This is a genomic window from Hydrogenophaga borbori (assembly GCF_003417535.1).
In the GTDB taxonomy this organism is placed as follows: domain Bacteria; phylum Pseudomonadota; class Gammaproteobacteria; order Burkholderiales; family Burkholderiaceae_C; genus Hydrogenophaga; species Hydrogenophaga borbori.
The window spans coordinates 56,980-229,695 of the sequence record NZ_QVLS01000011.1; the positions used below are offsets into that span (position 1 = coordinate 56,980).

Sequence of the window (172,716 nt, forward strand, 5' to 3'; positions counted from 1 at the left end):
TTCCCCGGCGTGAAGGCCGACAGCCTGCCCGAACTCGCGCGCCGTCTCGGCCTGGACGAGACCACCTTCATGCAGACCCTGAGCCACTACAACGCCGCCTGCCGCGTCGGCCATTTCGACCACACCACCCTCGACGACTGCCACACCGAGGGCGTTTCGCCCGCCAAGACGCACTGGGCCCGGCCCATCGAAGCGGCCCCGTTTTATGGCTACGCACTGCGCCCCGGCGTCACCTTCACCTACCTGGGCCTCAAGACCGACCACACCGCCGCCGTGCGCTTCAATGACCGGGCCAGCGAGAACCTCTTCGTGGCCGGCGAGATGATGGCCGGCAACGTGCTGGGCAAGGGCTACACGGCCGGCGTGGGCATGTCCATCGGCACAGCCTTCGGGCGAATCGCTGGCGCGAACGCAGCCGCCGCTGCCATGAAAAGAGGAGCGCGGCATGCAGGCGCTTGAAACCCTCGCGCGCGACGCACGAGCCCTGGCCCAGGGTGAAGCCGTGCCGGTCACTGGCCCAGAGGCCGAGGTTGCGCGCCAGCTCCAGATCTGCAACGCCTGCCGCTATTGCGAGGGCTTCTGCGCGGTCTTCCCGGCCATGACGCGTCGGCTCGAATTCCCCAAGGCCGACGTGCACTTCCTGGCCAACCTCTGCCACAACTGCGGCGCCTGCCTGCACGCCTGCCAGTACGCGCCGCCGCACGACTTCGCGATCAACATCCCCAAGGCCATGGCCCAGGTGCGCGGCCAGACCTACGCCGACTACGCCTGGCCGCCCGCGCTGGGCCGGCTCTACCAGCGCAATGGCCTCGTGCTGTCGGTGGCGCTGGCGCTGGGCCTGGCGCTGTTCCTGCTGCTGGCCGCGGCCCTGCAGGGCTCGCTGTGGGCCGACGCGCCACGCGGCGACTTCTACCGCGTCTTCCCGCACAACCTCCTCGTGGGCATCTTCCTGCCGGTGTTCGCCTTCGTGGTCTTCGCGCTCGGCATGGGCGTGCGCCGCTTCTGGCGCGACATCAAACCGGTGACCGGGGGGGTGGACGTGGCGGCACCCGCCGCCGCCGAGGCCACGCACAGCGTGCTGCGCCTGAAGTACCTGGACGGTGGCCATGGCGAGGGCTGCCCCAACGAGGATGACGCCTACACCCTGTCGCGCCGGCGCTTCCACCACCTCAGCTTCTACGGCTTCCTGCTGTGCTTCTTGGCCACCAGCGTGGGCACGCTGTACCACTACCTGTTCGGTTGGGTCGCGCCCTACGACCTGCCCAGCCTGCCCAAGCTGCTGGGTGGCGCCGGCGGTGCGATGCTGGTACTGGGCACGGCGGGCCTGTGGCGCCTGAACCGCCGGCGCGATCCCGCGCACGGCGACCGGGCGCAGAAACCCATGGACCTGGGTTTCATCGCGCTGCTGTTCCTCACCGCGCTGACGGGCCTGCTGCTCTGGTGGGGACGCGGCACGCCCGCGATGACCATGCTGCTGTGCGCGCACCTGGGCGCGGTGATGGCGCTGTTCGTCACGCTGCCCTATGGCAAGTTCGCGCACGGTGTGTTCCGCACGGCGGCGCTGCTGCGGTTTGCGGCGGAGAAGCGCTTGCCGAACCCGGTGGGGCTGGGGTCGGACTGAGGGCCGGGCCCCTGGCCCCAGGCACCGCCGGCGCCTGGGTCGCGCAGCGCCTCAGGGCCGGCTGCCGACCAGCCAGGCCACGGCGCGGCGCGCGAGCGGCGCCACGACCAGCACCACGGGAAACGCCACCACCCAGGCCGTCAGCCAGGCGCTGGTCCACAGACCGGCGAAGCCCTGAACGAAGCCGACGGCTCGGTAGGTGGAGATGCCGGACACCAGCAGAGACATGAGGCCCGACAGGATGAGGCCGAAGAGAACCGGGGCGTATTTCGCGGGAAGCATCGAGGGCATTCCATGGGGGTAGTGGTCAGGCCGGCACCGCCACGCGGTTCAGGCTCAGGGCGAAGTGTCGGCCAAACAGGCGCGCGGTCTTGGTGTCGCCCGGCACGAAGGCGTCCGCCGGGGCCGAATGGCCGGCCTGGGCCATCAGCCCCGACCAGGAGCCCAGCCGGTTGGCGGCCTCGTCGTAGGGCACGCCGCTGTGTTGCTCGGGCAGGATCGGGTTGCCCACCCACAGCATGCCGTGCTGCATGCTGAAGACGAACATCGACAGCAGGGTCGACTGCTTGTCACCCGACGGCAGCGAGGACACGGTGAAGCCCGCGGCGAGCTTGCCCCTGAGTTGCTGTGTGCGCCAGAGGCGACCGGTCGAATCCATGAAACCCTTGAACGGGCCGGAGACGCCGCCCAGGTAGGTCGGCGAACCGAAGATGAAACCGTCGTAGCCGATCAGATCGTCGGGCGTGCGTGCGATGTCTTCGGCCTTGACGAGGCGGGCGTCGACGCCGCCGACCTCCTGTGCGCCGATGCGTACCAGGCGGGCGATGTGTTCGGTGTGGCCGTGGGCGCTGTGGTAGACGATGGCGAGTGTGCTCATGGGTGAGGCTCCGGGATGTGGAGGGACTTCGGGTGGTGGAGGGCCTTCGTCGAGAAATCCCGATCGATGAAGGCGCGGGTCAGAGGGGCGCCGCGAGGGCCGCGGCCGCCAGGTACAGGCCGGCACCGAACACGGCGTGATTGGCCAGGTTGCGCAGGCAGTTCTTCAGTGGCGTGGGCGTCTTCAAGGCCAGGAAGCCGGCGCCCATGGCGGGTTGCATCACGAACCAGGGGGCGGCCACGGTGGCGAGTCCGAACACCAGGGCAGGCAGGACCGTCGGCCGCGCCAGCCAGCCCTGGCCCAGCGTGGCGATGAGCAGCGCGGCGTAAGCGACGCCGACGAGGTAGTGGGTAAACCAGCCCAGCCCACGCTCGAAGGGCAGCGGAGGGGCTTTGGCGATGGCCGGGTGGGCGAAGCGCCCCCGGGAGAAGTGCCCCACCCAGCGACCGACCATGGCGAAGCCCGCGGTGGGCACGCCCAGGCGCGCCAGGACCAGCAGCCAGACGTCCATCACGGCCGTGGCGCCAATCCCGATGAGAACGGTGTGTGCGATGAGGGGCAGGGAAGGCATGGAAATCTCCAGGAATCGATTGACTTTTTGATGCGATGGAGAAAGCATAGAAGTTGAAGTCAACTTCAAGTCAAGCGGTTTTTATGGACATCTCGGAAGTCGCCAAGAAATCCGGCGTGGCCGCCTCGGCGCTGCGCTACTACGAGCGCAAGGGGCTCATCCATTCCCTGGAGTCCGCCGGGGTGCGGCGTCGCTTCTCGCCGGCGGTGCTGGACCAGCTGGCGCTCATCGCCCTGGGTCAGGCGGCGGGGTTCTCGCTGGACGAGATCCGGGAGATGTTCACGCCGGGTGGCGCGCCCCGCATCGATCGGGCGATGCTGTCGTCCAAGGCCGACGAGCTCGAGCGCATGGTCAAGCGCCTGAAGGCCATGGTCGAGGGCCTGCGGCACGCGGCGGCCTGCCCCGCGCCGAGCCACGCGCAATGCCCGTCGTTCCAGCGCCTGCTCAAGGCCGCGTCGGTCGGCGCGCTGGAGAACCGGCAGCGGTACCGGCCACTGCGCTAGGACGAATGGGCCGCATCAACCGGCAGGGATGGCGGCGCGTGCGCGAGCTTGATGCGCATCAACATCGGCGGGTGGCATCGGTCTAGATTGCGTCTCCCTGGGTCAAGGCAGCCGCTCTCCGTCGAGGCGGTGCGACAGGCCCTGGAAAGGGGTGCGTATGCGGAACCTGTTGCGCGAACCGGTGGCGATTGCCGGCGTCGGGTGTTCGCGATTCGGTGATTTGCTCAGCACGCCGGGCCTCAAAGGCCTGAGCCTGCAGGAGCTGACCGCCACGGCGGTGAAGGAGGCCCTCGACGACGCCGGGCTGAGCGGCCAGGACGTCGACGCGGTGTTCGCCGGCAACGCCATGGTGCACAGCTCGCAGGTGCCGGGCACCTACACCCAGCTCGCGAAATGGACCGGAACGCAGTTCAAGGCCGGCGTGCATTTCGAGGCGCAGTGCTCCACCACCAGCGTGGGCGCGGCAATGGCGGCGATGGCGGTTGCGGCCGGGGTCTATGACGTCTGCCTGGTCTACGGCCTCGAGACGACGCGCACCAAGGTAAAAGGCTACAGCCCCTACGAGCGCGAGCCGATCAGCCACCAGCAGACCTGGCTCTGGACCGACATGGCGGTGAATCAGGCCTATGGCGTGCCGCAGGGCTACGACATCTTTTCCACCTACAACGGCCTGGTCGCGCTCGGCTACTGCCGCAAGTACGGCATCTCGATCGAGGATTACGACCGCGGCATGTTCGAGCTCTGCCGCACGCGGCGGCTGCACGGTTCGATGAACCCGAAGGCGAACGTGCAGGAGACCCTGGAAGCGAAGGCCGCGTCCGAAGGCTTCTCCGATCCCTACGATCTCTGGCGGTCCGACCAGCACAACCCCTTCGTCGCCTGGCCGTCGCGGCTGATGAGTCTGGTCACGACCGCCGACGGCGCGTCGGCGCTGGTGATCGCCCGGCCCGGGGCCTTGCGCGGTGCCAAGGCGGCGCCGATCGCCTTCAAGGGATTCGGCATCTGCTACAGCGACCTGCCCTGGTATGGCGAGGACCCCACGCAGTGGGAGTTCGATCGGCGCGCCTGCCAGGCGGCGATGGACATGGCGGGCATCAAGGCCGGCGACATCGGCTACCTGCACACGCACGACTGTTCGCACATTTCCGGGCTATGCACGGCGGAGATGATCGGCTACTTGAAAGCTGGCGAAGGCTTGACGGCGGCGCGCGACGGTCGCCTCCGGTTCGACGGCGATCGGCCGATGTCGACGCACGGCGGCCGGCACGCCTTCGGGCATGCCTGGGGCGCGAGCGCGGGCTCCGACATCTACGAGGCCGCGCTGCAGATGCGCGGCCAGGCCGGCCGCCGCCAGATGCCGAAGCGGCCCGAGGTCGCCATGATTCACACGCATGGTTACGCGATGATCAGCACCGCGGTTGTTCTGGGAGCCACCTGACATGAGCAACGAAGACACACGCCCCAGCGCGATCCGCTGGTACTACGAGGGGCTGAGTGCAGGTGCGTTTCGCGCCATGCGGTGCAGCGCCTGCGGCCGGTTGACGTTCCCGCCCACGGGGTGCTGCGAGCACTGCGGCAGTTGGTCGGTCGAGGGCGCCGAGATCAGCGGCGAGGGCACGCTGCTCTTCGCGACGCACAACATCGCGCCGGCCTGCCACCCGCGCTTCGAGGCGATCGCACCGTATGTCTACGGGCACATCCGGCTGAAGGAAGGCAACATCGTCCAGGCGATCGTGCTGGGCGTCGAGGCGGTGCCGGACCAGTTGCACGCGCTGTTCAAGCGTGGCCCGGTGCCGGTGAAGGCCGAGACGCTGACGATGCAGGACCTGCCGGTGCTGGCGTTTCGGCTCGCCGGCTGAGTCGGGCGTGGCTGCGCCGGGGCGCTCAGTCCCGGCAGTAGCCCTCGCCGGTCCGGACCTTCAGGCAGTCCTTCTTGCCGGCCAGCCACTTCATGCCCGTCTGCTCGCCGTTGCTGGCGCGCAGCACCTCCTGCTTTCCATCGCGTTCGAACCCGATCGCATCACCCACCGCCATGCCGACGAAGGTCCGCGGCCCATCCAGGTTCTGTACGGTGACGTCGTAGTGGCCGTTGCCGCCCGTGATGCGGACGAAGGTCCCTTCCGGACCGTTCCACTGACCGATCCATTGGTCGGTGCTGGGGGCGGGAGGAGGGGCCGGCGCCGATGACGCGGGGGCCGTCGGGGCGGCGGCGTCGCGGTCCCCGCAGGCCGCGAGCGACAGGGCCAGCGCAAGAGCCGCTGTCAGATGCCATGGCATTGACGTGTTCATGGGAACAGTGTGCCGTGGTGTCCGTCCGATGAGAAGCACCAGCCGTTGAGGCCGCCACTCGCTCCGTTGATTACACCCGCGCCCGGGTCTCGCGACCGCCCCCCCCTAGACTGCCGCACTTCGAGTGGCACGGCGCTTTTGTGCTGGCTGTAGTGCTATTGTTTTCATAGTGAGACGATCGAATGAACCGGTGTCATGGAACGGGATGGAATGCGGCAGTGGTATTGGCCGGCCTGGCCGCCAGCGGCGTGGCACAAGCGGCCGCCTTCACAGCCGCCAACGAGGCCGAGCTGATCACCGCGATCAACCAGGCCAACGCCAGCGCAGACCCGAGTTCCACGATCACCCTGACCGCCAACTTCACGGTCACGGGGGTGCTGCCGCCGATCCGGGGCAACGTGGCGGTCAATCCCGCCGGCAGCAACACGGCGGTGGAGTCTGTCGGCGGGGCCGCGCTGACGTTCGAGGGCGGCGCGAGCTACGGAACCCTCGGCAATTTGCAAGTCGGCGACGCGGCGGGCACCACCGGGGCTTTGACCGTGCAGGGTACGGGCAGCTCCGTGCGGGCTGTGTCGCTTCTTGGCAGCGCCGGGCAGGTCAACATCAGCGTGCTCGACGGCGGGCTGCTGACCGCAACGGGCCCGAGCGGCGTGCGGCTGGGAGGCACGTCGCCGACGGTGTCGGGCGGTGGTGTGGCGAACGTGCGCGTCAGCGGCGCTGGCTCGGCCTTCACCTCCGGCGTCGGCTTCGTCCACCAGCGCGGCACCCTGGAGGTGTCCAACGGCGGCACCGTCGAGGGCCGGGCGGCGGTCCATCTCGGGTCCATGCCAGGTGGCTTCACCGGGGTGGTGACGGGAGCCGGCTCCCGCCTGGCCTCCACCATCGCCACCATCAACCTCGGCGCGTCGGGCTCGGCCACGCTGACGGTGGCCGATGGGGCGGTGCTCTCCGCCAACAACGGGGCCTCCGCCGTCAACCTGGCCGCCAACGCCGCGGGCGTCGCCGTGCTGAACATCGGCGGGGCCGTGGGCCAGGCCGCGGTCGCGCCAGGCGCCGTGAACGCCTCCGTCGTGAACGGTGGCGCTGGCACGGCGGTGCTGAACTTCAACCACAACGCCGCCGCGTACAGCTTCGCGCCGGCCATCACCGGCAGCATCAGCCTCAACCACGTGGGCAGTGGCACGACCACGCTCACCCGCGCCAGCACCTACAGCGGTGCCACCCACATCACCGGCGGCACGTTGCGCGCGGGCGTGGCCAACGCCTTCAGCGCCGCTTCGGCGCACACGGTCGGCGCCTCGGGCGCGCTCGACGCTGGCGATTTCGACCAGACCCTCAGCACGCTGAACAACGCCGGTACGGTGTCGCTGTCCGGCGGCACGCTCACCATGACGGGCGCCTACGTGGGCCAAGGCGGCACCTTGCGCGTGGGCACGGCCCCGGGCGCCGGCGGCCTGGCCAGTGGCCGGCTCGTGCTCAGTGGCGCGGGGGCCAGCGCCACCGGCACCACGCTGCTGGGCATCGCCAACTTCGGCGGCCTGGGCGCGCCCACCACCGGCGATGGCATCGAGGTCATCACCGCCACCGGCGGCGCCACCACCACGGCGCAGACCACCAAGGACGCGTTCCGCCTGGCCAATGGCGTGGTGGGCGGCGGCGCCTACCAGTACCGCCTGTACGCGGCCGACGCCAGCGGCGCGGGCGAGAACTGGTACCTGCGTTCCGACGGCCTTCGCAGCGAAGTGGCGCTGTACGCGGTGGTGCCCGAGCAGTTCCGCGCGCTCGATATCGCCATGCTGGCCAACCGCCGGCAGCGCATGGGCGAATCGCGCGCCGACACCGACAACAGCGGCCGCGAGCGCCAGGCCTGGGGCCGCGTCTTCAGCGTGGACCGCGACATCGCCCAACAGGGCACCGTGAGCCCCACGAGCAACGGACGCCTAAACGGCTTCCAGACCGGCACCGACCTGTGGGCCGCGGGGCGCTGGCGCGCGGGCCTGTACCTCGGCCAGCTCGAGGGCGACATGGACGTGCGCGGCCAGGCCAGTGGCGCCGCGAACTACATGTCCGGCCGCAACGACCTGCGCAGCCAGTACCTGGGCGGCTACGCCACCTGGCAGCGCGACAGCCTGAGCCTGGAGGCCGTGCTGCAGCTCGGCCACCACCGCTACAGCGCCACGCCGGCGCAGGGCGAAGCGAGCGCCGGCAAGGGCGACAGCCTGATGGCCTCGATCGAAGTGGGCCGAGGCGTTGCCCTGTCGCCGCGCTGGCAGCTCGAGCCCACGGTGCAGCTGGCCTACCAGCACCTGAGCCTGGACGAGACCCGCCTGAGCGGCGCCACCGTGCAGCAGGACACCGATGGCGGCTGGCTCGCGCGCGTGGGGGTGCGCGTGAAAGGGCGCTTCGACGCCGGCCCCGGCGCGCTGCGGCCCTATGCCAGCCTGAACGTCTACAAGCGCAGCAACAGCACGGACATCACGCGCTTCGTCGGCGGCGCGGGCGGCACCGACATCAGCAGCCGCACCGGCGGCAGCAGCAGTGAGCTGAGCGCCGGCCTGGACTGGCAACTCAGGCCCACCGTCAGCCTGTACGGCGAGGTGGGCCGGCTGTGGGACCTGGGCGGCGACGCGCGCACCGACAGCGGCCTCAGCGGTGGCGTGGGCGTGCGGGTGCTGTGGTGATCGAACCGCCACACAAGCGCGCGCTGGCGCGCATTCGCGCGGGCCTCGCGCCGCGGAGGCGACGCTTCAAATCAGGTTGACGCCGCGCCAGACGCCGTCGCGCACCAGGTCCTTTACCGTCTCCCGCAGTTCCGTTCTCACCACCGCCGCCGCCGGCGACAGCCGCGTCGGGTCCACCGAGTACAGGTAGTTCGGCCGCTTCATGTCAGCGTCGGAGAAGGCCAACGTGCGCCAGCGCTCGCGCATGCGGCCTTCGAGCAGGGCGGCGGCCATGGGCTTGATGGTCACGCCCAGGCCGTCGCGCACGCAGGTCATCAGCAGCGAGAGCGAATCGATCTCGGCCACCACATGCGCGGTGAGGCTGCGCTGCTCGAACTCGGTGGTGATGCGCCGGCGCAGGCCGTGGATGCTGGTGGGCAGGATCAGCGGCAGCGCCGCCGTCTCGGCGCAGCTGATCTTCACACGCCGCTGCGGCACCAGATCGCTGTTCTGGGGCAGCATCACGAACAATTCCTCCTCCACCAGGGGCTCGCAGGGCAGGTCGGGCACGGCGTCGCGGCTGAAGAGGATGGCCAGGTCCAGCTGGCCCATGCGCATCATCTGGGCCAGGTGGCCGCTCATGCCCTCCACCACGTTGAGCACGATGCCCGGGTACTTCTCGCGGATGCGTCGCATGAAGCTCACGCCCACCGCGCAGACCGTGGTGGCCGCCAGGCCCACCGAGACCATGCCGTGCACCGAGCCCGGGTCCTGTCGCGCGATGCTCAGCGCCTGTTCCAGTTGGCGCAGCATGAAGCGGGCATGGTGATGCAGCGCGGTGCCGCTTTCGGTGGGCGTCACGCCCTTGGCGGTGCGGATCAGCAGGGGCTTTCCCACCTCCGCTTCCAGCTTGGCGATCTGCTGGCTCAACGCGGGCTGTGCGATGAAGAGCTGGCGAGAGGCCTTGGCCAGGCTGCCACTTTCAACGATCTGAACGAAGTACTTGAGCTGGCGGAAGTCCATGTTCTGCGGTCTCCATCTTCCTCGGGAAAGGGGGTGTCTTCAGGGCTATAGGATTTTCTTCTATCCAGTCTCGGAAAACAGTATTTTTCATCGCTGTCAGTGCTTCCTATCATGCCGTCCGCATTGAGAAGAGAACCCCTACAACGAGGAGACGAGACATGGATCGCACACTGGACCAAGGAACGCGGCGGCGCTCACTGCTCAAGGCGGGCGCGCTGGCCGCCGGCGGCGCGGCGCTGGGTCTGCCCGCGCTGGCGCAGGGCAACGAGCCCATACGCATCGGTCATCTGACGCCGCTCACCGGTTTCCTGGGCGCGCTCGGTGACTACGCCGTGCAGGGCATCAAGATGGCGGTGGAAGAGGTGAACGCCGCCGGCGGCGTGAACGGCCGCAGGATCGAACTGATCAGCGAGGACTCGGTGAACCCGCAGACGGCCTCCAGCAAGGCCCAGCGCATGATCGAGCGTGACAAGGTGCTGGTGCTGATGGGCGAGATCAACTCGGCCTCGGCGCTCACCATCTCGCAGGTCGCGGCGCGCAACAAGACCCTGTTCATGAGCATCGGCGCGCGCTCCGACGCGCTGCGTGGAAAGGACTGCAACCGCTACACCTTCCACGTCGACATCCCAGTCACCGTGATGGTCAACGCGGCTGGCGAGGCGCTGCTGCGCGAGGGCCTGGTCAACGGGAAAAAGATCTACGCGCTGACCTCCGACTACCTGTTCGGCCACGACCTCTCGCGCGCGGCCAAGCGCTTCTTCGCCGCCAATGGCGGCACGGTGATCGGTGACGAGCTGGTGCCTACCGATCTGACCGATTTCAGCCCGCAACTGCTCAAAATCCGCCAGGCCCGGCCCGACCTGGTGGCCACCAACCTGGGCGGCAACCAGGTCACCAATTTCGTCAAGCAGTACGCCGAGTTCGGCCTGCAGTACCCAGTGGCCGGCTTCAATCTCAACACGGCCGACGCATGGGCCGCGGGCGAAGGCAACCTGGGCGGCATCTGGCCCACGGTGTGGCACCACGAACTCAAGACGCCGGGCTCGGTGGCCTTCGTCGATCGCTTCACCAAGAAGTACGGCCGCATTCCCGAAAACCATGCCTGGATCGAGTACGTCTCGCTGATGATGCTGGTGCAGGCGATGAAGGAGACCAAGTCGACCGACACCGACAAGCTTATCGCCTACTTCGAGTCGGAAGCCCAGTTCGACATCCTCAAGGGGCGCAAGGCCTACTTCCGCCGCTGGGACCACCAGCTCATGCAGGAGGCCTACCCGTTCACCGTCAAGCCCAAGGGCCAGGCCAGGCACAAGCAGGACTTCCTGCAATTCGGCGAGGCCGTGCCGGCCGCCAATGAGCCGCTGGAGAAGCTCGCGCCGCCCCAATCGGAGAGCGCCTGCAAGATGTGACCGGGTCCTGAGCGACCCCGGCCGGCACCCCGCATCGGGTGCCGGCGTCCCCACTTTTCCCACCCTTCCATGCAGATCGTTTTCTTGCTCGAGCAGGTCGTCAACGGCCTGGTGCTCGGGGGCTACTACTTGCTGCTCGCGCTGGGCCTGTCGCTGATCTTCAGCGTGGGCGGCATCGTCAATCTCTCGCACGGCGCGTTCTACGCGCTGGGCGCCTACCTCTCGCTGGAGGTGATCCGCTTCGTCGGCTTCGGCCCCAGCGTGGTGATCACACCGCTGCTGGTGGGCCTGCTCGGCATCGCCTTCGAGCGCTTGCTTCTGCGCCGCTTCTACTCGGCCGACCCCATCCTCAGCCTGCTGGTCACCTTCGGACTGGCGCTGGTGGCGGAGCAGGCGCTGCGCATGATCTGGGGTTCGGCGCCTTTGCCATCGAATATGCCCGCGACCTTCAAGGGCAGTGTGCTGCTGGGCGACTTCATGCTCTCCAGGTACCGCCTGTTCATCCTGGTGGTGGTCATCGTGGTCATGGGCGGCATCTGGCTGCTGCTGCACAAGACGGCCTTTGGCCGCGTGGTGCGCGCGGGCGTGCAGAAGCCCGACATGGTGGCCGTGCTGGGCATCAGGCTGCAGCCCTACATGACGGCCATCGTGGTGCTGGGCGTGGCCACCGCCGCGCTCGCGGGAGTGCTGTTCGGCCCCATCGCCATCGTTCACCCCGCCATGGGCATGGAGGTGATGACCGTGGCCTTCGTGGTGGTGGTGATCGGTGGCCTGGGCAGCTTCTGGGGCGTGGTGGCGGCGGCCCTCCTGGTGGGCGTGGTGCGTGGCGTCACCACGCACTTCCTGCCAGCGGCCAGCGAGGCATCCATGTACGTGCTGATGTTCCTGGTGTTGATGTTCCGGCCGCGCGGCCTGCTGGGCGAGCGCATCGAGCGCTTCGAGTGAGAACCACAAGAATGAGTGCCTTCCTGTCTTCCAAGCACCGCCCGCTGTGGGTCGCGGCGGCCGGCCTGGTGCTGTTGCCCCTGGCGTTCCAGGCCGTTGGCCTCACGCTGGACTCGGCCACCGTGGTGGTCATCCTGGCCATGGCGGCCATGGGCCTGAACCTGCTGGTGGGCTACACCGGTCTGGTGTCCTTCGGCCACGCGGCCTGGTTCGGCATCGGCGGCTACGCTGCGGGCCTGGCGCAGTTGCACTGGTTCCCGAACCAGATGCTGCTGCCGATGCTGTTCTCGGTGCTGTTCACGGCCTCGCTCTCGTTGGCGGTGGGCTTCCTGATCCTGCGCCGGCGCGGTGTGTACTTCTCGCTGCTCACGCTGGCGCTGTGCGCGCTGACTTTCGCCATCTCCTTTCGCTGGACCGGTCTCACGGGTGGCGAGGGCGGCCTGGGCGGTATCGAGCGTGCGAGCGTGGGCCCCATCGACCTCAACGGCCACCTGAGCTATTACGTGTTCGCCGCGCTGGTGGGCTTCGCCGTGGTCTGCGCCCTGCACCGCGTGGTGCGATCGCCCTTCGGCCACGTGCTGGTGGCCATCCGAGAGAACCAGCAGCGCGCCACCTTCCAGGGATACGACGTCAACCGCTACAAACTGCTGGCCTTCGTGCTGTCGGCCACGGTCACCGGCCTGGCGGGCGCGCTGCTGGTGTTCCTGCACCGGCTGGCGGCGGCGGAGTCCACGGCCGTGCACTTCTCGGGTGAGTTGCTGGCCATGGTGGTCATCGGTGGCATGCACAGCTTCCTGGGTCCGGCCTTGGGCGCGCTGTTCTTCCTACTGTTCCGCGAGCTGTTCTCGATGTGGACCGACAACTGGCTGCTGTACTTCGGTCTGATCTTCGTCGGCTTCATCATCTTCTCGCCGTCGGGCCTGGCGGGCATCGGGGCGCAGCTGCGCCGTCGCCTGCGGCCGCCGCCCACCGACGGCGCGGCCATGAGCAAACGCAAGATCTACGAAGGCCTGCCGCTGCCCGAGTTCCTGCGCCCTGCGCGGCGCGAGGGCACGGTGCTGGAGGCGGCCGAGGTCGGCAAGCGCTTCGGCGGCATCCAGGCGGTGCGGGGCGCCAACATCGCGGTGCAGGCCGGCCAGATCCACGCGCTGATCGGTCCCAACGGAGCGGGCAAGACCACCACCTTCAACCTGATCTCGGGCATGTTCCCGCCCAGCACGGGCGCGGTGAAGCTGCACGGCGAGGTCGTCCACCACCTGCCGCCCGACCGCATCTGCCAGCAGGGCCTGGCGCGCTCCTTCCAGATCACCAACCTGTTCAAGGGCCTGACGATCCAGGAAAACCTGCGCCTGTCGCTGCAGGCCCGGCACCCGGCGCGTTTCAACTTCTGGCGCGATATCGACAGCTTCCCGTCCATCCAGGCCGAGACCGCCGAGCTCATGAAGTTCCTGGGCCTGGAGGGCATGGAGGCGGTGGGCGGGGCCGACCTGTCCTACGGCGGCCAGCGCCTGGTGGACCTGGGCATCGCGCTGGGCTCCAAGCCGCAGGTGCTGCTGATGGACGAGCCGCTGGCGGGCCTGGCCGCGGCCGAACGCGAGCGCGTGTCGCGCCTGGTGAAGACCATCGCCAGCAACATACCGGTGCTGATCGTGGAGCACGACATCGATCGCGTGCTGGAGCTGTCGCACCGCGTGACGGTGATGAACCAGGGCGAGGTGCTCATGAGCGGCACGCCCGACGAGGTGCGCGCCGACCACCGCGTGCAGGAGATCTACACCGGCACCGGCACGCCGCCCGTCACGGGCCGCAGCGGCGCGGTGACCGGCGAGCGCGCGCCGGTGCTGAACTTCGACCGGGTCGACGCCTTCTATGGCAAGAGCCACATCCTCAACGGCGCGAGCCTGCAGGTGCGCGAGGGCGAGATCGTGGCCTTGCTGGGCCGCAACGGCGCGGGCAAGTCCACGCTGCTCAAGAGCCTGGTGGGCCTGGTGCCGCCGGCCAGCGGGCGCGTGGTCTTCAACGGCCGCGACATCGCCGGCCTGGGCGCGCCCGACATCGCGCGGCTGGGCATCGGCTACGTGCCGCAGGGTCGCGGCCTGTTCGCGGGCATGACCGTCGCCGAGAACCTGGAGCTGGGCCGCCTGGCACGCCCCACCGACGGCAGCACCGGCGTTGTCTGGGACGAAGCGAAGATCTTCGAATTCTTCCCGCGCATCAAGGAGCGCATGCACATCGCGGCCGACTACCTCTCCGGCGGCGAGCAGCAGATGGTGGCGGTGGCGCGCGCGCTGTCGGGCAATGTGCGCCTGCTGCTGCTCGACGAACCGTTCGAAGGACTGGCGCCCACCGTGGTGCAGGAGCTGTTCACGGCCTTCGATCGCCTGCGCCAGCACGTGTCCATCGTCATCGTCGAACACAACCTGGACCTGGTGCTCGCCTTGGCCGACCGCGTCTACGCGCTGGAGCGCGGCGCCGTGTTCCACGAAGGGCCGGCCGAGCCTCTGCTCACCGACCTTGACTACCGCAAGAAGATCCTCTGGCTCTGAGCCGGCGGACCGAATCCCCTCACCCGATACGACACAGGAATGCCCATGAACCCAAACCCCCGTACCCCCGGCTCCGCGCTGGTGGAGCAGATGGCGAAGCTGCTGTGGAAGGAGTACCCCGGCCACTTCGGCGGCGCCCTGTCCAAGGAGCTGGCCGGCCCCGAGACCACCGGCAGCCAACGCCTGGACGTCCGCCTCTCGCGTTACGCGCCCATGGCCTACGTGCAGGAGCACGTGCACAAGATCCAGGAGCAGGTCTACTACGTGCTCGAAGGCGAGGGCGTTCTCACGCTGGACGAGCAGCGCCACCTGATGCGCCCGAACGACTTTGTCCACGTGCCACCGGGCGTTCGCCACAGCTTCCACAACACCGGCACCGCCGGCCTGGTGTTCCTGGTGATCACGACGCCCGCGTCGGACGAAGAGGAGAGCCTGTGATGGACCGTCAGGCATCGGCCTTGGTGGACGCGGCGCGGCAGGGCGCCCTGCGCCAGCTTATCGACGGCGAATGGGTGGATGGCCAGGGGCCGCGCGCCAGCGTGCGCGACAAGTACACGCTGCAACCCTTCGCCGAGCTCACCCAGGCGGACGAGGAGCAGACGCGCCGTGCGGTGGACGCGGCGCACGCGGCCTTTCGCCGCGGCGTGCCCGCCGCCTATGAGCGCGGCGTGGTGCTGGAGCGCGCGGCCGCGCTGCTGGAAGCGCGCAACGACGCCTTCGTGCGCGCCATGCAGCGCGAGGCCGGCTTCACGCAGAGCGATGCGGCGGGTGAGGTGCGCCGCTGCCTGCAGACGCTCAAGTTGTCGGCCGACGAGGCGCGCCGCCTCGCGGGCGAGGTCATCCCGCTGGCCGGCGCGCCCGGCGCGGCGGGTCGCATCGGCTTCACCATCCGCGTGCCGCTGGGTGTCGTGGCGGCGGTCACGCCCTTCAACTCGCCCCTGAACACCGTCACGCACAAGGTGGCGCCGGCTTTCGCTGCGGGCAACGCGGTGATCCTCAAACCCTCGACGCACACGCCGATGACGGCCTGCCTGCTGGCCGAGGTGCTGCTGGAGGCCGGCATGCCCAAGGGTTTCCTGAACGTGCTGCACGGCAGCGGCGAGGTGGTGCGCTGGCTGCAGGCCGACGACCGGGTGCGCTTCTTCGCCTTCACCGGCAGCACCGAGGTGGGCCGCCAGATCCAGCAGGCCGCGGGCCTGCGCCGCACGCAGATGGAGCTGGGCTCCATCGCCTGCACCATCCTCTGCGAGGACGCGCGCCTGGATGCCGCCCTGCCCAAGATCGTCAACGCAGGCTACCGCAAGGCGGGGCAGGTCTGCACCTCGGTGCAGCTGCTGCTGGTGCACGAGTCCCTGCGGGCCGAGGTCGAGGCCCGACTGGCGGACATGGTGCAGGCCTTGCCGTACGGTGACCCGAGCGACAACAAGACCTTCGTCGGTCCCGTGATCAGCGAAGACGCGGCCATCCGCATCGAGGCCTGGATCGAGGAGGCCGTGGCCTCGGGCGCGCAGCGCCTGGCCGGCGGTCCGCGCCAGGGCGCGGTGGTGCCGCCCACGCTGCTGACCCGGCTGCGCGACGACATGCGCGTGAGCTGCAGCGAGATCTTTGGCCCGGTGGTCTGCATCCTGCCGTTCAGTACGCTGGAGCAGGCCATCGCGCGCGTCAACGCCACGCCCTTCGGCCTGGCCACCGGCATCTTCACTCACCAGCTCGACGAAGCCTTCGCGGCGGCGCACCAGCTCGAGGTGGGCGGTGTGCACGTGAACGAAACGTCGAGCTCGCGCGTGGACCTGATGCCCTATGGTGGCTCCAAGGACAGCGGCTTCGGACGCGAGGGCCCGCGCTACGCGGTGCACGAGATGACCGAAGAACGGGTCATCACCTTCACGATGAATTGAACGGAAACAAGGGAACACGACCATGCCCCGAATGAAAGGCGGCGAACTGATCGCCCAGTACCTCGTGCAGGAGAAGGTGCCCTACATCTTCGGCATCTGCGGCCACGGCAACGTCGGCATCCTCGACGCGCTGTACGACGTGCGCGACCGGCTGCAACTGATCTCACCGCGCCACGAGCAGTGCGCCGGCCACATGGCCGACGCCTACTTCCGCGTGAAGCACCAGCCGGTGGCCACGCTCACCTCCACCGGTCCGGGTTCGGCCAACATGGTGATGTCCTGCGCGACCGCGCTGTCGGACTCATCGGCCTTCCTGTGCATCACCTCCAACGTACCGACCTCGCAGCACAATCGCGCGCCCTTCCAGGAGCTCTACACGCACAACCAGGCCGATTTCGCGCAGGTCATGCGCCCGGTGGTCAAGCGCGCCTTCCAGCCCTCGCGCGTGGACATGCTGCCGCTGGCGCTGCGCCAGGCCATGGACACCATGGTCACGGGCCGCCCGGGGCCGGTGAACCTGGACATTCCCTACAACGTGTACCAGGAAGAGGCGGATGTCGAGCTGCCTCCGGCCTCCCACCTGCAGCGCGCGCACCGCCCGGGCGCGAGCGAGGCCGACCTGGCCCTGGCGCTCGATCTGCTCGCCGCCGCGCACCAGCCCGTGCTCTTCATCGGACACGGCGCCACCCTGTCCGAGGCCGGCCCCGAGGTCACCGCGCTGGCCGAGCAGCTGGGCGTTCCTGTCATCACCTCGCCCAACGGCATGGGCTGCATCCGTGGCGACCACCCGCTGGCCCTGGGCTTCATCGGCCGCAACGGCGCCTATCCCGCCAACGAGGCCGGCCGCCGCGCCGATCTCGTGATCACCTTGGGCACGCGCTTCGACGACCGCAGCTCCTCGAGCTGGCACGAGGGCTACTCGTGGAACTTCCCGAAGACGCGCCTGGTTCACGTGGACATCGACCCGCAGGAGCTGGGTCGCAACTACGCGCCCGACCTCGGCGTGATCGCCGACATCCAGGTCTTCATGCGCCAGCTGCTCAAGGCCCTGGCGCAGCGCCCCGAGATCCGGGCGGCGCGTTATGCGCCTTGGTTGGAGCAGGTGCGCGGCTGGCAGGCGCAGTGGGAGGCCTTCGTGCGGCCGCATTTCGGCGACTCCACTACCCCGCTGCGTCCGGAGTTCGTGGTGGACACGCTGCAGAAGGTGCTGCCCGATGACGTGATCCTCGCGCTCGATTCCGGCGTGCACCACAACTGGTTCATGCAGTTCTGGCGGTCCTTGCGCCCGCAAAGCATGCTCAACAGCTGGGGCTACTCCAGCATGGGTTTCGGCGTCTGCGGCGTGATGGGCGCGCAACTGGCCGCGCCGGGCCGACCCTGCGTGGCGGTGGTGGGCGACGGAGGCTTCACCATGGCGCCCTACGTGCTGTGCACGGCGGTGGAGCACAACCTGCCGGTGGTCTGGATCGTCTGGAACAACTTCGCCTGGGGCGCCATCCGCGACCTGCAGTACGGCTTGTTCGACGGCCGCGAGATCGGCACCGCCTTCTACAAGGGCCAGAGCGGCGAGCGCTACAACCCCGACTTCGCGGCCTGGGCCCGCGCCTGCGGGGCCGACGGCTACACCGTGACGCGCCCGCAGGACCTGGGCGCCACCGTGCAGCAGGCGCTGAAGAACCAGCGCCCCTGCGTGATCGACGTGCACGTGGACGCCGACGTGCGCCCGCCTTCAACGGGCACCTGGCAGCTGCCCCCCATTCCGTACAAAGAGCCGGCGTACGGCAAGCCCTTCAAGGCCTGAGCCGCATCCATCCCACAGGAGTTTCCATGAGCAAGAACAAGATCGCCCTGGTGTTCGGCGGCACGCGTGGCATCGGCGCGGCCACGGTGAAGGCGCTGGCCGAGAGCGGCCATAACGTGGCCTACACCTTCGTGAACAGTGCGCCGAATCTGCCGGCCACCCTCGGCGGCGCCACCACCAGGGGCTACCGGGTCGACATCCGCGAGCCCGCGCAGGTGGCCCAGGTGTTTGCCGACGTCGCGAGGGACTTTGGCGCCGCGCCGCATTGCGTGGTGGCCAACGCCGGCATCAACGTGCCGCCCGGTCCCCTCGCGCAATACGATCCGGAGAACTTCCGCCAGGTGGTGGAGGTGAACCTGGTCGGCGCCTTCAACGTGCTGAGCGCCGCGGCGAAGCACGTAGCCGACGGCGGCAACATCATCGGACTGACCACCTCTATGGTGCGCGTGGCCGTGCCCGGCGGCGGGGCCTACACGGCCACCAAGGCCGGCGTTGAAAGCCTGTTGCGTTCCCTGTCGAAGGAGCTCGCGCCGCGTGGCATCCGCGTCAACGGCGTGGCGCCGGGCCCGGTGGACACCGACCTGTTCCGCGCCGGCAAGGACGAGGCGGCCATCGCCCGCTCGGCCGGCATGAGCCCCTTCAACCGCGTGGGCCGTCCCGAGGAAGTGGCCGAGGTCGTGGCCTTTCTCGCATCCGACAAGGCCTCGTGGGTACACGGCCAGATCATCCAGCCCAACGGCGGCATGGTCTGAACATGGCGCCCCCACGTTCGCGCACTGCGTGTCGCTCTCTGGCCCCCAAGGGGGCGCGTTTCGCCTTGGGGCGGCCCGGCGGCGAAACATGATGCGCCTTGCCGTCTTCACCAAGAACCTGACCAACCCGGCCTATGGCGCGGCGCGCCTGGGGGCGGAGCGCGCGGCCGCTGCCCTGGGGGGCGCCGAGGTGCTGCACTTCGTGCCGCAGACGCCGGACGACCCCGAGGAGCAGATCCGGCTGATCGACGAGGCCCTGGCCCTGAACCCGCGGCCCGACGCCTTCGTGCTCTCGCCCGTGCACGCGACCCGGGTGGACCCCGCGATCCGCCGCATCGCCGCCGCCGGCATCCCCATGGTCGGCTTCGTCAACCCCATCGACGCCGCGCCCATGGTCGGCTACGTGAGCTCGGACGACTTCGCGCTCGCACAGGCCATCGCGGACCACCTGCACGCCCACCTCGGCGGGCGCGGGCGCGTGCTGGTGGTCACGGGCCCCGAACCGTCGTACACCAGCCAGGAGCGCCTGCGCGGCTTTCGCGCGGCGGCCGGGCGCGCGCCCGGCGTCTCGTGGGCGGGCCAGATCGCCGGCGACTACGCGCGCGACGTGGCGCGCGAGCGTGCCGCGTGCTGGCTGGCCGCGCACGGACCCGTCGACGCCTGCCTGGTGGCCAACGACATCATGGCCATCGGCGTGCTCGACGCGCTGGATGGTGCGGGCCAGCGCGCTGCCGTGGTGGGCGTGAACGCCATCCCGCAGGCCATTGAGGCCATCGCCGCCGGCCGCATGCTCGCCACGGCCGACTTCAACGCCATGCAGATGGCCTACCTGGCCACCGAATGCGCCGTGCGCCACCTGCGCGGCGAGGCCATTCCCGCCCGCATCGAACTGCCCGTGCAGATCGTGGACCGCGGCAACCACTCGCGATGGGACCTGCCCTATGGGCAGCGGCCCGTCGTCACGCTGGACGACTTCCGGAGACAACACGCATGAACAAACGCCACTTCCTCCAGGCGGCCGGCGCCGGCCTGCTCGCCGCCGCGCTGCCCGGCCGGGGCCTCGCGCAGGACTACCCGGCCAAGCCCATCCGCATCGTCGCGCCGCTGGCCCCCGGCGGCGCGGTCGACATCCTGGCGCGTCTGATCGCCGAGCGCCTGCAGCCGCTCTACAACCAGACCGTGATCGTGGAGAACAAGCCCGGCGCCAGCGGCCACCTGGGCGCGCAGTTCGTGGCGCGCTCGCCGGCCGACGGCCATACGCTGATGGTGGGCACCATCGGCATCCACGCCGCCTACGCGAGCTACAGCAAGCTCGCCTACGACCCGGCGAAGGAGCTTCAGCCGATCCTGGTCATCGGCGAGGCTTCCAACATCGTGGTGGTGCCGGCGAACTCGCGTTTCAAGACCTTCGCCGACTTCCTGGCCGAGGCCAAGGCCAAGCCGGCGGGCATCAACTACGCCTCGGCCGGGCCGGGCAGTTCCATCCACATGATCACCGAGCTGTTCCAGCTCGCCATCGGCCAGCGCATGAACCATGTGCCCTACAAGGGCAGCGGCCCGGCGCTGGCGGACCTCATCGGCGGCCAGGTGGACGTGATGTTCGAGAACATGTCCTCTGGCATGGCGCACGTGCGCGGGGGGCGCCTGCGCGCGCTGGCCGTCACCGGGCCGAAGCGCGACCCGCGCTTTCCCGAGCTGCCCACCATCGCCGAGGCCGGCGTGCCGGGCTTCAGCGGCACCTCGTGGTTCACGCTGGCGGCGCCCGCGGGCACGCCCACGCCGCTGGTGGACAGACTCAACCGCGACGTGCAGAAGCTGCTTGCCGCGCCCGACGTGGCCGAGCGCTACAACGCCCTGGGCATGGGCTTCGCGCCCAACTCGCCGGCCGAGGCCCGTGCCTTCATCCAGAGCGAGACCACCAAGTGGACGCGCGTGATCGAGGCCGCGAACCTCAAGCTCGACTGAACACGACAACGACCGGAGACACCACATGATCAAGAAGACCGTTTGCGTGGCCCTGCTGGGCCTTGCCATGAGCGCCGCCGCCCTGGCCGCCACCGCGCAGGACGCTTACCCCAGCAAGCCGATCCGCCTCGTCGTGCCTTACGCCGCCGGTGGACCAGCCGACCTGCTCGCGCGCGGCGTGGCCGAGAAGCTCTCACTTCGCCTGGGCCAGAGCGTGGTGGTGGAGAACAAGCCTGGCGCGGGTGGCCATACCGGCGGCGAGCAGGTGGCCAAAGGAGCGGCCGACGGCTACACCCTGGTGCTGGCCACCATCGCTCACAACGGCGCGACCAAGCTCTACCCCAACCTGCGCTACGACCCCAACACCGAGCTGCAGCCCGTGATCCTGGTGGCCGAAAGCCCCAGCGTGTTGCTGGTGCGCCAGGACCTGGCCGCGAAATCGGTGAGCGAGTTGCTCGCCTTGATGAAGGCCCAGCCCGGTAAGCTGAGCTACGGCTCGGCCGGCAACGGATCGGCCATGCACATGGCGGCCGAGCTGTTCCGCTACATGAGCAAAACCGAGGTGGTGCACGTGCCCTACCGCGGTGGCGCGCCCGCCATGACCGACCTGCTCGGTGGCCGCATCGACTTCATGTTCGACAGCCTGGGCACCGCGCACCAGCACCTGCCCTCGGGCAAGGTGCGCGCGCTGGCCGTGACCAGTACCACGCGCAACCCCAGCCTGCCCGACGTGCCCACGGTGGCCGAGGCCGGTTTGCCCGGCTACGCGTCGGTGCCCTGGTACACCATCTCCGCGCCCAAGGGTGTGCCGGTGGCCGTGGTGAACAAGCTCAACACCGACATCAACGCGGTCCTGAAAGACGCCGACCTGGTGAAGCGTTGGGACAGCCTGGGCGTGGTGGTGCTGGGCGGCACACCGGCCGAAGCGGCCAAGCGCAACCAGGACGAAACCAAGAAGTGGAGCGCCGTGATCGAGGCGGCCAACATCAAGCTCGATTGAGGCACCGATGCACGACGTGATCGTGGTGGGCGGTGGCGGCGCCGCGCTGGCCGCCGCCATCGAAGCGCGCGAGCGTGGGGCCCGCGTGCTGTTGCTGGAGAAGAATCAACGCCTCGGTGGCTCCACTGCCTGGTCCATCGGCTCGGTCACGTCCACCGGCACGCCGCACCAGCGGCGACGCGGCATCGTGGACAGCCCGGCCGACCACTGGGCCGACATGCCGGGCTTCGCGGGCGACCTCGATGCGCGCGACAACCCCGAGCTGCGCCGCGTGCTGTGCGATCACATCCCCGAGACCTTCCAGTGGTTGCTGGACTCGGGCGTGCGCTTCATGGGCCCCATGCCCGAGCCGCCGCACCGCCAGCCGCGCATGCACAACGTGCTGCCGAACTCGCGCTCGTTCATCTACCACCTGGAGCGGCGCGCGCGCCGTGCGGGCGTGGAGATCCGCTGCGGTGTGCGCATCGTCTCGCTGCTGAAAAAGGAAGAGCGTGTCGTGGGCGTCGAAGCGCAAGGGCCCAACGGCCACCTACGCTTCGAAGCGCGCGGCGGCGTGGTGCTGGCCGCGGGCGACTTCACCAACGACCCGGACTACAAGCGCCGCTTCATGGGCGAGCAGGAATCGCGCGTGGAGGGCGTGAACCCCACGGCCACCGGCGACGGCCAACGCCTGGCCGAATCGCTGGGCGCGCGCATCGTCAACGGCGGGCTCGCGCTCGGCCCCGAGATCCGCTTCATCGCGCCCGCCACCGAAACCTTCGTGCGCCGCCTGCCGCCCTGGCGCTGGCTGGCCAGCCTCATGGGCTGGTCGCTCGCTCACCTGCCGGCGGCCCTGTTGCGCCCGCTGATGATGAAGTTCCTGACCACCGCGCTGGCGCCGTCGATGGCGCTGTTCGAGGCCGGCGCGGCGCTGGTGAACCGGCGCGGCGAGCGCTTCGGCGACGAACTCGACCGATCGGCCTGGCGCCTGGCCGACCAGCCGGACAAGCAGGGCTACATCGTGCTGGACCGCGCGCTCGCGCAACGCTTTGGCGCCTGGCCGAACTTCATCTCCACCGCGCCCGGCATCGCCTACGCCTACATCGACGACTACCGCCGCAACCGGCCCGACGTGTTCACCGAGGCGCCGAGCGTGGCCGCGCTGGCGGCGCGGCTGGGCCTGGACGCGAACGCCCTGGCCCGCTCGGTGGCCGAGCGTTCGCTGGGCGACGGGCCGTACGTGGCGCTGGGCCCGGTGCGCCCGGTGTTCGTGCACAGCGAGGGTGGGCTGATGGTGGACACGCGTCACCGCGTGCTCGACGCCGACGACCGTCCCATCGAGGGCCTGTACGCGGCCGGCGCCACGGGGCAGGGCGGCCTGCTGCTCAAGGGCCACGGCCACCACCTGGCCTGGGCCTTCGTGTCGGGGCGGCGGGCGGGTGCGCAGGCGGCGGCGCGCGGTGGCTAGTCGCGGGCCCGGGCAGGCCCCGCCGCCTGCACCTCTTCCACGATCACCTTCTTCCACGCCACGATGCGCGACTCCGTGACCATGGTGGCGTGCGCGGCGATGCTGATGGCCAGGTGCGGCGTGCCCTCGCTCGCGGGCAGGGCGCGGCCCATGCCAAAACCGTCGTCCACCACCGTGCCCTGGCTGATGGCGAAGCCGCTGCGGCGCACCAGGGTCACGGCGGCGCGCAGGCTGTCGGTGTTCAGGCGCGGGTAGCGTTCGAGCCCCGGTGCCACGGCACGGATCATGTCATCGGCGCGCGCGGGCTCGAGCGCGGCCAGCAGGGCGGTGGCGCCCGCGCCCACGCCGAGCAGGCGGCGCTGGCCCACGTCCACCGGCACGAAACGCACCACCGCGTTGCCATCCACCTTGAGCAGGCACACGGCCTCGGTGCCGCTGCGCCGCATCAGGTACGCGGTGACACCCGTGCGCGCCGCCACCGCCTCCACCGCGTGGCGCCAGCGCCTCACGTCCTGCGAGCCCGCGGCGGGCGTGAGACCGAACTCGTGGATCAACGGGCCCATGCGGTAGCGGCGACCATCGGCGCGCTCGACCAGGCGCTCGTCGAGCAGGCAGCCCAGGATGCGGTGCACCGTGGAGCGAGGCAATACCAGGCGCTGCGCGATGCCGGCGAGCGAATCGCCTTCGGCGCCGGCCTGGGCGATGGCGCGCAGGATGCTGGCCGCGCGGTGCACGGCCTGCGTGCCGTCGGAACTGGGGGGTGGCGGCGCGGCGCTGCGGGGCATGGTTCCAGCGTTTCGAGGTTTCGATTCGAGCATTCTGTCCACATTGTGGAACATTGGGAATGTGTTTTCCCTACGAAGATGGCCGCCAGGTTCCATAGGAATAAGGCCGTTCCTAGAATCGCGCCCCACTGGCCGCTTCCAGGCATGCAGGTCAGATGTTCCATCAATTGAAACAGGAGACACACCCATGCCCCGCCCGCCGTTCCACCGCCCTTCTTCCCCGTGCCGCCGCTGGCTGGCGCGCGCGGCCGCCACCGCGCTGGCCCTGGCCACCGCCGCTGGCGGCGCCTGGGCGCAGGCCGATTTCCCGAACCGGCCCGTGAAGCTGGTGGTGCCCTTTGCGGCCGGCGGCTCCGACACCATGGCGCGTGCCTTCGCCGAGAAGCTGGGCGCGGTGCTCAGGCAGCCGGTGGTGGTGGAGAACAAGCCCGGTGGCGCGGCCATCATCGGCTCGCAGCACGTGGCGCAGCAGCCGGCCGACGGCTACACCATGCTGTGGCTGGGTGGCGGCAGCCTCACGCCCGTGCTCATCAAGGACCTGAAGTTCGACATCCTCAAGTCGCTGAGGTCGGTGGTGAGCATCGCGCGCGGTGGCATGACGCTGATGGTTCCTGGCGCGATGCCGGTGAACAACTTCAGCGAGTTCCTGGCCTACGCCAAGGCGAACCCGGGCAAGCTGAACTACTCGCACACGGCCGGCAGCATCCTTCTGGCTACCGAGATGCTGAAATCCAAGGCCGGCTTCGAGGCGGTGGCCATTCCGTACAAGGGCTCCACGCAGGTGGCCACGGCGCTGATGACGAACGAGATCCAGATGGGGATCGACGTGCCGGTGTTCTACCTGGGCATGATCAAAGAGGGTCGCATCAAGGCGATCGCGCACGGGGCGCAGGAGCGCTCGCCTTCGCTGCCCGACGTGCCCACGCTGGCCGAGGTGGGCGTGCGCGACCTTACGTTCGCGTTCTCGTACGGCATCTGGGTGCCGGCCGGCACGCCCGACGCGGTGGTGGAGAAACTCAACGCCGCCTACAACGAGGTCCTCAAGGACGCGTCCATCCGCGAGCGCCTGGCGCAGGCCGGCGTGGTGCCAGTGGGCGGCGGCACCGAGGTGCACGCGCAGACCGTGAAGGCCGAGCACGACATGTGGGCCGCCGCGGCCAAGCAGATCGGTTACCAGCCGCAATGAGCGCGGCTGCACTGTTTTCGCTCGCGGGCAAGACTGTCGTGGTCACCGGCGGCGGCAAGGGCATCGGGCGCGGCATTTCGGACGCGATGGCGCGCTGCGGTGCCAACGTGGTGGTGTCGGGACGCGACGCTGCAGCGCTGGACGACACGGTGCGAGGGGTTCAGGCCCTTGGCGCGCAGGCCCTTGCGGTGGCCGGAGACATCACCCGCGCCGAGGACCGCGATCGCCTCATCGCCGCCGCGCTGGAGCGTTTCGGTGCCATCGACGGCTGGATCAACAACGCCGGCAGCGCCAGCCCCGCCGACGTCGGGCCGCTCGACTCCATCGGCGAGGCGCAGTGGGACCGCGTGGTCGACCTCAACCTCAAGGCCGCGTTCTTCGCTGCTCAGGCCGCCGCGCGCGCCATGGCGCGCGGGGGATCGATCGTCAACATCAGCTCGCGCAGCGCCTCGTACCCCAACCCGGGCACGGGGCACTACGGCGCGGCCAAGGCGGCGCTGGAGAACCTCACGCGCACCATGGCCGCCGAGTGGGGCCATCGTGGCCTCCGCGTGAACGCGGTGGCGCCCGGCGTGGTGATGACGGATGAGCTGGCGAAGACCTTCGACACGCCCGAACGCATCCGTCGCCAGGTGCAGACCGTGCCGCTGCGGCGCCTGGGTCGCCCGGAGGACGTGGGGCCGCTTTGTGCCTACCTGGTGAGCGACGCGTCCGCGTGGACCAGTGGAACGGTGATCGGCGTCAACGGCGGCAGCTTCGTACCCATGGGCTACCTGAGTTACCTGCATCAGGTCAACCGCGACGCCGCACCCGCCTGAAAGAACGACAGGACGCACATGGATTTCTCGTGGACTGAGGAGCAGACGGCCTTGCGTGAACGCGTGCGCGACCTGCTCGCGCGCGAACTGCCGCCCGATTGGGAGCGCCTGAGCCGCCACGGCCCGGGCAGCCCGGCGCAGACGGCCTTCTCGCTGAACTTCTGCCCGAAGCTGGCCGAGGCCGGCCTGCTGGTGCCGCATTGGCCAGTGGAGCACGGTGGCAGCGGCGCGCCCCCCTGGCATCACTTCATCATCGGTGAAGAGCTCTGGGCCGCTGGCGAGCCGCGCGGCGCGCAGTACATGAACGTCAACTTCATCGGCCAGACCATCATGCGTTTCGGCTCGGTGGCGCAGCAGCGGCGCTACCTGCCGCCGATGGCCGCGGGCCAGGCGATCTGGTGCCAGGGCTTTTCCGAGCCGTCGGCGGGCTCGGATCTCGCGGCCCTGCGCACGCGCGCCGAGCGGCGGGGCCAGGACTATGTGATCAACGGCTCCAAGATCTGGACCTCGTACGCCGGCCTGGCGCAGACCTGCTTCCTGCTCGCGCGCACCGGCGGCGCGGGTCGCCAAGGCATCTGCATCTTCCTCGTGCCGATGGACACGCCGGGCATCACCGTGCGCGGCATTCCCTCGTTGATTGGCGAGGGGGACATCCACGAGGTCTTCTTCGACGAGGTCGTGGTGCCGGCGGATGCGCTGCTCGGCGAGGAAGGGCAGGCCTGGCCCATCATCGGCTGGGCGCTGTCGCACGAGCGCGTGGGCATCGCGCGCTACGCCTTCTCGCGCCGCGTGCTCGACGGCATGGTGCGCCAACTGCAGTCGCAAGGCCGCTTCGACGATCCGCTGATCCGGGCGCGTGCGGGCCAGGCGCTGGCCGCCATCGAAGCGGCGCGCCTGCTGGTCTACCGCGTGATCGACCAGCGTGCGCGCGGCCTGCCGCCCATGGCCGACGCCAACGTGGCCCGAACGGCCGTGATCGCGGCCGACCACCTGGTGTCCGATTTCGGCATGCATTTCTTGCCCGATACCTACTGCAGCGACGCCTTCCCGCTGCACCTCTCGCACCACGAGCGCGCCATCGCCGCCGGCATCGCGGCGGGCGCGGCCGAGGTCCAGCTCAACCTGGTGGCGCAGGACTTCCTGAAGCTGCCGCGCGAGGCCCGCGCATGAACTTTGAACTCAACGACGACCAGCGCGCCCTGCTCGACGCGGTGGAGCAGGTGGTGCAGCACCACCTCGCGCGAACGCCCGCGCCGGCGCGCGTGGAGTGCGTGCCCGAACTGGACCGAGACTTGGAGCAGGGCGGCTACTTCGAGGCCGTGACCACCGAAGGCCTGGGCCCCGTTGCCGCCGCCGCGATGGTGATCGCCCTGGCGCGCCTGCCGTTCTGCACCGAGCTCGGCGCGTCGGCGCTGCTGGCGCCGCGGCTGGGCCTGCCGCGCGTGTGCGCGGTGCTGGGCGAGGACCGGCACACGCCGGCGCGCTTTCTCGCGCAGGCGGCCTGCGCGGTGGCCATCGAAGCGGATGGGGTGTTCGCCGCGGCGTTGGCGCCGGGCGACGCGCGCGAGGTCGAGAGCCTGTGGGCCTACCCCATGGGCGAACTGGTCGCGCCCGAGGCCCTGCCCTGGCGGCGGCTCGACGCTGACCCGAAGGCGTGCCTGGACCTCTGGCGCGTGGCACTCGCCGCCGAGATCGCCGGCTGCCTGTCGGCCGCGCTGACCAGCGTGGTGCAGCATGTGAGCGACCGGCGCCAGTTCGGCCGCCCGCTGGGCAGCCTGCAGGCCGTGCAGCACCGGCTGGCGCACAGCGCCGTGGCCGTGGAGGGCGTGCGCTGGCTGGCGCTGGCGGCGGCGGCGGGCAGCGTGCCGGCCGCGCTGGCCCTGGGCCAGGCGCAGCAGGCCGTGCGCCCGGTGGCCTACGACCTGCATCAGTTCATGGGCGCCATGGGCCTCACGCTGGAGCACCCGCTGCACCGCTGGACCTACCGCGCGCGGCGCCTGCAATCGGAACTGGGTGCGGCGGATCGCCAGTTCCAACTCGCGGCCGGTCAGGCCTGGCCCGCATGACATGAGTTCAGGAAAGACCCGCACATGAAACGCCTGCCCCTCACCGGCATCCGGGTCCTGGACCTCAGCCGCATCCTCGCCGCGCCGCTGGCCGCGCAGTCCCTGGGAGACCTCGGCGCCGAGGTCATCAAGATAGAGCGCCCGGGGCGCGGCGACGAGGCGCGCCGCTGGGGACCGCCCTTCCTGAAAGACCGCGAGGGCCGCGACACGCGCGAGTCGCCCATGTACCTCTCGGCCAACCGCAACAAGCGCTCCATCACCATCGACCTCGCCCGCCCCGAGGGCCAGGACCTGGTGCGCCGACTCGTCGAACGCAGCGACGTGCTGATCGAGAACTACAAGGTCGGCGACCTTCAGCGCTACGGCCTGGACTACGACTCGCTCAAGCGCGTGAACCCGCGCCTGGTGTATTGCTCCGTCACGGGCTTCGGCCAGACCGGACCCTACGCCGCGCAGCCCGGCTACGACACGGTGTTCCAGGCCATGAGTGGCCTCATGTCCGTGACCGGCCTGCCCGACGGCGTGCCCGGCGGCGGCCCCATGAAGACCGGGCCCAGCTTGGCCGACTTCATGGCCGGCCAGTTCGCGACCGCCGGTGTGCTGGCTGCGCTGTACGAGCGCGACACCCACTCGGGCGAGGGCGCGCACATCGACATCGCTTTGCTCGACAGCACCATCGTGGCGCAAACGCATTCGGTGGCGACCTACCTCGCCACCGGCCAGGTGCCGCCGCGCCGCGGCACCGAGGGCAACGGCGGTTTGCCTTCGCAGGCCTTTGCCTGCGCCGACCGCAGCGTCATCGTCATTTGCGGCAGCGAAGAGCAATACCGCCAGTTCTGCGAGGTGCTGGGCCATCCCGAGCTGGCGCGCGACCCCCGCTTCGCCACCAACAGCGATCGCCTGCACCACCGCAAGGAGCTGGCCTCGACCTTCGGCGCCATCACCGCGCGCTGGGCCTCGGCCGAGCTGCTCGCCGCGCTCAAGAACGCCGGTATTCCCAGCGGCCCGGTCAACACCTACCCCGAGGTGTTCGCCGACCCCCAGGTGCAGCACCGTGGCGTGGCGCTCACGGCCGAGCACGCGCAGGCCGGCCCCACGCGCTTCTGTGGCAGCCCGATCCGCTTCACTGGCGTGGCCGACCGCGCGCCCATGGCGCCGCCGGTGCTGGGGCAGCACACCGACGAGCTGCTGCGCGAGGTGCTGGGGCTCGATGAGGCCGCCATCGCGGCCTTGCGCGGGAAGGCCGTGCTCTGAACCCGGGGGCAGCGATGGACACGTACGAAACCCTGCTGCTCGGCGTCAACGGCGGCGTGGCCCGCCTGACACTCAACCGCCCCGAGGCGCGCAACGCCATCAGCCGCCGCATGGCCGATGAGCTGACCGAGGCGCTGCAAGCGCTGCGCGCGCGCGAAGACGTGCGCGTCCTGGTGCTGCACGGCGCGGGCGAACACTTTTGCGCCGGCGGCGACGTCAAGGGCATGGGCGAGGCCGGTCCTCGCGGCGCGCCCGAAGCCCGGGCGGGCATGGCGCGCTATCGCCACATGACCGAGGCCCTGCACGGTTTCGACAGGCCGGTGATCGCCGCCGTGGACGGCGTGGCCTATGGCGCCGGCTTCAGCCTGCTGCTGCTGGCGGATCTGGTGCTGCTGAGCGCGCGCGCGCGCCTGTGCATGGTGTTCGGGCGCGTGGGCCTGGTGCCCGATTGCGGCGCGCTGCACACGCTGCCGCGTGTGGTGGGCCTGCAGCGCGCCAAGGAACTGGTGTTCTCCGCGCGCGAGGTTCACGCGACCGAGGCGCTGGCGCTGGGGCTGGCGATGGAGGTGCTGCCCGCGCAGACCCTGCTCGACCGCGCCATGGCGCTGGCGGCGGCGCTGCGCGAGGCCTCGCCGCTGGCCTTGTCGCTTGCCAAGCGCGCCTTGAACCGGTCCTTCGACCAGGACCTCGCGGGCCTGCTCGACACGGAGGCCGATGCGCAGGCGCTGGCCTTGTGCAGCGAAGCGCACGCCGAGGCGGTGCGGCGCTTCGTGCACAAGGCGCCCGCGCGTTTCGCCTGGCCGGACTGATCGGGCACGCTCAGAGGCTGCGCCGCAGCGCCTCGAAGAACAGCTCGGACTGCAGGCGTTCGCCCAGGGTCTGTTCGGCCACGCGCGCCGCCATCTCGGGCGTGCTGGGCGCCAGCGCCAGGCCGCTGGAGGCGGCGAGCACCTGGGCCATGCAGGCGCGCTCCAGGTAGTAGAGGTCGTCGAAGGCGTGGTCGATTCGCGCGCCGCAGACGATGACGCCGTGGTTGGCGAGGAAGGCCACGTCGGCGCCGCCCATGGCGCGCGCGATGCGCTCACCCTCGGCGTGGTCGAGCGCGAGGCCGTTGTAGACCGGGTCGCTGCCCACGCGGCCGTGGAAGCGCATGGCGTTCTGCGACAGCGTGGTGTCCAGCGCGCGCTCGCGCGTGAGCGTGAGCGCCGTGGCGTAGGGCATGTGGGTGTGCAGCACCACGGCCTGGCGCGCCACGCGGTGCACGCCGGCGTGGATGTGCATGGCCGTGCTCTCCACCGGGTGGCGGCCGGCAAGCGCGCGGCCCTGCGTGTCCACCATGACGATGTCCTCGGCCTGAACCTCCTGCCAGAGCAGGCCGCGCGGGTTGAGCAGGAAGCGGCCCGAGGCGTCGGGCAGCTCCACGCTGAAGTGGTTGCACACGCCCTCGGACAGACCGAAGTGGGCGGCGGCGCGCAGCGCGAGCGCGAGGTCGGCGCGCAGGCGGCGCACCGGTTCGGTGTGGAAGTCTTGTTCGTGGTTCATGCCTGTGTTCCGATGAGCCCGGCCGCCACCAGCCGCGCGGCCGCGAGGTCCCAGCCCGCCCAGCCGCAGTTCTTGAAGAACACCGGGCCTGCCGGGCGCGGGCGCGCCAGCCAGTCGGCCAGCGTGGGCACGGTGGGCACGTCGAGGCCGGCCTGCAGCAGGTCGCCGGCCTCGTGATCGGCGTCGCGGGTGTCCACGGCCAGCGCGCCGCGCGCGGCGACATGGCGGCAGACGTCGGGCGCCCATTCGAGCATGGTGGGTGTGAAGGCACCCACGGCGGCGATGAAGGCGTCGTCGCGCGGCAAGGCGTGCAGCGACGCGGCCTGTGCCGGCGTGGCGCTCACCACCAGCGGGCAGTCGGCCAGCGCGGCGTCGGCATCGTCCACGCGCCGGGCGTCCAGGCCGAGGCGGCGCGCGTGCGCGACCAGGGCCTCGGCGCTGGCCGCGCTGCGTGAGGCCACGCGAACCTGCCGCACGCCCAGGCCGCTGGCGAAGGCCTCCAGGTGGGCGCGCCCCTGCACGCCAGCGCCCACGATGAGCAGCGGGCCGTCGGTGCGCGGCGCGAGCGTGCGTGCGGCCAGCAGCGAGACGGCAGCGGTGCGCCGCGCCGTCACCGTGGGACCGTCGAGCAGGGCCAGGCGGCGGCCGTCGCGCGCGTCGAACACCACCACGTCGCCCTGGATCGCGGGCAGGCCGCGCGTGGCGTTGTCGGCGACGAAGCTGATCAGCTTGGTGATGGCCACGCGCGCGTCGGTGGCGGGCATGGCGAAGAAGGTGCCGCCCGCGGGCAGCGGCAGCACGGTGCGCGCCGGCACCTTCACCGTGGGGTCGCGCAGCAGCGCGGCGATGGCGTCGGCGAGCGCGGGGTAGGGCAGGGCGGCGGCCGTGGCCTCGGCGGCGTACAGGCGGGGTGGGCTCATGGACCGATGATGCGGCATGGCGCCGGCCCTGCGGAAGAAAAAAGCCCGCCGGGCGGCGGGCTTCGTCTCGGGGCCGGACCGTTCAGATCTTGGCCGAGGTGATGTAGCTGTCGTAGCGCCACTCGGAGAAGCGGCTCCACAGGATCTGGTCGCGCTGGAAGGCGCGCATGTCCTGGTGGATCTTCTTGAACTCGGGCGACTTGGCCTCGTGCTCGGCGAACACCTCCATCGCGGTCTTGAAGCCGGCGTCCATCACGGCCTTGGGGAAGGCGACGAGCTTGGTGCCCGAGGCCACCAGGCGCTTGAGGGCGATGGGGTTCTGTGCGTCGTACTTGGCGGTCATGTCGCGCGCGGCCACGGCACCGGCGGCGCGCACGATGGCCTTGTTCTCGGCGGACAGGGCGTCGAAGGCCTTCTTGTTGATGAAGAACTCCAGCTCGGCGCCGCCTTCCCACCAGCCGGGGTAGTGGTAGAAGGGCGCGACCTTGTTGAAGCCCAGGCGCTCGTCGTCGAAGGGGCCGACGAACTCGGTGGCGTCGAGCGTGCCCTTCTCCAGGGCCTGGTACACCTCGCCGGCGGGCATGTTCTGCGCCACCACGCCCAGCTTGGCCATGGACTCGCCGAACAGGCCGCCGCCCATGCGCATCTTCAGGCCCTTGAGGTCGGCCACGGTCTTGATTTCCTTGCGGTACCAGCCGCCCATCTGGGTGCCGGTGTTGCCGGAACTCATGGAGAGGATGTTGTACTTGGCGTAGAACTCGTCCATGAGCTTGCGGCCGTTGCCGTGCTCCATCCAGGCGTCCATGTGGCGCGCGGTCAGGCCGAAGGGCACGGCGCAGCCGAAGGCGAAGATGGAGTCCTTGCCGGTGAAGTAGTAGGACGCGGTCTGCGCCATCTCGATGGTGCTGTCCTGGATCGCGTCGACCACGCCGAAGGCGGGCACGATCTCGCCGGCGGCGTGGATGGAGACCTCGAACTTGCCGCCGGACAGCGCCTTCACGGTCTCGGAGAACTTTTCGGCCGAGCCGAAGATGGTGGGCAGCGATTTCGGGAAGCTCGACGCCAGGCGCCAGCGAACGGCGGCCTGGGCATGCACCGCGGGTGCGATGCCGGTGGCGAGCACGCCGGCGATGCCGGCGTTCTTGATGAGGGAACGGCGATCCATGGAAATTGACTCCTCGGGAAACGGGGATTGGGGTTGCGGACGCAACCACCTATAGGGAGGGGCAGTATGCCACCCCCCATTCCTAGGGTTTTCACTAGATCGCGCCCCACCCCGCGGGCCCGGGCCGCGTGCGCCCTGGCCTGGAGGATCAGGCAAGCATCTCGCAGCCCTGTGCTAACACCCCGGGAGGGCGTTGGCCAACACTCTCGGCCATGCCGGCGGCCTGGGCCCCGGCATGGCCGATCCGCCTGCTTTTTCCCTTGGGAGACCCCATGACCACCCTTCAAGTCAATGGCCGGAACCACACGCTCGATGTGGACCCCGGCACCCCCGTGCTCTGGGCCCTGCGCGACAACCTGGGCATGACCGGCACCAAGTTCGGCTGCGGCGCGGCGCTGTGCGGCGCCTGCACCGTGCATCTCGATGGCCAGGCCATCCGCTCCTGCATCACGCCCGTGGGCAGCGTGGAGGGCCGCGCGATCACCACCATCGAGGCCGTGGCGCAAGGCGAGGACCGCGTGGGCCGCGCCGTGCACGAGGCCTGGGTCAAGCACGACGTGGCGCAGTGCGGCTACTGCCAGAGCGGCCAGATCATGAGCGCCACGGCCTTCCTCAAGTCCCTGCCCAAGGGCCAGCGGCCGAGCGCCGCCGATATCGACGCGGCCATGGCCGGCAACGTGTGCCGCTGCGGCACCTATGAGCGCATCCGCGCCGCGGTGGCCGAGGCCGCGCGCGCCATCGCCTGACGGAGGAACGGACATGCTGCCCGCCACCTTCACCCCCGAACTGCCCCGTGCGCTGCAGCTGATGCTGGCGCGCGACGGCGCACCCGCCGAGGGCGTGGCCGAGCTGCCGCGCCGCGGCTTCCTCAAGCTCGCCGTGGCCAGCGGCTTCGCGCTGGGCCTCGCGCCGCTGGCCGCCCAGGCCCAGGGCGCGGGCGGGCCCGACCTGGCGCTCAAGCCCACGCAACAACCCGGCGCCTTCGTCGCCATTGCCACCGATGGGACCGTCACCGTCACCGTGAACCGGCTCGAATTCGGCCAGGGTGTGCAGACCGCGCTGCCCATGGTCCTGGCCGAGGAGCTGGACGCCGACTGGTCCCGGGTGCGCAGCCAGCTCGGCAGCAATGACCCGGCCTACGCCGATCCGTTGGCGGGCATGCACCTCACCGGCGGCTCCACCGCCATCAAGAACAGCTTCACGCAGTACCGCGAACTCGGCGCGCGCACGCGCGCCATGCTGGTGGGCGCGGCCGCCGCGCGCTGGAAGGCCGACCCGGCCACCCTGCGCACCGAGGCCGGTCACGTCGTCGGCCCCGGTGGCCGCCGCGCCAGCTACGGCGAACTGGCCGAGGCCGCGATGCAGCAGCCCGTGCCCGAGCGCGTGGCGCTGAAGGACCCGAAGCGCTTCAAGCTCATCGGCCAGCCCACCACGCGGCTGGACGCGCGCGCCAAGAGCAGCGGCCGGCAGGACTTCGGCATCGACGTGCGCCGCCCGGGCCAGCTCACGGCCGTGATCGCGCGCCCGCCGGTGTTCGGCGCCCGCTTGCGCTCGGTGGACGACGGTGCCGCGCGCGCGGTGAAGGGCGTCAAGGCCGTGCTGCGCGTGCCGCTGGACCGCGGCGCCGAGGGCGTGGCCGTGGTGGCCGAGGGCTACTGGCCCGCCAAGCTGGGGCGCGACGCGCTCAAGATCGACTGGGCCAGCGACGCGGTGGACAAGGTCGACAGCGAGCGCCAGCTCGCCCAGTACCGCGAGCTCGCGGGCCGGCCCGGCGCGACGCATTTCGACGCCGACATGGCGCCGCTGGCCACGGCGCCGAAGCGCATCGAGGCCGAGTTTGTTTTTCCCTACCTCGCGCACGCGCCGATGGAGCCGCTCAACTGCACGGTGGAGCTCGCCGAGGGCGGCGCCACGCTGTGGGTGGGCACGCAGATGCCGGGCCTGGACGGCATGGCCGCGGCGCGCGCCCTGGGGCTCAAGCCCGAGCAGGTGCGCGTGAACGTGCAGGCGGCCGGCGGTGGCTTCGGCCGGCGCGGCGTGCCCAGCAGCGAGTACGTGGTCGAGGCCTGCCAGATCGCCCGCGCCGCGCGCGAGGCGGGGGTTCGCGCACCGGTGCGCACCGTCTGGAGCCGCGAGGACGACATCAAGGGCGGCTACTACCGCCCCATGCACCTGCACCGCGCGCGCATCGGCTTCGACGAGCGCGGCCGCGTGCTGGCCTGGGACCACGTGATCGTGGGCCAGTCCATCATCGCCGGCAGCCCCTTCGAGCCCTTCATGGTGAAGAACGGCGTGGACCAGACCGCCGTGGAAGGCATGCGCGCGCCTTACCCCGTGCCCATGCGTTTGACCGTGCACCATCCCAAGGTCAATGTGCCGGTGCTGTGGTGGCGCAGCGTGGGCTCCACGCACACCGCCTTCGTGATGGAGACGCTGATCGACCAGATCGCGCGCGAGACGAACCAGGACCCGGTGGCCTACCGGCTGGCGATGTTCGGCGATCAACACCCGCGCCACCGCGACGCCCTGAAGCTCGCGGTGGACAAGAGCGGCTACGGCAGGCGACGGCTGGCCGAGGGCCGCGCCTGGGGCGTGGCGGTGCACGAGAGCTTCGATTCGGTGGTGGCCTACGTGGTCGAGGCCTCGGTGAAGGACGGCGAACCCGTGCTGCACCAGGTGACGGCGGGCGTGCACTGCAACCTCGTCGTCAACCCGCGCACGGTGGAGGCGCAGGTGCAGGGCGCGGCGCTGATGGGCCTGGGCATGTGCCTGCCCGGCGCGGCCATCACGCTCAAGGACGGCGTGGTCGAGCAGGGCAACTTCGGCGACTACCGCGTCGCGCGCATCACCGAGATGCCGAAGGTGGCCGTGCACACCGTGCCCAGCGCCGACCCGCCCACCGGCATGGGCGAGCCCGGCCTGCCGCCGCTGGCGCCGGCGTGGGCGAACGCGCTGGCGAGGATCACCGGCAAGCCCTTGCGCGATCTGCCCTTCAAGCTGGCCTGATCTCAGGCCGGGGCGTCGGCCAGGGCCACGTAGCCCTGGCCGTTGCCCCGCGCGCTTTCCAGGTCGCGCAGCGGCGACAGACCGAACTGGCGGCTGTACTCGCGGCTGAACTGGGAGGCGCTCTGGTAGCCCACGCGGTAGCCGGCGCTGCCCACGTCCAGCCGCTCCACCAGCATCAGGCGGCGCGCCTCCTGCAGGCGCAGGCGCTTCTGGTACTGCAGCGGCGTCATGGCGGTGACCAGGCTGAAGTGGTGGTGCAGGGACGAGGCGCTCATGCCCACCTGGCTGGCCAGGGCCTCGATGCGCAGCGGCTGCCTGTAGTTCTGGCGCAGCCAGGCGATGGCCTTGGCGATCTTGTTGCTGGGGCTGTTGGCCGAGGCGATGCGCAACAGGGCGGGGCCGTGCGGACCCGTGAGCAGGCGGTAGAGGATTTCCTGTTCGATCAGCGGCGCCATGGCCGCGATGTCCTGCGGGCGCTCGAGCAGGCGCACCAGGCGCAGCATGGCGTCGAGCAGCTCCAGCGGTGCCTTGTGCACGGCCACGCCGCGCGGGCTGTCGCCAGGCAAGGCTTCGCTGGGCAGGCTCACGCGCGACAGGACCTCCTGCAGGCGCGCGCCGTCGATGGCCATGCCCAGGCTCAGCTTGGGCCGCTCGGGCGTGGCCTGCACGATGCACGAGATGACGGGCAGGTCCAGCGTTACCACCAGGCAGTCGCCGACGCCGTAGTGGTAGACCTCCTCGCCCAAGGTGAGGCGCTTGGCGCCCTGCGTGACCAGCGCGAAGCAGGGCCACTGCGCCGTGTGCATGGGCAGCGAGGGCGAGCTCTGGCGGGCGAAGAACAGGTGGTCCACCGCGGTGGGTGTGAGGCCGTCGCGGTCGGTGGATCGGGCAATGATGCCGTTGATCTCGCTCAGGTAGTCGTCGGGCTTGAGCATGGGGCCTTCATTCGTGGGGGGGCGCCGGGATGATCCCGCAAATGACCCGATCCTCCACGCCAGTGGGGTCAAACGGACGCGGGTTCGCAGGATCGGGCAAGCCCGGCGGAGGATCGTGGCAGCCGCCCGTCGGGCTGTCGCACGGCCCTGGTCACAATCGCTCCCTCCGATCCGTCTGGCGCGTCATGAACGATCACTCCCTGGACAGCTTCCTTCGCCTGCGGCCCCGGCTGCGTGGCATCGCCTACCGCATGCTGGGCTCGGCCGCCGACGCCGACGAGGTGGTGCAGGACGCCTGGCTGCGCTGGCACGGCACCGACCCTGCGGCGGTGGCCAACGCCGAGGCCTGGCTGGTCTCCGTCACCACGCGCCTGGCCATCGACCGGCTGCGCGCGGCGCAGTCGCGGCGCGAGCAGTACGTGGGCACCTGGCTGCCCGAGCCCATCCTCACCGAGGCCGAGGCACCGCACACGCCCGAGCAGATGCTGGAGCGGGCCGACCAGCTCTCGCTCGCCTTCCTCGCGGTGCTCGAGCGCCTGGCGCCCGAGGCGCGCGCGGCCTTCCTGCTGCGCGACATCTTCGAGGCCGAGTACGGCGAGGTGGCGGCGGCGCTGGGCAAGAGCGAGGCGGCCTGCCGCCAGCTGGTGCACCGCGCGCGCACCCTGCTCAAGGACGGGCGCGCGCGCCAGACCGTGCCACCCGAGGACCAGCGGCGCCTGCTGAGCGCCTTCGCCGAGGCGGCGTCGCGCGGCGACATCAGCGGCCTGAAGGCCGTGCTGGCCGAGGACGCGCGGCTCATCAGCGACGGCGGTGGCAAGGTGCCCAGCTTCGGCGTGCCCCTGCTGGGCGGCCAGCGCATCGCGCAGCTCTACCTGGCCACCAGCCTGCGCTTCGCGGGCCGCGTGCACTACGAACTGGCCCCGCTCAACGGCGAATGGGGCCTGTTGCGCTTCATCGACGGCGCGCTGGAGTCGGCGCAGGCGCTGCGGATCGAGGACGGTCGCGTCGTTGGCATCCATGTGCAGCGCAACCCCGACAAGCTGCGGCACATCGCGCAGGCACTGGGTCACGCGCAACTGGACCCGTCGGTCACGAACTACGTCACAGGAGACGGCGCCGCTTCGTCTTGAGGGGTGAAGGCTTCCTTCATTCCTTCTGACAACGAAAGGTGATTCCCGTGAACGCTCCCCGTCTCCCCTGGACCGAGATCGCGCCCAAGACCTACCAGGCCATGGCCGCCGTCAAGGCCAGCACCCTGCGCTCCACGCTGGGCAAGGGCCTGATGTCGCTGATGGACCTGCGCGTGTCGCAGATCAATGGCTGCGCCTTTTGCGTCGACATGCACACGCGCGAGCTGCGCCAGCACGGCGAGGCCTGGCAGCGCATCAACAGCCTGTGCACCTGGCGTGAGACGGTGCTGTACAGCCCGCGCGAACGCGCGGCGCTGGCCTGGGCCGAGGCATTGACGCGCCTGCCGGACGGGCACGCGGGCCACGACAGCGCCTTCGACGCGCTGCGCGACCAGTTCAACGACCAGGAGATCGTTGAACTCAGCTGGACCATCGCCCAGATCAACACCTGGAACCGCATGGCCGTGGGCATGCACGCGCCGCTGCCCGACAAGCCGATCGAATAACGGTAGCCGCTGCGCTTAAGCGGTCCCGCGCGCGTCGGCCAGCAGGACTTCGGCCAGGCGCTGCGCGGCCGGGCCGGCGCCCTCGCGGTCCCCGAACACCAGGTACAGGTCGGCGAAGCGCTCGCCGCCGCGCCGCATGGGCAGGGGCTTGAGCCGGCCCGCGTCCAGGTCCGGGCGAATCAACTCCTCGGGCAGCCAGGCGAAGCCGTGGCCGCCGCGCGCGGCCTCGATGGAGGTGGAGATGTGGCTCACCGTCCAGCGGCGCGGCGTCTGCACCGCCGGCTCGTGGCCGCGCTGCGGACTGGTCTCGCGCACCACCAGGTGGCGGTGCTGGCGCAGGTCGCGCAGCGTGACGGCGCGGCCCAACTGGTGCAGGGGGTGGTCCGGGTGGGCCACCAGCAGGAAGCGCACGCGCATCAGGTGCTGACCCTCATAGCCCGTGGGCACGGTGCCGTAGATGGCGATGTCGATGCCGCCTTCTTCCAGCAGCGAGCTGCGGTGGCCCAGCACGGCCTCCACCACCTCGACGCGCGTGTGTTCGGCGCTCTGGCCGAAGCGCTCCAGGCAATCGAACAGGCGCCGGTTGGGGTAGATCACTTCCACCGCCAGCCGCAGCTCGGCCTCCCAGCCCAGCGACAGGCAGGCCGAGGCCGATTCCAGCGCGGCGGCCTCGGCCACCAGGTAGCGCGCGCGCTGGTACAGCTGCTCGCCGGTGGGCGTGAGCCGTGCCTTGCGGCCCTCCAGCTCGAACACCTGCACGCCAAGCTGCGCCTGGATCTGCTGCACCGCGTAGGTGACGGAGGACTGGCTGCGGCTGAGCTGCTCGGCCGCGCGCGCGTAGCCGCCGGCCTCCACCACGGCCACCAGGGCATTCCATTGATCGAGCGTGACGCGGGGGTGGGCCATGGCTTTTATTATCGATTGAGTAGATGGTTTTGAGCGGAATTTTGCGCTTTTTAATTCAATACGTCGATGTTTCAATGGCGCATCCCAACAAGGAACCCGCCATGAAAACCCTGCTCCTGATCCGCTCCAGTCTCCTGCTCGGCAACGGCCAGTCCAACCGCCTGGCCGACCGCTACGTCGCCGCCTGGCAGGCCGCCCACCCCGAGGGCCGCGTCGTCGTGCGCGACCTCGCGACCCACCCCGTGCCGCACCTGGACCTGGCGCGCGTGGGCGCCTTCTCCACGCCAGCCGAGCAGCGCACGCCCGAACAGCAGGCCCTGGTGGCCGAGTCCGACGCGCTCATCGCCGAGCTGCAAAGCGCCGATGTGGTGGCGCTGGGCCTGCCGCTCTACAACTTCGGCATCCCGTCCACGCTCAAGGCCTACTTCGACCACATCGCCCGTGCCGGCGTCACCTTCCGCTACACCGCGGCCGGCGCCGAGGGCTTGGTCAAGGGCAAGCAGGTGCTGGTGTTCGCTGCGCGCGGCGGTCTCTACCAGGGCCAGCCGCACGATACGCAGACGCCCTACGTGCGCAACTTCCTGGGCTTCCTGGGCATGACGGACGTGCGCTTCGTCTTCGCCGAGGGCCTGAACATGGGCGAGGAACCGCGCCGCGAAGGCCTGCGCGCCGCCGAGGCGGACATCGACGCGCTGCTGGAGCCGGTGGCCGCCTGAGCGCCGCAGCCGCTCAGGTGGCGCCGGCGGCCGAGCGGCCCAGGTGCTGCACCAGCGCGCGCAGCAGTGGCGCCGCGGCGGGCGTGAGCGGCGCGCCGCGGCGTGCGATCGAGAAGAACTCCATGGCCACCATGGGTTGGCCCATGCGGTGCACGTCCACCGCATAGCGCCGGCAGGTGCTGGCCACGAAGGCCGGAAGCACCGCCACGCCCTGGCCGGCCTCGGCCATCGCGATCAGCGTGTGCAGGTGGGCGAACACCGGCCGATCCTCGCGCGGCAGCGCGGGCGCGAGGCGGGCGTCCACGAGCTGCTGGATCGCGTTGTCCGCGGGCAGCGCCAGCAGCGGCAGCGGCAGCGCCCGCAAAGCGGCCCAGCTCAAGGTGCCGCGGCCATTGAGGGCGGCGGTCAGCGCGCCGCGCGCGCCCACGGCCACCAGCGGCAAACGCAGCAGCAGCTCGCGCGTGGTGGTGGGTGACTCGCGCAGCAGCACACCCACGCCCACATCCACTTCGCCGCGCTCCACCATCGGCTGGATCTGTCGGCGGTCCACGTCCTTCACCACCACGCGGATGTCGGGGTGCGTGCGCGCGAGCTCGTGGCAGGCCTGCGGCAGAACGTCGGCCGCGACCAGAGGGGTGGCCGCCAGGTGCACGGTGCGCGCGGCGTCGGCCGACAGCTGGCTCAGTTGGTCGGCGACCTCGCGGAAGTCGCGCAGCGTGCGCTCGGCCAGCGGCAGCAGGCGCTCGCCTCCCTGGGTGAGCGACACCGAACGCGTGGTGCGCTCGAACAGCCGGCAGTCGAGCTGGGCCTCCATGTCGCGCAGCATCAGGCTCAGTCCGGCCTGGGTGATGTGGATCTGTTCCGCCGCGCGCGTGAGGTTGCGCCAGCGCGCGATGGCGGCGAAAGCCTCAAGTTGGCGCAGACTCAGATTCATAAGTGATCAATATTAATTGATCAGATAACAAAACTTCCCTTGTGGAATTCGCCTGGTTCCAATGGCACCTCTTCAACGAGAGGTGCGCATGGCGAAGGACATCAGCGTCGCGGTGGTCGGCGCGGGCATTGGCGGGTTGACGGCGGCGCTGGCGCTGCTGCGAGCGGGCATCGACGTCGAGGTGTTCGAACAAGCCACGCGCTTCGGCGATGTGGGCGCAGGCATCCAGATGAGCGCCAACGGCACGCGCTGCCTGTTCGACCTGGGACTGGAAGAACCGTTGCGTGCCGTGGCAAGCGTGCCGGCGGGCAAGCAGATCCGGCTCTGGAGCACGGGGCAGCGCTGGACCCTGTTCGACCTGGGGGAGCGCTCGGTGGAACGCTATGGCTTTCCCTACCTGATGCTGCACCGTGCCGACCTGCACGCGGTGCTGGTGCAGGCGGTGCGTGCGCTCAAGCCCGACGCCATCCGCCTGGGCGCCCAGGTCCAGGATCATCACGAGCGCGAAGAGCGGGTCTGGGTGAAGGCCGAGGGCGCACCGATCGCCGGCTTCGACGCGCTGGTCGGCGCCGACGGCATTCATTCCCATTGCCGCGCGCGCCTGTTCGGCTCCGCCACGCCCTGGTTCACCGGGTGCATGGCCTGGCGCGGCCTGGCGTCGGCGAAAGACCTGCCCGACCACCTGTCGGCGCCCGTGGGAACCAACTGGGTCGGGCCGGGTGCGCACGTCATCACCTACCCGGTGCGGCGCGGCGAACTGATCAACGTCGTGGGCGTGGTCGAGCGCGGCGACTGGACGCACGAATCCTGGAACAGCCCCGGCCGCGTGGAAGACTGCTTGAGGGATTTCCGGGGCTGGCACGAGGACGTGCAGCGATTGCTCCGCGCCATCGAAACGCCGTACCAATGGGCGCTGCTGGGCCGCGACCCCATGCCCCGCTGGAGCAAGGGGCGCGCGACCTTGCTGGGCGACGCCTGCCACCCGACGCTGCCTTTCCTGGCGCAGGGAGCGATGATGGCCATCGAAGATGGCGTGGTGCTCGCGAGATGCCTGGCGGCGTCGCCGCGGGACCCGGCGTCCGCCTGGCGACGCTATGAGTCGCTGCGTCACGAGCGGACGGCGCGCATCGTGCGCGGCTCCGCCGACAACGCGCGGCGCTTCCACAACCCCGAACTCGCCCATGCCGAAGGGGCTGCCGCCTACGTCGACCGCGAATGGTCGCCCGAACAGGTGAGCCGCCGCTACGACTGGCTCTTTGCCTACGACGCCGCGCGCGCCGCCGACGCAGCGGACACGCCGGTTCGCACCTGAGCGCGCGTTTGCGCCTCCCGGTGTGATCTGTCAAGAGGGGAATCTACATGTTGCTACGTCAACGTTGAGGTAGCAACATCATTTCCACAACAACCAGATCCGGCAGGGAAGGCGCGGCATTCGCCGCAACCACCAAAGCCTGTTCAAACCCCAGGAGACAGACATGATCCGCAGACGCAGCCTTCTCAAGACCGGTGCCGCCGCCGCGGTGGCCGGGCCCATCTTCCAAAGCTTCTCCCAGCAGGCGGTGAGCCTGCGCATGCACACGTTCATGGCGCCCACGTCCAACGTCTGGACGATCATGCTCAAGCCCTGGATGGACAAGGTGGAGAAGGAGTCGGGCGGACGCATCCGGTTCGAGGGCTATCCCGCCATGCAACTGGGTGGCACGCCGCCCCAGCTCTACGACCAGGCGCGCGACGGGGTGGCCGACATCGTGTGGACGCTGCCGGGCTACACGCCGGGCCGCTTCGTGCGCGGCGAGGTCTTCGAGCTGCCGTTCATGATGAACGAGGCCGGCGCCACCTCGCGTGCCTACTGGGAGTTCATCCAGACCCAGGCGCCCGACGAGTTCAAGGACACGAAGGTGCTTGCCCTGCATGTGCATGGCCGCGGGTCCTTTCATTCCACGCAGCAGATCAAGACGGTCGCCGACCTCAAGGGCATGAAGCTGCGCGCGCCCACGCGCCTCATCACGCGCCTGCTGGCCATGTACGGTGCGGTGCCCGTGGGCATGCCGCTGCCGGGCATTCCGGACGCGCTGTCCAAGGGGACCATCCAAGGCGTGGCGACGGCCTGGGACGTGGTGCCGTCGGTGAAGGTGCACGAACTCACCAAGTACTCGACCGAATTCGCCGATGACGTGCCGGCCTTCTATACGGGCACCTTCGTCATGGCCATGAACCGCGGCAAGTACGAGTCGCTGCCGCCAGACCTGAAGAAGGTGATCGATGCCAATTCGGGCATCGACACCTCGGCCCAGTTCGGGACCATCACGCAATCGAGTGACGCGATCGGTCGCAAGGCGGTGATGGACCGGGGCAATCCGATCTACACGATCCCGAAGGCCGAGGCGGCCGAGTTCATCCGCCTCGCCGGGCCGCTGAAGGATGAGTGGGTGGCCGACATGAACAAGCGCGGTTACGACGGGCAGAAGCTGCTGGCCTCGGCCAAGTCGCTGATCGCCAAGTACGCCAAGACCTGAAGCCGCCCGCGGGGCGGAGGAATGAGAGAAAGGACCTTCCCATGTTCATCCTGAACACCTGGTACATCGCGGCCTGGGGCCACGAGATCGCCGACAAGCCGCTGGCGCGGCGCATCTGCGACCAGCCCGTCGTGCTGTTCCGTGACCTGAAGACAAAGCAGATCGCGGCGCTGGAGGACAAGTGCTGCCACCGCGCGGCGCCGCTGTCCATGGGTGTGGTGGTCGAGAGCGGCCTGCAGTGCGGCTACCACGGCGTGGTGCACGACTGCGCCGGCCGCTGCGTGCACATCCCTGGGCAGGACAAGATCCCCGCGCGCGCCAAGGTGCGCGCCTATCCCGTGGTGGAGAAAAACGAGTTCATCTGGATCTGGATGGGTGACCCCGAACTCGCGGACGAGTCGGCGATCGTCGATTACCCCTTCAACGACGACCACCGGAACTGGCCCCACCACCGCGGCTTCTATCACATCAAGGCCGGCTACATGCTCATGGTGGACAACCTGATGGACCTGACCCATCTGGGCTACGTGCATGGTTCCACCATCGGCGGGAATCCGCAGACGCACGTGGAAGCCTTGATGGATGTGACCAAGACCGAGGACAGCCTGAAGTACGTGCGCTGGATGCTCAACTCGGTGCCGCCGCCGACCTACCTGGCCGCCGTGCCCTTCAAGGGTCGGGTGGACCGCTGGCAGGAGTTTGAGTTCTCGCCGCCGAGCAACGTGCTGCAGTGGAGCGGCGCGGTGGACGCCGGCACCGGCGCGCGGGAGAACGGCAACCGTTCGGGCGGCTTCTCGCTGCGCATCTTCCACGGCCTCACGCCCGAGACCGAAAACACCTGCTTCTACTTCTACGCGCCGGCCAATGGCTACCGACCCGAGGATGAGGCGGCGACGGCCGCCCTGATGGACCACATCTCGGAGGCCTTCATGGAAGACAAGCTGATCTGTGAAGGCCAGCAGGCGAGGCTCGACGAGCTGGGCGACGGTGGTCTGGTGGACATCGTCTCCGACGCCACGCGCGTGCAGCTGCGCCGCATCATCCGGCGCATGGCCGAGGCGGAGGCGCGTCAGAACGCCGCGCGCGCGCAAGAGGCGGCGCCGCGCGCGGCCGTGCCGCAGGCCTGAGCGGGCGGTCGCGGACATGCAGGCTTTGCGTTTGCGCGTGGCGCGCAAGTCCCGGGAGGCGGCCGGCGTGGCCGCCTTCGAATTGCGCTCGCTCGATGGTTCGGCGCTGCCGCCATTCACGGCGGGCGCGCACGTGGATGTGCTGCTGCGCGAGGGTCTGGTTCGCCAGTACTCGCTGTGCAATGCGCCCTGGGAACGCGACCGCTATGTGCTGGGCGTGCAGCGCAAGGTCGACTCGCGCGGCGGCTCCGTCGCCATGCACGACGAGGTGCATGAGGGCGCCATCGTGGACATCGGCCTGCCGCGCAACCTGTTTTCCATGGCACCGGCGAAGCGATCGCTGCTGTTTGGCGCGGGCATTGGCATCACCCCGTTGCTGTCCATGGCCGAAGTGCTGCACGCGAGCGGGCGGGCCTTTGAACTGCACTACAGCGCGCGCTCGCCCGAGCAGGCGGCGTTTCGCGCGCGGCTGGCCGCCGCAGCCTACGCCGATCGCGTGCGCTTTCACTTCAGCACGGGCCCAGGCGCCAACCGGCTGGAACTGCCACCGCTGCTGGCCACGCCCGATCCCGAGGCGCGGCTCTATGTCTGCGGCCCCCCCGGCTACATCGGCGACATCACCGACTTTGCCGCCGCGCACGGCTGGCGCGCGGACCAGGTGTGCGTCGAGCGGTTTGGCGCCACCACCGCCAGCAGCGGGGCCGATCGGGCCTTCGATGTCGTGCTGGCGCGCAGCGGGCGGCGTTTCACCATCGCGCCGGGTCAGGCCATTCACGAGGTGTTGCTCAGCGAAGGCGTGGAGGTGCCGCTGTCCTGCGAGCAAGGGGTCTGCGGCACCTGCCTGACGCGGGTGCTGTCCGGCGTGCCGGACCATCGCGACAGCTTCCTGGACGCCAGTGAGCACGCGCGAAACGACTGCATGACCGTGTGCTGTTCGCGCGCGACATCGCCCGAGCTGCTGCTCGACCTTTGATCCACGCCCATGACCGAAGCCGACATCGACATTCCCACCGCCGACGGCGCGATGAACACCCGCGTGGTGACGCCCGCCGGCGCCGGTCCGCACCCGGTGGTGCTGTTCTACATGGACGCCTTCGGCGTGCGCGAGGAGCTGCACGAGATGGCGCGACGCCTCGCCGCCGAGGGCTACCTGGTGCTGCTGCCCAACCTCTATTACCGAGAGACGCGCCGCTTCGTCATGAAGCCGGGCGAAGAGGGCATGAACGAGTTGCGCGCCATGATGGGGCGGCTGGACATCGGGGCCGTCAACCGCGACACCCAGGCCCTGTTGAATGCCCTGGAGACCCTGCCCGCTGCCGATGCGCGCCGCGTGGGCGCGGTGGGCTACTGCATGAGCGGACCCTTCGTGTTCGCAGCGGCCACCGAGCACCCGGACCGGATCACCGCCATCGCGTCCATTCACGGGGCGAACATGGTGACCGAGCGCGCCGACTCGCCGCACCGCATGGCCGAGCGCTTGCGCTGCGAGACCTATGTGGCCTGTGCCGAAGTGGACAAGTGGGCGTCGGCCGCCGACATGGCTGTGCTGGAAGGTCGGCTGCGGGCCAGTGGCGCGCCGTTCCGGCTGGAGTGGTACCCGGGCGCGCAGCATGGTTTCGTGTTCCCTTCGCGCAGCGGCGCCTACGAGCGTGCGAGCGCCGAACGCCATTGGCAGCGCCTGTTCGATCTCTTCGGGCGCCGGCTCTGAGAGGCTGGGGCGCACCGCGCCCCAATCCTTCAGCCCACGCGCCGCACCGCGGGCCGGGCCGCCACGGCCTGCAGCCAACGATCGATCGCCGGCGTGTCGCCGAGTTGGCCGTCCGAGAGCTGCTTCACGCGCTGCAGCCAGCCCGCCGTCGAGCAGAAGGTGGGAATGTCCGCAATCGAGTACTCACCGCAGATGTACTCGTTCGCCTGCAGGCGCCGCTCCAGCACCTTGAACAGGCGCACCGCCTCGGTGGTGAAGCGCTCCACCGTGCCGGGCACCGGCACGGGCAGGTCCGCGTAGTGGTGCAGTTGCGGCAGCGTGCCGCCCACCGAGCCCGTGCCCCAGACCAGCCAGGCCAGCACGTCGAAGCGCTTCGCGCCCGCGGCGGGCAGGAGCCGGCCGCTCTTTTCCGCCAGGTAGGTGAGGATGGCCGCCGTCTCGAACACGGGCACCTCGCCTTGCGGCGTGTGGTCCACGATGGCGGGGATCTTGTTGTTCGGCGAGATCGCGAGAAAGGCCGGGTCGAACTGTTCGCCCTTGGTGATGTCGATCTTGCGCGTGTCGTAGGCCTCGCCGGACTCCTCCAGCATGATCTGCGCCTTGCGGCTGTTCGGGCCGGGGTAGGTGTAGAAGGTGATCACGCCCGCTCCTCAGCCCGCCACGGTCTTGGAATCGATCAGCTCGATCTTGTAGCCGTCGGGGTCTTGCAGGAACGCCAGGTGCAGCGTGTCGTTCTTCATCGGGCCGGCCTCGCGAATGATGTGGGCGCCCTTGGCCTTGAGGTCCGCGCAGGTGGCGTAGATGTCGTCCACCGCGATGGCGATGTGGCCATAGCCGCTGCCCAGCTCGTAGGGCTTGTCCTGGTCCCAGTTGTGGGTCAGCTCGATCACCGCGTGGTCGATCTCGGCGCCATAGCCCACGAAGGCCAGGGAGAAGCGGCCTTCGGGATAGTCCTTGCGGCGCAGCAGCTTCATGCCCATCAGGCGCGTGTAGAAGTCCAGCGACCGCTCCATGTCCTTCACGCGGATCATGGTGTGCATCACGCGGTGCCGGGGCTGGTGGCCCGGCGTCGTTTCCGTCTGGCTCATGTCTGTCTCCGTTCAATGGGGGAAGGCCGGATCGCGCGCCTTTCCGTGGGTGGTGGTCATCTCTTGATGTTGCAATTGCAACGTTGAGGTGGCAACATTATGCGAAGAATTCCGATAACCGCCAACTACCTTTTCGAGGAGACACGCATGGCCATGGCCATCCCGTTCAAGCACGTCACCGACGACGCCATGCTGGATCGCATCGCGCGGCAGGTGGCCGAATACCGCTGGCCCCGCACGCCCGCGGGCGCCAGCTGGCCGCAGGGCGCCGATCCGGCGACCATGCGGTACATCGTTCAACGCTGGCGCGACGGCTTCGACTGGCGCGCGCAAGAGGCCAGACTCAACGAGCGGCCTCAGTTCCAGGCGAGCGTGGCCGATCTGCGCCTGCACTTCGTGCACCAGCGGGCCGCGGCGAAGGCGGAACGCCTGCCGGTGTTGCTGATGCACGGTTGGCCGGGTTGCTACCTGGAGTACCTCGATGTCGCGGACCGGCTGGTGGCCGCCGGCCACGACGCGGTGGTCGTGTCCCTGCCCGGCGCGGGACATTCGGACGCGCCCGAGCAAGCCATGGGGCCGCGCGCCATGGCGGGCCTGATGCACCGCCTGATGACCGAGGTGCTGGGCTGCCCGCGCTACCTGGCGCACGGCGCCGACTGGGGCTCCCTCATCGCGGGCTGGCTGGGCTTCGAGCACCCGCAGGCGTGCGCGGGCGCGCACATGACCATGGTGAGCCCGCGCTTCGTCGCCGGCGCGGCGACCGCGCCACAGGAGCAGCAATGGCTGGCGGCCTTTCGCGAGCGCTTCGAGGACGATGGCGCCTACTTCCGCCTGCAGACCTCGCGCCCCCTCACCGCGGGCTATCTGCTCAACGACAACCCGGTCGGTCTGCTGGCCTGGATGCTGGAGAAGTTCGCCGCCTGGGGCGACCCGCTCGAGGCCGGCCAGCCGGCGGCGTTCCAAACGCCCGAGCGCGCCGACCGCTTGCTGCGCAACGTGATGCTCTACCTGGTCACCGGCAGCGCGGCCACGTCCACCTGGATTTACCGAGGCCTGACCACCGAAGGCCCGCCCGGCTACCCCGGCGGTCAGCGCGTGGAGGTGCCGGTGGCGATCGCCGCCACGCGCGACCCCATGTTCCAGCTGCCGCCGCGCAGCCTGGTGGAAAAGGCCTACCGCGTCACCCGATGGACCGAGCTGGCGGGGGGAGGGCACTTTCCGGGCTATGAAGTCCCCGACGCGCTCGGCGAAGACATCCGCGCATTCGCCGCCGGCCTGTGAGCGCCCTGGGCGCCGCCGGGCCAGCTTGTACAGTACGTCTCTGTTGAATCCACGCTAGGGACTACTGAATGGCAACGTCGGTGAAAAAGGCCGCCACGGACCAGAGCAAGAAGAAGCGCGAGGTGCTCAATCTTGCCCACTACGTCACCTATTTCTTCACGGTCCTTGCGAATAAGCTGTCGAGCGGCGCCTCGCGGCTGTACCTCAAGCGCTTCGGCATCGGAATCATCGAGTGGCGGGTGATGGCCATGGTCGCGATCGAGCCCGACATCGCGCCGGCCCGCATCACGCAGATCATTGGTCTGGACAAGGCCTCGGTGAGCCGGGAATCGCGCCGGCTGGAAGAGAAGGGTTACCTGGCCGTGGCCGAAGACCCGAGCAACCAGCGCCGCAAGCTGCTGAGCCTCACGCCCCTGGGCTACGAACTGCACGACCGCATCATCCAGGTGGCGCTGGAGCGCGAGCGCCGCCTGCTGTCGGACCTGAGCCCCGACGAGGTGGAAACCCTGGTGGATCTGCTGCAGCGCACCACCGCCAAGATCCCTCACGTCAACGAGTTCGACCCGGGCTCAACGGCGGCGGCCACCACCAAGCCGCGGCACCGCAAAAACACCATGATGCGCTGAGCCAGCCCCCCGTCGGCTCGGCCGAGGCCGGTCGCCTTTTTGGGCGATCGGCCTTTTTTTACGCGTCTCCATTGAATGTGAGTGCCAGCTTCAGTCTTTGGTCTGAATCTAGGGTTTTCCCGATCTTCTGCAGAGCTATGGTCCTATATAGTTCATCGCAGTTGGCGCAGATCAACGCACCCATCCACCACCAGATCCAGGAGACAAGATGTCCAGCACATTCGCTCGAAGGGCGGCATTCGCCGCCCTCGCCACCGCCGGGGCGCTGGTCGGCGGCCTGTTCGCCACCGCGGCCTCGGCCCAGGAAATCACCATCAAGTACGCCAACGTCATGGCGCCGGCGCACGACACCAGCAAGGGGGTGGACAAATTCGCCGAACTGGTGGCGAAGAAGTCCAACGGCCGGATCAAGGTGCAGCACTTCCCGGGCGGCCAGCTGGGCAGCGACAAGGAAACCTACGAGGCCGCGCAGCAGGGCCTGCTGCAGATCGCCGGCGGCTCGTACGCCAACCTCGTCACCATCACCCGCGCCTTCGAGGTGCTGCACCTGCCCTACATCTTCGACAGCCGCACCGAGGCGCACCGCGCGCTCGACTCGGCCAAGGTGCGCGAGGCCATCAACAAGGAGCTCGATCAGGTCGGCCTGCGCTGGCTGATGACCTTCGAATTCGGTTTCCGCGACATCAATACCACCAGCAAGAAGGTGCTGGAGCCCGGCGACCTGGGCGGCCTGAAGATCCGCGTCTCGCGCTCGCCGACGGAGGTGGGTGGCGTGAAGGCCTTCGGCGGCACGCCGGTCACCGTCGACTGGCCCGAGGTCTACAACGCGCTGCGCTTCAAGGTGGTCGATGGCGAAGCCCAGCCCTTCGGCACCATGGTCAGCGCCAAGCACCACGAGATCATCAAAGAGCACCTCGAGCTTGACTGGCAGTACTACGGCTTCGTGGGAATGATCAGCACCAAGCAGTGGAACGCCTATCCACAGTGGGCGCGCAAGGTCATCGAAGAGGCCGCGACCGAGGCGGAGCAATACCACCGCCGCATCTGGGCCGAGGAAGACGAGAAGGCGAAGGCGGCCTACCTCAAGGCGGGCGGCCAGATCACCGTGCCCACGCCGTCCCAGCGGGCCCTGTGGGTGAAGGCGGGCCAAGGCATGTGGGGGTCGTCCGGCATCGACAAGGCACTGATCGACCTGGTCCGCGCGGAGGCCACCGCCACCGCGCCCGCCGCCGGCGCCACCGCCGCCAAGTGAAGCCCCGGCCCCGCCCGGCGTTCGGGCGGGGCGCCACCCTAGGGATGCACCCCATGGAAAAGCTGCTCGATCGCGCCACCGCCGCGCTGGTGGCCCTGCTCGTCGCGACGATGGTCGCCGTCATCCTCGCCTCGGTGTTCACGCGCTACGTGCTCAACGACCCGCTGAGTTGGGCCGAGCAGGTGGCGAAGTACCTGATGATCTGGGCCGCCTTTCTCGGCGCCAGCATCGGCATCAAGGAGGGCGCGCACATCGCGGTGACCGTGCTGGTCGATGTGCTGCCGCCTTCGCTGCAGCGCCTCTGCTCCTACCTGGGGTACGCGCTCACCGCGGCTTTCCTGTCGGTGGCGCTGTACCAGGGCGTGCTGTTCACGAACAAGGTGCGGCCGCACTCCGATCCACTGGTGTGGGAGATGAGCATGGCCTGGGCCTACGCCGCCATCCCGGCCGGCTGCCTGCTCATGCTGTTGCAGCTGGCCTTCGTGTTCTTCAAAGGCGATGGCGGCCAGAAGATGTCTTCCTCCGCCAGCATGACATGAGTCCGGCGCCTCCCCGCGGTCCGATGCCCTGCTTTCCCTTCATTCCTGTCTGACACGAGGTTGCTCATGGGTGCCACCCTGATGCTGACGTTCCTGGGCGTGCTCGCCATCGGCGTGCCCGTCGCCTTCGCCCTGGGCATCGCCGCCATGGTCATCTTCGCGGTGATCAATCCTTCGCTGCTGGCCCTGGTGCCGCAGCGCATCTTCACGGGCATGGACCTGTTCGCGCTGGTGGCCGTGCCCTTCTTCATCCTGGCCGGCGAGCTCATGGGCGGCTCGGGCATCCTGGACCGCATCATGGCCTTCTCGCGCATGGTGGCCGGCGGCATCCGCGGCAGCGTGGCGCAGGTCACCATCCTGGTGAGCATGATCTTCGGCTGGATCAATGGCTCGGGCGTGGCAGGCGCCAGCGCCGTGGGCTCGATGATGATCCCCACGGCGACCAGGCAGTACGGCAACGCGGGCTTCGCCTGCGCGGTCACCGCCTGCGCCTCGACGGTGGGGCCCATCATTCCGCCGTCCGTGCCGATGATCATCTACGCCTTGGTGGCGCAGAACGTCTCGGTGGGCGCGCTGTTCGCCGCCGGCGTGGTACCGGGCCTGCTGATCGGCCTGGGGATGATGGCCATCGTGTACCTCATCGCGCGCCGCCGCAACTACCCGGCCGACGGTGGCCACTACACCCTGGGCCAGCGCTTCGTGATCTCGCGCCAGTTTCTGGTGGCCCTGTTGCTGCCGCTGATCATGGTGGGCGGCATCGTCTCCGGGGCCTTCACCCCGGTGGAGTCGGGCGCCATCGCCGTGCTCTACGCGATGCTGGTGGGCTTCTTCGTCACGCGCACCCTGGACCTGAAGGGGCTCTATGCCGCGCTGCGCAAAACCGGGGTGATCTCCTCGGTGGTGTTCCTGATGATGGGCGTGGCCAACGTCGCCGCCTGGATCATGACCACCGAGCAGGTGCCGCAGGCCGCGGCCGAGGCCATCCGCGCGTTCACCGACAACCCGCTGGTCTTCCTGCTGCTGGTCAACCTCATCCTGCTGGTCGTCGGCTGCCTGTTCGACACCGTGGCCGCGATGGTGATGTTCGGCCCCATCCTGATCCCCATGGCCGAGGCCTTCGGCATCGACCCGCTGCACTTCGGGGTGATCGTCTGCATCAACCTGATCATCGGCATGGTCACGCCACCCGTGGGCATCTGCCTGTTCGTGGTGTCGGGCATCGCCAAGACGCCGATCGAGCGCGTGGTCAGGGAGAGCCTGCCCTTTCTCTTCTGGCTGCTGGCGGTGCTGGCCATCGTCACCTACCTGCCGCAGAGCTACCTGTGGCTGCCCCGGCTGATGGGCTACGCCTGAGCGGCCGTCCTTCACGCCTTTGCCTCTATTCAACATGAACGACAACGCCTATCCCTCAAGCCTCGAGCTGCTGGTGGCCGGCCAATGGCGCGGCCTGGCGGGCCGCGACAGCCTGCCGGTGGTCAACCCCGCCACGCAGCAGGAAATCGGCCGCCTGCCGGTCGCCACCGACGCCGACATCGACGAAGCCCTGGCCGCCGCGCAAGCGGCGTTCGAATCCTGGTCGCGCACCAGCGCCTGGCAGCGCGCCGCGGTGCTGCACCAGGCCGCCAGGCTCATCGATGCGCGGCGCGATCGCATCGCCCATCTGCTGACACTCGAGAACGGCAAGCCGCTGGCCGACGCGCAGGGCGAGATCGACCGCGTGCTGGAGGCGCTGCAGTACTGCGCCGAAGAGGCCAAGCGCGCCTACGGCCGCATACTGCCGCCGCGCGCGCCGCTGCTGGTGCAGTCCACGGTCAAACGCGCCATCGGGCCGGTGGCCGCGCTGGTGCCCTGGAACTTCCCCGTCTTCCTGGCGGCGCGCAAGGTGGCGGCGGCGCTGGCGGCGGGCTGCACGGTGGTGCTCAAGCCCGCCGAAGAGACCCCGGCCGCCTGCGTCGAGCTCGTGCGCGCCTTCGTCGATGCCGGCGTGCCCCCGGGCGCGCTGAACCTGCTCTACGGCGTGCCGGCGCGCATTTCGCAGCGGCTGATCGCCTCGCCCGTGATCCGCAAGATCTCCTTCACCGGCTCGGTGCCGGTGGGCCGGCTGCTGGCCACGCAGGCCGCGCAGCACCTCAAGCCCTGCACCATGGAGCTGGGCGGGCACGCGCCGGTGATCGTGTTCGACGACGTGGACGTGGACAAGGCCGCGCGCGCCTGCGCGGCCTTCAAGTTCCGCAACGCCGGCCAGGTCTGCCTGTCGCCCAGCCGCTTCTATGTGCAGTCGGGCGTGCAGGAAGCCTTCACGCGCCGTCTCACCGAACTGGCCAAGGCCCTTCGCGTGGGCGACGGCCTGCTGCCCGACACGCAGATGGGGCCGCTGCAGAACGCGCGCCGCCTGGAGGCCGCCAGCCGCCTTGTCGAACAGGCGCACGGCGAGGGCGCGCGCGTCGAAACCGGCGGCGGCCGCCTGGGCCGCCAGGGCTTCTTCTTCGCGCCCACCGTGCTGAGCCAGGTGCCCGCCAGCGCACGCATCCTGGCCGAGGAGCCGTTCTGCCCGGTCGCGCCCATCGTGGGCTTCGACACCTTCGACGAGGCCATCGCCCAGGCCAACGCCACCGAGTTCGGGCTGGCGGCCTACGCCTTCACCCAGCGCCTGGACCGCGCCGCCGAATTCACCGAGCGCATCGAGGCCGGCTGGATCGGGGTCAACAGCTTCACGCCCTCGCTGTCGGACGCGCCCATCGGCGGCATGAAGGACAGCGGCCTCGGTTACGAGGGCGGCCCCGAGGGCCTGGACGCCTACATGCACATCCGCTTCATCAGCCAGGCCAACGCGCTGGCCTGATCGATCGACTTATTCAGGAGAACATCCCATGACCCACCAAGCCAAGGCCCAACCCCTGCGATTCACGGGTTACCAGCAACGCAACAAGCCCGGTCCCGACCTGGAGCTCACCAGCACCGAACCCGGCACGCCCATGGGCGAGTACATGCGCCGCTACTGGCAGCCGGTGTGCCTGTCCGAGGAACTGAAGGACGTGCCCAAGGCCATTCGCATCATGAGCGAGGACCTGGTGGTGTTTCGCGACAAGAGCGGCGACATCGGCGTCATGCACCGGCACTGCTCGCACCGCGGTGCCTCGCTCGAGTACGGGATCATCGCCGAGCACGGCATCCGCTGCTGCTACCACGGCTGGCACTACGGCATCGACGGCCGCCTGCTCGACGCGCCCTGCGAGGCCGACCCCACGCGCCTGAAGGAGACCGTCTGTCAGGGGGCCTACCCCGCCTTCGAGCGCCACGGCCTGGTGTTCGCCTACATGGGCCCGCCGGAGTCGCAGCCGCCTTTCCCCGATTTCGACAGCTATGGCTTTCCCGCCGACACCAAGCTGGTGCCGTTCTCCAACGTCTACCCCTGCAACTGGCTGCAGGTGTACGAGAACATCATGGACCACATGCACACCGCCGTGCTGCACAACAAGATGGTGGTGGATGGCGTGGACGCGGCGGTGGCCGACGGTGTTTCGCTCGAAGGCTTTGGCGACATGCCCGTCATGCAGTGGGAGCCCACCCGAACGGGCAACGGCTGCGTCTTCGTGGCCGGCCGGCGCCTGCCCGACGACAAGGTCTGGGTGCGCATCACCGAGATGGTCTTCCCCAACTACCTGCAGATCGGCTCCCTGCTGCCGACCGCCGCGCGCGAGCGCCACGGCACCTCGGGCTGCACGCGCTGGAACGTGCCGGTGGACGACGAGCACATGATCATCTTCGGCTACCGCCACTTCAACAGCACGGTGGACCCGGATGGGCTCGGCGTGGAAGCGGACTGTGGCGTCGACAAGATCGACTTCCTGGAAGGCCAGACCGGCAACCGCAGCTACGAAGAAGGCCAGCGCGCCCCGGGCGACTGGGAGGCCCTGGTGAGCCAGCGCCCGATCGCCGTCCACGCCCTGGAACACCCCGGCAGCTCCGACGTGGGCGTGTACCTGTGCCGCAAGCTGTTGCGCGAAGCCGTGCGCGGCAAGTCGTCGCCCGACCCCTTGTACGAGCGCCTGATCGCCGAGGGCCGCAGCCTGCCGTTGTACGCGCAGGACAGCGTGCTGCACGCCGCGGAACTGCCGCGCGCCGAGGACCGCAAGCTCGTGCTCTCGCTCGGCAAGCGCGTGCTCGACATCATGCGAGCGGCGGACGACCTGCCCACGCCCGCGCAGCGCGACGCCTTCGTGCGCGAGCAGCTCGACCGCATCGACGGTGGCCTGCAGGCGCTGGGCCAGGCCGAGACCCAGGCGGGCTGATCCCGAGCAGGAGCCGTTCCGTGAAGCTGCGAGTCCGATCCATCACGCACGAGGCCGAGGGCATTCTGTCCTTCGACCTGGTCGACCCGGCCGGCGCGCCGCTGCCGGCCTTCGAGGCCGGCGCGCACCTGGACGTGCGGGTGCCCGGCACCAGCATGTCGCGGCGCTATTCGCTGTGTGGCCCCACCGGGGACACGCGGCGCTGGCGCATCGCCGTGCTGCGGGTGGCCCACAGCCGCGGCGGCTCGCGCGCCATGCACGAGCGCGTGCGCCCCGGCGATCTGCTGGAGGTGTCCGGGCCGCACAACTTCTTTCCGCTGCAGGAACAGGCCGAACGCAGCCTGCTGCTGGCGGGTGGCATCGGTGTCACGCCGCTGCTGGCCATGCTGCACCGTCTGCGCGCGCTGGGCCGGCCGGTGGTGCTGCACTACTGCGCGCAGAGCCCCGAGCGCACGGCGTTTCGGGAACTGCTCGAGCCCCTGGTGGGCGAAGGCCTGGTCCACTTCCACCACGACAACGGCGACCCGCGGACCGGGCTCGACATCGAGGCCCTGCTGCGGCAGGCACCCGATGGCACGCACCTCTACTACTGCGGGCCGGGCGGCTTCATGCAGGCGGTGCAGCGGGCCAGCGCCCACTGGCCCGAGGGCAGCGTGCACTGTGAGTACTTCGGCGCCGTGCCCGCGGCGCCCGCTCCGTCGGCGGCGCCGGGAGCAGGGGATGGCGACGGCGTGCCGGTGCGGCTGCTGCGCTCCGATCGGACCCTGCGGGTGCGGCCGGCGCAAACGCTGCTGCAGGCCTTGCGCGAGGCCGGCGTTGATTGCCCCAGCTCCTGCGAAGCCGGTGTCTGCGGCACCTGCCAGGTGGCCTACCGCGACGGCACCCCCGAGCACAACGACCTCATCCTGAGCGAAGAGGAACGCGCGTCGCAGGTGCTGGTGTGCTGCGCCCGCGCCCGTGAACCCTTCAGCCTGGACATCTGAGCACCGGCATGATCCGCACGGCTTTTCACACACGATCCGCATCCGGGCCAGGGGCCCGGGCACACGCCACCAAGAAGGGAGGGGCGCGCCATGAGCACCGTTGAAGAATTCTTCCAGGTCCTGCAACTGCCCGACCGCAGCGGCCGGCCCAAGTACCAGCGTCTGGCCGACACGCTCGTGGACGCGATCCGCCAGGGCCTCTGGCGGCCCGGCGACCGCCTGCCGCCCGAGGAGGAACTGACCCAGCTCACGCCGTTCAGCCTGGGCACGGTGCAGCGCGCCCTGCGCGACCTGTCGGAGCAGGGCCTGGTGATCCGCCAGCACGGACTGGGCAGCTTCGTGGCCGACCCCCCGCGCGAACTGCAGGACCCCTGGCACTGCCGCTTCGTCGGCGACGACGGCGAAACCCTGCTGCCCATCTTCTCGCAGGCGGTGGCCCGCGTCGCGGTACAGGGGCACGGGCCCTGGACGCGCCACCTCGGCGTGGAGGCCGAGGTCATGCGCCTGGACCGCGTGATCATCGTCAACGACGAGTTCCGCATCTTCAGCCGCTTCTATGGCGACCGCCGCGTGCTGCGCCACCTGTGGGAGATGCCCATGGAGGAGCTGCATGGCGCCAACTTCAAGAAGGTGATCGTGCGCCAGTGCCAGCTGCCCATCACCGAGATCACGCACTGCGTGAGCACGCGCGCCTTCGACGACGAGGCCTGCGAACGCATCGCCATGCCCGCCGGCACCAGCGGCCTCTACATGTACGCCAGCGCCTACGCCGGCCGCGAGCGCTGCGTCTACTTTCAGGAATTTTCGATCGCGCCCAACGGGCGATCGCTGCAATTTCCCGAGACCACCGTCTCGCCGTTCTGACCCGACCGACCCCTTTCCCGAGGCAAGACCGCCATGAAAACCCCCGCCCGCAACCTGATCGTCATCATGTCCGACGAGCATTCGCCCAAGGCCCTCGGCTGTTACGGCAGCGAGATCGTGCGCACGCCGAACCTCGACGCGCTGGCCGCGCGCGGCACGCGCTTCTCGGCCGCGTACTGCAGCAGCCCGGTGTGCATTCCCGCGCGCGCCTCGTTCGCCGTCGGCAAGTACATCCACCAGGTGGGCTACTGGGACAACGCCGACGCCTACGACGGCGCCATCCCGAGCTGGCACCACCACCTGCGCGAGCGCGGGCATGACGTGGTCTCGATCGGCAAGCTGCACTTTCGCAAGACCGGCGAAGACCATGGCTTCAGCGACGAAATCATCCCCATGCACATCATCGAGGGCAAGGGCGACCTGATGGGCCTGGTGCGCAGCGAACTGCCGGTGCGCAAGGGCGCCTACAAGATGGCGCGCTACGCCGGCCCCGGCGAGAGCCAGTACACCTTCTACGACCGCGAGATCACCGCGCGCGCCCAGGTGTGGCTGCGCGAGGCGGTGCGCCGCGAGTCCGACAAGCCCTGGGTGCTGTTCGTGTCGCTGGTGGCGCCGCACTTCCCGCTCACCGCGCCGCCCGAGCACTATTACCACTACTACGAGCAGAACCTGCCCATGCCCAAGCTCTATGAGAAGGGCGAGCGGCCCACGCACCCCTACCTGGTCGATTACGCGCGCAGCTTCAACTACGACGACTACTTCGACCGCGAGACCGTCAAGCGCGCGGTGGCCGGCTACTACGGCCTGTGCTCATTCCTCGACGAGAACATCGGCAAGATCCTGCGCACCCTGGAAGAGACCGGCCTGGCCGACAGCACGCGGGTGATGTACACCTCGGACCACGGCGACAACATGGGCACGCGCGGCCTGTGGGGCAAGTCCACCATGTTCGAGGAGACCGCCGGCGTGCCGCTGATCATGGCGGGTGAAGGCATCCCGCGCGGGCACACCGTGGACACGCCGGTCAGCCACGTCGACGCCTACCCCTTCATCCTGGACGCCGTGGGCCACACCGAGCCCTCGCTGCGCGAGGGCTACCCCGGCGTCTCCCTCTTCGACACCGCCGCCGGCGCGGTGCCCGAGCGCAACGTGCTGGTCGAGTACCACGGCATGGGCTCCACCACCGGCGCCTTCATGATCCGCCACGGCCGCTACAAGTACGTGCACTACATCGGCTACCCCGCGCAGCTGTTCGACCTCGAAACCGACCCCGAGGAGCTGAACGACCTGGCCTCGAACGGGCGTTACGCGGCCGTGCTCGACGAATGCCACCAGCGCCTGCTGAGCGTGTGCGACCCCGATGAGGTGGACCGCCGCGCCAAGGCGCGCCAGGCCGAGCTGCTGGCGCAGAACGGTGGCCGCGAGGCGGTCATCGAACGCGGCGACCTGGGCTTCACGCCGGCGCCGGGCGCCGTCATCGCGTTCGATTGACGGGGGCCGGGCATGAGCGACCAGGGCTATGACTTCATCGTCGTCGGCGCGGGTTCGGCCGGCGCCACGCTCGCCTCGCGCCTGGCCGAACGGCAGCGCGGCCGGGTGCTGCTCGTGGAGGCCGGCGCCTCGCGCGAGCGCGACTTCTGGATCCGCGCGCCCATCGGCATCGCGCGCGTGGTGGGCGATCCGCGCTACGTGTGGACCTTCCGCACCGAGGCGCAGAACGCCCTGGTGGGGCAGAACGTGTACTGGCCGCGCGGGCGCATGCTGGGGGGCAGCAGCGGTGTCAACGGCACCATCTACGTGCGCGGCGAAGCGGACGAGTTCGACCACTGGCGCGAGCTGGGCTGCGAGGGCTGGGGCTATGCCGACCTGCTGCCGTACTTCCGGCGGCTGGAGACCACGGCCGTGGGCGACGCGGCCTACCGCGGGCGCGAAGGCCCGGTGCACGTCAGCACGCTGGGCGACATGCGCGATCCCTTGTCCGATGCCTTCCACGCCGCCTGCGTGAGCGCCGGCATTCCCGCCAACCCCGACTACAACGGCGAACGCTACGAGGGCGTGGGCTACCTGCAGCTCAACACGCGCCACGGCCAGCGCTGCGACACGGCCACGGCCTACCTGAACGGGCGGCGCGCCGACCACCTGCACGTCGTCACCGAAGCCACCGTCACGCGCGTGCTGTTCGATGGCCGCCGCGCGGTGGGCATCGAGTACCTGCAGGGCGGCCAGCGCCGCCAGGCGCGGGCCGCGCGCGAGGTGATCCTGTCGGCCGGTCCGATCAAGTCGCCGCAGCTGCTGGAGCTCTCGGGCGTCGGCCAGGCCGAGCGCCTGCGCGCCCTGGGCATCGGTGTGGTCCATCACCTGGCGGGCGTCGGCGAGAACCTCATCGACCACGTGCAGACGCGCGTGACCTACGAGGCCAACCGGCGCGTCGGGCTGAACCAGGTGGTGGGACACCCCATCCGCCAGACCCTGATGGGCCTGCGCTACCTCACCACGCGCAAGGGCCTGATGGCCACGCCCGCCTTCACCATCCACGCGCTGGCGCGCACCGCGCGCGATCAGCAACTGGGCCGCGCCCGCCCCAGCGTGAAGATCCAGCTCGCCCAGCTGAGCGGCAACGCCCGCTTCGAGATGACCACCGGCGGCACGCCGGGCGCCATGCTGGACGACTACCCGGGTTTCTCCATCGGCTGCTTCCAGCTGCGCCCGCGCTCGCGCGGCCAGGTGCACGCGGCCAGCGCGGACGCGATGGCCGATCCCGTCATCGACCCGCGCTACCTCACGCACGAGGACGATTGCGCGGACGTGGTGGCCTCGGTCCGCCTGGCGCGCCAGGTCGCCTCGCAGCCGGCGCTGGCCGGCTTCATCGTGCGCGAGACGCGCCCGAGCGCGCAGGCGCGCAGCGACGACGAGCTGCTGGCCTACGTGAAGAAATCCGCCGCGACCTCCTTCCACCCCGTGGGCACCTGCCGCATGGGCGCCGATGAGCAGGCCGTGGTCGACGCCGCGTTGCGTGTGCGCGGCGTGGAGGGCCTGCGCGTGATCGATTCGTCCGTGATGCCGACCATGCCCTCGTCCAACACCAACGCGGCGTCCATCATGGTGGGCGAGAAGGGGGCCGACCTGGTCCTGGGGCGCTGAGTGCCGCCGGGGCTGTCCGAGCTGGCGCCGCTGGCCTGGCCCCACGCGCCCTGGCTGCTGCTCCTGGCGGTGCTGGTGTCCTTCCTGGCCGGCGTGGTGCGCGGCTTCGCCGGCTTCGGTTACTCGGCGCTGGTGGTCGCGGCCTTGTCGCCCTTCGTGCCGCCGGGGCCGGTGGTGGTGGCGGTGCTGGTGCTGGAGGTGCTGGCCTCGCTGCGCGTGCTGCGCCAGGCCGGGCCTCTGATGGACCGGGGCTGGCGCGACGCCCTGCTGGGCGGCAACCTGCTGTTCGTGCCGCTGGGCATGGCCGGCCTGGCCTGGCTGGACCCGGGGGTGGTGCGCGTCGTGGTAGCGGCCCTGCTGCTGGCCGGCGCGCTCGGCGTGCGCCTGGTGATCGGCCGCCGGCTGCTGGCCACGGCCTCGCTGCGCGCCACGGCGGCCGCGTCGTCGGGCCTGCTGAACGGCTTCGCGGCCTCGGGCGGCATCGTCGCGGCGCTGCTCATGGCGGCCACGGGCATGCCGGCGGCCACGCTGCGCGCCACCATGATCAACCTGCTGATGTGGATCAGCGCCTACGCCTTGCTCTGGGGCGCGGCGCTGTCCTTCGTGGGCCGCTCGCCGCTGTTCGGCGCGCAGGCCCTGGGCTGGCTGCTGCTGTTGTGGGCGCCCCTGCTGGTGGGCATGCGCGTGGGCGGCCGCGCCTTCGAGCGCACGGACGCGCGGCGCCAGGCGCGGTTGGTGCTGGACGTGCTGATCGGCGCCGCCGCGCTCGGGCTGCTGGTGGCCTGCCTGGCCCGCCCCGCCTGAGGCCTCACAGCGTGCGCGCCAGCGCCTGCGCCGCCTGCGCCAGCCGCGGCAGGAACGCGGGCAGCCGCGCCAGCGGCACACGCGCCGACGGCGCCTGCAGCGCCAGCGCGCAGCGCAGGCCGCGCTCGCCGGGGGCGCGCACCGGCACCGCGATGCAGACCAGGCCATCGACGAACTCCTCGGCGTCGAAGGCGTGGCCCTGGCGGCGGATGGTCGCCAGTTCGGCCTCCAGCGCCTCGCGCCGCACCAGCGTGGTGGCCGTGTGGTGCGTGAGGCTCAGTCCATCGAGCAGGGCCCGGCGCCGCGACGGATCCAGGTGCGCCAGGAACAGCTTGCCGCTGGCCGAGCAGTGCAGCGGCACGCGCGTGCCCGGGCGCAGCTCCAGCCGCAGCGGAAACGCCGACTCCACCCGGTCCAGGTAGACCACCTCGGCGCCCGACAGGGCCGTGAGGTTGCAGCTCTCGCCCAGCTCGGCCACCAGCTGGCGCAGCACCGCGTGGCGCACGCCGTGCTGCGTGCTCGCGCCCAGCGCGTCTTCGCCCAGGCGCAGCAGGCGCGGCGCCAGCGCGTAGCGCCGGCCGTCGGGTTCGCGCTGCAGCCAGCCGCCGGCCTCCAACTGCTGCAGCATGCGGTGCACCGTGGGCTTGGGCCAGCCGGTGCCGGCCACCACCTCGGGCAGGGCCAGGGGCCGGCCCTCGCGCACCAGGTGCTCGATCAGGTCCATCAGGCGCAGGCCCGGGCTGGTGGGGGAGTCAGGTTCTTCCATGTCTCGAATTCCGAGACAAATCAATAAAAGTTTTCGAGACGCAGTGTAGGCGCCCCCTACAGTCGCCCGCAACACGAGAACAGAGGAGGCCCGCGCCTTGCGATTCCACAACGCCGTGCTCACCGGCGCCTGCGGCGGCTTCGGCCAGGCGCTGGCGCGCCAGCTCATCGCGCAGGGCGCCCGGGTGGCGCTGATCGGCCTGAACCGCGCGGCGCTGGACGAACTCGCCGCGCTCGCGCCCGAGCGCTGCGCCGTCTACACGCCCGACGTGAGCGACGCCGCCGCCATGGCCGCCGTGGGCGCCGACTGGCTCGCCCGCTTCGGCGCGCCCGACCTCGTGATCGCCAACGCCGGCGTGGCCGGCGGCTTCGAGACCGCCCGCCCCGACGACCTGCGCGTGATGCGCCGCATGCTGGAGATCAACCTGCTGGGCGTGGCCACCACGTTCTCGCCCTTCCTGGGCGCGATGCAGGCGGCGGGCCGACCGGCCGCGCTGGTGGGCGTGGCCAGCATCGCCGGCTGGCGCGGCATGCCGGGCAACGGCGCCTACTGCGCCAGCAAGGCCGGCGTCATCGCCTACCTGCAGAGTCTGCGCGCCGAGCTGCGGCCCACGGCCCTCACCGTGCACACCGTGAGCCCGGGCTACCTGCGCACCGCGCTCACCGCCGGCAACCGCTTCGCCATGCCGGGCCTGCTGGAGCCCGACGAGGCCGCGCGCCGCCTGTTCGCGGGCGTGGCGCGCGGCACCGAACACATCGTGCTGCCGCGGCGCATTGGCTGGCTCTCGCGCCTGCTCGACCTGCTGCCCGAGAAGCTGCACGACAAGATCCTGCTGGGCCAGCCGCGCAAGCCGCGCGCGGGCGAGCCCGGCGCCACCGACATCCCCGGACTGAAACAATGACCACCCCTGCCGCGCTTCGCGCGACCCCCTCAAGGGGGCGACACCAGCCGTCTGGCCAAGCCAGCCCGGCGGTGTCCCTGGGTCACACCCGCTGATTCCCATGACCGCTCCCACCGAACAACAGATCGCCCTCATCGGCGCCGGCCCGTCCGGCCTGGCCGGCGCGCGCTGCCTGCAGAAACACGGCGTGCCCTTCCAGGGCTTCGAGGCGCACGGGGACGTGGGCGGGCTGTGGAACATCCACAACCCGCGCTCCACCGTCTACGAATCGGCGCACCTGATCTCCAGCAAGCGCATGACGGAGTTCCTGGAATTCCCCATGGGCGAGGGCGTGGCCGACTACCCCAGCCACCGCGAGCTGCTGGACTACTTCCGTGCCTTCGCCGACCACTTCGGCCTGCGCCAGCACTACCGCTTTCACACCCGCGTGCTCCAGGCCGAGCCCGTGTCCGACGCGCCCGACACCCTGTGGCGCCTGACCACGCAGACCGGTGACGCCGAACCCCAGACCGCGCTCTACAAGGGCGTGGTGGTCGCCAATGGCACCCTGGCCGAACCCAATATTCCGCGCTTCGAGGGCTCGTTCAGCGGCGAGATCTGGCACACCGCGCAGTACAAGTCGGCCACGCAGCTCGCGGGCAAGCGCGTGCTCATCGTGGGTGCGGGCAACTCGGGCTGCGACATCGCCGTCGACGCCGTGCACCACGCCAGAAGCATCGACATCTCGGTGCGGCGCGGCTACTACTTCGTGCCCAAGTACGTGTTCGGCAAACCGGCCGACTCGGTGGGCGGCAAGCTCTCGCTGCCGCCCTGGCTCAAGCAGCGCATCGACAGCACCATCCTGCAATGGTTCACCGGCGACCCGGTGCGCTTCGGCTTCCCCAAGCCCGACTACCTCATGTACGAGTCGCACCCGGTGGTGAACTCGCTCATCCTGTACCACATCGGCCACGGCGACGTGGCCGTGCGCCCCGACATCGCGCGCCTGGACGGCCCCACCGTGCACTTCAAGGACGGCAGCGCGCGGGACTACGACCTCATCCTCACGGCCACCGGCTACAAGCTGCACTACCCCTTCCTGGACCACGCGCTGCTGAACTGGCAGGGCATGGCGCCGCGGCTCTACCTCAACATCTTCGCGCCGCGCTTCGACCGCCTGGCCGTGCTGGGCATGGTCGAGGCCAGCGGCCTGGGCTGGCAGGGCCGCTACGAACAGGCCGAGCTGGTGGCGCGCTACCTCAAGGCCCTGGACGCGGGCGCGCCGCAGGCCGCCGCGCTCAAGGCCGCCAAGGCCGGCCCGCCGCCGGACCTGTCGGGCGGCTACCGCTACCTCAAGCTCGAGCGCATGGCCTACTACGTGCACAAGGGCACCTACCGCAAGGCCGTGCGCGAGGCCGCCGACGCCTTCCCGCAATAAGCAAGGACCCCCATGCTGCCCGTCGACGAGATCCGCCTGAACTTCAACCCCGCCTCGCTCGCCGTGCTGAACGCGGTGCTGGCCTTCCTGATGTTCGGCATCTCGCTGGACACGCGCATCGACGACTTCAAGCGCGTGCTGCGTTTGCCCCTGGCCTTCACCGTGGGCATCGTGGCGCAGTTCCTGTTCCTGCCCGCCATCACCTTCGGGCTCACGCTGCTGCTGGGCGTGGCGCCCAGCATCGCGCTGGGCATGATCCTGGTGGCCTGCTGCCCGCCGGGCAACGTGAGCAACATCCTCACCCACCGCGCCAACGGCAACGTGGCCCTCAGCGTGTCCATGACGGCGGTGTCCAACGCCGTCGCCATCGTGGCCATGCCGCTGAACTTCGCTTTCTGGGGCGGCCTTCATCCCACGGCCTCGACCCTGCTCAAGACCATCGCGCTGGACCCGGTGCAGATGGTGGGGCACATCCTGCTCATCATCGGCATTCCGTTCGCGCTGGGGCTGTGGGTGGCGCACCGCTTCCCCCGGGCCACCGCGCGCTTCAAGAAGCCGGTGCGCATCCTCAGCTTCCTCGCGCTCATCGGCTTCATCGTCGGTGCCATCGCGGGCAACTGGCGCTACTTCCTCGACTACGTGGGCCTGGTCATCGTGGCCGTGGCCATCCACGACGCGCTGGCCTTCGGCATCGGCTGGCTCAGCGCGCGCGCCGTGGGCCTGCCCGACTACGACCGCCGCGCCCTGTCCATCGAGGTCGGCATCCGCAACGCGGGCCTGGGCCTGGTGCTGATCTTCAGTTTCTTCGGCGGCCTGGGCGGCATGGCCGTGGTGGCCGGCGTCTGGGGCTTCTGGGACATCATCGCCGGCATGCTGCTGGCGGGCTGGTGGGGCAGGCGCCCGTTGCGGGGCGGTGTGCCCGGGCAGGCGCGCGCATGAGGGCCGCATGAAAGCGAAAGGCATCCTCATCACCGGCGCCGACGGCTTCCTGGGCCGCGGCCTGGTGGCCGCGCTGGCAACGCGCGGCGACACCGACACGGTGGTGGCCACCGACGTGCGCGAGGTCGAGCCCGCGCGGCGCCTGCCCGGCGTCACCTACCGCCGCGTCGACGTGCGCGACGAGGGCCTGGGCGCGCTGCTGGCCGAGCACCGCATCGACACCGTGGTGCACCTGGCCTCCATCGTCACGCCCGGCAAAGGCTCCACGCGCGCGCTGGAGTACGCGGTGGACGTGGGCGGCACGCGAAACGTGCTCAATGCCTGTCTGGCGCAAGGCGTTCGGCACCTGATCGTGTCGTCCAGCGGCGCGGCCTACGGCTACCACGCCGACAACCCCGCCTGGATCACCGAGGACCACCCGCTGCGCGGCCACGAGGCCTTTGCCTACGCGCACCACAAGCGCCTGGTGGAAGAGATGCTGGCCGAGGCGCGCCGCCAGCACCCCGCGCTGGCGCAGACCGTGCTGCGCATCGGCACCATCCTGGGCGAGCGCGTGGACAACCAGATCACCGCCCTGTTTCAGAAGCCGCGCCCCATCGCCATCGCCGGCAGCGACAGCCCCTTCGTCTTCGTCTGGGACGAGGACGTGGTGGGCGCGCTGCTGCACGCGCTGAGCGGCGACGCACCGGCCGGCTGCTTCAACCTCGCGGGCGACGGCGCACTCGGCATCCATGAGATCGCCGCGCGCCTGGGCAAGCGCGCGCGCGTGCTGCCGGCCGGCCTGCTGCGCGCCGCGCTGGCCGTGGGCCACGCGCTCGGCGTGTCGCGCTACGGGCCCGAGCAGATCGACTTCCTGCGCTACCGCCCGGTGCTGCTCAACACGGCCCTGAAGGAACGCTTTGGCTACGTGCCGAAGAAGACCAGCGCCCAAGCCTTCGAGGCCTTCGTCGCGGCGCGGCGGGCGCAAGGGCGCCCGCTGTGAGCGCCGCCCTCCCGTTCTCGCGCGGCGATGCGCTGCGCGCCCTGGCCGTGGTCGTGATCTGGGGCCTGAACTTCGTGGTGATGAAGCTGGGCCTGCAGGCCGTCAGCCCCATGCTGCTGGGCGCGCTGCGCTTCGCGGCGGCCTCGCTGCCCTTTCTGCTGTTCGTGAAGCCGCCGCCGCTGCCCTGGCGCTTCATCGCCGGTTACGGCCTGGTGCAGGGCCTGGGCCAGTTCGGCTTTCTGTTCCTGGGCCTGCAGCTGGGCATGACGGCCGGCATGGCCTCGGTGGTGATGCAGACCCAGGCCTTCTTCACCCTGCTGCTGGCCGTGCCGCTGCTGGGCGAGCGCGTGCGCGCCCACCAGTGGCTGGGCCTGGGCGTGGCGCTGGCCGGCCTGCTGCTCATCGCCTCGGCCCACGGCGAAGGCCCGGGCCAGATGACGCTGGCGGGCTTCGTGCTCACGCTGTCGGCCGCGGCCATGTGGGCCTTGTCGAACATCGTGGCGCGCCGCGCCAGCCAGATCGCGCGCTACGAGCCCTTTCCCTTCGTGGTGTGGAGCAGCGTGTTCCCCATCGTGCCCTTTGCGCTGATCGCGCTGGCCACCGACGGCCCCGCCAGCCTGCAGCGGCAACTGCACGGCATGGGCCCCGGCGCCTGGTTCGCGGTGGTGTACCTGGCGCTGGCCGCCACGCTGCTGGCCTACAGCCTGTGGACGCGGCTGTTGCAACGCCACGCGGCCACGCGGGTCACGCCGTTTTCTCTGCTGGTGCCGGTGGTGGGGCTGTGGGCCGCCTGGGTGGCGTACGGCGAGGCGCCGCTGGGGCTGCAGTGGCTGGGAACGGGGGCGGTGCTGCTGGGCTTGGTGGTGAATCAGGTGGGGGGACGGCGGGCGGGGTGATCGGCTGATCCTGGTCCTGCAGGGCGCGCGCGAACCGCTTCATACAGCAGGCGCCGGCCGGCGGCCTCGCCCACGGGCAGCAGATCGATGTTGCGCAGTTGCGGGTCGGTGCCCAGCTGGAGCAGCAAGGGGCCGAGGGCCGGTGACTCGCCCGGTGCGGGCGCCCACAGCGCGCCGATCCACTCCAGGGCCCAACTGGGGCCCGCCTCGCGGCGCCGGCCCAGGCGCGCGATGCCGCTGAGGTCCGCGACGGGTATGCGGGCCAGCAGGTCCAGCAGCGTCGTGTCCCAGGCCACCAGCGAGGTCTGCGACAACTTGCGGCCATTGCAGGCGACCTCATGAACCAGCAGGTACCAGGGCCGCTCCAGCGCGAGCGTGATGGCCGGCCAGTGCGTTTGGGGCGGGGCGACCTGGGTGGGGTGGAGGTGCTGGACGAGGCCGGGGGCGGTGATGAACACGGTGGGACTCCCAAAAATCCGACCGCAAATTGTGCCGCAAACTAGCACATGGCCTGTGTTCGGTGCCACCCTTTTTTGGTGCCTGAACAAGCCTCTGACTCCCAGCTCCTTCTTGCCCAGTTGGCGGCGAACCTTCGCGCGCTTCGAGCCAAGGACAACTGGACTGCCAGCGCGCTGGCGGAGCAAGCGCACATCAGTCGGCGAATGCTTCAACTGTTGGAGCAGGGGGGCGTCAACGTCTCATTGGGTGCGGTGAACAAGCTGGCGCGGGCCCTGGGCGTCACAACGGGTTCACTGCTCGGGAAAAGGCCCATGGCCCGACAGGACGGTGCTGCCTTGATCGAGCAGGTTCTGGCAACGAACCTCGTCTCGGCGAGAAGGCGGTTGAACCTGACCCAGGAAACCCTGGCTCAGCAATCCGGCATCAGCAGAGCCGTCATCGCGCACATCGAACGACAGGCGCGCAACCCATCGCTTCACACCTTGGCGAGGCTGGCGGCTGCGCTCGATCTATCGCTTGAGGCCTTGTTGAGCCAATAGATCGGGCTGGGTCGAACGGGTTGTACTGATTGGCCGAGAGTCGGATTTGCAGCGATCTCGGACACTGGCCCTCAATGACAGAACGGCTGATCACGGCCAGGAGCGGCCGGATGGCCAAGTGGAAAGCAGTCGCTCAACGTTCGAGCTGAGCGGATGGCCGCGTTAGGCCGCTCTCGAGCGAGGGGTTAGGCGTCACTCCCCCGGGGCGAGTTCTTTCGTGGCCGCCGCCACCGCAGCAATGCGGCGACTGTGCCGAACCGAGAGCGCAATGGCGGCGAACCTTGCAAAGTTCTCCAGCACTTCGATAGGCGCGAGAGCATCCAAGTCTCCCCGGTGCCCAAATCGCAGGAGTCGTGAGAACGTTTGACACGCAAGAAGGGCTGCAGCGTCATCAGCAGTGACCGCGGCGTCACTCTGGTGCGACAAGCGGTTCCGGATACGGTTCATCGCTCGTATTCCTGACACAGCGGCGGCCACATCAGGGTCACCCGGGTTCAGGAGTTCGATCTTTTTGAGCGAAGGTCAACCTTGCCTTCTCGACCGGTCCGAGTGCTGGGTTCGCGCGTTGCAGGTTCTCTGTCATGAAGCGCTCGACAAAAAGATGCGCTCTAAGTATTCGACCGATAGCGTCGGTGTCTTGGTTCCAACGGCGCTGTACTTCGTTGACCTCTTCGGTCGCAAGTCTTTCGTACTCGGCTTGTCCGCCAAGCAGCTCCGCGGCGCGATTGAGGATCTGTTGATCGAGGTCGGGAGTGGTGGCCATCGTGACGCCTAACGCAGAGTTAACCGGCACGCCGAGGCAAGGTGCCCTGGCCTCGGCGTGTCCGGTTGAACGACTTGTTAACCCTCGCCTTTCGCTTCATCGTCTTCTTCCTCTTCCTCTTCTTCCTCTTCAACCTCGCCCGGCTGAACATCGTCTTCGATTGGCTCACGGTGGACAGCGCGCAGTTGAACCATTAGGACATCTCCGTACGGCGTGAGCGTCCAGTATGTTCCTCTGTCCGTAACGCTACGCTTCTTGTCGTTGATTTTGATCAGCCTAAGCGCGCGGAGTTGAATGATGCAAGTGTCGACTTCGCTAGACGCGTGGGAAAAGTCGACGAGACTCTTGTCTTTGAACGGCTTCTTCTCCTGGTAGACGCGGCGGGCCTCCTGCGTGATGAAGGCCTTGAGTGCACTTCGGAGGACAGCGTCGGTGGCCTCGTTGGTCATCGTCGGAGCGACCGCGGCGAAGATCTGATTCCAAGTCGGGTTGAGAGAGCCGCGGTATCTGACGTCCTGGTCGTGAGGGTAGCGAGAGTTGCGAGGTCGGGCCGTGAAGGTGACAGAGAGGTCGACTCGGTCCGTGCCTTGCGCAAGGCCCTCTGTCCCGGGCGGTGGAACCGTGTCGCGGGCGGTTGAAACAGCCTCTAGTTCTGCGACTCGATTGCGTAGCGTCAGGACCTCAACCAAGGTCGCGCCAGTTGGCACCTGATCGGCACGAACCCATCCAACCATTGGTTGGCGCTTGATGATCGCGGTTAGACCAACAATGACCTTTGATTTGAGGTCCTCAGCGTTCTTCCAGTAGACGCAAGTGTGGCGCTTCTCTACTTTCTCGCGGAAGGCGGTCAATCGCTTCCAAGCAGAGGCGTCAGTTTCTGTCTTGTCGCGCGGCAAGTTGTCGGGCTTCTCATGGAGCAACGGAACTACTGGCTTCTTTGTTGCCACGGCATGGTCGTACTCCTTCTCCGTGTAGCCGATACCAGTCTCATCTAGCGATCCGTATCGCCCGCCAACGATTAATACGTAGTAATCAGAGGCGTCAATGACATCCGTGATGAGTTGCCATGCAGATGCATCAGTTGCTGGAAAGAGTTCCATTCCAGCTGGCATGTGATCGAGCTCAAGGATGGCCTTCAGCACGCCCTGTCGCTCATCTTTGAGGTCCGTGAACGTTGAACTGACGAAAACTTGGTAGCGCTTATCCATGGCAGAGGGGTTGTGTGCGAGGCTTAACGTTTGAGATCACCGGATCGCGGAAGCGGGCTTCGCCCGCTTCCGCGATCCGGTGCAGCGACGGGTTAAGCGTCATCGCTCTGAGGCCTGTCCATACGCTCATAGACAAGGGGGTTGGTAAGGCCCTCCGAGCGCCAGTGAGCACGCAAGCATTCGAAGGCAAACTGCACCAGCGACTTCGCCTCATCTTCACTGATTGCGTCAGCAGGTCGAAGTGTTGCACTGCCGCGAGCATCCACATACGTTGCCAGGTTCTTCTTGTCGTATGACTTTGAAATCTCTGAATTGGCCTTGAGGAGCCATGCGACGTCTGTATTGCGGATGATGTCGGCGTCAAGACCGAAAGCATAGAAATGCCCGTTTTGAGATGCAATCTTGGCCTCATGAGACGTGAACCGCCGATTGACCTTCTTCCAATCGATTGGCTCACCTTGAGCTTGCTTTCCAATAACACCGACGACGATCGGGATCTTGCCCAACTCTTCGAAGCAGAAGTGAGCCAGTAGATAGGCGCGGCTGTACATGCCGTGCTTTAGGAGCAAATCGGCCTCTCGATGCAGCGCCTCAGCGTTGTCAAATATCGCCAACCGCAGCGCATGCAGGTCGCGCGTCGACATCTTGTCCATGACGCCTAACGTTCGACATGAGCGGCGGCGCAAAGGGCGCGCAGCGGCCTTTGCGCCGTCCGCTCGATGGAGGGGTTAGGTGTCACGGTTTTCAAGCTCCAGTAGCCGAGCCAACTCTTGAACCTGCAGGGCGGGAAAGGGATGCTCGGACCATTGCGCAGCGTAGCCACCTTCACCGAGAGTGGCTAGAACGTCTACCGCAGCCTTGTGCACGGCCTCTGCGAATGTGATCGGTAAACACGTGGTGTGGAACAGCACAGTGCCTTCACTGTCCGGCTTTTCTCCCCACAGTTCTGGGAATTCGAGGATCTTGAGCTCGATCTCGTTGATTCGTGGGCTGGTGATGACCCAGCGGTATTCCCCGGGCTCTTCATCAAAGCGGAACGTCACCCGGCTGAACTGCGACAGCACAGCGGTTGCTGCCAGCACCAAGTAGCGCAAGGCATCGGACAGATACGACGCAGTTACGTTGCACGAGGCGACCTCATCAGCGACCTTGCACTCCGACCAGCCGACGCCGGTTACGCGAAAGTCGATCGTGAGTCGCATGTGACGCCTAACGTTTGACATGAGAGGCGCTTGGAGGCCGAAGGCCGGAAAGCGTCCTCTCGATGGAAGGGTTAGAACTCACTGCGGAACGATTGACTGGAGTTCTGAGCTTGCAGGCAACTTGTAGTGCTTGAATAGTTCTCCTACGTTCAATCCAATTACCTTGCGAACAGCACCTAAAGAAAAGTTGAGCTCCCGCAGATCGGGGTGATCTGGCGTGGTGTTCATGTAATGGCGACACGCGCGAACGATGGAGTCAAGGATGACGTCTAGAGGTGAATCGGGTGCGACCTGCGAACGAAGAGAAGTGAGGGTAGTGCGAAGTTCCTTTAGGGAGTCGGCCACTCGCTTTGGGTTCTCTTGGTCGTAAGGAAGGTACAGGGCACCTTTGTCTTCGAGGATATGGAGCAGCTTGAGCGCGATTCCTTCGTCTGGCCGATGAGGAAGAAACTGCAGGACGATTCTCTTTCCGCCCTCCAAGCATTCCTTCATAAGCGCCTCGTGATCGCGCTTCCATTTCCTGAGGTGTTCTGCTGGATAGCTGTGACCATTGTTTTTGTCGACGAGGTCGGCGCACGCGCCGCACAGCCAGATTGCATTTCCGATTCCTCTGCGCTCTGCCTCAGTCTGCGACATGTCGTATCTTGACCCACCGGGACTCGCCGCACATATGTGGGCGGCTTCTCCTGTCTTGATGGACTTGTGTGCAGCCGCGCTGTCGGGGCCGATGGTCACGCGATGGCATGCCGGGTTGCTACAGATATAGGCAGATCGTTCTGCGATCTTGCTGACCACCTTGTCAGGGAACGAATGTCTGGTGTGTGCAGGCATGAGGTGGTTCGTGAGTTCTAACTCGTGGTTTATCCGACCGAACACCGGATACCCACAACCGCGGTCGTTAAACAAAGTCGCATGGCACCCAAAAAAGGTGTTTGAAATCAATCCTGTAGCGCAGCATACTGGATGCATGAACAGGCATAACAGATCCGACAAACCTGACTGGGTACCTCCCCGGTCCGTCAAGCTGCTCGATCAGGTGCACGAAAGGGTTCGCTACCTACATTACAGCCTACAAACCGAGAAGGCTTATGTCTAGCTGCCGGTGGCACGGCCAGCCCGCTGGATGCAATGGCATTTGAGAACTGAAGGTCCGATTTCCGGAGCGTGGGGGAAGGACTGGTCGGGGTCGGGAGCGGCTACTGGTGCGGCAACTCCCGATTGACCGCACCCAGTCTCAAACCGACATTCACCTTCTCGGCTCAGGGCCACCCATCATCCCCAGAAGTCAGTGCAATGCCTATGTCGCGGGGGCGCTGGACGACTGCGACACCGTCGAAACCGCGTCGCCCCATCGCGACCTCCGACCTCCTGCGGAACGAGCGGACCTCACCTCAAGGAATCCGCGGCGGTCGTTCATCCGGCGTGTTCAGCGTCCACGACGGTCCGCGATGGCAGGGGATCGCTGGCCAGTGGCAAAGCCTTGTCGATTTGTCGGTCTGTCGCCCGTCGTAGGGATGGGGGTGTTCTCTGCCGAGGGCGCCGACCCGACAACCCAACAGGAGTGAACCAATGTCTTACATCGATGGTTTCGTCATTGCCGTTCCCACAGCCAACAAGCAGAAGTTCATCGAGCACGCGCGTCAGCTCGACCCGATCTTCCTCGAGCTGGGGGCCATCCGTGTGATCGAGGGTTGGGGCGACGACGTGCCCGACGGCAAACTCACCGATTTCCGCCGTGCCGTGCAGGCAAAGGCCGACGAGACCGTGGCGTTCTCGTGGGTCGAATGGCCGGACAAGGCCACTCGCGACGCGGGGATGAAGAAGATGATGGAAGACCCGCGCATGGACCCGTCGGCACCGGGCAACCCGCCCATGCCGTTTGACGGCAAGCGAATGATCTTCGGCGGCTTCGAGCAGGTGGTCGAAGTGAAGGCTTGACGGGGGCGGCGGCGGCGCGCCGCCCGCGCGCGCCGATCAGCGCGAGGCCAGGCCCAGAACTTGCGCGCCGCTTCCTGCAGGAAGGCGGTGGACGAGACCAGCACCCCGCCGCCCATGGCGATGCAAGCGCTTACGGCGTCTCCAGCTCGAAAGGCGGTACCACGCGGCCATCGATGTCGGTGAAGCCGTAGACCTGTGCCAGGTCTCCCACGCGGAGCACCTGGCCGCTGCGCTCCAGCACCCGGGGATCGCTGGCCAGGGCCACGACCGCGCGCCCCAGGTAGCGGGGCGACTCCGTGCGGGCCAGTGCCGGCCGCTCGCGCCAATGGGCCTCGTCGGTCTGGTGGCCGGCCAGCACGAACTCGGTGCGCATCCAGCCCGGGGACACCGCCACCGAGCCCACCCCATGTGGCCTCAGGTCCTGCGCCATGCCGAAGGCCAGCCGCGTCATCGCCGCCTTGGCAAGGTCGTAGAACAGGTTGCCCTGCATGTAGCGGTCGCGGTCCCAGAACGTCGTGGTCACGATCAGTCCCCGGCCCTGGCGAACGAGCATCGGTGCGGCCAGCCTGCTGGAGAGCAGGTGATTGCGGACACCGCGATCGAACATCGCATCCCAATGCACCATCGGGCGCTCCCAGAACGGCGCCTGGAACACGCCATCGAAGGACTCGTGTCCGCCCCAGGCGTTGTTGACCAGGAGATCCAGGCGACCCTGTTCACGCATCACGCGGTCGAAGAGCGCCTTGACCTGCGCTTCATCCGTGTGGTCGCAGGCGACGGCAATGCCGCGCCCACCCATGCGGGTCACCTCTTCGGCCGTCTCGTCGATGCTGCCGGGCACCCGGTCCAGGTTCGACAGCGATGCGATCTGTTCGTAGCCCGGTGCGGCTTGCTCGCGCCGGCTGCGCCCGGTCACGTACACGGTGGCGCCGGCGGCGCCCAGTTCCGTGGCGCATCCGCGGCCGGCACCACGGCTGGCGCCCGTCACAACGGCGATGCAATGGGTGAGGCTCTTCATGTGCACAGTGAAAGTGGAAACTGGAAGCCTGCGACCTTAGGGGATACCGCCTTTGCTTGTATTGGAAGAATCCGAAACGGCGCGCTGCAGCAGTTGCTGCGGCGTCAGGCCGCACAGGGTCCGAAACTCGTTGATCAGGTGCGACTGGTCGTAGTACCCGGCGCACAGGGCAATCTCGGCCCATTGCGGCGCCTTGGTCGTGCGCAACAAGCGCAGCGTTCCGTGAAGGCGCTGCAGGCGGCGCCAGACACTGGGCGCCAGACCGATGTGCGAGGCGAACAGCTGCTGCACGCGCCGTTCGCTGAGGTTCAACTCGGCGGCCAGCGCCCGCAGGGAGACGCGGTCCTTCTGGGCGCCAAGGCGTCTGGCCGCGTGCTCCACCAGGCGGCGAGCGGGGTCCTGCGGACGCTGCAATGCCTGCAGCGACCGCAGGACGTGCCGAACGCGCGTGGCGTCGTCGGCTGCCGCCACCACGAGCTCGGGCAAGTCGCGCTGCGCCGGGGGGGCGATGTCGTGCCATGGCACGGTGAGCGCACACAACTCGTTGGCCGGAACGCCGAACAGCCCCAGGGTTGCCCCGGGGTTGAGCGTGATCGAGAGCCCGTGCATGTGGCCACTCATGGTGAGCAGGACGGGAGTCGCCCGTGCGCCGGCGACGTGGATGGACGCCGCGCCGCCGTGCAGCCCGATGAGCAGGCGCGACGCTCCGTCGGGCAGCACACGCTCGACGACCTCTCGATCGGGGGTGAACCGCTCCTCGTAGGCCATGACATGGACCACCGCCGATCGCAGGGCGGCCGGCACGGCGAACGCCGTCAGCGTGCTCGCCGGGACGGTGGTCTCCGGCGCGCAGGACGGGTCGTCGGGTAGTCGGACGAATAGGCGTTCTGGCATCCGGGGCGCGGTCACTGCGCCAAGTATGGCGGATCGGGCAACCGCCGGATTCCTTGATCTCAGCCGGCGGCCTCCCGCCTGAACCTGTCGCTGAACCCGTCGCTCACCCCACCCCGCCACCCCCAGCCAGCGCAAGCCCCTGTCAATTCAGGCGGATGTTCGCGCCGCGGATCACGCCGCGCCATTTGTCCGACTCCGCGGCCAGGAAGCGCTGCATCGCCTCCGGCGTCGAGCCCACCGCTTCCATGCCCTTGGCCGCGGTGCTTTTCTTGAAGGCCTCGTCCGCCAGCACGGCGTTGACCAGGCCGCTGAGCTTGGCGATGTGTTCGCGCTTCATGCCCTTGGGGGCCACGAGCGAGATCCAGGTCATGGCCTCGTAGCCCGGGTAGCCGGCCTCGGCCACGGTGGGCACGTTGGGCAGGGCCGAGGGGCGCGCGCTGCCGGTGGTGGCCAGGGCCACGATGCGGCCCGACTGGATCATGGGCAGCGCGGCCGTGAGGTCCAGGAAGCCCAGGTCCACGCGGCCGCCGCCGATGTCCTGCAGCGCGCCGGGCGTGCCGTTGTAGGGGATGTTCACCATGAAGATGCCGGTCTTCTGCTTGAACAGCTCACCCGCCAGGTGGTGGCTGGTGCCGGTGCCGTTGGTGGCGTAGGACAGCTCGCCGGGCTTGGCCTTGGCGCGCTGCACCAGGTCTTTGAGCGAGGTCAGGCCCGATTCGCGGCTGGCCACGATCACCACCGGCGCCTGCGCCAGCATGGAGATGGGCGTCAGGTCGGTCTCGGGGCGGTAACCCAGGTTGGGGTAGAGCTCGGGGTTGATGACCAGCGCACCGGTCACGCCCACCAGGATGGTGTGGCCGTCGGGGGCGGCGCGCACCACCTGGCCGGTGGCCAGGTTGCCGGCGGCGCCGGGCTTGTTCTCGATGATGAAGATGCCGTGGCCCTGGCTCTGCAGCTTGTCGGCCAGCTCGCGGGTGACGGCGTCGGCCGAGCCGCCGGGCGGGAAGGGCAGCACGAACTTCACCGGCTTGTCCGCCGGGTAGTCCTGCGCGGCGGCCAGCGTGGCGATGAGGGCGCCAAGGCCCAGGGCAATGAGGGAGCGAAGGGCGGACGTGAACATGTGTCTCCTTGTGGTGTGTGTCGGTGAAAGGAAGGGGAGGGGGCGGGCCCGCGCTCAGGCGAGCACGTGGTCCTCGGGCCTGAAGCGGGCGGTGAGGTTCCAGTACTCCAGCATGCCGAAGGGCCAGGTCTGCGCGGCGCGGCCGCTCTTGTTCTTGTACCAACTGCTGGTCTTGGCCACGGCCCAGGCCTTGGTTTCGTTGCCCTGGTCGATCCAGGCGTTGTATTGCGCGTAGGGCTCGGGCCGGCAGTCCACGGTCCTGTGGCCCTGGCTGAGCACGTGGCGCAGCGCGCGCAGGGTGTATTCCACCTGGCACTCGGACGAGAAGATGGCGCTGCCGTTCACCACCACGCCGGTGTTGGGGCCGCTGGTCATGAACAGGTTGGGAAAGCCCGGCACGGAGATGCCCAGGTAGGCGCGGCAGTCGCCGTCCCAGTGGCGGTGCAGGTCCTGGCCGGCGCGGCCGGTCACCTTCAGCGGGTAGAGGAAGTCGGCGGCCTTGAAGCCGGTGGCGCAGATGATGAGGTCCACCTCGTGGCGCTGGCCGTCGGTGGTGTGGATGGCGTTCTCGCTCAGGTGCGAGATGCCCTGCGTCACCAGGCCCACGTTGCCGGCCTTGAGCATCTGCGGCCAGGTGCCGTTGTCGCGCAGCATGCGCTTGGCGCCCGGCGGGTAGTCGGGCGTGGCGTGGGCCAGCAGGTCGGGCCGGTCGGCGAACTGCTGCTGCAGCATGGCCAGGCATTCCTGGCGCAGGGCCTCGTTGCCGGCGCTGATGGACACCGGGTGCTGCCACGCCGGGTCCAGTTCCACCAGGTGCAGGCGGCCTTCCACGCCGATCCAGAACTGCCAGAAGCGCACCCAGCGGCCGTAGCTGGGCACGTGGCCCAGCAGCCAGCGGATGCCGGGCTTGAGGTCGTCGTGGTAGGTGGGCGTGGGCAGCATCCAGGGCGGGTTGCGCTGGAACACGCTCAGGCGGCTCACCTGGGCATAGATCTCGGGGCCGATCTGGAACGCGCTGGCGCCGGTGCCGATGAGCGCGACGCGCTTGCCCTTCACGTTCACGTCCGGGCGCCAGGCGGCGGAGTGCACCACCTCGCCCTTGAAGGACGCCAGGCCCGGGAAGTCGGGGATGTGCGGCCGGTTGAGCAGCCCCATGGCGGTGATGACGAAGTGGAAGTGCTCCACGTGCGCGCTGCCGTCGGGGGTGCGCGCCGTCACCTTCCAGGCGGCCTGGTCTTCGTCGAACTCGAGCGACTCGACCTCGGTGTTGACGCGGATGTGGGGCCGGATGCCCGTGCGGCGCACCACGTCGAGCAGGTAGCGCAGGATCTCGGGCTGCTGCGAGAACTGCTGCGTCCAGTCCTGCTTCTGCGCGAAGGACAGGCTGTAGGCGAAGTTGGGCGTGTCCAGGCGGCAGCCGGGGTAGGTGTTCTCCCACCACACGCCGCCGATCTCGCGGTTCTTCTCGAACACGGTGAAGTCCAGGCCGGCCTGCTTGAGCCGGTAGGCGGCGGTGATGCCGGCGAAGCCCGAGCCGATCACCGCGACCTTGGTGCCGGCGGCCTGCGGGAAGTCGCTCACGTGCCAGCCGGGCGCGCCGCGGTCGTCGGGCACGTTGACCTCGTGGCGCAGCAGGTCCATCAGGTCCTCGTGGCCATCGCGGATAAGGAACTGCACGATGCGGTCCAGCCATTCGGGCGAAGGCGTGGGCGCCTCGGGGCAGCCGGCGTCGCGGTAGCGGATGAGGGCCTGCGTGGCCAGGGTGCGGGCCTTGGCCTGGGCCTCGGCCGACAGGCCGCCCTGCGGCGCGATGCGCGCCGTCATCGACGGCGAGGGTGGCTTGAGCTCGTCCGCCAGCAGGGCCGGGTCCTGGGTCAGCATGGCCAGGGCCGCGAGCAGGGCGGGCAGGTCGGCGTCGCGCACGGCGGCTTCGATCTCGGCGTCGGAGGCCGCGATGGGCTGGACGCGGTCGAAGGCGGCCAGGGTGTCGTCGTCAAGGGTCGGGGGCAGGTCCCCTTCGGTCAATCGCATGGTGCTTGCTTGGGCTCTCGGGTAGGAAGGAAGGCGAAGGGCGGTGTTCACGCGAACACGTGGGGCTGCGGGCCCGGCGCCCAGGGCAGGGGCCGGCCGTGGATGAAGTCCAGCCAGGCGCCCTGCACCTGGTGCGTGAGGCGCTGGCCATCGGCGGGCGTCAGCCCGGCGAGCAGGGGCGCCGAGGCGAAGGCGCCGTGCGTGCCGAACACGAAGGGCAGTTCGGCGCCGTGGCAGGCGCCGAAGGGCATGCCGTGCGCGCCGTCGAAGCGGTAGAGCCAGGCCCGGGCGCCGGCGCGCGCCGCCTGCGCGCCCCACTGGCGCGCGGGCGTGGCGAAGCGGCGCTCGGTCTCGGCCTCGTCCACCGCTGCGCCGGGGGCGGCGAAGGCGCGCATCTCGTCGCGGTTCCAGCCGGCGAGCACGTCGACCCGGCCGGCCGCATGGGTGGCCAGCGGCGCCGACAGGGGCGGCAGCGTGTCGCCGTCGAGCACCGGGCCGAAGAGGCCGTGGCCGTCGGCCGCCGCGCGCGTGGCGGCCACCACCTCGGGCGCGAGCTGCGCGCGCAGCAGGCGCTCCACCGGCAGGTCGCGGGCCTGTCGCAGGTCGGCCGCGCCCGCCGCGCGCAGCAGCGTGCGGCCGATGAACCGCGCGGCCTCGGCCGAACGGGCGCCGCGGCCCAGGGGCGCGCTTTGCAGGATCGCGCGCTGGAAGCCCGAGGCGCCGCGCAGGCCCAGGGCCGCGACGTTGACGCCGCCCGCGGACTGCCCCATGGCGGTGATCCGCGCCGGGTCGCCGCCGAAGGCCGCGATGTGGGTCGCCACCCATTGGAAGGCCAGCTCCAGGTCCAGCAGGCCGAGGTTGGCCACGCCACCGTCGGCCAGCAGCCAGCCCAGGGGGCCGAGGCGCGCGTTGAGGCCCACCACCACCACGCCGCCGCGGCGCGCCAGGGCCTCGCCGCTGTACCAGTCGAGCACGCCGCCGCTTTGCCAGGCGCCGCCGTGGCACCACACCAGCACGGGGCGGTGCGCCGCGTCGGCACCGGGCGTCCAGACCGTCAGGTGCAGGCAGTCTTCGGACTGCGGCGCCTCGCAGGCGCCCAGCACCGGGGCGAGCGCCGAGGGCAACTGGGGCGCGATCGGGCCGGTGCCGGTGGCGTCCACCTCGCCGTGCAGGGGCATGGGCGTGGGCGGGGCGAAGCGCCGCGCGCCGACCGGCGCCAGCGCGTAGCGCAGCCCGCCAAAGCGCGACACGCCCCGCCGCCGAAGGCCCAGCAGCCGGGCCTCGCCCAGGCGCAGCGCCACGCGCTCGGGCGGGGCGTCGGTCTCGGGCGAAGGCGTGGGGTGATCGGGGCTGTCGGTGCGGCGCACGGGGTGTCCCTGGGGGGCGTCGGTCGGCGGGGGGAAGGCCGCGATTGAAGTCCAGATCCGTTCATTCGTAAATCGATAGTTATTCAAGCATCCATAAAATGACTTCATGAATACGTCCCGCGTCACCGGCCTCACCCTGAAGCAGCTGCGCGCCTTCGTCGCGGTCTACAAGCTGCGGCGCCTGAGCACGGCGGCCGCCCAGCTCTACGTCACGCAGTCGGCCGTGAGCGTGCTGATCCGCCAGATGGAAGAGGTGCTGGGGATGCGCCTGTTCGACCGCACGACGCGCTCGCTGCAGCCCACGCCGGCGGCGCACGACGTGATCGAGACCGCGCAGCGCGTGCTGCGCGACATCGACTCGCTGAGCGCCGGCCTGGACGACCTGTCCTCGCTGCGGCGCGGGCGCGTCACGGTGGCCTGCACGCCGACGCTGGCGGAGGTGCTGCTGCCGCCGGTGATCCGCGAGTTCCGCGAGCGGCACCCGGACATTCAGGTCAACGTGGACGACTGCGCGCCCGACCAGTTCATCGCGCGCCTGATCGGCGAGCGCGCCGACTTCGGCATCGGCACGCCCGACCGCGCGGACGACGGCGTGCAGATGCAGCGCCTCATGGGTGACCACCTGAGCGTGGTGCTGCACAAGGACGACCCGATGGCGGCGCGCAAGTCGGTGCGCTGGAAGGACCTGGACGGCGTGCCCGTGGCCACCGTGCGGCCCGGGTTCGGCGTGCGCCCGCTGATCGACCATTCCGCCGCGCAGGCGGGCATCCGGCTCAACGTGGCGCGCGAGGTGTCCCTGCTGTCCACCGCGCTGTGGATGACGTCCTGCGGCATGGGACCGTCCATCATGCCGGCCGCCTATCTGCGCTACTCGCGCGACCCGAACCTGGTGGCGCGCCCCCTGAGCGGGCCGCGCGTCTCGCGCGACATCTACGTGCTGGTCAAGGAAGGCCGCTCGCTGTCACCGGCGGCGCGCCAGCTGGTGCAGGTGCTGCACGCGCGCATGAAGGCGTTCGCCGGCTGAGGGGGCGGCGCCCCTCAGCCCGCCACCAGTTCGCTCTGGAACAGGAAGCTGTCGGAGTAGAAGAAGGCCGGGTCGGCTCCCTGCGCCGCGAGCTCGGCCTTGGCGCTGGCGATCATGGCGGGCGAGCCGCACAGGTAGAAGGCGCACTCGCCAAGTTCGTTGCCCAGGTCTTCGATCACCGCCTGCTGCACGTGCCCGCGCCGGCCGCTCCAGGCCTCGCCGGCGCGCGAGAGCACGGGCACGTAGCGGAAGTCGTAGAGGCCTTCGCCCCAGGCACGGATCTCGGCGTCGAGGTAGAGGTCGGCCTCGGTGCGCGCGCCCCAGTAGAGGTGCACCGGCGGACAGTCCTCGTCGCCCCTGAGCGATTCCAGCATGCTCTTGAGCGGGGCCAGGCCGGTGCCGGTGGCCAGCATCACGATGGGGCGGTAATCCTGCGGGTGCAGGCGGAAGCTGCCCAGGGGCAGCTCCACCTCCAGCGCGTCGCCGGGCTGCAGCTGGGTGAGCTCGCCTTCGGTGAAGCGCCCGCCCGGGATGCGGCGGATGTGGAAGTCCACGCGTGCGCCGTCGGGGCAGGAGGCCATGGAGAAGCTGCGGTGGCTGCCGTCGGGCAGGTGCACGTTCATGTACTGGCCGGGGTGGAAGCGGAAGTCGGGCTCCACCGGCAGCTCCAGGCACAGGCGCGTGACGTCGCCGCACAGGGCCTCGACGCGGTCCACGCGCGCCAGCAGGCGCTGCGGCGGCGGGCCCAGGTCGGGCTCGACGCTCACCACCAGGTCGCCGCAGGCGCGCGCCTGGCAGAGCAGGGCCTGGCCGGCGGCGGCCTCTTCCTCGCTCAGGCCCATGGGCAGCTCGTCGTCGTAGCGCACCTGGCCTTGCACCACGCGCACGCGGCAGGTGCCGCAGGCGCCGTTGCGGCAGTCGTAGGCGAAGGGCACGTCGTGGCGGCGCGCCGCGCTCAGCACGGCCTCGTCGGCGCCGGCGTCGAAGCAGTGGCCGGTTTCCAGCCAGGTGATGCGGTGGGCCATGGCGCGCTCCGGCGACGGGACCATCAGTACTTCAGGTCGGCCTTGACGACCACGTCCAGGCCTTGTTCGGTCAGCAGGTCCTTGAGGGCCTGCAGCGCGGCCAGGCCGCAGGCGGTGTCCTGCTCGCCGTTGCCGCCGCTCAGGCCCACGCCGCCCACCACCTCGCCGTTGACCACGATGGGGAAGCCGCCGACGAAGACGGCGAACTTGCCGTCGAAGCTCCACTGGATGCCGAAGGCTTCGTTGCCGGGCAGGGCGGGTCCGTTGGGCGGCGTGTTGAACAGGTGGGTGGAGCGCTTGTGGCCGGCGGCCGTGAAGGCCTTGTTCCAGGCGATCTGCGGGCCGGTGACCCGCGCGCCGTCCATGCGTTCCAGCACGAGCGGGAAGCCGCCTTCGTCGGTGATGCAGACGGTCTCGGGCACGCCCAGGGCCTGGGCTTTGTCGAGGGCGGCGGCGGCCATGCGGCGCGCTTCGGGCAGTTGCAGCTTGAGAGCGGATTTCATGGGGTTCTTGTCCTTGTCTGGAGGGGGCGGGTTCACAGGCCGCGGTAGACGACCTTGGTCTGCGTGAAGAATTCCAGGCCCACGCGGCCGGACTCGCGGAAGGTGGAGGTGCTGGAGTTCTTCATGCCGCCGAAGGGCGCGTTCACCAGGTTGCCGGTGGTGGTGCGGTTGATCTTCACCGTGCCCGACTGGATGTTGTTGGCGAAGTCGTGCATGTAGCGCGGGTTGCGCGTGGCGATGGCGGCCGACAGGCCGTACTCGCTGTCGTTGGCCATGGCCATGGCGCTGGCGAAGTTGTCGGCCTCGATCACGGCGATCACCGGGCCGAAGATTTCTTCGCGCGCGATGCGCATGGACTGCGTGACCTTGTCGAACACGGCCGGCGTCACGTAGTAGCCCTTGTCGTAGGGCGCGCCGGTGAGGCGCTCGCCGCCGCACAGCAGGCGCGCCTCCTGGCGGCCGATGTCCAGGTAGTGCAGCACGGTCTCGAGCTGCTTGGCCGTGGCCAGCGGGCCCAGGTCCATGCCGGGCTGGTGGCCGGGGCCGATCTTGAGCGTCTTCACGCGCTCGACCAGCTTCTTGGTGAAGGCCTCTTTCACGGCCTTCATCACGATCACGCGGCTGGTGCCGGTGCAGGCCTGGCCGGTGAGCGAGAAGCCGCCCTTGATGGCGAGTTCCACGGCCTGGTCCAGGTCGGCGTCTTCCATCACGATCAGCGGGTTCTTGCCGCCCAGCTCCATCTGCAGCCGCGTGGTCAGGTGCACGGTGCGGTGGATGTGCATGCCGGCCTGCGTGGAGCCGGTGAAGGAGATGGCGCGGATCGACTTCGAGGTGGTGATGATGGGGCCCACGTCGCCGGCGCGGCCGGTGATGTAGTTGATGACGCCCTTGGGAATGCCGGCCTCGACCAGGGCCTCGACCAGGCGCAGACCGCTCAGCGGCGCGTCCGACGAGGGCTTGAAGACGATGGTGTTGCCGGTGATCAGCGCGGGCGCGATCTTGCGCGCCGGGATGGAGGCCGGGAAGTTCCAGGGCGAGATGACGGAGACCACGCCCAGCGGCTCGCGCTGGCTGTAGACCATCATGTTGCCGTCGTCCTGCGGGTAGGTCTCGCCGCCGAAGGTCTGGCCCTCGATGGCATAGAAGCGGAAGGTCTGGGCCGCGCGCAGGAATTCGTCCTTGCCGAGCGCGACCGACTTGCCCTCCTCGCGGCTGAGCTCCTCGCCGAAGCGCTGGGCGTTGGCCTCCAGGTAGTCGGCGGCCTTGTTCAGGATCTTGGCGCGCTGGCTCGGCGTGGTCTTGCGCCAGTCCTCGAAGGCGGCGGTGGCGGCGTTGACGGCGTCCTCCGCGTCCAGCGCGGTGGAGGCCTGGAAGCGGCCGATCAGCTCGTCGGTGTGGGCCGGGTTGCTGTTGTCGAAGGTGCGCGCGCTGCGGCACTTGACCCATTGGCCGTCGATGTAGTTCAGGAACTCCTCGACCGGCCGGCCCGGGGCGCTGATCTCGGTGAGGAAGGCTTCGGCTGTCGTGCTCATGGTGCGGGTGTTCCGGTGGAGGAGGAAAGCGGTGTCAGGAAATCGCCGAGGCAGTGCGCGAAGGCCTGCGGGTGCGTCAGCTGGGGGAAATGGCCCGCGCCCGCCAGGGTGCGGCGCGTGGCGTGGGGGGTGGCGGCCGCCAGGCGGTCCACGCCGGGGCCAAAGGCCTCGGGGCTGCGATCGCCCTGCGTGAGCAGCACGGGCAGCGGGCTGTGGGCCAGCAGTTCGGGTGACAGCGCCAGCCGCTCGGGGTCGCGCGACTGGTCGAGCCAGGTGGCGGCGTTGGCCACCCAGGTGGCGCGCATGCGCGCGTCCATGACCTCTTCCCAGGGCTGGCCCGTGAGCGCGACTTGCTCCGCGAAGACCCGCGCGCCGAGCGCGGCCTCGCCGTTGTCGATGAGCGCCGCCGCGCGCGCCATGGCCGCTTTGGTGGCCTGCGCCAGCGGCGCGTGCGCGGGCGATTCGCCCAGAACGCCGAACAGCGGCGGCTCGTGCAGGCACAGGCTGCGCAGCCGCTCGGGGTGCCGCGCGGCGTACAGCAGCGCCACGCAGGCGCCGTAGGAATGGCCGATCAGGTGCACGGGGCCCTGGCCGATGGCCTCGATCACGCCATGCAGGTCGGCCACGTCCTGGCTGATGTGCCCCTGCCCACCGGGCTCGGTGCTGCCGCCGTGGCCGCGGCGGTCGTAGGCCACGACGCGCCAGCGCGGCGACAGCAGCGCGGCCACGGCGTCCCAGGCGCTGTGGTCGTCCCAGGAGCCGTGCACGAAAACCAGGGTCTCGCCCTGGCCGGCGCTGCCGACCAGGAGTTCGACCTCGCCCAGGGGCAGCCGGTGGTGGTTCATAGGGGAAGGAGGGGCCGGGTGAGCGGGCCGCACCGCGGCCCGCCGCGGGGGCTCAGGCGGCCTTGGCCAGCACCGGCTTTTGCTGGGCGGGGGCCACGTAGTCGTTGTAGAGCGCGGTGGTGTAGAGCAGGCGCATCTCGGCGCCGATCTCGCAGATGCGCAGGCAGCGCTTCTGCAGTTCGGGCGTGTTGGCGTGCTCCAGCACGATCTGGTAGCCGCGCTCGCCGTGGATCTCGTCGGAGACGATGTGCAGGTCGAAGAACTCGACTTCCTCGTCGGTGAAGCCGTACTTCTCGCGCAGCGTGGGCGTCTGCTTGCGGTAGATGGACGGCACCTGCGACTCCAGGCCCACCACCAGGCCGGCCACGGCGACCACGGGGTCCTCGCGCATGGCCACGGCGTAGCACCAGCTCTGCAGGGCGCGCGTGGTGGGGCTCATGTTGTCGGCGTCGACGATGCGCTCGCGCGTGGTGCCGCAGGCCTCGCCGAAGCGGATCAGCAGGTCGGTGTGGCGGTCGCCGCCGATTTCTTCTTCATACATGTTGGCCAGCAGAAAGTCCTTGGCCTCGGTCATGTGGTCGGGGGTGCGCGCGTACAGGTAGCCCAGGTAGTCGGCGAAGGGGCCGACGTAGTGGTAGTGGTTCTCGGCCCAGCGCGCAAGGTGCTCGCGCGAGAGCGTGCCGCCGGCCCAGGCCAGGCTGAAGGGGGACTGGTTGGCGCTCTTGCCCTTGATGGCGTTTTCGAGGGCGGTGCGGAATTCGTCTCGGCTGAGCAGTTGGGACATGGGAGCTCTCCTGGTGGGTGATGGGTGGACACCGGCATCGGGGCGGTCTCTCGCGACCGATTGGCGTATACAGTATACATAGTGGTCGATTCCAAGGCAAAAACCGACCGAATCAACGGGCAAATGAGCGCCGTCGATCAAAGTATACTGTATACTTTCACCAAATCCAAGACCAGTCCAGCCCCTGCCGACATGCCCATCGTCACCTTCCACAAGAACGGCCAGACCTACCGCGACGAGGTGGCGCCCAAGAGCAACCTGGTGGTGCGCGCGGGCATCAAGGCCTATCCCTACCCGCACCTGCAGTACCAGTGCGGCATGGGCAAGTGCGCCACCTGCGCCACCCGCGTGTTGTCGGGTGCCGAGCACCTGCCGCCGCCCAACTGGAAAGAGAAGAAGCAGCTCGGCGAGCGCCTGGACCAGGGCTGGCGCCTGACCTGCCAGCTCTGGATCGAGCACGACATCGAGCTCCAGCAAGACTGATACCAAAGGCCCGCGCCATGACCACCTATGTGATCCTGACCAGCAAGCCCGGCCAGTTCCGCACCGAGCCGAGCGACGGCCTGGTGCCGGTCGAGGCCTGGGACTACCACTGCGACGGCCGCGTGCGCGCCCGCTTCCTCGTGGCCGAGCTGCCGGCGCCCACGCGCGTGCGGGTGATCGATGAAAGCGGACAGGACACCGTCAACTCGGTGCCCTCCAAGTTCCTTGAATCCTTCGCGGACCTCGAATCGGCCCGCCGCGAGCTGCGCAACCTGTGCAGCTACGGCAGCACGCAGGCCGAGCTGCGCCCCCGCGATCCCGCAGCCTTCAACACGCCATGACCGTCAACATCACCTTCATCAGCAACGACAACAAGCTTGTCAGCGCGCCGGACAACAGCAACCTGCTGCGCGTCTCGCTGCGCGAGAAGGGGGGCATTCCCTTCAAGTGCGGCGGCGGCCTGTGCGGCACCTGCAAGTGCCGCATCGAGCAAGGGCTGGACAACACCGACGAGGTGAAGGCCAAGGAGCGAAAGCACCTGAGCGACGAGGACCTGGCCGCGGGTTTCCGCATGGCCTGCCAGACCTTCGTGAAGGGCGACATCGCCGTGTCCTGGTGAGCGCCATGGACTGGCTGTCCACCGAGCTCGTGCGGGGCGTCAGCGGCCTGCACTACCTCGCAGCCGGCGTGCTGGTGCTGGTCGGTGCCTGTCTGCAGGGCGTCAGCGGCCTGGGCTTCGCCATGTTCGCCGCGCCCCTGGCCGCGATGTGGTTCCCCGAGCTGGTGCCCGGCCCGCTGCTGGTGCTGAGCTGCCCGCTCGCGCTCATGGGCGGCCTGCGCGACCGCGCGGACATCCAGTGGAACCTGGCCAGCGTGGCCGTGGCCGGCCGCCTCGGCGGCACGGTGCTCGCGGCGGCCTGCCTGGTGCTGCTGCCGGTGAAGACGCTGTCGCTGATGTTCGCGCTGCTCATCCTCACCGGCGTGAGCCTGAGCCTGACCGGCTGGCGGGTGATGCCCTCGCGGCGCAACATGGCCGTGGCCGGTGTGGCCTCGGGGATGATGGGCACCATCACCTCGGCCGGCGCGCCGCCGTTCGCCATCGCCATGCAGAACATGGGCGCGGCCCAGCTGCGCGGCACCTTCGGCGCCATCTTCTTCATCGGCTCGGCGGTGTCGATCACGGTGCTCACCGTGGTGGGCCGCATGGGCGCCCACGAGTACCTGCTGAGCGCCCTGCTGATGCCGTGGATGTTCGCCGGCTTCTTCGCCTCCAACCCGATCAAGCGCTTCGTGCCCGCGCCGCTGGTGCGCAAGATGCTGCTCGCCATGGCGGCGATCGGCGCCATCGTCGTCCTGCTGCGCACGCTGTCCGCGGCCTGAACCCCTCACCACCATGCAACACATCACCGACGCCGTCGTCGACGCCACCATCAGCCCCGAGGACGCGCAGGCCGTGCTCGACGACGCCTTCGCGCGCTTCGGCCGCGGCGAGGCGGCGATGCAGGCGCGCGTGCGCACCGAGGCCGGCGGCGTCAAGCTCTCCACCCTGGGCGCGGTGGTGCCGGGCCAGGGCGTGGTCGGCGCCAAGGTCTACACCACCATCCAGGGGCAGTTCACCTTCGTCATCCTGCTGTTCGCCGCCGACGACGGCCGCGCGCTGGCCTCGTTCGACGCCGGTGCCATCACGCGGCTGCGCACCGCTGCCTGCTCGGTGATCGCGGCGCGCCACCTGGCGCGCGCCGACGCGCGGGTGATGGCCCTGTACGGCGCCGGCGTGCAGGGCCGCATGCACGCCGTTCAGATGGCGCGCGCCTTCTCCCTGGGCGAAATCCGCGTGAGCGACCCCTACGCACCGCCCACGCTGGCCGAGGAACTGCAGGCCGCCTGCGGCGTGCCGGTGCGCCTGTGCGCGCCCGAGGCCGCGGTGGAGGGCGCCGACATCGTGGTCACCGCCTCGCGTTCCACCACGCCGCTGTTCCGCGGCGAGCAGCTGGCGCCGGGCAGCTTTGTGGCCGCCATTGGCTCCAGCCTGCCGCACACGCGCGAGCTCGACGACGCGGCCCTGCGCCGGGCCGCCACCATCGCCGTGGAGTGGAAGCCGCAGACCCTGCAGGAAGCGGGCGATCTGGTGCTGGCCGCGCCCGGCGCGCTGGACCCCGCGCGCATCGTCGAGCTGGGCGAGCTGGCGGCGGGCCTCAAGCCCGGCCGCCAGGACCCGCAGGCGGTCACGCTCTACAAGTCGGTGGGCGTGGGCCTGGAAGATGTGGCGCTGGCCGGTCTGGTGTGGCAGCGCCTGCAAGGCGCCGCGAACTGAAGCGGCCCCCAGGCCAGAGATGCCGCGGAACCGGCTTTGCCGGGCCGCTGGCATCGCCCCCTTGAGGGGGGGGCGCGCGCAGCGCGGCGGGGGCGTTCCTGTTCAGGGCTCCATCTGCGCCGCGTTGTACACGTGGCGCATGGCGAGCAGCGAGGCGAGTTCCGCGTCGCCCTTGATCACCGCGCGCAGGATCGCGGCGTGCTCGTCCCAGTTCTGCTGGCCGCGCGTGCGGTTGAGTGGGGCGAAGATCAGCGCGGTGCGGTCGCGCAGCGAGCGCATCAGCTCCTGCAGCACCGAATTGGCGGCGATGCTGCCCAAGGCGTCGTGAAAGCGCTGGTTCATCTCCAGCAGCGCGGCCTGGTCGTCGCTGGTGGCCATGCGCGTGCCCTCGGCCAGGATGCTTTCCATCGCGGCGATCTGCTTCTCGTCGTGGCGTTGCGCGGCGAGCTTGGCGTTGAGGCCTTCGAGCGTGGCGCGCACCTCGACCAGTTCGCGCACCTGCTCGGGCGAGAAGGCGGTGACCGAGGCGCCGCGGCGCGGCTCGATGGTGACCAGGCCTTCGGCGGCCAGCTGGCGCAGGGCCTCGCGCACGGGCATGCGCGAGACGCCGAGTTCGTCGGAGAGGCGGCTCTCCACCAGGCGCTCGCCCGGCGAGATGGTGCCACCCATGATGCGTTCGCGCAGGGCCTCGACCACCAGCGTGGTCAGGGGCGAATGGCTCGCCCCCAGCGAGGCTTCCTTGCGTGGCAGGTTCATGGTGTGGGCGTGGCTCTGTGTTCGGCGGGGCGTCGGGCGGGGCCGGGGCAGGGTCCGAAGCCGGCCGATTCTATTCGAGCGCCCAAAAAAGACCGCGGCCCGAAGCCGCGGCGAATGCCCTGACGTGAAGGGCTCCAAAGGAAAACTCGACGGATGAACAGCGGGGGAACACAGGCCCCCCCGCGCGTCCACGTCAGAACAGGTGGTACATGCCCACGCCCAGCACGCTGCCGTCCTGGTCGGGGGCGCCCGGCGTCTTGATGGTGTTGGCGCGGTAGCCGCCGTACAGCGTGGTGCGTTTGCTCAGGCTGTAGAAGGCCGCCACGCTCCAGCCCGTGCGCTTGACGTCCGGCGCGCCGGGCGCCACCGTGGTGACCAGCTTGCCCGTGTAGTTGGGGTCGCCCACGAAGCCCGTGACCGAGCCCTTGGACTGCGCGATGCCGCCCGACAGCAGCCAGCCACCGGCCAGGGGCACGTCGGCGGCGATGGTCCATTCCTTGGTGTCGTCCGCGCCGTAGGCCACGCGGCCGTAGCTGGCCAGCAGCTTGGCAGGGCCGAAGTCGTACGAGCCGTTGACGCGCGTGAACTTGATCGCCGTCGAGTTGCTCGTGGCCTTCTCGTTCTGGAACGCGACGCCGGCGAACACCGGACCGCCCGCGTACTTGACGTGCACGCTGGTGATCGAGCCGGCGCCGTCGGCGGCGGTCTTGTTCTCGCCGGTGCCGTAGCTCACCACGCCGCTGAAGCCGCCGAAGTTGGGCGAGGCGTAGTAGATGCCGTTGTTCGGCGCGTCCTTGTACGAGGTGCTCAGCCACGCGCCCTGGTTGGGCGCGAGCACCGAGTTCTTGGCCGCCAGCGCCGTGCCGCTGATGTCGTCGAACGCGCTCCAGGCCTTGCCGAAGCGCAGGTCGCCGAAGCCGCCCGAGATGCCGACCCAGGACTGGCGCGTGAACGACAGGGCGGGTGCGCCGCCGCTGTCCATCGCGAAGCCCGACTCGAGCTGGAAGTTGGCCTTGTAGCCACCGCCCAGGTCTTCGCTGCCCTTGAAGCCGAAGCGGCTTTCATAGACGCCGCTGCTGTCGAGCTTGCTCATGCGCAGGCCGGTGGCGGGGTTCTTCTGGCTCGACAGGTACATGTCGGCCAGGCCGTACAGGGTGACGCTCGATTGCGCCATGGCCGCGCCGGTGGCCAGCGTGGCGGAGACGAGCAGGATGCTTTTTTTCATGGGAATACCGCAGGTTGGGGTGGGGGGGAGGGGATTCAGAACAGCACGACGGCCAGCGCGGTGGACGCCGCCAGGCCGATGAGCACCGGCGGCGCGAGCACGCGCACCAGGTCGGTGACCGGGACCCGCGCGAAGCCGGCCACGGCAATCAGCGAAGACCAGGCGATCAGCGTGCCGCCGCCGGTCCAGATCGCGCCCATCTGGCCGATGGCGGCGAGCGTGGTGGCGTCGATGTTGGAGACCGGGCCCAGGGCGCCGGCGAGCGCGCCGGTCAGCGGCAGGCCGGAGAAGCCCGAGCCGTCGATGCCCGTGACCATGCCCACGATCAGCAGGCCGAAGGCCACGAACAGCGGGTTGTGCGGGATCCAGTCCTGCGCGCTGCGCACCAGGTCAAACAGCAGGCTGGGGGTTTGCGATGCGTCGCCGCCGAAGATGGCGGCCGCGGTTTCGCTGGCGCCCAGGAAGAAGAAGCCCGCGATCGGCAGCACCGAGCCCATGGCACGGAAAGCGAACACGAAGCCCTCGGTGATGTGGTCGGCGCTGGCCTCCAGCATCTGGCGCGCGCCCTTCATGGCCAGCGTGGCGAAGATCATCAGCAGCGCGGCGGCGCCGCCCACCAGCGACGCGCCCGCGCCGCCCTTGAAGTCGCCCAGCGGCACGCCCAGCTTGGGCAGCACCATCAGCACGATCACCGTCAGGAACACCAGCGGCGTGACGATGGCGAACAGCTTGGACCACTTGAACTCGTCGGCCGGCACGCTCTGCAGCTCGCGCTTGAGGTCCTGGCTGGTCACCGGCTGGTGCTCGCGGCTGGTGCCCTGGGCGATCTCGGCCTTGTGGGTCGTGCCTTCGTGCTCGTGCGCCAGTTCGCCCTTGACGGCCAGTTCCTGCCAGCGCTCCAGGTGCAGCGGGCTGGCGGGCTGGAATTTGCGGCGGTGGAAGATGAAGATCAGCACCAGCGCGACCACGCCGGTGATGATGGACAGCGCCAGCGCGCGATCGGCGATCACCGCCGCCGCCGCGCCCGCGGCCTTGGCGCTGATGCCGGGGGCCACGCCGATCACATAGTCGGACGACAGCGCCATGCCCTGGCCGGCCACGGCGATGGCGGCCGCGCCCACGATGGGCGGCAGGCCGGCCGCGATGGCGGCGGGCAGCAGCACCGCGCACACCAGCGGCACGGCGGGCGTGGGCCAGAAGAACAGCGAGATGAAGTAGGTGATGGCCGCGAGCAACAGGTACGACACCGGCCCGTTCTTCATCAACAGGCGGAAGGGCCGCACCATCAGGATGTCGGACTTCAAGGCCTTGAGGGCGTTGAGCAGCGACGTCATCAGCGCGATCACCAGGAAGATGTTGAACAGCTCCTTGGCGGCCACCAGGCTGGCGCTGTAGACGCTGCCCACGCCAGCGAGGGGGTTGCCCGTCCAGGCCAGGCCGACGAGAAAGGTGGCGGCGATCGAGGGCACGAGCACGTTCGCGCGGAACACCATCGTCACGATGATGCTGATCACGCCGAGCAGGTACATCCAGTGCGCCGCTGTCAGGGTTACGTTGGAATCCATGGGTTTGTCCGTGGGTGGTGCCTGCAGGGTCAGGCGGTGGTTGGTGGGCTGCGACCGGTGCGGGCGGCACCGTGGGGTGGTTGGCCGGCGACCTTCCCTCTTGTTTCCGCCGGCGTGGTTCTGTGCTTGGCTGCCCTGTATTCAGGCGCAGGTGCTTCGGTGGCGGGCGAAATGGTATACAGAATACTGTTTGGGCGTTCTAGGGTTTTCCCGCGCCGAAAGGGGGCGCTTGTCGACCCAGAGTGGTGCGTTTTTTCCCGTTCTGGGGGTGGTTTTGGGGAGTTTGGGGTGTGGCGATGGCATCTGTGAATACCGTATACATTTGATGCCGCCACGGAATGCAGGCTTCGTGCCAGGCCGGACCCACGCCTTCAAAGCAGGGGTCGGCTCGCGAAGCGAGGGGCCTGGCTAGGCCCCGCCCCATGGTTTGCCGCTGCCCCGGTCTGTTTGTATACTGTATCCTTTAAGGCGAAATTCCCATGCACAACAGCGCCCTTCCCCGTGCGGTTCGCGGCGAGACGGCCATGGTGGCGACCGGCCACCCCCTGGCGGCGCAGGCCGCGGCGGGCGCGCTGGCCCAGGGTGGCAGCGCGGTGGACGCGGCCATCGCGGCGGACGCCGTGATGGGTGTGGTGGAACCCATGGCCACCGGCATCGGCGGCGACCTGCTGGCCATGCTGGTGCCGCCGGGCGCCGAACCGCAGAGCTACAACGGCTCGGGCCGCTCGCCGATGGCCTTCGAGGCTGGGCTGCTGGCGCCGTTTCCCGGCGCCCGGCTGCCCGAGCGCCACGTGCACACCCTCACCGTGCCGGGCGCGGTGCGCGGCTGGCACGACCTGCACCAGCGGCATGGGCGGCTGCCCTGGCGCGGGCTGTTCGCGGCGGCGATCGCCGCCGCCCGGGACGGCTTTGCCGTCGGCGCCGTCGCCGCGCGCGAGTGGGCGCTGTTCCAGCCGGTGATCGCCAGCGACCCGGTGAGCGCGCGCCTGTACCGCGCCGACGCCCCGCCGCGCGCGGGCGATGCCTTCCACAACCCCGAACTGGCGGCGACCCTGGAGGCCATCGCCCACGGCGGCCCCGACGCCTTCTACCGGGGCGCGCCCGCCGCCGCGGCCGAGCAGGCCAGCCGCGCGCGTGGCGGTGTGCTCACCGCCAGCGACTTCGCGGCCCACAGTGGCGGGTTCTGCACGCCGCTGCGCGGGCGCTTCCGGGGCCTGGAGGTGCTGCAGTGCCCGCCCAACACCCACGGCCTGGCCGTGCTGCACGCCCTGCAAGCCCTGGACGCGCTGCCGTTGGACCCCGAGGACCCGCGCAGCGCGCTGGACATGGTCCGCTGCATGGGCGAGGCCATGGCCCACGCCAAGCGCGTGGTCGCCGACCCGGCGGGCAACACCGTGTGCACGGTGGTGGTCGACGCCGAGGGGTTCGCGGTCACGCTGATGAGCAGCGTGTTCAAGCGCTTCGGCAGCGGCATTGGCGTGCCGGGCGCCGGTTTCGCCTTGCAGAACCGCGGTTTCGGCTTCGCCCCGCCGGGCCAGCTCAACGGCGCCGCGCCGGGCAAGCGCCCGTACCACACGGTGGTGCCCGGGGCCGCGCTGCGCGGCGGCGCCTTCCACGCCGGCTTCGGCGTGGTGGGCGGGGCCATGCAGCCCCAGGGCCAGGTGCAGCTGCTGGTGCGCCTGGCCGCCTGGGGGCAGGAGTTGCAGCAGGCGATCGCCGCGCCGCGCTGGCGCCTGGAGGGCGAGCGCGCCCTGGCGATCGAGGCCGGCACGCCCGAGCCCGTGGTGCGCGCGCTGCGCGCCGCCGGCTACGCCGAGCCCACCGGACAGGGTGAGCTGGGCGGGCGCAGCGACTTCGGCGGCGCGCAGATGGTGCTGCGCGCGCCCGATGGCCAGCTGCTCGGCGGCTCCGATCCGCGCAAGGACGGCATGGCCCTGGCCTGCGAGGCCGCGTCCCGCTGAACCCGCCTTTTCACCGACCCCTGTAAAGGACCCCCATGGCATTGACGATCTATGGCATCGCCGCGTCGCGCGCGATCCGCCCGCTCTGGGCCGCCGAGGAACTGGGCCTGCCCTACCGGCACGTGCCCTGGCACTACAACGGCCCCGAGACCCGCGAACCGGCCTATCTGGCGATCAACCCCAACGGCACGGTGCCCGCCATCGACGACGGCGGCCTGCTGCTGTTCGAGTCGCTGGCCATCACGCTGCACCTGGCGCAGACGCGCCCGGCGGGCGGGCTGTGGAGCGAGACGCCCGAGGGCGTCGCCGGTCTGTACCAGTGGACGCTGTGGGCCGCGACCGAGATCGAACCGCTGGCGCGCCAGTGGTTCCACCACACCAGCTTCCTGCCGCCCGAGCAGCGCATCGAATCGCTGGCCACGGCCGCCCTCGACAAGCTGCAGGCGCGCCTCGCGGTGCTCGAGCGCCACCTGGCCGGGCGCGAGTGGCTGGTGGGCGAGCGCTTCAGCGTCGCCGACCTGAACCTGGCCGCCGTGTTGCAGCGGCTCGATGCCCTGGGCCGCGGTGAACTGCCCCACACCCGGGCCTGGCACCAGCGCTGCCTGGCCCGGCCGGCGGCGCAGCGCGCCTGGGCACTGCGCCAAGCCAAGGCCTGAGCGGCGCTCAGGCGCGCGCCGGGCCGCTGGCGCCGCCCGCGTCCAGCAAGCGGAAGAAGCCCACCACCTCGGCCAGCCGCGCCGCCTGCGTGCGCAGGCTGTCGGCCGCGGCGGCGCTTTCCTCCACCAGCGCGGCGTTCTGCTGCGTGGCCTGGTCGAGCTGCGCGATGGCGCTGTTGACCTGGCCGATGCCATCGGTCTGCTCGCCGGTGGCGGCGCCGATCTCCGAGATCAGGTCCGTCACGCGGCGCACCTGGCCCACGATGTCGTCCATCGCCGCGCGCGCGTCGCCCACCAGGCGCGATCCCGATTCGACCTTGTCCACGCTGGCGCCGATCAAGGCCTTGATCTCCTTCGCGGCCTCGGCGCTGCGCTGGGCCAGGCTGCGCACCTCGCCGGCCACCACGGCGAAGCCGCGGCCCTGCTCGCCCGCGCGCGCCGCTTCCACGGCGGCGTTGAGCGCCAGGATGTTGGTCTGGAAGGCGATGCCGTCGATGACGCCGATGATGTCGCCGATCTTCTGGCTGCTGGACTGGATCTCCTGCATGGTGGCCACCACCTGGCCCACCACCTCGCCGCCCTTCACCGCGGCCGAGCTGGCCGAAGTGGCCAGTTGCGTGGCCTGGCGCGCGGTGTCGGCGCTGTTGCGCACGGTGGCGTTCATCTGCTCCATCGAGGCGGCGGTCTGCTGCAGGTTGCTGGCCTGCTGCTCGGTGCGGGTCGAGAGGTCGGCGTTGCCCGAGGCGATCTGCGCGCTGCCGGTGGCGATGCTGTCGCTGCCCTGGCGCACGTCACCCACGATGCGCACCAGGCTTTCGTTCATGGCCTTGAGGGCGGCCTGCAACTCGCCCAGCTCGTCGCGGCGCGTCACGGCGATGCTGGAGCGCAGATCGCCCGAGGCCACGGTCTGCGCCACGCTCACCGCCTCCTGGATGGGGCCGACGATGGAGCGTGTCATCAGCAGGGCCAGCATCAGCGCGGCCACCACGGCCATGGCGCTGCTGCCGATCATCAGGTTGCGGTTGCTGGCGTAGCTGGCGTTCGAGGCCTTGACCTCGTTCGCGGCCTGGTCGGCGGCATAGCCGAGGTAGGCATGGCCGGCCTTGATCAGGGCCTCGAGCAGCGGTCGGCAGTCCGCTTCCATGCGCTGCACCGCGCCCTCGCGGTCGCCTTTGACGGCGTGGTCCAGGATGTCCAGCGCCACCGGACCGTACTTCGCTTCCACGGCCACGAGCTCGTCGAACAGGCGGCGCTCCTGCGGGCTGGTGTGTTCGTCGCTGTCCAGTGCCTGGCGCAGCTCCTTGAAGCCCTCGACCACCTGGCCGTGGGCGACGGTGGTGGCGTTCTTCTCGTGTTCGCGGGCCGCGGGCGAGCCCACCAGCACGAGGTTGCGCACGCCGATGGCGCGCGCGTTGGCCGCGTCGAGCACGTTGTTGGCCAGCATCACGCGGTGCGAGGTTTCGCCCACGTACTGATTGAAGCTGTCGTGCTCGTGCCCGAGTGAGCGCACCGACAGCGTGGCCACCGCGAGCACGATGACCGCGAGCAGCATGAAACCGGCCATGAGCCGGACTTTGACGGACAGACGATCGATACCCATGACCCTGGCTCCCTTCCTTGGTGGACGCGTGGCTACCGGTGGGGTTCGCGGTCCCGATGGGGTTCCGCCTTCCGGATATCGACACGCGCCGCGCCAGGATTTCATGCGGCGCGACAGCCGGCTGGCGCCGTGCCACTTTGGTTGCCAGGGGAGGGGGATTCAGGCGCTGAAGTGCGGGCCTTCGATGTACAGGCCGGCGCCGGCCCGCGCCGGTCGTCACGACCTTAAGTGTCCAGCGGGACCTTGCCCGCCGGCTTCACCAGGGCATGGAGAAGGTCTTGCAGTTGGTGAAGGACTTGATCGCCTCCTGCACGCCTTCCTTGTAGCCCAGGCCCGAGTCCTTGATGCCGCCGAAGGGCGTGAGCTCGATGCGGTAGCCGGGCACCTCCCACAGGTTCACCGAGCCCACCTTCAGCTCGCGCGCGAAGCGCGCCGCGTCGTCGAAGCGGTTGGTGCAGATGCCCGAGGACAGGCCGAAGGCCGTGCCGTTGGACAGGCGGATCGCCTCGTCGATGTCCTTGAAGCCGATGATGGGCGAGACCGGGCCGAAGGTTTCCTCGCGCACCACCGTCATCTCGGGCCGCACGCGGTCGAGCACCGTGGGCGAGTAGAGCGCGCCGTCGCGCCGGTTGCCCACCAGCAGGCGGGCGCCCTGCACCACGGCGTCGTCCACCACGCGCTGGAAATGCGCCGCCGCGGCCTCGTCGATCACCGTGCCCATCTCGTTGCGGCGGTCCATCGGGTCGCCGTAGGTCCAGGCGCGGGTCTTGGCCACCACGCGCTCGGTGAAGTCGGCCAGCACCTTCTGGTGCACCAGCATGCGCTTGACGGCGGTGCAGCGCTGGCCCGAGTTCTTGTACGAGCCTTGCACCGCGAGGTCGCTGGCCTTGTCGAGGTCGGCGTCGTCCATCACGATCAGGGGGTCGTTGCCGCCCAGCTCCAGCACCAGGCGCTTGTAGCCCGCCTTGGCGGCGATGTACTTGCCGATGGCCACGCCGCCGGTGAAGGTGATGAGGTCCACGTGCGGGTTCGTGATCAGCTCGTCGGCGATCTCGCGCGGGTCGCCGCTCACCACCTGCAGCATCTCCGGTGGCAGGCCGGCCTCGTACAGCAGGTCGGCGAACCAGTACGCCGACAGCGGCACCTTCTCCGAGGGCTTGAGCACCATGCGGTTGTTGGTGGCCACGCTGGGCACCACCTTGTGCGCCACCTGGTTCATGGGGTGGTTGAAGGGCGTGATGGCCGTGATCACGCCCAGCAGCGGCTCGCGCGTGGTGATCACCTTGCGCCGCTTGCCGTGCGGCGTGAGGTCGCAGGAGAACACCTGGCCGTCGTCGCGCAGGGCCTCGTTGGCGCCGAAGTTCAGCACGTCGGCGACGCGGCCGATCTCGTACACGCTGTCCTTCTTGCTCAGGCCGGACTCGGCGGTGATCAGGTCGGAGCCGGCCTCGGTGCGCTCGCGCAGCAGCGCCGCCGCGCGGTTGAGGATGGCCGAGCGCTCGTAGCGCGTGAGCCGGGGCTGGTAGGCCTGGGCGATGTCCATGGCGCGGCGCACGTCCTCGACGCTGGCCATGGCCACGCTGCCCACGCGCTCGCCGTTGTAGGGGTTGAGCACGTCGAAGCGGCGGCCCGTGTGCACCTGTTCGCCGCCGATGCGCAGCGCCTCCTCGCGAAAGCAGGGGCTTTCCAACACGTCGCTCATTCGAATGCCTCCGCGCTGCGCGCTGTGGTGCGAGCCCCTTCGGGCGGCCGTGCGGTGCTCATGCGATCTCCTTTTCGGCACTGCCGATGAAATTGCGGCCGCGCGCGCCAGTCAGGGCGTGCGCCACCATCTGTTCGGCCTGTTCGTCGCTCACGCCGTAGTCGGCGAAGCGCGTGCGCACGCCCAGGCGTTCGATGAAGGCGGTGAGGCGCCCGGGCGCTTCGTCCAGGTCGCCCAGGGCCTGTGCCAGCACCGCGTCGCGGTCGGCACGGCGGCCGATGGCGCGCGCCAGCACCAGGGGCAGCGGGAAGGAGCAGGCGATGCCGTGTGGCAGGCCGTAGCGCAGCGTCATCTCGTAGGAGATGGAATGCGCCAGCGCGGTGCGCGTGTTCGAGAAGGCCATGCCGGCCTTGAGCGCGGCCAGCGCCATGCGCGCGCGCAGTTCGCGGTCGTCCAGGCGGTGCATCAGGCGCGGCAGGGCGTCCAGGATGTCGTGCACCGCCGCCACGGCGAAGGTGTCCGACACCGGGTTGGCGTTGACGTTCCAGATCGACTCCAGCGCGTGCGACAGCGCGTCCAGCCCGCTCTGCAGCGTCACCGACGCGGGCAGCGAGAGCATCAGCTCGGGGTCGATGATCGCGGCCGCGGGCCAGGTCTCCTTGAGGTGCAGCGAGTGCTTCACCTGGCGGCCACGGTCCCAGATGGTGGCCCAGGGCGTGACCTCGCTGCCGGTGCCGGCGGTGGTGGGCACGGCGATGAGCGCCTTCACGCCGGCCGGCGTGAACGGCTGGCCCGAGGCCAGCGCGGCCACCAGGGTGGCGAAGGCGCCGTCGGGCGTGCCCACCATCAGCGCCTTGGCGGTGTCGATGGCGCTGCCGCCGCCGAGCGCGACGATGGCCTCGGCGCCGCGGTCGTCGCCCCAGAAGGCTTCATAGGGCGCGGCGAGCTCGGCCACGTCGGGGTTGGGGCGAACGTCCTCGATGACGCCCACCAGGGCATCGCCCAGCAGCGCCTCGACCCGGGCCACCAGGCCCAGCGCGCGCGCCTCCGGAAACGTCACCAGCAGGGCCTTGCGACCGGCGAGCAGGCCGGGCAGGGAACACAGGGCCCCGGCCCCGTAGACGCTGCGCACGGGGTTGAAGTAGTCATGCGGCATGGGGACCTCTAGCGGTTGACAGCGACGTGGTTGAGCGCGAGGTCGAACACGTCGAAGTTGCGCAGCCGGCGGGTGGCGGGCACGCCCTGCAGCGGACGGTTGAACAGCAGCGGTACCTTCTGTTCCGAGAGGCCGCCGTGCGAGCGCAGCGGCACCGTGAGGCCGGAGAGGTCGTGCTTGTGCTCGCTGGTGCCCAGCACCGTGAGGTGGTCGCTCACGATGACCAGGTCGCCGATGCGCTCGGGCGGCAGTTCGAAGCGGCTGGCGGCCTGCTCGCGGCTGAGCACCACGTCGATGCCCGGCAGGGCCTCGATGGCGGCCCGCGCGCGCGCGATGGCCTCGGCGCTGGGCAGGTGCACGGTGGCGTAGGAGCCCAGCGCGCCGTGGTGCACCACGTACGGATCGGTGATGGGCAGGATCACGCGCGCCTGGCCTTCGCCGAGCAGGCCGTCGAGCACCTGCTGCAGATAGAGCACGCGCGGGCGGCCGGCGGCGTCGGTCTTGGCGCTCATGCCGTGGTCGGCGGTGAGGCCGATCACCGCGCCCAGGGCGTCGAGCCTGGCCAGGTAGCCGTCCATCATCTGGTAGAAGGCATTGGCCTCGGGCGTGCCGGGCGCGCACTTGTGCTGCACGTAGTCGGTGGTCGACAGGTACATCAGATCCAGCGGCCGCGTCTCCAGCAGGCGCACACCGGCGGCGAACACGAATTCGCTGAGGTCGGCGCTGTAGACCGAGGGAACGGGCTTGCCCACGAGCTCCAGCACGCCGTCGATGCCGCACTCGGCCACGCTGGCCTTGTCGGCCTTCTCGGCCGAGAAGCAGATGCCCTGCAGGCCGTGGCCCAGCAGCGTGCGCAGCTTGTCCTTGGCGGTGATCGCGGCCACCTTGGCGCCGCTGTCGGCGAAGGCCGCCAGCAGGGTGGGCACGCGCAGCCAGGCGGGGTCGTTCATCATGACCTCGCGGCCACTGTCGACGTCGTAGAAGTAGTTGCCGCAGATGCCGTGCACCGAGGGCGGCACGCCGGTCACGATGGACACGTTGTTGGGGTTGGTGAAACTGGGCACCACGCAGTCCCCGACCACCGACGCGCCTTTCTCCACCATGCGCTCGAGGTAGGGCGCCACGCCGGCCTGGATGGCCTGGGTCACGTAGTCGGGCTCGCAGCCGTCCACGCAGACCACCACCACCGGCTGTTGCGGCCGGGCATACCGACGGCCATTGACCGTCACCGAATCGACGCGGGCGTCCATCAACGCGCTCCCTTCTGGATCCAGGCGCGCAGCCTGGTGGACACGTAGTCGGCCGCCATCACCATCACGATGATCACCACGATGCAGGTGGCGGTGTCCTGGTATTGAAAGAGCTTCATGCTGCCGACCAGCTCGAAGCCGATGCCGCCCGCGCCCACCATGCCCAGCACCGTGGCCTGGCGCAGGTTGGTCTCGAAGCGGTAGAGAACGACGGCGATCCACGCGGTGATGACCTGGGGGATGACGCCGAAGATGACGGTCTGCACCGGGCCCGCGCCGGTGGCGCGCAGGGCCTCGATGGGGCCCTGGTCGATCTCTTCGATCGACTCGGAGAAGAACTTGCCGAGCATGCCCGCGCCGTGCACGGCCAGGGCCAGTACGCCGGGGAAGGGTCCCAGGCCCACCGCCGCCACGAACACCAGCGCGAGGATGATCTCGTTGATGCCGCGCGTGACGTTGAACACCTGGCGCGTGAAATGGAACACCGCCAGGTTGGGCGTGAGGTTGCGTGCCGCGAAGAAGCACACCGGCACGGCCATGATGACCGCGAGCAAGGTGCCCCAGAGGGCGATCTGCACGGTCTCGATGGCGGGCACCCACAGCTTGTCGAGGAAGGCCCAGTTGGGCGGCACCATGCGCGCCAGGAAGTCGCCGATCCAGGGCAGGCCCTTGCCGAGTTCGCCGAAGCTCACCTGGGCGCCGCGCGCGGCCCACCAGAGCACCATCAGCGCGGCCGCGCCAAGGCCCAGGCGCGGCCACCAGCCGGCCGAACCGGTGGGGCGCGCGACGAGCAGGGAGTAGGAGCCGATGTTCATGTCAGGCCTCCTCGAGGGCGAAGTCGTGGCGGGGCGGCGTGGCCGCCGCGCGGGCTGGGCTGGCGGCCTTGGCTGTGCCTTCGTCCAGGCCCGGGTAGATGCGGTGCAGCACCTCGTCGGTGAGCTGGTCGGGCCCACCCTCGAACACGATGCGGCCGCCCGACACGCCCACGATGCGCTCGCCGAACTCGCGCGCGTATTCGATCTGGTGCAGGTTGCACACCACCGAGATGCCCAGCTCGCGGCTGGCCTGCTTGAGGTACTGCAGCACCGTGCGCGAGGTCTTGGGGTCCAGGCTGGCGACGGGCTCGTCGGCCAGGATGATCTTGGGCTGCTGGGCCAGGGCGCGCGCGATGCCCACGCGCTGCTTCTGCCCGCCCGACAGGGTGTCGGTGCGCAGCTCGGCCTTTTCTTCCAGCTCCACGCGGCGCAGGCACTCGCGGGCGATCTCGATGTCGCGGCGCGGGAACACCTGCAGCCACGAGGCCACCGAGGGCATGGCACCGAGCCGGCCGGTGAGCACGTTCTTGAGCACCGACAGGCGCGGCACCACGTTGTAGTGCTGGAAGATCATCGCCACCTGGCGCCGCGCGCGGCGCAGGCTGGCGCGCTCGGCGGTGACCCGCTGGCCGTCGACGTGGATGTCGCCCTGCGTGGGTTCGCACAGGCGGTTGATGCAACGCAGCAGCGTGGATTTGCCGGCGCCCGAGGGGCCGAGCACGACGAGGAACTCGCCGGGGGCCACGTCGAGATCGATGCCCTTGAGGGCGTCGAAGTCGCCGTAGCGCTTGGTCAGGCCGCGGATCTTGATCACTTCATCTTCCTCAGGTCGAGGTTGAGGGCCTTGGCCGTGTCCCGGATGATGTTGTAGGCCGCGTCGTTGGTGGGGTGAAAGCCGTTGAGCTCGCCCTGGTCGGACCAGGGGATGTTCTTGACCTGCAGGAAGGCGGCCTGCACGCGCTTCTTCAGCTCGGGGTCGAGGTCCTTTCGCCAGACCGTGGGCGACTCGGGGATGGGGTCCGACTTCCACACCGTCACCAGGTCCTCGCGCTTGGCCAGGCCCTTGTTGATGGCCGCGTCGAGGATGCGGTCGGCGATGGCCACCGCGTCGACCTTGCCGTTCTGCACGGCGACCGCGTTCGAATCGTGCGAGCCCGAGAAGATGACGCGGCCGAAGTCCTTGTCGGGGTTGAAGCCGGCCTTGATCAGGCCGGCTTTCGGGAACAGGTGGCCCGAGGTGGAGCTGGGGTCCACGAAGGCGAAGGTCTTGCCCTTGAGGTCGGCCACGGTCTGGATGCCGCTGTCTTTGCGCGCGACGACCAGCGAGTGGTAGAAGGTGCGCCCGGCCTTCTTGGTCTCGGCCACGGCGAAGGCCTCGATGTCGGCCACCGTGGTGCCCAGCACATACGAGAAGGGGCCGAGGTAGGCGACGTCGAGCCGCTTGGAGCGCAGCGCCTCGATCACGCCGTTGTAGTCGGCCGCCACGAAGGGCTTGACCGGCATGCCCAGGGCCTTGGACAGCATGTCCATCATGGCCTGGCTGTTGGCGATCATGGCGCGCGAGTCTTCCGAGGGGATCAGCCCCACGGTGAGCACGCCATTGGCGCGGGCGCCCGGCGACAGGCCGAGCAGGGGCGCGCCGAGCAGGGCCGGCGCACTGGCGAGAAGGGAACGGCGGGAAAGCGGCATGGGGTGTCTCCGGTTGCGGTACTTGAAGCTGTCCGTCAGTTTTTGGGCGTCACATGTCCGATCCGTGACGCTGTGTCGCACTGTCGGTGCGAGGACGACATTCATCCAATTCAAGTTTTTACACCGATATATTGAGAGAACCTATAGTTGAGCAGGGATAACACGGAGCCCCTTCCATGCGACTGACACAACTGCGTTCCTTCCACGCGGTGGCCACCACGGGCAGCTTCACGCGCGCGGCCGAACGGCTCCACGTGAGCCAGCCCACCGTCACCACGCAGGTGGGCCAGCTGGAGGCGCTCTACAAGGTGGAGCTGTTCCACCGCTCGGGGCGGCGCGTGCGGCCCACCGAGATCGGCGAACGGCTGCTGCAGCTGTCGCGCCAGATGTTCGACCTGGAGGCCGAGGCGGTGCAGCTGCTGCGCGAAACCGGCGAGCTGCGCTCGGGCCACCTGCGCGTGGCCGCGGTGGGGCCCTCGCACGCCACCCGCATGCTCGTGGCCTTCAACCAGCGCTACCCGGGCGTGAAGATCTCGGTCACCACGGGCAACTCACAGGAGGTGCTGGACCGGCTGGCCGACTACAGCGCCGATGTGGGGGTGCTGGCGCAGGTCTCGTTGGACAAGCGCTTCGTCTCGGTGCCCTACAGCGAGCACCCGGTGGTGATCTTCTGCAACGCGGCCCACCCCTTCGCGCGCCGGCGCAGCATCCGCACCGCCGAGCTGCAGGGCGAGAAGCTGATCCTGCGCGAGGAGGGCTCCACCACGCGCAAGGCCATCGAATCCGCGCTGCGCGCCGCGCGCGTGCAGCCCGAGGTGGTGATGGAGGTGGCCAGCCGCGAAATCATCCGCGAGGCCGTGGCCCAGGGCGTGGGCGTGGCCGCGGTGTCCGACGTGGAGTTCGTGCCCGGCCCGGGCCTGCACGCGGTGCGCATCAGCGACGCGCAGGTGCGCACCTACGCCCACGTGGCCTGCCTGGCCGAGCGGCGCGACACGCGCATGGTGCGGGCGTTCTTCGAGGTGATCGGGCACGAGGTCTGAGCGCCCGTGCCGGGGGCGCTCAGGCCCCGCCGCAGGCCGCGCGGTAGCGCGGCTCGTTGTCCAGCACGTGCTCGCGCAGCAGCGCGCCGGCCGCGTCCACGTCGCCGTCGCCCACGGCGTCCACCAGCACCTGGTGGCTGCTGACCGCGTTGTCGATGGGCGAGCGGTGGCGCAGCGCGGTGAGCTGCGAGCGCAGCACCTCGTAGCCGGCGCGCACGTAGGGACTGGGGCAGTGCTCGAAGAACTGCCAGTGAAAGGCCATGTCGATGCGCGCCAGCGCAGGCAGGTCGCGCGCGGCCTCGGCCGCCTTCATCTCCTTCACGCACTGCTTCATGCCCTTGAGCAGCGCGGCGCGGTTGGCCGCCATGGCCTCGCGCAGGGCCTCGGTCTCCACCAGCGCGCGGAAGCGGCAGAGCTGGCCCACCTGTTCGGGCGTGAGCCGAAAGACGAAGGTGCCGCGCTGCGGGTGCACCTGCACCAGGCCTTGCGACTGCAGGCGCACCAGCGCCTCGCGCACCGGCGTCTTGCTCACGCCCATCAGGGCGGCCAGCTGCGCCTCCGACACCTGCTCGCCCAGCTTCAGGTCGCCGCTGACGATGGCTTCGCGAATGCGCTCACCCACCACGTCGGTGAGCAGGCGAGGGCGTTCAAGCTCGAGTTGTCGGGTCATGGTGGTTTCGGATCGTGGGTGGGCAGTGTAAGGGCTTTCCCCAAATCCTATATCTGAGATATCAGATACGATTACGGCAAAACCCTGAGTCGAACCACCGGAGACAGCGCACCCATGGCGTTCAGCGAATCACCGGCCCGCCCCTCGCTCGCGGGCCGCCTGGAGCACGGTTTCGTGCGCCTGAACCAGGCCCTCATCGTTCTTCTCATGGCCTCGATGGCGATCCTCGTGTTCGCCAACGTGGTCATGCGCTACGTGTTCAACCAGTCCATCTTCTGGGTCGAGGAGTTCACCCAAATCCAGATGATCTGGGTCGCCTACCTGGGCGCCGGCCTGGCGCTGCGCGAAGGCCGCCACGTGGCCGTGGACATGCTGCAGGACGCGCTGCCCGCGGGCCTGCGCCACGCCATCCGCTGGTTCATCGCCCTGGCCATGGCGCTGTTCCTGCTGACCCTGGTGGTGCTGGGCGTGCAGATCGCCGAGTTCACCTGGAACCAGGAAACGCCGGCCATGGGCCTGCCCGCCGGCCTGCCCTACCTGGGCATTCCGCTGGGCGCGGCGGCCATGCTGCTGCACCTGTTGCTGTTCTGGCGCCAGTTCGTCGCGCGCGACTTCGTGCAGGTGGAAGAGATCGGCGACGACCACGCCGAGGAGGCGCACGCATGAGCGCCGCACGCACGCCCGAAGGCGCTCGCACCGCGGCGCACCGCGCGGAGGTTGGCGAATGAGCGCCGTCCTCTTCATCGTCTTCGTGGTCGGCCTGGCCATCGGCGTGCCCATCGCCCTGGCCATGGGCGGCGCGGGCCTGCTGGCCCTGGCCATCGACGGCAACCTCTCGCTGCTGTCGGTGCCGCAGCGCTTCTTCGACGGCATCAACAGCTTCCCGCTGATGGCCGTGCCCTTCTTCATCCTGGCGGCCGACCTGATGACGGCCAGCGGCATCACCACCGCGCTGCTGCGCTTCGCCGGCGCCATGGTGGGCCACGTGCGCGGCGGCATGGGGCATGTGAACGTGGTCACCTCGGTGATGTTCGCTGGCATCAGCGGCTCGGCCCTGGCCGACGCGGCCGGCCCGGGCGCGATCGAGACGCGCATGATGGCCAAGAGCGGCTACGACAAGGCCTACTCCGCGGCGCTGTCGGCGGCCACCTCGGTCATCGGCCCCATCATTCCGCCCTCCATCGTGATGGTGATCTACGCGCTGACCGACAGCCGCGTCACCGTGGCGGGCCTGTTCCTGGCCGGCGTGGTCCCAGGGCTGCTGATGGGCCTGGCGCTGATGGCCATGAACCACTACCTCTCGGTCAAGCGGGGCTACGGCACGGTGGGCACGGCGCCCGGCTGGGGCGTGCGCCTGCGCGCGCTGTGGCGGGCCACGCCCGTGCTGCTGATGCCGGCCATCATCATCGCGGGCATCCTCACCGGCCTGTTCACACCCACCGAGGCCTCGGCCGTGGCGGTGTTCTACGCGCTCTTCATCGGCCTGTTCGTCACGCGCACGCTCAACGCCCGCCTGATCTGCCGCGTGCTGCTGCAAAGCGGCCTGGTCACCTCGGCGGCGCTCATCATCGTGTCCATGGCCTCGCTGTTCGCCTGGCTGCTCACGCTGCTGCAGATCCCGCAGGCCATCGGCGCGGCCATCGGCGGCATGACCACGGACCCGGTGGCCATCATGCTGATCGTGATGGTTTTCGTGCTGCTCTGCGGCCTGTTCATCGACACGCTGCCGGCCGTGATCATCCTGGTGCCCGTGCTGGCGCCGCTGTCGGAGCAGTTCGGCATCCACCCGCTGCATTTCGCCATGGCCATCGTGCTCAACCTGACCATCGGCCTGGCCACGCCGCCCGTGGGCGGGGTGCTGTTCGTCATGAGCTCGGTCGCGCGCCTGCGGCTCGAAGAGCTCACGCGCGCCATTCTTCCGCTGCTCGCCGCCCTGCTGGTGGTGCTGCTCGCCGTCGTGCTCATCCCCTCGCTCAGCACCTTCGTGCCCGGCCTGTTCGGCTACGCGCGCTGAGCCCCTGTCCTTCCGTTCCCCAACCACAAGGAGACACCCGCCATGAAGTTCAAGACCCTCGCCGCCGTGATGGGCCTGGCCCTCGCGCTGCCCCTGGCCGCGCACGCGCAGAAGACGCTGAAGTACGCGCACTTCCAGCCCGCCAAGGACGACCAGCCCAAGCACGTGGCGGCCCTGGCCTTCAAGGAGCACGTGGAGAAGGCCACCAACGGCTCGATCAAGGTCGAGATCTTCCCGGCCGGCCAGTTCGGCAAGGACCAGCCCACCATGGAAGCCCTGCGCCTGGGCACGCTGGAGATGGCCGTGGCGCACGACGGCGCCATCGGCACCGTGCACAAGCCCATCGGCGTGCTGGGCATTCCCTTCCTCTACGACAACCATGAGCACGCCTGGCGCGTGTACGACTCCGAGTGGCTCAAGGGCTTCTCGGACGACATGGTCAAGAAGACCGGCATCCGCGCGCTGGGCTTCGCCGACAACGGGGTTCGCCACTTCACCAACAGCCTGCGCCCGATCCAGACGCCGGCCGACATGAAGGGCATGAAGATCCGCATCCAGCCCTCGCCGGTGTTCAAGGCCCTGGTCGAGTCGCTGGGCGCCTCGGCCTCGGCCATTCCCTGGGGCGAGCTGCCCACCGCGCTGCAGCAGAAGGTGGTGGACGGCCAGGAAAACGGCGTGACCAACATCCTGGCCGCCAGCCTGTACCAGCACCAGAAGTACGCCACGCTGGACGGCCACGTGTGGTCGGTGCACGGCTACCTCGTCAACGACCGCTTCTACACCCGGCTCACCGACGTCGAGCGCAAGGCCGTCGACGAGGGCGTGAAGAAGGCCATGGCCATCCACCGCAAGATGACCGCCGAGCAGGACAAGAACGCCAAGAAGATTCTCGAGGGCGTGGGCATGCAGGTCTATGAACCCACCGCCGCGCAGATCGCCGAGTTCCGCAAGCTGGCCCAGCCGCCGGTGCGCCAGTGGGCCGAGGGCGAGATCGGCAAGAACTACGTCGATGCGCTGTTCAAGGCCGTGGAGGCAACCCGCAAGTGAGTGAGCTGAACCAGGGAGGCGGGCTCGAGCGGCTCGTCGTCGCCATCGACGACGGGTACGCGAGCTACGACCAGGAAGAAGCCCTGCTGGGCGCCGAGGGCGCGCGTTTCGAGGTCCGCCCCTGCCGGCGCGACCCGAAGCGCGCGCTGGACGCGGCGCGCGAGGCCGACGTGGTGCTGGTGCGCGAGTCGCCGCTGCCGCGCGAGGTGATCCAGGGCCTGACGAAGTGCCGGGCCATCGTCCGCTACGGCATCGGCGTGGACAACATCGACCAGGTGGCGGCCAGCGAGCGCCGCATCGCGGTGGCCAACGTGCCCGACTACGGCACCGACGAGGTGAGCTCGCAGGCCGTGGCCCTGGCCCTGGCGGTGTCGCGCCGCCTGTGGCTGCACGACCGCGAGGTGCGCGAAGGTCGCTGGTCCACCGGCGTGCTGCAGCCGATGTTCCGCCTGCGCGGGCGCACCCTGGGCCTGGTGGGCTTTGGCCGCATCGCGCGCATGACGCTGGAGAAGTTCGCCGGCTTCGGCTTCGGCCGGGTGCTGGTGAACGACCCGCGCGCCGAACTGCCCGATGGGCTGGAGCGCGCCGACATCGACACCCTGTGCGCCGAGTCCGACGTGATCTCGCTGCACGCGCCGCTGAACGAGCAGACGCGGCACCTGATCAACGCCGAGCGCATCGCGCGCATGCGGCCCACGGCCATCCTGGTGAACACCGCGCGCGGCGGCCTGGTGCACACCGACGCGCTGCACGAGGCCCTGGCCGCGCGCCGCATCCTGGGCGCCGGGCTCGACGTGTTCGAGCAGGAGCCGCCCGGCATCCACAAGCTGTTCAGCCTGGACAACGTGGTGGTGAGCAACCACATGGGCTGGTACAGCGAGGAAGCGATGCGCGAGCTGCAGCGCAAGACGGCCGAGGAGGCCGCGCGCGTGCTGCGCGGCGAGGCGCCACTGAATTGGCTCAACCGGTGGTGAGGCCACCAACGACACCACCAAGCATTGCAAGAAAGCAGGACATGAAAGAACTGATCGACGGATTCAACCAGGTTGCCGTGGCCTCCGTGGCCGACGCGGTGGACAAGGTCTGCGGCAAGCGCGGCTACATGGCCGCCTGCATCAAGCCGCGCATCAACGACAAGCGCATCTGCGGGCCGGCCGCCACCGTGCTGGAAGCGGCCACCGACGAATTCGTGCCGCCGCAGCACGCGCTGGACCTGATCGACGAGGCCCCGGCGGGCAGCGTCATCGTCATCAGCATCGAGGGCGGCGAGCCCGACGTGGCGGTGTGGGGCGGCCTGATGACCGCGGGCGCCGTGGCCAATGGCCACGTGGGTGCCGTGCTGGACGGCGGCGTGCGCGACCTCACCGAGATCCGCCGCGACTACGGCTTCCCGGTCTATGCGCGCGACGTGAGCCCCGGCACCACGCTGGGCCGCTACCGCACCGTGGCCTCGCAGGTGCCGGTGCGCGTGGGCGACATCCTGGTGCACCCGGGCGACATCCTGGTGGGCGACGTGGACGGCGTGGTGGTGGTGCCGCGCGCGCAGGCCGAAGAGGTGCTGAAGGTGGCGCGCGAGATCGACGAGCGCGAACTCGAGCAGGCCAAGCTCATCATCGCGGAGAAGTCCTTGCGCAAGGGCCTGGCCAAGTACGGCCGCATCTGAGATGGGCGCCCACGGGAGGCCTGAGATGGCGGCAGCAGCAGCGCTGGACATCCTCGCCTTGGGCGAGGCCATGGTCGAATTCAACCAGACCGGCGAGGGCCAGGGCCGCCTGTACCTGCAGGGTTTTGGCGGCGACACCTCCAACTTCGCCGTGGCCGCCGCCCGCCAGGGCGCGCGCGTGGGCTACCTCGGCGCGCTCGGCGACGACCCGTACGGCGCGATGCTGCGCCGCCTGTGGGACGAGGAGGGCGTGGACCACGCGAGCGTGCGGGCCGACCCCGCGGCCTTCACCGCGATCTACTTCGTCACGCACGATGAGCGGGGCCACCACTTCAGCTTCTTTCGCACCGGCTCGGCCGCGAGCCGCTACACGGCGGCGCAGCTGCCGCGCGAGCGCATCGCCGCCGCGAAAGTGCTGCACCTCTCGGGCATCTCGCTGGCCATCTCGCCGACGGCCTGCGACACCGCCTACGCGGCCATGGCCATGGCGCGCGAGGCCGGCACGCTGGTGTCCTTCGACACCAACCTGCGCCAGAAACTCTGGCCGGTGGACCGCGCGCGCGCCGTCATGAGCGACGTGATCGCGCGCTGCGACATCTGCCTGCCGAGCTACGACGATGTGGTGGCCATCACCGGCCTGAACGACCCCGACGCCCTGGTGGACCACTGCCTGCGCCTGGGCGCGAAGGTGGTGGCGCTCAAGCTCGGCGAGAAGGGTGCGCTGGTGGCGGACGCGAACGAGCGCCACCGCATCGAGCCCTTCCCCTGTCAGCCGGTGGACGCCACCGGCGCGGGCGACGCCTTCGGCGGCGCCTTCGTCGCGCGCCGCTTGGCCGGCGACGGCCTGCAGGCGGCCGGCCGCTACGCGGCGGCGGTGGCGGCCTTGTCCACGCAGGGCTATGGCGCGGTGGCGCCGATCCCGCGCGCGGACGAGGTGCGCGCGCGGCTGGCGGGCTGATCAGCCGCCGTAGCGGCGCTCCAGCTCGGCCCAGCGATCGAAGCCCACGATGCGCTTGTAGTCCTCGAAGCCCACGCCGGAGCCCACCATCTTGAGCTCGCCGCTGCGCAGGTCCTCCAGGCTGGCCATCATGGTCTTCACCGAGCGCATCAGCAGCGAGATGCCGTAGATGACGATGCGAAAGCCCAGGTCCTCCAGCTCGGCGGGCTTGAGGATGGGCGTGCGCCCGCCTTCCAGCATGTTGGCCATCAGCGGCACGCCCTGGAGCGCGCGGCCCACCTGCTGCAGCTCGGCCACCGATTCGGGCGCCTCGATGAAGATGCCGTCGGCGCCCGCGCGCGCGTAGCGTTCGCCGCGCCGCAGCGCCTCGTCCATGCCGACCACCTCGCGCGCGTCGGTGCGCGCGATGATGAAGGTGCGCGGGTCGCGCCGCTGCTCGGCCGCCGCGCGGATGCGCCGCTCCATCTCCTCGCACGGCAGCAGTTCCTTGCCCACGATGTGGCCGCAGCGCTTGGGTGAGACCTGGTCTTCGAAGAACAGGGCCTGCGCGCCCATCCGTTCGTAGGTGTGCACCGCGTGCACCACGTTCTTCACGTCGCCGTAGCCGTTGTCCACGTCCACCAGCACGGGCAGGTCGGACACGGCCATGATGTCGCGGTAGGCCGCGCTGAGCTCGCCCAGCGTCGCCAGGCCGATGTCGGGCAGGCCGTGGCGCGCGCCCACCACCGGAAAGCCACCGATGAAATAGGCCTTGAAGCCCGCCTGGCGGATCAGCAGGGCGGAGATGGCGTCGTGCGCGCCGGGCAGCACCAGCGGGCGCTCGCTGGCGACGAGCTCGCGGAAGTGGGGGTGGGGCGCGGACGCCGTCGGGTCTTGGGACATGGGACTCACTGATCGATCTTGATGTTGCCTGCCTTGATGACCGCGGCCCAGCGCTGGCCGTCCTCCTGGACGAGCCGCTCCAGATCGCGCGGGCTGCCGCCCAGGGGCTCGGCGCCCTGGCGCTGAAACTGCGCGCGCAGGTCGGGGTCGCGCAGCACGGTGTTGACGTGGCGGTTGAGCTCGCTCACCACCTGGGGGTCCAGCCCGGCGGGGCCCATCAGGGCGAACCAGGTGGTGCCGTCGAAGCCCTCGAAGCCGGCCTCGCGCAGCGTGGGCAGGTCCGGCGCCAGCGGCGAGCGCTGCGCGCTGCCGATGGCCAGGGCCTTCACCTTGCCGGCCTGCGCCTGCGGCAGCGTCCACACGATGCTGTCGAAGGCGAAATGAATCTGGCCGCCGTGGAGGTCGGGCAGGGCCTGGATGCCGGTCTTGTACGGAATGTGCGTGGTGGGCAGCTTGGCGCGCTGCGCGAAGTCGGCGCCGATGAGGTGCGTGACCGAGCCATTGCCGCTGGACGAGTAGTTCAGCGTGCCCGAATGCGCGCGCGCCACCTGCAGGAACTCCGCCACCGTCGCGACCTTCAGCGTCGGGCTCACCACCAGCACGTTGGGGGCCGTGGCCAGGCGTGCGATGGGCGCGAAGTCGCGCTGGGCGTCGTAGGGCAGGGGGCGCAGGTGCGGCAGCACCGCGTGCGTGCTGCTGGTGGCCAGCAGGAAGGTGTAGCCGTCGGGCGCGGCCTTGGCCACGGCCTGGGCGCCGATGGAACCCGCCGCGCCGGCGCGGTTGTCGATCACCACCGGCTGCTTGAGCGCGGCCGAGAGCTTCTCGCCCACGATGCGCGCCAGGGCGTCGGTGCTGCCACCGGCGCCGAAGGGCACGACGATGCGCAGCGGGCGGTCCGGCCAGGCGGGGGACTGGGCGTGGACGGGGACGAGCAGCGCGGCCAGCAGGGCGAGTCCGCCGGCGCGCAGCCAGCGGGCAGGGTGGAAATCAAAGGGCATGGCGTGTCTCCGGTTGTTGTTGTGGATGCAAGAGGTTCATGCGGTCCGGTTCGCACTCTAGGAAAGGGTGCTTTGGGCATCAAATGATTTGTTTCCATCCCCATTCATGAAGCAGATTGATAATGCTGCATGGACTTCCGCCGCCTCGACCTGAACCTGCTGGTGGTGTTCGACGCCGTGCTCAGCGAGCGCAGCGTCACGCGCGCGGCCGAGCGGCTGGCGCTCACGCAGCCGGCGGTCAGCCACGCGCTGTCGCGCCTGCGCGCGGCCTGCGGCGATCCCATCGTGGTGCGCCAGGGACATGGCATGGTGCCCACGCCGCGGGCCGTGGCCCTGCACCCGGAGGTGCGCGCCCTGCTGGCGCGCGCGCAGCGCGTGTTCTCGCTGTCCAGTGCCTTCGATCCGCGCCAGTCGCAGCGCCAGTTCCACCTGGGCTGCTCGGACCACGCGGCCCAGGCCCTGCTGGGGCCGGTGCTCGAGGGCCTGCTGCGCGACGCGCCCGGCGTGCGCCTGCAGCTCCTGCACGCGGGCCGCAGCAACGCCGCCGACATGATCCGCGCCGGCGCGCTGGACCTGGCCCTGGGCGTGTTCAACAGCGCCGACGACACCATCGCCGTGCGCACGGTGCGCGAGTCGCCCTATGTGTGCCTGATGCGCGCCGGCCACCCGCTGGCGACCGGGCGCTTCACGCTGGCGCGCTACCTCTCGGCCCAGCACCTGCAGGTGCTGGTGCAGCCGGGCGCTTTCGGCGGCATCGACCAGACGCTGGCGCGCCTGGGGCAGGCGCGCGACATCCGGTTGGTGGCCGCCCACTTCGGCGCGGCCCTGGGCTTGCTGCCGCACGGCGAGCTGGTGCTGACGGTGCCCGATGACCTGGCGCCGGACGCCGCGGCCCGGGGCCTGGTGCGGCGTGCCCTGCCGTTTGCCCTGGAACCGTTTCGCCACCAGCTCGCCATGAGCCGGCGCGCGGGCGAGGACCCGGGCCTGGCCTGGCTGGTCGAGCGCATCGCCGCCGCACCCGGCCGCCGCGCCCGCTCGGCGCGCTGAAGCCACCGCGCGGCGTCGGCCGCTCATACATCTGTGCGCTTTCCCACGCCTTGCCGTTGGTCGCTCCTTAACTTTTGTTCACATCTGTCGAGATTGGGCAGGCCCAGAGGACCAACTCAATCGGAGGAGTGAGATGAAAGCAAGAAGAGGGGTGACCTGGCTGGCGGTGCTGGCCACGGTGTGGCTGGCGGGTTGCGCCGGCATGCAAAGCCACCACGAGACCGCCACGCAGATGCAGGCGGCGGGACAACAAGGGGACTTCAAGACCGCCCTGACGCGCCTGGATGAGCGCCACGCCTCGCCCGAGGCACGCAAGGAACTGCTCTACAACCTGGAGAAGGGCGAGCTGCTGCGCCTGGACGGCCAGATCGAACCCAGCACCGAGGCCTTCCTGGCGGCCGACGCCAAGGTGCAGGAATGGGAGCAGGCGGCCAAGACCGACCCGCAGAAGCTCATGGGCACCGTGGGCGCGGCGCTGGTGAGCGAGCGCCTCAAGGTGTACGAGGGCCAGGACTATGAGAAGGTCTGGCTCACCACCCGCCTCGCCCTCAACCGGCTGGGCCAGGGCCGCATCGACGAGGCGCGCGTGGACATCAAGCGCACCCACGAGCGCGAGGCCGTCATCGCCGAGTTCCGCAGCAAGGAAACGCAGAGCACGGTCGACGAAGCCAAGGGCCGCGGCGTGCAGGCCCAGGGCCGCGAGATCAACGGCTACCCGGTCCAACTGCTGGACGACCCCGAGGTGCTGGCGCTGCAGAACGGCTACCAGAACGCGCTGAGCCACTACCTGGCGGGCTTCGTCTACGAATCGCTCAACGAGCCGGGTCTGGCCGCACCGGGCTACCGCAAGGCCATCGAGCTGCGCCCGGGCGCGCCCGCGCTGGAAGAGGGCCTGCGCGGCCTGGACGAGCGCACCGGCTTCACCTGGAAGCGCAAGCAGCGCATGACCGACGTGCTGTTCGTTGTCGAGGCCGGCGTGGCCCCGGCGCGCGTGCCCAAGGCCTTCACGCTGCCGGTGCCGGTGGGCTCCAGCATCCGCACGGTGAGCATTTCCTACCCGGTGATCGATCCCTCGCGCGACGCCCCGCTGGAGAGCCTGCAGGTCGGCGAGCGCGCGCTGCCGCTCAGCAAGGTGGTCGACCTCAACGTGATGGCCCGCCGCGCCCTGCGCGACGAGATGCCGGGCATGGTGATGCGCGGCTTCTCGCGCGCCATCGCCAAGGGCGTGGTGCAGGACCAGCTGGAGAAGCAGGGTGGCCTGCTGGGCGGCCTGATCGGCATCGTGGCGTCGGCCGCCACCGAACAGGCCGACGACCGCATGTGGCGCATGCTGCCCGGGCGCGTCTACCTCGCGCGCGCGCACTTGCCGCCCGGCGAGCACGAGATCAGCTTGCACGGCGTGAGCTTCGGCAAGGCCCGTGTGGACGGCCAGTACGCGGTGGTGCCGCTGCGGCTGTACGAGGGCCGCCCGCTGGCGGGCGCGGTCGGCCAGTTCGGCCAGCTGCCCCTGGTGGAGGCCGTGGCCACGCCGGCCGTGGCGCCGGTCGCCAAGCCCGTGGCCGTGAAGCCCGCGGCCAAGCCGGCCCGCAAGCCCCGCCCCACGACGTCCGCCAAGGCCGCGGCCGCCGCTCTGTGAACCCCCACCCCATCCGACCATGAACCCCTTCCTGAACTGGTGCGCCCGGGCCTCGTTGGCCGGCGCCTGTCTGCTGGCGGCGCCGCTGGCGCTCGCCGACGCCGTGCCGGCCTCGGTTTCGCCGGCCGTGGCGGCCAAGCTGGCCTGGCGCGGCGAAGCGCCCGACATGGCCGTGCCCGAGATCCGCGTCGCGCGCAAGGGCGGCTTCCTCTCCGTGCAGTCCGACCTGCGCAACGGCGGCGAGAAGGACCAGGCCCTGTACTACCGCTACCGCTGGCTGGACCAGCACGGCAACCAGGTCGGCGACGGCGACGCCTGGAAACAGCTGAACCTGTTCGCCAAGGCGCAGCAGACCCTCAAGGGCACGGCCCCGCACCTGAGCGTGGCCGACTTCCGGCTCGAACTCAGCTTCGAGACGCCCTGATCCCCTTTCACGCCCAACGGACCTTCTTCCCATGAAAACCCGAATTCTTCTTGCCCTGGTGCTCGTCGGCGTGCTCGCCGGCTGCGCCACCAAGCGCAGCCAGCCCGTGGTGCGCTTCGACCGCCAGGTCAACTACGGCGACGCCAAGGCCGTGGAGCTTGTGACCAACGAGTTCGGCTCCTCCGACCTGCAGCTGATCGCCGAGTCCATGGTCGGCAGCCTGCTCGAGACCGAGGTGCTGCAGGGCCGCCCCACGGTGACCATCGCCACCGTGCGCAACAAGACCAGCGAGTACATCGACACCACCAACGTGATGAACTCGATCCGCACCGCGCTGACCAAGTCGGGCAAGGTGCGCTTCGTCGCCAACATCAACGAGATGCAGAACCAGGTCGACGAGCTCAACCGCCAGAACCAGAGCGGGCTCTACAAGACCAACACCACGGCCAAGCTCGGCAAGATGACGGCGGCCAAGTACCGCTTCGAGGGCGAGCTGACCAGCATCGTGAAGCAGAACAGCTCCACCAAGGACGTGTACTACAAGTTCACGCTCAACCTGTTCGACAACGAGGAAGGCTCGCTCGAATGGGCCGACGAGAAGGAAATCCGCAAGACCAGCAAGCGCTGATCCGGAGGCACGCCATGACCCCCTTCCAAGCTTCCCGCCGCGCTTTCGCCGCCACGCTCGCGGCTGGCGCCGCTCTGTTCGCCGGCGCCGCCTTGGCGCAGGCCGCGCCGCGGATCGCGGTCACCGACCTGGGCTACACCCAGCGCGTGGCCGAGTACTTCGAGGCCGCCACGGCCAGCCAGCAAAGCGCCATGAAGGCCACGCCGACCTCGCTCAGCGCGAGCGGCAGCGCCAGCATGACCTACGTGGCCGGCACGCATTCCTACCTGGAGCACCGCGAGCTGCGCGCCTTCAGCAACGACATCCGCGGCGCCCTGCTCAAGGGCACGTCCTTTCGCCTGGTGCAGGGCAAGGGCTTCGACGCCGGCGACCCGCAGCCCACGGCGGCCGAGCGCGCCCTGCAGCAGGTCAAGACCGGCAAGATCGCCAAGCCGGTGCGCCAGCCCGACGTGAACGACATCATCGCGCGCATCCGCAAGGGCGAGTTCGCCGGCGCCGACTACGTGCTGTTCGGGCAGCTCTCCAGCATCGAGTTCCGCGACGCGTTCTCGCCGCTGCAGGGCACGAGCAGCGCCACGCACCAGTACGGCCTGGACTTGCTGGCCGACTTCTCGCTCATCGACACGCGCACCTTCGAGATCAAGGCCGCGTTCTCGGCCCAGGGCGCGGGCAACGACACCAAGCTGCTGTCGGCGCGCGGCGACGTGATGCCGCCCAACCGCGCCAAGGTGATGCGCGAGACCTCGCAAAGCCTGGCGGCCGAGGTGTTCGCGCAGCTGGGTGAGCAGCTCTCGCTGGACCGCGCACTCGCGCCGCGCCTGCGCGGTGCCTCGCCCGCGGGCGGTGCGAACGCGCCGGCCGGCGCGGCACCTGCCCAGCCCGAGGTGATGATCCTGCGCTGAGCCGGTGGTGCCCGGCGGCCCCCTGCGCGCGAAGCCCTGGCGTGGCCTGCCGCGCGCGGCGGCCGCGCTGCTGCTGGCCTGCGCGGCCGCGGTGGGGGCGCAGGCGCAACCGCCCTTGGCCGCGCCCGACGGGCCGAGCGCCGCGCCCCGCGCGCCCTGGAGCCGCATGGACGTGCCCGGATCGGCGCCGGGCCGCCGCGTGCCCGTCTTGCGGCGAGAGGCCAGCCCCGACGCGGCCGCGCCGCGCGTGGTGGTGGTGCCGGGCTCGGGCTGTGCCGGCCTGGGCCCCATCGCCCCGGCCTACTTCGCGGGCCTGGAGCGCGCGCAGGTCTGGGTGCTGCACAAACCTTTCACGAACCCCTGGGTGCGCACCGCGCCCGAAGGCTGCGGCGAGGCCTTCGCTCGCGACGACCGGCCCACGCGCTGGCAGGCCGACGCCCTGGCCGCGCTGCAAGCGCTGCGGGCGAGCGAGCCCGAACGACCCACCTGGCTGGTGGGCATCTCCGAAGGGGGTGACCTGTTGCCCGCGCTGGGTCAGGCGCTGGGCGGCTCGCTGCGGGGCCTGGTGCTGCTGTCGGCCAGTGGGCTGGACCCGGCCGAGACCCTGCGGCTGCAGGCGCAGCGGATCGGCCGCCCCGAGGCCTGGGCGGAAATCCGCGCGGCCGCGGCGAGCGCGCGGTCCGACGATGCCCTGGTGCACGGTCGCAGCCTGGGCCACTGGCGCGACCTCTTGGCCTGGCGCCTGTTCGAGCCGCTCACGGCCCGGCCCTGGGCCGTGTGGCAGTGGTGGGGCGATGCCGACGAACTGATCCCTGCCGAGGCCCACGAGCGCTTCGCGCGCGAGGCGGCGGCGCGGCCCGCGCGGCTGTGCGTGCGGCGCTGGCCCGGTGCCGACCACGGCCTGCACCGGCCGGGCGCCGGTGCGGCCCAGTCCCAGCTGTGGCGGGCGTTGCTGGCCGCCACCGAGGCCGGTGGCGCGGCCTGCGGCCCGCCCTGACCGCGGGCCGCCCCAGCCATGGCACCGGCCGCGCCGGTTCGTCAGCTCTGCGGGGCGTACCCCAACTCGCGCAGCGCCTGCGAACAGCGGCAGGCGGTGGCGATCCAGGCGGCCCACAGGATGGCGGCGTCGCGCGACGGCAGCCGCAGGACGCAGAAGCCGCCGTCGAACACCGTCGTCTGGGGATAGGCGCTCAGGGCAGTTCCAGGTCCGTCGACGGCGCGTGCAGCTCCACGAAGAAGGTGCAGCCCTGGCCCGGCGCGGTTTCGCACCACAGCCGGCCTTCGTGCCGCAGCACGATGCGCTGCGCCAACGCCAGGCCCATGCCGATGCCTTCGTAGTCCATGGAGTGGTGCTGGCGCTGGAACATCACGAACAGCGACTTGGCTTTGGCCAGGTCGAAGCCCACGCCGTTGTCGCGCACGAACAGGGTGTGCAGCCCGCCCACCGCCGGCAGCTGGCCGACCTCGACGCGCGCCCGGGCCACGCGGCGCGTGAACTTGGCGGCGTTGTCCAGCAGCTGGCCGAATACCTCGGCCAGCAGGATGGCGTCGCCCCCCACCACGGGCAGCTGGGGGTCGACCACCCAGTCGATCTCGCGCGGCGCGTTCTCGGCGCGCAGCCGGCCCACGATGCCCAGGATCAGCGGCGTGAGCGAGACCGGCGAGGGGTCGATGCTCAGGCGGCCCAACCGCGCGTATTCCAGCAGGCCGTCGATCATCTGGCCCATGCGCTTGGCGGCGGTGCCGATGGCGGTCTGGAACTGCAGCAGCTCGTGGTGCTGCGCCGGGTCCAGGCCCTCTTGCGTGAGCGTGACGTACTGGCCGATGTGGCGCAGCGGCGCGCGCAGGTCGTGCGCCACGGTGTAGGAGAAGGCGTCGAGGTCGCGGTTGGCGGCGTCCAGCTGCTGGGTGCGCTCGGTCACGCGGTGCTGCAGCTCCTCGTTCAGCCGCGCCATCACGTCGGCCAGGCGCTTGGATTCGCTGAGGTCGTGCGTGATGACCGACAGGCCTTGCAGCCGGCCCTGCGGGTCGCGCAGCGCGGTCAGCGTGGCGTGCGACCAGAAGCGCGTGCCGTCCTGGCGCTGGCTCCACCCCTCGTGTTCGGCGTGGCCTTCCTCCAGACAGACGTCCAGCATCACCTGCACGTCCAGGCCCGCGAGTTCCTTGTCCTGCGGCTCGAACAGCGCGTCCAGGGAGCGGCCCAGGATCTGGCCGCGCTCGAAGCCATGCAGGCGCTGGGCGCTCTCGGTCCAATCGGCCACGCCCCCGTCGGGGTCGAGGAAGAAGATGGCGTGGTCGCGGATGGCGTGCGACATCAGGCGAAAGCGCTGCTCGCTGGCGTAGAGCTCGGCGCTGCGCTGGGCCACCCGTTCCTCGAGGTCCAGGTTGGCGTTGAAGACGAAGTCCTCGGTGCGGCGGCGCTCGGTGATGTCGATGAGCTCGATGAAGAAGCCGTGCGCCACGCCGTCGTGGCTGTCGGGCAGGTAGTGCACCTCGTAGTAGCGCGGCGTGCCGTCGGCGTCGGGGCGTTCGGCCTCGTGGCTCAGCGACTCGCCGTTGAGCGCCTTGGCCACGCGCGGCAGCACGTCGGGCAGCACCTCCGGCGACAGCACGCGGCTGAGGTCGATGCCGATGACCTCGTCGGCGGTGAGTCCGTAGCCAGCCGCGTAGGCGGCGTTGCAGAAGCGGCAGACCAGGTCCTTGTCGTAGTAGGCCAGGCGCGAGGGCGTGCGGTCGGTGATGGCCTGCAACAGGCGCAGCCGCGCGACGATCTGGCGCTCGATGCGATCGCGGCCGGTGACCTCGACCACGGCGGTGTGCGAGCGCAGGAAGCGCCCGCTGGCGTCGCGCACCGCGAGCGAGACCAGCTCCACGGAGAAAAAGGCGCCGTCCTTGCCGAACAGGCGCAGGGTGAGCGGGAGCGCGCGGCCCTGGGCGCGCAGCTCGTGCAGGTGGTCGCGCAGCTGTTGCAGGTCGGCCTCGTCGCGCAGGCGGGCGAGCGTGGGAAAGTCCAGGTCGCCGCCGCTGGCCAGCCGGTCCACGTCGGCGCGGTCGTGGCCCAGCCAGTCGAGCAGGGTGTCGTTGATGGCCTGCACGCGCAGGCCGGTGTCCAGCGCGAGCAGGCCGCAGGGGGCGTTGTCCCACAAGGCATGGCCTTCGGCAATCGCCCGTTCGCTGCTCGTGTGTTCCATGTTGGTGTGGCCTCCCACCCGTCGTGTGCGGGTCTTGCAGGGGGTGTCCCCCGGAGCGGGCACTCTAGCCGCCGATGGCGTGCTATGCAAATGGGGGCTGGGGCCGCCGGTTCCGGGGTCGGTCTGGCCGGTTGCGCGCTCAGGGCACGCGCGGTAGCCGCCTTGTCCGGGCGATGCCGCCCACGGGAGATGTATTCCCCCTGTGCAGAGGGGCTTATGTAACGTAGAGTTGCCGGACGCCCGATAGAACGACCGTCAGGGAGGCTGGCGGAGCGGGCCAGGAGGACGCCCCCGGCATGGCGGGAGACCGCAAGCGCTCGGTACAACTCTGGTTGCCACTGCTGCCGGCAGCGGTGGCATTGGTGCTGCTCGCGCTCATGGTGTGGTCGGTGGAGCGGGTGGTGGGCGACGAGCTCGAACTGCGCGCCCAGCAGCGGGTGGAGCAGACCGCCGCCATCTATGCCGACCGGCTCTCGCGCGTGCTCGCGCGCCACGCCGCCGAACTCGACCTGCTCACGCTGACGCCGCGCCAGCAGGTATCGCCCCAAGGCTGGCGCCTGCAGATGGACCGCCTGCGCCAGCGCAACCGGGGATACGTGTGGATCGGCGCCACGGACAGCGAAGGCCTGGTGCTCGTCGCCAGCGATGGCTTGCTCGAGGGCGTGTCGATCGCTCAGCGACCGGTGTACCTCAAGGGCCGTGAAGGCACCTGGTTCGGCAGCCTGCACGCGCCGGTGGCGCTGCGCGAGCCCCTGGCGGCGCTCCAGCGGGCGGTGCCCACCGAGCTCGCCGACCTCGCCATGCCCTATCACGGCGCCGACGGCCAACCCGCCGGCGTGCTGGCCGCCCACCTCGACGCCACCTTTTACGACGCGCTGCGCCAGGACGTCCTGGGCCCGGCGGACGCCCGGCGCGGCCTGCAGCTGGAGCTGGCCGACCAGGACGGCCGGCGCCTGCTCGGCCAGCGCGCGCGGCTGTCGGCCACGCAGTGGCTGGACCTGCTGGGCACGCCCGTGGGTACGCCGCGGGTCTTCGAGGACGAGGCGGGCGAGGCCATCCTGCTGGTGCGCCACGGCGTCGACCGCGCCACCCTGCCGGTGAAGACCGACTGGCAGGTGGTGGCCTGGCAGCCGCTGGGCCTGGCGCTGGCGCCCGTGCGCGAGCTGGAGCGCTACGTGCTGGTCTGGGGCGGCGGCACGGTGCTGCTGGTCAGCCTGGGCGGCTTCTGGCTGTCGCGCCGGCTCGCGCGGCCGTTCAACCAGATGCTGGACGTGGTGGCCGAGCGCCTGGGCCCGCAGTCGGACGCCGCGCCCGGCACGGTGCTGCGCGTCATCGCCGAGCAGATGCGCCGCCTGCCCGCGCAGGGGGGCGGCGGCTCGCGCAGCGAGCAGACCCTGACGCAGGTGCTGCACGACGCCAGCCGCCTGCAGGCCGTGCTGCAGCACCTGCCCGCGCCCATGTACCTGGTGGACATGGACTTTCGCGTGCTGTTCTGGAACGACGCGGCCGAGCGCATGTTCGGCTGGAGCGCGGCCGAAACCGAGGGCCGCCACGTCGACGAGATCTTCCGCGACAAGGATCCGGCCAACAGCGCACGCCACGCCATCCGCCCGCAGATGATCGCCGGCCAGGGGCCCTGGACCTTCGAGACCCATCTGCTGCGCCGCGATGGCAGCGACATCTGGGGCGAGTGGCGGCTCACCAAGGTGTTCGGCGCCGACGGCGAACCCATCGGCCTGCTGGCCCAGGTGCGTGACCTGACGGCCGAGCGCCTGAGCGAGATGCGCCTGCGCGAGCAGGGCGAGGTGCTGGGCGCCATCATCAACGCCGCCAGCGATGCCGTCATCAGCGTGGACATGGTCGGGCGCATCACCATGTTCAATCCGGCGGCCGAGCGCATTTTCGGCCGCGAGGCGCTGGCCATGATCGGCCAGCCGCTGGACACGCTGCTGCCGCCCGAGCACCGGGGCGAGCACCTGGCCCTGATGCAGCGCTTCGGCAACTCGCGGGTGACCACGCGGCCCATGGGCTTTGGCCGCGTCAAGGGCCTGCGCGCGGACGGCGCCGAACTCGAACTCGAGGCCTCGATCTCGCACGCCGTGGTGCGTGGTCACAAGCTGCTCACCGCCATCCTGCGCGACGTGACCGAGCGCGTGCGCGCCGAACAGGCGCTGGCGCGCTACCAGCTCGAACTCTCCGAGCTCACGCACCGCCTGCTGAACCAGGAGCAGGTCACCACGCGCGAGCTGGCCCAGACCCTGCACGACCAGCTCGGCCAGACCCTGGGCGCGATCCGCCTGTCCTTCGACTCGCTCGTGCAGATGGCCCGCGAGCTGCTGCCGCCGCGCGCGCAGGAGCGCTCGGACACGGTGGGCCGGCAGATCGACCACGCCATCGCCGAGGTGCGCCAGGCCCTGGTGCGGCTGCGCCCGCCCATGCTGGAAGACATGGGCCTGACGGCCGCGCTGGACAACGACATCCGCCAGCGCGCGGCCGAGGCAGAGGGGGTGGCGATGCACCTGCAGACCGTGGGCGACGTGGTCGCGCAGCGCTGGCCCGACGACGTGGAGTACGCCGCCTTCATGGTGGCGCGCGAGGCGGTGGCCAACGCGCTGCTGCACGCGAAGGCCAGCCGCATCGTGGTGCGCCTCGAGGGCGACGCCACCCACCTGCGGCTGGACGTCGTCGACGACGGCGTGGGCCTGCCCGAGGAACTGGCCTTCGGGCGGCCCGGTCACCTGGGCATGGTCGGCATGCGCGAGCGCGCGCTGGCCATCGGCGCGCGGCTCGGCGCCCGCGCGCGCAGCGGGCGCGGCACGCGGATCACCCTGATCTGGACGGCCCGTCCCGGCAGCGTCTTCGGCGAACTGCCGGACGCCGAGAACTGATTCGAGCCACGGCCGACACGACCACAACGGAGAACCCCCATGAGCGACATCTACCTGGTTGACGACCACGCCATGCTGCGTGACGGCCTGAAGGCCGTGCTGGAGGACGCCGGCCACCGCGTGGTGGGCGAGTCCGCCGACCCGACGGCGGCCCTGGCCGAGATCGTGCGCCTGGTGCCGTCGGTGGTGCTGCTGGACCTGCACCTCGGCCTGCGCTCGGGCTTCGAGCTGCTAGAGCAGCTGGTGCAACGCAAGGCAACGTCGCGCGTGGTCATGCTCACCATGTCGGCCCAGCCGCGCCACGTGGCCGAGGCCATGCGCCTCGGCGCCTTCGGCTACGTGCTCAAGGGCTCGCCCGCTCGCGAGGTGCTGGAGGCGGTGGAGGCCGTGGCCGCCGGCCGCAAGCACCTGGGTGGGCCGGTGGCACAGCTGGCCGTGGAGGGGCTCACGCAGGTCGAGGACAACAACCCCCTGGCCGCGCTGTCGGTGCGCGAACGCCAGGTGATCCAGCTGGTGGTGCAGGGCCACACCAGCGCGGCCATCGGCGAGCAGTTGCACCTGTCGCCCAAGACGGTGGAGAGCTACCGCAGCCGGCTCATGGCCAAGCTCGGCGTGAGCGACCTGCCCGCGCTGGTGCGGCTGGCGATCCGGGAAGGCCTGATCAGCGCCGACGACCTCTGATACGGGGTTCCCCGCTGCCCGCGCGTCCAGATTTCCCCGCAGCGCCGCCGCGGCCGCGCGCGCACCATCCTTGCCATGGACCTGGATATCGACATGGCACCCACCCTTCCCCCCGGCCTCGGGCACAGCAGCCTGCAGGTGCTGGTGCTTTGCCCGCGCGGCCAGGCGCTGCAGGACGTGCGCGAGCAGGTCGCCCGCTGGCCGGTGCCCGGGCAGGTGCGCTGGACCAGCGACCCGGTGGAGGCGCTGCGCCTGGCGCTGGCGCAGCCGCCGGCGCTGGCGATCGTTGACGCGCGCCTGGACCGTGCGGGCGGCCGCGCCCTGGTGGGTCAGCTGGCGCGCTGGCGCGCGGACCTGGAGGTGTTCATCTTCGACGACCCGCCGGCCGAAGGCCTGCGTGGCCAGGGCAGCCTGTGGCACTGGTCGGAGTTGCCGCGCGTGCTGCGCTGGTGGGCGCGCCGCCACCTGCCGCCCCAGGCCCTGCCCGACAGCCAGCCCATGCCGCTGGCGCGCGCCGCCTGAACCCAGGCGCCCGACCGTCGGAATCAGGGTTTCCTGGCACAAGTCCCCCGTTCTCCCGCCGAAAGCCTGGGAATCCCCCTCTGGAGATCGCCATGCGCAACAACGGACCCGTCACGCAGCGTGAGTACCTGATGCAGGAAGGCCAGACCCTGGTCTCCACCACCGACCTCAAGAGCCGCATCGTTTACTGCAACCCCTCGTTCGTCGAGGTGAGCGGCTATGAGCGCGAGGAACTGCTCGGCCAGCCGCACAACATGATCCGCCACCCCGACATGCCGCAGGAGGCCTTCCGCGACATGTGGGCCACGATGCAGGGTGGCCACCCCTGGTCGGGCCTGGTGAAGAACCGCCGCAAGAACGGCGACCACTACTGGGTGCTGGCCAACGTGACACCGGTGATCGACGCCGGGCGCATCACGGGCTACATGTCGGTGCGCACCAAGCCCACGCGCGAACAGGTGCAGGCGGCCGAGGCGCTGTACGCCCGCATGCGCGAGGAGGCGGCGGCCGGCCGCGCGGTGCACGTGCTGTCGGCCGGCGAAGTGCGGCGCCGCGCGCCGCTGGCGCGCCTGGGCCGTGCGGCGGGCTGGGTGTTCGCGCAGCGCACCCTGCTGTCGCTGCTGGCCATGGGGGCGGCCGGCGCGCTGCTGGGCGCCTACCTGCCCAGCCACGCCGCCGCCATCGGGCTGACCAGCGTGGCCGCGCTGCTGGCGGGTGTCTGGCTGCAGCGCCGGGGCGACCGGCCGCTGGGCCGCATCCTGCAGTCGGCCAACCGGCTCGCCGCCGGCGACCTGGCCACGCGCAGCACCGACGCCGCCAACGGCCTGATCGGGCGCATCCACCGGGGCCTGTCGCAGCTCAACGTGAACCTGCAGGCCGTGGTGAGCGACGTGCGCACCCAGGTCGAGGGCATGCACCACGCCACGCGCGAAATCAGCGCGGGCAGCGCCGACCTGAGCGCGCGCACCGAGGCCCAGGCCGGCAACCTGCAGCAAACCGCGGCCTCGCTGGAGCAGATAACCGCCACCATCCGGGCCAACGCCGAGTCCTCGGGCCGCGCGGCCGAGCTCGCGCGCCAGGCGCGCGGCCAGGCCGAGCGCAGCGGCGAAGCCATCGAATCGGTGGCGCGGCGCATGGCCGACATCCAGGCCGCCAGCGAGCGCATCACCGAGATCGTCGGCGTGATCGACGGCATTTCCTTCCAGACCAACCTGCTCGCGCTCAACGCGGCGGTGGAGGCAGCGCGCGCCGGCGAGCACGGCCGCGGCTTCGCCGTGGTGGCCGGCGAGGTGCGCTCGCTGGCGGCGCGCGCGCGCGATTCGGCCAAGGAAATCAAGGCGCTGATCCAGGCCTCGCAGGAACAGGTGGCGGCCGGCGCCCGCCTGGTGGGCGAGACGCGGGCCACCGTGCAGGAGAGCGCCGGCAGCATCGGCCGCGTGAGCGAACTGGTGGCCGAGATCAGCGCCGGCTCGAACGAACAATCCCAAGGCGTGGCGCAGGTCAATGCGGCCGTGGCCCAGCTCGACAGCCTGACGCAGCAGAATGCGGCCATGGTCGAACAACTTTCCGCGTCGGCCGCCTCGCTGGCGGCACAGGCCGGCACCGTCACGGAGACGGTGCGCGTCTTCAAGCTCTGATGGCAGCGATGGGGCTTGCCGGCGGCGGCCGTTCCTGGCCCTGGGTGGCCGTCACGCTGCTGTGCGGGGCCGTGCTCACGGCCGTGGCGGTGCTCCACCGCGAACGGGCCAACGAGGCCTACGTGCGCGCCCAGTTCGAGGCGCAGTCGCGCGAACTGGCCGATGCGATCACCGGCCGCCTCGCCCTGGTGGAGTACGGCCTGCGCGGTGCGCGTGGTGTGGCCGAGCAGGCGGGCGAGAGCGGTCTGACGGCGGCGGACTTTCGCGCCTACATGAGCTCGCGCGACCTCGAGCGCGAATTTCCCGGCGTGCGCGGTTTTGGCTTCATGCGCCGCCTGCCGCCCGGCACCGATGACGCGTACCTTCGCCTGCGCCAACAGCTGGGCGTGGCGGACACGCCCATTCGCGGCCAGAACCCGAACCCGGGCGAGCGCATCGTGATCGAGCTGGTGGAGCCGCTGTCGCGCAACCACCAGGCGGTCGGCCTGGACATCGCCGCGGAGCCCCTTCGCCGCGACATCGCGGTGGCGGCCGTGCGGCGCAACCGACCCCTCATGTCGCGTCCGACGACGCTGGTGCAAGCGCCAGGAGCGCGTGCCTTCGTGGTGATGCTGCCGGTGTTTCGCCGGGGCATGCCGAACGACGGCCCCGAGGCACGCGACGCCGCGGCCTACGGCTGGGTGTACGCGCCGATCGTGCTCGATGACCTGATCGTCGGGCTGCCGCTGCGCGAGCAGCTGATCTCGCTCACGCTGACCGACATCTCCGAGCCCGAACTGGCCGAGCCCTTCTTCAGCACGGCGGCGCTGGGCGAGGCGCCATCGGCCGGCGCGCTCTCGCAAGCCCTGCTGCGGGTGCCCTTCGGCCGCTCCTGGGCGATCCACACCGAGGCCCGGCCGTCGTTTGCCTCGCAGTTTCACCTGCCGTCGCCGCGCAGCCTGGCCTGGACCGGCGCATTGGGCACGCTGCTGATGGCCGCGCTGCACGGGCTGTGGCTGAACCTGCGCCGCCGCCACCGCCAGGCCGCCGAGCTCAACGCCCGCCTCGAAGACCGCGTCGCCGAGCGCACGCGCTCGCTGGAAGACACCGAGCGCTTCCTGCGCACCGTGCTCGACGCCGTGCCGTCCATGATCAGCTACTGGGACCGCGACCAGGTCAACCGCGCGGCCAACCGCGCCAATCTGCACTGGCGCCAGCCCGAGGGCGGCACGATGGTGGGCCTGCGCGTGAAGGACACCCTCGACGAGGCCACCTACGCCCGACTGCAGCCGCGCATCGAAGCCGTGCTCGACGGTCGCCAGCAGACCTTCGAGGTCACGGTGCGCACGCCCGCCACCGGCGAGCCGCGCGAGCTGCGGCTGACCTACCTGCCCGACGCGCGCGACGGCATGGTGCATGGCTGGTACGCCGTCGTCGACGACGTGACCGAGCGCAACCGCAACCGGCGCGAGCTGGAGTCCGCTCTCACGCTGCAGGCCACCGAGCGCTTGCGGCTGCAGAGCATTCTGCAGGGCACCAACGCCGGCACCTGGGAATGGAACATGCTGACCGGCGATGCGCGCTTCAACGAGCGCTGGGCCCAGATGCTGGGCCACGACTACGACGTGCTGAGGCCCAGCCACGTGCGGGCCTGGCGGGACCATGTGCACCCCGAGGACCTGAAGCTGGCGCGCGAGCGCCTGCGGCGGCACATCGATGGCGAATTGCCCTTCTACGAATGCGAGGTGCGCATGCGCCACGCCGACGGGCACTGGGTCTGGGTGCTCGACCGCGGCCAGGTGCAGACGCGCAACGAGGACGGCGAGCCCGAGTGGATGTACGGTACCTCGCAGGACATCAGCGAAAGCAAGGCCATCGAGCAAAGCCTGCGCGAGGCCACGCGCGCGGCCGAAGCGGCCAGCCAGAGCAAGAGCGCCTTTCTGGCCAACATGAGCCACGAGATCCGCACCCCGCTCAATGCCGTGCTGGGCGTGGCCCACCTGCTGGGCGACACGCCGCTCGACGCCACCCAGCGCGCCCTGCTGGAGAACGCGCAGACGGCGGGCCGCTCGCTGCTGGGCATCGTCAACGATGTGCTCGACCTGGCCAAGATCGAGGCCGGCGAGATGCGCCTGGCCGACGAGGCCTTCGCCCTGGGCGGCCTGCTGCGCGAGGTGGAATCGGTCTACGCGCTGCCGGCGCGCGAGAAGGGCCTGTCGCTGTCGCTGTTCGTGCCGCAGGACATGCCGGCCTACGTGATGGGCGATGCCGCGCGGCTGCGCCAGGCGCTGGTCAACCTGGTGGGCAACGCGATCAAGTTCACCCAGCAGGGCGGCGTGGTCATCAGCGCCGAGGTGCTGAGTGGCGGCGGGGGGCCGCAGCTGCGCCTGAGCGTGCGCGACAGCGGCATCGGCATCCCGCCCGAGGTGCAGGCGCGGCTGTTCCAGCCCTTCACCCAGGCCGACGAAACCACCACGCGGCGCTTCGGCGGCACCGGCCTGGGCCTGTCCATCGTGCGCCGGCTGGTCGCGCTCATGGGCGGGGAGGTGGGCCTGAACAGCGAGCCCGGCCAGGGCAGCGAGTTCTGGCTGCGCGTGGCGCTGCGCCCGGCCAAGGCCTCGGACCTGCCGCTGCCCGCGCCGCCCCCCGCGGCCAGCGACTCGAGCGGCCTGGCGGGCCTGGCCGTGCTGCTGGTGGACGACAGCGAGATCAACCTGGACATCGCGCGGCGCATGCTGGAGCGCCAGGGCGCGCGCGTGCAGACCTGCGGCGACGGCGAACAGGCCCTGGGCTGGCTGCGCGCCTCGCCCGCCGCCTTCGACGTGGTGCTGATGGACGTGCAGATGCCCGTGATGGATGGCCTGGAGGCCACCAACCGCATCCGCAACGAGCTGCGCCTGGTGGACCTGCCGGTGATCGCGCTGACGGCCGGCGCGCTGGCCGACGAGCGCCGCCGCGCGCTGCAGGCGGGCTTCAGCAACTTCCTGGCCAAGCCGATCGACCCCGAGGAACTGATCGAGGCGGTGCGCCGCGCCGCCTCGGCGCGCGGGGCCTCGACGCCGCATGCGCCGGCGGTGCCGCGACCGGTGCCCGCGGCGCCCGGCCCGGTGGCGCCGCGAACGCCCGCCGGAGACTGGCCGACCATCGAGGGCATTGATGCGGGGGCCGCGCGGCGCCAGCTCGGCGGCGATCTGTCGCTGTTCCAGCGCCTGCTCGCGCGCCTGCTGGCCGAACACGGCGACTGGGCGGCGCTGCCGCCCGAGGCCGCCGACCGCTGGGACAGCGGGGCGCGCGTGGCCTGGCGGGCCCGGGCCCACCGCTTGCGCGGCAGCGCGGGCGTCCTGGGCGCCATGCCCCTGTCGCGCGCCGCGACCGCCTTGGAGACCTCATTGGCGCCCGGCGGCGAGCCCGCGCCCGCCGGCCCGGCGCTGGCCGCCGTGCGCGCCGCCTTCGAGGCCCTGCGGGCGGCCGTGCCGGCCGAGGCCCCGCGCCCGGCACCGTTGGCGACGCCCGGTCCCGATGCCGACGCACCGGCGCTGGCCGCGCAGCTGGAGCGGCTGGCCGAGCAGCTGGCGACGCAGGACCTCGACGGTGTGGAGACCTTCGAGGCCTGCCGCGCCGCGCTGGAGGTTCACTTCGGCGCCGCGCGCGTGGCCGCCCTGGCCGCGGCCATCGACGGCCTGGATTTCGCCACCGCGCGCCGCCTGCTCAACGGCACCTCGGCCTGAGGGGCCCGGCCGGCGCGCTCAGCCGGGCGTGCAGGGCTGGCGCAGGCGCTGCACCAGCCGGTCGATCGCCGCCAGCAGGTCTTCGCCGGTGTTGGGCTTGTCGATCAGCTCGGTGATGCCGGCGGCCGCGGCCTCGCGGCGCAGCTCGGTGCTGAGGTAGCCCGAGGTGATGGCCATCGCCGCGCCGGGCTGGTGCGCGCGCAGCGCGCGCACCAGCTCCACGCCGTTCATGCCGGGCATGGAGTGGTCCAGGATCGCCAGCTCGTAGTCCACCTCGCCGCTGCGCACCGCGCGCAGGGCCTCGATCGGACTGGTGAAGACGCGCGGCTCGTGCCCCGCGCGGCGCAGCAGGCGTTGCATGAGGTCGGCGATGAGCTCGTCGTCGTCGACATACAGGATGCGCGCGCCGCGCACGGCCGGTGTCGTGCGGCGGTCCTCGGGCGCCGCCGCCGGTTCGCCGCCGTCCACGGGCGCGGCCACCGCGCGGAAGTACAGGTCGAAGCGTGTGCCCTCGCCCGGGCGGCTGCGCACCTGCACCACGGCCTGGTGGTCGCGCAGGATGCCGTGCACCACCGCCAGGCCCAGGCCCGTGCCTTCGCCCGGCGGCTTGGTGGTGAAGAAGGGCTCGAACAGGTGGGCCAGGGTGGCCTCGTCCATGCCCATGCCGTTGTCGCGCACGCTCAGGTGCACGCCGAGCGCGGGCCAGTCCTGCGTGGGGCCCTGCGCCAGCACACCGGCCACCGGCAGAGGCGGCGGGCCGGCGTGCGGCCGCAGCTCGATCTCCAGCCGCCCGCGCGAGCGCTCGGGCATGGCCTGCCAGGCGTTGGTGCAGAGGTTGAGCAGCACCTGCTGCAGTTGCGTCGGGTCGGCCAGCACCGGGGGGGTGTCGGGGTCGCAGCGCACGCTCAGCTCCACGCCCTTGGGGATGGTGGCGCGCAGCAGGCGCACCGATTCGTCCACCACCGCTTGCAGCGGCATCACGCGCCGCTGCAAGGCCTGGCGGCGGCTGAAGGCCAGGATGCGGCGTACCAGGTCCTTGGCGCGCGCGCCGGCCTTGAGGATTTCGCCCACGCTTTCGGCCACGGCGGGCGCTTCGCGGGCGTCGTCCAGCGCCAGGCGCGCGTTGCCCAGGATGGCCGCGAGGATGTTGTTGAAGTCGTGCGCCACGCCACCGGCCAGCGTGCCCAGCGCCTCCAGCTTCTGCGACTCGCGCAGCTGGGCCTCCAGCGCCAGGCGCTGGTCCTCGGCCCGGCGGCGCTCGGTGAGGTCGAAGTCGATGCAGAAGATCTCGACGCCGCGCTCGGGGTGCTCGGTGATGATCTCGCTGCACTGCACCTCCACCGGGGAGCCGTCCTGGCGCAGCAGCCAGTGCACGCCGGTGTTGAGCGTGGCGCGCCCATCCAGCGTGCGCTGGTGGTTGCGGTCGAAGCTGCCGCGCAGCGCGGGCGGGATCACCAGCTCCAGCATGCTGCGGCCGATGGCCTCGTCGGCGCGGTAGCCGTAGACGTGCTCGGAGCCCTTGTTCCAGTAGCGCACGATCATGTCGGGCCCGTAGGCCTGCACGGCGATGTTGGGGATGCTGTCGAAGATGCGGCGGAAACGGTCGTCGCTGGCCAGGTCGAGCGAGCGCGCCCGCACGCTGTCGGTCACGTCGCTCACCAGCACGGTCCAGTGCACGCGGCCGTCGGGCTGGGGACGCGGCTTGCCCATGCCGCGCAGCCACTTGTGGTGGCCCCGCGCGTCGACGATGCGCCACTCGTGCGCCCAGGGCGTGCCGCGCCGCGTGGCCTCGCGAAAGCCGCCGCGCAGCAGGCGGCGCTGCTCGCGCGGCGCCATGAGCCAGATCACCGCCTCGTGGGCCAGGATGGTGGCGGCGTCCACGCCCCAGAGTTCGGTGCAGCCCTCGCTGATGTACACCAGCGATCCCTGGCCCCGGGCGTCAAAGTCGTAGCGCAGCAGCGCGCCCTGCACGAGCAGGGCGAACGCGTCGAGTTGCGCGAACTCGTCTGGAGTCTCCTGGGAACCGGAACTGAGGTTCAACCGTCTCTCCGCGCGGGCGTGAACACCGGGCTGTTGGGGAATGTACGACCAACAGCCTTTTCGGCGCGACCGCGCCGGTCTTGAGCCGACCGACAGGGTCGCGTCAGTCCCGGGGGGCGGCCTGGGGCTCGGCGGTGGCGCCCTGCGCGATGGCCTGCAGCGCCTCCGCCTCGGTGCGGTACAGGTGCAGGCGCTCGTTCTCGTGCAGGTGCCCGGCGGTGCGCAGCACGCGCTCCACCGGCAGCTTCACGCCCACCAGGTGCAGGTGCACGCGGCGGTCGTCGAGCTGTTCGCGCAGTCGACCGAAGGCCTCGGCACCGGTGGCGTCGATCCAGTTGATGGGGTGCGCGACCAGCATCACGTGCGTGGTATCGGGCTGCTGCTGCAGGTGGTCGGCCACGGCGCGCTCCAGGGCGCTGGCGGTGGCGAAGTCGAGCGCGGCGTCCATGCGCAGCGCGTACAGGCGCGGGGCCAGCGGTGGCAGCTGCCACAGGTGGCGGTCGCGCAGGCTGCCGTCGGGGTGCAGGCCGACCTCGATGATGCGCGGGTGCAGGCGCAGGTAGAGGAACAGCGTCAGCGCCATCACCACGCCGGCCAGCACGCCCCAGTACAGGCGGGGCGCGGCCAGCAGCGTGATGGCGAAGGTGGCGCCGGCGATCAGCGCTTCCACGCGCGACAGGCGCCACAGGTGAACGAAGGCGCGCGGCTTGATCAGGCCCCACACCGGCAGCACCACGATGGCCGCCAGTACCGCCAGCGGCACGTGGTGCAGCAGCGGCATGGCCAGCAGCAGCGCCAGCAGCACCACCGCCACCGAGAACACCGTGGCCCAGGCGGTTTGCGCGCCCGCGTACAGGTTGAGCGCCGAGCGCGAGAACGAGGAACTGGTGGGCATGGCGCCGGTGAGGCCCGAGGCCAGCTTGGCCAGGCCCTGGCCGATGAGGTCCTGGTCCTGGTCCCAGCGCGAGCCGCGCTGGCCGCTGTCCACCTTGGCGCTGCTGGCCGTCTCCAGGAAGCTCACCAGCGTGATCATGAGCGTGGGCAGCACCAGCGCACCCAGGGTCTCCCAGCCCGGCCAGCCGGGCAGGAAGAGGGCGGGCAGGCCCTGCGGCAGCGTGCCGATGACCGGACCGCCCTGGGCCTCGAAGCCCAGCAGCCGGCTCAGGCCCGCGCTGACCAGCACCAGCACCAGCACCGAGGGAAAGCCCGGGCGCAGCCGGCGCGCGCCGACCAGCAGCGCCAGCGCGCCCAGGCCGAAGGCGAAGGCCTGCAGGTGCCAGCCGCGGCCCGCGAGCAGGGCGTCCATGTTGTCGAAGCCGGTGAGCGCGGGCAGCTGCGAGGCGATGATCAGCACCGCCGCCGCCTGGGTGAAGGCCATGAGCACCGGCGAGTTCACCAGGTTGAGCAGCCAGCCGTAGCGCACCAGGCCCAGCAGCACCTGCAGGACGCCCGACAGCAGGGCCAGCCACACCGCGAGCTGCACCCATTCGGCGCTGCCCGGCGTGGCCAGCGGCGCGAGCGAGGAGCCCACCAGCAGGCAGGTGAGCGCCGTGGGCCCCACCGACAGCCGTGGCGAGGCCGAGAACAGCACCGCGATGAGCGCCGGCAGCAGCGCGGCGTAGATGCCGGTGACCAGCGGCATGCCGGCCAGCGCGGCGTAGGCCACGCCCTGCGGCACCACCATCAGGCCGACGGTGAGGCCGGCGAGCGCCTCGTTGCGAAGCAGCGCGCCGTCGGGACGGGGCCACTGCAGGAAGGGCAGGAAACGGTGCAGGCGCGGCATGGGGCGGTCGGTCGACGGGAACGGGAGGCCGGAGCCGGCGATTATCGGCGGCGCGACCGCGCGCCCTCCCGCCGCGCCCGACCGGCCTCAGGCCACGAAGTGCGTGAAGCGCGTGTCCAGGTAGGCCTCCATGCCTTCGATGCCCGACTCGCTGCCGTGGCCGCTGTCCTTCACGCCGCCGAACGGCGCTTCGGGCACGGACACGCCCAGGCCGTTGATCGCCAGGCTGCCCACCTCCAGCCGCTCCGACACCTTCAGGATGGCCTTGGCGCTGTCGGTGAACAGGTAGCCGGCAAGGCCGTAGGCGTTGTCATTGGCCCGGGCGATGGCCTCATCGAGCTGGTCGAAGGGCGCCACGCAGGCCACCGGGCCAAAGGGCTCGTCCTGCATGGCCGGCAAGTCCTGCGGCGCGTCGGCCAGCAGCGTGGGCGCGACGAAGCAGCCGCCCGCCGGCGCCTCGCTCGCGAGGCGGCGCGCGCCGCGCTGCACGCTGCGCTCGATCAGGTCGAGCACGGCCGCGCGTCGGCGCTGGTTGGCCAGCGGCCCCATCTGCGTGCCGGGCGCCAGGCCCGGGCCCAGCACCAGGGCGCGGCTGGCCTGCGCGAAGGCGTCGATGAAGTCGCCATAGAGCCGGCGCGCCACGTAGAAGCGCGTGGGCGCCAGGCAGGCCTGGCCGGCGTTGCGGAACTTGTGCGCCACCATCAGCGGCACCGCGCGCGCGAGGTCCGCGTCTTCGCAGACGATGACCGGCGCGTGACCCCCCAGCTCCAGGGTGATGCGCTTGAGGTGGCGGCCCGCGAGCTGCGCCAGGTGGCGGCCCACGGGCACCGAGCCGGTGAAGCTCAGCTTGCGGATGACCGGCGAGGCGATCAGCGTCTCGGAGACCTCGGCAGGCACGCCATAGACCAGCTGCAGCGCGCCGGGCGGCAGTTCCTCGGCCAGGCAGGCCACCATGGCCGCCACGCTCGCCGGCGTCTCCTCGGCGCCCTTGAGGACGATGGAGCAGCCGGCCGCGAGCGCGCCGCCGAGCTTGCGCGCCGACAGCACCAAGGGGAAGTTCCAGGGCGAGAAGGCCGCGACGGGACCCACCGGCTGCTTGAGCACCGTCATGCGGCTGTCGGGCTGGCGCGCGGGGACCACGCGGCCGTACACGCGCCGCGCTTCCTCGGCGTACCACTGGATGAGGTCGGCGGCCATCAGGCACTCGGCGCGCGCCTCGGCCAGCGGCTTGCCCTGCTCCAGCGTGAGCAGCGTGGCGATGTGTTCGCAGCGCTCGCGCAGCCGCGCCACGCCGCGCGCCAGGCGCTCGCCGCGCTGGTGGGCCGGCACGCGGCGCCAGAGCTCGAAACCCTCGGCGCTGGCCCGCAGGGTGTCCTGCAGGTCCTTCGCGCTGGCCAGCGCGAGCTCGTCGAGGGTCTGGCCATCGGCCGGATTGACGATGGTCTGGCGGCGTTCGCCGCCGCCGCGGCGCCACGCGCCGGCGATCAGCAGCTCGGGACAGCGGTAGGCGTGGTGGTGCTGGGGAGCGCTCATATGTTGCGCCCCCCGTCCACGTCCAGGCAGACGCCGGTGAGGTAGGCGGCCTCGTCGGAGGCCAGGAAGGCCACGGCCGAGGCCACGTCGCCGGGGCGCGTGAAGCGGCCCAGGGGAATGCGCGCCAGGAAGCGCTCGCGGTTCTGCGGCGTGTCCTCGGCGCCCATGAAGTCGCCCAGCATCGCGGTCTCGCCGATCATGGGGTTGACCGCGTTGACGCGCACGCCCGAGCGCGCGAACTCCAGCGCCAGGCCCTTGGTGAGGTTGATCATCGCGGCCTTGCTGCCGCTGTACCAGGTGAGCCCGGGGCCGGGCCGCACGCCGGTGGTGGAGGCCACGTTGACGATGGTGCCGCCGCCCTGCGACACGAAGCCCGGCAGCACCGCGTGGGCCGACCAGAACAGGCTCTTGAGGTTGACGCGGTAGACGCGGTCGAACTCTTCCTCGCTCACGTCCAGCGCGGGCTTGTTGCGGTGCGTGGTGCCGGCGTTGTTCACCATGATGTGCAGCCCGCCCAGGGTGTCGCGGGTGCGCGCCACCATGCCGCGGAAGGCCTGTTCGCTGGCGACGTCGCAGGCCGTGGCGCCGGCGCGGCCGCCGGCGGCGCGGATCTCCTCGGCCACCCGTTCGGCACCATCGAGGTTGAGGTCGGCGATCATCACCGCGGCGCCGCGCTGGCTGAGCAGGCGCGCGATGGACGCACCGAAGCCTGAAGCGCCACCCGTGACGATGGCGACTTTGTCGTTGAGTTGCATGGATTTCCTCTAGATGTCGAGCACCAGCCGGTCGCCGGCGCATCGCGAAACACAAACCAGCATCCGCCGCTGGGCCGCGCGCTCCTCGGGCGAGAGCACGCTGTCCAGGTGCAGGGCCTCGCCTTCGAGCAGGGGCGCCTCGCAGGTGCCGCACAGGCCCTCGCGGCAGGCGAAGGGGTGCTCCACGCCCAGCCGCTCCAGGGCGTCGAGCACGCTTTCGTTCGGGGCCACCGTGGTTTGCAGCCCGCTGCGCGACAGCCGCAGGGCGAAGCCGCGGCGTTCGTCGCCGCCCTCGACGTCGCTGGCCTTGAAGCGCTCCATGCGCACCGAGCCCGCGGGCCAGTGCGCGCTGGCGCGCGCCAGCGCGTCGAGCATGGGCGCGGGGCCGCAGGCGTAGAGGCCGTCCCAGTGCGCGTCGGCGAGCAGCGGCGCGGCGTCGATCGGTCCGCCCTGTTCGTCGTCGAAGTGGGTGCGCAGGCGCGGGCCCGCCAGGGCCTTGAGTTCGTCGAGGTAGGCCAGGCGCGAGGCGCTGCGCGCGCAGGCGAGCAGTTCCCAGTCCAGGCCCTGCGCCGCGCAGTGCCGCGCCATGGCGACGATGGGCGTGACGCCGATGCCGCCGGCCACCAGCAGCACGCGGCGGTGCGCCGGGTCCATGGCGAACAGGTTGCGCGGGGCGCTCACACGCAGCGCCTGCCCGGTGCGCAGCTGGTCGTGGATCCACGAGGAGCCGCCGCGGCTGTGGGCGTCTCGGCCCACCGCCACCAGGTAGTTGGGCTGGCGCTCGGCGCCCTGCGCGTTGACCAGCGAGTACTGGCGCGTCAGCCCGTTGGGCAGCGCCAGGTCGATGTGCGCGCCCGGCGCTGCGCCGGGCAGGGCCGCGCCGCCGCGGTGGCTGAGCTCGATCGCGAGCACGTCGCGGGCGAGCGGGCGCACCGCGCTGACCACGACCTCGGTGCCGCCGTTCATGCCTGCGAGCCCGCTTCGGCCTTCACCAGTCGATCGATCAGCCAGCGCGCCTGGTTCAGGCCGGCGTCGGCGGCGATCGGCACCAGCGGCCGGTCCGGCGCCTGGCGCATGACCTTCTGCTGCGCCTCGATCATGGCGCGGTCTTCCTCGAAGGCCACCACCACGTCGCGGTAGATCTGCTCGGTCATGGCGTCGTTGTCGAGCTCGAAGTTGCGCGCCTGGCAGAACCAGTAGTGGCTGGTGTGTTCGGTCTCGGGGGTCTGGATCGAGGTGTGGCGGAACTGCAAGGCCTCGGGCACGCGCGTGCCCTGCGGCGCGCCGCTGCCCGCGGGCGCGGAGCCGGCGTCCATGCGCAGCACGGCCGGCGGCGTCCACTGGTAGATCTGCCAGCGGTCGACCTTGCCCTCGAACCGGGCCACGCGCTTGTGCAGGTTGGGCATCTCGTCGTCGAGGTACCAGCGCGTGATGGTGAGGCTGCCGTTGCCCGCGGTGTCGCGTTCGATGCGCGGTTTGAGGTCGGCCGCGCTGCTGGTGCCCAGCGTGGTGGGGTGTACCCAGGCCAGGTGGGTGAAGTCCAGCAGGTTGTCCACGATCAGCCGGTAGTCGGCCTGGTAGTGGATGTAGCCGGGCTTCATGCGCCACTCGGGCGAGTCGTGCCAGAAGCAGTCGACGATGTCCTCCGCCTTGGCCAGGGCCGGGTCGCCCATCCAGATCCACACCAGGCGGTTGCGCTCCACCACGGGGTAGCTGCGCACGCAGGTCTTGGGCGGGATCTGGGCCTGGCCCGGGATCTCCACGCAGGCGCCCGAGGGGTCGAACTTCAGCCCGTGGTACAGGCAGCGCACGCAGTCGCCTTCCTTGCGGCCCAGGTGCAGCGGGGCGGCGCGGTGGCAGCAGCGGTTCTCCAGGGCCACGGCGCGGCCCTGGCTGTCGCGGTACAGCAGCACGGGCTCGTTGAGCAGGGTGCGTTCGAACAGGCCCTCCGGGGGCACTTCGATGTCCCAGGCGGCGACGTACCAGGCGTTGCGGATGAACATGTCTCGCTCCAAAACGTTTTACGAAGAGGCTTGCTCGCGCGTCTCGCGCGCTCGCCAGTGCAGCCGCAGACCGCGCACCAGGGGCTGAAGAACGGCCAGCGCGCAGGCGGCCAGCAGCGCGGCGGCGATCGGTCGCGTGAAGAAAATGGACCAGGACCCGGAGGAGACGCTGAGCGACTGGCGCAGCGTCGACTCCAGGATGTCGCCCAGCACCAGGCCCAGCACCAGCGGGATCACCGGCAGGCGGCCCAGGGCGCAGGCCCAGCCGAGCACGCCCGCGCCGAGCGCGACCCACACGCCGTACATGGAGCTGCTGGTGGAGTAGGCGCCGGTGAAGCACAGGGCCAGGATCGCCGCGCCCAGCCAGCGCGGGTCGAGCCGGCTGAGCCGCGCGAACGGCCGCGCCAGCACCAGCAGCAGGAGCAGGGTGGCGATGTTGATCGACACCAGCGCGGCGAAGATGCCGTAGACCAGCTCGGGTTGGTCGGCGAACAGCGTGGGGCCCGGCACGATGCCGTGCACGATGAACACGCCCATGATGATGGCGGTGATGGCGTCGCCGGGAATGCCCAGGGTGAGCACGGTCAGCATGGCGCCGCCGCTGTTGGCGTTGTTGGCGGTCTCGGCGGCGACGATGCCCTCGGGGTTGCCCTGGCCGAAGCTCTCGGGCTGTTTCGCGGCGCGGCGCGCGGCGAAGTACGACATGGTGGTCGACAGCGCCGAGCCCACGCCGGGCAGGATGCCGATGGCCGTGCCGATGCCCAGCGAACGCAGCAGGGTGCGCGGGTAGCGCAGCGGCTCCAGGAAATGCTCCAGCCGCGGCTTGCCGAAGGCGGCCATGGGCTCCGCCGTGCGCTCGCCGGGCGGGCTGGACAGCAGCACCAGGGCCTGCGCCACGCCGAACAGGCCGATCACCACCGGCACCAGGGGCAGGCCGGTCTGCAGCGCGGTGAGTCCGAAGGTGAAGCGCTGCTCGTTGGAGGTGGGGTCGATGCCGACCGTGCCGATGAGCAGGCCCAGGCCGATCATCATCACCGCCCCGCCGATCTGGCGCTCATAGGCGCGGGCGATGAAGATCATGGCCAGCAGCGCGGCCATGAAGTTCTCGGCCGCGCCGAAGCGGCTGGTGAACTGCGAGACCGGCGCGGCGACGAAGGCCAGCACCAGCGCGCTCACGATGCCGCCGACGAAGGCCGAGGCGAAGGCCAGCGACAGCGCGCGCTCGGCCTCGCCGCGCTCGGCCATGGGCGCGCCGTCGAACATGGTCATGATGGACGAGGCCTCGCCCGGCGTGCGGATCAGGATGGAGGTGACCGCGCCGCCGTAGTACGCGCCGACGTAGATGCCCAGCAGCAGCGTGATGCCGGCCAGCGGGTTCATGCCATAGGTCAGCGGCAGCATCACCGCGATGGCCACGCCCGGGCCGATGCCGGGCAGCACGCCGATCACCACGCCGGTGAGGGCGCCCACGGCCACGGCCAGCAGCACGGCCGGGTGGGCCAGCCCCGCAAAGCCCATGAAGGGTTCCAACCAGCTCATGCCAGCCACCCTGTGATCCAGGGTTCGACCCAGGGCTCGGGGAACCAGACGTGGAACAGCTCGACGAAGACCAGCTGCAGCACCGTGGCCGCGATCACGGCGAACAGCGCCGAGGCGCGCCAGGGCAGGCCGGCGCCGCGGCAGGCGGCGAGCAGGAACAGCGCCACGCCCGGGGCGAAGCCCAGCAGCAGCACGGCGGGCACCAGCAGCACGAAGAGCGCGAGCCCGGCCAGCGCCACGCCGAGGCGGCCTTCACCGGTCTCCACTTCCTCGTCGCCCAGGGCCGCGTCGCCGCGCTGGCGCAGGCGCAGCAGGTGGGCCAGCGCGCCGAGCAGGATCAGCCCGGCCGCCAGCAGCGGAAAGGCGCCAGCGGATTCGTACCAGTGCGCGGCCAGCTCCGTGCCGTTCACCAGCGCCGGCAGGTTCAGGGCGATGGCCCCGGCCATGAGGCCCAGGACCACCGAAAGGGATCGCGCCACGGCGCCCGGCAGGCTCATTGCGCGCTCACTTCTTCACCAGGCCCAGCGATTCCATGACCGGGCGCAGCCAGGCCGCGTCCTGCTGCATCAGCGCGCTGGTCTGCTCGGGCGAGAGGTGCTCGAACAGCGTGCCCGACTTCTCGGCGTAGGCCTTCACCAGGGGGTCTTGCAGCGCGGCGTCGAGCGCCTTGGCCAGCGTCTGGATGATCTCGGGCGGTGTGCCCTTGGGCGCGAACAGGCCGGTCCAGATCGACACGTCGAAGCCATAGCCCAGCTCCTTGGCGGTCGGCACTTCGGGGAAGGCGGGCAGGCGCTTGGGCGTCATGGCCACCAGCACGCGCGCGTTGCCGGCCTTGACCTGTCCCATGATGTTGATCGACTCGACCGTCACCACGTCGGCGTCGCCCGCATTGAGCTGGGTGTAGCCCGGCGAGGGGTAGGAGACCAGCTTGGGCTTCCAGCCGTCGATGCCGGACATGCGCACCACGCTTTGCGTGGGCACGGCGCCCGGACCGAAGTTGCCCAAGATCACTTCCTTGCCCTTGGCGTGCGCGGCCAGCTCCTTCATGGTCTTGAAGGGCGCGTCGGCCTTGGCGGCCACCACGAAGGGCAGCACGTTGTAGATGCCGATGGGCGCCATGTCGGTCATGGCGTAGGGCGCGTTGCCGGCGATCACCTGCGAGACGGCCGGTCCGATGTTGATCGAGCCCAGGGTGTAGCCGTCGGGCGCGGCCTTCACGAACTCGGCGGTGCCGATGACCGCCTGGCCGCCCGGCTTGTTGATCACCTGCACCGGCACGCGCAGCTGCTTGCTCAGGGCCTGCGAGACGGTGCGCATGCCGACGTCGGCCGAGGTGCCGGCGGGCCAGGGCACCACCACCTCGATGGGCTTGCTGGGGTACTTGGCCTGCGCGTGCGCCAGGCCGGCGATGAGCAGGCCGGTGGCCGCGGCGAGGGTGGTGCGCAGCAGAAAGCGGCGCCGCTGGAGGAAGCTCATGTTGTCTCCTGTCGTTCGTGTGGGGAGAGGGTGGGGGCGATGCTAGGGAGGGTTCGTGATCGGCACCAAATCGCTTTTGCCGACCTATGATCCGCAAACCCGATCTCCGTAGAAACCCTGGACCCCATGAAACTGCAGACCCTGCAAGCGCTGATCGGCATCGAGGAGCTGGGCAGCATTCGCGCCGCCGCCGCGCGCATGCACATGTCGCAGCCCGCGCTCACGGCGGCGATCCAGCAGCTCGAGGCGGAACTGCAGGCGCCCTTGCTGGCGCGCAGCAAGCAGGGGGTGAGCTTCACGCGCTTCGGCCAGGCGTTCATGCGGCACGCGCACCTCATCGTGTCGGAGAGCCAGCACGCGCAGGAAGAGATCGCGCAGATGCGCGGGCTGTGGGAGGGGCAGGTGCGCTTCTCCACCTCGCCGGCGATCGCGCTGGCGGTGCTGCCCCAGGCCCTGGCCAGCTTCTCGGCCAAGTACCCCGGCGTGGTGCTGTCGGTGCGCGACGGCCTGTACCCCGGCGTCACGCCCGCGCTGCGCGAGGGCACGCTGGACTTCGCGATCACGCCCGCGCATCGGCAGGAGGTGCAGAGCGACATCGTGGCCGAGCCGCTCTACCAGAGCGACATCGTGATCGTCGCGCAGCGCGAGCATCCGCTGGCGCAGGCCACCAGCGTGGCCGAGCTGCGCGACTGCCAGTGGGTGCTGTCGAGCGCGCCGGGCGGACCGGGGGCGGTCATCGACGAGGTGTTCGCGCGCGCTGGCCTGGGCGAGCCGCGGCTGGGCATGGTGTGCGAGTCCTTCCTCGCCCTGCCGGGCGTGGTGACGCATTCGCGCATGCTCTCGACCATGCCGCGCACCCTGTTCGAGATGAACGCCTTTCGCGAGTCGCTGTGCATCGTGCCGGTGCGCGAGGCCATGCCCAGCCCGACGATCTGCGTGCTGCGCCGCCACGACCTGCCGCTGACGCCGGCCGCGCGCGAGCTGATCGGCTGGATCCAGCACGTGGCGCTGGCCGGCCGGCGCGCGCCGGCCGATCAGCGCTGAGGCATGTCCTTGTAGGAGTAGCCCAGGCTCACGGTCGCGTCCTCGGGGATCGGCGGCATGCTGGCGTTCCAGGCCTCCCAGCGTTCGCGCATGGCGGCCAGGCGGTCGGGCTCGCGCGGCGCCAGGTTGGCGCGCTCGCGCGCGTCCTGGGCGATGTTGAAGAGGTAGTCGTTGCCGTCCACGCGCAGGTACTTCCAGTCGCCTTCGCGCAGCGCGCGCTGGCCGCGGTGATTCATGCGCCAGTGCATGGGGCGCTCGATGCGCGCGCCGGCGTCACGCCACACGGGCAGCAGCGACACGCCGTCGGGCGCGCAGGCGGCGTCGGGCGCCACGCCAGCGGCGTCCAGCAGGGTGCGCGAGAAGTCCATGCTCATGCCGTGCTGCGCGGTGCTGCCGCCGGCCGGCACCTGCGCGGGCCAGTGCACGATCCAGGGCACGCGGATGCCGCCCTCGGTGAGGTCCATCTTGCCGCCCACCAGGGGCCAGTTGTCCGAGAAGCGCTCGCCGCCGTTGTCGCTGGTGAAGACGACGATGGTGTTCTCGGCCAGGCCGTGCCGCTTGAGCGCGTCCATGATCCAGCCGATGCCTTCGTCCATGTGGTGGATCATGCGGCGGTAGCTCTCCACGTTGCCACCGTGCAGGTGGAACAGGTTCTTCGCCAGCTCGGGCGCGATGTGGGCGTCGTCGCGCGTTTCCCAGGGCCAGTGCGGCGCGGTGTAGTGCAGGCTCAGCATGAAGGGCGTGCCGCCCTGGGCGCCTTCGGCCATGCGGTCGACGTAGTCCACGGCGCGCCGGCTCAGCAGGTCGGTGAGGTAGCCCTCCTCGGCCTTTTCCTCTTCGCCGAACCACAGGTCGTGGTCGCCGGTGCTGGCGCAGTGGGTGAAGTAGTCCACGCCGCCGGCCATGGGGCCAAAGAATTCCTCGTAGCCGGAGCGCAGCGGCCCGAAGGCCGGCGGGTAGCCCAGGTGCCACTTGCCAATCAGCGCCGTGCGGTAGCCCGCGCCGCGCAGCAGCGAGGGCAGGGTGGGGTGCTCGGGCGGCAGGCCCAGGGTCTGGCTCTTGCGCGCCTTGCTGTTGATGGGCTCTTCGGCCGCGCCACGCAGCCGGTACTGGTAGCGCATGGTCATCAGCGCGAAGCGCGTGGGCGAGCACACCGGCGAGTTGGAATAGCCCTCGGTGAACTTCAGGCCACCGGCGGCCAGCGCGTCGATGTTCGGTGAGACGCGGCCGAAGCCGGCTTCGCGGCCGCCGTAGCAGCCGAGGTCGGCGTAGCCGAGGTCGTCGCAGACGATGTAGATGATGTTGGGGCGGTTCATGTCGTGATCATTCCACTTTCATGCCGGTGGCCTTCACGATCGCGCCGTAGCGCGCGTTCAGGTCGGCCAGGCGCTGGCTGGCGGCGGCGCCGGTGAGGCCTTCGTAGAACAGGTCCAGGCCGTTCATGCGGGCCTTGACGTCGGGGCGTTGCAGCGTCTCGGCGATGGCCTTGCCGATCTGCTGCACCAGGGCGTCGGGCGTGGCGGCGGGGGCCATCACCACGTAGAGCACCTCCTGCTCCAGGCCCTTGAAGCCGAGCTCGCCCACGGTGGGGATCTCGGGCGCGAGCGCCGAGCGCTGGCGGCTGGTGACGGCCAGGGCGGTGATCTTGCCGGCCTTCACGTGCGGCAGCATGCCCGGCGTGGCCAGCGCGCCGCCGTCCACCTCGCCCGCGAGCACGGCGGTGACGGCTGGCGTGTTGCCGCGGTAGGGAACGTGGGTGAGCCGGTGCCGGGTGGCCTCGGCGAACACCTCCACCGCCAGGTGGCCCGGGCTGCCGCTGCCGGCCGAGCTGAAGTTGAAGTGCTTCGACCGGCTCTGCTCCACCAGCTGGGGCAGGGTCTTCAGGCCGGTGGAAGGGTGCACGCCGATCAGCAGGCCCGAGGAGGCCATGACGATCACGGGCTTGAGGTCCGCGGCCTTGAAGCCCTGGTTGGGGTAGAGGTGCGGATTGATGGTGAAGGTGGTGTCGATGCCGAACAGCAGGGTGTTGCCGTCGGGCGCGGCCTTGGCGGCGTCGGCCGCGCCGATGTTGCCGGCCGCGCCGGGCTTGTTGTCCACCACGAAGTTCTGCTTGAACCGCTCGTGCAGCCCCTGGGAGACCGAGCGCGCCAGGATGTCCGCCGGGCCGCCCGCGGGGAAGTTGGTGACGAAGCGCACGGTCTGGGCGGGCCAGGCCGTCTGGGCGTGCAGGGCGGGGGCGGCGAGGGCGGCGGCGAGGGCGAGGCCCAACAGCGCGCGGCGGCGAACGGTCATGAAAAAACTCCTTCGGACAAGGCGGGTGCTCAGTCGAGCTGGATGCCGGTGGCCTTGATCGGGGCCTCCCAGCGCTTGAGGTCGGCCGCCTGCGCGGCGGCCAGTTCGGCGGGCGTGGAGCCCACGGCGTCGTAGCCCAGGCCGAGCAGGCGCTCGCGCAGGGCGGGCGTCTTCACCGCGGCGGCCACGGCCTTGGACAGGCGGTCGCGCGCGGCGGGGTTCATGTTCGCGGGGCCGTACATGGCGAACCAGGCGGTGGCCACCATGTCGATGCCGCTTTCCTTGAGCGTGGGCACCTCGGGCACCTGCGGGTCGCGCTGCGCGCCGGTCACGGCCAGGATGCGCACCTTGTTCGTGCGGTGCAGCTCGGCGGTTTCGGAGACGACGTCGAACTTGTAGTCGATGTGGCCGCCCAGCAGCGCGGTGTTGGCCGGGCCGCCGCCCTGGAAGGGCACGTGGTTGAGCTTGGCGCCCACCTGCTGCTCGAACAGCACGCCCATGAAGTGCGGCAGCGTGCCCAGGCCGGGCGTGCCGTAGGAGGCCACGCCCGGCTGCGCCTTGGCGGCCTGCACCATCTCGCCCACGGTCTTGGCCTTGCTGGCGGGGCCGGCCACCACGCCGAACTGGAAGTTGGCGATCAGCGAGACCGGGCTGAAGTCCTTCACCGCGTCGTAGTCCAGCTTCTTGTAGACGTGCGGGAACAGCACCATGGGGCCACTGGGCAGCACGATCACGGTGTGGCCGTCGGGCTCGGCGCGCTTGACGAGGTTGAGCGCGATGCGCCCGCCCGCGCCGGGCTTGTTCTCCACCACGATGGGCGCGTACTGGTCGCGCAGGTGCTCGCCGAGCAGGCGGGCCAGGGTGTCGGCCGAACCGCCGGGCGGAAAGCCCACCACGATCTTCAGCGGGGTCTTGTCCTGCGCGAAGGCGCCGCCGCCCAGGGCGAGGGCGGCGAGCAGGCTGGCGTGGATCAGGCGGCGGCTGAAGCTCATGGTGTGTCTCCGGTGGTGGTGGTGGTCGGCGTGCGGGTGGTCCCGCTTGGAGCCGGCCATGCTAGGGATTCACAATCGATTGCAGAAATCAACCGTTCTACGGGTTTACCCTGATGTCCTCCACCCCTCCCGGGAGCGACCGGCTGCTGCACCCCGAGCGCCAGGCCGACTTCCTGCTTTACCGCCTGTACCGCATCCACATCACGGCCGGGCGCACGGTGGTGCGGATGTGCGAGGAGCGGCACGGCATGACGCGGCGCGAGTGGCGCGTGCTGTCCTTCCTGGCCGAGAACGAGGGCGTGCTGTCCTCGGCGCTGGCCGAGCGGGCCATGCTGGACCGGGCGCGCACCTCGCGCACCCTGACCTCGCTGGCGGGCAAGGGGCTGATCGAGCGCCGGCCCAAGCCGCACGACCGGCGCGAGGTGCAGATCTTCCTGAGCGAGGCGGGGCGCCGGGTGCACGACGACATCTTCCCGCGCATCGCGGCCATCAACCACGCGCTGGTGCGGGGCCTGTCGCCCGAGCAGCGGCGGGCGCTGGACGCCATGGTGGCGCACGTGCAGGCCCTGGCCGACGGCATGCTGGCGGGCGAGGCGCCGCTGGCGCGCGACAACCCGGACGACGACCTCTGAGGCGGCGCTCCCCCCGGCTGATCCACGGCGCGTTCTCCCGCGTACAAGGGCCATTCGCCACTTCATGGGGGCCCGCATGGCGCTCGATCTGTCTTCCGTGGCCCTGCAATGGGCCGAACGTGGCTGGCTGCCCGAGCCGGCCCTGCGCTTGGGCATCCGGCGCCTGCTGCGCGAGCGGCTGGACGAAACCCGCCACCAGGACCCCGAGGGCGCCGCCGCGCTGACGCAGGCCTTCCTGGCCTCGCTGCGGGCCGCGCCCCTGGCGCTGCACACCGACAAGGCGAACGAGCAGCACTACGAGTTGCCGCCCGCCCTGTTCGAGGCCATGCTGGGCCCGCAGCGCAAGTACAGCTGCTGCTGGTGGCCCGAGGGCGTGTCCTCGCTGGAAGCCGCCGAGGAGGCGGCGCTGGCCGAGACGGCCGCGCGCGCCGGCCTGGCCGACGGCCAGCGCATCCTGGAGCTGGGTTGCGGCTGGGGCTCGCTCAGCCTGTGGATGGCGGCGCACTACCCGAACGCCAGCATCCTGGCGGTGTCGAACTCGGCCTCTCAGCGCGCCTTCATCGAGGCCCAGGCGCGCGCGCGCGGGCTGGGCAACCTGCGGGTGCTCACCTGCGACTTCAACGCCTTCGGCGAGGACGGCGCGCACGACGGCCAGTTCGACCGTGTGGTGTCGGTCGAAATGTTCGAGCACCTGCGCAACTGGCCTCAGGCCTTCGCCAAGGTGGCGCGCTGGCTGCGCGACGACGGCCGCTTCTTCATGCACGTCTTCGTCCACCGCGAAGCGCCATACGCCTTCGAGGCCCGCGACGCCAGCGACTGGATGAGCCGCCACTTTTTCTCGGGCGGCATGATGCCCAGCGACGACCTCGCCCTGCTGTGCCAGGACGACCTGGCCCTGCTGGAGCGCTGGCGCTGGGACGGGCGCCACTACGCGCGCACCGCGGCGGCCTGGCTGGAGCGGCTGGACGCCCACCGGGAGGCCCTGCGGCCGGTGTTCGAGTCGGTCTACGGCGCGCGCCAGGCGCCGATGTGGTGGCAGCGCTGGCGGCTGTTCCTGCTGTCGGTGGAAGAGCTGTTCGGCTACGACCAGGGGCAGCAGTGGTGGGTGAGCCACTACCTGTTCGCGCCGCGGCGCTGAGCCCATGGAAGGCCACCACGCGCTGCTCGCTGCCGCGGCCGCGGGTCTGTTGACCGCCGTCGCGATCGCGCTGCCCACCTGGCTGGCGAGCCTGGTGCTGCGCGACGCCAGCGTCGCCGACCGCGTCTGGCCGGCCTTCGTCGCGGCGCCCGCCCTGGTCTATGCCTGGCGGCTCGGCGCCGACGCGCGGGCCCTGGTCATGCTGTTCATCGCGCTCGCCTGGGCCCTGCGCCTGGGCGTGTTCATCACCTGGCGCAACTGGGGCCACGGCGAAGACCGCCGCTACCGCGACATGCGCGAGCGCCACGGGCCCGGCTTCGCGCTCAAGAGCCTGTACCTGGTGTTCTTGCTGCAGGCGCTGCTGGGCTGGGTGGTCGGCTGGCCCCTGCTGGAGGCCATGGGGCGCGCTGGCGCGGCCTGGGGCCCGTGGGACTGGGCGGGCGCGGCGCTCGCCCTGGGTGGCCTGCTGATGGAAACCGTGGCCGACGCCCAGCTGGCGCGCTTTCGCCGCGAGCCCGCGAACCGCGGCCAGGTGATGGACCGGGGCCTGTGGCGTTGCTCGCGCCACCCCAACTACTTCGGCGAGGCCTGCGTGTGGTGGGGCCTGGGCCTGATGGCGCTGGGGGCGGGCGGCGCGGCCGGCGCCTGGTGCCTGGTCTCTCCCCTGATGATGACGGTGCTGCTGCTGCGGGTGTCGGGTGTGACCCTGCTGGAAAAGGACATCGGCGAGCGCCGCCCCGCCTACCGCGACTACGTGGCGCGCACCAGCGCCTTCTTCCCTTGGCCGCCCCGGCGCGGAGGCGCGCGGTGAGGGCCTGGGGCGGGTGGGCGCTGGCCTGGCTGCTGGCGGGGGCCGCGGCGGCGCCCGCGCGGGCCGAGGTCTGGGCCTTCGAGGTGCGGCTGGACGGCCGGCCGATCGGCTCGCACCGCTTCGAGCTGAGCGGACCGCCCGAGGCGCGCGAGGTGCAGAGCGTGGCGCGCATGGACGTCACCCTGCTGGGGGTGCCGCTGTACCGCTACCGCCACGAGGCGCGCGAGCGCTGGCGTGGCGATTGCCTGGACGGGGTCAGCGCGCGCACCAACGACGGCGGCGAGGCCAGCCAGGTCGAGTGGCCCGACGACACGGCCGGCGCGGGCGGGCCGGTGCGGCCCGCCTGCCTCATGAGCTACGCCTACTGGAACGCCGCGCTGACGCGCCAGACGCAGCTGCTCAACCCGCAGACCGGCCAGCTCGACGCGGTGCGTTTCGAGCGCCTGGCCGATGCGCCGCTGGCGGTGAACGGGCGCGAGGTGCCGGCCGTGCGCTGGCGGCTCATCGCCACCGCGCCCGCGCCCGCCGCGACGCGCCAGACGCTGACGCTGTGGCTGGAGCGCTCCAGCGGCCGCTGGATCGGCCTCGACGCCCTGGTCCGGGGCGATCGGCTGCTGAGCTACCGATTGCCCTGAAGCCTGTTCATTCATTGCTTGGCGGAGAACCCCATGCCACACACGACTTCCCACGCCCCGGCCGCGACGGTCTCGAGCGGTGCCGCGCCGGCCTGGCGCTGGCCGCTGGCCTATGCGCTCACCGCGCTGGTGTTCCTCGCGCTGGACGCGGTCTGGCTGAGCAGCATGCACACCGCCCTGTACCAGCCCGCCATCGGCCACCTGTTGTCCGGCACCGTGGACTGGACGGCCGCCGGCCTGTTCTATGCCTTGTACATCACCGGCCTGCTGGTGTTTGCCGTGGCGCCCGCGCTGACGTCGGGCCGCTGGGGGGTGGCGCTCGGCCGCGGGGCGCTGTTCGGCCTCCTGGCCTACGCGACCTACGACCTCACCAACCAGGCCACGCTGCGCGACTGGCCCTGGCGCGTGACGCTGGCGGACCTCGCCTGGGGCGCCTTCGTCAGCGGCACGGCCTCGGGCCTGGCCGCCCGGTTCACCCTGGCTACATGCCGACGAGCCCGCCCAGCCAACGGGCGATGAACCCGTCGAAGGCCAGCCGGCCGTCGACCGAGGCGAGGCAGATGCACTCGCCGCCGTCCTGCACCACCGGCTGGTGGTGGACATCGGCATCGGCGAGGTCGAAGTCGCCCGGGCCGAACAGGGCGCGCCCGTCGTGGAAGTGGCCGTAGAGGATCTGCGTCAGCTCGGTGCCGCGGTGGGTGTGGCGGGGCAGGTACTTGCCGGCGCCGATGCGCAGCAGGAAGACGTTGGCCTCGGGCGCGTCGGGCACGTTCACGCGGCTCCAGCGCATGCCCGGCCCCAGCCAGCGCCAGCGGGTGGCGCTGCAATCGGCCAGGGCGCGTGGCCACACGGCGCCCAGGGGCAGCGGGGGCGGCGCGCTGGGCTGGCGCGGCGCCCGCTCGCCCAGCGTGGGAACGGGCGGCTGCGGCTCGATGCGCGCGATGCGCTCGAGGGCGCGCGCCAGCGCGTCTTCCCGCAGCGGCGCGGGCGGCTGCTCATCCAGCAGCACCCCGCCCAGGGCGCGCAGCGCCGCCACGCGCTGGCGGCAGGCGGCGCAGAGTTCCAGGTGGGTGGCCACCACCAGTCGCGCCCCGATCGGCAGGCCGACCGCGGCATACGACAGCAGCAGCTCGTCGCTGGGGTGGTGGTGAATCTCGGGGGCGTCCATGGTCGGGTTCGGCAAAGGAATCGTTTGGGGGCCTCAGGCGTCGAGCAGCTTGCGCAACTGGGCCACGGCCAGCCGGATGCGCGACTTGACCGTGCCCAGCGGCAGGCCGAGTTCGGTCGCGATGCGCGCGTGTGGCTCGTCTTCGTAATAGGACAGGCGCAGCACCTGCGCCTGCTCGGCGGGCAGCCGCTCCAGCGCCTCGCGCACGCGCTGGGCCAGCCGCTGCGCGTCGGTCTGCTCGGCCAGCCCGGGGCCGTCGGCCGGGAGCTGGTCGAACTCGAAGCATTCGTCGCCCGCCAGGTCCAGCCGCTGCCGGCGCGAGGCGTCCACGCGCAGGTGGCGCGCGATGGTGAACACCCAGGTCGACACCGCGGCCTGCGCCGGGTCGAACAGCGCGGCCTTGCGCCAGACCATGGCCAGGGCTTCCTGGGCCAGGTCCTCGGCGGCGTCGTCGCTGCTGCCGGTGCGCATCAGGTAGCTCTTCACGCGGGGGGCGAAATGCTGGAACAGGCGGGCGAAGGCCTGTGGGTCCCGGTGTTCGGCGATGCGGCGCAACTGCGCCGGCCAGTCCTCGGACGGGTCGGGCGCGGCGCGGTCGGCGTGGAGCGGAACGATGGTCAAGTGCGGCGTCCTCGGCGGGCTCGGCGGGGTCCCGCCCGGGGGGTTGACCCAGGGGGTGGAGGAGTCGTCGCGTCGCGGTTGGCCCATGGCCCTTCTACGCGGCGCGCGGGGGATTGGATCATCGCCCAGTCCGGGACGGCACGGCGGGGAATCCAAAACCGCCCGGCCTGCGTACAAGCAGGGCCTCACCGACCGAAAGCCGCCCCCATGAGCCGATCCCCCGACCTCGATACGCCACCGCGCACCCGGACCGGCGGCGATCGCCTGCGCATCGCCGTCGTCGGCGGCGGCATCGCCGGCCTGTCCTGTGCCTGGCTGCTGTCGCGCCGCCACGCCGTCGAGCTGTTCGAGGCCGAGCCGCGCAGCGGCGGCCACAGCCACACGGTGGACGCGCCCTGCGGCGCGCGGCAGGTGCCGGTGGACACCGGCTTCATCGTCTACAACGAGCCCGCCTACCCCAACCTCACGGCGCTCTTTCGCCACCTGCGGGTGCCGACCCGCGCCTCGGACATGTCGTTCGCGGTGAGCCTGGATCGGGGCGGCCTGGAGTACGCCGGCACCGACCTTGGCGGCCTGTTCGCGCAGCGCGCCAACCTGCTGCGCCCGCGCTTCTGGCGCATGCTGGCCGAGCTCTGGCGCTTCTACCGCGAGGCCCCGCGCGACGCGGCGGCCTGCGGCGGGCTGTCGCTGGACGCCTACCTGGACGCCCGCGGCTACGGCCGCGCCCTGCGCGACGACCACCTCTACCCCATGGGCGCGGCGATCTGGTCCTGTTCCGCCGAGCGCATCGGCCAGTACCCGGTCGCCGCTTTCGTGCGCTTCTGCGAGAACCACGGCCTGCTCCAGGTGTCGGGCCGGCCGGTCTGGCGCACCGTCGACGGCGGCAGCCGTGAGTACGTGCGCCGCCTGGTGAGCGACTTCGACGGCCACCTCCACCACGAGGCGCCGGTGACCGCGCTCGAGCGCGGGCCCGCGGGCGTGCGGCTGCGCCTGCGCGACGGCGGCTGGACGCCGGCCTTCGACCAGGTGGTGCTGGCGACCCACGCGGACCAGTCGCTGCGCCTGCTGGCCGAGCCGACGCAGGCCGAGCGCCGCCTGCTGGGCGCCTTCGGCTACACGCGCAACCTCGCGGTGCTGCACAGCGACCCCGCCCTGATGCCGCGCCGCCGCGCGGTCTGGTCGAGCTGGAACTACCTGGCCGAGCGCGGCGCCCAGGCCACGCCGACGGTGACGTACTGGATGAACCGGCTGCAGCCGCACCTGCCCCAGGGGCGGGAGGCGCCGCCGCTGTTCGTCTCCCTCAACCCGGCGGCCGCGCCGCGGCGCGAGCACCTGATCCGCACCGAGGTCTACGAACACCCGAGCTTCGACGCCGCGGCCATCGCGGCGCAGCGCGAGCTCTGGTCGCTGCAGGGCGAGCGGAATACCTGGTTCTGCGGGGCCTACTTCGGCTCGGGCTTTCACGAAGATGGCCTGCAGGCCGGGCTCGCGGTGGCCGAGGCGCTGGGCGGCGTGCGCCGGCCCTGGACCGTGGAGGGCGAGTCCGCGCGCATCCACCTGCCCGGGGCCTTGGCGTGACGACGCCGCGGCCGGCGCCAGCGCCCACCACCGCCGCCGCGCCGGCCCCGGCGTGGCGCTCGGCGCTGTACGACGGGCGGGTGGTGCACCAGCGGCCAGGGCCGGTGCGCCACCGCCTGGCGTACCGCATGTTCTCGCTGCTGCTCGATATCGATGAGCTGGCGTCGCTGCACGCGCGCCTGCGCTGGTTTTCCGTCGGGCGCTTCAACCTGTTCAGCCTGTGGCCCTCGGACCATGGCGATGGCAGCGCCCACGACGCCGCGGGTCTGCGCGTCCAGCTGGACGCGCGCCTGCGCGAGGCCGGCCTGCCGGTGGGTGGCGCCATTCGCCTGCTGGCCCTGCCGCGCCTGCTCGGTTATGCCTTCAACCCGCTGAGCGTGTGGTTCTGCGATGCGCCGGACGGCCGGCTGCAGGCCATCGTCTACGAGGTCAACAACACCTTCGGCGAACGCCACAGCTACCTGATCGAGGTGCCCGAGGCGCAGCGCGGTGCGCGCCTGATCGAGCAAGGCTGCGACAAGCGCCTGTTCGTGTCGCCGTTCCTGGACATGGACCTGGCGTACCGCTTCCGCATCGAGCCACCGGGCGAGCGCCTGTCCATTGGCGTCGGCGTGCACCGCCGCGACGGCGGCGCCGCCGTGCTGCACGCGCGGCTGGACGCCCGGCGCCGGCCGCTCAGCGATGGCGCGCTGTGGCGCACCTTCTTCGCCTACCCGCTGCTGACGCTCAAGGTGATCGTCGGCATCCATTGGGAAGCGCTGCACCTGTGGCGCAAGGGCGCGCGGCTGCGGCCGCGCCCGGCCCCACCGGCCCAGGCCATGAGCGTCGTGCGCTCCGGCGATTCCTCTTCCTCCTGACGCGAGCACCCATGTCCCACGACACCCCCTCCTTGCGGCCCGCCCCCCACCATGCGGCGCCGGCGGCGCCGGCGGCCACCCTGAGCGGCGACGCCTCGGGCCTGCGCCAGGCGCCGCTGCGCCGGCTGCTGTCGCGCGTGCGCGCCGGCCGTCTGCTCCTGACCCTGCCCGACGGCGCGCGCCTGCAGGCGCAGGGCGCCGCGCCCGGCCCGAGCGCGGAACTGCGCCTGCACCGCTGGCGCCCCTTGCTGCGCCTGCTGCAGCAGGGCGACCTGGGCCTGGCCTGGTCGTACCGCGACGGCGACTGGAGCACCCCCGATCTGGTGGCCCTGCTGTCCTTCGGGCTGGCGAACGAGGCCGCGCTGGACGGCGCCATCTCCGCGCCCGCGCCGGCGCGCTGGCTCGCGCGGCTGCTGCACCGCCTCAACGCCAATACGCGGCGCGGCAGCCGCCACAACATCGCCGCCCACTACGACCTGGGCAACCGCTTCTATGAGCGCTGGCTGGACGGCAGCATGCTGTACTCGAGCGCGCTGTACGACGGGCCGGCGGACTCGCTGGAGGCCGCGCAGGCGCGCCGGCTGGAGCGCATCCTCGGGCTGCTGGACGTGCGACCGGGCCAGCGCGTGCTCGAGATCGGCTGCGGCTGGGGCACGCTGGCCGCCACGCTGGCGCGGCGCGGCGCCGAGGTGGTGGGCGTCACGCTCTCGACCGAGCAGTTGGCTTTCGCGCGCGAGCGCGCCGCTGCCTGGGGCGTGGCCGATCGGGTCGATCTGCGGCTGCAGGACTACCGCGACGTCGAGGGCCGCTACGACCGCGTGGTCTCCATCGAAATGATCGAGGCCGTGGGCGAGGCCTATTGGCCGGTCTACTTCGCCACGCTGCGCGAGCGGCTCAAGCCCGCTGGCGTGGCCGTGCTGCAGGCCATCACCATCGACGAGCGCCGTTTCGAGGGCTACCGCGACAACCCGGACTTCATCCAGCGCTGCATCTTTCCCGGCGGCATGCTGCCTTCGCCCGAGCGCATGGCGCAGCAGGCGCGCCAGGCGGGGCTGCGCCTGAGCACCGAGCTGCGCTTTGGCCACAGCTACGCGCGCACGCTGGCCGACTGGCGGCGGCGCTTCCAGGCCGAGTGGCCGGCCATCGAGGCCCAGGGCTTCGACGCGCGCTTCAAGCGGCTGTGGGAGTACTACCTCGGCTACTGCGAGGCCGGCTTTCTGGCCGGGCGCGTCGACGTCGGTCTGTACCGCCTGGTCCACGAGAACTGAAGGCGCGCCTGGGGGCGCGGGACAATCGGGGCCACGACAGCGATCCCGGAGTGTTCCCATGCCCATCCAATACGCGCGATTCCTCGTCGGCCGCGAGCGCACGCTGGCGGCCAACCGCCAGGTGGGGCTGCTGCTGGCCTTCGTGGCCGGGGCCATCAATGCGGGCGGTTTTTTGGCCGTGCGGCAGTACACCTCGCACGTGACCGGGCTGGTCTCGTCCATGGCCGACCACCTGGTGCTGGGCGAGGGCGCGCTGGTGGCCTCGGCGCTGGCGGCGGTGCTGGCTTTCCTGCTGGGCGCCATGTGCTGCGCGGTGATGGTCAATTTCGCGCGCCGGCGCGCCATGGCCAGCGAGTACGCCTTGCCGCTGCTGCTGGAGGCCCTGCTCATCCTGTGCTTTGGCCTGATGGGCGCCTGGCTCGCGCGCTTCGAGGGCCTGCTGATCCCGGCCACCGTGGCCCTGCTGTGCTTCATCATGGGCCTGCAGAACGCGGTGGTGACCAAGCTGTCGAACGCGGTCATCCGCACCACGCACATGACCGGCGTGGTGACCGACCTGGGCATCGAGCTCGGCAAGCTGCTGTACTGGAACCGCGCCGAAGGGGCCCAGCCCGTGGTGCGCGCCGACCGCGACCGCATGCGCGTGCTGGGCGGCCTGCTGGGCGCCTTCGTGGGCGGCGGGGTGGTGGGCGCCTACGGCTTCAAGCGCCTGGGCTACGGCTTCACGGTGCCGCTGGCGGTGGCGCTCACGGTGGTGGCGCTGGTGCCGGTGTGGGACGACTGGCAGCGGCGGGGCGGGCGCGAGGGCGCTTGAGGCCGCGCCCCCGAACGGCTCAGTCCGTGCAGGCCACGCGGCGCCACACCGCCGCCGCCTCGGTCGCCTCGCGGCCGCGCCAGGCCACCACCTGATCGGGCCGCACCAGCAGCAGTTGCCCGTCCAGCACGGGCGCGGCCTCGGGTTCCGAGGGGCAGCGCAGCGCCACGTCCAGGCCGCGCGCCCGTCCGGCCTCGGCCATTGCCTGTCCCTCGGCCCGCAGCGCGGGTGGCGCGAGCACGGTCCACTCGAACCCCAGCTCGTCGAACAGCGAGCGCTCGCCGCCCAGCCAGGCGTGCGGCAGGCGGCCCCCGGGGTTGTTGGTGGGCTCGTAGTGGTTGGCCGCGTCGGGCGGGATGCGGCCGGGGTCGCTGAAGACCAGGGGCGAGCCGTCGCAGCGCTCGCCGAAGGTCACGCCGGGGATGTTGAACTCGCGCCGCACGTGCTCGTTGAGCACGGCGCTGGCGTGTTCGCGCAGGGCCTCGCCCTCGGCACCGGCGGCCTCGAGTGCGGCCGTGGTCTGGAACAGGCCGATGGAATCGGCGAAGCCGCGCGCGTAGTTCGTGTTGCGCAGGCCGATGGGGCGGCGCTCGGTCTCGTAGCTGTCCAGCAGCGCGGGGGCCGAGAGCCCTTTCAGCACCGATGCCAGCTTCCAGCCCAGGTTCACCGCGTCGCCCACGGCGGTGTTGTAGCCCAGGCCACCGGTGGGCGTGAACAGGTGCACCGCGTCGCCGGCCAGGAACACGCGGCCCTGCTGGTACCGATCGGCCACCAGCGAGTGGCCCGCGATCCAGGTGCCGGTGGACAGCACCTCGACGGGCAAGTCCATGCCGCTGGCCTGCGCGAACAGGCGCTTCGCGTCCTCGTGCGTCCAGTCCGACGGGTCTTCGTGTGCGTGCACGGCCGCGTGGAAGGCGAACTCGCCCTGGCCGTCCACCGAGGCCATGAAGACGCGCCGCTCGTGGTTCACGCTCACGTACATCCAGGCCACGTCGTGCGGCAACTGCTCGTAGAACGTGGGCGCGCGCAGGTAGACCGCGAACATGCGCCCGCCCATGAACTCGCGCTGCACACCGGTGGCGCCGCCGTAGGCGATGCCCAGGGCCTGGCGCACCACGCTGCGCGCGCCGTCGGCGCCCACCAGGTAGCGCGCGCACACGGCCACGGCGGCGCCGCTGCCGTCGGCCGGGGCCACGCGCGCGTTCACGCCCTCGGCGTCCTGCTCGAAGTCCACCAGCCGCCAGCCAAAGCCCACGGGCCGGCCGGTGCGCGCCTCGGCGTGGCGGCGCAGCACCGCTTCCACGAACTTCTGCGACACGCGGTGCGGCAGCTCGGCCGCGTTCCAGGCCCCGCGCAGGCCGCGCACGTGCTCGCTGGCCTGCGCCGCCGTGGGCAGGCGAAGCCGCGCCAGCTCGTGCGTGGCGAATCGCGTGAAGTAGGCGATGTCGGTCGGGTGGTCACCCGGCAGGCCCATGGCGCGGATCTCCTGCGCGATGCCGATGCGCCGGAAGTGCTCCATGGTGCGCGCCTGCGTGGCATTGGCCTGCGGGTTGAAGGCCGTGGTCGCCTTCGGGTCCACCACCAGGCAGCGGATGCCGCGCAGGCCCAGTTCGTTGGCGAGCATGAGGCCGCAGGGGCCGGCGCCCGCGATGAGCACGTCCACGTCGATCGTCGCGCCCGCGCGCTGGGCGTCTTGCAGTTCCTTCACCGTTTCTCCTCGGGTCTGATTCGCAGGGGCCGGCGCCGCGGCCTGGCCGATGCGGGATTGGACCGCCAGAATCGTCCCGGTGGCGCGGCGCGGGTCGCCTGGAAAAGAGTTTTCCAGCGGGCCGGGCGTGTATGGTGTGGCATCGATCTGGAGGAGAAGACCCCATGCAACTCATCGTCTCGGTCGGACTGATCCTGGCCATCGTGCTCTGGGGCGTGCTCTCACCGGCCTCGCTGGGCTCGGTGTTCGACACGCTGCTGGCCGTCATCACGCGCGATTTCGGCTGGCTGTACCTGTGGGTGGTGCTCGGCCTCGTGGTCATGGCCCTGGTGCTCGCGTTCAGCCGCTACGGCGACCTCAAGCTCGGCGGCGAGGACGAGGAGCCCGAGTTCTCGCTCGGCTCCTGGTTCGCCATGCTGTTCGCCGCCGGCATGGGCATCGGCCTGGTGTTCTGGGGCGTGGCCGAGCCGATCTCGCACTACGGCAACCCACCGCCCGGCATCGCGCCCCAGACGCCCGAGGCCGCCAACGCCGCCATGCGCTACAGCTTCTTCCACTGGGGCCTGCACCCCTGGGCGGTGTACAGCGTGGTGGCGCTGGCCATCGCCTTCTTCCAGTTCCGCAAGGGCGGCTCGGCGCAGGTGAGCACGGCGATCGAGTCGCTGCCCTGGGGTTTTGCCCGGCACCTGGGGCCGCTGGTCAATGTGCTGGCCGTCATCGCCACCGCCTTCGGCGTGGCCGCCTCGCTCGGCATGGGGGCCCTGCAGATCAACAGCGGCCTGGCCGCGCTGGCCGGCGTGCCGGTGGGCCCGGCCTGGCAGGTCGGCATCATCGCCGTCACCACGGTGCTGTTCGTGGGCTCGTCGGTGTCGGGCGTGGGGCGGGGCATCAAGTGGCTGTCCAACGCCAACCTGCTGCTGGCGGCGCTGCTGGCGCTCACGCTCTTCGTGCTCGGCCCCACGGTGGCGATCATCGATACCTTCACCACCACGCTGGGCAGCTACGTGAGCGAGTTCGTGCGCATGAGCCTGCGCATGACCCCGTTCCGCGACAGCGGCTGGGTGGGCGGCTGGACGATCTTCTATTGGGCCTGGTGGGTGAGCTGGTCGCCCTTCGTGGGCCTGTTCATCGCGCGCGTCTCGCGCGGGCGCAGCGTGCGCGAGTTCGTGCTCGGCACGGTGTTGGCGCCCACGCTGGCCGGCTTCCTGTGGTTCTCGGTGTTCGGTGGCACGGCGCTCACGCTCGAGGTGATGCGCGGCGTTCCCTTGTCCGAGGCGGTGAACGCCGATGTGTCCACGGCGCTGTTCGCGATGTTCGAGGCCTTGCCGCTGGGCGGCGTCATGAGCGTGGCGGCCACCGTGCTGGTGGTCGTGTTCTTCGTCACCTCGGGCGATTCGGCCACGCTGGTGCTGAGCATGATGAGCACGGGCGGCGACGAGAACCCGCGCGCGCGGGTCAAACTGATCTGGGGCGCGCTGATCTCGGGCATCGCGATTTCGCTGCTGCTGGCCGGTGGGCTCAAGGCCGTGCAGACGGCCACCATCGTGTTCGCGGTGCCGTTCGCGGTGGTGATCGTGCTGATGGCCGTGGCGCTGTGGCGCGGCGTGCGCGACGACTGGGCCGAGGAGAACCGCCGCGAGCGCGCGCTGCGCCGGCGCATGCGGGAGATGGTGGAGCCGCCCCAGGGCGGCGACGGGAAGAGGGGGCCATGAGCTTCGAACTGAGCCTGGCGTTCGGCAAGAGCTTCCTGTTCGTCTTCGCCGCGCTGCTGCCCATCCTCAACCCGGCGGCCACGGCGCCGATCTTCCTCGGCCTCACCGAGGGCGCGTCCGAGCGCACGCGCGCCATGCTGGCGCGCAAGATCGCGCGCAACATGTTCGCGCTCATGGTGGGCAGCATGCTGGTGGGCTCGCACGTGCTGGCCTTCTTCGGCATCTCGCTGCCCATCGTGCGCGTGGGCGGGGGGCTGATCCTGGCGGCCACCGCCTGGCGCCTGCTCACCGCCACGCAGTCCACGGCGGACAGCCGCACCGAACTGGCCGACGCCTTCACGCCCGAGATGGCACGCCGCCAGGCCTTCTACCCGCTGACCTTTCCGATCAGCTGCGGCCCGGGCTCCATCGCCGCGGCCATCACCGTGGGGGTGTCGCTGAGCAACGACCGCGTGGGCCTGGCGCTGGCCAACATCGGCGGCGGCGTGCTCGCGCTGCTGGTCATCGGCCTGCTGCTGTACCTGGCGTTCCGCTACGCCGAGCACCTGCTGCGGCCGCTGGGGGAGGCCGGCGCGATCATCTTCCTGCGCCTGTCGGCCTTCATCCTGCTGTGCCTGGGCGTGCAGATCGTGTGGGACGGCGTGAGCGAGCTGGTGCGCGGGCTGATGAGCAGCCTCTGAGCGGGCTCAGACCAGCACGTCGCGGATCGACGGGTCCTTGTCGAACTGGGCCTTGGCGAAGGGGCACAGCGCGACGACCCGGGTCTTGGTCTCGCGCGCCCAGGCCACCAGCGCGTCGAGCAGCTGGCGCCCCGCGCCCTGGCCCTTGAGGCGCTCGTCGACGTGGGTGTGGTCGATGATGATCAGCGTGGGGTTGGTGCGGCTGTAGGTCATCTCGGCGAGGCGCTCGCCGCCTTGCGGGATGAAGAAGGCGCCGGTGCTGCCGGCTTCCTGGTGTTCGATGGAATGGGTCATGGAAAGGGTCGTGTCAGGTGGGGCCGCCGTCGATCCGCTGGACGGGCACCCCTTGCCGCAGCGTGTTGTGCACCTCCGCCACCGCATCGGTTTCGCGCAGCAGCCGGGCAATGGTGTCCGGTGGCGCGGGCGACTGTACCCGCGCCCGGTAGCGCACGTTGCGCGCGGCCAGGCCGATGCCGGCGAATTCGGCCTCGGCCTGCACCTCCACCCGCTCCAGCACCACGCCCAGGCGCGCGGCCTCGCGGTACAGGTCGTTGCAGTAGCAGGTGGCCAGGGCGAGCATGAGGAACTCGCCGCCGTTGGTGGCCGAACCGCCGCCCGCGGCCTTGGCCGCGACGGCCAGCGTGTGCTCGGCGTCGCCCGTGCGCAGAACCACCTGGTGCTGGCCCGGTGCGTGGGTGAGCGATGCCGAAATGCGCATGGGTTTAGGCCGGTTCGCGCGCGGGCCCGCGCGGGCGCCGCGGGTGGCGCTTGCCGTTGAGCAGCTGGCTGATCCCGCCGTGGCGCACGAACAGCGCATAGCTGCCCAGGCAGACCAGTGTGGTGGCGGTGATGTTGAGCGCGATCTTGGCCGCGGCGGGCAGAGGCTGCTCGAACAGCAGGGCGCCGAACAGGATGGTGAGCGGGTAGTGCACCAGGTAGACCCAGTAGGCGCTGTCCGCGAGGTAGCCCAGCACCGCCTGGCGCGAGGACAGCCAGCGCAGGGCCAGGCCGATGGCGGCGAAGCTCCAGAGCCAGGCGATGCAGTGGTAGCTGTACCCGATCAGCAGCGCCGGGCCCTGGCGCAGCGCCACGGCAAAGGCGATGAGGTAGCAGGCCAGGCCCGCCACCGCGTAGCCCGCCCAGTGGCGCTGGAACCGCGCGAACAGCTCGGCCTGCCGCCCGTGCAGCATCAGCCCGAAGACGAAGAAGCTGCCGTAGTAGAGCCATTCGTTCCACTCGGGCAGGAAGGCGCCGGCGGGCTGCAGGACGGCGTTCGGGTAGGCCGCGCTGGCCAGCAGCAGCGGCAGCGCCAGCGCCAAGCAGGCCCAGGGCTGGCGCGCCAGCCAGGCCAGCGCCGCCTCGGCCGGCGCGAACCAGGCGCGCGGCAGGCGCCACAGCGCGGCGGTGAAGACGCACAGCCACAGCAGCATCCACAGGAACCACAGGTGGATGGTGTTGGGGCCGCCCAGGATGGGCAGCTCGGGCAGCACGCCGGGGTCCAGCCCCCAGCGGTGCAGCACCATGCGGTTCATGAAGAACAGCGCCGCCAGGCCCGAGGCCAGCCAGAGCGGGGGCCAGAAGAGCGCGAAGGGCAGGCCCAGGCGCAGCAGGCGGTGGCGCAGCAGGCCGTCGGGGCCGCGCGAGCGCGCCAGCAGCGCCGCGAAGAAACCGCCCATGATGAAGAAGGCCGGCATGCGAAAGGCGTGAATGGACGACACCACCACGTCGGCCACCAGGGTGCGCTGCTCGTCGCGCCAGGCGTTGGGCAGGTGCTGGGTGGCGTAGATGGCCTCGACGTGCAACACGATGCCCAGCCACATGAGCAGGGCGCGCAGGTTGTCCAGCGCGTGCAGGCGCTGTCCGGTGCTCGGAACGGGCGGGTGTTCGCTCATTGGGCGGGCACCTTAGCAGCCCGCCGGTGATCGCGCCACCCCGCGCTGGGGACGGCCGCTCAGCCCGTGCCGCCGCCCGCGTCCGTCTCCAGCGCCAGCGTGCCGCGCACGCCCAGGTCGGCGCGGTGCCGCGCCAGCCAGGCCTCGGCCGTGCCGCGGCCCTGCTGGAACAGGCGCTCGAGGAAGGCCGGATCGGTGCGCGTCTTGCTGCCCGCGCCCAGGGCGGCCAGTTCGGCGCCGCCGTCCACCCGGTGCAGCCGCAGCGCGGCGATGCGGCGGAACACGGGGCTGCGCAACTGCCGCGCGACCCAGCCCTCGGCGGCCAGCAACTCTTTGAGCAGGGCGATGCTGCGCAGCTCCTTGATCAGGCTGGCGTTGAAGGTGACCTCGTTGATGCGGTCCAGGATCTCGCTCGCGCGCACCGGCAGCGCCTCGCGCGCGGCGGGGTTGATCTGCACCAGCAGCAGGTCGTCGCCCGGGCTCTCCAGCAGCGGCAGCAGCGAGGGGTTGCCGGCGTAGCCGCCGTCCCAGTAGGCCTCGCCGTCGATCTCCACCGCCTGGAACAGCAGCGGCAGGCAGGCCGAGGCCAGGATCACGTCGGCCGAGAGCTCGTGCTGGCGAAAGATGCGCAGCTCGCCGGTCTTCACCCGCGTGGCGGCGATGAAGAGCTGGGTGCGGTGGCAGGCGCGCACGCGGTCGAAATCCACCGTGTCGCGCAGGATGTCGCGCAGCGGGTTGAGGTTGAGCGGGTTGAGCTGGTAGGGCGAGGCCTGCGTGCTGAGCCACTGCGCGTAGGAGCGTACCGGCCCCAGCCAGGGCGCGGCCCAGGGGCTGTCCGGGTCCAGCCAGGGCGCCACCGGCGCGGACTCCAGGCCGCCGAAGGGGTTGATCTCGCCCACGCGCGTCCAGAACCGCCGCAGCGCGGCGCGCGCGCCGTCGCGCCCGCCTTCCATCAGCCCGCTGGCCAGGGCGACGGCGTTCATGGCGCCCGCGCTGGTGCCGCTGATGCCGGTGAGGCGCAGGGAGGGATCCTCCAGCAGGCGGTCCAGCACGCCCCAGGTGAAGGCGCCGTGCGAGCCGCCGCCTTGCAGCGCGAGGTCGATCGGGGTTTTGTTGGCGGGAACGGCTGGCTTGGTCATGGCCCATTGTTGCACCGCAACATGAATCCGGGGCCATTCCCGGGCTCGGCGACAATGCCCGGCTCCATGATCAATGCCGAGCACCGCGACGACCCAGCGAACGCCCCCCAGGGGGCGCTGGCGCGCGAGGCGATCGCCCTGGCCGCATTCGACCACGTGGTCTCGCACGCGCCGGGCTTCCGGGCGCGCCCCGGGCAGCGCGAGATGGCCGCCTTCATCGCCGAAACCCTGGCCGGCGTGAAGCTGGGCGACGACAGCGTCTCGGGCGAGGCCGGCGCGCCCGAGCGCGGCATCGCCGTGGTGCAGGCCGGCACCGGCGTGGGCAAGTCGGCCGCCTACGCGGCCACGGTCATCCCGCTGGCGCTGGCGCAGCAAAAGCGCGTGCTCATCAGCACCGCCACCGTGGCGCTGCAGGAACAGCTCGTCAACAAGGACCTGCCCGCGCTGGCCGCGTTGCTGCCCCAGCCGTTTGCCTACGCGCTGGCCAAGGGGCGCGGGCGCTACGTCTGCCGGCTCAAGCTGGACCAGCTGGCCGGCGGCGATCCGCAGGACGCCGACCTGTTCGGCGAGGAAGGCGCCGGCCCGGCCGGCAGCGCCGCGAAAGACGACTGGGCGCAGCGCGCGCGCCAGTACGCGCAGTGGACCATCGCGCTCGACCAGGGCGACTGGAACGGCGACCGCGACCGCCTCGACGACCCCCCCGAGGCCGCCCTCTGGGCGCCCGTGGCGGCCGAGCGCCACACCTGCACCGCGCGCCACTGCCCGGCCTACAACAGCTGCAGCTACTACCAGTCGCGCAACCGGCTGGCGCAGGCGCAGGTGATCGTGGTCAACCACGACCTGCTGCTGTCCACCCTGGGCCTGCACGCCTTGCCGGCGCCAGCCGACTGCTACCTGGTGCTGGACGAGGCGCACCACCTGCCCTCGGTGGCCCAGGGCCAGTTCACGTCGCAGATGGACCTGATGCGCGCCGGCTGGCTCGACCCGCTGCCCAAGGCCTTCGAGGAGGTCGCGCGGGCCATCGCGCACCGCCACGACCTGGACCTTGCCGAGGCCACGCGCGGCGCCAAGGCCGCGCTGGCCGACCTGGCGCGCCTGGGCATGGACCTGCTCGGCCCGGCCGTGCGCGAACACCCGGCCGAGGCGCCGCCGCTGGTGCACCGCCTGGACGCGGGTGCCCTGCCGGCCGGCTGGGCCGAGCCCCTGGCCCAGCTGCAGGGGCACGCCCAGCGCCTGCTCAAGCTGGCCGAGGCCCTGGCCACGCAGCTGCGCGCCAACGCGCGCGACAACCCTGGCGAGGCCGCGCGTTGCGCCGAGCACTACGCGCGCATCGGCCGCTTCGCGCCGCGTCTGCAAAGCCTGCACGACACCACCAGCCAGTGGCTGCTGCTGGCCAGCGAGGGCGCGCCGCCGCAGGCCAAGTGGATCGAGGCCCGCGTGGAGCGCGGCATGGTGGCCATGAGCGCGCACGCCTGTCCCTTGCAACCGGGCAGCCTGCTCAGCGGCCACCTGTGGCGCCAGGTGCGCGGCGCGGTGGTCACCTCGGCCTCGCTGGTCACCTGCGGCGGCTTCGACCACTTCCTGCACGAGGCCGGCCTGGCCTGGGACGCCGCCGTGGCCACGCGCGAGGTGCAAAGCCCCTTCGACCACGCCAGGCAAGGCCGCCTGGTCGTGGTACAGACCCGCGCCGACCCCAAGGACGTGGACGGCTACACGCGCGAGATGCTGGACCTGCTGCTGGCCGACCTGCGCGAGGTCCGGCGCGGCGCGCTGGTGCTGTTCACCTCGCGCGCGCAGATGCGATCGGCCCAGCAACTGCTGGAACGCGGCGAGCACGCGCGCCTGCGCGAGCGCGTGCTGGCGCAGGGCGAGGCCTCGCGCACGGTGCTGCTCAAGCGGCACGCGCAGCGCGTGGGCGAGGGCGAGGCCTCCATCCTGTTCGGCCTGCAGTCCTTCGGCGAAGGCCTGGACCTGCCGGGCGAGTTGTGCGAATGGGTGTTCATCACCAAGCTGCCCTTCGCCTCACCCAGCGACCCGGTGGGCCAGGCGCGCGCCGAATGGCTCAAGAGCCAGGGCCGCGACCCGTTCAGCGAGCTTGTGGTGCCCGCCACCGGCGCGCGCCTGCTGCAGTGGACCGGGCGCGCGCTGCGCACCGAGACCGACGAGGCCACCGTGGTCTGCTACGACGCCCGCCTGCTGCGCCAGGGCTATGGCCGGCGCATGCTGCAGGGCCTGCCACCCTACCGCCTGCAGCGGCGGCAGGCGGGGGTGACGGCCGACGTGTGAGGCCGCTCAGGGGGTGAGGGCGCGGGCGCAGCGGACCGGGTAGACGTTGGACTTGTTGACGATGGCCTGCTGCGTCAGCGTGGGGTCGAAACGGTGCAGGTGCGCCGAGGTGATGGGCGAGACCGCGGCCTCGGTGGAGCTCCAGTACCAGCTGTCGGCGATGCCGCCGATGTCGCCGTTCTCCTTCAGGCGGCTCTGCATGTTGCCCGCGAGCAGCGGTGCCGCCGACGTGCCGCAGGCGCCGCCACCGAAGGTGTAGCCCAGTTCGCAGAGGGCGGGCAGGTACCAGTCGCTGAACCCGCCCGCCGCGCTGGCCTGGCAACGGCCTGCGGCGGACGGGGTGGCGCCCAGGGCAGTGACGATCTGGTTCGTGTTGCTGGCGCCGTCGGTCAGGCTGCCGGCGCCCGTGAGGCTGGCAGGGCCCCAGTCGCCGGCCGGCGTGGCGTCGCTGGTCGCGGCCACCTTGCCGCCGACGCTGCCGCTGACGACGGTGGTGTCGTCAACGTCGAACACCCAGCCGCCTTGGTACCAGCTGCCAAAGGTGATCACCTGGAGCGCCGCGTTCACGCTGTTGGTGTTGCTGCCCTCCACCTCGAGCACGGCGGACGTGGGCGCGGCATTGCCCGGTGTGGCCGTGGCCGTGGCGCCCGGCGTGACCGTGACGGCGCAGCTCGCGCCCGCGGCCAGCGTGGCGCCGCAGGTCGAGATCGGGCTGGTGCCGGCGGGCAGGCCCGTGGCGTTCAGGGCCAGGTCCAGCGCGGTATGGGCGCCGGTGTTGGTGACGGTGAGGGTTCGCGCTTGGCCCGACGCCGCCAGGGCCAGCTGCGACACGCTGAGGCTGAGCGTGGTCGCTGGTGCGGGCGGGGGGGCGGGCGCTGGGGGCGGGACGGGTGAGGGAGAGGAATTGCCGCCGCAGGCGGCCAGGCTTCCAAGGGCGAGCAAGGCCATGGCCCTGCGCAACAGGGGACTGATCGATGGCATTCGCTGGGGTCTCCTGGTCGGTAGGGGTTGTGGCGGCGCTGCGCACGATATCACCGACCCGGGACCGGGCCGCTGCCCCGAACGCCCTTTGCTACGATGCCCCGGGCGCTCCGCCGGCCGTCTTCTTCCCCTCCTCACCCGATCGCCATGTTCTACGCCGTCCTCAAACTCCTCCACGTGCTCGCCATCGTCTTCTGGGTCGGCGGCATGGCCTTCGCGCATATCTGCCTGCGGCCTTCCGTGACGGTGCTGCCGCCGCCCGAGCGCCTGCGCCTGCTGCACGCGGTGATGCAGCGTTTCTTCCGGGGCGTGCTGGTGGCCGCGCTGCTGGCGCTGGTCACCGGCCTGTGGATGATCGGCCGCGTGGCCAAGGAGTCGGTGCAGGCGGGCGTGAACTTCGCCATGCCGCTGGACTGGACCCTCATGGGCGCACTGGGCATCCTGATGATCGCCATCTTCGGCCACATCCGTTTCGCCCTGTTCAAGCGCCTGTCGCGCGCCGTGGCGGCCAGCGACTGGCCGGCCGCCGGCGCGGCGATGGCCTCGATCCGCCAATGGGTGCTGGTCAACCTGGTCATCGGCGTGGCCATCATCGCCATCGCGCTGCTGCTGACCTGAGCGACGTGCGTGCGACACCTGGCCCCGCCCGCCTGCGCCGCGCCGCCACCGCCGGCCTGATCGCCATGTTGTCCGTCCTGCTGCCGGCCTGCGCACTGCCCCCGCTGGACGGGCGAACCGAATCCCATGCCCTGGCGCCGGCCGAAGCGGCCGGCACCGCGCTGGGCCGCGCCCTGGCGCCGCAGGCGGCGGCCCACCCGGGGCAGTCCGGCATCCTGCCGCTGGGGGACGCGCTGGAGTCCTTCGCGGCGCGGATGCTGCTGGCGCGCGCCGCCGAGCGCACGCTGGACGTGCAGTACTACATCTGGCGCGACGACATCACCGGCCACGCCCTGCTGGACGAGCTGCGCCAGGCGGCCGCGCGCGGCGTGCGCGTGCGCCTGCTGCTGGACGACAACGGCCAGTCCATGGACGCCACGCTGCTCGCGCTCGACGCCCAACCCGGCATCGAGGTGCGGCTGTTCAACCCGTTTTCGGTGCGCCACCCCAAGGCCCTGGGCTACCTCACGCACTTCTCGCGCGCCAACCGGCGCATGCACAACAAGGCGCTGATCGCCGACAACCAGGCGGCCATCATCGGCGGGCGCAACGTGGGCGACGAGTACTTCGGCGCCACCGACGGCGTGCTCTTCGCCGACCTCGACGTGCTGGCCACCGGCGCGGTGCTGCCCGACCTGTCGGCGGACTTCGACCGCTACTGGGCCAGCGGTTCGTCCTACCCCATCGATCGCATCGTGCCCGCTGCCCGCGCGGCCGACGCGCGTCCGGACAGCGAGGCGCTGGCGCGCCAGGATCCGCGCGCGGCGCGCTTCTCCGAGGCCTTGCGCGCGTCGCGCTTCCTGCCCGATCTGCTGGCGGGCACCCTGGAGCCCTTGTGGGCCAAGGTGGAGATGGTCAGCGACGACCCGCGCAAAGGCCTGGGGCAGGCGCGCGACCAGGACCTGCTGGCCCACCAGCTGCGCCGCATCCTGGCGCGCCCGCCGCGGGCCTCGCTGGACCTGGTGTCGCCGTACTTCGTGCCCACCGACGCGGGCGTGGAGGTGTTCGCCCGGCTGGCCGCCAGCGGCGTGCGCGTGCGCATCCTCACGAATGCGCTGGAGGCCACCGACGTGTCCGCGGTGCACTCGGGCTATGCGCGCCACCGCCAGGCGCTGCTGCGCGCGGGCGTGCAGCTGTATGAAATGCGGCGCGGCGCCACGGTGCCCGGGCGCTCCGGCCTGATGGGCAGCTCCGGCTCCAGCCTGCACGCCAAGACCTTCGCCATCGACGGCCAGCGCGTGTTCGTGGGTTCCATGAACTTCGATCCACGCTCGGTGCGGCTCAACACCGAACTCGGTTTCATCATCGACAGCCCGGCCATGGCCCAGGCGGTGGAGCGCGCGTTCGAGCGCGAGATCCCGGCCGCCGCCTACGCGGTGCGTCTGGACGGGCAGGGCGGCCTGGTCTGGATCGAGCGCGGCGACGGCGGGCGCGAGATCCGCCACACCCGCGAGCCCGGCGTCGGGCTGGGGCGCAGCGCCTGGATCGGCCTGTTGTCGCTGCTGCCCATCGAGTGGCTGCTGTAGCCGGCGTTCAGTCGGCCTGGGCCCGCAGCCCCGGTGGCGCCACCCGCTCGCCCCACAGGCGGCGCCACAACCAGTCCAGGCCCTGCGCCACGTCGATGCGCATGCCCTCCAGGCGCGAGGCGCGTGGCCCGTTCGCCCGCTCGGCTTCGGTGCCGAGGTCGAAGTGGAAGGTGTAGTGCGGCTCCTGTCCCATGCGCAGGTCGGTGACGTAGAGCCGGCCGCCGTCTTCCAGGACGCGGAAGAAGCCGTGGGTGAACGCGGCCATGCGCCGCAGGCCGTCGACGCTGGCGTGGCGCTCGGCCAGCGCGGCGCCGCGGGTGTAGCGGCGCCAGTCGATCGTGCTGCCGTCGTCGAACAGCGAGTAGTGGCCTTCGGCGTACTGCGTGGGGCCCATGGCGACCACCCGCCAGAGCACGGTGTTGAAGGGCGCCGGCGTCACCAGCAGGCGATCGGCCGCGATGCCCTGCTGGCGCAGCGAGTCGCGCGCGACCTGGGCCACGTGGTGCTGCGCCGCCACGCTCCACGCCAGGTAGGCGCTGCTCAGCAGCAGCCCGATGGCGTTGGCCCTGAGCCCGGTGCGTGGCGCCGACAGCGCCCACAGCACGCCCACGATCAGGGGCAGCGTGTAGGCCGGGTCGATGATGAACACGCTGCCCACGCCGAAGGGGTGGTTGCTGAAGGGCAGCAGCAGCTGCGTGCCGTAGACCGTCATGGTGTCCAGCAGCGGGTGCGTGACCAGGGCCAGCCACAGCGCCAGCCACCAGCGCCGAAACAGCGCGCCCTCGCCGTGCAGGCGCGACACCCCCCAGGCCAGCAGCGGCGCAAGCAGCGTGAGGTAGAACAGCGCGTGCGATTCGCCTCGGTGCAGCACCATGTTGAGCACGGCGTCGCCGTGGTCGATGAAGGCGTCCAGGTCGGGCAGGGTGCCGGCGATGGCGCCCCACAGGGCGGGCTTCCAGGCGGCGGTGCGCCGGCCCATGACGGCCATGGTGACGGCGGAGCCGAGCGCTATCTGGGTGAGTGAATCCATGGTGGACGCCGATGCTATCGGCGCTGCATCAGGCCTGGACGACGATGGGGAATGTGGCCTTCACGCCATCGCCGTCGGGCGTGAACGGCCGCGTGAGCGCCGCGCGGCCGGCCTCGTCCAGCCGGCGCCAGAGGCCGTCGCGCGGGTTGCCGGGGTCGCCCTGCACGTAGAGCTGGGTGGTGAGCAGCTCCAGGCGATCCAGTTTCACCTTCACATGGATGTGCGGCGTGCGCCCGGTGTACGGCACGGGGCGCAGGGTGCGGAAGCGGTAGCGGCCCTCGCGGTCCAGCGCCGCGCGACCGAAACCCTGGAAGGCCGGATCGGCGCGGTCGCCGTCGCCGGGGTGGTGGTAGTGGCCGTCCGCGTCACACTGCCAGATCTCCACCACCGCGCCCTGCAGGGGCCGGCCGTCCAGATCGACCACCGTCCCCTCGACCCAGGCGGCCTGGCCCTTGCCATAGCGCACCTGGCCGTTGCGCAGCAGATCGGCGTCGGTGTCGGCGGGCAAGGCCACGGGGTAGAAGGGGCCCTCGGTCTGGCGGGGGGTTGGCCGCAGGCCGCCTTGCGCGATGGCCGGGCTCAGCCAGCCAGGGGTGGCGATCAGCGCGGCGCTGCCGAGCAGCAGGGAGCGGCGGGTGCGGGCGGGGCTGGCCATGGCGGTTTCGAAGCGCTGGTCGCCGGCGAGTTCCGCGCGCCGCCTCGCTTCAGTAGGGTTCGCGCCCCGGTGGGGGCGGGGCATTGGGTGCGGGCTCGCGGCCGTTGTCGCGGGCCGAGGCCATCCAGGCGATCAGCGACGAGCGCATGGCCTCCTCCACCGACATCTCGACTGGCGTGACCCAGTTGCGCGGCACGAACACCGTGTACCCGCCGATCATGTAGCCCATGGGCAGGTAGACGGCGACCTGATCGAGTTCACCGAGCGCGCCGGGCAGGCCACTGAAGTTCTGCCGCGTCACCAGGCCGACGATGGACATCTCGCCGCCCGGTGCGCGCAGCAACACCACCTGCTGCTGCGGGTGATCCTTGTCGTGCGGGGCAAAGTAGTCGGCGAAGTTTTTCAGCGAGGAGTAGATGCTCTTGACCACCGGCAGGTTGGTGAAGGGCAGCTCCGCCACCGAGAGCACGCGCGCGACCTCGGGGCGCGACACCAGCACGCCCAGGCCGAAGATCAGCGCCGCCACGATGACGATGCCCAGGCCCGGCAGGTAGAAGTCGCCGACGAAGGGGCTGATGAGCGCGCGCGCCAGCGATTCGGTCCACGCCACCAGCAGGTACAGCGCGTACAGCGTGAGGGCCGCCGGCAGGAAGGTGATCAGGCCGCGCAGGAAGGTTCGGGTCAGGGTCGATTTCATGGGCGTGGGGGAGAATAGCAGTCCCTGGTGGCGAACGATCGCCGCCGACGGGCGGGCCTTGCAATGGCCGTGCCCGTCCCCAGGTGCCGGATTCACCCGCATTTCCGCCGCGGGACACCGGAACTCACGTGACCCCATCCGCTCTTTCACCCATGAACCCTGTTGCCGATCTGCTGGGCCGCGTCGCCGGTGTTGCACTGCGCCTGGCGCTGGGCCTGGCCGCGGCGGTCTTCCTGGTGAGCCTGCTGCTGGCCTCGGTGCTCGCCGTGGCGGGCATGTCGCTGTGGGCCCTGCTCACCGGGCGCCGGCCGGCGCCGCTGGTGGTGTTTGGCCGCATGCGCGAGCGTTCGCGCCAGTACTCGCAGGGCGTGTGGCGCGCCGGCCCGGCCGCGCCAGGCGCCGCGCCGCGCGGCGAGGTGGTGGACGTGGATGCGCGCGAGGTCGACGAGCCGCGCCGGCCTCAGCCCTGAGGCGGCGGCGCGCGGCGCGCCAGCGCCGCCTCGTACAGCGCGTTGCGCGGCGCGCCGCTGATGTCGGCGGCCGCTTTCACCGCCGCCTTGAGCGGCAGGTCCACCAGCAGGCGGTCGAGCACGCGCAGCGCGGACTCGGGCAGGGCGCCTTCGTCGGTGGTTGACGCCTCGCGCGGGTGCACCAGCAGCGCGAACTCGCCGCGGACGCGGTTCGCGTCGCCCGCCAGCCAGTCCGGCAGGGCGTCGGCCGCCAGGTGCACCACCTCCTCGAACTGCTTGGTCAGCTCTCGCCCCAGCGTGATCGGCCGTGGCCCCAGGGCCGCGGCCAGGTCGCGCGCCAGCGCCTCGATGCGGTGCGGCGCTTCGAGCAGGACGCAGGCCTGCGGGTCGTCGGCGATGGCTTGCAGCCCGCGCTGACGTTCCGCGCCCTTGGCCGGCAGGAAGCCGGCGAAGCGGAAGCCGCCGTCCCAACCCGTGTGGCCGCTCACGCTCAGCAGCGCCGTCAGGCTGCTGGGGCCGGGCACCGGCACGCAGCGCAGGCCCGCGTCGCGCACGGCGGCCACCAGGCGCGCGCCGGGGTCGCTCACGCCGGGCGTGCCGGCGTCGCTCACGTACACCACGCGCTGGCCTTCGCGCAGCAGGGCGACGACGCGCACCGCGGCCTCGCTCTCGTTGTGCTCGTGCGCCGCGATCAGCGGTTTGTGCAGCCCATAGGACTGCAGCAAGGCGGCGGTGTGGCGCGTGTCCTCGCAGGCCACGCAGTCGGCCAGGTCGAGCACGTGCAGGGCGCGCAGGCCGATGTCGGCGCGGTTCCCGATAGGGGTGGCCAGCATGTACAGCGCGCCCTGCGGAAAATGCTGCGCACCCGCCGCGGCGCGCGCGGCGTGAAGCAGTTCAAGGGCAGGGGGTGACACGTGCGGTGGTTTCCATCAGGGGCGCCGAAGCCGGCGCGCGAGGCCGGCCAGCGGGCCGAGGACAGGGCCTTGGCGCACCTGCAGCGCCAGGGGCTGAGCTTGGTGCAGCGCAACTTCCGCACACCGGGGCGTGGCGGCGGTGAGATCGATCTGATTATGCGGGAGCCCGACGGCACGCTGGTCTTCGTCGAGGTGCGCCAGCGCCGATCGGGGGCCTATGGCGGCGCGGCCGCGAGCATCGACGCCACGAAGCGCCGGCGCATCGTGTTCGCGGCGCGGCACTTTCTGGCGCGGCAGCGGTCCATGCCACGGACACGCTTCGACGCCGTGCTCATCGACGGCGACGGCGGAGAGCTTCGATGGCTGCGCGCGGCATTCGACGCCAGCGATCCGTTTTCTTTTTGACACGAGGCCCACGGCTATCATCGCCCCATGCTCTTGCAGCGCATCCAGCAGCAATTCATTGACAGCGCCGACCTCAAATACCAGAGCGCGCCGGTGCTCGCCCCCGTGGTCGAGGCCGCGGTGTCGGCCTTGCTGGCCGGCCTCACGGGCGGCGGCAAGGTGCTGGCCTGCGGCAACGGCGCCGGTGCCGCGCTGGCTCAGCAATTCGTGGTGCACATCCTGGGCCGCCACGAACGCGACCGCCCTGGCCTGGCCGCGCTCTCGCTGTCGGCCGACGCCGCCGTGCTCACCGGCATCGCCAACGATTTCGACGGCCGACAGGTCTTCGCGCGCCAGATCCACGCCCTGGGCCTGGCGGGCGACGTGCTCTTGGTCTTCAGCACCGACGGCCAGGCCGGCAACCTGGTGGCTGCCATCGAAGCCGCGCACGAGCGCGAGATGACCGTGGTGGCCCTCACCGGCGCGCGCGGTGGCCGTGTGGCCGCCCTGCTGCGCGACACCGACGTGCACATTGGCATCCCCCACGAGCAGGCCTCGCGCGTGCTCGAGGTGCAGTTGCTGGTGCTGCACTGCCTGGCCGACGGCCTCGACGCCCAGTTGCTCGGCCTGCCCGATTCCACCCCCATCGACACGGAGAACCCCGCATGACCACGACCCGACCTTCCGCGAACCGAACCCGCCTGGGCACCGCCGTGCTGGGGGCTGTCGGCCTGTCGCTCGTGCTGTCCGCCTGCGCGCCGCTGGTGCTGGGCGGCGCGGCCGTGGGCACGGCGCTGGTGGCCTCCGACCGCCGCAGCTCGGCCACGCAGCTGGAGGACCAGACCATCGAAATGCGCGCCGGCAGCCGCATCCGCGAGCAGCTGGGCGGGCGCGCCAACGTCTACGTCAACAGCTACAACCGCCAGGTGCTGCTCACCGGTGAGGTGCAGAACGAGGCCACCAAGACCCAGGCCCAGAGCATCGTCTCGGGCGTGGACAACGTGCGCAGCATCGTCAATGAACTGCAGGTGATCAACTCGCCGGGCTTCTCGCAGCGCACCACCGACACCCTGATCACGGGCCGCGTCAAGGCGGGTTTCGTGGACGCACGCGACATCCCCACCACCGCCATCAAGGTCACCACCACCAACAACGTGGTCTATCTGATGGGCCGTGTCACCGCCAAGGAAGCCGAGCGCGCCACCCATGTGGCCCGCAACGTGGACGGCGTGCAGCGCGTGGTTCGCGTATTCGAGGTGCTGACCGAAGAAGAACTGAAGCGACTGGCGCCGGAGCCGTCCGTCCAGCCCTCGAATGTCGTGACGCCGCCGCCGGGCAGCAGCGCGCCCGCGACCACCGCGCCGCGCCAGTGAGCCTGACGGGGTGCGGCTCACCGTGAATGAGCGGTGATGGAACCTGCCCACGACAGTGGGCGGGGGGTGCGACTGGCCTCAAGAATCGCTAAAGCTTTCCCCAACTACTGTTGAGGCGGTATTCGGCGTTCTGCCTCGCGCTGATGTGATCGTGCATTCCGTGCCCTTGGCGCGGCGTTGTGACTCGCATCAGGGGGCAGGGGATGGGCAGCAAGACGCGCCAGCGTACGGTGTTTCAGTGCATGGCCATGGCGGTGGCCATGGGGGCATGGTCGGTCGGTGCGCCGGCGTGGTCACAGATCGTGGCCGACCCGAACGCGCCGGGCCGCCAGCGGCCCACGGTGCTGTCGGCGGGCAACGGCGTGGCGCTGGTCAA

Annotated in this window: 167 protein-coding genes (1 of these 167 only partly in view); 97 read left to right on the forward strand and 70 right to left on the reverse strand. The window is 70.7% G+C overall.

Annotation, left to right across the window (positions count from 1 at the left end; translation table 11 throughout):
* Positions 1 to 459, forward strand: the end of a protein-coding gene (gene tcuA / locus DY262_RS16465; RefSeq protein ID WP_281272930.1) for an FAD-dependent tricarballylate dehydrogenase TcuA. Its footprint begins 957 nt before the window's first position; 459 of the gene's 1,416 nt are visible here — the last part of the coding sequence; its start codon lies beyond the left edge, outside the window; the stop codon is at positions 457 to 459.
* Entirely contained in the window at positions 446 to 1,621 is a 1,176-nt protein-coding gene (gene tcuB, locus DY262_RS16470; RefSeq protein ID WP_116960199.1) for a tricarballylate utilization 4Fe-4S protein TcuB, read from the forward strand. The genes tcuA and tcuB overlap by 14 nt, the downstream gene beginning before the upstream one ends.
* Positions 1,622 to 1,672: 51 nt before the next feature.
* Here tcuB and DY262_RS16475 read toward each other — a convergent pair whose 3' ends face one another.
* The 3 genes from DY262_RS16475 to DY262_RS16485 form a co-directional block, all read right to left on the reverse strand.
* Positions 1,673 to 1,903, reverse strand: coding sequence for a DUF2798 domain-containing protein (locus tag DY262_RS16475; protein WP_116960200.1), 231 nt, complete (start codon positions 1,901 to 1,903; stop codon positions 1,673 to 1,675).
* 25 nt (positions 1,904 to 1,928) lie between these two features.
* Positions 1,929 to 2,498 carry a flavodoxin family protein gene (locus DY262_RS16480; RefSeq protein ID WP_116960201.1) on the reverse strand — a complete coding sequence of 190 codons (570 nt, stop codon included), beginning with the start codon at positions 2,496 to 2,498 and terminating at the stop codon, positions 1,929 to 1,931.
* Positions 2,499 to 2,577: 79 nt separating this feature from the next.
* Positions 2,578 to 3,069: a DUF2938 domain-containing protein gene (locus DY262_RS16485; protein ID WP_116960202.1), complete on the reverse strand. Its 492-nt coding sequence runs from the start codon at positions 3,067 to 3,069 to the stop codon at positions 2,578 to 2,580.
* 83 nt (positions 3,070 to 3,152) lie between these two features.
* On the opposite strand from DY262_RS16485, the gene DY262_RS16490 reads away from it, so the two are divergent.
* From DY262_RS16490 to DY262_RS16500, 3 genes are all read left to right on the forward strand, one after another.
* A complete protein-coding gene (locus DY262_RS16490) occupies positions 3,153 to 3,572 on the forward strand; it encodes a helix-turn-helix domain-containing protein (protein WP_116960203.1) in 420 nt (139 codons plus the stop codon).
* Between the two features lie 157 nt (positions 3,573 to 3,729).
* Positions 3,730 to 5,010 (forward strand): thiolase family protein, encoded by a 1,281-nt coding sequence (locus tag DY262_RS16495; protein WP_116960204.1) that lies wholly within the window; start codon positions 3,730 to 3,732, stop codon positions 5,008 to 5,010.
* A gap of 1 nt (position 5,011) precedes the next feature.
* On the forward strand, positions 5,012 to 5,431 hold the full coding sequence (locus tag DY262_RS16500; RefSeq protein ID WP_116960205.1) for a Zn-ribbon domain-containing OB-fold protein: 420 nt from the start codon (positions 5,012 to 5,014) through the stop codon (positions 5,429 to 5,431).
* Between the two features lie 25 nt (positions 5,432 to 5,456).
* Here DY262_RS16500 and DY262_RS16505 read toward each other — a convergent pair whose 3' ends face one another.
* Positions 5,457 to 5,861, reverse strand: coding sequence for a hypothetical protein (locus tag DY262_RS16505; protein ID WP_116960206.1), 405 nt, complete (start codon positions 5,859 to 5,861; stop codon positions 5,457 to 5,459).
* Between the two features lie 218 nt (positions 5,862 to 6,079).
* Between DY262_RS16505 and DY262_RS16510 the strand changes: the two genes are divergently transcribed.
* Positions 6,080 to 8,542, forward strand: a complete 2,463-nt coding sequence (locus DY262_RS16510; RefSeq protein ID WP_181936539.1) for an autotransporter family protein — start codon at positions 6,080 to 6,082, stop codon at positions 8,540 to 8,542.
* Between the two features lie 66 nt (positions 8,543 to 8,608).
* On the opposite strand, the gene DY262_RS16515 is transcribed toward DY262_RS16510, so the two are convergent.
* Positions 8,609 to 9,544, reverse strand: coding sequence for a LysR substrate-binding domain-containing protein (locus tag DY262_RS16515; RefSeq protein WP_116960208.1), 936 nt, complete (start codon positions 9,542 to 9,544; stop codon positions 8,609 to 8,611).
* A gap of 158 nt (positions 9,545 to 9,702) precedes the next feature.
* Between DY262_RS16515 and DY262_RS16520 the strand changes: the two genes are divergently transcribed.
* The 11 genes from DY262_RS16520 to DY262_RS16570 all read left to right on the forward strand — a co-directional run bounded on the left by DY262_RS16520 (position 9,703) and on the right by DY262_RS16570 (position 23,307).
* Positions 9,703 to 10,953, forward strand: coding sequence for an ABC transporter substrate-binding protein (locus DY262_RS16520; RefSeq protein WP_116960209.1), 1,251 nt, complete (start codon positions 9,703 to 9,705; stop codon positions 10,951 to 10,953).
* A gap of 69 nt (positions 10,954 to 11,022) precedes the next feature.
* On the forward strand, positions 11,023 to 11,898 hold the full coding sequence (locus DY262_RS16525) for a branched-chain amino acid ABC transporter permease (RefSeq protein ID WP_116960210.1): 876 nt from the start codon (positions 11,023 to 11,025) through the stop codon (positions 11,896 to 11,898).
* A gap of 11 nt (positions 11,899 to 11,909) precedes the next feature.
* A complete protein-coding gene (locus tag DY262_RS16530; RefSeq protein ID WP_116960211.1) occupies positions 11,910 to 14,444 on the forward strand; it encodes a branched-chain amino acid ABC transporter ATP-binding protein/permease in 2,535 nt (844 codons plus the stop codon).
* Positions 14,445 to 14,489: 45 nt separating this feature from the next.
* Entirely contained in the window at positions 14,490 to 14,882 is a 393-nt protein-coding gene (locus DY262_RS16535) for a cupin domain-containing protein (protein WP_116960212.1), read from the forward strand.
* Positions 14,882 to 16,342 (forward strand): aldehyde dehydrogenase family protein, encoded by a 1,461-nt coding sequence (locus tag DY262_RS16540; protein ID WP_116960213.1) that lies wholly within the window; start codon positions 14,882 to 14,884, stop codon positions 16,340 to 16,342. The genes DY262_RS16535 and DY262_RS16540 overlap by 1 nt, the downstream gene beginning before the upstream one ends.
* A 22-nt stretch (positions 16,343 to 16,364) precedes the next feature.
* Complete coding sequence (locus DY262_RS22150) at positions 16,365 to 18,143, forward strand: thiamine pyrophosphate-binding protein (RefSeq protein ID WP_116960214.1); 1,779 nt, start codon at positions 16,365 to 16,367, stop codon at positions 18,141 to 18,143.
* 26 nt (positions 18,144 to 18,169) lie between these two features.
* Positions 18,170 to 18,895 carry an SDR family NAD(P)-dependent oxidoreductase gene (locus tag DY262_RS16550; protein ID WP_116960215.1) on the forward strand — a complete coding sequence of 242 codons (726 nt, stop codon included), beginning with the start codon at positions 18,170 to 18,172 and terminating at the stop codon, positions 18,893 to 18,895.
* Positions 18,896 to 18,983: 88 nt separating this feature from the next.
* Positions 18,984 to 19,889: a sugar ABC transporter substrate-binding protein gene (locus DY262_RS16555; RefSeq protein ID WP_116960216.1), complete on the forward strand. Its 906-nt coding sequence runs from the start codon at positions 18,984 to 18,986 to the stop codon at positions 19,887 to 19,889.
* A complete protein-coding gene (locus DY262_RS16560; RefSeq protein WP_116960217.1) occupies positions 19,886 to 20,860 on the forward strand; it encodes a Bug family tripartite tricarboxylate transporter substrate binding protein in 975 nt (324 codons plus the stop codon). Before DY262_RS16555 ends, DY262_RS16560 begins: the two co-directional genes overlap by 4 nt.
* A 25-nt stretch (positions 20,861 to 20,885) precedes the next feature.
* A complete protein-coding gene (locus DY262_RS16565) occupies positions 20,886 to 21,860 on the forward strand; it encodes a tripartite tricarboxylate transporter substrate binding protein (RefSeq protein ID WP_116960218.1) in 975 nt (324 codons plus the stop codon).
* A 7-nt stretch (positions 21,861 to 21,867) separates the two neighbouring features.
* Positions 21,868 to 23,307: an FAD-dependent oxidoreductase gene (locus tag DY262_RS16570; protein ID WP_116960219.1), complete on the forward strand. Its 1,440-nt coding sequence runs from the start codon at positions 21,868 to 21,870 to the stop codon at positions 23,305 to 23,307.
* Here the strand turns inward: DY262_RS16570 and DY262_RS21835 are convergent.
* Positions 23,304 to 24,092 carry an IclR family transcriptional regulator gene (locus tag DY262_RS21835; RefSeq protein WP_181936540.1) on the reverse strand — a complete coding sequence of 263 codons (789 nt, stop codon included), beginning with the start codon at positions 24,090 to 24,092 and terminating at the stop codon, positions 23,304 to 23,306. The two genes, DY262_RS16570 and DY262_RS21835, sit on opposite strands and share 4 nt — an antisense overlap.
* A 187-nt stretch (positions 24,093 to 24,279) precedes the next feature.
* Here DY262_RS21835 and DY262_RS16580 point away from each other — a divergent pair, with 187 nt between their 5' ends.
* Genes DY262_RS16580 through DY262_RS16605 form a run of 6 tightly spaced genes read left to right on the forward strand, consistent with a single transcriptional unit; the run spans position 24,280 to position 30,225 of the window.
* A complete protein-coding gene (locus DY262_RS16580; protein WP_181936541.1) occupies positions 24,280 to 25,278 on the forward strand; it encodes a Bug family tripartite tricarboxylate transporter substrate binding protein in 999 nt (332 codons plus the stop codon).
* Positions 25,275 to 26,096, forward strand: coding sequence for an SDR family NAD(P)-dependent oxidoreductase (locus tag DY262_RS16585; protein WP_116960221.1), 822 nt, complete (start codon positions 25,275 to 25,277; stop codon positions 26,094 to 26,096). The genes DY262_RS16580 and DY262_RS16585 overlap by 4 nt, the downstream gene beginning before the upstream one ends.
* Positions 26,097 to 26,114: 18 nt before the next feature.
* Positions 26,115 to 27,266 carry an acyl-CoA dehydrogenase family protein gene (locus tag DY262_RS16590; RefSeq protein WP_116960222.1) on the forward strand — a complete coding sequence of 384 codons (1,152 nt, stop codon included), beginning with the start codon at positions 26,115 to 26,117 and terminating at the stop codon, positions 27,264 to 27,266.
* Positions 27,263 to 28,162, forward strand: coding sequence for an acyl-CoA dehydrogenase family protein (locus DY262_RS16595; protein WP_116960223.1), 900 nt, complete (start codon positions 27,263 to 27,265; stop codon positions 28,160 to 28,162). Before DY262_RS16590 ends, DY262_RS16595 begins: the two co-directional genes overlap by 4 nt.
* 24 nt (positions 28,163 to 28,186) lie before the next feature.
* Complete coding sequence (locus tag DY262_RS16600; RefSeq protein ID WP_116960224.1) at positions 28,187 to 29,416, forward strand: CaiB/BaiF CoA transferase family protein; 1,230 nt, start codon at positions 28,187 to 28,189, stop codon at positions 29,414 to 29,416.
* 14 nt (positions 29,417 to 29,430) lie between these two features.
* Positions 29,431 to 30,225, forward strand: coding sequence for an enoyl-CoA hydratase/isomerase family protein (locus DY262_RS16605; protein ID WP_116960225.1), 795 nt, complete (start codon positions 29,431 to 29,433; stop codon positions 30,223 to 30,225).
* Positions 30,226 to 30,235: 10 nt separating this feature from the next.
* On the opposite strand, the gene DY262_RS16610 is transcribed toward DY262_RS16605, so the two are convergent.
* From DY262_RS16610 to DY262_RS16620, 3 genes are all read right to left on the reverse strand, one after another.
* Entirely contained in the window at positions 30,236 to 30,958 is a 723-nt protein-coding gene (locus DY262_RS16610) for an aldolase (RefSeq protein ID WP_116960226.1), read from the reverse strand.
* The gene (locus DY262_RS16615) at positions 30,955 to 31,878 is read right to left on the reverse strand and encodes a delta(1)-pyrroline-2-carboxylate reductase family protein (RefSeq protein WP_116960227.1); all 924 of its coding nucleotides are present in this window, start codon (positions 31,876 to 31,878) and stop codon (positions 30,955 to 30,957) included. Before DY262_RS16615 ends, DY262_RS16610 begins: the two co-directional genes overlap by 4 nt.
* An 82-nt stretch (positions 31,879 to 31,960) precedes the next feature.
* Positions 31,961 to 33,043 (reverse strand): TRAP transporter substrate-binding protein, encoded by a 1,083-nt coding sequence (locus tag DY262_RS16620; protein ID WP_070399305.1) that lies wholly within the window; start codon positions 33,041 to 33,043, stop codon positions 31,961 to 31,963.
* A 272-nt stretch (positions 33,044 to 33,315) separates the two neighbouring features.
* Between DY262_RS16620 and DY262_RS16625 the strand changes: the two genes are divergently transcribed.
* Entirely contained in the window at positions 33,316 to 33,789 is a 474-nt protein-coding gene (locus DY262_RS16625) for a (2Fe-2S)-binding protein (protein WP_070399306.1), read from the forward strand.
* A gap of 13 nt (positions 33,790 to 33,802) precedes the next feature.
* On the forward strand, positions 33,803 to 36,049 hold the full coding sequence (locus DY262_RS16630) for a xanthine dehydrogenase family protein molybdopterin-binding subunit (RefSeq protein ID WP_116960228.1): 2,247 nt from the start codon (positions 33,803 to 33,805) through the stop codon (positions 36,047 to 36,049).
* 2 nt (positions 36,050 to 36,051) lie between these two features.
* Here DY262_RS16630 and DY262_RS16635 read toward each other — a convergent pair whose 3' ends face one another.
* A complete protein-coding gene (locus DY262_RS16635) occupies positions 36,052 to 36,984 on the reverse strand; it encodes an AraC family transcriptional regulator (RefSeq protein ID WP_116960229.1) in 933 nt (310 codons plus the stop codon).
* A gap of 185 nt (positions 36,985 to 37,169) precedes the next feature.
* Between DY262_RS16635 and DY262_RS16640 the strand changes: the two genes are divergently transcribed.
* The gene (locus DY262_RS16640) at positions 37,170 to 38,114 is read left to right on the forward strand and encodes an RNA polymerase sigma-70 factor (protein ID WP_116960230.1); all 945 of its coding nucleotides are present in this window, start codon (positions 37,170 to 37,172) and stop codon (positions 38,112 to 38,114) included.
* 47 nt (positions 38,115 to 38,161) lie between these two features.
* Positions 38,162 to 38,620, forward strand: coding sequence for a carboxymuconolactone decarboxylase family protein (locus DY262_RS16645; RefSeq protein ID WP_116960231.1), 459 nt, complete (start codon positions 38,162 to 38,164; stop codon positions 38,618 to 38,620).
* Positions 38,621 to 38,635: 15 nt separating this feature from the next.
* Here the strand turns inward: DY262_RS16645 and DY262_RS16650 are convergent, their stop codons facing one another.
* Positions 38,636 to 39,526 carry a LysR family transcriptional regulator gene (locus DY262_RS16650; protein WP_116960232.1) on the reverse strand — a complete coding sequence of 297 codons (891 nt, stop codon included), beginning with the start codon at positions 39,524 to 39,526 and terminating at the stop codon, positions 38,636 to 38,638.
* A gap of 101 nt (positions 39,527 to 39,627) precedes the next feature.
* On the opposite strand from DY262_RS16650, the gene DY262_RS16655 reads away from it, so the two are divergent.
* On the forward strand, positions 39,628 to 40,242 hold the full coding sequence (locus DY262_RS16655) for an FMN-dependent NADH-azoreductase (RefSeq protein WP_116960346.1): 615 nt from the start codon (positions 39,628 to 39,630) through the stop codon (positions 40,240 to 40,242).
* A gap of 13 nt (positions 40,243 to 40,255) precedes the next feature.
* Here DY262_RS16655 and DY262_RS16660 read toward each other — a convergent pair whose 3' ends face one another.
* Positions 40,256 to 41,176, reverse strand: coding sequence for a LysR family transcriptional regulator (locus DY262_RS16660; RefSeq protein WP_116960233.1), 921 nt, complete (start codon positions 41,174 to 41,176; stop codon positions 40,256 to 40,258).
* Positions 41,177 to 41,264: 88 nt separating this feature from the next.
* On the opposite strand from DY262_RS16660, the gene DY262_RS16665 reads away from it, so the two are divergent.
* The 5 genes from DY262_RS16665 (at position 41,265) to DY262_RS16685 (ending at position 46,527) form a co-directional block, all read left to right on the forward strand.
* Positions 41,265 to 42,488 (forward strand): FAD-dependent monooxygenase, encoded by a 1,224-nt coding sequence (locus tag DY262_RS16665; RefSeq protein WP_116960234.1) that lies wholly within the window; start codon positions 41,265 to 41,267, stop codon positions 42,486 to 42,488.
* Between the two features lie 163 nt (positions 42,489 to 42,651).
* Complete coding sequence (locus DY262_RS16670) at positions 42,652 to 43,692, forward strand: TRAP transporter substrate-binding protein (protein WP_116960235.1); 1,041 nt, start codon at positions 42,652 to 42,654, stop codon at positions 43,690 to 43,692.
* Between the two features lie 41 nt (positions 43,693 to 43,733).
* Positions 43,734 to 44,819: an aromatic ring-hydroxylating oxygenase subunit alpha gene (locus DY262_RS16675; protein WP_116960236.1), complete on the forward strand. Its 1,086-nt coding sequence runs from the start codon at positions 43,734 to 43,736 to the stop codon at positions 44,817 to 44,819.
* 16 nt (positions 44,820 to 44,835) lie between these two features.
* Entirely contained in the window at positions 44,836 to 45,792 is a 957-nt protein-coding gene (locus DY262_RS16680; protein WP_116960237.1) for a PDR/VanB family oxidoreductase, read from the forward strand.
* Positions 45,793 to 45,801: 9 nt separating this feature from the next.
* The gene (locus DY262_RS16685) at positions 45,802 to 46,527 is read left to right on the forward strand and encodes a dienelactone hydrolase family protein (protein WP_116960238.1); all 726 of its coding nucleotides are present in this window, start codon (positions 45,802 to 45,804) and stop codon (positions 46,525 to 46,527) included.
* A 29-nt stretch (positions 46,528 to 46,556) separates the two neighbouring features.
* Here DY262_RS16685 and DY262_RS16690 read toward each other — a convergent pair whose 3' ends face one another.
* Entirely contained in the window at positions 46,557 to 47,168 is a 612-nt protein-coding gene (locus tag DY262_RS16690) for a glutathione S-transferase family protein (protein ID WP_116960239.1), read from the reverse strand.
* Between the two features lie 9 nt (positions 47,169 to 47,177).
* Positions 47,178 to 47,615, reverse strand: coding sequence for a lactoylglutathione lyase (gene gloA, locus DY262_RS16695; RefSeq protein WP_116960240.1), 438 nt, complete (start codon positions 47,613 to 47,615; stop codon positions 47,178 to 47,180).
* Positions 47,616 to 47,762: 147 nt separating this feature from the next.
* Here gloA and DY262_RS16700 point away from each other — a divergent pair, with 147 nt between their 5' ends.
* From DY262_RS16700 to DY262_RS16755, 12 genes are all read left to right on the forward strand, one after another.
* Positions 47,763 to 48,896 (forward strand): epoxide hydrolase family protein, encoded by a 1,134-nt coding sequence (locus tag DY262_RS16700; protein WP_181936542.1) that lies wholly within the window; start codon positions 47,763 to 47,765, stop codon positions 48,894 to 48,896.
* A gap of 68 nt (positions 48,897 to 48,964) precedes the next feature.
* Entirely contained in the window at positions 48,965 to 49,522 is a 558-nt protein-coding gene (locus tag DY262_RS16705) for a MarR family winged helix-turn-helix transcriptional regulator (protein WP_116960242.1), read from the forward strand.
* 208 nt (positions 49,523 to 49,730) lie between these two features.
* Entirely contained in the window at positions 49,731 to 50,774 is a 1,044-nt protein-coding gene (locus tag DY262_RS16710; RefSeq protein ID WP_116960243.1) for a TRAP transporter substrate-binding protein, read from the forward strand.
* A 53-nt stretch (positions 50,775 to 50,827) separates the two neighbouring features.
* On the forward strand, positions 50,828 to 51,313 hold the full coding sequence (locus DY262_RS16715; protein WP_181936543.1) for a TRAP transporter small permease: 486 nt from the start codon (positions 50,828 to 50,830) through the stop codon (positions 51,311 to 51,313).
* A 66-nt stretch (positions 51,314 to 51,379) separates the two neighbouring features.
* Positions 51,380 to 52,666, forward strand: coding sequence for a TRAP transporter large permease (locus tag DY262_RS16720; protein WP_116960245.1), 1,287 nt, complete (start codon positions 51,380 to 51,382; stop codon positions 52,664 to 52,666).
* A gap of 34 nt (positions 52,667 to 52,700) precedes the next feature.
* A complete protein-coding gene (locus tag DY262_RS16725) occupies positions 52,701 to 54,155 on the forward strand; it encodes an NAD-dependent succinate-semialdehyde dehydrogenase (protein ID WP_116960246.1) in 1,455 nt (484 codons plus the stop codon).
* Positions 54,156 to 54,183: 28 nt separating this feature from the next.
* Entirely contained in the window at positions 54,184 to 55,605 is a 1,422-nt protein-coding gene (locus DY262_RS16730; RefSeq protein WP_116960247.1) for a Rieske 2Fe-2S domain-containing protein, read from the forward strand.
* Positions 55,606 to 55,625: 20 nt separating this feature from the next.
* Positions 55,626 to 56,588 carry a PDR/VanB family oxidoreductase gene (locus DY262_RS16735; protein WP_116960248.1) on the forward strand — a complete coding sequence of 321 codons (963 nt, stop codon included), beginning with the start codon at positions 55,626 to 55,628 and terminating at the stop codon, positions 56,586 to 56,588.
* Positions 56,589 to 56,678: 90 nt separating this feature from the next.
* The gene (locus tag DY262_RS16740) at positions 56,679 to 57,452 is read left to right on the forward strand and encodes a GntR family transcriptional regulator (protein WP_116960249.1); all 774 of its coding nucleotides are present in this window, start codon (positions 56,679 to 56,681) and stop codon (positions 57,450 to 57,452) included.
* Between the two features lie 33 nt (positions 57,453 to 57,485).
* Positions 57,486 to 58,943, forward strand: coding sequence for a sulfatase family protein (locus tag DY262_RS16745; protein WP_116960250.1), 1,458 nt, complete (start codon positions 57,486 to 57,488; stop codon positions 58,941 to 58,943).
* Between the two features lie 12 nt (positions 58,944 to 58,955).
* Positions 58,956 to 60,593, forward strand: a complete 1,638-nt coding sequence (locus DY262_RS16750; protein WP_116960251.1) for a GMC family oxidoreductase — start codon at positions 58,956 to 58,958, stop codon at positions 60,591 to 60,593.
* The gene (locus tag DY262_RS16755) at positions 60,594 to 61,397 is read left to right on the forward strand and encodes a TSUP family transporter (protein ID WP_116960252.1); all 804 of its coding nucleotides are present in this window, start codon (positions 60,594 to 60,596) and stop codon (positions 61,395 to 61,397) included.
* Between the two features lie 4 nt (positions 61,398 to 61,401).
* Here DY262_RS16755 and DY262_RS16760 read toward each other — a convergent pair whose 3' ends face one another.
* A complete protein-coding gene (locus DY262_RS16760; RefSeq protein WP_116960253.1) occupies positions 61,402 to 62,163 on the reverse strand; it encodes an IclR family transcriptional regulator in 762 nt (253 codons plus the stop codon).
* A gap of 97 nt (positions 62,164 to 62,260) precedes the next feature.
* On the opposite strand from DY262_RS16760, the gene DY262_RS16765 reads away from it, so the two are divergent.
* The 5 genes from DY262_RS16765 (at position 62,261) to DY262_RS16785 (ending at position 67,298) form a co-directional block, all read left to right on the forward strand.
* Positions 62,261 to 63,064 (forward strand): SDR family oxidoreductase, encoded by an 804-nt coding sequence (locus tag DY262_RS16765; protein WP_116960254.1) that lies wholly within the window; start codon positions 62,261 to 62,263, stop codon positions 63,062 to 63,064.
* Positions 63,065 to 63,164: 100 nt separating this feature from the next.
* Positions 63,165 to 64,481 carry a flavin-containing monooxygenase gene (locus DY262_RS16770; RefSeq protein WP_116960255.1) on the forward strand — a complete coding sequence of 439 codons (1,317 nt, stop codon included), beginning with the start codon at positions 63,165 to 63,167 and terminating at the stop codon, positions 64,479 to 64,481.
* A 12-nt stretch (positions 64,482 to 64,493) separates the two neighbouring features.
* On the forward strand, positions 64,494 to 65,420 hold the full coding sequence (locus DY262_RS16775) for a bile acid:sodium symporter family protein (protein WP_116960256.1): 927 nt from the start codon (positions 64,494 to 64,496) through the stop codon (positions 65,418 to 65,420).
* A 7-nt stretch (positions 65,421 to 65,427) separates the two neighbouring features.
* Complete coding sequence (locus DY262_RS16780) at positions 65,428 to 66,402, forward strand: SDR family oxidoreductase (RefSeq protein ID WP_116960257.1); 975 nt, start codon at positions 65,428 to 65,430, stop codon at positions 66,400 to 66,402.
* Complete coding sequence (locus DY262_RS16785) at positions 66,399 to 67,298, forward strand: EamA family transporter (RefSeq protein ID WP_245981055.1); 900 nt, start codon at positions 66,399 to 66,401, stop codon at positions 67,296 to 67,298. Before DY262_RS16780 ends, DY262_RS16785 begins: the two co-directional genes overlap by 4 nt.
* Here the strand turns inward: DY262_RS16785 and DY262_RS16790 are convergent.
* Positions 67,271 to 67,756 carry a hypothetical protein gene (locus tag DY262_RS16790; RefSeq protein ID WP_116960258.1) on the reverse strand — a complete coding sequence of 162 codons (486 nt, stop codon included), beginning with the start codon at positions 67,754 to 67,756 and terminating at the stop codon, positions 67,271 to 67,273. The genes DY262_RS16785 and DY262_RS16790 overlap by 28 nt on opposite strands.
* Before the next feature lie 78 nt (positions 67,757 to 67,834).
* Between DY262_RS16790 and DY262_RS16795 the strand changes: the two genes are divergently transcribed.
* Positions 67,835 to 68,296, forward strand: coding sequence for a helix-turn-helix domain-containing protein (locus DY262_RS16795; protein ID WP_245981057.1), 462 nt, complete (start codon positions 67,835 to 67,837; stop codon positions 68,294 to 68,296).
* A gap of 484 nt (positions 68,297 to 68,780) precedes the next feature.
* On the opposite strand, the gene DY262_RS21640 is transcribed toward DY262_RS16795, so the two are convergent.
* The 5 genes from DY262_RS21640 to DY262_RS16815 all read right to left on the reverse strand — a co-directional run bounded on the left by DY262_RS21640 (position 68,781) and on the right by DY262_RS16815 (position 72,300).
* Positions 68,781 to 69,059, reverse strand: a complete 279-nt coding sequence (locus DY262_RS21640) for a hypothetical protein (RefSeq protein WP_147326255.1) — start codon at positions 69,057 to 69,059, stop codon at positions 68,781 to 68,783.
* Positions 69,060 to 69,136: 77 nt separating this feature from the next.
* Positions 69,137 to 70,267 (reverse strand): DUF4062 domain-containing protein, encoded by a 1,131-nt coding sequence (locus tag DY262_RS16800; protein WP_116960260.1) that lies wholly within the window; start codon positions 70,265 to 70,267, stop codon positions 69,137 to 69,139.
* 92 nt (positions 70,268 to 70,359) lie between these two features.
* The gene (locus tag DY262_RS16805) at positions 70,360 to 70,920 is read right to left on the reverse strand and encodes an AbiV family abortive infection protein (RefSeq protein WP_116960261.1); all 561 of its coding nucleotides are present in this window, start codon (positions 70,918 to 70,920) and stop codon (positions 70,360 to 70,362) included.
* A gap of 75 nt (positions 70,921 to 70,995) precedes the next feature.
* On the reverse strand, positions 70,996 to 71,469 hold the full coding sequence (locus DY262_RS16810) for a hypothetical protein (protein WP_116960262.1): 474 nt from the start codon (positions 71,467 to 71,469) through the stop codon (positions 70,996 to 70,998).
* 78 nt (positions 71,470 to 71,547) lie between these two features.
* Positions 71,548 to 72,300 carry a hypothetical protein gene (locus DY262_RS16815; RefSeq protein WP_116960263.1) on the reverse strand — a complete coding sequence of 251 codons (753 nt, stop codon included), beginning with the start codon at positions 72,298 to 72,300 and terminating at the stop codon, positions 71,548 to 71,550.
* Positions 72,301 to 73,038: 738 nt separating this feature from the next.
* Here DY262_RS16815 and DY262_RS16825 point away from each other — a divergent pair.
* A complete protein-coding gene (locus DY262_RS16825) occupies positions 73,039 to 73,407 on the forward strand; it encodes a DUF1428 domain-containing protein (RefSeq protein ID WP_116960264.1) in 369 nt (122 codons plus the stop codon).
* Positions 73,408 to 73,537: 130 nt separating this feature from the next.
* Here the strand turns inward: DY262_RS16825 and DY262_RS16830 are convergent, their stop codons facing one another.
* From DY262_RS16830 to DY262_RS16850, 5 genes are all read right to left on the reverse strand, one after another.
* On the reverse strand, positions 73,538 to 74,425 hold the full coding sequence (locus DY262_RS16830) for an SDR family oxidoreductase (protein ID WP_116960265.1): 888 nt from the start codon (positions 74,423 to 74,425) through the stop codon (positions 73,538 to 73,540).
* A gap of 36 nt (positions 74,426 to 74,461) precedes the next feature.
* Positions 74,462 to 75,319, reverse strand: a complete 858-nt coding sequence (locus DY262_RS16835; RefSeq protein WP_181936544.1) for a helix-turn-helix domain-containing protein — start codon at positions 75,317 to 75,319, stop codon at positions 74,462 to 74,464.
* A 142-nt stretch (positions 75,320 to 75,461) separates the two neighbouring features.
* A complete protein-coding gene (locus tag DY262_RS16840; protein ID WP_116960267.1) occupies positions 75,462 to 76,439 on the reverse strand; it encodes a Bug family tripartite tricarboxylate transporter substrate binding protein in 978 nt (325 codons plus the stop codon).
* A gap of 54 nt (positions 76,440 to 76,493) precedes the next feature.
* A complete protein-coding gene (locus DY262_RS16845) occupies positions 76,494 to 78,470 on the reverse strand; it encodes a flavin-containing monooxygenase (protein ID WP_147326256.1) in 1,977 nt (658 codons plus the stop codon).
* Between the two features lie 47 nt (positions 78,471 to 78,517).
* The gene (locus tag DY262_RS16850; protein ID WP_245981059.1) at positions 78,518 to 79,837 is read right to left on the reverse strand and encodes a carboxylesterase family protein; all 1,320 of its coding nucleotides are present in this window, start codon (positions 79,835 to 79,837) and stop codon (positions 78,518 to 78,520) included.
* Positions 79,838 to 79,943: 106 nt separating this feature from the next.
* Between DY262_RS16850 and DY262_RS16855 the strand changes: the two genes are divergently transcribed.
* Positions 79,944 to 80,861 (forward strand): LysR family transcriptional regulator, encoded by a 918-nt coding sequence (locus DY262_RS16855; RefSeq protein WP_116960270.1) that lies wholly within the window; start codon positions 79,944 to 79,946, stop codon positions 80,859 to 80,861.
* Between the two features lie 14 nt (positions 80,862 to 80,875).
* Here DY262_RS16855 and DY262_RS16860 read toward each other — a convergent pair whose 3' ends face one another.
* The 5 genes from DY262_RS16860 to DY262_RS16880 are packed head-to-tail and all read right to left on the reverse strand — an operon-like array spanning position 80,876 to position 85,550.
* Complete coding sequence (locus DY262_RS16860; protein ID WP_116960348.1) at positions 80,876 to 81,886, reverse strand: 2Fe-2S iron-sulfur cluster-binding protein; 1,011 nt, start codon at positions 81,884 to 81,886, stop codon at positions 80,876 to 80,878.
* A 23-nt stretch (positions 81,887 to 81,909) separates the two neighbouring features.
* Positions 81,910 to 82,389: a GlcG/HbpS family heme-binding protein gene (locus DY262_RS16865; protein ID WP_116960271.1), complete on the reverse strand. Its 480-nt coding sequence runs from the start codon at positions 82,387 to 82,389 to the stop codon at positions 81,910 to 81,912.
* A 32-nt stretch (positions 82,390 to 82,421) separates the two neighbouring features.
* Positions 82,422 to 83,921, reverse strand: a complete 1,500-nt coding sequence (locus tag DY262_RS16870; protein WP_116960272.1) for an aldehyde dehydrogenase family protein — start codon at positions 83,919 to 83,921, stop codon at positions 82,422 to 82,424.
* Positions 83,918 to 84,766, reverse strand: coding sequence for an alpha/beta fold hydrolase (locus DY262_RS16875; protein ID WP_116960273.1), 849 nt, complete (start codon positions 84,764 to 84,766; stop codon positions 83,918 to 83,920). The genes DY262_RS16870 and DY262_RS16875 overlap by 4 nt, the downstream gene beginning before the upstream one ends.
* A 52-nt stretch (positions 84,767 to 84,818) precedes the next feature.
* Positions 84,819 to 85,550: an iron-containing redox enzyme family protein gene (locus DY262_RS16880; RefSeq protein WP_070399332.1), complete on the reverse strand. Its 732-nt coding sequence runs from the start codon at positions 85,548 to 85,550 to the stop codon at positions 84,819 to 84,821.
* Between the two features lie 192 nt (positions 85,551 to 85,742).
* On the opposite strand from DY262_RS16880, the gene DY262_RS16885 reads away from it, so the two are divergent.
* From DY262_RS16885 to DY262_RS16905, 5 genes are read left to right on the forward strand one after another with little or no spacing between them, the layout of a single operon-like run.
* Positions 85,743 to 86,033 carry a 2Fe-2S iron-sulfur cluster-binding protein gene (locus DY262_RS16885; RefSeq protein WP_070399333.1) on the forward strand — a complete coding sequence of 97 codons (291 nt, stop codon included), beginning with the start codon at positions 85,743 to 85,745 and terminating at the stop codon, positions 86,031 to 86,033.
* Between the two features lie 17 nt (positions 86,034 to 86,050).
* Positions 86,051 to 86,374: a hypothetical protein gene (locus tag DY262_RS16890; protein WP_070399334.1), complete on the forward strand. Its 324-nt coding sequence runs from the start codon at positions 86,051 to 86,053 to the stop codon at positions 86,372 to 86,374.
* Positions 86,371 to 86,652, forward strand: a complete 282-nt coding sequence (locus DY262_RS16895) for a 2Fe-2S iron-sulfur cluster-binding protein (protein ID WP_070399335.1) — start codon at positions 86,371 to 86,373, stop codon at positions 86,650 to 86,652. The genes DY262_RS16890 and DY262_RS16895 overlap by 4 nt, the downstream gene beginning before the upstream one ends.
* A 5-nt stretch (positions 86,653 to 86,657) precedes the next feature.
* The gene (locus DY262_RS16900; protein ID WP_116960274.1) at positions 86,658 to 87,413 is read left to right on the forward strand and encodes a sulfite exporter TauE/SafE family protein; all 756 of its coding nucleotides are present in this window, start codon (positions 86,658 to 86,660) and stop codon (positions 87,411 to 87,413) included.
* A gap of 13 nt (positions 87,414 to 87,426) precedes the next feature.
* Positions 87,427 to 88,347: an ornithine cyclodeaminase family protein gene (locus DY262_RS16905; RefSeq protein WP_116960275.1), complete on the forward strand. Its 921-nt coding sequence runs from the start codon at positions 87,427 to 87,429 to the stop codon at positions 88,345 to 88,347.
* A gap of 102 nt (positions 88,348 to 88,449) precedes the next feature.
* On the opposite strand, the gene DY262_RS16910 is transcribed toward DY262_RS16905, so the two are convergent.
* The 3 genes from DY262_RS16910 to DY262_RS16920 all read right to left on the reverse strand — a co-directional run bounded on the left by DY262_RS16910 (position 88,450) and on the right by DY262_RS16920 (position 91,893).
* Positions 88,450 to 89,103 carry a GntR family transcriptional regulator gene (locus tag DY262_RS16910; protein WP_116960276.1) on the reverse strand — a complete coding sequence of 218 codons (654 nt, stop codon included), beginning with the start codon at positions 89,101 to 89,103 and terminating at the stop codon, positions 88,450 to 88,452.
* A gap of 193 nt (positions 89,104 to 89,296) precedes the next feature.
* Entirely contained in the window at positions 89,297 to 90,328 is a 1,032-nt protein-coding gene (locus DY262_RS16915) for a porin (RefSeq protein ID WP_116960277.1), read from the reverse strand.
* Between the two features lie 35 nt (positions 90,329 to 90,363).
* The gene (locus DY262_RS16920; RefSeq protein WP_116960278.1) at positions 90,364 to 91,893 is read right to left on the reverse strand and encodes a hypothetical protein; all 1,530 of its coding nucleotides are present in this window, start codon (positions 91,891 to 91,893) and stop codon (positions 90,364 to 90,366) included.
* Positions 91,894 to 92,372: 479 nt separating this feature from the next.
* Here DY262_RS16920 and DY262_RS16925 point away from each other — a divergent pair, with 479 nt between their 5' ends.
* Together DY262_RS16925 and DY262_RS16930 are read left to right on the forward strand one after the other, a co-directional pair.
* The gene (locus tag DY262_RS16925; RefSeq protein ID WP_116960279.1) at positions 92,373 to 93,854 is read left to right on the forward strand and encodes a gamma-glutamyltransferase family protein; all 1,482 of its coding nucleotides are present in this window, start codon (positions 92,373 to 92,375) and stop codon (positions 93,852 to 93,854) included.
* 35 nt (positions 93,855 to 93,889) lie between these two features.
* On the forward strand, positions 93,890 to 94,510 hold the full coding sequence (locus tag DY262_RS16930; RefSeq protein ID WP_116960280.1) for a glutathione S-transferase family protein: 621 nt from the start codon (positions 93,890 to 93,892) through the stop codon (positions 94,508 to 94,510).
* Positions 94,511 to 94,517: 7 nt separating this feature from the next.
* Here the strand turns inward: DY262_RS16930 and DY262_RS16935 are convergent, their stop codons facing one another.
* The 7 genes from DY262_RS16935 to phnD form a co-directional block, all read right to left on the reverse strand.
* Positions 94,518 to 96,110, reverse strand: coding sequence for a methyl-accepting chemotaxis protein (locus DY262_RS16935; RefSeq protein ID WP_116960281.1), 1,593 nt, complete (start codon positions 96,108 to 96,110; stop codon positions 94,518 to 94,520).
* A 256-nt stretch (positions 96,111 to 96,366) separates the two neighbouring features.
* Complete coding sequence (gene phnY / locus DY262_RS16940) at positions 96,367 to 97,812, reverse strand: phosphonoacetaldehyde dehydrogenase (protein ID WP_116960282.1); 1,446 nt, start codon at positions 97,810 to 97,812, stop codon at positions 96,367 to 96,369.
* A gap of 58 nt (positions 97,813 to 97,870) precedes the next feature.
* Entirely contained in the window at positions 97,871 to 98,968 is a 1,098-nt protein-coding gene (psrA, locus tag DY262_RS16945) for an iron-containing alcohol dehydrogenase PsrA (protein WP_116960283.1), read from the reverse strand.
* Between the two features lie 8 nt (positions 98,969 to 98,976).
* Positions 98,977 to 100,218 (reverse strand): phosphonoacetate hydrolase, encoded by a 1,242-nt coding sequence (gene phnA, locus DY262_RS16950; RefSeq protein ID WP_116960284.1) that lies wholly within the window; start codon positions 100,216 to 100,218, stop codon positions 98,977 to 98,979.
* The gene (gene phnE, locus DY262_RS16955; RefSeq protein WP_116960285.1) at positions 100,218 to 101,033 is read right to left on the reverse strand and encodes a phosphonate ABC transporter, permease protein PhnE; all 816 of its coding nucleotides are present in this window, start codon (positions 101,031 to 101,033) and stop codon (positions 100,218 to 100,220) included. Before phnE ends, phnA begins: the two co-directional genes overlap by 1 nt.
* A 1-nt stretch (position 101,034) precedes the next feature.
* Complete coding sequence (gene phnC, locus DY262_RS16960; protein WP_116960286.1) at positions 101,035 to 101,847, reverse strand: phosphonate ABC transporter ATP-binding protein; 813 nt, start codon at positions 101,845 to 101,847, stop codon at positions 101,035 to 101,037.
* Positions 101,844 to 102,722, reverse strand: a complete 879-nt coding sequence (gene phnD, locus DY262_RS16965; protein WP_116960287.1) for a phosphonate ABC transporter substrate-binding protein — start codon at positions 102,720 to 102,722, stop codon at positions 101,844 to 101,846. The genes phnC and phnD overlap by 4 nt, the downstream gene beginning before the upstream one ends.
* Before the next feature lie 176 nt (positions 102,723 to 102,898).
* On the opposite strand from phnD, the gene DY262_RS16970 reads away from it, so the two are divergent.
* Positions 102,899 to 103,762: a LysR substrate-binding domain-containing protein gene (locus tag DY262_RS16970; protein WP_116960288.1), complete on the forward strand. Its 864-nt coding sequence runs from the start codon at positions 102,899 to 102,901 to the stop codon at positions 103,760 to 103,762.
* 19 nt (positions 103,763 to 103,781) lie between these two features.
* Here the strand turns inward: DY262_RS16970 and DY262_RS16975 are convergent, their stop codons facing one another.
* On the reverse strand, positions 103,782 to 104,432 hold the full coding sequence (locus DY262_RS16975; protein ID WP_116960289.1) for a GntR family transcriptional regulator: 651 nt from the start codon (positions 104,430 to 104,432) through the stop codon (positions 103,782 to 103,784).
* 114 nt (positions 104,433 to 104,546) lie between these two features.
* On the opposite strand from DY262_RS16975, the gene DY262_RS16980 reads away from it, so the two are divergent.
* Genes DY262_RS16980 through DY262_RS17005 form a run of 6 tightly spaced genes read left to right on the forward strand, consistent with a single transcriptional unit; the run spans position 104,547 to position 110,114 of the window.
* Complete coding sequence (locus tag DY262_RS16980; protein WP_116960290.1) at positions 104,547 to 105,098, forward strand: TRAP transporter small permease; 552 nt, start codon at positions 104,547 to 104,549, stop codon at positions 105,096 to 105,098.
* A 58-nt stretch (positions 105,099 to 105,156) separates the two neighbouring features.
* Positions 105,157 to 106,446: a TRAP transporter large permease gene (locus DY262_RS16985; RefSeq protein WP_116960291.1), complete on the forward strand. Its 1,290-nt coding sequence runs from the start codon at positions 105,157 to 105,159 to the stop codon at positions 106,444 to 106,446.
* Between the two features lie 42 nt (positions 106,447 to 106,488).
* Positions 106,489 to 107,493: a DctP family TRAP transporter solute-binding subunit gene (locus DY262_RS16990; protein WP_116960292.1), complete on the forward strand. Its 1,005-nt coding sequence runs from the start codon at positions 106,489 to 106,491 to the stop codon at positions 107,491 to 107,493.
* Positions 107,490 to 108,467, forward strand: a complete 978-nt coding sequence (locus DY262_RS16995; protein WP_245981061.1) for a C-terminal binding protein — start codon at positions 107,490 to 107,492, stop codon at positions 108,465 to 108,467. Before DY262_RS16990 ends, DY262_RS16995 begins: the two co-directional genes overlap by 4 nt.
* 41 nt (positions 108,468 to 108,508) lie before the next feature.
* Complete coding sequence (locus DY262_RS17000) at positions 108,509 to 109,156, forward strand: RraA family protein (protein ID WP_116960293.1); 648 nt, start codon at positions 108,509 to 108,511, stop codon at positions 109,154 to 109,156.
* A 25-nt stretch (positions 109,157 to 109,181) separates the two neighbouring features.
* A complete protein-coding gene (locus DY262_RS17005; RefSeq protein WP_116960294.1) occupies positions 109,182 to 110,114 on the forward strand; it encodes a sugar kinase in 933 nt (310 codons plus the stop codon).
* On the opposite strand, the gene DY262_RS17010 is transcribed toward DY262_RS17005, so the two are convergent.
* A complete protein-coding gene (locus DY262_RS17010; RefSeq protein WP_116960295.1) occupies positions 110,115 to 110,996 on the reverse strand; it encodes an isocitrate lyase/PEP mutase family protein in 882 nt (293 codons plus the stop codon). It abuts the gene before it with no gap.
* A gap of 5 nt (positions 110,997 to 111,001) precedes the next feature.
* A complete protein-coding gene (locus tag DY262_RS17015) occupies positions 111,002 to 111,994 on the reverse strand; it encodes a Bug family tripartite tricarboxylate transporter substrate binding protein (protein ID WP_116960296.1) in 993 nt (330 codons plus the stop codon).
* A gap of 129 nt (positions 111,995 to 112,123) precedes the next feature.
* On the opposite strand from DY262_RS17015, the gene DY262_RS17020 reads away from it, so the two are divergent.
* The 6 genes from DY262_RS17020 to DY262_RS17045 all read left to right on the forward strand — a co-directional run bounded on the left by DY262_RS17020 (position 112,124) and on the right by DY262_RS17045 (position 117,628).
* Complete coding sequence (locus tag DY262_RS17020) at positions 112,124 to 113,041, forward strand: LysR family transcriptional regulator (protein ID WP_116960297.1); 918 nt, start codon at positions 112,124 to 112,126, stop codon at positions 113,039 to 113,041.
* 133 nt (positions 113,042 to 113,174) lie between these two features.
* Positions 113,175 to 114,677, forward strand: a complete 1,503-nt coding sequence (locus DY262_RS17025; protein WP_147326257.1) for a COG3014 family protein — start codon at positions 113,175 to 113,177, stop codon at positions 114,675 to 114,677.
* A 19-nt stretch (positions 114,678 to 114,696) separates the two neighbouring features.
* Entirely contained in the window at positions 114,697 to 115,101 is a 405-nt protein-coding gene (locus tag DY262_RS17030) for a YcfL family putative periplasmic lipoprotein (RefSeq protein ID WP_116960299.1), read from the forward strand.
* Positions 115,102 to 115,132: 31 nt separating this feature from the next.
* On the forward strand, positions 115,133 to 115,729 hold the full coding sequence (gene lpoB / locus DY262_RS17035) for a penicillin-binding protein activator LpoB (RefSeq protein WP_070399362.1): 597 nt from the start codon (positions 115,133 to 115,135) through the stop codon (positions 115,727 to 115,729).
* A gap of 14 nt (positions 115,730 to 115,743) precedes the next feature.
* On the forward strand, positions 115,744 to 116,631 hold the full coding sequence (locus tag DY262_RS17040) for a hypothetical protein (protein ID WP_116960300.1): 888 nt from the start codon (positions 115,744 to 115,746) through the stop codon (positions 116,629 to 116,631).
* Positions 116,632 to 116,638: 7 nt separating this feature from the next.
* Positions 116,639 to 117,628, forward strand: coding sequence for an alpha/beta hydrolase (locus tag DY262_RS17045; protein WP_147326258.1), 990 nt, complete (start codon positions 116,639 to 116,641; stop codon positions 117,626 to 117,628).
* A gap of 41 nt (positions 117,629 to 117,669) precedes the next feature.
* On the opposite strand, the gene DY262_RS17050 is transcribed toward DY262_RS17045, so the two are convergent.
* Positions 117,670 to 117,801 (reverse strand): hypothetical protein, encoded by a 132-nt coding sequence (locus DY262_RS17050; protein ID WP_416186976.1) that lies wholly within the window; start codon positions 117,799 to 117,801, stop codon positions 117,670 to 117,672.
* A 20-nt stretch (positions 117,802 to 117,821) separates the two neighbouring features.
* Positions 117,822 to 119,822 carry a PAS domain-containing sensor histidine kinase gene (locus DY262_RS17055; RefSeq protein WP_116960302.1) on the reverse strand — a complete coding sequence of 667 codons (2,001 nt, stop codon included), beginning with the start codon at positions 119,820 to 119,822 and terminating at the stop codon, positions 117,822 to 117,824.
* 296 nt (positions 119,823 to 120,118) lie between these two features.
* Between DY262_RS17055 and DY262_RS17060 the strand changes: the two genes are divergently transcribed.
* The 5 genes from DY262_RS17060 (at position 120,119) to DY262_RS17080 (ending at position 129,257) form a co-directional block, all read left to right on the forward strand.
* A complete protein-coding gene (locus DY262_RS17060; RefSeq protein ID WP_147326259.1) occupies positions 120,119 to 122,710 on the forward strand; it encodes a sensor histidine kinase in 2,592 nt (863 codons plus the stop codon).
* 39 nt (positions 122,711 to 122,749) lie between these two features.
* Positions 122,750 to 123,391 (forward strand): response regulator, encoded by a 642-nt coding sequence (locus tag DY262_RS17065; RefSeq protein ID WP_116960304.1) that lies wholly within the window; start codon positions 122,750 to 122,752, stop codon positions 123,389 to 123,391.
* Positions 123,392 to 123,484: 93 nt separating this feature from the next.
* On the forward strand, positions 123,485 to 123,913 hold the full coding sequence (locus DY262_RS17070; RefSeq protein ID WP_116960305.1) for a hypothetical protein: 429 nt from the start codon (positions 123,485 to 123,487) through the stop codon (positions 123,911 to 123,913).
* A gap of 92 nt (positions 123,914 to 124,005) precedes the next feature.
* The gene (locus DY262_RS17075; RefSeq protein ID WP_147326260.1) at positions 124,006 to 125,550 is read left to right on the forward strand and encodes a methyl-accepting chemotaxis protein; all 1,545 of its coding nucleotides are present in this window, start codon (positions 124,006 to 124,008) and stop codon (positions 125,548 to 125,550) included.
* Entirely contained in the window at positions 125,550 to 129,257 is a 3,708-nt protein-coding gene (locus DY262_RS17080; RefSeq protein ID WP_147326261.1) for a CHASE domain-containing protein, read from the forward strand. The genes DY262_RS17075 and DY262_RS17080 overlap by 1 nt, the downstream gene beginning before the upstream one ends.
* 18 nt (positions 129,258 to 129,275) lie before the next feature.
* Here the strand turns inward: DY262_RS17080 and DY262_RS17085 are convergent, their stop codons facing one another.
* The 9 genes from DY262_RS17085 to DY262_RS17125 form a co-directional block, all read right to left on the reverse strand.
* Positions 129,276 to 131,297, reverse strand: a complete 2,022-nt coding sequence (locus DY262_RS17085; RefSeq protein WP_116960307.1) for a hybrid sensor histidine kinase/response regulator — start codon at positions 131,295 to 131,297, stop codon at positions 129,276 to 129,278.
* Between the two features lie 103 nt (positions 131,298 to 131,400).
* The gene (locus tag DY262_RS17090; RefSeq protein WP_116960308.1) at positions 131,401 to 133,080 is read right to left on the reverse strand and encodes a SulP family inorganic anion transporter; all 1,680 of its coding nucleotides are present in this window, start codon (positions 133,078 to 133,080) and stop codon (positions 131,401 to 131,403) included.
* Positions 133,081 to 133,167: 87 nt separating this feature from the next.
* Complete coding sequence (locus tag DY262_RS17095; RefSeq protein WP_116960309.1) at positions 133,168 to 134,613, reverse strand: NAD-dependent succinate-semialdehyde dehydrogenase; 1,446 nt, start codon at positions 134,611 to 134,613, stop codon at positions 133,168 to 133,170.
* Positions 134,610 to 135,368, reverse strand: a complete 759-nt coding sequence (locus tag DY262_RS17100; RefSeq protein ID WP_070399375.1) for an SDR family oxidoreductase — start codon at positions 135,366 to 135,368, stop codon at positions 134,610 to 134,612. The genes DY262_RS17095 and DY262_RS17100 overlap by 4 nt, the downstream gene beginning before the upstream one ends.
* 9 nt (positions 135,369 to 135,377) lie before the next feature.
* Positions 135,378 to 136,334 (reverse strand): PDR/VanB family oxidoreductase, encoded by a 957-nt coding sequence (locus DY262_RS17105; RefSeq protein ID WP_116960310.1) that lies wholly within the window; start codon positions 136,332 to 136,334, stop codon positions 135,378 to 135,380.
* Positions 136,331 to 137,371 (reverse strand): aromatic ring-hydroxylating dioxygenase subunit alpha, encoded by a 1,041-nt coding sequence (locus DY262_RS17110; RefSeq protein ID WP_116960311.1) that lies wholly within the window; start codon positions 137,369 to 137,371, stop codon positions 136,331 to 136,333. The genes DY262_RS17105 and DY262_RS17110 overlap by 4 nt, the downstream gene beginning before the upstream one ends.
* 18 nt (positions 137,372 to 137,389) lie before the next feature.
* Positions 137,390 to 138,910 (reverse strand): tripartite tricarboxylate transporter permease, encoded by a 1,521-nt coding sequence (locus tag DY262_RS17115; RefSeq protein WP_116960312.1) that lies wholly within the window; start codon positions 138,908 to 138,910, stop codon positions 137,390 to 137,392.
* Positions 138,907 to 139,407, reverse strand: a complete 501-nt coding sequence (locus tag DY262_RS17120; RefSeq protein WP_116960313.1) for a tripartite tricarboxylate transporter TctB family protein — start codon at positions 139,405 to 139,407, stop codon at positions 138,907 to 138,909. Before DY262_RS17120 ends, DY262_RS17115 begins: the two co-directional genes overlap by 4 nt.
* Positions 139,408 to 139,414: 7 nt before the next feature.
* Positions 139,415 to 140,386 (reverse strand): Bug family tripartite tricarboxylate transporter substrate binding protein, encoded by a 972-nt coding sequence (locus tag DY262_RS17125; RefSeq protein ID WP_116960314.1) that lies wholly within the window; start codon positions 140,384 to 140,386, stop codon positions 139,415 to 139,417.
* Positions 140,387 to 140,512: 126 nt separating this feature from the next.
* On the opposite strand from DY262_RS17125, the gene DY262_RS17130 reads away from it, so the two are divergent.
* On the forward strand, positions 140,513 to 141,430 hold the full coding sequence (locus DY262_RS17130) for a LysR substrate-binding domain-containing protein (protein WP_116960315.1): 918 nt from the start codon (positions 140,513 to 140,515) through the stop codon (positions 141,428 to 141,430).
* On the opposite strand, the gene DY262_RS17135 is transcribed toward DY262_RS17130, so the two are convergent.
* From DY262_RS17135 to DY262_RS17145, 3 genes are read right to left on the reverse strand one after another with little or no spacing between them, the layout of a single operon-like run.
* The gene (locus DY262_RS17135; RefSeq protein WP_116960316.1) at positions 141,421 to 142,746 is read right to left on the reverse strand and encodes a sulfatase family protein; all 1,326 of its coding nucleotides are present in this window, start codon (positions 142,744 to 142,746) and stop codon (positions 141,421 to 141,423) included. The two genes, DY262_RS17130 and DY262_RS17135, sit on opposite strands and share 10 nt — an antisense overlap.
* Before the next feature lie 7 nt (positions 142,747 to 142,753).
* Positions 142,754 to 143,722, reverse strand: a complete 969-nt coding sequence (locus tag DY262_RS17140; RefSeq protein WP_116960317.1) for a Bug family tripartite tricarboxylate transporter substrate binding protein — start codon at positions 143,720 to 143,722, stop codon at positions 142,754 to 142,756.
* A gap of 29 nt (positions 143,723 to 143,751) precedes the next feature.
* Positions 143,752 to 144,714: a Bug family tripartite tricarboxylate transporter substrate binding protein gene (locus tag DY262_RS17145; protein WP_116960318.1), complete on the reverse strand. Its 963-nt coding sequence runs from the start codon at positions 144,712 to 144,714 to the stop codon at positions 143,752 to 143,754.
* A gap of 113 nt (positions 144,715 to 144,827) precedes the next feature.
* Between DY262_RS17145 and DY262_RS17150 the strand changes: the two genes are divergently transcribed.
* The 5 genes from DY262_RS17150 (at position 144,828) to DY262_RS17170 (ending at position 148,449) form a co-directional block, all read left to right on the forward strand.
* Complete coding sequence (locus DY262_RS17150) at positions 144,828 to 145,346, forward strand: MarR family winged helix-turn-helix transcriptional regulator (RefSeq protein WP_116960319.1); 519 nt, start codon at positions 144,828 to 144,830, stop codon at positions 145,344 to 145,346.
* A gap of 76 nt (positions 145,347 to 145,422) precedes the next feature.
* Positions 145,423 to 146,484 carry an SAM-dependent methyltransferase gene (locus DY262_RS17155; RefSeq protein WP_070399386.1) on the forward strand — a complete coding sequence of 354 codons (1,062 nt, stop codon included), beginning with the start codon at positions 145,423 to 145,425 and terminating at the stop codon, positions 146,482 to 146,484.
* A 4-nt stretch (positions 146,485 to 146,488) separates the two neighbouring features.
* Positions 146,489 to 147,295 carry a DUF1295 domain-containing protein gene (locus DY262_RS17160; RefSeq protein ID WP_116960320.1) on the forward strand — a complete coding sequence of 269 codons (807 nt, stop codon included), beginning with the start codon at positions 146,489 to 146,491 and terminating at the stop codon, positions 147,293 to 147,295.
* Positions 147,292 to 147,930: a DUF6134 family protein gene (locus DY262_RS17165; RefSeq protein ID WP_147326262.1), complete on the forward strand. Its 639-nt coding sequence runs from the start codon at positions 147,292 to 147,294 to the stop codon at positions 147,928 to 147,930. Before DY262_RS17160 ends, DY262_RS17165 begins: the two co-directional genes overlap by 4 nt.
* Before the next feature lie 33 nt (positions 147,931 to 147,963).
* Entirely contained in the window at positions 147,964 to 148,449 is a 486-nt protein-coding gene (locus tag DY262_RS17170) for a DUF2177 family protein (protein ID WP_116960322.1), read from the forward strand.
* Here the strand turns inward: DY262_RS17170 and DY262_RS17175 are convergent.
* Positions 148,412 to 149,098 (reverse strand): ChrR family anti-sigma-E factor, encoded by a 687-nt coding sequence (locus DY262_RS17175; RefSeq protein WP_116960323.1) that lies wholly within the window; start codon positions 149,096 to 149,098, stop codon positions 148,412 to 148,414. The genes DY262_RS17170 and DY262_RS17175 overlap by 38 nt on opposite strands.
* A gap of 33 nt (positions 149,099 to 149,131) precedes the next feature.
* Positions 149,132 to 149,719, reverse strand: a complete 588-nt coding sequence (locus DY262_RS17180) for a sigma-70 family RNA polymerase sigma factor (RefSeq protein ID WP_245981063.1) — start codon at positions 149,717 to 149,719, stop codon at positions 149,132 to 149,134.
* Between the two features lie 207 nt (positions 149,720 to 149,926).
* Here DY262_RS17180 and DY262_RS17185 point away from each other — a divergent pair, with 207 nt between their 5' ends.
* The 4 genes from DY262_RS17185 to DY262_RS17200 are packed head-to-tail and all read left to right on the forward strand — an operon-like array spanning position 149,927 to position 154,236.
* Positions 149,927 to 151,297 (forward strand): NAD(P)/FAD-dependent oxidoreductase, encoded by a 1,371-nt coding sequence (locus DY262_RS17185; RefSeq protein WP_116960325.1) that lies wholly within the window; start codon positions 149,927 to 149,929, stop codon positions 151,295 to 151,297.
* Positions 151,294 to 152,154, forward strand: coding sequence for a DUF1365 domain-containing protein (locus tag DY262_RS17190; RefSeq protein ID WP_116960326.1), 861 nt, complete (start codon positions 151,294 to 151,296; stop codon positions 152,152 to 152,154). The genes DY262_RS17185 and DY262_RS17190 overlap by 4 nt, the downstream gene beginning before the upstream one ends.
* A gap of 11 nt (positions 152,155 to 152,165) precedes the next feature.
* Positions 152,166 to 153,422 (forward strand): SAM-dependent methyltransferase, encoded by a 1,257-nt coding sequence (locus tag DY262_RS17195; RefSeq protein ID WP_116960327.1) that lies wholly within the window; start codon positions 152,166 to 152,168, stop codon positions 153,420 to 153,422.
* Positions 153,423 to 153,480: 58 nt separating this feature from the next.
* Entirely contained in the window at positions 153,481 to 154,236 is a 756-nt protein-coding gene (locus DY262_RS17200; protein WP_116960328.1) for a YoaK family protein, read from the forward strand.
* Between the two features lie 19 nt (positions 154,237 to 154,255).
* Here DY262_RS17200 and DY262_RS17205 read toward each other — a convergent pair whose 3' ends face one another.
* Positions 154,256 to 155,944, reverse strand: a complete 1,689-nt coding sequence (locus DY262_RS17205) for an FAD-dependent monooxygenase (RefSeq protein WP_245981065.1) — start codon at positions 155,942 to 155,944, stop codon at positions 154,256 to 154,258.
* 164 nt (positions 155,945 to 156,108) lie between these two features.
* Here DY262_RS17205 and DY262_RS17210 point away from each other — a divergent pair, with 164 nt between their 5' ends.
* Both DY262_RS17210 and DY262_RS17215 read left to right on the forward strand, forming a co-directional pair.
* The gene (locus tag DY262_RS17210; protein ID WP_116960329.1) at positions 156,109 to 157,656 is read left to right on the forward strand and encodes a BCCT family transporter; all 1,548 of its coding nucleotides are present in this window, start codon (positions 156,109 to 156,111) and stop codon (positions 157,654 to 157,656) included.
* The gene (locus DY262_RS17215; RefSeq protein WP_116960330.1) at positions 157,653 to 158,336 is read left to right on the forward strand and encodes a MarC family protein; all 684 of its coding nucleotides are present in this window, start codon (positions 157,653 to 157,655) and stop codon (positions 158,334 to 158,336) included. Before DY262_RS17210 ends, DY262_RS17215 begins: the two co-directional genes overlap by 4 nt.
* A 6-nt stretch (positions 158,337 to 158,342) precedes the next feature.
* Here DY262_RS17215 and DY262_RS17220 read toward each other — a convergent pair whose 3' ends face one another.
* The 4 genes from DY262_RS17220 to DY262_RS17235 are packed head-to-tail and all read right to left on the reverse strand — an operon-like array spanning position 158,343 to position 161,367.
* On the reverse strand, positions 158,343 to 158,630 hold the full coding sequence (locus DY262_RS17220) for a GNAT family N-acetyltransferase (RefSeq protein WP_116960331.1): 288 nt from the start codon (positions 158,628 to 158,630) through the stop codon (positions 158,343 to 158,345).
* A gap of 13 nt (positions 158,631 to 158,643) precedes the next feature.
* Positions 158,644 to 159,054: an OsmC family protein gene (locus DY262_RS17225; RefSeq protein WP_116960332.1), complete on the reverse strand. Its 411-nt coding sequence runs from the start codon at positions 159,052 to 159,054 to the stop codon at positions 158,644 to 158,646.
* A 4-nt stretch (positions 159,055 to 159,058) separates the two neighbouring features.
* Positions 159,059 to 160,228 (reverse strand): acyltransferase family protein, encoded by a 1,170-nt coding sequence (locus DY262_RS17230; protein ID WP_116960333.1) that lies wholly within the window; start codon positions 160,226 to 160,228, stop codon positions 159,059 to 159,061.
* A gap of 59 nt (positions 160,229 to 160,287) precedes the next feature.
* Complete coding sequence (locus tag DY262_RS17235; protein WP_116960334.1) at positions 160,288 to 161,367, reverse strand: patatin-like phospholipase family protein; 1,080 nt, start codon at positions 161,365 to 161,367, stop codon at positions 160,288 to 160,290.
* Positions 161,368 to 161,433: 66 nt separating this feature from the next.
* On the opposite strand from DY262_RS17235, the gene dinG reads away from it, so the two are divergent.
* The gene (gene dinG, locus DY262_RS17240; protein WP_245981069.1) at positions 161,434 to 163,653 is read left to right on the forward strand and encodes an ATP-dependent DNA helicase DinG; all 2,220 of its coding nucleotides are present in this window, start codon (positions 161,434 to 161,436) and stop codon (positions 163,651 to 163,653) included.
* A 6-nt stretch (positions 163,654 to 163,659) separates the two neighbouring features.
* Here dinG and DY262_RS17245 read toward each other — a convergent pair whose 3' ends face one another.
* Positions 163,660 to 164,634 (reverse strand): hypothetical protein, encoded by a 975-nt coding sequence (locus DY262_RS17245; protein WP_147326263.1) that lies wholly within the window; start codon positions 164,632 to 164,634, stop codon positions 163,660 to 163,662.
* Positions 164,635 to 164,781: 147 nt separating this feature from the next.
* Here DY262_RS17245 and DY262_RS17250 point away from each other — a divergent pair, with 147 nt between their 5' ends.
* Both DY262_RS17250 and DY262_RS17255 read left to right on the forward strand, forming a co-directional pair.
* Positions 164,782 to 165,252, forward strand: coding sequence for a CopD family protein (locus DY262_RS17250; protein WP_116960336.1), 471 nt, complete (start codon positions 164,782 to 164,784; stop codon positions 165,250 to 165,252).
* Positions 165,253 to 165,317: 65 nt separating this feature from the next.
* Positions 165,318 to 166,817 carry a phospholipase D family protein gene (locus DY262_RS17255; protein WP_181936548.1) on the forward strand — a complete coding sequence of 500 codons (1,500 nt, stop codon included), beginning with the start codon at positions 165,318 to 165,320 and terminating at the stop codon, positions 166,815 to 166,817.
* Positions 166,818 to 166,824: 7 nt separating this feature from the next.
* On the opposite strand, the gene DY262_RS17260 is transcribed toward DY262_RS17255, so the two are convergent.
* From DY262_RS17260 to DY262_RS17270, 3 genes are read right to left on the reverse strand one after another with little or no spacing between them, the layout of a single operon-like run.
* Positions 166,825 to 167,847, reverse strand: coding sequence for a metal-dependent hydrolase (locus DY262_RS17260; protein ID WP_116960337.1), 1,023 nt, complete (start codon positions 167,845 to 167,847; stop codon positions 166,825 to 166,827).
* 28 nt (positions 167,848 to 167,875) lie between these two features.
* Complete coding sequence (locus tag DY262_RS17265; protein WP_116960338.1) at positions 167,876 to 168,502, reverse strand: dioxygenase family protein; 627 nt, start codon at positions 168,500 to 168,502, stop codon at positions 167,876 to 167,878.
* A 49-nt stretch (positions 168,503 to 168,551) separates the two neighbouring features.
* Positions 168,552 to 169,199 (reverse strand): DUF502 domain-containing protein, encoded by a 648-nt coding sequence (locus DY262_RS17270; RefSeq protein ID WP_116960339.1) that lies wholly within the window; start codon positions 169,197 to 169,199, stop codon positions 168,552 to 168,554.
* A 152-nt stretch (positions 169,200 to 169,351) separates the two neighbouring features.
* On the opposite strand from DY262_RS17270, the gene DY262_RS17275 reads away from it, so the two are divergent.
* The gene (locus tag DY262_RS17275) at positions 169,352 to 169,669 is read left to right on the forward strand and encodes a hypothetical protein (protein ID WP_116960340.1); all 318 of its coding nucleotides are present in this window, start codon (positions 169,352 to 169,354) and stop codon (positions 169,667 to 169,669) included.
* On the opposite strand, the gene rsmI is transcribed toward DY262_RS17275, so the two are convergent.
* The gene (gene rsmI / locus DY262_RS17280; RefSeq protein WP_116960353.1) at positions 169,660 to 170,502 is read right to left on the reverse strand and encodes a 16S rRNA (cytidine(1402)-2'-O)-methyltransferase; all 843 of its coding nucleotides are present in this window, start codon (positions 170,500 to 170,502) and stop codon (positions 169,660 to 169,662) included. The genes DY262_RS17275 and rsmI overlap by 10 nt on opposite strands.
* Before the next feature lie 81 nt (positions 170,503 to 170,583).
* On the opposite strand from rsmI, the gene DY262_RS17285 reads away from it, so the two are divergent.
* From DY262_RS17285 to DY262_RS17295, 3 genes are read left to right on the forward strand one after another with little or no spacing between them, the layout of a single operon-like run.
* Positions 170,584 to 170,988: a YraN family protein gene (locus DY262_RS17285; RefSeq protein WP_116960341.1), complete on the forward strand. Its 405-nt coding sequence runs from the start codon at positions 170,584 to 170,586 to the stop codon at positions 170,986 to 170,988.
* Positions 170,989 to 171,015: 27 nt separating this feature from the next.
* Entirely contained in the window at positions 171,016 to 171,636 is a 621-nt protein-coding gene (locus tag DY262_RS17290) for an SIS domain-containing protein (protein WP_116960342.1), read from the forward strand.
* Positions 171,633 to 172,340 carry a BON domain-containing protein gene (locus DY262_RS17295; RefSeq protein ID WP_116960343.1) on the forward strand — a complete coding sequence of 236 codons (708 nt, stop codon included), beginning with the start codon at positions 171,633 to 171,635 and terminating at the stop codon, positions 172,338 to 172,340. The genes DY262_RS17290 and DY262_RS17295 overlap by 4 nt, the downstream gene beginning before the upstream one ends.
* Positions 172,341 to 172,716: the final 376 nt, after the last annotated feature.

Bases quoted from the DNA above. Each gene is read 5' to 3' on its own strand.
- tcuB (WP_116960199.1), top strand. From the start codon at position 446: ATGCAGGCGCTTGAAACCCTCGCGCGCGACGCACGAGCCCTGGCCCAG.
- DY262_RS16475 (WP_116960200.1), bottom strand. From the start codon at position 1,903: ATGCTTCCCGCGAAATACGCCCCGGTTCTCTTCGGCCTCATCCTGTCG.
- DY262_RS16480 (WP_116960201.1), bottom strand. From the start codon at position 2,498: ATGAGCACACTCGCCATCGTCTACCACAGCGCCCACGGCCACACCGAA.
- DY262_RS16485 (WP_116960202.1), bottom strand. From the start codon at position 3,069: ATGCCTTCCCTGCCCCTCATCGCACACACCGTTCTCATCGGGATTGGC.
- DY262_RS16490 (WP_116960203.1), top strand. From the start codon at position 3,153: ATGGACATCTCGGAAGTCGCCAAGAAATCCGGCGTGGCCGCCTCGGCG.
- DY262_RS16495 (WP_116960204.1), top strand. From the start codon at position 3,730: ATGCGGAACCTGTTGCGCGAACCGGTGGCGATTGCCGGCGTCGGGTGT.
- DY262_RS16500 (WP_116960205.1), top strand. From the start codon at position 5,012: ATGAGCAACGAAGACACACGCCCCAGCGCGATCCGCTGGTACTACGAG.
- DY262_RS16505 (WP_116960206.1), bottom strand. From the start codon at position 5,861: ATGAACACGTCAATGCCATGGCATCTGACAGCGGCTCTTGCGCTGGCC.
- DY262_RS16515 (WP_116960208.1), bottom strand. From the start codon at position 9,544: ATGGACTTCCGCCAGCTCAAGTACTTCGTTCAGATCGTTGAAAGTGGC.
- DY262_RS16520 (WP_116960209.1), top strand. From the start codon at position 9,703: ATGGATCGCACACTGGACCAAGGAACGCGGCGGCGCTCACTGCTCAAG.
- DY262_RS16525 (WP_116960210.1), top strand. From the start codon at position 11,023: ATGCAGATCGTTTTCTTGCTCGAGCAGGTCGTCAACGGCCTGGTGCTC.
- DY262_RS16530 (WP_116960211.1), top strand. From the start codon at position 11,910: ATGAGTGCCTTCCTGTCTTCCAAGCACCGCCCGCTGTGGGTCGCGGCG.
- DY262_RS16535 (WP_116960212.1), top strand. From the start codon at position 14,490: ATGAACCCAAACCCCCGTACCCCCGGCTCCGCGCTGGTGGAGCAGATG.
- DY262_RS16540 (WP_116960213.1), top strand. From the start codon at position 14,882: ATGGACCGTCAGGCATCGGCCTTGGTGGACGCGGCGCGGCAGGGCGCC.
- DY262_RS22150 (WP_116960214.1), top strand. From the start codon at position 16,365: ATGCCCCGAATGAAAGGCGGCGAACTGATCGCCCAGTACCTCGTGCAG.
- DY262_RS16550 (WP_116960215.1), top strand. From the start codon at position 18,170: ATGAGCAAGAACAAGATCGCCCTGGTGTTCGGCGGCACGCGTGGCATC.
- DY262_RS16555 (WP_116960216.1), top strand. From the start codon at position 18,984: ATGATGCGCCTTGCCGTCTTCACCAAGAACCTGACCAACCCGGCCTAT.
- DY262_RS16560 (WP_116960217.1), top strand. From the start codon at position 19,886: ATGAACAAACGCCACTTCCTCCAGGCGGCCGGCGCCGGCCTGCTCGCC.
- DY262_RS16565 (WP_116960218.1), top strand. From the start codon at position 20,886: ATGATCAAGAAGACCGTTTGCGTGGCCCTGCTGGGCCTTGCCATGAGC.
- DY262_RS16570 (WP_116960219.1), top strand. From the start codon at position 21,868: ATGCACGACGTGATCGTGGTGGGCGGTGGCGGCGCCGCGCTGGCCGCC.
- DY262_RS21835 (WP_181936540.1), bottom strand. From the start codon at position 24,092: ATGCCCCGCAGCGCCGCGCCGCCACCCCCCAGTTCCGACGGCACGCAG.
- DY262_RS16580 (WP_181936541.1), top strand. From the start codon at position 24,280: ATGCCCCGCCCGCCGTTCCACCGCCCTTCTTCCCCGTGCCGCCGCTGG.
- DY262_RS16585 (WP_116960221.1), top strand. From the start codon at position 25,275: ATGAGCGCGGCTGCACTGTTTTCGCTCGCGGGCAAGACTGTCGTGGTC.
- DY262_RS16590 (WP_116960222.1), top strand. From the start codon at position 26,115: ATGGATTTCTCGTGGACTGAGGAGCAGACGGCCTTGCGTGAACGCGTG.
- DY262_RS16595 (WP_116960223.1), top strand. From the start codon at position 27,263: ATGAACTTTGAACTCAACGACGACCAGCGCGCCCTGCTCGACGCGGTG.
- DY262_RS16600 (WP_116960224.1), top strand. From the start codon at position 28,187: ATGAAACGCCTGCCCCTCACCGGCATCCGGGTCCTGGACCTCAGCCGC.
- DY262_RS16605 (WP_116960225.1), top strand. From the start codon at position 29,431: ATGGACACGTACGAAACCCTGCTGCTCGGCGTCAACGGCGGCGTGGCC.
- DY262_RS16610 (WP_116960226.1), bottom strand. From the start codon at position 30,958: ATGAACCACGAACAAGACTTCCACACCGAACCGGTGCGCCGCCTGCGC.
- DY262_RS16615 (WP_116960227.1), bottom strand. From the start codon at position 31,878: ATGAGCCCACCCCGCCTGTACGCCGCCGAGGCCACGGCCGCCGCCCTG.
- DY262_RS16620 (WP_070399305.1), bottom strand. From the start codon at position 33,043: ATGGATCGCCGTTCCCTCATCAAGAACGCCGGCATCGCCGGCGTGCTC.
- DY262_RS16625 (WP_070399306.1), top strand. From the start codon at position 33,316: ATGACCACCCTTCAAGTCAATGGCCGGAACCACACGCTCGATGTGGAC.
- DY262_RS16630 (WP_116960228.1), top strand. From the start codon at position 33,803: ATGCTGCCCGCCACCTTCACCCCCGAACTGCCCCGTGCGCTGCAGCTG.
- DY262_RS16635 (WP_116960229.1), bottom strand. From the start codon at position 36,984: ATGCTCAAGCCCGACGACTACCTGAGCGAGATCAACGGCATCATTGCC.
- DY262_RS16640 (WP_116960230.1), top strand. From the start codon at position 37,170: ATGAACGATCACTCCCTGGACAGCTTCCTTCGCCTGCGGCCCCGGCTG.
- DY262_RS16650 (WP_116960232.1), bottom strand. From the start codon at position 39,526: ATGGCCCACCCCCGCGTCACGCTCGATCAATGGAATGCCCTGGTGGCC.
- DY262_RS16655 (WP_116960346.1), top strand. From the start codon at position 39,628: ATGAAAACCCTGCTCCTGATCCGCTCCAGTCTCCTGCTCGGCAACGGC.
- DY262_RS16660 (WP_116960233.1), bottom strand. From the start codon at position 41,176: ATGAATCTGAGTCTGCGCCAACTTGAGGCTTTCGCCGCCATCGCGCGC.
- DY262_RS16665 (WP_116960234.1), top strand. From the start codon at position 41,265: ATGGCGAAGGACATCAGCGTCGCGGTGGTCGGCGCGGGCATTGGCGGG.
- DY262_RS16670 (WP_116960235.1), top strand. From the start codon at position 42,652: ATGATCCGCAGACGCAGCCTTCTCAAGACCGGTGCCGCCGCCGCGGTG.
- DY262_RS16675 (WP_116960236.1), top strand. From the start codon at position 43,734: ATGTTCATCCTGAACACCTGGTACATCGCGGCCTGGGGCCACGAGATC.
- DY262_RS16680 (WP_116960237.1), top strand. From the start codon at position 44,836: ATGCAGGCTTTGCGTTTGCGCGTGGCGCGCAAGTCCCGGGAGGCGGCC.
- DY262_RS16685 (WP_116960238.1), top strand. From the start codon at position 45,802: ATGACCGAAGCCGACATCGACATTCCCACCGCCGACGGCGCGATGAAC.
- gloA (WP_116960240.1), bottom strand. From the start codon at position 47,615: ATGAGCCAGACGGAAACGACGCCGGGCCACCAGCCCCGGCACCGCGTG.
- DY262_RS16700 (WP_181936542.1), top strand. From the start codon at position 47,763: ATGGCCATGGCCATCCCGTTCAAGCACGTCACCGACGACGCCATGCTG.
- DY262_RS16705 (WP_116960242.1), top strand. From the start codon at position 48,965: ATGGCAACGTCGGTGAAAAAGGCCGCCACGGACCAGAGCAAGAAGAAG.
- DY262_RS16710 (WP_116960243.1), top strand. From the start codon at position 49,731: ATGTCCAGCACATTCGCTCGAAGGGCGGCATTCGCCGCCCTCGCCACC.
- DY262_RS16715 (WP_181936543.1), top strand. From the start codon at position 50,828: ATGGAAAAGCTGCTCGATCGCGCCACCGCCGCGCTGGTGGCCCTGCTC.
- DY262_RS16720 (WP_116960245.1), top strand. From the start codon at position 51,380: ATGGGTGCCACCCTGATGCTGACGTTCCTGGGCGTGCTCGCCATCGGC.
- DY262_RS16725 (WP_116960246.1), top strand. From the start codon at position 52,701: ATGAACGACAACGCCTATCCCTCAAGCCTCGAGCTGCTGGTGGCCGGC.
- DY262_RS16730 (WP_116960247.1), top strand. From the start codon at position 54,184: ATGACCCACCAAGCCAAGGCCCAACCCCTGCGATTCACGGGTTACCAG.
- DY262_RS16740 (WP_116960249.1), top strand. From the start codon at position 56,679: ATGAGCACCGTTGAAGAATTCTTCCAGGTCCTGCAACTGCCCGACCGC.
- DY262_RS16745 (WP_116960250.1), top strand. From the start codon at position 57,486: ATGAAAACCCCCGCCCGCAACCTGATCGTCATCATGTCCGACGAGCAT.
- DY262_RS16750 (WP_116960251.1), top strand. From the start codon at position 58,956: ATGAGCGACCAGGGCTATGACTTCATCGTCGTCGGCGCGGGTTCGGCC.
- DY262_RS16760 (WP_116960253.1), bottom strand. From the start codon at position 62,163: ATGGAAGAACCTGACTCCCCCACCAGCCCGGGCCTGCGCCTGATGGAC.
- DY262_RS16770 (WP_116960255.1), top strand. From the start codon at position 63,165: ATGACCGCTCCCACCGAACAACAGATCGCCCTCATCGGCGCCGGCCCG.
- DY262_RS16775 (WP_116960256.1), top strand. From the start codon at position 64,494: ATGCTGCCCGTCGACGAGATCCGCCTGAACTTCAACCCCGCCTCGCTC.
- DY262_RS16780 (WP_116960257.1), top strand. From the start codon at position 65,428: ATGAAAGCGAAAGGCATCCTCATCACCGGCGCCGACGGCTTCCTGGGC.
- DY262_RS21640 (WP_147326255.1), bottom strand. From the start codon at position 69,059: ATGGCCACCACTCCCGACCTCGATCAACAGATCCTCAATCGCGCCGCG.
- DY262_RS16800 (WP_116960260.1), bottom strand. From the start codon at position 70,267: ATGGATAAGCGCTACCAAGTTTTCGTCAGTTCAACGTTCACGGACCTC.
- DY262_RS16805 (WP_116960261.1), bottom strand. From the start codon at position 70,920: ATGGACAAGATGTCGACGCGCGACCTGCATGCGCTGCGGTTGGCGATA.
- DY262_RS16810 (WP_116960262.1), bottom strand. From the start codon at position 71,469: ATGCGACTCACGATCGACTTTCGCGTAACCGGCGTCGGCTGGTCGGAG.
- DY262_RS16815 (WP_116960263.1), bottom strand. From the start codon at position 72,300: ATGCCTGCACACACCAGACATTCGTTCCCTGACAAGGTGGTCAGCAAG.
- DY262_RS16825 (WP_116960264.1), top strand. From the start codon at position 73,039: ATGTCTTACATCGATGGTTTCGTCATTGCCGTTCCCACAGCCAACAAG.
- DY262_RS16830 (WP_116960265.1), bottom strand. From the start codon at position 74,425: ATGAAGAGCCTCACCCATTGCATCGCCGTTGTGACGGGCGCCAGCCGT.
- DY262_RS16835 (WP_181936544.1), bottom strand. From the start codon at position 75,319: ATGCCAGAACGCCTATTCGTCCGACTACCCGACGACCCGTCCTGCGCG.
- DY262_RS16840 (WP_116960267.1), bottom strand. From the start codon at position 76,439: ATGTTCACGTCCGCCCTTCGCTCCCTCATTGCCCTGGGCCTTGGCGCC.
- DY262_RS16845 (WP_147326256.1), bottom strand. From the start codon at position 78,470: ATGCGATTGACCGAAGGGGACCTGCCCCCGACCCTTGACGACGACACC.
- DY262_RS16855 (WP_116960270.1), top strand. From the start codon at position 79,944: ATGAATACGTCCCGCGTCACCGGCCTCACCCTGAAGCAGCTGCGCGCC.
- DY262_RS16860 (WP_116960348.1), bottom strand. From the start codon at position 81,886: ATGGCCCACCGCATCACCTGGCTGGAAACCGGCCACTGCTTCGACGCC.
- DY262_RS16865 (WP_116960271.1), bottom strand. From the start codon at position 82,389: ATGAAATCCGCTCTCAAGCTGCAACTGCCCGAAGCGCGCCGCATGGCC.
- DY262_RS16870 (WP_116960272.1), bottom strand. From the start codon at position 83,921: ATGAGCACGACAGCCGAAGCCTTCCTCACCGAGATCAGCGCCCCGGGC.
- DY262_RS16875 (WP_116960273.1), bottom strand. From the start codon at position 84,766: ATGAACCACCACCGGCTGCCCCTGGGCGAGGTCGAACTCCTGGTCGGC.
- DY262_RS16880 (WP_070399332.1), bottom strand. From the start codon at position 85,550: ATGTCCCAACTGCTCAGCCGAGACGAATTCCGCACCGCCCTCGAAAAC.
- DY262_RS16885 (WP_070399333.1), top strand. From the start codon at position 85,743: ATGCCCATCGTCACCTTCCACAAGAACGGCCAGACCTACCGCGACGAG.
- DY262_RS16890 (WP_070399334.1), top strand. From the start codon at position 86,051: ATGACCACCTATGTGATCCTGACCAGCAAGCCCGGCCAGTTCCGCACC.
- DY262_RS16895 (WP_070399335.1), top strand. From the start codon at position 86,371: ATGACCGTCAACATCACCTTCATCAGCAACGACAACAAGCTTGTCAGC.
- DY262_RS16900 (WP_116960274.1), top strand. From the start codon at position 86,658: ATGGACTGGCTGTCCACCGAGCTCGTGCGGGGCGTCAGCGGCCTGCAC.
- DY262_RS16905 (WP_116960275.1), top strand. From the start codon at position 87,427: ATGCAACACATCACCGACGCCGTCGTCGACGCCACCATCAGCCCCGAG.
- DY262_RS16910 (WP_116960276.1), bottom strand. From the start codon at position 89,103: ATGAACCTGCCACGCAAGGAAGCCTCGCTGGGGGCGAGCCATTCGCCC.
- DY262_RS16915 (WP_116960277.1), bottom strand. From the start codon at position 90,328: ATGAAAAAAAGCATCCTGCTCGTCTCCGCCACGCTGGCCACCGGCGCG.
- DY262_RS16920 (WP_116960278.1), bottom strand. From the start codon at position 91,893: ATGGATTCCAACGTAACCCTGACAGCGGCGCACTGGATGTACCTGCTC.
- DY262_RS16925 (WP_116960279.1), top strand. From the start codon at position 92,373: ATGCACAACAGCGCCCTTCCCCGTGCGGTTCGCGGCGAGACGGCCATG.
- DY262_RS16930 (WP_116960280.1), top strand. From the start codon at position 93,890: ATGGCATTGACGATCTATGGCATCGCCGCGTCGCGCGCGATCCGCCCG.
- DY262_RS16935 (WP_116960281.1), bottom strand. From the start codon at position 96,110: ATGGGTATCGATCGTCTGTCCGTCAAAGTCCGGCTCATGGCCGGTTTC.
- phnY (WP_116960282.1), bottom strand. From the start codon at position 97,812: ATGAGCGACGTGTTGGAAAGCCCCTGCTTTCGCGAGGAGGCGCTGCGC.
- psrA (WP_116960283.1), bottom strand. From the start codon at position 98,968: ATGCCGCATGACTACTTCAACCCCGTGCGCAGCGTCTACGGGGCCGGG.
- phnA (WP_116960284.1), bottom strand. From the start codon at position 100,218: ATGGACGCCCGCGTCGATTCGGTGACGGTCAATGGCCGTCGGTATGCC.
- phnE (WP_116960285.1), bottom strand. From the start codon at position 101,033: ATGAACATCGGCTCCTACTCCCTGCTCGTCGCGCGCCCCACCGGTTCG.
- phnD (WP_116960287.1), bottom strand. From the start codon at position 102,722: ATGCCGCTTTCCCGCCGTTCCCTTCTCGCCAGTGCGCCGGCCCTGCTC.
- DY262_RS16970 (WP_116960288.1), top strand. From the start codon at position 102,899: ATGCGACTGACACAACTGCGTTCCTTCCACGCGGTGGCCACCACGGGC.
- DY262_RS16975 (WP_116960289.1), bottom strand. From the start codon at position 104,432: ATGACCCGACAACTCGAGCTTGAACGCCCTCGCCTGCTCACCGACGTG.
- DY262_RS16980 (WP_116960290.1), top strand. From the start codon at position 104,547: ATGGCGTTCAGCGAATCACCGGCCCGCCCCTCGCTCGCGGGCCGCCTG.
- DY262_RS16985 (WP_116960291.1), top strand. From the start codon at position 105,157: ATGAGCGCCGTCCTCTTCATCGTCTTCGTGGTCGGCCTGGCCATCGGC.
- DY262_RS16990 (WP_116960292.1), top strand. From the start codon at position 106,489: ATGAAGTTCAAGACCCTCGCCGCCGTGATGGGCCTGGCCCTCGCGCTG.
- DY262_RS17000 (WP_116960293.1), top strand. From the start codon at position 108,509: ATGAAAGAACTGATCGACGGATTCAACCAGGTTGCCGTGGCCTCCGTG.
- DY262_RS17005 (WP_116960294.1), top strand. From the start codon at position 109,182: ATGGCGGCAGCAGCAGCGCTGGACATCCTCGCCTTGGGCGAGGCCATG.
- DY262_RS17010 (WP_116960295.1), bottom strand. From the start codon at position 110,996: ATGTCCCAAGACCCGACGGCGTCCGCGCCCCACCCCCACTTCCGCGAG.
- DY262_RS17015 (WP_116960296.1), bottom strand. From the start codon at position 111,994: ATGCCCTTTGATTTCCACCCTGCCCGCTGGCTGCGCGCCGGCGGACTC.
- DY262_RS17020 (WP_116960297.1), top strand. From the start codon at position 112,124: ATGGACTTCCGCCGCCTCGACCTGAACCTGCTGGTGGTGTTCGACGCC.
- DY262_RS17025 (WP_147326257.1), top strand. From the start codon at position 113,175: ATGAAAGCAAGAAGAGGGGTGACCTGGCTGGCGGTGCTGGCCACGGTG.
- DY262_RS17030 (WP_116960299.1), top strand. From the start codon at position 114,697: ATGAACCCCTTCCTGAACTGGTGCGCCCGGGCCTCGTTGGCCGGCGCC.
- lpoB (WP_070399362.1), top strand. From the start codon at position 115,133: ATGAAAACCCGAATTCTTCTTGCCCTGGTGCTCGTCGGCGTGCTCGCC.
- DY262_RS17040 (WP_116960300.1), top strand. From the start codon at position 115,744: ATGACCCCCTTCCAAGCTTCCCGCCGCGCTTTCGCCGCCACGCTCGCG.
- DY262_RS17055 (WP_116960302.1), bottom strand. From the start codon at position 119,822: ATGGAACACACGAGCAGCGAACGGGCGATTGCCGAAGGCCATGCCTTG.
- DY262_RS17060 (WP_147326259.1), top strand. From the start codon at position 120,119: ATGGCGGGAGACCGCAAGCGCTCGGTACAACTCTGGTTGCCACTGCTG.
- DY262_RS17065 (WP_116960304.1), top strand. From the start codon at position 122,750: ATGAGCGACATCTACCTGGTTGACGACCACGCCATGCTGCGTGACGGC.
- DY262_RS17070 (WP_116960305.1), top strand. From the start codon at position 123,485: ATGGCACCCACCCTTCCCCCCGGCCTCGGGCACAGCAGCCTGCAGGTG.
- DY262_RS17075 (WP_147326260.1), top strand. From the start codon at position 124,006: ATGCGCAACAACGGACCCGTCACGCAGCGTGAGTACCTGATGCAGGAA.
- DY262_RS17080 (WP_147326261.1), top strand. From the start codon at position 125,550: ATGGCAGCGATGGGGCTTGCCGGCGGCGGCCGTTCCTGGCCCTGGGTG.
- DY262_RS17090 (WP_116960308.1), bottom strand. From the start codon at position 133,080: ATGCCGCGCCTGCACCGTTTCCTGCCCTTCCTGCAGTGGCCCCGTCCC.
- DY262_RS17095 (WP_116960309.1), bottom strand. From the start codon at position 134,613: ATGAGCGCTCCCCAGCACCACCACGCCTACCGCTGTCCCGAGCTGCTG.
- DY262_RS17100 (WP_070399375.1), bottom strand. From the start codon at position 135,368: ATGCAACTCAACGACAAAGTCGCCATCGTCACGGGTGGCGCTTCAGGC.
- DY262_RS17105 (WP_116960310.1), bottom strand. From the start codon at position 136,334: ATGAACGGCGGCACCGAGGTCGTGGTCAGCGCGGTGCGCCCGCTCGCC.
- DY262_RS17110 (WP_116960311.1), bottom strand. From the start codon at position 137,371: ATGTTCATCCGCAACGCCTGGTACGTCGCCGCCTGGGACATCGAAGTG.
- DY262_RS17115 (WP_116960312.1), bottom strand. From the start codon at position 138,910: ATGAGCTGGTTGGAACCCTTCATGGGCTTTGCGGGGCTGGCCCACCCG.
- DY262_RS17120 (WP_116960313.1), bottom strand. From the start codon at position 139,407: ATGAGCCTGCCGGGCGCCGTGGCGCGATCCCTTTCGGTGGTCCTGGGC.
- DY262_RS17125 (WP_116960314.1), bottom strand. From the start codon at position 140,386: ATGAGCTTCCTCCAGCGGCGCCGCTTTCTGCTGCGCACCACCCTCGCC.
- DY262_RS17130 (WP_116960315.1), top strand. From the start codon at position 140,513: ATGAAACTGCAGACCCTGCAAGCGCTGATCGGCATCGAGGAGCTGGGC.
- DY262_RS17135 (WP_116960316.1), bottom strand. From the start codon at position 142,746: ATGAACCGCCCCAACATCATCTACATCGTCTGCGACGACCTCGGCTAC.
- DY262_RS17140 (WP_116960317.1), bottom strand. From the start codon at position 143,722: ATGACCGTTCGCCGCCGCGCGCTGTTGGGCCTCGCCCTCGCCGCCGCC.
- DY262_RS17145 (WP_116960318.1), bottom strand. From the start codon at position 144,714: ATGAGCTTCAGCCGCCGCCTGATCCACGCCAGCCTGCTCGCCGCCCTC.
- DY262_RS17150 (WP_116960319.1), top strand. From the start codon at position 144,828: ATGTCCTCCACCCCTCCCGGGAGCGACCGGCTGCTGCACCCCGAGCGC.
- DY262_RS17155 (WP_070399386.1), top strand. From the start codon at position 145,423: ATGGCGCTCGATCTGTCTTCCGTGGCCCTGCAATGGGCCGAACGTGGC.
- DY262_RS17160 (WP_116960320.1), top strand. From the start codon at position 146,489: ATGGAAGGCCACCACGCGCTGCTCGCTGCCGCGGCCGCGGGTCTGTTG.
- DY262_RS17170 (WP_116960322.1), top strand. From the start codon at position 147,964: ATGCCACACACGACTTCCCACGCCCCGGCCGCGACGGTCTCGAGCGGT.
- DY262_RS17175 (WP_116960323.1), bottom strand. From the start codon at position 149,098: ATGGACGCCCCCGAGATTCACCACCACCCCAGCGACGAGCTGCTGCTG.
- DY262_RS17185 (WP_116960325.1), top strand. From the start codon at position 149,927: ATGAGCCGATCCCCCGACCTCGATACGCCACCGCGCACCCGGACCGGC.
- DY262_RS17195 (WP_116960327.1), top strand. From the start codon at position 152,166: ATGTCCCACGACACCCCCTCCTTGCGGCCCGCCCCCCACCATGCGGCG.
- DY262_RS17200 (WP_116960328.1), top strand. From the start codon at position 153,481: ATGCCCATCCAATACGCGCGATTCCTCGTCGGCCGCGAGCGCACGCTG.
- DY262_RS17210 (WP_116960329.1), top strand. From the start codon at position 156,109: ATGCAACTCATCGTCTCGGTCGGACTGATCCTGGCCATCGTGCTCTGG.
- DY262_RS17215 (WP_116960330.1), top strand. From the start codon at position 157,653: ATGAGCTTCGAACTGAGCCTGGCGTTCGGCAAGAGCTTCCTGTTCGTC.
- DY262_RS17220 (WP_116960331.1), bottom strand. From the start codon at position 158,630: ATGACCCATTCCATCGAACACCAGGAAGCCGGCAGCACCGGCGCCTTC.
- DY262_RS17225 (WP_116960332.1), bottom strand. From the start codon at position 159,054: ATGCGCATTTCGGCATCGCTCACCCACGCACCGGGCCAGCACCAGGTG.
- DY262_RS17230 (WP_116960333.1), bottom strand. From the start codon at position 160,228: ATGAGCGAACACCCGCCCGTTCCGAGCACCGGACAGCGCCTGCACGCG.
- DY262_RS17235 (WP_116960334.1), bottom strand. From the start codon at position 161,367: ATGACCAAGCCAGCCGTTCCCGCCAACAAAACCCCGATCGACCTCGCG.
- dinG (WP_245981069.1), top strand. From the start codon at position 161,434: ATGATCAATGCCGAGCACCGCGACGACCCAGCGAACGCCCCCCAGGGG.
- DY262_RS17245 (WP_147326263.1), bottom strand. From the start codon at position 164,634: ATGCCATCGATCAGTCCCCTGTTGCGCAGGGCCATGGCCTTGCTCGCC.
- DY262_RS17250 (WP_116960336.1), top strand. From the start codon at position 164,782: ATGTTCTACGCCGTCCTCAAACTCCTCCACGTGCTCGCCATCGTCTTC.
- DY262_RS17255 (WP_181936548.1), top strand. From the start codon at position 165,318: ATGTTGTCCGTCCTGCTGCCGGCCTGCGCACTGCCCCCGCTGGACGGG.
- DY262_RS17260 (WP_116960337.1), bottom strand. From the start codon at position 167,847: ATGGATTCACTCACCCAGATAGCGCTCGGCTCCGCCGTCACCATGGCC.
- DY262_RS17265 (WP_116960338.1), bottom strand. From the start codon at position 168,502: ATGGCCAGCCCCGCCCGCACCCGCCGCTCCCTGCTGCTCGGCAGCGCC.
- DY262_RS17270 (WP_116960339.1), bottom strand. From the start codon at position 169,199: ATGAAATCGACCCTGACCCGAACCTTCCTGCGCGGCCTGATCACCTTC.
- DY262_RS17275 (WP_116960340.1), top strand. From the start codon at position 169,352: ATGAACCCTGTTGCCGATCTGCTGGGCCGCGTCGCCGGTGTTGCACTG.
- rsmI (WP_116960353.1), bottom strand. From the start codon at position 170,502: ATGCTGGCCACCCCTATCGGGAACCGCGCCGACATCGGCCTGCGCGCC.
- DY262_RS17290 (WP_116960342.1), top strand. From the start codon at position 171,016: ATGCTCTTGCAGCGCATCCAGCAGCAATTCATTGACAGCGCCGACCTC.
- DY262_RS17295 (WP_116960343.1), top strand. From the start codon at position 171,633: ATGACCACGACCCGACCTTCCGCGAACCGAACCCGCCTGGGCACCGCC.